The organism is Mycolicibacterium cosmeticum (assembly GCF_000613185.1).
GTDB classification, from domain to species: Bacteria; Actinomycetota; Actinomycetes; order Mycobacteriales; family Mycobacteriaceae; genus Mycobacterium; species Mycobacterium cosmeticum.
The window spans coordinates 344,593-572,430 of the sequence record NZ_CCBB010000002.1; the positions used below are offsets into that span (position 1 = coordinate 344,593).

Sequence of the window (227,838 nt, forward strand, 5' to 3'; positions counted from 1 at the left end):
TACACGTCGGCGGGGGAGCCGTCACCGGTGCCCGGGGCGATCGGCCAGCTCCGGTCGCCGAGGCGAAGGACGTCACCGTCGACGGCGAGACCGTCGACGTCGTCGTCGGAGCCCAGCACCGGAAGCACCACCCGCCCGTGCGGATCCAGGTCCCAGTCGATGTCGAAGAAGGACGCGTACGCCGAATCCCGGCCGTGTTCGAGCACATCCCACCACCACGCGTTCTGTGTGGGATCGTCCACGCCGACGTGATTGGGCACGATGTCGACGACCAGGCCCAGGCCCCGCGCCCTGGCGGCCGCCGAAAGCCGTTGCAGCCCTTCGGCTCCGCCCAGTGCCGCGGATACTGTCGTCGGGTCGGTGACGTCGTAGCCGTGGGTCGACCCGGCGGCCGCGGTCAGGATGGGGGACAGGTACAGGTGCGACACCCCGAGGTCGGCCAGATAGTCCAGCAGGCCTTCGGCGTCGGCGAAGGTGAACGAATCAGCGCGCAGCTGAAGGCGATACGTCGCCAGGACAGGGATCACCGGGAGCCCGCTCAGCTCGTCTTCTGCAACACCAGCAGGGAACGCGGCCGCAGCGAGATCTTCTCTCCCGCCGCGGCGGCCAGGTCGTTGGTGCCCTCCGGGTCGGCGGTGTCCAGCACCGCGGTCCACTGCTCGGCATAGGCCTCGGCGGGCAGCACGAAATCCAGCGCCTCGTCATGGGCGTTGAAGCACAACAGGAATGAGTCGTCGGTGACCCGTTCGCCGCGGGCATTGGGCTCCGGGATGGCATCGCCGTTGAGGAACACCGCGATGCTCTTGCCGAAGCCCGAACCCCAGTCTTCCGGCGTCATCTCGGTCCCGGCCGGTGTCAGCCAGGCGATATCGCGTTCCTGCTCGGCGGTGCGGATCGGTGTGCCCGCAAAGAATCGGCGCCGCCGGAACACCGGGTGGTCCTTGCGCAGCGCCACCACCTTGCGGGTGAAGTTCAGCAGGTCGGCATTGGTCTCGCACATCGACCAGTCCACCCACGAGAGCTCGGAGTCCTGGCAGTAGGCGTTGTTGTTGCCGCCCTGGGTGCGGCCGATCTCGTCGCCGTGGCTGATCATCGGGGTGCCCTGGGACACCATCAACGTGCCCAGGATGTTGCGCATCTGCCGGTGGCGCAGCTCAAGGATGTCCGGGTCGTCGGTGGGACCCTCCACCCCGCAGTTCCACGACCGGTTGTGGCTTTCGCCGTCACGGTTGTCCTCGCCGTTGGCCTCGTTGTGCTTCTCGTTGTAGGACACCAGGTCGTTCAGCGTGAAGCCGTCGTGGCAGGTGACGAAGTTGATGCTCGCGCCCGGGCGCCGTCCGGTCGCCTCGTAGAGGTCCGAGGAACCGGTCAGCCGGGAGGCGAACTCACCCAGGGTTGCGGGCTCGCCCCGCCAGTAATCGCGCACAGTGTCGCGATATTTCCCGTTCCACTCGGTCCATAAACCTGGGAAGTTGCCGACTTGATAGCCGCCCTCGCCGATGTCCCACGGTTCGGCGATCAGTTTCACCTGGCTGATCACCGGGTCCTGCTGCACCAGGTCGAAGAACGCGCTGAGGCGGTCGACGTCGTAGAACTCGCGGGCCAGGGTGGAGGCCAGGTCGAACCGGAAACCGTCGACGTGCATGTCCAGCACCCAGTACCGCAACGAGTCCATGATCAGCTGCAGGGTGTGCGGGTGCCGGGCGTTGAGGCTGTTGCCGGTGCCGGTGAAGTCCTTGTAGTACTGCGGCTGACCGTCGAGCAGCCGGTAGTAGGCGGCGTTGTCGATACCGCGGAAGTTGATGGTGGGCCCGAGATGATTGCCCTCGGCGGTGTGGTTGTAGACCACATCGAGGATGACCTCGATCCCTGCCTCGTGGAAGGAGCGCACCATGGCCTTGAACTCCGCGACGGCGCCGCCGGCATGCTGGTTGGCCGCATACTGGTAGTGCGGTGCCAGGAAGCCGAAAGTGTTGTAGCCCCAGTAGTTTCGCAGTCCGAGGTCGAGCAGCCGGTGATCGTGCAGGAACTGGTGCACCGGCATCAGTTCGATGGCGGTGACGTTCAGCGATTTGAGGTGGTCGATGATCGCCGGATGCGCCAGCCCGGCGTAGGTGCCGCGCTGCTCCTCGGGAACGCCGGGATGCCGCTGCGTCATGCCCTTGACGTGGGCCTCGTAGATGACCGTCTCGTGATAGGGCGTCTTGGGTGCGCGATCGGACCCCCAGTTGAAGAACGGGTTGATCACCACGCTGGTCATGGTGTGGCCCAGCGAGTCCACGCCGGGCAGCGGGCCGGGAACCCCCGGGTCCTCGGCGCTCAGGTCGTAGGAGAACAGTGCCTGGCTGAAGTCGAAGTCACCGTGGAACGACTTGCCGTAGGGGTCCAGCAGCAGTTTGCTCGGATCGCAGCGGTGCCCGGCGGCCGGGTCCCACGGCCCGTGCACCCGGAAACCGTAGCGCTGGCCCGGGCTGACGGTGGGCAGGTACGCGTGCCACACATACCCGTCGACCTCCTCGAGCGGGATGCGTTCCTCGGTGCCGTCCTTGGCGATCAGACACAGGTCGACCTTGTCGGCCACCTCGGAGAACAGCGAGAAGTTGGTGCCCGCACCGTCATAGGTCGCCCCGAGCGGGTAGGCGGTTCCCGGCCACACCGCGTTCACCATGTCACCACCACCCCGTCGCGGCCGCCATCTGGCGTCCCAACTCGTTCGTCATGGTGCGCATGTAGGTGGTCGATAGATGGTGAGAATCGTGATACATCAACACATTTCCCTCCACAACTCGACACACGTCGGGCCGGCACACGGCGTCGCTCATGTCGAGTGGCTTGAGGTTGGGAAACCTTCCTACGAAATCCAGGGTGGGGTTGTGGTCGGACAGTACCGCAGAGCGCTTCATGCCGCAGGAGATGGCGTCCCCACCGTCGGCCAGGCAGTCGGCGGCGAAGTACGGTTTGCCGTTGCGCACCAGCCACGGGGTGTCCCGCATCGCCAGCACGTCGATCCCGGCGTCGGCGAACTGCTGCCAGATGCCGATGTAGAAGCCGGGCATCACGTCACCGTCCTTGATGTTCCACGGCCGGGTCGAGGTGGTGAACACGTAGTCGGGATGGTCGGCGAGCAGTTTGGGCATCACCTTCTGGTTCCACTCCCGGCAGTTGGGGTAGGGCCGGTTGTCGCCCATGACGAGGGGGTTCTCCTCGGTGGTCAGCGGGCAACCCATCTTCAGGTAGGTGACGATCTTGAAGTGGTGCAGCCGGCCGAGCAGGTCCAGCGCGGTGATCCAGTGTTCGGCGTGTGAGCCGCCGGCCAACGCGACGGTCCGGGTGGCGTCCTTGTCGCCGTAGGTGCAGTTGAGGATGTCGACGCTGTCGAAGTCGGCGATACAGCCGTCGTCGGTGGTTTCCGGCAGGTCGTTCTTGGCCTCCAGCACGGTGGGCCGCATCGGCAGTTTGGGCACCTTGGCATGGTTGAGCAGCGCCCGCGCGCCCGGGTAGTCGCGGGCCGAGAGCCCGGACAGTTCCTTGCCGCTGGCCCGCTGCACGGTGACGTGTTCCCGCCAGGTGAACGACGTCGCCGTCAGCGCCACCCCCAGCAGGGTGACCACCGAGCCGAGCGCGATCGTCGGGCGGCGCAGCCGGGCGCGCCACGGCACGACCGGGGCGGTGCGGGCCACCGGCGCCCGGTAGCGCAGCGGCGTCTCCACATACCGGGTGGTCAGCCAGGCCAGCACCCCGGACACCAGCAGCACGACGGAACCGTCCACCAGGCCGGCGTGCGCGCCGCCGCTGTAGGCCAGCCAGAAGATCAGCAGTGGCCAGTGCCACAGATACAGCGCGTACGCCATCGACCCCAGCGACACGAACGGCTTGGTGGCCAGCAGCCGGTTGGGTGCGGGCAGCGGCGCGTCACCGCGGTTGGCCGCCGACAGGATGAACAGCACGGTGGCACCGACGGGCACCAGCGCCCACGGGCCGGGGAACTCCCGCACCCCGTCGATGACGGCACCGCAACCGACGATCGCGACCAGCGCCACGGTGGCGATCATCGTGCGCAGCCAACTGGGCCAGTGCACCCGCGGCACCAGGGCACCGGCCAGGACGCCGGCGAGCAGCTCCCAGCCGCGGGCGAAGCTGTTGTAATACGCGGTGGCCTGATCGGTGTTGTGCGCGATGATCGCGTACACGAAGGAGGCGACGGCCAACGCCGCGATGAGGACGATGAACGCGGCCCGCAGGTGCCGCCCCAGCCGGTTGCGCAACAGATAAGCGAACCCGAACACCAGCGCCAGGAACGCGATGTAGAACTGGCCCTGCACCGACATCGACCAGATGTGCTGCAGCGGGCTGACGGCCTCACCGGCGCGGAGGTAGTTGGCGGCGGTGTCGGCCAACTCCCAGTTCTGGAAGTAGCCCAGGCTTGCCAGGCTCTGGTCAGCAAACGTCTCCCAGCGGGTTTCCGGCTGCACCAGGATGGTCAGCACCGCGGCGGCGGCCAGCACCACCACCAGTGCGGGCAGCAGCCGCCGCACCAGCCGGACGACCTCGGGCACCGGCCGCAGCGCCGCGCCGGGCCGCAGCGCCATGCGCAGCAGCCGGCCGCCGAAGAAGAATCCGGACAGGGCGAGGAACACGTCGACACCACCGGAAACCCGCCCGAACCAGACGTGGAACACCGCCACCAGAGCGATCGCCACCCCGCGCAACCCATCCAGGTCGTGCCGGTAGAAACCCGATGTGCGGGTACCCATTTCGGCGCGGTCGGCGGCACCGGAGGCGGTCCGGCTGGTGGTTGGGGTCTTCATGGTCGGTGACTCAATCTACCCAAGAACCCTGGATACCTCAGGTCACGGGCGCCGCCGCGTCGTCTGTGAGCAAAGCGATAGTGTCGGATCCCATGCCCGCGTTGACACCCGACGAGATCAGCGCCATCGACGCCGCGCATGTCTGGCACCCCTACAGCACCATCGGCGCCGAGGCGCTGCCGCCCGTGGTCGCAGTCGGTGCCAAGGGCGCCTGGCTGACGCTGGTGCACGACGGCGCCCGGATCCAGGCGCTGGACGCGATGAGCTCGTGGTGGACGGCGGTGCACGGGCACGGTCACCCGGCGCTCGACGCGGCCATCACCGCGCAGCTGGCCACCATGAACCACGTCATGTTCGGCGGGCTCACCCACGAGCCCGCCGCCCGGCTGGCGCAGCTGCTGGTCGAGATCACCCCGGCCGGGTTGGAGACGGTGTTCTTCAGCGATTCGGGCTCGGTGGCCGTCGAGGTGGCGGCCAAGATGGCCCTGCAGTACTGGCGCAGCCGCGGCCGGCCGGCCAAGCACCGGCTGATGACCTGGCGGGGTGGCTATCACGGTGACACGTTCACCCCGATGAGCGTGTGTGACCCCGACGGCGGCATGCACGAGCTGTGGACCGATGTGCTGACCCCGCAGGTGTTCGCCCCGCAGGTGCCGTCGGACTACGACCCGGGCTACAGCGCGGCGTTCGAGGCTCAGCTGGCCGAGCATGCCGGCGAGCTGGCCGCCGTCATCGTCGAACCCGTGGTGCAGGGCGCCGGCGGCATGCGTTTCCACGATCCCCGGTATCTGGCCGATCTGCGCGCCGCCTGTGACCGGCACGGCGTGCTGCTCATCTTCGACGAGATCGCGACCGGTTTCGGGCGCACCGGCGCGCTGTTCGCCGCCGATCACGCCGGGGTCAGCCCGGACATCATGTGCGTGGGTAAGGCCCTCACCGGCGGATACGTCACCCTGGCCGCCACGTTGTGCACGGCGGAGGTGGCACACACCATCAGCACCGGCGAGCCGGGGACGTTGATGCACGGCCCGACGTTCATGGCCAACGCGCTGGCGTGCGCGGTGTCGGTGGCCTCGGTGGAGCTGCTGCGCAGCAGTGACTGGCCCGCGCAGGTCCGCGCGATCGAGGCCGGTCTGCGCGCCGGGCTGGAACCGGCGCGGGAACTGTCGGGGGTGGCCGACGTCCGGGTGCTGGGGGCGATCGGGGTGATCGAGATGGCCGAGCCGGTGGACATGGCGGTGGCCACCGAGGCGGCGTTGCGGTGCGGGGTATGGCTGCGGCCGTTCGGCCGGCTGGTCTACGCGATGCCGCCGTTCATCTGCACCCCGGACGAGGTCGCGCAGATCGGTGCGGCGATGGTGGCGGTGGCGCGTGCGCTAGTCTGAGCGGGAATTGAACACCGTTCAGGAGGTGGTCGCACCGTGACCCGCACCGGTCTTTCGCCGCTGGCCTGGCTCGCCGAGGTCGAGCAGCAGCGCCGCTCCGCCGGGCTGCGCCGCGCGCTGCGGGTTCGCCCGCCGGTCGGCGCCGAACTGGACCTGGCCTCCAACGACTACCTCGGGTTGTCCCAGCATCCCGCCGTGCTCGACGGCGGGGTGCAGGCGTTGCGCACCTGGGGGGCTGGCGCGGGTGGCTCCCGCCTGGTCACCGGCAACACCGAGCTGCACGAGGAGTTCGAGACCGAACTGGCCCGCTTCACCGGCGCCGAATCGGCACTGGTGTTCTCGTCGGGCTACACCGCCAATCTCGGTGCCCTGGTCGCCCTGTCGGGGCCGGGGTCGCTGATCGTGTCCGACGCGTTGTCCCACGCGTCGCTGGTGGACGCGTGCCGGCTGTCCCGGGCCCGGGTCACCATCGCCCCGCACCGGGACGTGGCCGCCGTCGAAGCGGCGCTGGCCGAGCGGACCGAGCAGCGGGCGGTGGTGGTCACCGAGTCGGTCTTCTCCGCCGACGGTGTGCTGGCCCCGCTGCGCGAGTTGCACGAGGTGTGCCGCAGGCACGGCGCGTTGCTGTTCGTCGACGAGGCGCACGGGATCGGGGTGCGCGGCACCGGTGGCCAGGGTCTGCTGTTCGAGACCGGGCTGGCCGGTGCTCCCGACGTGGTGATGACGACGACGCTGTCCAAGGCGCTCGGCTCGCAGGGCGGGGTGGTGCTCGGCCCGGAGGCGGTGCGGGCGCACCTGATCGACGCCGCCCGCCCGTTCATCTTCGACACCGGGTTGGCGCCGGCCGCCGTCGGAGCGGCCCTGGCCGCACTGCGCGTGCTGATCGCCGAGCCGCAGCGGGCGGCCGCGGTGCTGGCCCGCGCGACCGAACTGGCCCGGATGTGCGATGTGCCCGACGACCCCACCTCGGCGGTGGTGTCGGTGATCCTCGGCGAGCCCGAGGTGGCCGTCGCCGCCGCGGCGGCCTGCCTGGACCGTGGCGTGCGGGTCGGCTGTTTCCGGCCGCCGAGCGTGCCCGCCGGCACCTCCCGGCTGCGGCTGACCGCGCGGGCGTCGCTGTCCGCCGACGAGATGCAGTTGGCCCGCGAGGTGCTGACCGACGTGCTGGCGTCGGCTCGATGAGGTCGCGATGAGCGTGCTGTTGGTGACCGGCACCGACACCGGTGTCGGCAAGACGGTGACCACCGCGGCGCTGGCCGGTGCGGCCCGGCAGGCCGGGCTGGACGTGGCGGTGTGCAAGCCGGTGCAGACAGGGACCGCCAACGGCGACGACGACCTGGGGGAGGTCGGCCGGCTGGCCGGTGTCACCGCCCTGCACGGCGGCTGGCGTTATCCCGAGCCGTTGGCGCCGGTGGCCGCGGCGACGCGAGCGGGCCTGCCGTTGCCCACCAGGGCCGAGCTGGTCGCGTCGGTGCGGGCGGTCGATGCCCCGGGCCGGCTGACCCTGGTCGAGGGGGCCGGCGGGTTGCTGGTCGAGCTGGGGTCGGCCGGGGTGACGCTGCGCGATCTCGCCGTCGACCTCGATGCTCCGGTGCTGCTGGTCGTCGCACCCGGGCTGGGCACCTTGAACCACACCGCGCTGACGCTGGAATCTCTTGCCGCTCATGGCATTCCGTGTGCTGGACTGGTCATCGGGAGCTGGCCGGCCGATCCCGGGGTGGCCGAACAGGGCAACCGGGAGGCGCTGGCTCGGCTGGCGCCCGTGCGTGCCGTGTTGCCGGCCGGAGCCGCGCGTGCCGGCGATTTCGCCGCGATCAGCGCCGCCGCTTTCGACCCGGGCTGGATCACGAGCCTGCGGTAGCCATGGCCCACTCGGTGGAACTGCTCCTGGACGCCGACACCGACCGGACGATCCGTGACCGCTGGGATGCGCTCACCGACGTGGGTATCCGCAGCCAGGCTGCCCACCGCGGGCCGAGCAACCGTCCGCACGTCACGGTGGCGGTGGCGGCGGCCATCTCCGCTGCCGTGGACGCCGAACTGACCGCGGTAGCGGCGACGATGCTGCCGCTGCCGTGCCGGATCGGCGCCCCTGTCGTGTTCGGACATGAGCCGTTCGTGCTGGCGCGTCTGGTCGTGCCGTCAGCGGAGTTGCTCGAACTGCAGGCACGTATCCATCGAATATGTTTGCCGCACATGACTACTGGCCCTTTCCCGCATGCCTGCCCCGGCAGCTGGACCCCACACGTCACCTTGGCCCGCAGGTTGCACGCTGCGCAACTGGAACGGGCGCTGCCGCTGGCGGGCGATGATCTGGACGCGACGTTCGTGCGGCTGCGGCGCTGGGACGGCGACACCAAGACCGAATACGCGCTCAGCTGAGCGGTTCCCGCAGGCGCCCGGACACGATGGCGTTCAGCGCGGCGATGTGACCGCGATAGGCGTCGCGCCCGGCGTCGGTGAGCCGGGCCCGCAGCTTGTGCCTGCTGCCCTCGAGCCGGCGTTCGGTGTGCAGGTAGCCGGCGTCCTCCAGGACGGCCAGTTGTTTGGACAGCGCCGAGTCGGACAACCCGAGATGGTCCTTCAGATAACCGAATTCGGCCCAGTCGGCGGCGTCCAGGGTGGCCACCAAGGTCAGCCGGGTGCTGGGGTGGATCAGGTCGTCGAAACGCGCGGCGTCAGGCATGCGCCCACCGGCGGGTCACCCGCAGGATCTCCGGCCCGCCGAACCCGACCACCGCCGCGGCCAGGATCGCGGCCCATGTTCCGGCATGCCGGACACCGTCGGCGTGCAGCGCGAAACCGGCCGCGACGGTCAGGGCGACCAGGCTCAGCAGGATCCCGATCACCACCAGTGGCACCCGCGGGCCCGCGGTGGCGGCGCTGACCTGCACCCGGTCCGACCGGTGCCGGCCACTGAGCAGCCGCGAGGCCACCGTGCTGTGCCCGAGGGCGAACGCGATCGTCGCGATGGTGGCCAGCCAGCGCGGGCCGAGGTCGCCGAGCACACCGAGTGTCACCCACGCGACGGCCATCGCCCACCAATAGCCGCGCGGCAGGCCGATCTCGGCGGCCACTCGGCGCCGCGCGTGGTCGGCGGTCTCCAGTGCGTTGCGGGCCCCCTCGGGCGTGATGTCGTCCACGGCGCCTCCCCACTTTCCGGTGTGGAAAGAAGGCTTCACTTTCCGGCCGGGAAAGTCAAGGCCCTCTGCCATGCTTGGAGCATGGACCGCGCAGCGATCATCCGCGCCGAATCCCGGCGACTGGCCGAGGTGCTGGCCGCCACGGCACCCGAGGCGACCTGCCCGACCTGCCCGGACTGGAATGCGCTGGACCTGCTGTGGCATCTCACCGAGGTGCACTGGTTCTGGGCGCAGGTGCTGGCGGGTGGTGCCAGGGCCGATGCCGATATCGGCGCCGTCGAGGCGGCCAAACCGCCGCGGCCGACCGATGTCGGCGAGCTGCTCGCGCTGCGCGAACAGAGCACCGAGGCATTGCTGGCGCAGCTCGACCGCCTCGACGACGCCGAACCGCGGTGGTCGTGGTGGAAGCCGGACCAGACCGTCGGCTTCACCCGCCGGATGCAGACCTACGAGGCGACCATGCACCGTGTCGACGCCGAACTGACCGCGGGTCTGCCGGTCGGGTCCATCGCCGCGGACGTCGCTGCCGGAGCCGTCGACCACGCCGTCGACGTGATGTGGGGCTGGCTGCCCGACGGCGCGAGCTATGAACCGTCGGCCGTCGCGGAGTTCGTCGCCTCCGATGCCGACGCGCACTGGTTGGTCGAGGTCGGGCGGTGGAGTGCGCCGTCGGGCCGCAGCGCGCCGCGGGCCGTGCGGGCATCGGGTGGCCGGCCGACGGTGACGATCACCGCGCCCGTGCGTGATCTCGCGCTGTGGGCGTGGACGCGCGGCGGGTCGGTGGCGGTGACGGGGGAGCCGTCAGCCCGGGCGGCGTTGCGCGATGTCGTCGCCAACGGCATGGGATAGTGCCGAATCACCTTGCGCGGCAAGGCCGTCGATGACGATGGTGAGACCGAACGCGAACCGGCGGGACGGTTCGGCGGTCAGAACGGACTGGCCGTCGGGCAGGGTGGCGCCCGCGGCGTCCCACTGCAGCCGGGATTGCTCGTCGGCGGTGAAGCCGAGCACGTAGTAGACGACGGTGCGGGCGGCCAGTTCGGTGTCGGCGGCGGCGACGCCCGCGGCATCGGCGGCAGCGGCAAGCCGGGTGACGATCTCGGTCATGGCGGCCGATTGCCCGGCGGCGAAACTGGCCGACACCAGTTCGGCGCCGTCGGTGTGCGAGAGCAGCGCGTCGCGCAGCCGGTGGCATCCGCCGGTGATCTGCTCACGCCAGCCGGTCGCGGCGGACCGGTCCAGCGCGGGTTCCAGGATCCGATCGGCCACCGCACCCAGGAGTTCCTGTTTGTTGGCGAAGTGCCAGTACAGGGCGCCCGGGCTGACGGTGAGTTCGCGCGCCAGCCGGCGCATGGTGAGGTCGGCCATCCCGAAGTTGTCCAGGATCGCCGTCGCGGCATCGACTACGTCACGTTTGTGCAGCTGCACACCGTTACTCTAACCTGAACGGTGTTCAAGTCAGGTAGGGGTTGTCGGACTGTTAGGGAGATGTACCGGTGAGCGACATTCTGGTTCAGGCACGTGAGCAGGTACTCGAACGCGGCGTCGGTCTCGATCAGGACCAGACCCTGCAGGTGCTGCAGCTGCCCGACGACCAGCTCGACGAGCTGCTGGCCCTGGCCCACGAGGTCCGGATGAAGTGGTGCGGACCCGAGGTCGAGGTCGAGGGCATCATCAGCCTCAAGACCGGCGGCTGCCCCGAGGACTGCCACTTCTGTTCGCAGTCCGGCCTTTTCGCCTCGCCGGTGCGCAGCGCGTGGCTGGACATCCCGAGCCTGGTCGAGGCGGCCAAGCAGACCGCGAAGACCGGCGCCACCGAGTTCTGCATCGTCGCGGCGGTGCGCGGCCCCGACGAGCGGTTGCTGGCCCAGGTGGCCGCGGGTATCGAAGCGATCCGTAACGAGGTCGACATCCAGATCGCCTGCTCGCTGGGCATGCTCAACCAGGAGCAGGTGGACCGCCTCAAAGAGATGGGTGTGCACCGCTACAACCACAACCTGGAAACCGCCCAGTCGTACTTCCCGAACGTCGTCACCACGCACTCCTGGGAGGAGCGCTGGAGCACGCTGGAGATGGTGCGCGAGGCCGGCATGGAGGTCTGCTGCGGTGGCATCCTCGGCATGGGCGAGACGCTGGAACAGCGCGCCGAGTTCGCCGCCAACCTGGCCGAGCTGAACCCGCACGAGGTACCGCTGAACTTCCTCAACCCGCGCCCGGGCACCCCGTTCGGCGACCTCGAAGTGCTGCCGGCCGCCGACGCCCTGCGGGCGGTCGCCGCCTTCCGGCTGGCCCTGCCACGCACCATGCTGCGGTTCGCCGGCGGCCGCGAGATCACCCTCGGCGACCTCGGCGCCAAGCAGGGCATCCTCGGTGGCATCAACGCCGTCATCGTCGGTAATTACCTGACGACGCTGGGCCGACCCGCCGAGTCCGACCTCGAACTGCTCGACGATCTGCAGATGCCGATCAAGGCCCTCAACGCCACCCTGTAGAAACGGGTGGTGATGACAGACGAAGTTCCGGTGTTGCCCGCGCCCGTCGGGGCCGGGGTGTACAACGTCTACACCGGGGGCCCGGCCGGCAGCACCGTGCCGACCGCCGCCCAGCTCGGTCTGGAGCCGCCCCGGTTCTGCGCCGACTGTGGCCGCCGGATGATCGTGCAGGTCCGACCCGACGGCTGGTGGGCCAAATGCTCGCGCCACGGACAGGTCGATTCCAAGGATCTGGACACCAGGCGATGACCGTTCTGCAGGCGGATATCGTTGGTACCCCCAAGGTTTCGCGACTGTCCGCAGCGCTGCGCGTCTTTGTCGGGGTGGCGTGCAGCGGTCTGCTGATCGGTGCGCTGTGGGCCTGGCTGGCGCCGCCGATCCACGGCGTGATCGCGCTGACCAAGAGCGGCAACAGGACCACGGCCTACCTGGGTAACGAGTCCGACAACTTCTTCCTCGGCGAGTTCCTCCTGGTCGGCATGCTCTCCGGCCTGGCGGTGGTGGCTGCGGTGCTGGTGTGGCAGTGGCGCGCGCATCGGGGGCCCGTGCTGCTGGCCGCGCTGACCCTGGGTGCCGCCGGCGCCGCCGGCGCCGCCGCCGGCATCGGGGCGGTGCTGGTGCGCTGGCGCTACGGCGTCGTCGATATCGGCGCGGCACCGGTCACCCCGGAGCACCGCATCCACTACGTGACCGAGGCGCCCGCGGTGTTCTTCGGCCACGGCGCGTTCCAGATCGCCGCGACCATCGTGCTGCCCGCCGCGGTGGCCGCACTGGTCTACACCTTCACCGCGCTGTCCACCCCGCGTGACGACCTCGGTGCCTGGCCGCCGGTGGAATATCCCGCCGGGCCGCGGATCCCGCAAACGTAGCCCCCACAAAGCGCGCCGCCGCAGATACATTCAACAGGCTCACAGCTGAATGTCAGCAAATTGCAGCCACGAAAAAGTATCTGAGTGAGGGTTTGGTCATGCGCATCGTGTCGTTCGGTTTCCAGACGTGGGGCGTGCAGACGCTCCAGGCGTTGGTCGATCTCGGGCACGAGGTTGCGCTCGCCGTCACCCACCCGGCCAGCGACGACGCCTACAAGGGCATCTTCTCCGATTCGGTCGAGGAACTCGCGCACGAACTCGGCATCCCGGTGCACCTCACCGAGCGCGTCGACAACGAGACCATCGACCTGGTCAAGCGGGCCGAGCCCGATGTGATCGTGGTCAACAGCTGGTACACCTGGATGCCGCCGGAACTGTACGAGCTGCCGCCACACGGGACGCTCAACCTGCACGACTCCCTGCTGCCGAAGGGCACCGGTTTCTCGCCGGTGCTGTGGGCCCTGATCAGTGGCGAGTCACAGATCGGGCTGACGATCCACCGGATGGACAAGGACCTCGACACGGGGGACATCCTGGTGCAGCACGCCCTGCCGATCGGTCCCACCGACACCGGAACCGAACTCGTCGAGCGCGGTATCGCGTTGATCCCAGGCGCCCTGAAGGAAGCGCTCGGCGCGCTGGAATCCGGGACCGCGCAATGGCGGCCGCAGAACAAGGCCGAGCGCACCTACTTCCACAAGCGCTCCGAGCGCGACAGCCTGGTCGACTGGAACTGGCCGGCCGAGGCGCTCGAGCGGTTGGTGCGCGCGCTGTCCGAGCCCTATCCGCGCCCGTTCACGTTCTACCGCGGTGAGCGGATCGAGATTCTGGAAGCCAAGGTGTCCGAGATCCGTTACGGCGGAACGGCGGGCCGGGTGATCGTGCAGGAGGACGGCGGTGCCGTGGTGTGCGGCCCGCAGGCGTACCTGGGCGGCAACCGAGGCCTGGTGGTGACCAAGGTGCGCTCCGCCGACGGCGCCGAACACAGCGGGGACAAATTCTTCCGGCGCGGCGGTTATCTCACCAGCCAGGCGTGATCCGATGCCGTTGCTGACCTACAAGGAGACCCCGACGTGGCTGCGGTCCCCGCGCCGCCGGATGATCGCGGCGTTACCGCTACCGCTGCTGCGCCATGCTCTGTATCTCATGATGATCCGCAGGCCGGGCAACTTCACCGACCCCAAAACCTTCAACGAGAAGGTGAACTGGCGGCTGTTCAACGACCGGCGCGACCGGATCGTCAAGGCCTGCGACAAGATGTGGATGAAGGAGATGGCGCGCGACGCCTACCCGGGTGCCGACCTGCGCATCCCGGCCACCTACTGGTCGGGTACCGATCTGCGTGATGCCCCCGAGCTCGGCGAGCTGCCGCCGTGGGTGCTCAAGCCCAACCACAGCAGCGGGCATGCGGTGTTCGGACCGGACCCGCACACCGATCTGGCGGCCCTGCTGGAGCGGACCGAGCACTGGTTCGACGAGACTCCGCTGGAACTCGGCGAATGGGGTTACAGCCAGGCCCGGCCGCGGCTGCTGCTGGAGGAGAAGATCCTCACCCCGGACGGCCAGCCGCCCGTCGACTACAAATTCTTCGTCTTCGAGGGACGCATCGAGCTGATCCAGGTGAACCGCGGCCGGTTCGCCGGCGTGCAGACCGCCACCTTCCTGGACGCGGACTGGCGCCGGCTGCCGGTGCGGTGGCGTATCCAGCCCGTCGCCGACGAGGAGCGCCCCGCAGAGCTGGACAAGATGATGCACATCGCCAGCACCCTCGGGGCCGACTGGGATTTCATCCGGGTCGACCTGTACGCCGTGGACGGTGAGGTGTGGTTCGGCGAGTACACCCCCTACCCGGGCAGCGGCCTGCTGCGGTACAAGCCGATGAGCTTCGACCGCGAGCAGGGGGCGGTCTGGAACCTGCCGACACTGGCGCAGGTGCAGCCCGGCCAACCGTGACCGGGCCGCCTGCGCGCGGCCGCTAGACCGTCGAACCGCCGGGGCTGCCGCTGCCGCCGCCCGGGCTGCCGCCCTGGCCGCCGCTGCCGTCGGCGGAACCGCCGTTGCCGCCGCGGCCACCGGACCCACCGAGGTTGCCGTTGCCGCCGCGGCCGCCGGACCCGCCGGCCCCGGTGGCCGAACCCGTGTCGGAGATACCGTTACCGCCATTGCCGCCGCGGCCGCCGGGGGTGAGGACGCCGCGGCCGTTGCCGCCCGTACCGCCCTGGCCGCCTGCCGAGGTGCCGCCGGACGACGTGTGGGTGCCGGTGCCGCCGTCCCCGCCGCGGCCCCCGCCGCCGACAATGCCGCTGGTCCCGCCGCCGCCACCGGTCCCGCCGGTGCCCGTGCCGGTGCCCGACGTGCCCGCGCCGCCGGCGCCGCCGCGCCCGCCGTTTCCGGCGATGGCGTTGTCACCACCGGTGCCGCCGGTCCCGCCGGTCCCTTGGCCCGCGCCGGCGTAGCCGTTGCCCCCGGCGCCGCCGGTGCCGCCCACGCCGATCTCGACCACGCCGCCGCGCCCGCCGGCACCGCCGGTGGCGGTGTCGTCCGCCGAGTCCGACTCCGGCGTGTAGGCGTCACCGCCACGGCCACCGTTACCCGGTGCGTACAACGACTGGGCGCCGTCACCGCCGCGCCCGCCGGTGGCGGTGCTGCCGCCGACCCCGCTGACACCCTGCGCGTCACCGCCGGTGCCGCCGCTGCCACCGGCGCCGAGAGTTCCTGCCGTGCCGCCGTTTCCGCCGTTCCCGCCGACCGCATTGAGACCGGTGGCGTCCGCGCCGTCGCCGCCGCGGCCGCCGTTGCCCGCGATCAAACCACCGGCCCCGCCGTTGCCGCCATGGCCGGCGTTCTCCAGGCCGACCGTGTTGTCACCGTCGCCGCCGCGACCGCCGTCGCCCAGGAAGCCACCGCGCCCGCCGTTGCCGCCATCCGGATTCAGCCCGGCACCGTCGCCACCGCGGCCACCGTTGCCGATCAACAGCCCGGCCGCGCCGCCGTCACCGCCACCGGCGCCGCCGGCGCCACCGTTGCCGATCAGCCCGCTCGCGCCGCCGTTGCCGTACAGCCCACCGCTACCGCCGTTGCCCAGCAGCAGACCGCCGCGCCCGCCGTTGACGCCCTCGGCGGTCACGTTGTAGCCGTTGCCGATCAGCAGGCCGGCGTCCGGGTTGGCGGCGGTGCCGTTGCGGACGAACACCGCGACGATCGGGATGTTGCCGCCGATATCACCCAGCACCCCGGCGATCGCGCCCGGCAGGTCGGCGAGGCTGACGGTGGTGGCCAGCGTGGCCGCGCCGGCGGGCGCGACACCGGTAGGTGCGTCACCGGTGGCCGTGGCCGTGGCCGTGGCCGGCGCCGAGCGCCGGGTGGTCAGGGGGTTACCGGTGTCCGGCGCTGACAGGGCGGTCCGGTGCTGGGACGAGCCCGGCACGGCCAGCGGGATCAAGACCAGCGTGGTGTCGTTGCCGACCGGCAGGCTGATCGGCGGGATCGCGCTCGGCTCGGCCGCATAGGTCTGGGTGACGGCCGCCAGCAGTGTGGTCGGGGTGGCCAGCCGGGCGAGGGAGGCCGGCGCGGAGATCGACTGGGCGGCACGTGGGGCCGGTGCCGGCTCGGCCTGCTGCACCGCGATCGCCGCGGTGCCCGCCAGGGCCATGGCGCCGGCCGCGGCGGTCGCGGCCGTCTTCGCGGTGATTCCCGTCAGTCTGCCTGTCATCGGTTGACTCCCTGTTTGCTCGACCACCGTCGTCCGGCGGATGCCTTCGACATAGTGCCGGTCGCACAGCAATTTCGCAGGTATTTCGCAGGCGGTTGCTGAGAGGAATTCACAGCGTGGGTCGGCGCCGGGCGCCGGGTGTCAGCGGTCGAAAACCGACAGGGGAAGATGTCGAATACGTTGTCCGGTCAGCACTTTCGCGGTGATGACCGCCAGCCTTGCCATGCCTCGGTAGGTCGACGGGTTCAGCAGTGTGGGCCACTTGGTGCGGCGGATGTTGGCATCGAGCGGTCGGCCGGCGAATCGATCGGCAAGCCACCGCAGCGCCATCGGGGCCGACATCGGATGGAGCAGCAGGTGTTCGCTGAGCATGTCCCGGTGATAGGTGACGCTGGCCCCGCCCGAGGCGTAGGTGTCGGCCAGTTCGTCGATGCCGCCGACCGAGATGATCTCGTCGTGCACGGCCTGGATGATCAGCACCGGCGGGCTGGGCACGGCGGCGCCGAGCTTGATCTCGTCGAAGACGTGCCGCACCTCCGGGGTGGCCAGGATCTGTTCCAGCGGCTGGTCCAGCATGTCGCCCATGTCGGTGCGCATCAGCCGCAGCACGGCCTCCACGGTGGTCATGTGGTGCAGCCGCTCGAGCAGTTCATGCCCGTCGGCGTTGGCGTGCTCGTCGATGATGCGGCGCAGCCCGGGATAGACGTCGGCCAGCGCGGCGACCACCAGGGCCGGCAGTGCCGAGGCGAAGGTGCCGTTGAGCCGCCGGAAGGTGTGGCCCAGATCGCCGACGGGCGAGCCGAGGACGGCCCCGACGATGTTCAGTTCGGGCGCGTAGCTGCCGCTCATCTCGGCCGCCCAGGCGGTGGCCAGCCCGCCGCCCGAGTAGCCCCACAGGCCGATCGGCGCGTCGGGTGACAGGTCGAGGCGTTCGGAGCCGAGCGCCGCGCGCAACCCGTCGAGGATGCGGTAGCCCGGCTCGTACGGGGTGCCCCAACTGCCGGCGCGGCCCTCGTGATCGGGCACCGACACCGCCCAGCCCTCGGCGATCGCGGCGGCGATGAGAAGAAGCTCGAACTGAGGTACCGCGCCGGGGGCCACGGCGCGACGGCGCAGGGCATAGGACGGGAAGCATCGGGAGGTGATGGCGTCGATGGCGCACTGATAGGAGATCAGTGGCGCCGAGCCGGCCAGGTCCCGGTCGGCCGGCAGCAACACGGTGGTGGCGGCGGCGTCCGGCCTGCCCTTCATGTCGGTGGTCCGGTACAGCAGCTGCACGGCCCGCACCTGCTGCGGGATCAGGCCGAGAAACGCCACCTCGACATCGCGGCTGCGCAACACGGTGCCCGGCTCGGCGTGCTGGAATCCGGTCGGTGCGTCGTAGAACGGGTCGTCATGGGGCAGCTGGGGGCGGGCGCCCCGGTCGAGTGCCTCGTGCGGCACGCACCCGATCCATTCGGCGCCGGTCGCGGTGGCCGCACTGCCCAGGTCCATCCGGGCATTCTTACTTAAGAGTGGTCTAAGAATCCAGTCGACTCACCCGGGCGGGCGCAAGGCGGCGAATTCGTCGGTGACCCGGTAGCGGGCCTCGGTGAACCGGTAGAGGGCCGCAGGACGGCCGCCGCTTCGGCCGGAGCGGGCCGTGGTGCCGGTCCTGGTGATGACGTTCCGGCGTTCCAGTACGCGCTGCAGGTTGGTGGCGTCGACCGGGTGCCCGAGTGCCGCGCTGTAGATGTCCCGCAGCGTGGACAGGGCGAATTCCTTTGGTGCCAATGCGAATCCGATATTCGTGTAGGACAGTTTGGCGATCAGCCTGGCGTGCGCGTTGGTGACCATCGGCCCGTGGTCGAAGGCCATCGGGGGCAGCGCCGAGACGGGATGCCAGCGGGTGTCCGGCGGCAGTTCCGGGGTGGCCGGGGAGGGGACGAGTCCCAGGAAGGTCGAGGCGATGGTGCGCGGCCCGGGCACCCGGGCCGGGTCGGAGAACACGGCGAGCTGCTCAAGGTGGGCCAATTCACGCAGGTCGACCTTCTCGGCCAGTTGACGACGGACTGAACTGGTCATGTCCTCGTCGTGACGCAGCCGGCCACCCGGCAGCGACCACGCGCCGCGCTGGGGCTCCATCGCCCGCTCCCATAACAGCACGCTGAGCTGGGGTTTCTTTGTCGACAGCTGGCGCACCTGGAACACGACGGCCAGCACTTCGTGCCCGGTGCTAGTATGTGACATGTTTTCGATTGTAAGTCGAAAACCTGGCTTCACCAACCTGGCTCGACAAGCTTCATTTAAGGAGACGGCCATGACGGTCCTGGATCACACTGGGGCACCGACCGCGGAGCGCGCCAGCGCGCTGGCGTCGCGCATCGTCGACGGTCCCGGCGGCTACGGGGGCGTCGTCGCCGACGCGCAGTGGGCGGCGGAGATCCGCAGGCTCGCCGACCTGCGCAATGCGACGGTGCTGGCGCACAACTATCAGTTGCCCGAGATCCAGGACGTGGCCGACCATGTCGGGGACTCGCTGGCGCTGTCCCGCATCGCCGCGGCCGCGCCCGAGGACACCATCGTGTTCTGCGGCGTGCACTTCATGGCCGAGACCGCCAAGATCCTGTCACCGGAGAAGACGGTGCTGATCCCGGACCAGCGCGCCGGCTGCTCGCTGGCGGACTCGATCACCGCCGACGAACTACGGGCCTGGAAGGCCGAGTTCCCCGACGCCGTCGTCGTCTCCTACGTCAACACCACCGCGGCGGTGAAGGCGCTCACCGACATCTGCTGCACCTCGTCCAACGCGGTCGAGGTGGTCGCCTCCATTCCGGAGGACCGCACCGTGCTGTTCTGCCCCGACCAGTTCCTCGGTGCCCACGTGCGCCGGGTCACCGGCCGCAAGAACCTGCACATCTGGGCCGGCGAATGCCACGTGCACGCCGGTATCAACGGTGACGAGCTCGCCGCCCAGGCCCGCAGCCACCCGGACGCCGAGCTGTTCGTGCACCCCGAATGCGGCTGCGCCACCTCGGCGCTGTACCTGGCCGGTGAGGGTGCGGTGCCCGAGGACCGGGTCAAGATCCTGTCCACCGGCGGCATGCTGGACGCCGCGCGGGCGACCGCGGCCCGTCAGGTGCTGGTTGCCACCGAGATCGGCATGCTGCACCAATTGCGCCGCGCCGCACCGGAAGTCGACTTCCTGGCGGTCAACGACCGGGCCTCGTGCACCTACATGAAGATGATCACCCCGGCCGCGCTGCTGCGTTGCCTGGTCGAAGGTGCCGACGAGGTGCACGTGGACGCCGATGTTGCGGCGGCCGGTCGAAGGAGCGTGCAACGCATGATCGAGATCGGGCAACCCGGCGGCGGGGAATGACGGCCTGCGGCCGCGCCACGCACTGGCAGCAGCGCGCTGACGTCGTCGTCATCGGCACCGGGGTGGCCGGGTTGGTCGCCGCGCTGGCCGCCGTGCGAGCCGGCCGAAAAGTGGTGGTGCTGAGCAAGGTTGCCGAAACGGCGACGTTCTATGCCCAGGGCGGCATCGCCGTGGTGCTGCCCGAGGCCTTTCGCGCGGACCAGGACTCGGTGGAGGCGCACGTCGCCGACACCGTGGCCGCCGGCGGCGGGCTCTGCGACGCCGAGGCGGTGCGCTCCATCGTCGCCGACGGGTACCGGGCCGTCGCCGACCTGGTGGCCGACGGCGCCCGGTTCGACGAGTCCGCCCCCGGCCACTGGTCGCTGACCCGCGAGGGTGGGCACACCCGGCGCCGCATCATCCACGCCGGTGGCGACGCCACCGGGGCCGAGGTGCAGCGCGCGCTCGACCACGCCGCCACCCATCTGGACGTCCGACGCAACCACGTGGCACTGCAGATCTGCCGCGACGCAGACCAGGTGACCGGCGTGCTGGTGCACAGCCCGGACGGGCCGGGCGTGCTGCACGCTCCGGCGGTCATCCTGGCCACCGGCGGCCTGGGCCACCTGTACGCCGCCACCACCAATCCGGACGGGTCGACCGGCGACGGGGTGGCGCTGGCGCTGCGGGCCGGGTGCACCGTCACCGACGTGGAGTTCGTCCAGTTCCACCCGACGATGCTCTACACCGGTGCGGCCGGCGGGCGCCGCCCGTTGATCACCGAGGCGATCCGCGGCGAAGGGGCCGTCCTGCTCGACCGCCGGGGCCGTTCGGTGACCGCGGGCGTGCACCCGATGGGTGACCTGGCGCCGCGGGACGTGGTGGCCGCCGCCATCGACGCGCGGCTGCGCGAGACCGGCGACCCGTGCGTCTACCTCGACGCCACCGCGATACCCGATGTGGCGCACCGGTTTCCGACGGTCACCGCGGCCTGCCTGGCGGCCGGGGTCGACCCGGCCCGCCAACCCATCCCGGTGGTGCCCGGCGCGCATTACAGCTGTGGGGGCGTCACCACCGATGTGCACGGCCGTACCGAACTTCCGGGATTGTTCGCCGCCGGCGAGGTCGCCCGCACCGGGATGCACGGTGCCAACCGGCTGGCGTCCAACAGCCTGCTGGAAGGCCTCGTCGTCGGTGGCCGGGCCGGGCGCGCCGCCGCCGCCCATGCCCTGGCCGCCGGTCCGGTCCTGGCCCGGGTGCCGGAGGTTGCCGCCGAGCCCACGCTGGACCGCGGTGCGCTGCAGCGGGCGATGAGCCGGGACGGCGCCGTCGTCCGCGACGCCGACGGGCTGGCGCACTTGAGCGCCGTGCTGAACAGCGCGGGGACCCGCGTCGTCACCAACCGCACCGATTTCGAGGACGCCGCTTTGACCATGACCGCCCGGGCGGTGGCGGTGGCCGCCGCCGAACGCACCGAGTCGCGTGGCTGTCACCACCGCGCCGATCACCCGAACACCGATGCGGCGCAGGCCAAGAGCATCACCGTGCGGCTCGACGCGGCCGGGGCACCGGCCGTCCTGGCGCCCGCCGCCGTGTCGGGAGGTGCCCGGTGAAGCCGTCGGCGGACGAACTCGACGAGGCCCGCGCCGTCATCGCCCGCGGCCTCGACGAGGACCTGCGCTACGGGCCCGACGTCACCACCGCGGCCACCGTGCCCGCCGACGCGGTGACCACCGCGTCGATGGCCACCCGGGAACCCGGGGTGGTCGCCGGTGTCGACATCGCCTTGCTGGTGCTCGACGAGGTGCTCGGTCCCGACGGATACACCGTGCTCGACAGGGTGCAGGACGGGGCCCGCCTGACGGCCGGCCAGGCCCTGCTGACGGTCCGCGCTCCCGCGCAAGGCCTGCTCACCGCCGAGCGCACCATGCTGAACCTGGTGTGCCACCTGTCCGGGATCGCCACCGCCACCGCCCACTGGGTGGACGCCGTGGAGGGCACCCGCGCCAAGATCAGGGATACCCGCAAGACCCTGCCCGGGCTGCGCGCCCTGCAGAAGTACGCCGTGCGCGTCGGCGGCGGTGTGAACCACCGGATGGGCCTGGGCGATGCCGCCCTGATCAAGGACAACCATGTCGCGGCGGCCGGTTCGGTGCTGGCCGCGCTGAACGCGGTGCGTGCCGCCGCCCCGGGTTTGCCGTGCGAGGTCGAGGTCGACTCGCTGGAGCAACTCGACGACGTGCTGGGGGCCGGCGTGGAACTGGTCCTGCTGGACAACTTCCCGGTGTGGCAGACCCAGATCGCCGTGCAGCGTCGCGACAGTCGTTCGCCGGCAACGCAATTGGAATCCTCCGGCGGGCTCTCGCTGGAGTCGGCGGCCGGCTACGCGGCCACCGGCGTGGATTACCTCGCCGTCGGCGCGCTGACCCATTCGGTGCGGGTGCTCGACATCGGGCTGGACACCTAACCGCGCTCGAGCAGGGCACGTGCCGCGGTCTTGACCGCCAACAGCGCGCTGGGTTCGCCCGACACCCGGGACAGCAGCAGGGCGCCCTCGATCAACGAGAGGATCGCGCGCGCCGTCTCGTCCGCGTGTGCCGGTTCCCAGCCGTCGGCGCGCAACCGGTCGGCGACCGCGCCGATCCAGTCGCCGAACGCCCGCGCGGACGCGGCCCGCACCACCGGGCTGGCGGTCACCGACTCGGTGGCGATCGGTTCGATGGGGCAGCCGTCACGTTCGTCGGCGCGCAGGTTGGCCGCCATCACGTCCACCCAGCGGTCCACGATGTCGGCGGCGGGGTCGTCGGCCGCCAGCAGTTGGCGCAGCAGTGCGCCGATCCCGCCGCCGACCGTGTCGACGACGGCGGCCGCCAGTTCGGCCTTGCCGTCGGGGAAGTGGTGGTACAGCGAGCCCGCCTTGACCTGCGCGACGTCGAGGATCTGGTTGACGCCGGTGGCCGCGTACCCCTGCCGGCGGAACAGTTGCGCCGCGGTGTCCAGCAGGGCGGCGCGGCTGCGGTCGGGGCGGGGCATGGCAGCGATGCTACCGGCGATACCGGAACGATCGCTCAACTATCAGGCGGGCACGCCCCTGCGCACGAACGACAACACGACGGCCGCGGTGGCGAACAGGCCGGAGAACACCCGGTTCAGGATCGTCTGCTGCCGCGGGGTGTGCAGCCAGTCCACCAACCGCATGGCCAGGCCGGTGTAGAGCCCCATCACCACGCAGTCGACGACGATCATCGTCGCGCCGATCGCCAGGTACTGCGGCAGCAGCGGTGCGGTCGGCACCACGAACTGCGGCAGCACCGCCAGGAAGAACACCAGGCCCTTCGGGTTGGTCGCGTTCACCAGGAAGCCGCGGGTGACCAGGGCCGCCCGGCCGCCGCCGTGGTGGCCCACCTTGCCGACGGTCTCGCGCAGATCGGTGGTGGCGGTGCGCCATTGCTTGACGGCCAGATAGGCCAGGTAACCGACGCCGATCCACTTGATCACCGTGAACGCGATGACCGACCGGGTGACCACCGCGCCGAGCCCGGCGGCCACCAGGGCCAGCTGCAGCATCAGCCCGATCTCCAGGCCGAGGATGCTCCAGTAGCCGCGGCGCAGGCCGTGCGTCATCCCGGTCGCCATCGACTGCACCGCACCCGCGCCGGGGGACACACTGATCGCGATCGCGGCCCCGAGGAATGCCAGCCACACCTGCCACGTCATGCGACCAGTGTGGCAGCCCCGGTCAAACCGATATCACCCGATATCGGCGACGAAGACGCCGGACCTGCGGGCGACGAGGCGGGCCATCCGCGGCAGCGACGGATCGTCGGTGCCCGCCGGCAGCACCCGCGGGTTGGTGATGTGGATGTCGCCCCCGAACAGGTGCACGTCGGCCTCGCCGGCGGCCAGCACGTTCTTCACCCAGTTGGTCTTGCCGTGCATGAGCCCGATCGCCAGGGTGTTGCCCTTGCGGAAACTGGTGACGGTGGTCTCGTACGGCGTGCCCGACTTGCGCCCGCGATGCTTGACGACGGTGAACCCCGGCAGCCGCTTGGCCAGCGGGGCGATCACCGGGTTGATGTACTTGATCTGGAAGTTCTCCAGCCACGGCGGGAAGATCATCGGGACCCCCGGCGCATTGTTCGGATGCTCGTGCCTGGATTGTGCAGCGGACATGGCGTCTCCCATGGCTCGTGAATACGATTTGGCCTGCTCTGGGACAATAGTCGGGTGAGCGCACCACAACCCGTCATGGCCCGCATCGATCTGCGGGGCACCACGCTGTCGGCGGCCCGGCTGCGCGGCGTCCTGCCGCGCGGTGGTGTCGACGTCGACGCCGTACTGCCCACGGTGCGTCCCGTCGTCGCCGACGTCGCCGAACGCGGTGCGCAGGCCGCCCTGGAGTACGGCGAGAGGTTCGACGGGGTGCGCCCAGACACCGTGCGGGTGCCGGTCGCCGCGCTGACCGAGGCGCTGGCCGCACTGCCCGTCGACGTCCGCGCCGCCCTGGAGGTGGCCATCGAACGGACCCGCGCGGTGCACGCCGACCAGCGCCGCACCGACACCACCACCACGCTGGCGCCGGGGGCGACGGTCACCGAACGCTGGGTTCCGGTGGAGCGGGTGGGCCTGTACGTGCCCGGCGGCAACGCCGTCTACCCGTCCAGCGTGGTGATGAACGTGGTGCCCGCGCAGACCGCGGGGGTGGACTCGCTGGTGATCGCCAGCCCGCCGCAGAAGGAGTTCGGCGGCCGGCCGCACCCGACCATCCTGGCCGCCGCGGCGCTGCTGGGCGTGGACGAGGTGTGGGCCGTCGGCGGTGCGCAGGCGGTCGCGCTGCTGGCGTACGGCGGCACCGACCTGGATGGAAGCGAACTGCCCCCGGTGGACATGATCACCGGACCCGGCAACATCTACGTGACTGCCGCCAAGCGCATCTGCCGCTCGCAGGTCGGTATCGACGCCGAGGCCGGGCCCACCGAGATCGCCATCCTGGCCGACCACACCGCCGACCCCGTGCACATCGCCGCCGATCTGATCAGCCAGGCCGAGCACGACGAGATGGCCGCCAGCGTGCTGGTCACCGACAGCGCGGCGCTGGCCGACGCGGCTGATGTTCAGGTCGCCGAGCAGCTTCGCACCACCGTGCACCGCGAACGGGTCACCGCCGCGCTCACCGGCAGCCAATCGGCCATCGTCCTGGTCGACGATGTCGAGGCTGGCGTGAAGGTGGTGAACGCCTACGCCGCCGAGCATCTGGAGATCCAGACCGACGATGCCGCCGCGGTGGCCGACCGGATCCGTTCGGCGGGAGCCATTTTCGTCGGCGCCTGGTCCCCGGTCAGTCTGGGTGACTACTGCGCGGGTTCCAATCACGTGCTGCCCACCGCGGGCTGCGCGCGGCACTCCAGCGGCCTGTCGGTGCAGACCTTCCTGCGCGGTATCCACGTCGTCGAATACGACGAGGCCGCGCTCAAAGACGTGTCAGGCCATGTGATCACGCTGTCGCAGGCGGAAAACCTGCCCGCGCACGGCGAGGCGGTACGACGGAGGTTCGAACGCTAGTGTCCCGGATATCCCTCGATGACCTGCCGCTGCGGGACAACCTGCGCGGCAAGAGTCCCTACGGTGCGCCGCAGTTGCAGGTGCCGGTGCGGCTCAACACCAACGAGAACCCGCACCCGCCGAGCCAGGCGCTCGTCGACGACGTCGCGGCGTCGGTGCGCGACGCCGCGTCGGACCTGCACCGCTATCCCGACCGGGACGCGGTCACCCTGCGTGCCGACCTGGCGGCCTACCTGAGCGCCCAGACCGGTGTCCCGGTCGCCACCGAGAACGTCTGGGCGGCAAACGGTTCCAACGAGATCCTGCAGCAGTTGCTGCAGGCGTTCGGCGGGCCGGGCCGCACCGCCATGGGCTTCGTGCCGTCCTACTCGATGCACCCGATCATCTCCGACGGCACCCAGACCGAATGGCTGCAGGCGGCCAGGTCCGAGGACTTCGGTCTGGACACCGCCGTGGCGGTCGCCGCCGTCAAGGAACACCAGCCCGATGTGGTGTTCCTGGCCAGCCCGAACAACCCGTCGGGCCAGAGCATCACCGTCGACGAACTGCGCCAGCTGCTCGAGGTGGCCCCCGGTGTGGTGATCGTCGACGAGGCCTACGGCGAGTTCTCCTCCCAGCCCAGCGCCATCGGGCTGATCGCCGAGTACCCGGCCAAACTGATCGTCACCCGCACCATGAGCAAGGCGTTCGCCTTCGCCGGCGGCCGGCTGGGCTACCTGGTCGCCGACCCGGCCGTCATCGAGGCCCTGCTGCTGGTGCGGCTGCCGTATCACCTGTCCTCGCTGACCCAGGCCGCCGCGCGCGCCGCGCTGCGCCACGCCGACGACACGCTGGGTAGCGTGGCGCTGCTCATCGCCGAGCGCAACCGGGTGTCGAAGGCCTTGTCCGAGATGGGCTTCCGGGTCATCCCCAGTGACGCCAACTTTGTGCTCTACGGCGAGTTCGCCGACGCGCCCGCGGTCTGGCATCGCTACCTGGACGCCGGTGTGCTGATCCGCGACGTCGGCATCCCCGGCTTCCTGCGCGCCACCATCGGCCTGGCCGAGGAGAACGACGCCCTGCTCGACGTCAGCGCCGAGATCGCCGAATCCGCTTTCCCCGCACAAGGAGCTTCATGAGCCGCCGCGCCAGGGTCGAACGTAAGACCAAGGAGTCCGACATCGTCGTCGAGATCGACCTCGACGGCTCGGGCAGAACCGATATCAGTACCGGGGTCCCGTTCTTCGACCACATGCTCACGGCGCTCGGCAGCCACGCGAGCTTCGACCTGACCGTGCACGCCAAGGGCGATATCGAGATCGAGGGTCACCACACCGTCGAGGACACCGCGATCGTGCTCGGCCAGGCGCTGGGCCAGGCGCTGGGCGACAAGAAGGGCATCCGGCGCTTCGGCGATGCGTTCATCCCGATGGACGAGACACTGGCGCACGCCGCCGTCGACCTGTCCGGCCGGCCGTACTTCGTGCACACCGGCGAACCGGAATTCATGGTGTCGTTCACCATTTCCGGATCGGGCGCCGGGCCGAGCGCGCCGTATCACACCGTGATCAACCGGCACGTGTTCGAGTCGCTGGCCTTCAACGCCCGCATCGCCCTGCACGTGCGCACCCTCTACGGTCGCGACCCGCACCACATCACCGAGGCCGAGTACAAGGCGGTGGCCCGCGCGCTGCGCCAGGCCGTCGAGTTCGACCCGCGGGTCACCGGGGTGCCGTCGACCAAGGGCACTCTGTGACCGCCAAAAAAGTGGTGGTGCTGGATTACGGGTCCGGCAACCTGCGTTCGGCGCAGCGTGCGGTGCAGCGCACGGGGGCCGAGGTCGAGGTCACCAGCGACCCGGCCGCGGCCGCGAACGCCGACGGTCTGGTGGTGCCCGGCGTCGGTGCGTTCGAGGCCTGCATGGTGGGGTTGCGCGGCATCGGCGGCGAAGAGATCATCGCGAAGCGGGTGTCCGCGGGCCGGCCGGTGCTCGGCGTCTGTGTGGGCATGCAGATCCTGTTCGCCCGCGGTGTCGAATTCGGGGTGGAGTCCACCGGGTGCGGCCAGTGGCCCGGCGCGGTCACCCGGCTGGACGCACCGGTTATCCCGCACATGGGCTGGAATGTGGTCGACGCCCCCGCAGGCAGTACCTTGTTCCGGGGCCTGGATGCCGACACCCGGTTCTACTTCGTGCACTCGTACGCCGCACAGCAGTGGCAGGGCCGGCCCGAGGCCCTGGTCACCTGGGCGACGCACCATGTGCCGTTCATCGCGGCCGTCGAGGACGGCCCGTTGTCGGCGACACAATTTCATCCGGAGAAAAGCGGTGACGCCGGCGCGGCGCTGCTTGCGAATTGGGTTGAGGGACTGTGAGTTTGATTCTTTTGCCGGCCGTGGACGTGGTCGAGGGCAAAGCGGTGCGCCTGGTGCAGGGCAAGGCGGGCAGCGAAACCGACTACGGTTCGGCGCTGGAGGCGGCCCTTGCCTGGCAGCGTGACGGTGCCGAGTGGATCCACCTGGTGGACCTGGATGCCGCGTTCGGGCGGGGCTCCAACCGCGAGCTGCTGGCCGAGGTGGTCGGCAAGCTCGATGTCGCGGTGGAACTGTCCGGCGGCATCCGCGACGACGAATCGCTGCGGGCCGCGCTGGCCACCGGCTGCGCCCGGGTCAACATCGGCACCGCCGCGCTGGAGAACCCGGCCTGGTGTGCGGCCGCGATCGCCGAGTACGGCGACAAGGTGGCCGTCGGGCTCGACGTCCAGATCGTGGAGGGGCAACACCGGTTGCGTGGCCGCGGCTGGGAAACCGACGGCGGCGACCTGTGGGAGGTGCTGGAACGGCTTGAGCGCGAAGGGTGCTCGCGCTACGTCGTCACCGACGTCACCAAGGACGGCACGCTGACCGGCCCCAACCTGGATCTGCTGGGCGAGGTCGCCGAACGCAGCGGGGCGCCGGTGATCGCGTCCGGTGGGGTGTCCAGCGTCGAGGACCTGCGCGCCATCGCCACCCTGACGGGCCGCGGTGTGGAGGGCGCCATCGTCGGCAAGGCGCTCTACGCGGGACGTTTCACCCTGCCCGAGGCGCTGGCCGCGGTCAGCGGATAACGACCATGGATCCCATCCGGCTGGACGCACTGGTCGCCACCGCGGCCGACATTCTCGATGGGGCGTCGGCTCAGTTCATCGCGGGCCACCGCGCGGACTCCGCCGTCCGCAAGAAGGGCAACGATTTCGCCACCGAGATCGACCTGGCCATCGAACGGCAGGTGGTGGCCGCGCTGCGGGAGCAGACCGGGATCGGCGTGCACGGCGAGGAATTCGGCGGTGAGCCGATCGACTCCGAGCTGGTGTGGGTGCTCGACCCGATCGACGGGACCTTCAACTATGCCGCCGGCTCCCCGATGGCGGCCATCCTGTTGGGCTTGCTGCACAACGGTGCACCGGTCGCCGGGCTGACCTGGCTGCCGTTCATGGGTCAGCGCTACACCGCGCTGGAGGGCGGTCCGGTACGCGACAACGGCGTGGCGCTGCCCGCACTCGACACGCCGACCCTGGCCGACTCCATCGTCGGGATCCAGACCTTCAACATCGACTCGCGGGGTCGCTTCCCCGGGCGGTACCGGGCCGCGGTGCTGGCCAACCTGAGCCGCGAGTGCTCCCGGGTCCGCATGCACGGCGCCACCGGTGTGGACCTGGCCTACGTGGCGAGCGGAATCCTGGGCGCGGCCATCAGTTTCGGTCATCACATCTGGGATCACGCCGCCGGGGTGGCGCTGGTGCGGGCCGCGGGCGGCATCGTCACCGACCTGTTCGGTGCGCCGTGGACCGCGGAGTCGAAGTCCGCACTGGCCGCCGCGCCCGGCGTGCACCAGCGCATGCTGGAGATCATCGCCGCGGCCGGTAGCCCGGAGGACCACCTGTGACCAGTGATGTCGCCACCCGGGTCATCCCGTGCCTGGACGTCGACGCCGGCCGGGTGGTCAAAGGCGTCAATTTCGAGAACCTCAGGGATGCCGGCGATCCCGTCGAGCTGGCGGCGGCCTATGACGCCGAGGGTGCCGACGAGCTGACATTCCTGGACGTCACCGCGTCGTCGTCGGGCCGGTCCACCATGCTCGAGGTGGTGCGCCGCACCGCCGAGCAGGTGTTCATCCCGCTCACCGTCGGCGGCGGGGTGCGCTCGGTCGAGGACGTGGACACCCTGTTGCGGGCCGGTGCGGACAAGGTGTCGGTGAACACCGCCGCCATCGCCCGCCCGGAACTGCTCGCCGAGTTGGCCCGCCAGTTCGGTTCACAGTGCATCGTGCTCAGCGTGGACGCCCGCACCGTGCCGGCGGGATCGGCACCCACGGCGTCGGGCTGGGAGGTCACCACGCACGGCGGCCGGCGCGGCACCGGCATCGACGCGGTCGAATGGGCCCGGCGCGGAGCCGAACTCGGCGTGGGGGAGATCCTGCTGAACTCGATGGACGCCGACGGCACCAAGGCCGGTTTCGATCTGGACATGCTGCGCGCGGTGCGCGCGGCGGTGACGGTGCCGGTGATCGCCAGCGGTGGCGCGGGGGCGGTGGACCATTTCGCCCCCGCCGTCGCGGCCGGCGCGGATGCGGTGCTGGCGGCCAGCGTGTTCCATTTCCGGGAGTTGACGATCGGTCAGGTGAAAGAAGCGATGGCGGCCGAAGGGATTATTGTGCGATGAGCCTCGATCCCGGCATCGCGGCCCGCCTCAAGCGCAACGCCGACGGGCTGTTCACCGCCGTGGTCCAGGAACACGGCACCGGCGACGTGCTGATGGTGGCCTGGATGGACGACGACGCGTTGGCCCGCACCCTGGAAACCCGTGAGGCCACGTACTTTTCCCGGTCCCGCGGCGAGCAGTGGATCAAGGGCGCCACGTCCGGGCACACCCAGTACGTGCGCTCGGTGCGGCTGGACTGTGACGGCGACACCGTCCTGCTCGAGGTCGACCAGGTCGGTGGCGCCTGCCACACCGGCGATCACAGCTGCTTCGACGCCGACGAACTGCTGGCGCCCGAGGCCTGACTCAGCTGAACGGCAGGAACTGGCCGTTGACCCAGACGCCCCAGTGCCCGCCCGAACCCCAGTCCCACCAGACCATCGGGTGGCCCTGCCACGACTCGGCGGGCTTCTTGGGCGCGTTGGCCGGTGCTTCCAGGGCGGGACCGCCGGCATCGACGGGCGGCTCGGCGGCCGCCGTGCCCATGCCGAGGGCGGACCCGAGGATTGCGCCGGCAGCCACCACGGTGGCCAAGACTGACTTCGACATGCCTGAAAGCTTAGCCAATCGAAGCGAATGGTGGGGATGTGACCCTCGGCGCTGTCTTGCGCCGACTTGTCGGTGTCGTCGGACAGAATGACCAGCGTGATCGATTCCGCCGGGGCCCGCAAAGCGCGCGGGGCATTCTTCACCCCACCGGAGATCACCCGCTATCTGGCGCAGTGGGCGGTTCGGGCGCCCGGCGACCGGGTGCTCGAACCGTCGGCGGGGGAGGCGGCCTTCCTGGTCGCGGCGGCCCGCCGGCTGGCCGACCTGGGCGCGGACGCCCCGGTGCTCGACGGGGTGGAGATCCACCCGGCCAGCGCCAGGGCCGCCCGCGCGCGGGTCGCCGAGGCCGGCGCCACCGCACGCATCCGCACCGCCGACTTCTTCGCCGTGGACCCGCAGCCGTCCTATACCGCGGTGATCGGCAACCCGCCCTATATCCGTTATCAGGACTTCCGGGGCCAGGCGCGGGCCCAGTCCCGGCGGGCGGCGCTGCAGGCCGGGGTCAGCCTGTCCGGCCTCGCGTCCAGCTGGGCGGCCTTCACGGTGCACGCCGCGCTGTTCCTGCAACCGGGTGGCCGGATGGCGCTGGTGCTCCCCGCCGAGCTGCTGAGCGTGAACTACGCGGCACCGGTGCGCAAATTCCTGTTCGACAGGTTCGCCACCGTCGAACTGGTGATGTTCGACGAGCAGGTGTTCCCCGGGGCCGAGGCCGATGTGGTGCTGCTGCTGGCCGACGGTTTCGGCGGCGGCCCGTCCGGGCACGCCGTCATCCACCGGGCCCGCAACGCTCGAGCGCTGACATCCGAACTGGCCCAACGGCATTGGGCACCACTGGATCCGTCGGACAAGTGGGTCAGCGGGCTGGTCGGCGCGGCGCCGGTGGATCAGCTGCACCAGCTGCACAACACCGGCCGGTTCGCCACCCTGGACCGCTGGGGCGACACCACGCTGGGCATGGTGACCGGCAACAACGGCTTCTTCGCGCTGTCCCCGGCGCGGGTGCGGGAACTGGGGCTGCGGTCGGCCGACCTGCTGCCGCTGTCCCCGCCGGGCAGTGCGCACCTGCGCGGGCTCACCCTCACCACCGCGCAGCTGGACCGGCTGGGCCAGGACGGCAAGGCGATCCACCTGTTCCGGCCGGCCGGCGCCGGATCGGCTGCCGCGCAGCGCTATATCGCCGCCGGCCACGCGGCCGGGGTGCACCTGGCCTACAAGTGCCGGGTGCGCAGCCCGTGGTTCGCGGTCCCGCTGTTGCCGCCGGCGCATCTGTTGCTCACCTGCATGAACGCCGACACCCCGCGGTTGATCACCAATCGCGCCGGGGCACATCACCTCAACTCGGTGCACGGCGTCTACCTGCACGACGGGCTGGCCGTACTGGGACAGGATCTGCTGCCGCTGGCCGCCCTCAACTCGGCGACGCTGCTGCACGCCGAGATCGTCGGCCGCTCCTACGGCGGCGGGATCCTCAAGCTCGAACCCCGGGAAGCGGACCGGTGGCTGGTGCCGTCGGCCGACCTGGTCGGCGCCCGCGTCGGCGAACTGCGCGCGGCCCGGCGCGCGGTGGCGGGACTGCTGTCCCGGGGCCGGTTGCTGGACGCCGTGCACACCGTCGACACCGCGCTCGGTCTCGGTGACGTGGATTCGATTCGTGCGGCGCGTGATTCACTGGCCACCCGGCGGGCGGTAAGGTCGCGGCGTGCCCGCTGAGCCCGCCGCGAAACCTCCGACGAAACCCTCCGCGAAGGCCACCGCGTGGGCCATCTTCGACCGCATCGTCGCCGATGCCGCCCCGCACGGTCAGCACACCAACCCGTGGCGGCGGACCGACGACACGCTGGTGTATCAGCCCGACTTCCGGGTGCTGCGCCGGCTGCTCGGCGTGCCGCTGTACCTGGACGCGCCGTCCACCACGGGCGTGCCCGCGCTGGCCCTGGACGTCTGGTTGTCCTACGAGCTGCGCCGCGCCGGTTTCGACCCGAACGCGGTGTGGCCGCGGGCCACCGAACCGCGCATCATGCCCAGCGCCATCGCCAACCTGCTCGAGGCGCTGCCCATCAAGGAACGCCAGCTCATCGAGCACCGGCTGCAACGGTCGATGAAGGGGGTGGCCGGTTCCAGCGCCAGTGTGCTGGGCAAGCACTACATGAAGCAGGTCGACATCGTGATGTCGGACTGGGACACCGGCCCGGAGCTGCTGATCAGCACCAAGCGGATGGATTCCAGTTTCGGCAAGAACGCCGCCAACCGGGTCGAGGAGAGCTACGGCGACGCGAAGAATCTGCGGCTGCGGCACCCGCTGGCCGCGCTCGGCTTCGTCTACGGCCTGCGTTCGACCATCCTGACCACCGAACCGGACAAGGCCGAATGGCTGATCGACCTGCTGGCCAAACTCGGCACCGAGGACGACGCCTACCACGCCGTCGCGCTCATCATGATCGACTATGACAGCGACGGCGCCCCGCCCGCCGAGGATGAGGTCGACAGCCTCGAAAACGCCGAGCCCGACGTGCTTTTCGACATCGTCGACGTCGAGACCGCGGCGGTGGACGCGGCGCTGGCGGCGCTGCCGGACATCACCATCCGCCACGACACCGTCCCGCCCGAGCTGGCGCCGGCACGGTTCCTGGCGACCATGGCCAACCGGGTGCTGGACACCACGCCGGTGACCCGGCACCGCGAGGCCCGGCGCCGCCGCCGCGAGGCCTAGAGCACCTTCGAACTCGCCTTGGCCCGGGCCGACCAGCGGCCGTCCTCGAACCCGACGGTGACGGGGTGTTCGAAGGCCGTCGTCACATGATCGGTGGTGACGGTCTGTCGCGCGGCGCCGCTGGCCACCGTGCGCCCGTGCGCGATCAGCAGCGCGTGGGTGGTGGAGGTGGGCAGCTCCTCCAGGTGGTGGGTGACCAGGATCGAAGCCATATCCGGATGCGAATCATCCAGTGTGTCAAGCGTTTCCAGGAGCTGCTCACGCGCGGCCACGTCCAGGCCGGTGGTCGGCTCGTCCAGTAACAGCAGCCGCGGTTCGGCGATCAATGCTCGGGCGATCAGGGTGCGGCCCCGTTCGCCCTGGGACAGGGTGGGCCACACCGACTCCGCGCGCGCCGCCAAGCCGACGGTGTCGATCAGTTCGTCGGCGCGGGCCACCTGCTCGGCGGTCGGGCTCCAGCGGGCCGCGACATCGATGGTGGCGGTGATCCCGGTGAGCACCACCTCGCGGACGGTCAGCGGATACTGCAGCCGGTGCCGCGGATTCACGTGACCGATGTCCCGGCGCAGTACGGACAGGTCGGTCTTGCCCATCTGATTGCCGAGCACCCGCACCGTGCCGGAGGTCGGAAAGGTCACGGCCGCGCAGAAACCCAGCAGGGTGCTCTTGCCGGCGCCGTTGGGGCCCAGCAGCGCCCAGTGTTCGCCGGACCGCACGGTCAGCGAGATCCCGTCGATGATCTGCTTACCCTCGCGGCGGAACGTGACGTCGTCGATCTCGAGCACCGGTGTCATGTGAAGGACTCCATCAAAGCGGTCAAGTGGGTACGGCTGGCGGCGGCGGCAGCCTCGGGGGAGCGGGCCGCGATGGCCTCGGTGAGTTCCTGATGGCAGGCGTGGTCGGCGGATTCGGAGAACGTGCCGGGCGGTGCGATCTTGAGCATTTCGATCATGGCGGGGCGCAGCCGGGGCAGGAACGCGTCGAACAACTGCAGGAGCACCTCGTTGTGCGCGGCGGCGATCACCGCGCGGTGAAACGCCATATCGGCGTCGACGTGTTCGGGCACCGATTGACCCGGTACGCCGCGGGCGGCCAGCGTGCGGCGCAGGTCGCGCAGATCGGCCGGGGTGCGCCGGGTGGCGGCCAGTGCGGCGGCCTCGGCCTCGATGGCGATGCGTGCCTCCACGACGGTGGCGATGGTGGTGCGCCGCAGCACGGTGTCCCAGTCCTCGGTGACGTCGGTGGCGGTGACGAACACGCCCGCGCCCTGACGGCTCTCCAGCACACCCTTGCCGGCCAGCTCGCGGATCGCCTCCCGCAGGGTGGAGCGGCCCACGCCGAGCTGGGCCGCCAGCGTCGTCTCGCCGGGAATGCGGTGGCCCAGTGGCCATTCACCGGCGCGGATACGGGACAGCAGCAGCTGGGCCGCCTGCGCGGCCAGCGGATGGCGGTGCACCTGGCGAATCGGTGAAGTCACCCTGAACCTCTCTACTTGTCTGAGGAGTTGTATACAGTGTAGCCATCATGACGCGCCAGCTTCTCCTTCGCCGCCTCGGCAGGGCCTGAACGACCGGCCCCCTGCCGTGGGGCCCTCGTCGCGCCGGTCGAAGTCCTTTCTCGACCGATCGGAGATGCTCATGAACTGGAACCGTCAACAACCCTCGCCGATGCCCTGGCGCCGGTACACCGACGTCTATGACCGCGTGGAAGTGCCGCTGCGCCAACGTCATTGGCCGGACGCGCGAATCAGCGAGGCGCCGCTGTGGGTGCCGGTGGACCTGCGCGACGGCAATCAGGCGCTGGCCGAACCGATGGACCCGGACCGCAAGCGCCGGTTCTTCGAACTGCTGGTGGCCATGGGCTACAAGGAGATCGAGGTGGGCTACCCGTCCGCCTCGCAGACCGACTACGACTTCGTCCGGCTCATCGCAGAAACCGCCATCGCACCGTCGGATGTCACCATCGTGGTGTTCACCCCGGCACGGCGCGACCTGATCGAGCGCACCGTGGAGTCGGTGCGCGGCATCGACAACGACGTGGTCATCCACCTGTACACCGCCACCGCGCCGGTCTGGCGTGACACCGTGCTGGGCAAGGACCGGGCCGAATTGGCCGAGCTGATCGTGGCCGGCGGCCGCGATGTGCTCGAGTTGGCGGGTCACCTGCCGAATGTGCGATTCGAGTTCTCCCCGGAGGTGTTCAACCTCACCGAACCCGACTACGTGCTGGAGATCTGCGATGCCATGACCGGACTGTGGCAGGCCACCCCGGATCGCCCGGTGATCCTGAACCTGCCGGCCACCGTGGAGGTCGCCACCCCGAACGTCTACGCCGACCAGATCGAGTACATGCACCGCAACATCGCGCGCCGGGACAGCGTCGTACTGTCGGTGCACCCGCACAACGACCGCGGCACCGGGGTGGCCTGCGCCGAACTGGCGGTGCTGGCCGGCGCGCAGCGGGTGGAGGGCTGCGTGTTCGGCAACGGGGAGCGCACCGGCAACGTCGACATCGCCACCCTGGCGCTGAACCTGTACGCCCAGGGTGTGGACCCCAAGATCGACTTCTCCGATATCGACCACATCGCCGCCACCGTGGCGCACTGCACGCGGATGCCCATCCACGACCGGCACCCGTACGTGGGCGCGCTGGTGCACACCGCGTTCTCGGGCACCCATCAGGACGCCATCAAGAAGGGCCTGGCCGAGCATCGCGACCGGGCCGTCGCATCGGGCCGGTCGGAACGCGAGATCGATTGGCGCGTGCCGTATCTGCCGATCGACCCGGCCGATATCGGCCGCACCTACGAGGCCGTGATCCGGGTCAACTCGCAATCCGGCAAGGGCGGTATCGCCTACCTGCTGTCCACCGAGTACGGGCTGGAACTGCCGCGCTGGCAGCAGATCGACTTCGCCCGGCACGTCCAAGCGCACACCGACGCCACCGGCGCGGAGATGACGGCCGCGCAGCTGTTCGACCTGTTCCAGGCCATTTACAGCCTCAGCGCGCCCTGAGCACCTCCAGCGCCTTGTCGGCGTGGGTGTCCATGCTGAACTCGCTGGCAATCACCGCCAGGATGGTGCGGTCGGTGTCGATGACGAAGGTGGTCCGCTTGACCGGCATCAGCTTGCCGAGCAGGCCGCGCTTCACCCCGAACTGGCTGGCCACCACGCCCTCGGTGTCCGACAACAGCGGGTAGTCGAAGTTCTGCTGATCGGCGAAGCGGGCCTGCTTGTCCACCGCGTCGGCGCTGATTCCGACCCTGGTCGCGCCGACGGCGGCGAATTCGGCGGCCAGGTCGCGGAAGTGGCAGGCCTCCTTGGTGCACCCCGGTGTCATCGCCGCCGGGTAGAAGAACAGCACCACCGGTCCGTCGGCCAGCAGCCCGGACAGGCTGCGCACGGTGCCCGTCTGGTCGGGAAGCTCGAACTCCGCGACGGTGTCACCCGTGTTCAAGGCAGTCATGGCTGATGACGCTACCGGGCGGATGAAGCGACGGTGCTACGCACGCCGAGGTCACTGTGGTCCGTCTGGGAGGATTGCCCCGTGCAAGAACATTCCCCGGTCGCTCCGCTCCAGCCCGCCGGATCACTGGCATCAACCACCTCACGCGAGGATTTCCGGGCACTGGCAGCCGAGCACCGGGTGGTCCCGGTGACCCGCAAGGTGCTCGCCGACAGCGAGACCCCGCTGTCGGCATACCGGAAACTGGCCGCCAACCGCCCCGGCACCTTCCTGCTGGAGTCGGCGGAGAACGGGCGGTCGTGGTCACGCTGGTCGTTCATCGGCGCCGGTGCGCCCTCGGCGCTGACGGTGCGCGACGGCGAGGCCGTGTGGCTGGGCAGCACCCCGCAGGGCGCCCCGTCCGGGGGTGACCCGCTGCACGCGCTGCGCAGCACGCTGGACCTGCTGGCCACCGCGCCGGTGCCCGGCCTGCCGCCGCTGTCCTCGGGCCTGGTCGGCTTCTTCGCCTACGACCTGGTGCGCCGGCTAGAGCGGCTGCCCGAACTCACGGTCGACGACCTGCACCTGCCCGACATGCTGCTGCTGCTGGCCACCGATATCGCCGCCGTCGACCACCACGAGGGCACCATCACGCTGATCGCCAACGCGGTGAACTGGAACGGCACCGACGAGCGGGTCGACTGGGCCTACGACGATGCGGTGGCTCGCCTCGATGTCATGACGGCCGCGCTGGGGGAGCCGCTGCATTCGTCGGTGGCCACCTTCTCCCGGCCCGCACCGCAGCACCGCTCACAGCGCACTGTCGACGAGTACACCGCCATCGTCGACAAGCTCGTCGGTGACATCGAAGCCGGCGAGGCGTTCCAGGTGGTGCCGTCGCAGCGGTTCGAGATGACCACCACCGCCGATCCCATCGACGTGTACCGGATGCTGCGGGTGACCAATCCCAGCCCCTACATGTATCTGTTCAACGCGCCCGACGCCGAAGGCGGCCTGGACTTCTCGATCGTCGGTTCCAGCCCCGAGGCCCTGGTCACCGTGCAGGACGGCAAGGCCACCACCCATCCGATCGCCGGCACCCGGTGGCGCGGTGCCACCGAGGAGGAAGACGTCCTGCTGGAGAAGGAACTGCTGGCCGACGACAAGGAACGCGCCGAGCACCTCATGCTCGTCGACCTGGGCCGCAACGACCTGGGCCGGGTATGCGAGCCCGGCACCGTGCGGGTCGAGGACTACAGCCACATCGAGCGCTACAGCCACGTCATGCACCTCGTCTCGACCGTCACCGGGCACCTGGCCGAGGGCCGCACCGCCCTGGACGCGGTGACCGCCTGCTTCCCGGCAGGCACGTTGTCCGGAGCACCGAAGGTGCGGGCCATGGAACTCATCGAGGAGGTCGAGCTGACCCGGCGCGGGCTGTACGGCGGGGTGCTCGGCTACCTGGACTTCGCCGGCAATGCCGACTTCGCGATCGCCATCCGCACCGCACTGATGCGCGGCGGCACCGCCTACGTGCAGGCCGGCGGCGGCGTGGTGGCCGACTCGAACGGGCCTTACGAGTACAACGAGTCCGCCAACAAGGCCAAGGCGGTGCTGGCCGCCGTGGCCGCCGCCGAGACACTGGTTGTGCCGTGATCCGGATCGCGCAGGCCCTGCTGGCGCTCGCGGCGCTGGCGTTGTGGGGTGCGTCGCGGCTGACATGGGTGCAGGTGCAGTCCTTCGACGGTCTCGGCCAGCCGAAGACCTCGACGCTGACGGGCGCCCAATGGTCGACGGCGCTGGTGCCGTTGGCGCTGGTGCTGCTGGCCGCGGCGGTCGCGGCACTGGCCGTGCGCGGCTGGGCGCTGCGACTGCTGGCGGTGCTGGTGGCCGTCTGCAGCGCCGCGCTGGCCTACCTGGGCATCAGCTTGTGGGTGGTCCGCGACATCGCGGTGCGCGGCGCCGACCTGGCGCAGGTCCCGGTCGCCGCGCTGGTCGGTTCGTCGCGCCAGTACGTGGGCGCCGGGGTGACGGTGGCCGCGGCGGTGCTGACCCTGGCGGCCGCGGTGCTGCTGATCCGGTCCGCCGCGACCGCGCGCGGCACCAAGTACGTCGCACCGGCCGCCCGCCGGGACGCGGTCAACAGGGAAAGCACAGCGGACGCGATGTCGGAGCGGATGATCTGGGATGCGCTCGACGAGGGGTCGGACCCAACGGACCCGGACGCGGGTTCTGACACGAAGGGTCGGTGATCATCGGTGTGGTGCAGGCGACTAACCTCTAGGCAGATCAATCCGGGAGCGTCCCGGCCGACGGAGAAGGACGAGGGCTCATGAGTTCGGGGACCGTGCTCGACTCCATCATCGAAGGAGTTCGCGCCGACGTTGCCGCCCGTGAAGCCGCGGTTCCGTTCGCCGACATCAAACAGCGGGCCAAGGACGCGCCGCCGCCGCTGGACGTGATGGCGGCGTTGCGGGAGCCGGGCATCGGCGTCATCGCGGAAGTCAAGCGGGCCAGCCCGTCACGGGGTGAGCTGGCGTCCATCGCGGACCCGGCGGAACTGGCCAGGGCCTACCAGGACGGCGGCGCGCGGGTGATCAGCGTGCTGACCGAGCAGCGCCGGTTCAACGGTTCGCTCGACGACCTGGACGCGGTCCGCGCCGCGGTGTCGATTCCGGTGCTGCGCAAGGACTTCATCGTCGGGCCCTACCAGATCCACGAGGCCCGCGCGCACGGCGCCGACATGCTGCTGCTCATCGTCGCGGCCCTGGAGCAGGACGCGTTGGTGTCCATGCTGGACCGCACCGAATCGCTGGGCATGACCGCGTTGGTCGAGGTGCACACCGAGGAAGAGGCCGACCGCGCCCTGCAGGCCGGCGCCACCCTGATCGGGGTCAACGCCCGCGACCTCAAGACGCTCGAGGTCGACCGGGACTGCTTCGCCCGGATCGCCCCCGGGTTGCCCAGCAGCGTCATCCGGGTCGCCGAGTCCGGCGTGCGCGGCACCGCGGACCTGCTGGCCTATGCCGGCGCCGGCGCCGACGCGGTGCTGGTCGGCGAGGGCCTGGTGACCAGCGGGGATCCGCGCAGCGCCGTCGCCGACCTGGTGACCGCCGGTACCCATCCGTCCTGCCCCAAGCCCGCCCGTTAGATGGCGGATATCTCCGGCCCGCAACTGCCCCGCATGAGCGCGGCGGTGGCCGAACACACCAGCCATGACCCGGACGCGAAGGGTCATTTCGGCGCCTACGGTGGCCGTCTGGTCCCCGAGGCCCTGATGGCCGTGATCGAGGAGGTCACCGCCGCCTACGACAAGGTGCGGCGCGACCAGGCCTTCCTCGACGAACTCGACCGGCTGCAGCGGCACTACACCGGCCGCCCATCGCCGCTGTACGAGGCGGCCCGGCTCGGTGAGCACGCCGGCGGCGCGCGCCTGTTCCTCAAGCGCGAGGACCTCAACCACACCGGATCGCACAAGATCAACAACGTGCTCGGACAGGCGTTGCTGGCCAAGCAGATGGGCAAGACCCGTGTCATCGCCGAGACCGGCGCCGGTCAGCACGGGGTGGCGACCGCCACCGCGTGTGCGCTGATGGGCTTGGACTGCGTCATCTACATGGGCGCGGTGGACACCGCGCGCCAGGCGCTCAACGTGGCCCGGATGCGGCTGCTCGGGGCGCAGGTGATCTCGGTGGAATCCGGCTCGAAGACCCTCAAGGACGCGATCAACGAGGCGTTCCGGGATTGGGTGACCAACGCCGATGACACCTACTACTGCTTCGGTACCGCGGCGGGCCCGCACCCGTTCCCGCTCATGGTGCGCGACTTCCAGCGCATCATCGGGATGGAGGCCCGGGCGCAGATCCTGGAGCAGGCCGGCCGGCTGCCCGATGCGGTGACGGCGTGTGTGGGCGGCGGGTCCAACGCGATCGGGGTGTTCCACGCCTTCATCGACGATCCCGGCGTGCGTCTGATCGGTTTCGAGGCCGCCGGTGACGGGGTGGAGACCGGCAGGCACGCCGCGACGTTCACCGGTGGATCACCGGGCGCCTTCCAGGGGTCGTTCTCCTACCTGCTGCAGGACGAGGACGGGCAGACCATCGAATCCCATTCCATCTCAGCAGGTTTGGACTATCCCGGGGTCGGTCCCGAGCATGCGCTGCTCAAGGACATCGGGCGCGCCGAGTACCGGCCGATCACCGATACCGAGGCGATGGACGCGTTCTCGCTGCTGTGTCGCACCGAGGGCATCATCCCGGCCATCGAGTCCGCCCATGCGGTGGCCGGTGCGCTGAAACTCGGTGCGGAACTCGGGCCGTCCTCGGTGATCGTGGTGAACCTGTCCGGTCGCGGTGACAAGGACGTCGAGACCGCGGGCAAATGGTTCGGGCTATTGGACGGTGATTCGTGAGCCGACTCGGCACCCTGTTCGACACGTGCCGCGCCGAGGGGCGTTCCGCACTGATCGGCTACCTCCCGACCGGCTATCCCGATGTGGACACCTCCATTGAGGCGATGGTGGCGCTCGTCGAATCCGGTTGCGACATCGTCGAAGTGGGTGTCGCGTATTCGGATCCGGGGATGGACGGGCCGACCATCGCCAGGGCGACCGAGGTCGCGTTGGCCGGTGGGGTGCGGGTGCGTGACGCGCTGCGGGCCGTCGAGGCGATCAGCAACGCCGGTGGACGGGCCGTGGTGATGACGTATTGGAATCCGGTGTTGCGTTGGGGCGTGGACGCTTTCGCGCGCGACCTGGCAGCCGCCGGGGGCATGGGGTTGATCACCCCGGATCTGATCCCGGACGAGGCGGGGGACTGGGTGGCGGCCTCCGAGCAGCACGATCTGGACCGCATCTTCCTGGTGGCGCCGTCGTCCACCCCGGAGCGGTTGGCCGCGACGGTGCAGGCGTCGCGCGGGTTCGTCTACGCCGCCTCGACGATGGGTGTGACCGGTGCCCGGGACGCGGTGTCCAACGCGGCCCCGGAGCTGGTGCAGCGGATCAGGGAGATCTCCGACATCCCGGTGGGGGTCGGCCTCGGCGTGCGCTCGCGTGAGCAGGCGGCCGAGATCGGCGCCTATGCCGACGGTGTGATCGTGGGATCGGCGCTGGTGTCCGCGCTCGATGCCGGCGTTCCCGCGGTGCGGGCGCTGACCGCGGAGCTTTCCGAGGGTGTCCGACAGGGGATTCCCGCATGACCGAGACGATCCTGGCCTATATCCCGAGCCCGGCGCAGGGCGTGTGGCATATCGGTCCGGTCCCGATCCGGGCGTATGCGCTGTGCATCATCGCCGGTATCGTCGCGGCGCTGATCATCGGCGACCGCCGGTGGGTGGCGCGCGGCGGCGAGCCGGGCGTCATCTATGACATCGCCTTGCTGGCGGTGCCGTTCGGGCTCGTCGGCGGCCGGCTTTACCACGTGATGACCGACTGGAAGACGTACTTCGGTGACGGTGGCGCCGGGTTGGGTGCGGCGTTCCGGATCTGGGACGGCGGCCTGGGGATCTGGGGCGCGGTGGCGCTCGGGGCCGTCGGGGCGTGGATCGGCTGCCGGATGCGCGGGATTCCGTTGCCCGCGTTCGGTGATGCGATCGCGCCGGGGATCATCCTGGCCCAGGCGATCGGGCGGTTGGGCAACTACTTCAACCAGGAGCTGTACGGCCGTGAGACCACGGTGCCGTGGGGCTTGGAGATCTACGAGCGGCGCGACGCCAGCGGCGCGCTGAACACCCTGAACGGTGTGTCCGACGGGCAACTCGTCGCGGTGGTGCACCCGACGTTCCTGTACGAGTTGTTGTGGAACGTACTGATCTTCGCGCTGCTGCTGTGGATCGACAAGCGGTTCAACATCGGGCACGGCCGGTTGTTCGCGCTGTACGTGGCCGGCTACTGCGTGGGCCGGTTCTGGGTGGAGTTGATGCGCAGCGACCCGGCGTCCATGCCCGTCGACGGTATCCGGGTGAACACCTTCACCTCGACATTCGTCTTCATCGCGGCGGTGGTGTACATCATGGTCGCGCCGAAGGGCAGAGAAGCCCCGGAGTCGTTGCGCGGCAAGCAGGACGCGGATGCGGAGTCCCCGGTCGAGGACATTCTGGCCAAGGAACTCGCGACCGTCGGCGCGACCACCGGTGTGGTGGCGGCCGCGACCGTCGCCGGTGATGCCGAGGATGACGATGCCGCCGCCGTGGGCGATACCGAGGCTGACGAGGCCGAGGATGTCGCGGAGGAAGCCGAGGCAGCGGACGAGGCCGAAGAGCCCGTCGATGCCGACACCCTCGAGGTGGCCGAGGAGCCAGTCGAGGACGAGTCCGAGCCCTTCGACGTCGGTCACGAGTTGGAGGCTGCCGCGGAGTCGTTGGCGGCCGAGCACGAGGGCGCCGAGGGCGCGGGCGAGTCTGAGGACGGTGCCGACGCTGCGGTGGAAGACGAGGCCGAAGTCGAACCCGCGGGTGAAGCCGAGGCTGCCGTGGACGAGGCCGCCGAGGGCGATTCGGACGCCGAACCCGCGGGCGAAGTCGAGCCGGTTGAGGAACCAGCGGAAGTAGCGGCTGACGACGCCGAGACTCCCGCCGAGTCTGATAGCGCCGAGGCCGAAGTCGAACCCGCGGGTGAAGCCGAGGCTGCCGTGGACGAGGCCGCCGAGGGCGATTCGGACGCCGAACCTGCCAGCGAAGCAGAGGCTGCTGAGGAACCAGCGGAAGTGGCCGCTGAGGAGGCGGAGACTCCCGCCGATTCTGATAGCGCCGAGGCCGAAGTCGAACCCGCGGGTGAAGCTGAGGCTGCCGTGGACGAGGCCGCCGAGGGTGATTCGGACGCCGAACCCGCGAGCGAAGTCGAGCCGGTTGAGGAACCAGAGGAAGAAACGGCCCAGACCGACTCGGACGGCGAGGACAATGCCGATGAGGCAGTGGCGCAGCCTGAAGCTGAAGCCACAGAAGGTGGTTCGCCGGATAAAGAGCCCGCCGACGAGAAAGACGAGCCGGCCGTCGAACAACCGGCAGCCGCCGAACCGCCCCGGCGCACCCCGCGTTGGTGGCGCCGCACCAACGGCTGACCCGACCGCAGCAACCTGAGTGCGACGCCGATTACGGGTCGTCGCCCCCGCCTTCCGTATCCGCTGGGCGCAGCAGCTCTTCGGGGTGGAAGTGGTGATTGATGCGGTCTTGGCCGGTGTCGAGCAGGGCCGGCGGATGCCATTGGGCACGGCCGGTGGTCGGGTCGATCGTGGTGGTCCATCCGGATTGGTAGGCCAGTCGGTTGTCGGGACCGCATCCCAGCACGATGGTGTCGGCATTGGTCTCACCGCCGGCGGCCCAATCGAGGCCGGCGTGGTTGGCCTGGCAGCGGTCGGCGGGGGCGAAGCAGCCGGGCCGAGTGCATCCGCGGTCCCTGGAGATCGCGACCAGGCGTTGGGCTTTGGACGCCAGGCGTTTGGTACGGCCGAGGTAGAGCGGCTCGGCGGTGTGGTGCTTGAACACCAGCAGGTAGTGATGGGCATGAGCAGCCAGTCGGATGAGGTCGGGGATGGGGATCTTCACTCCGCTGCTGCTGTGGGCGACCCCAGCGCCGCTCTCCAGTTCCGCCAGGGTCGTCGAGACGACCACGGTGACCGGCAGCCCGCTGTGCTGGCCGAGTTTCTTGGACATCAAGATTTCCCGGCACAGGGTCTTGAAGGCGTCGTGGCTGCGGCGGGCCGCGCTGCGGGTATCGCGTTCGGCGGCCTCGGCCTGGCGTCGTTCGGCGTCCATCTCCGGCGGCGCATCGGGATCGAGCGGGTTGGGGCTGGGATTGGCGAGGGGTTCGGCGTCGGCGGGGTTGTTGATCCCGGGCGCCGCCCAGACGGATTCGATGGCTTTGAAATACGCGGCGGCCTCGGCGTCGACATGGCCCGAGACGCGGTGCATCCCGTCGGCGTCCTGAGGTCCCAGCCGCAGGCCCGGTTGATGGGCGGCCAGGTCCGGACCGGAGCCGTCTTGGTTGAGTAGATACAGCATCTGGGCGCCGACATCTTTGACCGTCTCGGGCGGGTTCGAAGCCGCGATGCCCACCAGGGTGCGTTCCCACTCCGCGCGGTCGGTGGCGGTGGTGTAGCGCTCGGATTTGCGCAGCACGTCGCGAATGTGGCCGGCGTGTTCGAGATTGATCGTCCCCGATGCCAGCGCTTCGGCACACGCGGGCAGGACCGGCTCAAGGACATCGCCGCCGATGACAAATCGCGGCCCCAGGTGCTCGGCATCTTTCACCCTGGTCTTGGCCTGGGCCTGGCTGATACCCAGGCGTAAGGCCAGGATGTCCGGCCAGGATTTCCCGCCCATCTCATGGGCGGTGGCCTGATTCTGCAGTGCGGCCAGGATCCGGTGGTCGGCACACGCGGTGATCCGGGTCTGGCGTTCCCGGCGCGATTGCAGTTCCAGCAGCTCGGCAACCGAGAACGCGGTGAAATCCATTCCGGCGAGCTGTTCGGCCGCAGCGTCGAGGACGTCGAAAGCGGCCAACGCCACTTCTCGATCGGCCACCGAATTCGCAAGCATGTTCGAATTCTATCGAGCGGTGGCGACAGCGTCAGAAGTTATCCACAGGACCAAAAGCTATCCACAACAGCATGATTCGGTCTTGCGCGGAAGCTCAGAGCGTGATCCGGATCTGCCCGTCCACCTCGGCGACGTCATAGCTGCGCACCGGATCGCCACCGCCGGCCTGGGTTCCGGTGCACAGGTCGAAGGTCGCGCCGTGCAGCGGACACACCACCACCTGGTCGTCGGCCAGCCCATCGGCCAGCGGCCCGCCCTTGTGGGGGCACACCGCGTCCACCGCGCGCAGCGAGCCGTCGCGTAGGCGGAACACCGCGATCTGGGCATCATCGACGGCGAACGTCCGGCCCTCGCCGACCGGAATCTGGGAGACCGGCCCCAAGTAACTCATCGCGGCCCTCGGCTCTTCGCGCAAGCGCTCATCGCACCGGAACCTGGGGGAGTGGTAACAACGGCAGCGCCGACCGGAACTGCCCCTCGCTCACCGGATCCCGGCCATCCAGCCACGGATCGCGGTACGCGTCAATGGATTTCTGCATCCGCGCATCCAGCCCCTCGGCCCAGCCGTGTGCGTCGTCGACCACCACCGCACGGATGTGGTCGATCCCCACCCGCGGCACCCAGGCGTACGTGCGCTCCAGCCAGTTGGCGTTCTCCCGGTAGTACTGCAGGAACCGTCCGGCCAACGTCATCACGGTATCGGCAGAGTCGACGACGGTGAGCAGATCCCCCTTGCGGATATGGGCGCCCGCCGCCCCGCCGACGTAGATCTCCCACCGGCCGCCGTCGACTGCCACCACGCCGAGGTCCTTGCACAGCGCCTCGGCGCAGTTGCGCGGACACCCCGTCACCGCCAGCTTCATCTTCGCCGGACTGGCCAGCCCCTGATAACGCTCCTCCAGTGCGATGCCCAGGGCGGTCGAGTCGCCGAGGCCATAACGGCAGAAGTCGCTCCCCACACAGGTTTTCACGGTGCGGAAACTCTTGCCGTAGGCATAGCCCGACGGCATGTCCAGGTCGGCCCACACCGCGGGCAGATCCTCCTTGCGTACGCCCAACAGATCGATGCGCTGCCCTCCGGTGCATTTGATCATCGGGATCGCATACTTGTCCGCCACATCGGCGATCTTGCGCAACTGGTCGGAGCTGGTCACCCCGCCCTTCATCTGCGGCACCACCGAAAAGGTGCCGTCCCGCTGGATGTTGGCGTGCACCCGGTCGTTGATGTAGCGGGCATCCCGTTCGTCGACGAACTCGTCGGCCCACATCATCTCCAGCAGCGACGCCAGCGCCATCTTGGACCCCGCGTCGACGCGCCCGTCCGGCGCCAGCGCCGCGAACACCGATGACACCGAATGCAGCCGCAACTCCCGGATCAACGCCATCAGCGACGGCTTGTCGTACGGCACCCCCGGCACGTACCAGGACGCCGACGGATCCTCGGTGACCGCCCCGCCGGCCGCCCACTCGACGACCTGCCCGACAAGCTCCTTGCACGAGCCGCAGCCCTTACCGGCCTTGGTCTTGGCCATCACGCCCGACACCGTGGTCTCACCGGACTGCACGCACGCCACCAGGGCACCCTTGGACACCCCGTTGCAGTTACACACCTGAGCATCGTCGGACAACTCCGAAACGCCAACGGCCACCTCGGGTGTGCCGATGTCGAACATCAGCGAGACACGCTCGTCGGGCAGCGGCAACCCACTGTCGAAGGCCTGCGTCAGGAACGACACCTTGGACACATCGCCGACCAGGGTGGCGCCCACCAGCTTGCCGTCACGGATGACGATGGTCTTGTACACGCCGTGCCGCGGTTCGGAGTACTGCACGAACTCGTCGTCCGGCAACTCCGGCGCCTTGATGCCCATCGACGCCACGTCGACACCGGCCACCTTGAGTTTGGTCGCGGTGCGCGAACCCCGGTAGGCCGCGGTGGTATCGGTGCCGGTGAGATGGTCGGCCAGCACGGCGGCCTGCTCCCACAGCGGTGCCACCAAGCCGTACACCTGACCGCGGTGCTGGGCACACTCGCCGACGACGTAGACCCGATCGTCATCGACGGAGCGCATGTGGTCGTCGACGACGATGGCCCGCTCCACCGTGAGCCCCGCCCGTTGCGCCAGAACGACATTGGGCCGGATGCCGGCGGCGATGACCAGCATGTCGCAGTCCACGGTGCTGCCGTCGGAGAACACGATCCCGGTCAGCTTGCCGTCCTCGCCGACCAGCACCTCGGTGGTGCGCTTGTCGGTGTGCACGGTGATGCCGATGCCCTCGACGGACCGGCGCAGGATGGCCCCGGCCGCGTCGTCGAGTTGCGCGTTCATCAGGGTGGGACCGGCATGCACCACATCGACCGTCAGTCCGCGGTTCTGCAGGCCCCGTGCGGCTTCCAGGCCGAGCAGCCCGCCACCGATCACCACGGCCTTGGTCCGGTTGGCCGCCTCGGAGATCATTCCCATGCAATCGTCGAGGGTGCGGAAGCCGAACACACCGTCGGTCAGCGTCTTGTCATCGGCCCACAGCCCCGTCATCGGGGGGAAGAACGAGCGGCTGCCGGTGGCCAGGATCAATGCGTCGTAACGCATGGTGGTGCCGTCGTCGGCGTGCACCAGCCGGGCGTAGGTGTCCAACCGCACGATGCGCACCCCGGCCCGCAGATCGATCGCGTTGTCGGCGTACCAATCCAGCGCGTTGAGATAGATCTCGGCCGAATCATCGCTGCCCGCAAGCACATTGGACAGCAGGATCCTGTTGTAGTTGCCGTAGGGCTCGTCACCGAACACGGTGATGTCGAACAAGTCGGCCCCGCCGCGGGCCAGGATCTCCTCGATCGCCCGGACACCGGCCATGCCGTTACCGACGACGACAAGTCGGCGCTTCACGGAATCTCCACCAGGCCGAGATCGACGACGACGGTGCCGGACACCCCGGCCGGCGCCGCGACGCGGAGTTCCAGCACCGTGTCACCGAGCAGATCCTCGACCACCCGAAGCGCAACATGGGTGGCTCCCTTGGCGCCGATGGGGAAGAAGCGCATCGGGACGCCGTCGCGGAACAACACCACGGCGATCAGCTCGTCGGTCGAATTACCGCCCCGGAAATACACCGGCTGGGTGACCGCACCCGCCGACACGACATAACTCAGAGACGGGTCGAGAAGTACCGGTTTGTCCAGACCGGCGCCTTCGAATGCGAAGGCGCCCTGCAAGAAACGTGGTGCACTGCCATCGCTCATGCTTCAGCGAAGCTAGGGCCCGATTGTTTCGTAATCGTTTCCCCGGTGCAACGCCGATGAATACCGTTGCGCACGAGGGGTGCCCCTCGCCGTGTGAGTAGGTTTTGACAAACCCGACACGGTGGTGCAATCGGTGCGGAATGGCGCGGGCCTAGTTTTCTGAACAACCGATCCACACCTGGGAGGGACCCCCGTGACCATTCTGACCCGCGACCGTGACATCGAGCACTGGGACGCCGAGGACGTCGAGGCCTGGGAAGCCGGCGGAAAAAAGATTGCGAACCGCAACCTGATCTGGTCGGTCTTCGCCGAGCACGTCGGCTTCTCGGTGTGGTCCATCTGGTCGGTGATGGTGCTGTTCATGCCGCAGAACGTGTACCACATCGACGCCGCAGGAAAGTTCTATCTGGTGGCCGTTCCGACGTTGGTCGGCGCCTTCATGCGGATCCCCTACACCGTCGCCCCGGCGCGTTTCGGCGGGCGCAACTGGACGATCGTCAGCGCACTGCTGCTGCTCATCCCGACGCTGCTCACCTGGTGGGCGATGAAGAACCCGGGCACCACCTACACCCAGTTCCTGGTGATCGCCGCGTTCGCCGGATTGGGCGGCGGCAACTTCGCCTCGTCCATGACCAACATCAACGCCTTCTATCCGCAGCGGCTCAAGGGCTGGGCGCTGGGCCTGAACGCCGGTGGCGGCAACATCGGCGTCCCCGTCATCCAACTGATCGGCCTGCTGGTGATCGCCAGCGTGAGCAACACCGCACCCGAGATCGTCTGTGCCATCTACCTTGTGTTGATCGGTTTGGCGGCCGTCGGTGCCGCGCTGTTCATGGACAATCTGCGCAACCAGAAGTCCAACATGGGCGCCATGATCGAGGCGATGCGGTACAAGCACTCTTGGGTGATGAGCTTCCTGTACATCGGCACCTTCGGTTCGTTCATCGGCTTCAGCTTCGCGTTCGGGCAGGTGCTGCAGATCAACTTCCTGGCCGGCGGTTCCACCGCGGCGCAGGCCTCGCTGCACGCCGCGCAGATCTCGTTCCTGGGCCCGCTGCTGGGTTCCATCTCACGGCCGTTCGGCGGTAAGCTCGCCGACCGCATCGGAGGCGGCAAGATCACGCTCTACGTCTTCGTCGCGATGATGTTCGCGGCCGGGATCCTGGTGACCGCAGGCATGCTCGACGATGCACACAAGGGTGCGCCCACCGGTGGCCAGATGACCGCCTATGTCGTCGGCTTCATCCTGCTGTTCATCCTCTCCGGCCTGGGCAACGGTTCGACCTACAAGATGATCCCGTCCATCTTCGAGGCCAAGGCGGCCGACCACGACGAGTGGAGCCGCGAGGAGAAGGCGTCCTGGTCGCGCCGGATGTCCGGCGCCCTGATCGGCTTCGCCGGTGCCGTCGGCGCCCTGGGTGGCGTGTTCATCAACATCGTGCTGCGGGCCTCGTACGTGAGCGACGCGAAGTCGGCGACCAACGCCTTCTGGGTGTTCCTCGGTTTCTACGTCGTGTGCGCGGTCGTCACGTGGTTTGTCTTCCTGCGCATCGCGCCGGTCAAGGACAAGGTGGCCGACTCCGTTCCGGAGTCCGTCGCAACGGCCTGACCAGGAATAACTCGGCCTCACAGGGCGCCAACCGCACTGTGAGGTCGAGTTTTCCTCGCGCTAACGTCGCCTCAAAGGAACCGGAACAGTGGCAGAACACGATGTCACCATGTCGGTGAAAACGCGGACCGCGTGCTCGTACTGCGGGGTCGGCTGTGGCATCGAGGTCACCACCAAGGCCGACCAGCTCAGCGGGTTGCCGGTGATCGCACAGATCAGCGGCGACAAGTTACACCCGACCAATTACGGCCGGTTGTGCACCAAGGGGGCCACCCACGCGGAGTTGATGGCCGCCACCGACGGCAGGCTGTCCACCGCGCTGGTCCGCTCGGAGCGCGGCGCCGAACCGGTCTCCACCCCGGTCGACGAGGCCGTCGCCGAAGCGGGACGCCGGCTGCGCGCCATCGTCGACGAACACGGTCCCGACGCCGTCGCGCTGTACGTGTCCGGCCAGATGTCCATCGAGGCCCAGTACCTGGCGACCAAACTCGCCAAGGGGTATCTGCGCACCGTGCACATCGAATCGAACTCGCGGTTGTGCATGGCCAGCGCGGGGACCGGTTACAAGCAGTCCCTCGGCGCGGACGGTCCGCCCGGTTCGTACACCGATTTCGACCACGCCGACCTGTTCTTCGTCATCGGCGCCAACATGGCCGACTGCCATCCGATCCTGTTCCTGCGCATGGCCGACCGCATCAAGGCCGGGGCCAAACTCATCGTCGTCGACCCCCGGCGCACCGCCACCGCGGACAAGGCCGACCTCTACCTGCCGATCAAGCCGGGTACGGATTTGGCCCTGCTCAACGGCTTGCTGCACCTGTTGGTCGAAAACGGCGATATCGACCGGGAATTCATCGCCCAGCACACGCAGGGCTGGGAGGCCATGCCGGCCTTCCTCGCCGACTACACTCCCGAGCGAGTCAGCACCATCACCGGCATCGCCGAAGGCGACATCCGCACCGCGGCAACGATGATCGCCGAGGCGGGCGACTGGATGACCTGCTGGACCATGGGCCTGAACCAGAGCACCCACGGCACCTGGAACACCAACGCGATCTGCAATCTGCACCTGGCGACCGGCGCCATCTGCCGGCCCGGCAGTGGCCCGATGTCGCTGACCGGCCAGCCGAATGCCATGGGCGGACGCGAAATGGGTTACATGGGTCCGGGTTTGCCCGGTCAGCGGTCGGTGCTGTCGGCCGACGACCGCGCGTTCTGCGAGGACCAGTGGGGACTGGAACGCGGCACCATCCGCACCGACGTCGGGCCCGGGACGGTCGCGATGTTCGAGCAGGCGGCCGCGGGAGACATCAAGGCGTGCTGGATCATCTGCACCAATCCCGTCGCATCGGTGCCCAATCGCAAGACGGTGATCACCGGCCTGGAGGCATGCGAACTCGTCATCACCCAGGACGCCTATCAGGACACCGCGACCAACCGGTATGCCGATATCGTCCTGCCGGCCACGTTGTGGGCCGAATCGGACGCGGTGATGATCAACTCCGAACGCAACCTGACGCTGCTGCAACAGTCGGTGCCGCCCCTGGGTGAGGCGCGCCCGGACTGGGAACTGATCTGTGGGGTGGCCGAACACCTGGGCTTCGGCGACGATTTCGACTACAAGTCCAGCTCGGACATCTTCGACGAGATCCGCCGGTTCGCCAATCCGCGCACCGGGTACGACCTGCGCGGCGCCAGCTACGACCGGCTGCGCGAGACGCCACTGCAGTGGCCCTGCCCACCGGAGGATGCCGCGGACCGCCACCCCATCCGGTACCTCAACGACGGGGTGTCCCAGACGCTGTTCGTCGACGAGAACGGTCACCGGCCGCGGCTGGCGTTCGCGACACCGTCGCGCAAGGCGGTCTTCCTCGCCCGGCCGCACATGGACGCCGAGGAGCTGCCCGACGAGGACTACCCGATGGTGCTCAACACCGGACGGCTGCAGCATCAGTGGCACACCATGACCAAGACCGGGCGGGTGGCCAAGCTCAACAAACTCAACGGTGCGCCGTTCGTCGAGATCCACCCCGAGGACGCCGCAGCGGCGGGCATCACCGGGCACTGCCAGGTGGAGCTGACCTCGCGGCGCGGGCGGGCGGTGCTGCCACCGGTCATCACCGACCGGGTGCAACCGGGCAACGTATGGGTGCCGTTCCACTGGAACGACGAGCACGGTGAGTACCTGACCGTGAACGCGCTCACCAACGACGCAGTCGACGCCGACTCGCTGCAACCCGAATTGAAGGTCTGTGCGGTCGCGCTGCGGCCCGTTGCGCCGGCCCTGCCCACCGCGGCCGATCACCCGCTCGCCGAGGCGCTCGGATTGCAAGGTTTCACCATGGAACTGACCGACGAGGAAAAGGTCTACATCGCAGGCTTTCTGGCGGCCCTCGGCAACGGCCCGGAGGGTGTTCCGGTGCTTCCGGGCGCGGCGCCGGTCCGCCCTCAGACCCGGTTGTGGATCGACGGACTGCTGGCCGGTATGCATTCCCGGGCCGGGACATCCTCGGCGGTGCTGGAGCCGACCGCGCCCGGCCCATTGGTGCTGTGGGCGTCGCAGACCGGCACCGCGGAGGAATTCGCGGCCACGGTGGCCGGCCGGCTGGCCGGGGCACGCCTGGTGACGATGAACGACGTGACGCTCACCGAACTCGCCGCTGCCACCGAGATCGTCGTCGTGACAAGTACTTTCGGTGACGGCGGGCCACCGGACAACGGCGCCGACTTCTGGGAGCGGCTGGCCTCGGCCGCCGCCCCGACGCTGCCCGGCCTGCGGTATGCGGTGCTGGGGATCGGCGACAGGTCCTACGACAACTTCTGCGGCCACGCCAAGGCGCTGGACGCCCGGCTGGCCGACCTCGGGGCGACCCGGCTGCTGGACCGGGTCGAGTGCGAGGCATATGACGACGAACCGATGAGCGCGTGGGCCGGTCAGGTCGCCGGGCTCGTCGGCGGCGCAGCCGACACCGGCAGTGCGGCTGTCCCGATCACGCCGTCCCCGAGTGCGCAGCCGCTGACCCGCAACGCGCCGCTGCTGGCGCCGCTGAGCCGCAACATCCGGCTCACGCCGGAGTCGGCGCAAAAAGAGGTGCGCCAGTTCGGCTTTGACATCTCCGAGCACGTCGCCGAACACGGGGCGAGCTATGCAGCAGGTGACTCGCTCGGCGTGTTCGTCACCAACTCCGACGATGCGGTGGCCACCTGGCTGGCCTGCACCGGGTTGACCGGCAACGAGATCATCGAGGTCGACGGTGCGGACACCGACCTGCGCAGCGCCCTGACATCGAGCTACGACATCTGCCGGATCACGCCGAACCTGCTGCGCTTCATCGCCGACCACCGGCCCAAGGCCGCCAAACGGCTGCGCGGGCCCAGGGCCGAGCTGGACACCTGGCTGGACGGGCGCAACGCTCTCGACATCGTCGAGGAGTTCGGGGTGCGGGCTGCGCCGGAGGAGTGGCAGGACGCGCTGGTGCGGCTGACCCCGCGGCAGTACTCCATCAGCTCGAGCCCGCTGGTGAGTCCGACCGAAGTCCAACTGACGGTGTCGGTGGTGCGCTACCGCAGTGCCCGCGGGGCGTTGCGGCACGGGGTGGCCTCGACCTTCCTGGCCGACCGCGCGCACGCCGCGCCGGTGTTCATCCAGCGGTCACCAAACTTTCGGCCGCCCACCGAATCTCGGACGCCGATGATCATGGTGGGGCCGGGCACCGGGATCGCGCCGTTCCGTGCCTTCCTGCAGGAACGGCGTGCGCTCGGTCACACCGGCCGCAACTGGCTGTTCTTCGGTGACCAGCACCGCTCCGAAAACTTCTACTACCGCGATGATTTGGAGCACATGGTCGCCGACGGGCTGCTCAACCACCTGGACCTGGCGTTCTCCCGGGACCAGGCCAAGCGGGTCTACGTGCAGCACAAGATGCTCGACGCCGGCGCCGAACTGTGGCGGTGGCTGGAGGATGGCGCACATTTCTACGTGTGCGGTGATGCCACTCACATGGCCAAGGATGTCGACGGCGCGCTGACCGCGATCATCCGCAGGCACGGCGGCCTGTCTGACGAGCAAGCACACGATTACAAGCGCGAACTGGTGGCCGAAAAACGTTACGTACGCGACGTCTACTGAGCGGCACCTGCAGAATAAATCGCTCGCCCTGATTGTTACTACGACGTAACACTGAGCTATGCCCGGACCGCGAGGGCGGATCGGGGAAGGGGAGAGATACCGATGAGTTGGCAACGAGGCGACGTCGTCACCGCCTGCCGGCAGATCGAAGAGATGGATGTTCCGGCAGTGCCCGAAGGGACCGAAGGCACCGTCGAAAGCACGACGGTATTCGGCAGGCCCAAGCGAGTGTGCTTCACCGTGCGCACGATCTGGGGCAAGAAGCGGGCGTGCGTGAACGTGCACCGCGGGGACGTCGGCTGACACCAGAAAACGAGAGAGGTACCTGATCGGCAATGGCGCCGGTCGGGTACCTCTGTCATATGACGGGGAGAGAAAACGCCCGGGGCGTTCTTTTCTCTCGCCTCAGTCGGGTGTCCGAGGGGGGACTTGTCCGTCTACGACACGGGTCGTAGTCTGGCGATTGGGGCGCTGACCGCTTCGGTCAAGCATCGGCCCACGTTTTTCGCTCAATCGCCACGCCGAGGAGCTCGCCCATCGGGCGGCCAGCCGTCGGTACCGGACTCAAGTGGAATATTCAGGGATCGAAGCAGGATTGAAAAGAGCCGCCAATTGGCGATTGCTCCGACAAGTTCGACTAAAACCGCGTGATCGCTATTGAATGCCTTCTGGCACGCAGCCCAGTTTTCCTCGGAGATGACCCCGTCGCGTACCACATCATCGGTCGCTGCGAGGACCGCACGTTCGACTGGCCCGAGGCTTTCGGAATTCTGCCAGTCGCGCACCGCGAGGAGATCATGCTCAGGCACGCCGAGCAGTGTGGCGATTCGCCAATGTTGGGTCCATTCGTATTCGGAGCCGGTGATCCAGCCGATGCGCATGATGACCAGCTCGCGTAGCCGCGCGTCAAGGGAACCGCGGAAGAGTAACGCGTCGAGCAGCCCGTGCAGCGCAACTGCCACACGCGGCTGATGAAGTGCCACGCGGAATACCGACAGGTCTGCCAACTCTTCGGGCAACCCACATTCGGCAGCCCGCAGCTGGGCCTGCTCGCGGTCGAGCATCGGTACGCGTTCCGCCATGGTCACGGGTGGCCCTCTCTGTTGAACCTCTGCATGCCGTCAGGGCGTGGGCAAGAAGACGTTGTGCAGCGCCGCGCTCGTTCGGGCATTTTCGTCTGCAAGCGAAGTGAGCAGCGGCGCGAGCCCAGCGAATCCGGTTGATTCTCTGGTGATGCGGTCGAACGGCCAGCGGCCTTCAGCGAGGATCTCGAGGGCTGCCCGGTAGGCGGGATACTCCACGCCGAGTGCGCCTACGACGTGTAATTCTTTATATACCAACAAGTCTGGTTCAAACCGGGGCGCGCCGCCTCGCCCGCGGGTGCCGGCCACCACGACTGTGCCGCCGGGTCTGGCAAGGTCGACGGCATCGGCGAATGCGGAGGGTGCTTTGGCGGTGACGTCGACGACCACGTCGGCAAGCCGTCCGCCTGTTTCACGCTGGAGCGCTGTCACTGTGTTGTGCTGCGATACATCGATGGGCAGGTCGACACCGAATGATCTGGCTATGGCCAGTCGTTGTTCGTCGCGTGGGCCGACGCCGGTCATCGCGACGAAAGCGGCTCCCGCCTCTTTGGCCGCCACGGCCGCGCAGACTCCGCGGATGCCGGGCCCCAGGATCGCTACGACGTCCCCGGCCTTGGTGTCGGGAAGAGTGGCCCCCCATTGGATACCGGCCCCGAGAGGGTTGAACAACGTGGCGAGAACGGGATCCATGTCCTCGGCAATCGGGAGCAGCATCGCGTCCCACGGAAGCTCCACATGGGTGGCGTATCCGCCCCATAAGCCCGCGCCGATCTGCACGTCGACGAACCCGAACATGGTGGCGATGCCGTTCGCCGCACACCGCCGGTATTCGCCGCGGCGGCACTCGGGGCAGTCTCGGCAGGACCGGAACACCTCGACGGCCACGCGCTGGCCGGCTTGTACACCCCAGCGTTGGCTGGCCGCAGTGCCGACGTGTTCGACGATGCCGACGATTTCGTGACCTGGAACGAATGAGAAGCTGGCAGGCAGGTGTCCGGTGAATTGTTCGTGATCCGTCCCGCACAGACCACATGCTTCAACTCGCAGTATCGCACCCCGGTCGCCGACGTCGGGAATGGTGATCCGGCGTCGCTCCAGATTCTGCGGTCCGGTCAGCACCATCGCCTCGGCGATCATGAAAGCTCGAATCCGGTGAACGACCCTGTGTTTCGGAGGCACACCGTTTTACCGACGTACATTTCCCCGCCCATCGCCTCGGCAATCTGCGGATCGTCACTGCGTGCGACAACTCTTCGCCCGTCGGACAGGTGCGCGATGATCGGAGTCCATCGAGGTCGCCCGTCTCGGTCGTAGACAACCGTGTATCCGTCCACTGTCGCGCGACCGGTCGCCTCGCCGACGCCCGCGACGGCCAGCCGCGACGAATCGATGTGAGCCTGTTCGACTGCCGTGTCGATCAGCCGCCATCCGGCTGGCGGCGGGGAGGCCGACCACACACCGACCGAATGCTTCGTCGAATACCACCCGAGGCCGGTGACGAGTCCGGCATCGGTGGGGTCGCGTCTGCACCGTCGGACCATCTCAACGATCGAGTGGCTGACGTAATTGTTACCAGGGCCGCCGTGATAAGGCAGCCCTCCGGTTACTGTGAGGCCTCTCTCGTCGAGGGGGTCCACGTCGAGAGCCTCGGCAGCCATCTGAATTGCCGACGGGAAGCAGGAGTAGAGGTCGAACCACCGAATGTCGTCGGTGGTCAACCCGCCCGCATTGAGAGCCTTGCGTGCCGCTACCTCGATACCCGATGAGCGACTGAGGTCCGGCCGTTCCACGGGGAAGTACACGTCGTTGCAAGTCGCTGCTGACCAGGGAAAGACCCAACGATCGCGCCCGACGCCCAATTCGTCCGCTACCTCGGCCGCCATGAGGATGAAGGCTGCAGCCATGTCGACGGACATGATGCTGTTGAGCAGCTTGGGGTAGGGCAAGCAGACCATGCGGTTTTCCGCGGTGACTTCGCTGAGTTCGGTGGCACTTCGTGTGCGTGGGAACCAAGCCTGCTGGGGATGGCGTGCCGCCTCGGCTGTGAACGGTGCCATCAGCGTGCCCAGCCACTCCCGTTGAGCATCGAAGTCGCGGCCGTGGCGCGCGGCGATCGCGGACTCGAAGATGGGATACACCTCGTGCGGCCAACTCAGACCCACCGATAGTTCGGCTTGACTCAGCCCGGGGCGGGCGTCGCCCAGGGATTCGTCGCCGGAGCGGGGCGGGGGCGGCGAGTTGAGAAGTCCCCCGCCCTGGAGCTTGCGCGCGGAATGCCCGCTCTCCGCCCCGACGACCAGGACGACATCTGCGCGACCCTTGGCTATTTCGCCACCCAACACCTCGACGAGATACTGCGGGGTGTTTCCGCCGACCGGACAGCTGATGCGGCGGGCGGGACCGATGCGCATCGCTTCGGCGATCCTGCTGGCGGGATTGTCGCGCGGGATGACCAGGATGCCGGGAGTCGCGACGGTGTCGATGCGCCGCTCGACCGCGCGACCTGCGTCTCTGACCGCGCGGCGTGCGGCCTCCACCGCCAAGTCGATCGGGTCCACGAAGTCGTCCCCGCGATGGGTGACGTCGCCCACGCCGACGACCACCGGGGTACGCGCTTCTACCGACACCGGCGCCCGCTCAGGGCCACGGGGCTGACTTGAGACATAACTGCGATGGTGTCATGTGCGTGAGCAAGTCACAATGGTGCGCGCTCGCGGCATACTGGCTGTGTGGCGACGAAGTTGTTGAGATGGGGCGCCGCCGCGCCGACAGATCGTGGGTCCGCTCGCGACAGGTTGCTCGATGCTGCCGAGCGGTGCCTCGAGAGTTGCGGTGTGGTGGGCACGACCATGGAGGACATCGGCAGAACAGCGGGTGTGTCCAGGGCAACGGTGTATCGCTACTTCCCCAGTCGGGAGGCGGTGATGTCGGGCGTCATCCTTCGCGCCGCCGGGCGCTATCTCGACCGCATCAGCCCGCGGATCGCGGCGCACGCCGACCTGGGCTCCGCGCTCGTCGATTTCGTGGAATACACGATTGAGGCCGCGCGCCGCGAAGAGATCATCGGATTGTTGTTCGGCAGCGACGAGGAACTCGCCGGCGTGGGTCTCGCGGCGGGGACCTCGACGTCCCTCTTCGAAATCGTCACCGAATTTCTGCGTCCCATCTTCACCAGACACTGGAGTTGCGTGGAACCGGGCGTCTCCGTCGACGACGCCGCCGAGTGGGTTGTCCGCACGATACTGAGCCTGCTGACTGTTCGGGGGCCGCGGGAGCGCAGTCGTGACGGACTCCGGGCGTTTCTGTCGAGGTTTCTCCTTCCGGCGATCCTGGCAAGTGACCACCGTCGACCGGTGTGACAACTATGGCGTAATGTCTCGACAGCAGATGAGTTAGGAGGGCCTGTGCAATTCACCGCGTTCAACGAAGAGGTCGCCGAGCAACTAAAGAGCGCAGCAGAAGCCACGGGCGGGTTGGCCGGTTACCTCGGCTTCCGCCACACGGAATTCACTGCGGGACGTCTCGTCGCGGAGATGGACGCACGCGACGACCTGAAGACGCCTTTCGGCAACCTGCATGGGGGCTGCTTATCGGCCATGGTCGACCACTGCCTCGGAGTGGTGTTTTATCCCGTGATTCCAATGGGATCCTGGGTCGCGACAACGGAGTTCAAACTGAATCTGCTTCGTCCGGTCTCCAGCGGCACCTGTGTAGCCACAGCTGAGATCATCGCGCTGGGCAGAACCAGCGGTGTGGCGCGGATCGACATCTGTAACGACGGCAGAGCGGTGTGTGCGGCCCAGGGCACTGTCACCGTCGTCGCACCGAAGACGAACTCCTGATGCCTGCACACAGAGCAAGTGATTCGTCGGCCCCTGTCGTCGAGCGGGTGCCCACGGCCGACGGGCTGTCGCTGGCCGTCGACCTCTACCGCTGTGACGCGCCGCGGGCGGTCGTGTTGCTCCTTCACGGCGGAGGTCAAAGCCGGCACGCCTGGGATGTCACCGCCCAACGCCTGCACCAGCGGGGCTACACGGTTGCCGCGTACGACACCAGGGGACACGGGGACAGCGACTGGGCCCCTGACGGACGCTATGACATGGACCGGCTTGGATCCGACCTGTTGGCCGTGCGCTCATACGCCGGTTCCGGCCGCCCCGTCGCCGCGATCGGCGCATCTCTGGGCGGCTTGACCATTCTCGGAACACACTTGCTCGCCCCGCCGGACCTATGGCAGGCCGTTGTGCTGGTTGACGTCACTCCGCGAATGGAGATGGACGGCGCCCGACGAGTCGTAGCGTTCATGTCGGCACACCCCGAAGGTTTCGACAGCCTAGAATCGGCCGCTGACGTGATCGCCGCCCACAACCCGCACCGCCCCCGCCCCGACAACCTCAACGGCCTCCGAAAAGTCCTCCAACGTCGCGAAGACGGTCGCTGGGTTTGGCGATGGGATCCAGCCTTCGTGACGTCGAATTTCCAGTTTCTGCAGGGCGATCCAGACGAAGGCGCAGAGGACTTCGAGATGATGAGCGCAATCCTCGTCGATGGCGCCCGCCGGGTATCCGCGCCGACGCTGCTGGTCCGAGGCCTGCTATCTGACATCGTCTCCGAAGAGACAGTGAAGGATTTCCTCACCTTGGTTCCGCACGCGCAAACCGTCGACGTGTCGGGCGCGGGCCACATGGTCGCCGGCGACAACAACGACGTGTTCTCGACGGCGGTTGTCGACTTTCTCGACGGGACGATATGAACCCTGGTGTCGGTTGACTGTCCGTGTAGGGATGGCGCCTATCCTGCTCCTATGCCAGCTGAACCCGTGCGGATGTCGTTCCGCCGACATGTGCGTGACCAGGTTCTCAGGGCGACACGAGAACTCACCATCGAGAAGGGCTGGGATCAGGTCCGGATGAGCGAGGTTGCCGAATCGGTCGGCGTCTCCCGCCCGACGTTGTACAAAGAGTTCGGCGACAAACAGGGGCTCGGTGACGCGCTTGTGGTGTCAGAGGGCCAGCGCTTCCTGGAAGGCATTCGTGCCGTCCTTGCCGAACATGTGGGCGATGTGCAGGGCGGCATCACCGCAGCGGTGCAGTTCACCCTCTCTGAAGCAGAAGACAGCCCGCTCCTCAAGGCAGTTCTGACATCCAACCCCTCGGGGAATGATGGCGGTGGCTCGTCGTCTACGGGGGTCCTTCCTCTTCTGCCGACCTCGGCTTCCCTGCTTCAGCTCTGCTCCGGGGCTCTGACCACGTGGTTTAACGACCACTTCGCCGATCTCGACCCCGAAGACGTCGAGGACGTCGCAGATGTTCTGGTGCGACTGACAGTGAGCCATGTTGTACTCCCAGCTGCGGACATTGCCACCACTGGTGAGCGGATCTCCCGCGTAGCACTTAGGTACCTGGGGGTTGTCCACAGTTTGTGATCAGCAAGCTTTCGCGACTATGCATCGAGCCGACGGCATAGTCTCTGAGTTCCGAGCGCATGGTTTGCCGCTGTCGCAACATGTCAGATCGAGCCGGCGAGGAGGTCTGAGCGGTCGACCCGAAGTTGCTGGCTGATGGCCCGCTTACTGGACATGAAATCGCGCGGACGATTGACGCAGTCGGCGGCGATGAGTTCGCCCTCGCGGAAGTAGAAGCAGCTGAAGTCACGCTCACGCGACGGGTCACCACTGAGCAACACTTCGTCGTATCCGGCGTTGAGACCGGCAATCTGGAGTTTGAGATCGTACTGGTCGGACCAGAACCACGGAAGCGCAGCGATTGCGCTGTGTTTTCCGCAGATCGTCGCCGCAGCGATCTTGGCCTGCTCGCCGGCGCTCGATACGGATTCCAAACGAATACGCCAGCCGTATCGAGCCATGGTGTGGCTGGTGCAGTCGCCGGCGGCCACGATGTCGGGGTCGCTGGTGCGGGCCTGGTCGTCGATCACGATGCCGTTGTCGACGGATAATCCTGCGGCCGAGGCGAGCTCGGTATTCGGCACCACGCCGACGCCGACAATGACCAAGTCGGCGGGGATCGATTCGCCGTCAGCCAGCACGACCTCCTGCACCCCACCGTTACCGGAGAAGGCTTCGACGAGGGCGTGTGTTCGGATCTCCACTCCCTCGCCGCGGTGGATTCGGGTGTAAAACGCGGAAACCTCCGGCGCGGTGACCCGTTCGAGTACACGCTCGGTTGCCTCGAGGACGGTGACGTTCATGCCGAGCGAACACAGCGAGGCCGCCGTTTCCAACCCGATGTAACCGCCGCCCACGATCACAACCCTCCGACCCGGTGTGGCGGCGGCACGGATCAACTCGACGTCTGCAGCGGTACGCAGGTAGTGAATTCCGCGAAGATCCACCCCTGGTGTGGGGAGTCGTCTGGCCCTTGCGCCGGTGCACAACGCGAGCTTGGTGTACGTCAGCGTGTCGCCGGTGCTCAGAGACACACGCTTGGCACTCCGGTGGATCGCCTCCACGGTCGCATTCAAGAGTCGAATGTGCTGCTTTTCGTAGAAATCAGCGCCGCGAATCAGGAGGTCGTCGAGGCCGTTCTTGCCGGCCAGGTATCCCTTCGACAACGGAGGCCGGTGGTAGGGTAGTCCCCTCTCGTCGCCGATGAGCACGACCTCCCCAGACCACCCCTCCCTTCGAAGATTAGCTGCCAACTGCGCGCCGGCGTGGCTCGCGCCGACGATCACTGCTCGTTCGGGAGTCATGCACTCGGCCTGGGAGTGAGGCGAACCATCAGCTTGCTGATACCCCTGACGAAATTCGATTGCACATACTCGGGTTCGCCGACAACCTCGATGTTCTCAAAGCGAGGGAGCAATTCCTCCCACAGGATTCGAAGCTGCAACTCAGCAAGTCGGTTTCCCATGCACCTGTGCACGCCGAACCCGAACGAGATGTGATTGCGGGCGTTGCTCCTATCGATGATCAACTCATCGGCCCGCTCGAAGACACGCTCATCGCGGTTACCAGAGGCGTACCACATCACGACCTTGTCGCCCTTGCGGATGAATTGCCCGTTCAACATGATGTCTTTTTTCGCGACTCGGCGCATGTACGCCAACGGGGTCTGCCAGCGAATGATCTCGGACACCATGTTGGGAATCAGGTCAGGGTTCGCCTTCAACTTCTCGAACTGATCGGGGAACTGGTTCAAGGCGAGTACCCCTCCGCTCATCGAGTTGCGAGTCGTGTCGTTTCCCCCGACGATCAGCAATACCAAATTGCCGAGGAATTCCATCGGGCGGTCGATGAGATCCTTGGTGTCCTCGTTGGCCTGCAGCATCGTGATCAGATCGAAGCCCGGTCGCTCCCCGTTGGCGGTACGGGCCGCCTTGTCATGCCAGAGAGCGCTGAGCCCCTTCGCCATGTCGACCATGCCACGAAACACTCTGTCGTTGTCGGAAGGACCACCATTGGCTTGCTCCATGGAGGTGGCGAGGTCCGACCATTCCACGAGCTTGTGCCGCTGCTCGTACGGGTAGTCCAGCAGGGTCGCGAGCATGCGCGCTGTCAGTTCGATGGAGACGTGGTGCACCCAATTGAACGGCTGATCCACCGGTAGATCGTCCAGCACTTCCTGGACACGCGAGCGGATCAGCCCCTCCATCTCGCGCAGGTTCTTCGGCGCGACAACCCCTTGGACGGAAGCGCGCTGCAAGTCGTGTTGTGGCGGATCCATCGCGATGAACATGGCGATGTCCATAAAACGAGGCGGTCTCCCGATGATGATGAACGGCTCTGCGGAGAAAGCTTCGTGGTTCTTGTCGACGGCGATGATGTCCGCGTGGCGGGTCACCGACCAGAACGGGCCGAACGGACTGCGAGCCTGGTAATGCACCGGCGCCTCGTTGCGCACGCGTTCGAAGTAGGACTTCCAGCGGCCTTGGCGGTAGAGGAACGGGTTGCTGAGATCGATGTCGGCGATATCGACGTCCTCGACCGGAGGAATGGGCGTCTCGGTGAAGATCTTCTTACCATTGGTTCCGGTTACCCACCGACGTGTCTTGTCGTAGAGGTGTGCGCCGCGGATTTGCAGCTCCAGAGGCACGGCAGACTGGGCTTTGGCGGCCACTGCCGCGGGAATACTCATTATTGTTTCCTCCAAATCCATGACGTTGTTTCAGAGCTGGAACTCAGGTAGCTCGACCGTCATGCCATCCCATGCCTCGGAGGCGGCCATCTGGCAGGACAGCCTCGACGTCGGCTGACGCTCGGGGTTCATCGCGAGCATCTCCTCTTCGTTGGCGCCGCAGAGTCCCACCGTGTCCGACCACTCGGGAGCGACGATCACGTGGCATGTTCCGCATGCGGCTTCCCCTCCGCAATCGCCGTCGATGCCGGGCACCGCGTTATTGACCGCGATCTGCATCAAGGACTGCCCTTCGGTCAAGGGGGCTTCGTACTTCTCGCCGTCATGAGAGACGAAGGTGACGACTGCCATGGTTGACTCTCCTCAATCTGGAACTTCTCCTAACGAGTTTTGTCGCGCGTGACCAGCGTCGCTAGGCTCGCAAGAGTCAAAGAGTTGTGTTTTTAGCTCACGCGCAGGGAGGCACGTGAAACTCGACGACTCGGGTATGCCAGCGCTGGCTTTCCTGCAGATGCTGGACAGTGAGGCGCTGGGGCATGACGCCAGCATTGCGCTGCGCAGCATCATGGTTCGCGAGCACGTCACCGAGTCGATGTTGGTGGGCCGCGACGCACAGGTCCCCTTACGGTGGTTCAGGGAGATATATTCCGATTTCGATTGTGATCAGGGAACCCGTCTGGGTTTCGCGTTCGCTGAACACGCCAAACTGACGTCCTTTGGGGCACTCAGTGTTCCCTTGGTCAGTGCGGGCTCGGTAGCCGAGGTTGTCGAGTTGCTCGCTTATCTGCCGGTGATCACCACAGCCCTCAGCCCGTCGTTCCATTCGACGGAACGCGGCCTGACGATCGGGCTCACCGGTCGCACCGGTGACGCGGCCCTGAACTGCCTGGCCGTCACCTACGGTGGGCTGGCGCTGCTGCGTCTGCTCGACATGCTTGCGGGTGCCGTACCGAATATTGAACTGCATCTGAGTCATTCAGCGCCGGAGTCGTGGGTTCTTCATGACGAAGTGTTGGCGGGTCGGATCTTCTTCGACGCCCCCAGCTCGTTCATCCACGTTCCCGCGGCTACACTCGAAGAGGTCTGTCGATTCACCGATCCTGTGGCGTATCGGATTGCCGTCACCGATTTGCAGCGAACTCTCGATCAACGACGTGACGCATCGTTCTCCGAAAAAGTTAGAGACCTGCTGGAGAAAGATCCCGGACAAACGAACATCAGCCGGACGGCGGGCGAGCTCTCGATATCCCCGAGCACGCTGAAGCGGCGCCTGCGCGAAGAGGGGACCACCTTTCGCGAATTACGTCAGTCGTTCTTGCAGGAGCGAGCAATTCTGCGACTTCTCGACAGATCGGTGTCTGTGAGCGAGATCGCGGCAGAACTCGGGTACGCGGACCTCACGAACTTCACACATGCCTTCAAACGGTGGACCGGTCGTTCACCGCGCCACTTCAGAAGAACGCGCGACTGAGCGCGCATAGATCCGTCCTGGCGTGTGCTGGGCGCCCATCGGAACCGGCGGGCTCCACGATCGGCCGCATCTGTCACGTGGACAGGGTCGAGAAACGACACGAGCGGCGCGGGTTCTGGTCATCCCGGCACCGTCTTGGGAAGAGCCGCAACGATTTTCCAGATTTTTCATACCGCGCTAGGGGCGGGGGTGACTCGGACCGCCGGGCACGCTATGCTAACCGTCGTTCACGTCGGGGTCGGCGTTGAACGCGTGGTCGAGAGGAGCCCGGATGTCACACGACCAGCCGGCCATCATTGGTGCCGCCGAACTCACTCCAGGAAGAAACGTTCCGAACACCTCCACTGAATTGCATGTGCGCGCCGCGGTCGCGGCTCTCGCCGACGCAGGGGTGGCCCCAGACGAGGTCGACGGTCTCGTGTGCGCTGGGCCGATGACGAACGAGGGCTCGGTCTTCCTGTCCGAGGACCTCATGGACTATCTCGGGCTGCACAACCTGAAACTTCAGATGACCTGTCAGCTTGGCGGCGGGACCCATCTGGCCATGACGCGCATGGCGAGTAACGTCATCGCCCGAGGCGAGGCCGAGACGGTGCTGGTCGTGTCGGCGGGCAAGTTTCCGCCGATACGCGATGGCGGGCGCGAACTGATGGCGCTGGTGTGTGACCACGCGTTCGAGATGCCCTACGGACCGTCCGTGCCGGCGCTCTACGGCTTGATCGCGCAGGCATGGATGCACGAGACAGGACAGGGCAAGGCGGACATCGCCGAGGTCACCGCGTCGCAGGACCGCTGGGCGGCGCTGAACCCCGCGGCGATCGCGCACCGCTCGCAACGCCTGAGCGTGGAGGACGTGCTGGCGTCCCGACCGATCGCCGGGCCGTTCCACTTCTACCACTGCTCGATTCCCTGCGAGGGCGGTGGCGCGCTCGTGCTGGGCTCGGCCCGCCGGGCCCGCCAGGGCAAACACCGGCCGGTACACCTGCTCGGGTTTGGAGAGGGTCACACCCACGGCTTCCTGACCTCGCTGGCCCGCCCCGGTCGTACCGGGGCCGCCCGTTCTGGTCCGATGGCCTTCGAGCGCTCCGGACGGGCGCCGGCCGACATCGACATCGCCTTGCTCTACGACGCCTTCGCCTCAAACCCGGCGATGATCCTGGAGGAGGCGGGCTTCGTGAAGCCCGGCGGGGCAGGCGATTTCTACCGTGACGGCCGCGCCGATCCGGGCGGCGACCTTCCGGTGAACACTGACGGCGGCCTGATCCGGTTCGGGCACACCGGGACCTCCTCTGGCATTTCGCAGATCCTCGAGGGTTATTGGCAGTTGTCCGGTCGCGCCGAGGGCCGTCAGGTCTTCGGGGCGGACACCGCGTTCGTGCACAGCTACGGCTCGATGCTGTGCAGTCACGTCAGCATGGTGATGGAGGGAGCGTCATGACCGCAGCTTCGAGTTCGCTCGACGGTTTGCACGATCCTGAGGCGCTGCCGCCGCTGACCGATGTCAACCGTCCCTACTTCGCAGCAGCGGCCCGCGGCGTACTCGTCTTCCAGCGGTGCGCGAACGGCCACCCGTTCCTCTACCCGCGGCTGGTGTGTCCCGTCTGCCATGACGGTGAGTTGGCCTGGGAGACCGCGGCGGGTACTGGTGAGATCGTCAGTTTCGCGCCGGTGTACCGCCCCCCGTGGGACTCGTTCCCGCGCAGCGAGCCGTACGTCGTCGTGCTCGTTCGTCTGGACGAGGGGCCGCAGTTGTTGGCCAGTCTCGAGGGCGTGGCCCCCGATGAAGTTGCGATCGGCGCAAGAGTGCGCGCAGTGTTCGAGCGGGTGAACGAGGACCTTGGGCTGGTCCGATTCAGGCCGGCGGCGTCGTGAGCACGTACGGGGTCTCGGTGCTCGGCGCGGACTTGGCCACCCTTGTCGAGACCGCCGAGGCTACCGACCTCGCCGGCTTCGACGCCGCCTGGGCCTCGGAGTTCTACTCGCGCTCCGGCTCGATCTCGATGGCCGCGATGGCCGCGCGCACAAAGCGCTGCCGCATCGGGTCGTCGATCCTGTATGGCGTCGGGCGCAGCCCGCTCGTGCTCGCCACCGAGGCGCGTGACCTCGACGAGCTTTCAGGCGGGCGCGTCGTACTCGGGCTCGGCAACGGCACACGCCGCATGATGAGCGACTGGCACGGCGTGGAGGACACCTCCGCTCCCGCTCTGCGCATGGAGGAGCTGGTCCCGCTCGTGCGTCGGATCTGGAACCTGCACGAGGGCCCCGTGCGCCATGAGGGGCGCTTCTACCGGATGAATCTCGTCCCAACCGGCGACGTCGCGCCGCCGAAGCGAGCGATCCCGATCATCACCGCGGGCGTGCGTCCGCGGATGTGCGAGGTGGCAGGGCGCGTAGCCGACGGGTTGGCTGGTCATCCGCTGTTCACCACGAACTACGTCGAGGAGGTCGCCCGCCCAGCCGTCGTGCGCGGTGCGGAGCGGGCCGGACGCGATCCCGCCGACATTGAGATCGTCTCAATGGTCATCTGCGCGGTGCACGACGACCCACAGATCGCACGTCGTGAGGCCGCGCAGCAGATCGCGTTCTACTCCTCGGTGAAGACCTACGAGCACGTGCTCGACGTCAGCGGTTTCGCCAGGCAGGGAGCGGCCATCCGCGACGCGTTCGCGCGGCGTGACCTGCCGGCCATGTTCGCCGCGGTCACCGACGACATGATCGACGCGATGGCGGTGGCCGGCACCGCCGCCGAGGTCCGAGAAGGGCTGCGCCGCTACGAGGGCGTGCTGGACCACATCGTTCTCTACTCACCCTCGATTGGCCTCGCGCCCGAGCGCATCGCCGAGAACCTCGGCAGCCTCATTCGCGATTGTGCGCCGGCCTTCGCCGGCGGGAAAGGTGACCAGAGTGGCTGACGCATCGCTCATCGGGACGCAACTCGGGAGGACCACGTTTCCCGTCGACCGGTCCAAAGTGCGCGAGTTCGCACTTTCGCTCGGCGACCGCGACCCGGTCTACCAGGACGTCGCGGCCGCCCGCGCCGCCGGCTTCGGCGCGATCCCCGCTCCTCCGACCTTCGTAGTCTCCTCGGCTCACTGGCGCGCCGACGACGATATGTTCGGCGCCCTCGGGCTCGACCTGCGACGCGTACTGCACGGTGAGTGCGGCTGGGAGTATTTCGCGCCGGTGTTCGTCGGCGACGAGCTCACCGAGACTCGTCGGGTGTCGAACGTGACCAGCCGCGAGGGCAAGCGCGGCGGCACCATGACAATCGTGACGATCGAGACCGACTTCACCAACCAGCGCGACGAACTCGTCGTGCGCCAGACCGACGTCTTGATCGAAACCGGAGGCTCCACCCAATGACGACATCCCCCGCGCCGGTGGCGTTGGCCATCGGCGACGAGATGCCGAGCTCACAGTTCGGCCCGCTGACGCGCTCGCACATCGTCCGCTACGCCGGCTCCGGCGGCGACTTCAACCCGATCCACCACGACGAGGAGTTCGCCCGCGCGGCCGGCATGCCCGGTGTGTTCGGTATGGGACTGCTGCACGGCGGTGTGCTCGCGCAGCGGCTGACCGCCTGGGTGGGGCTGGCCAACATCCGCTCGTTCCGCATCCGGTTCACTGGTCAGGTATGGCCCGGTGACCTGCTCAGCTTCGGCGGCAGGGTCACCGGCGTGCGCGAGGCCGGAGGGCACCAGGTGGCAGACCTCGAACTCGTGGTCACGCGCCAGACCGGCGAACCCGCGATAAAGGGGAGCGCCGTCGTGCAGGTGGCCCGGTGAGCGCGCCAACGAGCGACGTCACCGGCCTCGGGATGACGTTCGGGACCTTCGACGAAGGCCGGGCGTGGGTCGGTCATCGCTCCGAACCGCGGCATGCGTGGTTCCCGATCGACCGCTCGATGGTGTTGTACTACTGCTCGCTCGTCGAGGACGCGAACCCCCGTTACTGGGAGGGTGAGGACTGCCCGCCCGGGCTGCTGATGAGCCTCGGCTTCGCGCCGCAGTGGGTGCCCGGGTACCTAGCGCGTGCCGACATGATGTTCGCGCTCAGCGTCCCGTTGCCGGGCCACCACATCATCAACGCCTCGACGACGACGGAGTTCGAACGCCGGCCCCGGGTAGGCGATCACGTGTCGATCGTGGAGGAGATCGCCTCGATCTCCGAGCCGAAGACGACGCGGGTGGGCACCGGCGTGTTCATCACCACGGTGAGCACCTTCTCCGACCAGCACGGTGAGGTCATCGGCCGCAACACCAACGTGCTCTTCCGATACGACACTGCCGATAGTGACGGCGCATCATGAACGACTCCGCCGAGCACAGCATGGTCCGCGTCCCCGTGCGGTTCGAGGACATCGCCGTCGGCGACACCCTGACGCCCGTCTCGATCGACATCAGCTACAAGCGCATCTGCATGAACGCGGCTTCGACATGGGACTGGTTCCCCGGTCACCACGACCCCGACTACGCGCGCAGCCAGGGCCAGCGCACGATCTACCTGTCAACCCTCTTCTTCCATGGCTTCATCGACCGCGGCCTCAACGAATGGGCCGGACCCGACGCACTCATCCGGCGCCGCAGAATCTCAATGATCCGGTCGATCTACCCGGGCCAGACCGCGACCCTGAGCGGCAAGGTCGTGGCCAAACGCGACGATGGCGGACGGCGCCTCGTCGACCTCGAGTTGCTCGTCTCGAGCGAAGCTGGTCCGTGCGTGCCGAGTGAAGCCACCGTTGAGCTGGCCGACCCGTTTGTCGAGGTGCCGGGGTGAACTGCCACTCACATGCGAGGCGACGGTGAGGGACGGAGGCTCGGTGGCCGAGCAACCGATTCGCTACGAGGTCGTCGACAGCGTGGCCTGGCTGACGATCAACCGGCCCGAGGCGCGCAACGCGCTGAACAACGCTGTGCGCACGGGGCTTTTCGACGCGGTACGCCGCTTCAATGACGACGACGCGGCGAAGGTGCTCGTCCTCACCGGCGTGGGCGATAAGGCGTTCTGTGCCGGCGGGGACTTGAAGGAGATGGCGCACAACGCGCTCAAGGTTCCGCCGAAGGACTTCGCTCCGCAGTTCGGCCGCAACATCGATGTCGCGAAGCCGACGATCGCGGCCGTCAACGGTGTCGCTTTCGCCGGGGGCTTCCTGCTCGCGCAGCAGTGCGACCTGGTCGTGGCTGCCGAACACGCGACCTTCGCCGTCAGCGAGGTCAAAGTCGGCCGCGGGTCGCCCTGGGCGGCACCCCTGTCCTGGCTGGTGCCTCCGCGCATCGCCATGCAGATCCTGCTGACCGGCGAGCCGATCACCGCCGAGCGCGCCCACCAGGTCGGCTTGGTCAACGAGGTGGTGCCAGCCGATCAGTTGCGCGAGCGTACCCAGCAGTTGGCGCTCAGCATCGCCGCGAACGCACCGCTATCGGTGCTTGCGTCCAAGCGCACCGTGTACCTCTCGGCACAGCACCCCCTCGCCGCCGCCTACGACCTGGCCGACGAGATATGGGAGCCGGTCTATCTGAGCGACGACGCGCAGGAAGGCCCTACGGCGTTCCGCGAGAAGCGCGCACCACAGTGGAAGGGACGCTGACATGGCGGTGACCATGCAGTCGGTAATCGTCGACATCGAAGCCGAAACGGCCGCGTTGCGCGAACTCATCGCACCGCTGCCCGAAGGTCCGCGCGGCTGGGACGCGCCGACTCCGGCCGTGGGCTGGGCGATCCGCGACCAGATCAGCCATCTGGCGTTCTTCGACGACGTGGCGGTGCGCTCGGCCACCGACCCCGACGGTTTCAGCAGCGACTACCTGCCGATGATGGCCGACGGAAGCATCTCACCCGACGTCATCGCTGAGCGCTACCGTCAAATGCCGGCTGCCGACCTGCTCGCGTGGTTCGACACGTCGCGTGCAGCCCTCGTTGCGGCGTTCGCGGACATTGCCCCGGCGACCCGCCTGCCGTGGTTCGGGCCGCCGATGAGCGCGGTCTCGTCGCTGACAGCGCGACTCATGGAGACCTGGGCGCACGGCCAGGACATCGTCGACGCGCTCGGCGCGACCCGCGAGGCCACGGCACGGCTGCGGCACGTGGCCCACATCGGGGTGGGTGCGCGCGCTTTCAGCTACCTGGCCAACGGTCTGGACCTCCCCGCGGACCCGGTACGCGTCGAGCTGACCGCTCCGGACGGCAGCGTCTGGACGTGGGGGCCAGCCGACGCCGCCAACCGCGTGAGCGGGCCGGCGCTGGACTTTTGCCTGTTGGTGACCCAACGCCGCCACCGCGACGACACCGCTTTGGTCGCCGACGGACCGCTGGCCGACCAGTGGCTCGCGATCGCCCAGGCCTTCGCGGGGCCCCCTGGCGGCGGGCGCGTGGCGGGCCAGTTCGCAGGGGGGCAGCGGTGAGCGTCCCGGTCCGCATCGGCAACTGCTCCGGCTTTTACGGCGACCGCATCGCCGCAGCCCGCGAGATGGTCGAGGGCGGTCCGATCGATGTCCTGTGCGGTGACTATTTGGCCGAGCTGACCATGCTCATCCTGGCCAAGGCCCAGGCCAAAGACCCGTCCGGCGGGTACGCGCGGACTTTCCTCACCCAAATGGAACAGGTGCTGGGCACCTGTCTCGATCGTGGCATCAAGGTCGTCGCGAACGCGGGCGGGCTCAATCCCGCCGGCTTGGCCGCCGCGTTGCGCGAGCTGTCCGCACGTCTCGGCCTCACCGCGCGCGTCGCGCACGTCGAGGGCGACGACCTACGTGGCGGCCTCCACGCAATCACGCCGCCCGTCGGCGACATCAAACCGGTATCGGCCAACGCCTACCTCGGCGCCTGGGGCATCACCGAGGCGCTGCGTTCGGGCGCCGACGTCGTCGTGACCGGCCGGGTCACCGACGCATCCCTGGTGGTCGGTCCAGCCGCCTGGTGGCACAGCTGGGCGCCCGAGGACTGGGATCGGCTCGCGGGCGCGGTCGTCGCCGGGCACGTGATCGAGTGCGGCCCTCAGGCGACAGGCGGCAACTACGCGTTCCTCGACGAGATCACCGACCGCCGCTACCCGGGGTTTCCGATCGCCGAGGTCGCCGAGGACGGCTCTTCGGTGATCACGAAGCATCCCGGCACGGGAGGATTGGTCTCAGTCGGCACGGTCACCGCCCAGCTGCTCTACGAGATCGCTGAACCTGCCTACCTCGGCCCCGACGTCGTCGCCCACTTCGACACCATCCGGCTGGCTCAACAGGATGAGCACCGCGTCGCGATCAGCGGTACGAAAGGCAGTCCGCCGCCGGACACGTTGAAGGTGGCGTTGAATGAGGTGGGCGGCTTCCGTAACACGATGACCATGGTGCTCACCGGCCTCGACATCGAGGCCAAGGCGGCCTTCGCCGAACAGCAGCTCTTCGACGTTCTCGGCGGACGCGACGCCTTCGACGAAGTCGACGTGAGGCTGTTGCGTTTCGACGTCTCCGATGCACCGACGAACGAGCAAGCCTGCGCGCACCTGCGTGTGACGGTCAAGGACGCCGACCCGCGCAAGGTGGGCCGAGCATTCTCCGGCGGGGTCATGGAGATCGCCCTGGCCGGTTTCGCCGGCTTCCACACCACCACGCCACCGTCCTCGGAGACCGCCTTCGGCATCTACCGGCCGGCCTACGTTGCGCGCTCGGCCCTCACGCACGTACTGGTCGACGCCGACGGCACACGGCACGAGATCCCCGACCCGCCGACCGGTGCCGTCCCGCCGGCTGGGATTGCCCCGCCCGCGAAGCTGCCGGTGCCGTCCGGGCCGACACGTCGTGCGCCGCTCGGGTCGGTACTCGGCGCGCGGTCCGGAGACAAGGGCGGCAACGCTAACCTCGGCCTGTGGGCACGGGATGACCCTGGGTACGCGTGGGCGCGCGACTACTTCAGCGTCGAGCGGCTGCGCACACTGCTCGGGCCGGAGACGGCGCACCTGCCCATCGAGCGCTTCGAACTGCCGAACTTGCGCGCCCTCAACGTGGTGGTGCACGGCTTGCTCGGTGACGGAGTGGCCTCCTCGACCCGGCCGGACGCGCAGGCCAAGGGGCTCGGGGAATATGTGCGGTCCCGCATGGTGGACATTCCCCAGTCGCTGCTCGTCACACACTAAATCCGGTGCGGGGCGCCGTCTACCTGCTGTGTAACCGCGCCGCTGAACAGCGCCGCAACGGCCGCGGCGGCCAGCATCGCCTCAATCGTCGCGTCGTCCAGCGACGCCGGCATGTACGCGGACGCGTTGAGCAATGACAGCACGGCGGCGACCAGGCCCTGTGCGCGCTCACGGTCCAGATCGCCCCGTGCTCGTACGAGCGCGTCGACCCAGAAGGACTCGTACCTGTGCTGTCGGCGTCGCAGGGCACGGGTCGCCAGCGGCGACAGCGAGCGGTGCTCGCGGGCGTAGACGGCCAACAGGCCGCGTCGTCGCGCGCCGAAGGCCGCGTGTAGGTCGACAAGGGCGTGCAGGACCTCCGTCGGTGTGCCGGCGTTGGTGGCGCGCCGGGCGCCAGCCAGCAGCTCAGTCATGGCGGCGTCGCATAACTCGCGCAGGATCGCGTCCTTGTTCTGAAAGTGCCGGTAGACGGCCGGCCCGCTCACCCCTGCTGCGGCACCGATGTCGTCGATGCCCACGGCGTGAAAGCCTTGCCGCGCGAACAGGTCGGCGGCGGCCTCGAGGAGCAGTTTGCGGCGCAAACCGGCCACTTTCAGGCCTCCTGTCGATTTGTGGTTACGTTGTTCGCCGTCCGATCCGCTGGGCCGGGCTGGGATCCTACCGGCGCTGGGGTTGCCTGCGTCGGCACCCGCCGCACCAAATCAAGGGAGGTGAACGAAACCGCTAGCCCCCGCCGATGCTGTCGCATCCTCTTCTCAGTTCATGATTTAGGGGCCCTGCTTCGAACCCGCGATGTGCAGCGGCACGACTCAGCGCAAAACGACTCCGCCCTCGATGCCCGTGAACTGCGCGCGCAGCTCGGTCTTGAGCAGCTTGCCGGTGGCGTTGCGCGGCAGTTCGGCGACGAAGTGCACGTCACGCGGACACTTGAAGTGCGCCAGCCGCTCCCGGCACCACGCCACGATCTCCTCGGCGCTCGGTGCCTGTGTTGCCGGGTCGGCGACGACGATCGCGACGACGCGTTCGCCCCACTTTGAGTCCTTGCCGCCGATCACGGCGGCGTCGAGTACCGCCGGGTGGCGGAAGAGAACTTGCTCGACCTCGATCGGGTAGACGTTCTCGCCGCCGGAGATGATCATGTCCTTCTTGCGGTCGACGAGGGTGATGAAGCCCTCGGCGTCCATGCGCCCGAGGTCGCCCGTGTGGAACCAGCCCCCGCGTAACGCCTCGGCGCTCGCCTCGGCCTTCATCCAGTAGCCGGTGAACACATTCGGGCCGCGCACGATCAGTTCGCCCACGGTGTCGGTCGCGACGTCGCGGTCGTCGTCGTCGACGATGCGGGCGTCGACATGCATTGCGACGCGGCCGATCGACCCGGCCCGCTTGCTGATGTTCTCGGCGTCTAGGACGGTCACCAGGGGAGCGGTCTCGGTCATGCCGAAGCCCTCGGTGAAGGGCACGCCTCGCTCGCGCATGAAGTCGATGACCGTGAGAGGGACGGGCGACCCGCCGCCCATGGCGAAACGCAGCGCAGACAGGTTGAAGGAGTCGAAGTCGGACACCTGTGTGAGAGCGGTCCACATGGCCGGCACCATGAACTGAACCGTGACGTGGTGGTCGGCCATCGCCTGCAGCGTAGCTCGCGGCTCGAAGGACGGCATGATGACGCTGGTGCCGCCGACGTAGAGCAGCGGCAGGGTGTGTACTCCCAGCCCGCCGATGTGGAACATCGGCGCCACCGCGACGGTGACGTCCTCGCCCCGCAGGCCGATGTCGGTGCCGAGGACGTTGATCGCGTTCCATAGCAGGTTGTCGTGGGTGAGGATCGCGCCCTTGGGTCGGCCCGTCGTCCCCGACGTGTACATGATGAACGCGGGGTCGCTGCCGTCGACGTCACCGTTGAGCGGTTCGAGCGCGGCGCCCGAGACGACGTCTTCGTAGCCGAGCTCGCCCGGCGCCGGCACCCCACCGGCGCGCACGACATGGCGCACGCGGACTCCGGACTCGGTGACGGCGCTCCTGGCCTGCGCGGCGAACGGCTCGTGGAAGACCAGAACATCGGCGCCTGAGTCGGCCAGGATGTAGCCGATCTCGGGTCCGGCAAGGCGCACGTTGAGCGGAACTGCAAGTGCGCCCATTTTGGCGCAGCCCAGCAGCACCTCGATGAACTCGGTCGAATTGACCAGCAGCATCGCGACCCGATCGCCCTTGCGCACGCCGAGGGCGATGAGTGCGGCGGCGACCTGGTTGGTGCGCCGATCGAGGTCGGCGTAGGTGATGTGCGCGCCGTTGCTGATCAACGCGGTGCGCCCGCCGTTGAGGAAGGCGCGCCGGGTCACCCACTGACCGATGCCGAGTTTCATGCGATTCCCTTTCATTCCGCGGCGACTCAGTAGGACGCGGGCAGTTTCAGGCTGTGCTGCGCCACGAAGTTGAGGATCATTTCGCGGCTGATCGGCGCGGTGCGCATGAGCCGGGCCGGACCCCACAACGTGGCGAGGCCGTACTCGGTGGCCATGCCGTTGCCGCCGTGGGTCTGAATCGCCTGGTCGAGCGCCAGGATGCCCGCCTCGGCTGCGGCATATTTCGCCATGTTCGACGCCTCACCCGACCCCGGATCGCCGGCGTCGTGCAGGGCGGCGGCACGCTGAGTCATCAACCGGGCCAGCTCAACCTGGATCTTGGCGTGGGCGAGCGGGTGCGATACGCCCTGGTGCGAGCCGATCGGCGCTCCCCACACGTGGCGGTTGCGGGCGTAATCGGCGGCTTTATCCAGCGCGTAGCGACCGATGCCGTTGCCGAGCGCCGCCCCCATGATTCGCTCCGGGTTCAGGCCCATGAAGACCTGGCGCAGGCCCTCGTTCTCCGCGCCGATAAGGTTGGCGGCCGGCACGCGGACGTCATCGAAGAATAGAGTGAACTGCTTCTCTGGAGTGACCGCCTGCACCGGGATGAGTGACTTGGTGAGCCCGCGGACATCGGTGGGCACGACGAGCAAGCTGAGTAGTCCGCGACCACTGTCGTTGGTAGACGTTCGGGTGACGACCAGGATCGCTTCGGCTTCGTCGACACCAGAAATGTAGTACTTGGTGCCGTTGATGACCCAGTCGTCGCCGTCGCGTTTCGCGGTCGTGGAGATGTTGTGCGAGTTCGAGCCCGCGTCCGGCTCGGTGATCGCGAATGCCATGATCGTCTCGCCGCTGGCGATGCCCGGCAGCCACTGCTGCTTGAGTTCCTCACTGCCGAATGCCTGGATGATCGTGCCGCAGATGGTCGGCGAGACGACGGTCATCAGCAGCGGGCAGCCCGCCGCGGCGAGCTCCTCACCGACGATCTGCATGTCGTAGATGCCGCCGCCGCCGCCGCCGTACTGCTCGGAAAGGTTCACCCCGAGGAAGCCCTGTTTGCCCACGGCCTGCCACAGCTCGGTGCTTTTCGCGCCGGCCAGCGACTTTTCCAGGTAGTACTCGTGTCCGAAGTCCTTGGCGATCTCGGCGACCGCCTTGCGCAGGTCCTGACGTTCCGCTGTCTCGTGCAATTCCATGACACTCCTCACATCGGTATCGACGCGCCACCGATCGGGAGCGCGCCGGGTTGATTAGAGCTCGGTGGCGTCCGACGCCACTTCACCGCCGTCCACCGCCTCGACCACGGCGAGGACGTCACCGCTCGAGACCTGATGGCCGACCTGGACCGGCAGGGCGTTCAGCACCCCGTCAATCGGGCTCGCGACGGTGTGCTCCATCTTCATCGTCTCCAGGACGACAAGGGTTTGGCCCGCCGAGACCGTCTCGCCCTCGGCGACTGGCAGTCGGACCACCGAACCCGGCATCGGCGCGGTGAGCGACCCGGGCGGGTTCAGAGTGCTCGGGTCGACGAAGCGTGGCGCCAGCCGCAGGGCGGAGTAGCCGGCGACCGAGTCGAGGTGGGCAACATCGCCGTCGAGGACGACATCATAAGTGCGGCGCACCCCGTCGACGCGCAGCACCACCCGCTCGCTACTGCCCTCGACAACCTCGACGTCGGCCAACGGCTCGTCGTCGACCTGCAGGCAGGTCCCTGTCGAACCTAACGTGTACCCGACGCGCACTTCGCGCCCACCCTGGGTCTGCCAGGTTGTGGTCTGCGGCTGCGAAGGGTTGTTGCGCCAGCCGGCGGGCAACGTGGCCTGCAGAGTTGCGACGGCACGCCGCGCGGCCACCCCGGCCACGGTCGCCGCGACGGCGTGCAGGCGCTCGGACTGCGTGTCTGGGAGGGCAGCGCCGAGTTGGGCGACGTCGTGTCGGTCAAGGAACCCAGTGTCGGTGCCCCGCCCGGCGAACTCGTCATGGCGCAGGACGCGAACAAGCAGGTTGCGATTGGTGGTCACGCCGTGAATACGGGCGCCGGCTAGCGCCGCCGAGAGGCTGGCAAGTGCCTCGTCGCGCGTTGGTGCCCACGCGATGACCTTGGCCAGCAGCGAATCGTAGTAATGACTGATGACCGAACCGGCACGAAAACCCGAGTCAACCCGCACGCCGGCAAGCGCCGGGACATCCAAGGTGCGCAGGGTGCCGGTACAGGGCCGGTAGTCATCGGCCGGATCCTCGGCGCACAGACGGGCCTCGACCGCGTGACCGCGAATTCGCGGGTTGTGCATCTCCTCAGGCAGCGGGCGGCCCATGGCTACGAGCAGCTGGGCACGCACCAGGTCGAGGCCGGTGATCAGCTCGGTAACCGGGTGCTCGACCTGCAGCCGGGTGTTCATCTCGAGGAAGGCGAAGGAGTCGGCTTTGCCATCCTGAGCGGCGTCGTAGACGAACTCGACCGTCCCGGCGCCTACGTAGCCGACGGCGCGCGCGGCGGCGATGGCGGCCTCGCTCATCCGAGCGCGCAACGCGTCGTCGACGACCGGTGACGGCGCCTCCTCGATCACCTTCTGGTGTCGACGCTGCACGGAGCACTCGCGCTCGAACAGAGAGACGACGTTTCCGTGCGTGTCGGCCATGATCTGGATCTCGACGTGGCGTGGGCGCTGGACGTAACGCTCGAGGAAGACGGTGCCGTCGGCGAACGCTGCGGCGGCCTCACGCGAAGCGGAGGTGACCGCTTCGTCGAGCTCGTCCGGCGACGCGACAATGCGCATGCCTCGGCCACCGCCGCCAGCGCTGGCCTTGACCAGCACGGGGTAGCCGACGTCGGCGGCCAGCTTCGCCAGCTGCTCGGCCGATAGCCCCGTCGTGTCGCCACCGGGCAGCACAGGCACCCCCGCGTCGGACATCGTCTTCTTGGCCTGCAGCTTCGAGCCCATCGCGTCGATCGCCCCGGGCGGCGGACCGATGAAGACGAGGTCGGCGGCGGCACAGGCGCGCGCGAACCCGGCGTTTTCCGAAAGGAAGCCGTAGCCGGGGTGTACTGCGTCCGCGCCGGTGAGCGAGGCAGCGGCGATGATCCGGTGGATGTCGAGGTAGGTCTCGGCGGCAGACGAGCCGGGAAGGTGCACGGCCTCGTCGGCGTCGGCGACGTGCCACGCGTCGGCGTCGGCGTCGGAATAGACCGCGACGGTGGCGATCCCGAGATCGCGGCAAGTGCGGAACACCCGCAGCGCGATCTCGCCACGGTTGGCGACCAGGACCTTGCGGATCTTGGGCATCGCCATCACATCCGGAACACGCCGTAGCCACGCTGGCCACGGACCTCGCCGTTGTGGATCACCGACAGGCAAAACCCGAGAACGGTCCGCGTATCGCGGGGATCGATGATCCCGTCGTCGTAAAGTCGGCCGCTGTTGGCCAGTGCGACGGATTCGCGCTCGATCTGTTCCTCGACGGCGGCGCGCATCTGGGCGTCGGCCTCCTCGTCGAAGGGCAGCCCGCGGTCGGCGGCGGACTCGCGCGCCACGATGGACAGCACTCCGGCCAGTTGCGCCGGACCCATCACGGCCGACTTCGAGTTAGGCCAAGCGAATAGGAAACGCGGCGAGTACGATCGCCCGCACATGCCGTAGTTCCCGGCACCGTAGGACGCACCCATGGTGATGGTCACGTGGGGGACCGTGCTGTTGGATACGGCGTTGATCATCTTGGCGCCGTCCTTGATGATGCCGCCCTGTTCGTACTCGGCACCGACCATGAAACCGGTGGTGTTCTGCAGGAAGATGAGGGGGGTGTCGATCTGATTTGCCAGTTGGATGAACTGCGAACCTTTCTCGGCCTCCTCACTGAACAGGATGCCCCGTGCGTTTGCGAGGATGCCGACCGGGAAGCCGTGGATCGAGGCCCAGCCGGTGACGAGTGACGTGCCGTAGAGAGGTTTGAACTCGTCGAAGGCCGAGCCGTCGACCACTCGGGCGATGACGTCGCGGGGGTCGAAGGGCACCTTCGGATCGACGGAGGCGATGCCGAGCAGCTGATCGGGGTCGTGCACCGGTGGGTGCGGCGGCGTGGTGGGTCCGGGGCCGTTCTTCCGCCAGTTGAGCCGCGCCATGATGCGACGGCCGATGCGGATCGCATCCTGCTCGTCCTCGGCCATGTAATCGGCCAGCCCCGAGGTGCGGGCGTGCATGTCGGCGCCGCCGAGCGACTCGTCATCGGAGACCTCGCCCGTGGCCATCTTGACCAGCGGCGGACCGCCGAGGAACACCTTGGAACGGTTGCGCACCATCACGACGTAGTCGCACATGCCCGGGACGTACGCACCTCCCGCGGTCGAGTTGCCGAAGACCAAGGCCAGTGTCGGCAGCCCCGCTGCGCTGTGCTGGGTCAAGTCGTGGAACAGCTGTCCGCCGGGCACGAAGATCTCTGCCTGTGTGGGCAGGTCGGCGCCGCCAGATTCGACGATGTTGATGATGGGCAGTCGGTTCTCCCGCGCGATGGCCATGCCGCGGAACACCTTGCGGAAGGTATAAGGGTTCGATGCGCCGCCGCGGACGGTGGGGTCGTGGGCGATGATCATCGACTCGATGCCCTCGACCACGCCGATGCCTACCACCACGCTACCGCCGACGGGGAACTTACTGCCCCAGGCGGCGAAGGGGCATAGTTCGAGGAACGCCGTGTCGGGGTCGAGCATCAGCTCGATGCGCTCGCGGACAAGCAGCTTGCCCCGCTTATGGTGGCGCGCAACGTATTTCGCGCCGCCGCCGCCGTTGACCAGCGCCAGTTGCTCCGCGATGGTGTCGAGTTGCGCGCTCAGTCCTTCGCGGTTCTTGAGATAGCCGGGCGCGGTGTCGTCGACCCGATCGGGCAGGACCTGTACCAAAAGTTTTCCCTCCGGGCGAGCATCGACGTCGATCTGCTAGGCGCTGATGTTAGCCGCAATTAACATCAGGTGACAACCGCGGCAGGCCGGGCGTCAGATTTGTTTCCCGCGCCGCGATTCCGTCGAATCGCGATGGACGAAGCGGTGCGCTGCGCTGCAGATCGAGCGATCGTGTCGGCGGCAACTGAATACTGACCAGAGCGCGGCAACTGAATTTTGACCAGCTTCCTAGAGACCCTGGGTTCGGGTGAGCCAGGGAGGAAGCGAGTGTTGAGCGTGGAGGACTGGGCAGAGATCCGGCGGTTGCGCCGGTCGGAGCAGTTGTCGATTTCTGAGGTGGCGTGGGTGATGGGGGTGGCACGCAACACGGTGAAGTCGGCGTTGGCCTCCGACCGCCCGCCGAAGTATCAGCGCGAGCGGGTGGGGTCGGTGGCTGATGAGGCCGAGCCGCGGATCCGGGAGCTGCTGAGCGCGTATCCACGGCCACGGCGCTGCCGGTGATGACGATGGTATGTGGGTATTCCCGATGGGCATCAGCGTTGTTGATCCCTACCCGCAGTGCCGAAGATCTGTGCCGCCGGTGGTAACACCTTTCGGTACTGGGTGTTGTTCCTCGGGTGTTTGTCTGGGACGGAGAGGGTGCGGTCGGGCGCTGGCGGGCGCGGATGCCCGAGTTGAGCACGGCATGCCAGGCGTTCCGCGGAACGGTGGCGGCCAAGGTGGTGATCTGCAAGCCCGGTGATCCCGAAGCCAAGGGGCTAGTGGAGCGCTTTCACGACTACCTGGAACGGGCATTCCTGCCGGGGCGGGTGTTCACCAGCCCGACGGACTTTAACGCCCAGCTCGGTGAGTGGTTGGTTATCGCCAACCACCGCCAGCATCGAGTGTTGGGGTGCCGACCGGCAGACCGGATCGAGGCCGACAAGGCCGCGATGCTGCCGCTATCGCCGGTGGAACCGACTACCGGGTGGCGGACCCATGCCCGGCTGCCGCGCGATCACTACGTGCGTCTCGACGCCAACGACTACTCGGTGCACCCCGCTGCGGTGGGCCGGCACATCGAGGTCGTCGCCGACCTGGCGCGTGTGCGGGTATGGTGTGCCGGCCGGCTGGTCGCCGATCACGACCGGATCTGGGCCAAGCACCAAACGATCAGCGACCCGGCGCATCTGGCAGCGGCCAAGGCGATGCGCCGCAATCGGTTCGACGTGGTCACCCTGCCCACCCAGGTCGAGGTCCAGCAGCGGCCGTTGACCGACTACGACGCTCTGATCGACATCGACGGGCCGGTGGCGTGATGGCCCCCAAGACTGCGGCCACCCACCGCGATGTGACCGCCGAGCTGGCCTATCTGACCCGAGCGCTCAAGGCGCCCACCTTGCGCGAGGCCGTCGACAGGCTCGCCGAGCGGGCGCGGACTGAGACGTGGAGCTACGAGGAGTTCCTCGCCGCGTGTCTGCAGCGTGAGGTTTCGGCCCGCGAGTCCCACGGCGGTGAAGGCAGAATTCGGGCTGCGCGGTTCCCCTCGCGGAAATCGTTGGAAGAGTTCGACTTCGACCACGCCCGCGGCCTCAAACGCGACCTCATCGCCCATCTGGGCACGCTCGACTTCGTCACCGCACGCGACAACGTGGTGTTCCTGGGTCCGCCAGGGACAGGGAAAACACACTTGGCAATCGGGATCGCGATCCGCGCCTGCCAGGTTGGGCATCGGGTCTTGTTCGCCACCGCCAGCCAGTGGGTCGATCGGCTCGCCGCAGCCCATCACCGAGGCACTCTGCAGGCCGAGCTTGTCCGGCTGGCCCGTTACCCACTGCTGGTCGTCGACGAGGTCGGCTACATCCCCTTCGAGCCCGAAGCGGCCAACCTGTTCTTCCAGCTGGTGTCCTCCCGCTACGAACGGGCCAGCCTCATCGTCACCTCGAACAAGCCATTCGGCCGTTGGGGTGAAGTCTTCGGCGACGACGTCGTCGCCGCCGCCATGATCGACCGCCTCGTCCACCACGCCGAGGTCATCTCACTCAAAGGAGACAGCTACCGCATCAAAGACCGAGACCTCGGCCGCGTCCCCACGGTCACGGCCGACGAACAATGACCCCAGCTGGTCAAAATTCACTTGCCGGCAACTGATCAGTATTCAGTTGCCGTTGACAGATCGAAATAGACTTGCGGGAGCGACGGCACACAGGGCCCTTGCGAGGTCGTATCGAGTTCCTCGTCCGGCGCGTGTGGTCTACGGTCGCGATCTCGGGTGAACGCCAGCAGTGATTGTCAGCGTCGCGCCATGCGCCTCAGCCAACCGAGCCTGCATAACGCCGGGTCGGTCGGAATCTATCGGTTCTCGTCAACTGCGGCCAGCAGCGGAGCGGCCTGATCAGGTGCCTGCCCGAGGGTATACAGCCCGAGACTGCCGAGAAAACCCGCACCGTGCTCGATAAGCATTTCAGTCGAGAGGTTCAGTTGTCCGTCTATCCAGCGACGGAGTATCTCGAACAGGCCCCCGACACCGTAGGTAGCGGCGAGATCTGCGACTTGGAGCACATCGCTGGGTATATCGAGGTGCAAGCGGGCCTCTCTGAGGACCAGCTCCGCAAAATCGGTCATCAGTTCGCTTCGCAGTTGCCGAAGAAGGGGTTCCGCGCCCGATTCGACAAACAGTATGCGGGCCATGCTGGGATCGTTCTCGATCACCTGAACCAGGGCCTTGATCGGAGCGTAAGCGAGTTCTTGAGGCGCAACCGTGTCGTCCGGAATGGCGCTGGTTATCACCGCTTGGAAGGTGGCGGAGATCTTGGCAAATACCGCGCGCAATAGCGCGTCTCGGTCGCGAAACTGCTGGTAGAAGTACCGGCTCGTCACTCCTGACTTCGCACACACGGCGGTCACGGTGCACGCGGCAGCTCCATGGGTGCCCATGATTGAGACTGCGGCATCAATCAACATCACGCGGCGCTGCGCATCGCGTTGAGCTGCGGACAGCCCGCCATAAACACGTGCTGGACTCATGGCCTACAGTCTGGCAGTCTTATCTGACAAGGCATAAAGTCAGATACAACTTCGAGGAAGGACCTCAAATGTCGCAAGATCAAGCCCCGGCCAGGACCCGCGTGCTGCCAAAACCCAGGCGTGTTCGTTTTCCGATGCCGACCTCCACGAAGCGGCAACATTTTGTCGATGGCGACCTGGTGATGAGCCATTTCATCTCGGTGCTTTCTGCGACGTTCCCGGAAGGCGAGGATTTCTTCATCCGCTCGGTCAGGAACTTCCAGAGTTCCATCGACGATCCCCAATTGGAGACAGCGGTCAAGGGTTTCATCGGACAAGAGGCCACACATCGACACCAGCATCGTCTCCTCAACGAGCGACTCCAGGTCATGGGGTATCCGACCGCGCGAATCGACCGTCATGTCGCACGCCTGATCAAGCGATTGGAACGGCGCTTTTCGCCGGAAATGCGACTGTCCATGACCTCCGCGTTGGAGCACTACACCGCTACGTTGGCAGAAATCATTCTTACCAGCGAAGACGCCCAGAAGCTCATCGGACAGACTGAGGTTCGACCGATTCTGCTGTGGCATGCTTTCGAGGAGTCTGAGCACAAAGCGGTTGCCTTCGACGTCTATCGGCTCGTGGGAGGAACCGAGCGCACCCGTGTACGGGGCATGCGGATCGCTTCAGTAATTCTGTTCGGCGAACTCATTCTGCAGACTGCCCTGTCTATGGCCGCTGACAAAGCCTCGTATAACCCGGTCACGTTGGTGCGCAGTCTGTACCGCTTCAGTCGCACCCCGATGTTCACCGCCGATGCGCTGCGGCGATTCCGTTCCTACAACCGCCCGGGTTTCCATCCTGATGATTGGGACAGCGCCGCGGTCCTGGAGCGTTGGAGCAAAGAACTGTTCGACCAAAACGGTTCACAGAGAGTTATCGCTCAGTCGGGATAGCAAAGGTACGGAAGTCCGGCGACGCAGGATGCACCGTTCCTGCGTCGCTCCTTCCGAACAGGGTGTGACGCGCCGGTCGACTCACGGATTCGGTGCTCGGTAGCCGGAGAGACGGCGGTCGGACCCGCAAATGCCGTTCGCAGCGATCGCCACGGGGCTGGCGGGCCCTGTTGTGAGCCTCGATCAGTCGTTGACGATATAGCGTTGAGCCAGGGTTTCAGCAAGTCTGCTGGTGTGCGCGACCACTTCCTTCTCGGTCACCGCGAGCAAACCCGAGTGCCAGGCGGTGATGACTTCGACGAACCCCCCGACAGCGATCAAAGTGTCCATGCGAAGGGCCATCTCGTCGGCATCTTGTCGGAGGTGTGGCCGGCTTGCGTCAACGACCAACTGCGTTGCTTCCTGGAGCGCCACGGCGCGGCGGTCTTGCAGCGGTGAGCTACCTACGTGCTGAGCGAGGAGGATGTGTGCTCGGCCGGGATCGCGTGCGATCCCATCGACCACGATGGTGATCGCTGCGGTGATGGTTTCGATCGGCGGCCGATCCGCCCGTGCGTCGAACAGCGAGGAAACTTCTCCCAGCATGTCGTTGCGGACGCCATCCCACGCGGCAACGAGCAGCTCATCGCGCGTCTTGAAGTCCTCGTAGAAGTATCGATCGTTGAGCCCTGTGCGGGCGCATACTCCGCGCATAGTGACCGCGGCCCAACCGCTCTCACTCCAAATCTCGGTTGCGGCCTCGATCAATTGCTGCCGTCGTTCTGCGCGACGCTCGGCCCCGGTCCGACCACCCCAGCGCTTATTTCTCGACCGCACCTCTCCATCTTGACAAAGCGCTCGGTCCACGACAAAACTGGTGGCATGCGACACCAATGGTGGCTGGTGCCCCCAGATGAGACTTCCCCCACAGCAGACGTCAATGTCGCGACCCGAAAGGCAGACGAATGAGATTGCTGCCATTCGGCGGCGCACCAGGCAGAACGCACCGAGCCGATGCAGTCGTTACGGGCGCAGGAAGCGGTATCGGCCGCGCATTCGCCGTTGAGCTTGCACGCCGAGGCGGACGCGTGGTGTGCGCCGACAGAGATCCCGTCACCGCAAAAGAGTCGGCAGAGTTGGTGAGGCAGGCTGGCGGCGAGGGCTTCGACATCGCATGCGACGTCGCCGATCTTGAGCAGATCCGCAACCTCGCTGATGTGAGCGAAGACTGGTTCGGGAAGGCAGCGAGCCTCGTCATCAACAACGCCGGAATCGGTGCAGGCGGCAATCGCATCGGCGCGACGTCAATCGAGGACTGGAAAGCGGCGATTTCTGTCAACCTCTGGGGCGTTATCTACGGCTGCGAGACTTTTGTGCCTCGGCTCCGGAGCAATGGGCATGGCGGAGTCATCAATGTGGCGTCCGCAGCGAGCTTCGGCTCGGCCCCTCGGATGGCGGCATACAACGTCAGCAAGGCCGGAGTGCTCGCTCTATCGGAGACACTGGCGGCCGAACTGAGCGGTACTGACGTCAACGTCACAGTGCTTTGCCCCACCTTCGTGAAGACGAACATCGCCAATAATCCTCAAATCGACGAGGCGGCTGCACGACTCGCGACCAACCTGATGAAATGGACCGGCATTTCGCCCCAGCACGTTGCTCGAACGACGTTGAACGCGCACGATCGCGGACAAATTTATGTAGTACCCCAACTCGATGCCAAAGTCTTGTGGCAACTCAAGAGAGCCCTACCCGGTCCCTTTACACGCACGCTGGGCCTCGTGGAGCGCATGGCCTCATGGAACGATTCAGCCGAGTAGAGGAGCAGGGAAAATGGCTTTCGCATACAGCGACATGCTCGAGACAATCAAAAACAAGCAATGGGCTCTCGCCGATATCGATTGGGACGCCCCTGGCGCGGAACTGATCACCGATGAACAGCGTCCCACACTCAAGCAATTCATGTCCGACGTGGTGTGGATTGAGCATGTTGGAGCACGTGCCTTCGCCGCGATGGCTCCGAAGGCGCCATTCGAAGCGCTCGGAGACATTTACCGTTACTTTCACGCCGAGGAGCAGCGTCACGCCAATGCCGAACTTGCCCTGATGCGTCGCTGGGGCATGCTCGAGGAAGACGAGAAACCGGTCCCGAACAAGAATATCCGGCTGGTCATCGAATGGCTGGACCGTTATGCCGAAGCCCTTCCCCTGACCGTCATCGGGGCCGCGATCCCGGCACTGGAGACTGCGCTCGACGGAGCACTGCTGAAGTTTCTCCTCGATGAGGTTGACGACCCTGTGTGCGGGGAGGTGTTCAACAAGGTCAACAGCGACGAATCGCGGCATCTCGCGGTTGGCTTCCAAGTCTTGAATGACCTGGGCGCCAGCCCCATGCGAATCCACGCCATTCAAACTGCGGGTGCTCTGGTCGACCCGCGCATTCTCACCGGCGCGTTGCTGTATATCCCGCTCCTGACGCGCATGTTGATGAATCTCAACGCTATGGGTCTGTCCGAGGAGAAGTTATACAATGCAGTGACGCGGTATGCCAATGTCGGCGATCGGAGTGAGCACACGCGGAGGGTGCCCGGCTATCACATCTTGAAGGCGCACATGTCGTCTTCCATCAAGCGGTCCCAGCCTCTGCACTTCGTGTCTCAGCGCCTTGGCAATGCGATCGATGTCTTCCCTGTTCAGATTTTCGGCCGGCCCCCATCATGGACGGACGAACTGACCTACGAACCGGTGGCCAAATGACAGGCACCACCACGACGTTGATCGTCGGCGCCGGGTTCGCAGGTATCGGTACGGCGATCAGACTGCTTCAAGAGGGTACAGATGACTTCGTCATTCTGGAACGGTCAAATCGCGTCGGAGGCACCTGGCGAGACAATACTTATCCCGGTGCGGCCTGCGATATTCCCTCGCTTCTCTACTCCTACTCGTTCGAGCCGAATCCGGGCTGGACTCATACCTACTCGGGGAGCGCTGAGATCCTCGAATATATCGACACGATCGTCACCAAGTACGACCTTGCCCGGTTCATCCAGTTCGATACCGATGTAACCGCCTTGGAATTCGATGAGGGTGCCGGCATCTGGGTGGCCGACACGGCTGACGGAACGCGTTATCAAGCTCGTTCAGTCGTGATGGCCAGTGGACCACTTGCCGACGCCAGCTTTCCGGATATTCGGGGTATTGACTCGTACGAGGGAAAGAAGATCCACAGCGCTCGATGGGACCAGGGCTACGATCTCGGCGATAAGAGGGTTGCAGTCATTGGGACAGGCGCGAGCGCGGTGCAGATCATTCCTGAGCTCGTGAAGTCGGCTGCGTCGGTCAAAGTCTTCCAAAGAACGCCCGGCTGGGTGTTGCCCAGGGTGAACCTCAAGCATCCGGCTTGGGCGCGTTCGACCTTCAAACAATTGCCGGTGAGCGAACAGGCGCTCCGTTACGCCTGGTTCTGGGCTCACGAAGTGATGGCAGTGGGTATGGTCTGGAACACCGCTGCGACGTCAGCGATACAACTGGCGGCGAAGGCTCATCTCCGTCGGCAGGTGAAAGACCCCTGGTTGAGACGTCAGTTGACGCCCCATTTCAGACCTGGCTGCAAACGTATGCTCATGACCAGCGATTATTACCCTGCGCTACAGTCGGATAACTGTAAGCTGATCAGCTGGCCCATCGCCACACTGTCACCCAACGGTGTTCGAACCGCCGACGGTGTCGAGCACGAGGTGGACTGCATCGTTTTTGCCACCGGCTTCGATGTGTGCAAACGTGGCACCCCGTTCCCGATTAGCGGCCTCGGTGGTCGGAAGCTTGGGGACGAATGGTCTCAGGGGAGATACGCCTTCAAGAGCGTGAGCGTGGCCGGCTATCCGAACTTGTTCTTCACTTTCGGACCGAATTCCGGGCCAGGCCACAACTCGGCGCTCGTATATATGGAGGCAGCAATTGACTACATAGTCAAGGCGATCAAACTCCTTCAGCAAAATGACATCGGTACTTTGGATGTGAGGGAGGATCGCCAGGGCCGCTATCACTCCGAAATTCAGCGCCGCCTTCGACGAACGACATGGAATTCGGGGTGCAGCAGTTGGTATCTGACCGAGGACGGCTACAACGGCACGATGTACCCGGGTTTCGCGACCCAGTTTATGAGAGAACTTTCCCGCTTGGATCCTCGTGATTATGTGATCACCCGGCGCGATGATACACACCTCCGGCTGACGCAATAACTCTGAATCTGAACTGAGAAGGCTGACCGTCAGAACGGTGAAATTGAGCAATGGATCGTAAGTTTGACCCAGATCACGAAATTATCATCATTGGAGCTGGATTTTCTGGCATCGGTTGCGGCATTAGTTTACTAAAGGCGGGTTTTACCGATTTTTTGATGGTTGACGACGCCGACGGCGTCGGAGGTACGTGGCACTGGAACACCTATCCCGGTATCGCTGTCGACATACCGTCGTATAGTTATCAATTTTCATATGAAATGCGCCCCGACTGGTCGCGTACATACGCCCACGGCAACGAGCTCAAAGGCTATGCGGAGCAATGCGTTGAAAAGTACAAGCTTGGAGACCATATTCGTTTCAATACAACCATCACCGCAGCTTGCTTTGACGAAAATGCAACATTTTGGCGTCTGACGACCGCAAAAGGTGAGGAGATCACCGCACGCTTCGTGGTCAATTGCTCCGGCGTTCTCAGTCGGCCGAAATGGCCTGAAATCCAGGGTGTGCGAGATTTCGCCGGCGTCACTCTGCATACGGCTAGGTGGGACGACTCCGAAGATCTCAGCGGGAAGAGGGTTGCTGTAATCGGTACTGGTGCGTCAGCCGTGCAACTGATACCCGAAATCGCAAAAAAAGCAGAGAGTCTGACGGTCTTTCAGCGAACTCCAATTTATTGTTTGCCGAAGCCAGACTTCCCCATACCGACGTGGGCTGGAAGGCTTCTACATTTCCTGCCAGGGGCGCAATTGGCGACCCGGACCGCGAGCCAGGCGTTCGTAGAAATCACTTTCCCAATCGCCGCTCACTTTCATACGGTGATACCGTTCGCCGATGTCATGGAGAGCGCCGCAAAGCGGTACATGCGGCGTGAAGTCCATGACCCGACGACGAGAGAACAACTCATTCCGCGCTACTCGTTGGGCTGTAAACGACCCAGCTTCCACAATTCCTATCTCGCAACGTACAACCGGTCCAACGTTTCGCTCGAGACGAGCGGCATAACCCATATCGACCATGCATCCGTCCATTCTCGAGACGGCAAAGCTCATCCCATTGACGTCTTGATCCTGGCCACCGGCTTCAAAGTGATGGAGTCGGGCAACATGCCAACGTACGTGTTGAAGGGACGCGGCGGGCTGGAGCAGGCCACATGGTGGGACGAGCATCGACTGCAGGCCTTCGAAGGGGTCAGTGTCCCCGGATTCCCCAATCATTTCAACATCTTCGGTCCCTACGGCTACAACGGTTCCTCCTACTTCACGCTGATCGAGGCGCAGAGTCGGCACATCGTCCGCTGTCTTCGTCGTGCGCGGGCACTGGGTGCGAACCTCGTCGAGGTTAAGAAGGAGGCGAATGACCGTTACTTCGCCGAAGTGCTGAGTCGTCGTCACAGGCAGGTTTTCTGGCAGCCGAGCTGTTCCGGTGCCAATAGTTACTACTTCGACAAGCACGGCGACGTTCCACTGCGTCCCTCAACGACTTTTGAGACGTATTGGCGAAGCTGCACCTTTCGCCTCTCGGATTACCAATTCGAGAATCGGGCCGAGGTAGTGGGTGCCCGATGACCAGGATGGATGCCCCCGACTGGCAGCCCAGTCTTGCCAGTCATCTCGTCGCGATGTCCTCGCGAACCACGCTGCGGCCACTGGCGCAGCTGATGCCATCAAACGCCTACGGACTTGCGGTGATGGATCGCGTGCTCCGAACAGCGCTCGTAGCCTCACGGCCTCGGCGCGGCGTCACAGTGCGCAAGGTTGACACTGTATTCGCCGGAGGCCCGGTTCGTGGGGACTGGATCACCACGCCTGCCATTAATCCGCATGCCAACCCTTTGCTGTACATCCACGGCGGCGCCTATTCTATGTGCTCGCCGGAGACGCACCGCGGTCTTCTCGGTGAACTCGCCTCGGCGAGCGGGCGCCCCATCTTCGCAGTGAAGTATCGTCTTGCCCCGCGGTATCCCTATCCCGCAGCCGCGGACGATGCGCTGAATGCGTATCGCTGGCTTACCAGCGGAGGGTCCCCGGGTTCTTGTCAGCGCACCGTCGCGGTTGCCGGAGATTCAGCGGGCGGGCAGCTCACGATGGCCACGGCCTTGGGCGCACGTGCAGTTGGATTGCCGCTCCCTGATGCGATGCTGCTGATGTCTCCCGTCCTGGATCTCAGGTGCGAACTTGCCAGAGCGCGTGAACTTCGCCGCCGGGATCCTTTTGCCTCCGCTCAATCAGCGGCGCGCGCTCTTGACCTCTACGTAGGTGGCGCAGATCGCGGAGATCCGCGCCTGAGCGTGCTTGACGCGGACCTCACCTCGATGCCGCCGATCCTCATTCAGGTGGGCGGGAGAGAAATGTTGATCGATGACTCGCGCCGTCTCGCCGAGCGACTTCAATCAGCTGGATCCCACGTCGAGATCCAGGTCTACCGGGGACAGATCCATGTATTCCAGGCTATGTTCCGGATTCTTCCCGAAGCCCGAGACGCGATTCATCGAGCGGGACGCTTCCTTGAAGCCTCGGGAGTCAGGTGAAAGTGTCCGAACAGGCAATGCTCCTACACCTACACCACCTCCACCGCCGCAGCGTGAAGTCAGTCGTCTCTGCCTCATGAGCAGCAACTTCGCGACGGCCTGTCGCGCATACGATCCGTCGATCGTGATCATCGGGGCCGGCTTCGCCGGGGTTGCGATGGCCCACCGGCTGAAGAAGGACGGGTTCACGAACTTCACGATCCTGGAAAAGGCTGCAGACATCGGGGGTGTTTGGCGTGACAACACCTATCCGGGAGCGGCCTGCGACGTGCCGTCAGCGTTGTACTCACTCTCGTACAAGCCCAATCCTCGTTGGTCACGGCGATATGCCGAGCAACCCGAGATACTCAAGTACCTCCAACAACTCGTGGAGAGTGGCGGACTGGCCGCGCATCTGCGTACCCAGACCGAAGTTGTCGCAATGACCTTCGATGACCAGCTCGGGCGTTGGACCCTGGTTACGAACTCGAACGAGACAATAACCTGCGATGTCGTCGTCTCGGCCGTGGGTCAGCTCTCCTTGCCCCACGTACCCGTTATTGCCGACGCAGACACCTTCCAGGGGCCGCGCTTTCATTCGGCGCGTTGGGACCGATCGGTTTCGCTTCGCGGCAAGCAAGTAGCCGTCATCGGCACAGGAGCTAGTGCCATCCAATTCGTGCCACACATCGCCCAGGAGGCGGAGCATGTCACGCTATATCAGCGCACGGCTCCGTGGATCTTGCCGAAGTGGGACAGCAGGTATGGAGTCGTTCACCGCTGGGTGATCGGATTATTGCCGATGGCGCTGCGCCTCGAGCGTTTCGCGGTATGGCTAATTTTCGAGTTGCTCGCTGTGACGCTAGTCGACGCGAAGCCCCTCTCACGCGTCCTCGGTGCGATCGCGCGCCGCCACCTACATCGGCAGGTTGCTAGCCCATCTTTGCGCGAGCAATTGATGCCTTCGGACGCGCCAGGGTGCAAGCGAGTGCTGTTCTCGAATGATTACTATCCAGCAATCGCGAGTGATCGCGTGTCGTTGGTGCCGAAGGCTATCGCAGAGCTCTGCGACAACGGTGTCAAGACCGTGGATGGAGAGTTTCGTCCTGCAGATGTCGTGATCTACGGAACCGGGTTTCGCGCCACCGATTTTCTCGCCCCGATGTCCGTGCGCGGCTCTCGCGGAGTCTCCTTGGCCGAGGTGTGGAAGACCCAGGCGTACGCATATCTGGGCATCACTGTCCCCATGTTCCCGAACCTGTTCCTGCTTTACGGTCCCAACACCAATGTGGGCTCGGGGTCGATCCTCTACATGATCGAGTCACAAGTCCGTCACATCGCAACGCTCATCAAAGCCGTGGCTGCTCATCCGGGTCATGCGATCGATGTCAGGACGGAGAGCGCGCAACGCTACAACACGCGCTTGAGAAGGCGACTACGGAGGTCGGTGTGGGCGCTGTGTACGAGCTGGTATCGAACCTCGAGCGGGGAAATCCCGACGAACTGGCCGGGGCCTACCTTGGTTTATCGACTCCTTACCCGGAAGCCGCACAGCGGCGATTACGTCTTGAGAAACGTCGGGCGTCTAAAGGTCGGAGACCCTGCAGAACCGAGCCTGGCCGACTAAGGGCACGAGACGCACACTTAACCGCTAGGCCAATAATGTCTAGATATTGACATCAATGGCATCTTTGTAAAGACTGGTGGACGCCCGTCAAAGCGGCCCAGCGTCCAGGAGGAACCATGACGAATCACCTTCTCGCACCTGCGCACCACGTGAAGGAGCGGTTGTCCTCTGTGATCATGGTCCCCGCGCCTCACGCCGTCGACGACAGATGGCGTCGATGGAGCCGGGACTGGCCGGTTCGTGAACTGGCACCGGCACCCGCGGGCAGTGGATTGAAAGCCGTCCGGGGGGATGCCGGACTGCCCTTCGTGGGTCACACGCTCGACTACATCCGATTCGGCTCGGATTTCAGTCGAGAGCGCTACGACCGTCTGGGTTCGGTGTCGTGGATGGGCGCGTTCGGCACCAAGATGGTGGTCATCGCCGGCCCTGACGCCACTCGAGAGGCGTTCACGAGCGAAGCGAAGGCATTCTCTCAGGATGGCTGGTCCTTCCTGATCGACGCCTTCTTCCATCGCGGTTTGATGCTCATGAGCTTCGACGAGCACTTGATGCACCGGCGCATCATGCAGGAGGCGTTTACGCGTCCGCGCCTGACCGGATACGTCGAACAGGTAACGCCATGCGTTCGCTCGGCAGTGCCTGCGTGGCCGGTGGGCCCGTCGGTTCGAATCTACCCACTGTTGAAGGAACTCACCCTCGACATCGCTACCGACGTCTTCATGGGCGGCCGCGGCAAGGACGAGAGCGATGCTGTCAACAAGGCGTTCGTCGCTACGGTCCGGGCGGCGAGTTCCCTTGTGCGTGCTCCGCTTCCGGGAACCAGATTCCGCGCTGGTGTGCAAGGGCGGCGCGTTTTGGAGGACTACTTCTTCCGGCATCTGCCGGCCGCGCGAGCCGGTGAAACGGAGGATCTGTTCGCTGCTCTCTGTCAAGCCACGACCGAAGACGGGGAGCGGTTTTCCGACGAGGATGTGGTGAATCACATGATCTTCTTGATGATGGCGGCCCACGACACATCGACGATCACCACCACAGCGGTCACCTATTTCCTTGCCAAGTATCCGCAGTGGCAGGAGGCTGCGGCTGCGGAAGCCGCGGCCATCGGTGACGGGTTGCCGGACATCGAGGCCCTGGAGAAGATGACGGTCATCGACCGCGTGATCAAGGAAGCGCTCAGACTGCTTGCACCTGTTCCGCTGGTGATGCGCAAGACGGTTCGAGATGTCGCCATCGATGGATATCACATCCCCTCGAACACGTTATGCGCTATAACGCCTGCCGTGAATCACTTCGATCGAACGATCTGGAATGATCCGGAGCGGTTCGATCCCTCACGTTTCGACGAGCCTCGGCGCGAAGACCAACACCACCGATTCGCCTGGGTTCCGTTCGGAGGTGGAGCGCACAAGTGCATCGGCATGCAATTCGGGACGCTCGAGGTCAAAGCAATCCTGCACAGGATGTTGCGTTCGTTCACTTGGAAGGTTCCGGAGAACTATCACGTCCGATGGGACAACACCTCGCTGCCCATTCCGGTGGACGGACTTCCGTTGGAGATGAAGCGCCGATGACCGTCGACCACAGCCCCTACCTCGAACCCACGGAGTTTCTTGACTGGCAACAAGATTCGGTACGTGACTTCGTGTCATCGGCGATCCGTGGTGCCTGCGGCGACACCGAGAAGGCCATCGCCATCGTCACCGCGGTCCGTGACTCCATTTGGTACGACCCCTACACGGTGACCGACAACCCGCACGCGTATCGCGCCAGCACCGTCGCGACCGCAGAACGGGCCTACTGCGTCCCGAAGGCCGTGCTCTTGACTGCAGCGTGCCGAGCGGCGGGAATCCCGGCGCGGCTGGGGTTCGCCGACGTCCGAAACCACCTCCAGACCAAGGCATTGCGCGAGCGGATGGGGGGTAGCGACGTTTTCGTCTACCACGGCTACAGTCTCATGTTCGTCAACGGTGCGTGGGTAAAGGCCACCCCGGCGTTCAATCGCGAGCTGTGCGCACGCTTCGGTGTCTCGCCGATCGAATTCGACGGCCGTAGCGACGCGCTACTCCATGGTTTCACCGCTGACGGCACCCAGCACATGGAGTATCTGCGCGACCGGGGAGCCTACGACGATCTACCCCTAGCAGACATCCTGCAAGCACTGAGAACGCATTACGGCACATTCATCGATCAGCCGAACAGCCGTCCCGACCTCTTCGCCTGAAAGGGCACTACACGATGCAAAGCACAATGCAAAATGTTCCGCTCACGGTGTCGGCGATCGTCCAGCATGCGGCAGCCATACACGGTGATAGCGAGGTCGTCACTCCGACCGGAAATGGATATCGGAGAACGCCTTACCGCATTGTGCTGGCGCGAGTGGCTCGCCTTGCCAATGCGCTGCGCAGTCTTGGCGTCACGGCAGACCAACGCGTGGCCACCTTCCAGTGGAGTAACCAGGAACATCTGGAGGCCTACTGTGCGATTCCCTCCATGGGCGCGGTCCTGCACACGCTCAACATTCGTTTGGCCCCAGAGCAACTGGCGTACATCGCCAACCACGCGAGCGATCAGATCGTCCTAGTCGACGCTTCGGTTGCCCCGTTGTTGGCGCGCGCGCTCCCAGCGATGGCGTCGGTGCACACCGTCATCGTCACCGGAGAGGGCGACCTTGCCCCGCTACAGGGATGCGGGAAGACCGTTCTGCGTTACGAGGAAGTGCTTGCCGGCCAGGAAGAATCATTTGACTGGCCTCGGCTCGACGAGCTGTCCGCCGCGGCCATGTGTTATACGAGCGGCACCACCGGAGATCCCAAAGGCGTCGTCTACAGCCACCGTTCGACGTACCTTCACTCCCTGACCGCCTGCACAGCTAACGCTTTGTCAGTCAGCGAGGCCGACCGTGTGCTGGCCATCGTCCCAATGTTTCACGCCAATGCGTGGGGGCTTATCTACGCAGCGTTGATGTCCGGTGCGGATCTGGTGCTGCCTGACCGCTATCTCCAAGCCGAACCGTTGGTGTCGATCATCGAAGACACCAGGCCGACCGTGGCCGGTGCAGTGCCGACGATCTGGAACGATGTCGACCGATATCTGGATTCGCACCCTGAACGGGACATTTCTTCGCTACGGCTGGTCGCGTGCGGGGGATCTGCTGTTCCGCTTTCCTTGATGCGGGCATTCGAAGAGAAGTACAACGTGCCCATTGTGCAGGCCTGGGGTATGACCGAAACGTCTCCGTTGGCGACCGTCGCACGTCCGGCTCACAGAGCCGACGCGACGCGACGATGGGAGATGCGCGCATCCCAGGGCCGGCCGATCTGCGGTGTCGAAATCCGGTTGCGGGATGACGACGGGAAAGACGTGCCGTGGGACGGGCAATCAGTCGGGGAAATCCAGGCGCGCGGTCCCTGGATCACCGGGTCCTATTTCGGAAACAACGATACGGAGAAGTTCGACGAAGGATGGCTGCGTACCGGTGATGTGGGCAAGATCGACGCCGAGGGCTATCTGACCCTGACCGACCGCTCGAAAGACGTCATCAAGTCAGGTGGCGAATGGATCTCCTCGGTGGAGCTGGAAAACACGCTGATCGGCCACCCTGCCGTGTACGAAGCGGCGGTAGTCGGCGTCGCGGACGATAAATGGCAGGAAAGGCCGTTGGCGCTTGTCGTCGTCCACCCCGGAACCGACGTTGACATTGACCAACTCCGATCGTTTCTTGCGGACAAAGTCGCCAAATGGTGGATTCCTGAGCGATGGAGCTTCGTGTCCGATATTCCGAGGACGAGCGTCGGAAAGTACGACAAAAAGGTCATCCGTGCGCGCCACTCTGCCGGCGAATACCTCATCGAAATCGAAACGTCATAACGTCAAATCCCTGGAATTCCAACAGTCGGAAGGTAATCATGTCCTCACCAATCTCTCCCTGGATGAATGCCGAATTACTCGAGCTTCGTGACCTCGCTGCGAAGTTCTTCTCGGCCGAATTGGCGCCGCATGCGAGCCGCTTTGCAGACCAGCACCACGTCGACCGAGAACTGTGGAACCGAGCAGGCGAGCTGGGCCTGCTCTGCATGTCTATACCTGAGGAATACGGCGGAGGCGGTGGCACTTTCGCGCACGAAGCGGTCGTGCTTGAAGAGCAGGCCCGCATAGGTGACAGCTCATGGGGCGCGGGACTGCACAGCGGAATCGTCGCCCACTACATCCTGCAGTACGCGACTGAAGAGCTGCGCGCGCAGTGGCTTCCCAAGATGGCGTCCGGTGAAATGATCGGGGCGATCGCCATGACAGAACCGGGGACCGGGTCCGATCTGCAGAGCGTCAAGACAAAAGCCCTCCTGGACGGTGACGAGTACGTGATCACCGGCTCCAAGACTTTCATCACCAACGGCCAACAGGCCGACCTCATCATCGTTGTTGCCAAGACAGATCCGAGCCAGGGCGCTGCGGGCATCTCTTTGATCGTTGTCGAGGCTGACCGGGCGGGATTCCGGCGCGGCAAGGTTCTCGACAAAATCGGCCAGCGCGGCCAGGACACCTCCGAATTGTTCTTCGATGAAGTGAGAGTTCCGCGCTCGCATCTACTGGGCCAGTCTGAGGGACAGGGCTTCATTCAGCTGATGACGCAGCTGCCACAAGAGCGACTCATCGTCGCGGTGGGGGCTGTCGCAGCGATGGAACTTGCCCTGGAGCAGACGCTCGAGTATACCCGTGAGCGGGAGGCGTTTGGTCGGCCTGTCTTTGGCTTTCAGAACACCAAGTTCACGCTGGCTGAAGCCGCGACCGAAACGCGCATCGCACGAGTGTTCCTCGACTACTGCATCGACCTGCACCTTGCGGGTCAACTCGACGTGCAGACCGTCGCCATGGCGAAGTGGTGGACCACTGAGCGAGCGATGAAGGTACTCGATGACTGTATGCAGCTTCACGGCGGATATGGCTACATGACCGAGTACCCCATCTCGAGATTGTGGGTGGATCAGCGCGTGCAAAAAATCTATGCCGGCACGAACGAGGTGATGAAGGAAATCATCTCGCGTTCCCTATGACTCAGATGAGTTGCCGCCTGCACGTTAGTCACCTGGAGGAGGATTGATGGCATCGATGGTGGTGCCGTATCGCCACGACATGGGCGGCCATTGCGGATCGGGGGCTCTTCGGGATTTGACCGAATGGGCCGGGATCCGTTGGGGTGATGACACCCCGGACGAAGGTATCGTGTTTGCTCTCGGCGGGGCCCTCGACTTCTCGTATGTTCGCTCGGCGCACCTACGTCCACCGATCTACCTCGTTGGACGTAGCGCGGACCTCGAAGACGAATACTTGACCCGGTTGGGCGCGCGCTTCGAGCGCCGTTCGACAGACGACCCCGATCTTGGTTGGAAATGGGTGACCGAACAGATCGATTCCGGCAGGCCGGTCATGGTGTGGACTGACATCGCCGAATTGCCCTATCTGAGAACGCGTCTGAGTATGAGCCGGCATGATGTCGTGATCGTGGGGTACGACGACGACGAGGAACTCGCGTTCGTGGTCGATAACGATCGCGATACACCTCAAGCGGTGCCGTACGAGAATTTGCGGAAGGCGCGAGCATCGACGGGATTTCCCGTCCCCACGCGGCACACCACCTACGTGGTCGAGTGGCCCGGCGCAGCACCAGATCTCGGCAATGCTGCTCGGTCGGCCTTCCGTAGGTCCGCGGACGCGATGCAGGGTTCGTTTGTGAGCGCGCCGATCACCGAGGGCTCCGATAGTGATGTTCAGGTCCGTGGATTATCAGGGGTGTTGACGTTTGTGGAGGACCTCAAGCGGTGGTCGGAGATCTTTGACGACGACACCCTCGACGGTGCCTTGTTTGCGCTGAGCGCCTTCATCGAAAAGGCTGGAACCGGGGGCGGTCTGTTCCGAGATCTGCAGGCACGTGGATGTCGGCGCGTCGCAGAAGAATTGAGTTTCGAACCTGCGTTTAAAGCAGCGGAGGCCGCCAAGACCGCATCTGAGTTGTGGACCGCTGTCGCGCATACCGCGTACGAAAGCGGTGCAGATCCGCGCCGGCGAGCGAGCGGCGCCGCGTCCCTCGCTGCGCAGTTGCCGCAAGCCGAACGTCGACTCGCGCAGGCGCTGAGGGAGGCAGGAAATCGTCTCCTATGAGTCCTGATTGCCTGCGGAGGAAATGAAACTGGGTGCGACTCAACGGATTTATTTGTGAGTGCTTGGACTGCGTCAACAGAATGGAATTTCAGGATGGCTGTGTTCGCTGATGCTGAAGAGGTTTACCGCTATCTCGCCGGCATCTTTCGACGAGGTTTGGAGAACGAAGACCTTGCGAACAGACTCGCCGGGTCCGGGGTGGTGTTGCGGATCCACTACACCGATCCGGACGCGGTAGTAACCGTGGATATGCCGAAGAAGGTGATAGAGACCGGCGCGGACAGTGGCGTTACACCGAATGTCGAATTGTTCATGTCCGCGGATACCGGTAACAGGTTCTGGTTGGGGAAGGTGAACTTGACCATGGCGATGGCGAAAGGAACTGTACGAGCGAAAGGTCCTGTCACCAAACTGATCAAGCTCATACCGCAGGCCAAAAACCTCTTTCCAGAATATCGGGCAATCCTCGAAGCCGACAAGCGTCACGACCTGCTCGATGTGTGATGTCAGTCCGGTACGAGACCGGGTGCGGGCGAGCGGCCGCCGCGGCCTATAGGCGATATGCCGGGACACAGTACGGGACAGTTCTCGCGACCACCGTGCGCGGTCGGGATAACTACTTCAGAAGCGTCATTAGATAGAAGGGACTTGAGCATGAAGACACGTGCCGCTGTTTTGTGGGGCTTGGAGCAGAAGTGGGAGGTCGAAGAAGTCGAGTTGGATCCGCCGGGCCCCGGGGAAGTCCTCGTGCGGCTGGCGGCCACCGGCTTGTGCCATTCCGACGAACATCTGGTGACCGGCGACCTCCCGATCCCATTGCCGGTAGTAGGGGGCCATGAGGGTGCTGGCACAGTCGTGGAGTGCGGTGAAGGGGTCGAGGATCTGTCCGAAGGTGATTCTGTCATCTTGACCTTCCTTCCCTCGTGTGGGCGCTGCTCCTACTGCGCGCGCGGCATGGGCAATCTCTGTGATTTGGGAGCAGCGCTGATGATGGGACCGCAGATCGACGGCACCTATCGCTTTCACGCACGAGGCGAGGACGTCGGGCAGATGTGCTTGCTCGGAACGTTTTCCGAGTACACAGTGGTGCCGCAGGCATCCGTGGTCAAGATTGACGGCGGAATCCCTCTGGATCGGGCAGCCTTGATCGGTTGCGGCGTCACGACCGGCTACGGATCTGCGGTGCGGACTGGGGAGGTGCGCGCCGGGGACACCGTCGTGGTAGTGGGAGCAGGCGGAATCGGAATGAATGCGATTCAGGGTGCGCGAATCGCGGGTGCGCTAGCAATTGTGGCGGTCGATCCGGTGAACTTCAAGCGAGAGCAAGCGAGCGGGTTCGGCGCGACGCATACCGCCGCCTCGATGGATGAAGCTTGGTCGCTGGTCAGCGATATGACGCGGGGCAAGCTGGCCGATGTCTGCATCCTCACCACTGATGTAGCTGAGGGCTCTTATACCGCCGAAGCGCTGGCCTTGGTCGGAAAGCGCGGACGCGTCGTGGTTACGGCCATCGGGCATCCCGACGAGTCGTCGATCTCAGGGTCACTGCTGGAGATGACGCTTTACGAGAAGCAGATTCGTGGCGCTTTGTATGGCTCATCCAATGCGCCACACGATATTCCGCGGCTGGTCGAGCTTTACTCCGCCGGGCTGTTGAAGCTCGACGAGTTGGTCACCCGCGAATACTCCCTCGACCAAATCAATGAGGGCTACCAGGATATGCGTTCAGGAAGAAACATTCGAGGGCTCGTCCGGTTCTGAAGAGAACCATGCTCCACTGCTCGTGTTCATGTCCTTGCGCCGCTGCAGATTACACGCCGCCGGACCGCTTAGGCTGCCGCGCGTCGCGTTCTCCTTTCCCGTCCTGAGACGGCAAGCATTAGACACCTTGTAATCAATCATCCATCAAATTCTCTCGGAGGCTGAGATGACGGACGCTGGCACGACCATGGCAAGCGAGGATGGGGCAGCTCGTTTCGTTGTCGCCCCGGAGGCGTGGACCACGCCGGAGCGACGAGCGCTGAGTCAGATGGCGCGGTCTTTCGTCGAACGTGAAATCGCGCCGAAGCTAGCGCAATGGGAGCAGGTGGGTGAGATTCCACGCGACCTGCACCTCAATGCTGCCGAGGTGGGGCTTCTCGGAATCGGGTTCCCGGAAGATGTCGGCGGCAGCGGCGGCAACGCGATTGACTCCGCACTGGTCACTGAGGCCATCCTGGCCGCAGGTGGGTCTACTGGCGTCTGTGCCGCCTTGTTCACCCATGGCATTGCCCTTCCCCACATTGCCGCCAATGGCTCCGAAGCCCTGATTGAACGATATGTCCGTCCGACGCTCGCAGGAAAGATGATCGGCTCGCTGGGCGTTACCGAGCCTGGGGCAGGTTCAGATGTCGCGAATTTGCGCACACGCGCAGTGCGCGACGGCGACACCTACGTGGTCAACGGAGCAAAGACGTTCATCACCAGCGGAGTTCGGGCGGACTTTGTTACTACGGCGGTACGCACCGGCGGACCGGGTTACGGTGGAGTTTCATTGCTCGTGATCGACAAGAATTCGCCTGGATTCGAAGTGTCCCGCCGGTTGGACAAGATGGGATGGCGATGTAGCGACACCGCCGAGTTGTCTTTCGTCGACGTTCGCGTACCGGCTGAGAACCTTGTGGGGGCAGCGAACAGCGGGTTTTTGCAGATCATGCAGCAATTTCAGGCTGAACGGCTCGGCATCGCTGTCCAGGCATACGCGACGGCGGGTCGGGCTCTCGATCTCGCCAAGAGTTGGGCGCGGGAGCGTGAAACGTTCGGTAGACCCTTGACGGGGCGTCAGGTCATTCGCCATAAGCTTGCCGAGATGGCTCGACAGGTCGACGTGGCGTGCACCTACACCCGTGCAGTCCTGCAGAGGTGGCTAGCGGGGGAGGATGTCGTTGCCGAGGTGTCGATGGCCAAGAACACCGCTGTGTATGCGTGCGACTACGTGGTCAACGAGGCAGTTCAGATCTTCGGTGGGATGGGCTACATGCGTGAGTCTGAGATCGAGAGACACTATCGAGACTGCCGGATTCTCGGAATAGGCGGCGGCACCAACGAAATCATGAACGAGATCATCGCCAAGCGTATCGGAATCTAGCTACTTGATCCCAAGTAAAGAAAGTTCTCACACCGCAGGTCAGAAGCCGTTTGCGGGCGCTGGCACCGATCTAGTCGCTGCTGGATGAGCAGGGCTGGCCGGTGGCCGAGCACAGCGGTGGTATTACGCGGAGGCTGCGCTGCCGAGCCTGATTTCCTGCTGTGGGTGGTCGATCCAGACAGAGTGCGCTTGCCGGTACTGGCTGCTGTGGCGGCGGACAGAGGGCGAAGCGTAGCGACCGGCGCGGACGGGAGCGCCAGCGGACGGGAGCAGAGGGAGCGTAGTAAAGCCCGCAGGTAGCCGCCGGATGCTGCACGCGAGAGCCTTCGTTACTGGCACTCTTCGGGTCGGGCCGCTTCGGTCAGCAGGGTGACGAGGGTGTCGGCGTTGCGGCCGAGGTGGTTGAGCAGCGCGTGGCCTTTGGCTTCGGTGGCCCGTGACGGGTAGCCGATGACACCGGTGGTGGTGTAGGCGCTGATGCCGACTGTGGTGAGGTAGCGGCGGTCGCTGGCACTGTGATCAGCGGTGTTCCATCCGGCGCGCAGGTAGCTGGGGTACGCGGCGAGCAGGATGGAGGTTTCTAGTTCGCCGGCGTGCATGTCGTCGTGATTGGTGCTGGTGATGCCAGCGGCGGTGCGGGCTTCGGTCCAATCTTCGCGACTTGGATAGAGACCCACATTGATCGGGGTGGCGGGCTGGTTCGCCTGCTGCACGACATTAGTGAGTACAGCGTTGCCGCCGTGGGCGTTCACGACAATGAGCCCGCGCACTGCCTGCTGGATGAGCGACTGGGTGATATCGGCGATGACCGCCGCGAGTGCTGTGGCGCTGATACTGACCGTTCCGGGATACGCGGCGTGTTCATGAGAGCATCCGAACGTGATCGGTGGTAGTCGGAAAACGTTGTGATGCTGGCTGATTGCCGTTGCGATGGCGCAGGCGATGAGACAGTCAGTGCCCAGCGGCAGGTGGGGGCCGTGCTGTTCGAAGGAACCAACCGGTAGCACTGCCACGGAATTGGTGGCAGCAGGATCGGTGGTGGTGGTATCGGGGATGATGTGGCGGCTCACGTATGTGCTCCTTGGGTGGCTTTCTTGATGCGCGCGGCAAGTTCTTGCAGGACAGGGCTGGTGTCTCTTCGTCGACGGTCACGGACGAGTTTGCCCGCCTGAGCGAGGTGTCGGCGCGCTCGCTGCGATGGCGCTGACAGGTAGGCGGGGATGGCGGTGTCAGCTAGCGCAAGCGCGAGGCGATAGTCCCGGATCGCGATGTAGGTATGCAGCAGCCGCATGTCGGCGACGGCACGGTCGCGGTGCTGTTGTGAAGTCCATCTGGTGTGGTGGCTGGTCAGCAGCTCCAGCGCTTTCTCAGCATGGCCGAGGCGTAAGTATCCGGATGCGATGTCACTGGCGACGTAAGCGGCGTGGGCGTAGGGTGCCCGGTCATCGGTGGCGGGCTCGATGTCGCCGAGCTCAAGGGCCTCGGCGGCGTGCCGGTGAAAGCCCCGCTCGTCGTCATTGTGCAGCGCGGCGAGGGCTTGCTGGCGGGCGATGCTGGCCGTCAGCCGCCCTGCGTCGCGGCCGTCGATGAACTCGGCGGCATCGGCTACGAGGTCGACGGCCAAGCTGGCGTCGCTGCGCGTGAGAATGTTCGATTGCCGCATCAGGATCATCGCACGTAGCTCGGGACTAGCAGCCCGCAGATGCAGGAACGCTTTATGCGTCAGCGTTTGGGCGGCGGCATGATCGCCTAGGTCTTGGGCGATCCAGCCAGCTACTTCGGCGATGGTCCCGGCTGCCTCTGCCATGGCACGTTTGAGTCGGCGGGGTGCGGTTTTGATCAGCGCTTCGACGGTGTCGAGATCGCGCTCGACCAACGGCCGCGCGTGTTGAGCGCCGAAGGCGTGCTCTGCCTCGATGTGCGCAGCCCGCTGTGTGGTGATTACCGACAACACATCCTCGTCGACCGGCAACTCCAGCAGCAACGGGTGCGGCAGCGGTGATTGGACCGGTACGCTGAATATCTCGTCGGGGTCGCGGCCGAAGACTGCGGCAAGGTCTGCCCGCCACATTTCGCCGAATGGGCCGCCGCGTTCGATGCTGATGATCATCTGACGCAAGGATTCGCGCGGCGGAATATCGCGGTCACTGCGCATCCCGCGCACGTTTTCGACCTCGGCTGCCAGTTCTTGAAGACTGAATCCGTATTCCAGGCGGGCACGTCGGAGCCGCTGCGCGTTGAGCGCACGGTGTGGATCGACTGCCGCCATCTTCCGATCATGCCTCACACATCAGCGCAGGTCAGGCAATCGTGCGCGTGCCGGGGTGTTACTGGCTCTTACTGGTGGTGACTTCCGGCGATTGCCGTCCACACGCTGTTCTTGGATTCGCGGACACCGACGACCGCGTGCGAAACCAAGAAGGGACAGCACAGCAATGCGATTGAGAATTGACACATCAGGCACCCGGTTCATTGTGACGCGGGCGGCAGAACCTCGGCTGAATTTCGAGACAGGTAGCCCCAAGGTCGACACCAGTACCGGGTTGCCACTGTTTGCGACACAACTCCTAGCCCTGGATGACACCGGCGGCGAAGTACTCAATGTCACCGTCGCCGGTGACCCGAAACTCACTGTCACACAGGCGGTGTCGGTGTCGGGCTTGGTGGCGATCCCGTGGGCACAGGGCGATCGCAGCGGTGTGGCCTTCCGCGCCGACGCGATCACCGCGATCTCGGCTGGGTCGGGTGACCAGGTGGCGCGCGCACCGAAATGAGCGCCTGGGCTGGGGTGTGGCACTGGCACAGTCTCACGCCCCAGCCCGGGCCGCACATCCGCACATCACGCCGAGTTCACGGAAGGCAGCCATCATGGCGTCAAACAACAAGAGCACCAACAACACCCAGTCGAACAATGACGACTGGATTGAAGACCTCATCGTGTCACTGTTCAAAGCGGTGGGATATCTGCTGTGGTGGGCGATCTTGTTTCCCGCCATCAGCATCCCGATCGTCGCCTGCATCGCGGTGGCGATCACCCATGGGGTGCGTCCGGGACTGATCACTGCCGTCGTGGTCAGTTTCGGGTACATGGCGTGGGCATGGCTGGACCGCCGATCCTTTCACGCCTGGGTGACCGAGCCGGTGCGGCGGCGCTGGCTGACGTGGTGGCGCTACACCCGCAACTGGGGCTCTGTGTGCGTCCTGCATGGATTGACCGCCAAGCTAGGCGAGCGCATTCTCACGCCGACACTGCAGTCAGTGCAGATCGGCACGCATACCGATGTACTCCGGCTGCGCGTCGTGACCGGCCAATCGGTGCCGGACTGGCACAGACAAGCCGAGGCGCTGGCTGCCACGTGGCGCGCGGAGCGCGTCACCATCACCGCTACCGCACCAGGAGAACTACGGATCACCCTGATGCGTGGCGACTTACTCGCCGAACCGATCGCACTTCCGATGCCCACGCCGGCCACCATCGTCGACCTCACGGCTGTGTGCGTCGGGATGACCGAAAGCCACGGGTGGTGGCGGTTGCCGCTACTGGGGCATCACATCCTGGTCGCCGGGGCGACCGGCGCCGGCAAAGGCTCGGTGTTGTGGTCATTGGTCACGGGCATCGCTCCCTCGGTGAAGACCGGGCACGTGCGACTCTGTGTCATCGACCCCAAAGGCGGCATGGAACTGGGCGCCGGAGCCCCGATGTTCACGGTGTTTAGCCACGACGCTACCGACACCACTCTGCATCTGCTGCGGCAACTGGTGGAGGTGATGCACGCCCGCGCCAACCGGTTGCGCGGCAAGACGCGCCTGCACACCCCCACCTCATCCGAACCGCTCTTTGTCGTGGTGATTGATGAGATCGCGGCCTTGACCGCCTATGTCACTGATCGCAAGCTGCGCAGCGAAATCGAACAACTGCTGGGCTTGCTGCTCTCCCAGGGCCGCGCCGTCGGCATTTCGGTGGTGGCCGCGGTCCAAGACCCGGCCAAGGACACGCTCCCCGTCCGGCAGCTGTTCACCGTGCGGATCGGGCTGCGGCTGACCGAGGCTACTCAAACCGCTATGGTGCTGGGCCAAGGCGCGCGTGATGCCGGTGCGGAATGCGATCGGATCTCCGATGCAACACCGGGTGTGGGCTACATGCTCGTCGACGGCACCGCCCAACCTCAGCGAGTGCGGGCTTTCCACGTCACCGACCAGGACATCGCCACCCTCGCCGCTCGATTCCGCCGCCCTACCGGTCGGCCGGGCAGCAAGAGGCAGCCGAGAAGCCATGGCGGCGGCCAGACATCGGGCGAGGGCAGCAATGAATAGCTCCAAGGAAGCGGCACAGCTCGGCCTTCCCGGTGTTCCTGAGATCATCGACACCGCCAAGGTGGTTGAGCAGATGGTACGCCGCGCGGCCTCTATGGGGTTCGAATCGTGGTGGCGGCGTGCCGAATCGGTCGGGTTCTGCGCTCACCCCATCCAACTGGTCGGCACCGATGAATATGGTCGGGATCGGGTGGTGTGGACACGGTGCAACAACCGCCGGGCCCAGATATGCCCGTCGTGTTCAGACCTATACGCCCGCGACACCTGGCAACTCGTGCACGCCGGCACCGTTGGCGGCCATCACGCTATCCCCGCAGCAGTGGCCGATCGTCCGCAGGTGTTCCTCACCCTTACGGCCCCCAGCTATGGACCTGTTCACACCACCGAACGTGCGGGCGACAAGCGGCACCGGGTGTGCCGCGATCATCACCGCACCGGCGGCGCCAACCGCTGCCAACACGGAAAACCCCTCTGGTGCAGTGCAACCCACAGCGACGGTGATATCCATGTGGGACAGCCGATCTGCGCAGACTGCTACGACTACACCGGGCACGTCCTTTTCACCTGGCACCTGCCTGAACTGTGGCGACGTTTCACCATCACTCTGCGACGCACACTGCGCCGAAAGCTAAGCGCCTCGGGGGCCGACCCGGATTCGGTGCGGGTCAGCTTCATCAAAGTCGTTGAGCTGCAAGCCCGACTTGTCCCGCATATTCATGCCTTGATCCGCCTCGACCCGCCCGCCGGCGACAACAGTGGCGGTCAGGACTGGCAGGCGCCTCTCGCGGCAACCGAACTGGCCACCATCATCCAACAGGCCGCTCGAACCGTGGCCGTGACGGTCACCGACTCATCCTCAGACACCGCGACACGGGTAATCAGGTTCGGCACACAAGTCGACACCCAACCAATCGACAACCGGCAAGCTGACGCGAAAAAAATTGCTGTGCAGGAGGATTCACCACGCGACCGGATGCTGCCAGGCCGGCGCGTAGCTCGCTACCTCGCGAAATACGTCACCAAGTCCTTGGCTGACGTGGGGATTAGTGCACGGCGAATCTCCGCTGAGGCCGTCGCTGACCTCGACGTCACTGAGCACGTTCGCGCGATCCTGACCACCATCAGCCAACTCGCCGATAGGGGATTGGCTGGTATCGGCCGCTGGCTGCACACTCTGGGCTACCGAGGCCACATCACCTCCAAGTCCCGCCGCTATTCCACCACCATGACCGCGTTGCGCGAACGCCGCGCCACCTGGACACGTGAACAGCGTTTGATAAGCACTGCACATCAGCATGATCTGGATTTGGAGTCCGCCGATGGCGATGATCTGGTGGCGTGGGAGTTTGACCGTGCCGGCCCCGCCAGCCTCGGCGACCGCACCCTCATCTATTCCGCCGCCCTGCAACGCATCCACGCCCGCCGCATCGGACGGGTGGAAGCCCGTCGCCAAGCTTGCAACCAACAGGGAGATCCCCCCAGGGGTGGCGATGGCTGACAGTTCCCGAGCAGCAGATGCTCGCACCGAGTGCGACGGTCGAATCGATGCGCCGACCTTGTCGGAGGGAGGTGTTGAAATGGTGGTACCCGAGAGCTATCGATTTCCGCATGAGGCCAACCGTGCGCTGGTGCAGGTCATACTGGCTGTACGGGACCGGATGCTTGGATCAGGGAGGGGAGTGGCGTGAGTCTGAGGTTCGCCTTCTACGGCCGAGTGAGCACGGAGGACGCTCAAGAACCCGAGGCGAGTCGCAGTTGGCAGAAACGGCGGGCCATCGACCTGATCACTCCGCATGGCGGGGTCCTCGTCAGTGATTACTTCGATGTGGGACAAAGCCGTTCGCTGCCGTGGAAGCGCAGGCCCGAGGCGTCGCGTCTGCTAGCCGATGTCACCGGCCGGGATCGTGGCTTCGACGCTGTGGTGATCGGCGAACCCGCCCGCGCGTTCTACGGGCCGCAGTTCGCGCTGACCTTCCCGGTGCTTACGCACTATGGAGTCGGCCTATGGGTGCCCGAGGTCGGCGGAGCGGTCGATCCCGGCTCCGAGGCGCACGATCTCGTGATGACGCTGTTCGGCGGCATGAGCAAGGGGGAGCGCGCTCGCATCCAGATGCGCGTGCGTACCGCGATGTCGGCGCTCGCGCAGGACACTACCCGGTACCTCGGTGGTCGGCCGCCATATGGTTATCGGCTCGTCGACGCCGGACCGCACCCCAACCCTGCCAAGGCAAGTCTTGGGCAGCGACTTCACTGCCTCGAACCCGACCCCGCGACATCGTCGGTCGTTGAGCGGATCTACCGCATGTACGCGGACGGCGCCGGGCTGCGCTACATCGCCCAACAGCTCACCGACGAGGGTGTGCCATCACCAAGCCAATATGACCCGGCGCGGAACCGGCACCGTGATCCGCGCGGATGGTCCCATTCGGCGATCCGCGCAATCCTCGACAACCCGGCGTACCGCGGTATTCGTGTGTGGGGCAAGCAGGAGAAATACGAGGTCTTGGTCAACCCCGACGATGTCGCTGCCGGGTACGAGACTCGTATGCGGTGGCGTGACGAGGTCGACTGGATCGCACCTGACCGGCGAACGCACGAAGCGCTGATCACTGACGAGCTGGCGCAGGCTGTCCGACTTCGGATGCAGGCGCGGCGGGGTCCGGGTCTTGTGTGTAGCAGAGAATCGACGGTGCCATATGCGCTGCGCGGGCTGCTGTTCTGTGCCGCATGTGGACGCCGCATGCAGGGTGCCGCCCGACCAGGGAAGCAAACAACGCGCATCCTCTACCGATGTGAGCTGGGCAAGTCGCGTTCCGTACCTGTGGACCTGAGTGACCATCCGCGCACCGTCTATCTTCGGGAAGACGAGGTGACCGCACGACTGGACGAATGGATCGCCACCCTGGCCGATCCAGAAGACCTCGCCCGCGGGCAGGAGATGAACCCCTCGGCGAGAACTGGCCACGCCGCCTTGCAGCGCGAGCTGAGCGAGGTCAACAGCAAGATTGCTGCCTTGGTCGCCGCGGTCGAGTCGGGTGTGGCTGTTGAGGACTTGACTGCTGCGTTGCGTCGCCGCACGGCCGAGCGTGACGAGCTGAGGGCTCGTCTTGAGCGAACGGAGCGACCCCACGTCATGTCTGCTGTCCAGATCAGCGAATTGGTACAGGAGCTGGGCGGACTGTCGGTGATCCTCGGCAAGGCGACCGGGGTGGAACGCGCCCAGGTGTACGCGAGCCTGGGTTTGCGTCTTGATTACGACCCGCACCTACGACAAGTCAAGGTGACGGCCGACTTAAGTCGTGTCGCCGGATGTGTCCGAGGGGGGACTTGAACCCCCACGCCCGTTAATAGGGCACTAGCACCTCAAGCTAGCGCGTCTGCCATTCCGCCACTCGGACCAGCCCACATCCATCGGGTGGGGCGCTTAAGGCTAACGGATATGCCCGACCCCGACAAAACCGAGGCCCGGAACGCCGTGCCCGCAGGTGGTAGGAAAGGGACGTGACATTGCCCCAAGGCGAGCGAAGCGACCGGATTCGACCCGAAGACGAAGTGGTCGACCTCGTCAGCAGCCTCATCCGATTCGACACGTCCAACACCGGTGAGCCCGAAACCACCAAGGGCGAGGCCGAATGCGCGCACTGGGTGGCCGCCCAACTCGAAGAGGTGGGTTATGAAACCGAGTACATCGAGGCGGGCGCACCCGGCCGCGGAAACGTCTTCGCCCGCCTGAAAGGCGCCGACCCCAGCCGGGGCGCGCTGCTGATCCACGGTCACCTCGACGTGGTGCCCGCCGAACCGGCCGACTGGAGCGTGCACCCGTTCTCCGGGGCCGTCGAGGACGGCTATGTCTGGGGCCGCGGCGCGGTCGACATGAAGGACATGGTCGGCATGACCCTCGCGGTCGCCCGGCATCTCAAGCGTGAGGGCATCGTCCCGCCCAGGGACCTGGTGTTCGCCTTCGTCTCCGATGAGGAACACGGCGGCACCTACGGCTGCCAGTGGCTGGTCGACCACCGGCCCGACCTGTTCGAGGGCATCACCGAGGCGATCGGTGAGGTCGGCGGGTTCTCGCTGACCGTGCCGACCCGCGACGGCGGCGAGAAGCGGCTCTACCTGATCGAGACTGCCGAGAAGGGGCTGTCCTGGATGCGGCTGGAAGCCCGCGGACGGGCAGGCCACGGCTCGATGGTGCACGACGACAACGCCGTCACCGCCATCGCCGAGGCCGTCGCCCGGCTGGGCAAGCACCAGTTCCCGATCGTGCTGACGCCGTCGGTCGCCGAATTCCTGGCCGCGGTGTCCGAAGAGACGGGCTACGAGTTCGACCTCGACTCACCCGACCTGGACGGCACCATCGCCAAGCTCGGCGGCATCGCCCGCATCGTCGGCGCCACGCTGCGCGACACCGCGAACCCCACCATGCTCAAGGCCGGCTATAAGGCCAACGTCATCCCCGCCACGGCCGAGGCGATGGTGGACTGCCGGGTGCTGCCCGGCCGCAAGGAGGCCTTCGAGCGCGAGGTCGACGAGCTGATCGGGCCCAACGTCACCCGCACCTGGGAGCGCGACCTGCCGTCGGTGCAGACCACCTTCGACGGTGACCTGGTGGACGCGATGAACGCCGCGCTGCTGGCAGCCGATCCGGGTGCCCGCACGGTGCCCTACATGATGTCCGGTGGGACCGATGCGAAAGCCTTCTCCCGCTTGGGGATTCGTTGCTTCGGCTTCGCGCCGCTGCGGCTGCCGCCGGACCTGGACTTCGCGGCGCTGTTCCACGGTGTCGACGAGCGGGTACCCGTGGACGCACTACAGTTCGGGGCGAAAGTCCTGCACAACTTTCTTACCAAATGCTGAAGCCTGACAAACTGCTGAAAGGGCGCGATGAGCAAGTCACCGTATGACAACCTGCCGCAGCTTCCGACGTTTTCGCTGACATCCGAATCGGTGACCGACGGTCAGCCGCTGGGCAACGACCAGGTCAGCGGGATCATGGGAGCCGGTGGGGCCGATGTGTCACCGCAGCTGAGCTGGTCCGGTTTCCCGGAGGAGACCCGCAGCTTCGCGGTGACGGTGTACGACCCCGACGCCCCGACGGCCTCGGGTTTCTGGCATTGGGCGGTGGCCGATCTGCCGGCCGGCGTCACGTCGCTGCCCGCCGACGCCGGTAACGGTGACCCGCTGCCGGGCGGCGCGGTGACCCTGGCCAACGACGCCGGCCTCAAGCGCTTCATCGGCGCGGCCCCGCCCGCCGGTCACGGCCCGCACCGCTACTACATCGCCGTGCACGCGCTGCCCGTCGAGTCACTGGGGCTGCCCGACGGCGCCACCCCGGCCTATCTCGGCTTCAACCTGTTCGGCCAGGCCATCGCCCGCGCCGTCATCCACGGCACGTACGAGCAGAAGTAGACCTACCGCGCGGCCGACCCGACCGCCTCGGCCAGGGATCCGAACCCCCCGGCCCGCAGGCGGTCGGCGATGCCGTCGTGGATGTGTTTGGCCCACAGCCCGCCGCCGTAGATGAACCCGGTGTAGCCCTGCAGCAGCGACGCGCCGGACACGATGCGCTCCCAGGCGTCGTCGGCGGTCTCGATACCGCCGACGCTGATCAGCACCAGGCGATCGCCCACCCGGGCGTACAGCCGGCGCAGCACCTCCAGCGAGCGGGCCTTCACCGGTGCGCCGGACACCCCGCCGGGCCCCAGGTCGGCCACCCCGGGGGTGCGCAGCCCGGCACGGGAGATCGTGGTGTTGGTGGCGACGATGCCGGCCAAACCCAATTCGACTGCCAGGTCGGCGATCTCGTCGATATCGGCGTCGGACAGGTCGGGCGCGATCTTTACCAGGACGGGGGTGTCGGTGGCGGCTCGCACCGCCGTCAGGATCGGCCGCAGCGAGGACACCGCCTGCAGGTCGCGCAGCCCGGGGGTGTTCGGCGAGCTGACGTTGACCACCAGGAACGCGGCCAGCGGGCCCACCAGCCGGGCGCTCTCGGCGTAGTCGTCGACGGCCCGATCGGCCGGGGTCACCTTGGTCTTGCCGATGTTGACTGCGATCGGCACGTCGGGGGTGTGCTGGGCCAGCCGCAGCGCCAGCGCGGCGGCCCCGCGGTTGTTGAAGCCCATCCGGTTGAGCAGCGCCCGGTCCTCGGCCAGCCGGAACAGCCGGGGCGGCGGATTGCCGTGCTGCGGTTGCGCGGTCACCGTGCCGACCTCGGCATAGCCGAAGCCCAGCGCACCCCAGACCGCCATGCCGCGGCCGTCCTTGTCGAATCCGGCGGCCAGGCCCAGGGGGCCCGGGAAGTGCACGCCGAACACCGTGCTGGCCAGGATCGGATCGGTGGGGGCGAGCAGCCGGCGCAGCGCCCTGCGGCTGACGCCGACCGCGGCCGCCGCCCGCAGGGCTGCGAACACATACGTGTGGATGCGTTCCGGATCGACGAGAAAGAACATCCGGCGTAACAGGTGATAGATCACAGCGCCGGCTGATCCCCGAGTGCGGTTTTCTTGCGGCGCAGCAACACTCGGCGGCTGCCGTCGGTGTACAGCCGCACCCGGGTCAACTCCCAGCCGCGGTACTCGGCCTCGATGGACAACCGGATGGACGCCGAGAGCCGGGTGACGTCCGGTGGCAGCCGCAGCGGTACCCACTCGTATTCGTCGGACAGCTCACCGGCCCAGCCGGCCGGCATCCGGCCGCGTTGCACGCTCATCGGGCAGCCTTCTCGATCACCTGCACCCCACCTCCGGATCCGGACACCACGTACAGGGTGCCCGATGCGTCGTCGTAGGCCAGGATGTCGGGTTGCTGCACGGTCCTATAACGCACCTTCTCTACGGGTATTCCGGTGCTCAGATCGTAACCAACGACGGTGTTGGTGGCCGTCTGTGACACCCAGGCCAGGCCGGGGGACCCGGCCAGGCCATACGGCGCGTCGGGCACCGGGTAGGCCTGCCGCAGGATCAGCGGCTCGGTGCCGTACACCAGCAGGGCGCCACCGCGGGTGTCGGCGACCAGCACCCGACCGGCAGGGTCGGCGGCGATGGTCGTCGCCCCCTCACCGGCGCGCAGCGCCTGCTCGGCCTTGGTGCCGTCGTCGTCGACCTCCGTCACCGAGGTCTGACCGCGGTCCAGCACCACCACCGAATTGCCCTGCGCGGCAAGGCCGTCGACATGAGCGAAGATCTTCAGCCGGGCGCTGACGGCGTTGGCGGAGTCACCCGCCGCCAGCGTCAGCACGGCACCGTCGGCGCTGCCCAGGACCAGGCGACCGTCGGCCCGCACGGTGATCGCGGTGAAGTCGGTGTCGGCCTCGCCGGTGACGTCCACCCGGGTGGCCGCGCCGTTGGCCAGATCCACCCGCAGGTACCCCCCGCGGGTGGCCAGATAGACCCGCCCGGTGCCGTCGCCGGCCACCGCGCGGGCCGGTGACGGCAGCGTCACGGTCCGGGGGTGGGCGCCGAACACGGTCAGCCGGTCGGCCGGTCCCAACACGGTCAGCGCGGCGGTCCGCGGGTCGAACACCGCCGCCAGGCCGGGCGCCGGCAGCGGGCGCACGACGCCCGGGACGGCGCCGGCGGCCGGCGGTGACACCGCGGCCGAGGCGGGCGTGATGGTGGGCGGTGGCGAATCCGCAGGGTTCTTTGAGCAACCCGCAGAGAACGTCACAACCAGGGCGAATGCGCCACTCAACAGCGAAAGCGCAGCGGATTTCGTGTGCAAAGCCCCGTTCGACTCCTCTTTGCGTGGTGAAGATCGTTTCGATTTCAATTTTTGGGCAAACGTCGGGAAGGTCGAACGAGTTCGCCGGTATGGCGGTATTGTGCCGCTATGGCTCTCGTGCCGGACTTCCTGATTGACCATGAGTTTGCCATCGAGGACATCTCGACCGGCGTGCACGCAAGCGGTTTCGGCATGCTCGCAGGTGGCCGCAGTTTTTCCTTCCACGTGCAAGAACGTCAGTCGTTGGTGGTCGAGGTCTACCGTCCGCGGCTGAGCGGGCTCGTCCCGCTCGAGGAGGACATCGTGGCGGTGGCCACCCACAGCCTCACCGACGTCGATCTCTGCGATGAGCGAAGCCTGGCCGCCGCCGTCCGCGACGCCGTGGCGACCGCCGAGCCGGTGGATCGCAACGCACGCTGACCGCGGCCCCACGGTACGGTCGTCCGCGTGACTGACGTGTCGTGGCTCCAGGTGGTCGTCTTATCGATAGTCCAGGGCCTGACCGAATTCCTGCCGGTTTCCTCGTCGGGACATCTCGCGATCGTCTCCGAGGCGTTCTTCGGCCGGGACGCGGGCGCCTCGTTCACCGCCGTCATCCAGATCGGCACCGAAGTCGCGGTGCTCATCTACTTCGCCCGCGACATCGGCCGGATCCTCACCGCGTGGTTCGGCGGCCTATTCGACGCCGGCCGCCGCACCGCCGACTACTGGCTGGGTTGGTGGGTGATCCTGGGCACCATCCCGATCGGCATCGCCGGGCTGGTGTTCAAGCACTACATCCGCGACGACATCCGCAATCTGTGGATCATCGCCACCGCGCTGGTGGTGTTCTCGGCGGTGATCGCCGCCGCGGAGTACTTCGGCAGGCAGACCCGCGAGATCACCCAGTTCACCTGGCGGGACAGCCTCATCGTCGGCACCTCGCAAGCGCTGGCGCTGATCCCCGGCGTATCCCGGTCCGGTGTCACGATCAGCGCGGGGCTGTTCCTCGGCCAGAAACGCGAGGCCGCCGCCAGGTTCGGCTTCCTGCTCGCCATCCCGGCGGTGCTGGCGTCGGGGCTGTTCTCGCTGCCCGACGCCTTCCATCCCGAGGGCGCCGGGCAGAGCGCGACCGGGCCGCAGTTGCTGGTGGGCACCGTGATCGCCTTCGTCATCGGCTACGCCGCGATCGCCTGGTTCCTGAAATTCCTGGTCCGGCACAGCATGTACTGGTTCGTCGGATACCGGATCATCGTCGGGGTGACCGTGTTGATCCTGCTGAGCACCGGCGTGATCGGGGCCCAGTGACCGTCATCCTGTTGCGGCACGGCCGTTCGACGTCCAACACCGCGCACACGCTGGCCGGCCGCTCCGAGGGGGTCGACCTCGACGAGAAGGGCCGCGAGCAGGCCGCCGCGGTGGTGGACCGGATCGGCACGCTGCCGGTGAAGGCGATCGTGCGCTCACCGTTGCTGCGCTGCGCCACCACCGTCGCGCCCCTGGCCGCCGCACTGCAGCTGGAGCCGACCGTCGACGAGCGGATCTCCGAGGTCGACTACGGCGCCTGGACCGGCCGCAAGATCGCCGACCTGGTCAAGGAACCGCTGTGGACGGTGGTGCAGCAGCAACCCAGTGCCGCGGTGTTCCCCGACGGGGAAGGCCTGGCCCAGGTACAGGCCAGGGCCGTCGCGGCCGTCCGGGAACACGACCGCCGACTGTCTTCCGAGCACGAGGGCGACGTGCTGTGGGTGGCCTGCACCCACGGTGATGTCATCAAAGCGGTGCTGGCCGACGCGCTGGGCACGCACCTGGACAGCTTTCAGCGCATCACCGCCGACCCGGCGTCGATGAGCGTGATCCGCTACACCGATACCCGGCCGTTCGTGCTGCACGTCAATCACACCGGCAACGGCCTGACCGCCGCCCTGACCCCCAAACCCGCCGGCGAGCCCGGTGCCGAGACCGCCGCGCCCGCCACGGATGCGGTTGTCGGCGGCTCCACCGACTGAGGCCTGGCCCGTACCGGTATTTTGAAAGGTGCCATGGCACGCGCAATTCACGTCTTCCGCACACCCGACCGCTTCGTGGCCGGGACCGTCGGGCAGCCCGGGAACCGCACGTTCTACCTGCAGGCGGTGCACGACAAGCGGGTGATCTCGGTGATGCTGGAAAAGCAACAGGTGGCCGTGCTCGCCGAGCGCATCTCGGCGCTGCTGGTCGAGATCAACCGCCGCTTCGGAACCCCGATCCCGCCCGATACCGGCGAGGTGGACGACCTCAACCCCCTGCTCACCCCCGTGGACGTGGAGTTCCGGGTGGGCACGATGGGCCTGGGCTGGGATTCCGAGGCGCAGACGGTGGTGGTGGAGCTGCTCGCGGTGTCCGAGACCGAGTTCGACGCGTCGGTGGTGCTCGACGACGCCGAAGACGGGCCCGACGCCGTGCGGGTGTTCCTCACGCCGGAGTCGGCGCGGGAATTCGCCAACCGGTCCAACCGGGTCATCTCCGCCGGCCGGCCGCCGTGCCCACTGTGCGATGAACCGCTCGACCCGGAGGGCCATATCTGTGTTCGCACCAACGGCTACCGGCGCGGCGCGTTCGGCGGAGCCGATGATGACACCGAATCCTGACCGGGAGCGGGTGCACCGGGTTCTCGCGCACGGCGACCTGACCGTCATCGGACGGATCCGCTCGGCCAGTAACGCGACCTTCCTGTGTGAGGCCCGGCTGGAGGACCACCAGGAACACTGCGTGTACAAGCCGGTGGCGGGGGAGGCCCCGCTGTGGGACTTCCCCGACGGCACGCTGGCCGGTCGCGAGTTCGCCGCCTACCTGGTGTCCGCCGCCCTGGACTGGAACATCGTGCCCTACACCATCATTCGGGTCGGGCCGGCCGGCCCGGGCATGGTGCAGCGCTGGGTGGACCAACCCGGTGACGCGCTGTCGGAGCAGGATCCCGAGGACGCCGACGACTCCGAACCCGAGGGACCGGACCTCGTCGACCTGGTACCCGCCGGGCAGCTGCCGCAGGGTTATCTGCCGATCCTGCAGGCCTACGACTACGCCGGCGACGAGGTCACCCTGGTGCACGCCGACACCGACGCGCTGCGCCGGATGGCGGTTTTCGACGTGGTGATCAACAACGCCGACCGCAAGGGCGGCCACATCCTGGCCGGCGTGGACGGCGGTGTGTACGGCGTCGACCACGGGGTGAGCCTGCACGCCGAGGACAAGTTGCGCACCGTGCTGTGGGGCTGGGCGGGCAAGCCGGTCGAGGATGCCAACCTGGCGGCCGTCGCCCGGTTGCGGGAGCAGCTCGACGGTGACCTGGGCGCCCAATTGGGTGAGCACATCACCGACCGCGAGGTCGCCGCGTTGCGGTCGAGAATCATTGCGCTGCTAAACAATCCGGTGATGCCGACGCCAGATCGACACCGGCCCATCCCGTGGCCGGCGTTCTAGTGGGTTCCGCCGCGCTCACCGATGCCGACGTGGCCGCCACCGTTGCGGCCGAGGCCGGCCGGCTGCTGCTCGCGGTGCGCGACGAGGTCGGTTTCTACGACCCCTACGACCTCGGCGACGCCGGGGACCGGCGGGCCAACGCGCTGATCCTCAAACGGCTGCGGGAACTGCGCCCGGACGACGCGGTGCTCTCCGAGGAGGCTGCCGACGACCTGTCCCGGGTGCACGCCGACCGGGTGTGGATCGTCGACCCGGTGGACGGGACCCGCGAGTTCTCGTTGCCGGGGCGGGCGGACTGGGCGGTGCACATCGCCCTGTGGCAGCGGAACGGGAAACCGGAGGGCTCCATCACCGACGCCGCGGTGGCGTTGCCGGCCATCGGGCAGGTCTACCGCACCGACACCGTCACGCCGCCGCCACCACGCGCCGACGGACCGATCCGCATCACCGCCAGCACGTACCGGCCCCCCGCGGTGCTGTGGTGGTTGCGCGATCATCTCGACATCGAGCTGGTGCGGATCGGCTCGGCCGGCGCCAAGGCGATGGCGGTGGTGCGCGGCGACGTGGACGCCTACATCCATGCCGGCGGGCAGTGGGAGTGGGATTCGGCGGCGCCGGCCGGTGTGGTGCAGGCCGCCGGCCTGCATGCCACCCGGCTGGCGGGGGACCCGCTGGTGTACAACCGCCGCGACCCGTACCTGCCCGATCTGCTGATGTGCCGTCCGGAACTGGCCGGGATCCTGCTGGACACCATCAGATCCGCGCACTGATCCGGGAATGGAATGCCCGCCGATGTTGTCGGTATTCCTCAGCACCGCGATGTCGGTATCACCGACGGGCCCGACGGGAGAGCACGCTGACCGCACACCTTAGAGTCGACGTCATGCAGTCGTGGCCGGCGCCGACCGTTCCCAAGTTGCCCGGTACGGGCGTGCCATTACGACTGTTCGACACCGCCGATCGCCAGGTCCGCCCGGTGTCGCCGGGGGAGACCGCAACCATGTACGTCTGCGGGATCACCCCGTATGACGCAACGCATCTCGGGCACGCTGCCACCTATCTGACCTTCGACCTGATCCACCGGCTGTGGCTGGACGCCGGCCACGGCGTGCACTACGTGCAGAACGTCACCGACGTCGACGACCCGCTGTTCGAACGGGCCGCCCGGGACGGTATCGGCTGGCGCGAATTGGGCGACCGCGAGACCCAACTGTTCCGCGAGGACATGACCGCGTTACGGGTGCTGCCGCCGCGGGACTACGTCGCCGCCACCGACACCGTCGGCGAGGTTGTCGAGCTGGTGGAGAAACTGCTGGGCTCCGGTGCGGCCTACGTCGTCGACGACGCCGAGCACCGCGACATCTATTTCCGTGCGGACGCCACCGAACAGTTCGGCTACGAATCCGGGTACGACCGGGACACCATGCTGCGCTTCTTCGCCGAACGCGGCGGCGACCCGGACCGGTCCGGCAAAGCCGACCCGCTGGACGCCCTGCTGTGGCGGGCGCAGCGCCCCGGTGAGCCGAGCTGGCCGGCCTCGTTCGGGCCGGGCCGGCCCGGCTGGCATATCGAGTGTGCGGCCATCGCGCTCAATCGCATCGGCAGCGGCTTCGATATCCAGGGCGGCGGGTCGGACCTGATCTTTCCGCATCACGAGTTCTCGGCCGCGCACGCCGAATCCGTCACCGGCGACCGCCGATTCGCCCGGCATTACGTACACAGCGGCATGATCGGCTGGGACGGGCACAAGATGAGCAAGAGCCGCGGCAACCTGGTGCTGGTGTCGCGGCTGCGGGCCGACGGGGTGGACCCGGCGGCGGTTCGGCTCGGCCTGTTCGCCGGGCACTACCGGGCGGACCGATTCTGGAGCGCCGAGGTCTTGGACGAGGCCCAGGCCCGGCTGGCGCGGTGGCGGCAGGCCACGGCACTGCCCGCCGGCCCGGATGCCACCGATGTCCTCGGCCGGGTCAGGCACTACCTGGCCGACGACCTCGATACACCGAAAGCCCTTGCCGCCCTGGATGGTTGGACCACCGACGCGCTGACCTACGGCGGTGCCGACCCGAGCGCGCCCCGCCTGGTGGCCGACATCGCCGACGCCTTGCTCGGAGTGGCCCTCTGAACCCATTCCCGTGACCGCGGGTACCGGGTAGCTTGGACGGCATGTCCGCAAGATATGCCGTCGACGGCAAGGTCGTGTTCATCACCGGAGGGGCCCGCGGCGTCGGCGCCGAGGTGGCCCGCCGGTTGCGCGCCAAGGGCGCCCGGCTGGTGCTCACCGACCTCGACGAGGCTCCGCTGGCCGAGCTGGCGGCCGAGCTCGGCGGGGCCGATCATGTGCTCACCGCCCTGGCCGACGTGCGGGACCTGCCGGCCATGCAGCGCGCCGCCGACGCGGCCGTGCAGCGGTTCGGCGGCATCGACATCGTGCTGGCCAACGCCGGTATCGCCAGCTTCGGGTCGGTGCTCCAGGTCGACCCGGAGGCGTTCAAACGCGTCATCGACGTCAACGTGGTGGGGGTGTTCAACACCGTGCGGGCCACGCTGCCCGCGGTGATCGACCGCCGTGGTTACGTGCTGGTGGTGTCCTCGCTGGCGGCGTTCACGTCGTCACCGGGGCTGTCGGCCTATCACGCGTCCAAGGCCGGCGCCGAATACTTCGCCAACACCCTGCGCCTGGAGGTCGCCCACCTGGGGGTGGACGTCGGGTCGGCGCACATGAGCTGGATCGACACCCCGTTGGTGCAGGACGCCAAGGCCGACCTGTCGGCGTTCCGCGAGATGCTGTCCAAGCTGCCGCCCCCGCTGAACCGCACGACCACCGTCGCGGCCTGCGGCGCGGCGTTCGTCAAGGGCATCGAGGGCCGCCGCAAGCGCATCTACTGCCCGGGCTGGGTGGGCGCGTTCCGCTGGATCCGGCCGCTGGTGCCCACCGAGGTGGCCGAACGCGATATCCGCAAGATCACCCCGGAACTGCTGCCCAAGCTGGACGCGGAGGTCGCCGCGTTGGGTCGGTCGCTGAGTGCGCGCACCGAGGCGCTGGAGAAGCCTTAGCGGCCTCTTCTGCGCAGGTAGCGCTCGAACTCCGCGGCGAGCGCATCCCCGTCGATCTTGCCGAGCGCCTCGTTCATGTCCACCTCGGCATCCCCGCGTTCCTCCAGGGACTGCACGTACTCGGCGATCTCGTCGTCCTCGGCCGTCATCTCGGTGACCGCCTGCTCCCATTCCTCGGCCTGCGTCACCAGATCGCCCAGCGGCACCTCGATGTCCAGCACGTCCTCGACCCGGCGCAGCAGTGCGACGGTCGCCTTCGGATTGGGCGGCTGCGAGACGTAATGCGGCACCGCGGCCCAGAACGTCACCGCCGGGATGCCGGCCTGCACGCAGGCGTCCTGGAACACCCCGGCGATGCCGGTGGGGCCCTCGTACCGGGTTTCCTCCAGGCCGAAGAACTTCGCCGAATCGGCGGAGTAGGCCGCTCCGGACACCGGCACCGGCCGGGTGTGCGGCGTGTCGGCCAGCAGGGCACCCAGGATCACCACGGTATCGACGTTGAGTTTGTCGGCGATCGCCAGCAGCTCCGCGCAGAAGGTGCGCCAGCGCATATTGGGTTCCACCCCGTGCATCAGCACGATGTCGCGGTCGCTGCCCGGCGGGCGGCAATGCGAAATCCGCATCGACGGCCACACCAGCTCCCGGGTGACGCCGTCCACCTGGCGGATCACCGGGCGATTCACCTGGTAGTCGTAGTAGGCCTCGTCGTCGATCTCGACGATCGTCTCCGCTTCCCACATCGCGTCCAGGTGTTCCAGGGCGTCGCTGGCGGCATCACCCGCATCGTTCCAGCCTTCGAAGGCCGCGACGATGATGGTGTTGCGCAGATCGGGCAGGCCATCCGACGGGGTCACACCTTCAGCGTAAGCCCTGCACCGGGTGCAGGAGTGGCATCGCCCCGCCAGTGAATTTGGCTAGACGGACTACTCTGTTGGTGTGACCGCCCGTACCGAACGGCCCCATGACACCGACCTGCTCGACGTGCTGCCCCAGCGCGCCATGGCCGGCCAGGGAGCCCTGGGCGGCCGAATGCGGGCTGGGGCCGCGGCCGACACGAAATACGTTCGGCCGCAATCTGGTTAGTCTTGTTAACTACGACATCGCCGACGAGATCCGCGAGCCGGCGGCCGCGGCGATGAAGTGGGCGTCCAGACGTCGACCGTGTGACGACGTAGACTTTTCACCGCCGAGAGGCGTTGCAACGGTTGCTGGGGGGACCGCCGGGTCCCGTCCGGTAGCCGCCACGCTCGGCGAAGTCAAGGACGCCTTCCGCTACGGAAGGAACGCACGTGAGCGCTGACGTGACCGCCTCGAACTTCGAACCCAACATCCGCCCCGACTGCACCGACGAGCTGACCGCCGCGCTGCGCCGGCGGATCGTCGTGATCGACGGCGCGATGGGCACGGCGATCCAGCGCGACCGGCCCGACGAGGCAGGCTACCGCGGCGAGCGGTTCAAGGACTGGCCGAGCGATCTGGTGGGCAACAACGACCTGCTCACCCTGACCCAGCCGCACATCATCGCCGGCATCCACCGCGAATACCTCGAGGCGGGCGCCGACATCATCGAGACCAACACGTTCAACGCCAATGCGGTCTCGCTGTCGGACTACGGCATGGCCGAACTCGGCTATGAGCTCAACTACGCCGGCGCAGCCCTGGCCCGCGCCGCCTGCGACGAGTTCAGCACCCCGGACAAGCCGCGGTATGTCGCCGGGGCGCTCGGGCCGACGACGCGGACCGCGTCCATCTCGCCGGACGTCAACGACCCCGGGGCGCGCAACGTGTCCTACGACCAGCTGGTCGCCGCCTACGCCGACGCCGCCAGGGGCCTCGTCGACGGCGGTGCCGACCTGCTCATCGTCGAGACGATCTTCGACACGCTGAACGCCAAGGCCGCGATTTTCGCCATCGAGTCGCTGTTCGAGGAGCGCGGCCGCCGCTGGCCGGTGATCATCTCGGGCACCATCACCGACGCGTCCGGGCGGACGCTGTCCGGCCAGACCACCGAGGCGTTCTGGAACTCGGTCCGGCACGCCAAGCCGCTCGCGGTCGGGCTGAACTGCGCCCTGGGCGCCCCGGAGATGCGGCCCTACCTGGCCGAGATGTCGCGCATCGCGGACACGTTCGTGTCGTGCTACCCGAATGCGGGTCTGCCCAACGCCTTCGGCGAGTACGACGAGACCCCGACGCGGCAGGCCGGCTACGTGGCCGAGTTCGCCGAGGCCGGTCTGGTCAACATGGTCGGCGGCTGCTGCGGCACGACACCGGCGCACATCGCCGATATCGCCAAGGTCGTCGAAGGTAAGACGCCACGCGAGGTGCCGACGATCGAGGTGGCCACCCGGCTCGCCGGCCTGGAGCCGCTCAACATCACCGACGAGTCGCTGTTCGTCAACATCGGGGAGCGCACCAACATCACCGGTTCCGCCCGGTTCCGCAACCTGATCAAGGCCGAGGACTACGACACCGCGCTGTCGGTGGCCCTGCAGCAGGTCGAGGTCGGCGCGCAGGTCATCGACATCAACATGGACGAGGGGATGATCGACGGCGTCGCCGCGATGGACCGGTTCACCAAGTTGATCGCCGCCGAACCGGACATCAGCCGGGTGCCGGTGATGATCGACTCCTCCAAGTTCGAGGTCATCGAGACAGGCCTGAAGAACGTGCAGGGCAAGCCGATCGTCAACTCGATCTCCCTGAAGGAGGGCGAGGAAAAGTTCGTCCGCGAGGCCCGGCTGTGCCGCAAATACGGCGCCGCCGTCGTCGTGATGGCCTTCGACGAGCAGGGGCAGGCCGACAACCTGGAGCGCCGCAAGCAGATCTGCGGGCGTGCCTACCAAATCCTGACCGACGAGGTCGGCTTCCCGCCGGAAGACATCATCTTCGACCCGAACTGCTTCGCGCTGGCCACGGGCATCGAGGAGCACGCGTCCTACGGGATCGACTTCATCGACGCCTGCGCCTGGATCAAGGAGAACCTGCCCGGGGTGCACATCTCGGGCGGAATCTCGAACGTCTCGTTCTCATTCCGGGGCAACAACCCGGTGCGGGAGGCGATCCACGCGGTCTTCCTGTTCCATGCCATCAAGGCCGGCCTGGACATGGGCATCGTGAACGCCGGTGCGCTGGTGCCGTACGACTCGATCGACCCCGAGCTGCGGGACCGCATCGAGGACGTCGTGCTGAACCGCCGCGAGGACGCCGCCGAGCGGTTGCTGGAGATCGCCGAGCGGTTCAACAAATCGGACAAGACCGAAGAGGCCGGGGCGGCGCAGTGGCGCAGTCTGCCGGTCCGGGAACGGATCACGCACGCGCTGGTCAAGGGCATCGACGCGCACGTCGACGACGACACCGAGGAGCTGCGGGCGGAGATCGCCGCCGCGGGCGGGCGCCCGATCGAGGTGATCGAGGGTCCGCTGATGGACGGGATGAACGTCGTCGGCGATCTGTTCGGCTCGGGCAAGATGTTCCTTCCGCAGGTGGTGAAGTCGGCGCGGGTGATGAAGAAGGCCGTGGCGTACCTGCTGCCGTTCATCGAGGCGGAGAAGGAGCAGAACGGCACAGCCAATTCGAAGGACACCAACGGCACCATCATCATGGCGACCGTGAAGGGCGATGTCCACGACATCGGCAAGAACATCGTCGGAGTCGTGCTGCAGTGCAACAACTTCGAGGTGATCGACCTCGGTGTGATGGTGCCGGCGAGCAAGATCTTGGACGCGGCCAAGGAACACGACGCCGACATCATCGGGCTGTCCGGCCTGATCACCCCGTCGTTGGACGAGATGGTCAACTTCGCCGTCGAGATGGAACGCGAGGGCCTGCAGATCCCGCTGCTGATCGGCGGCGCGACCACCTCCCGGGCCCACACCGCCGTCAAGGTGGCCCCGCGCCGGTCCGGTCCGGTGGTGTGGGTCAAGGACGCGTCCCGCTCGGTGCCGGTCGCGGCCGCGCTGCTGGACGACAAGCAACGGCCGGCCTTGCTGGAGGCCACCGAGAAGGACTACGCGTCGTTGCGGGAACGGCACGCCCAGAAGAACGAGCGGCCGATGCTCACGTTGGAGAAGGCCCGGGCCAACCGGACGCCGGTCGAGTGGGAGGGTTACACGCCGCCGGTGCCGGCGCAGGGGCTCGGGGTGCGGGAATTCACCGATTACGACATCACCGAATTGCGCGAGTACATCGACTGGCAACCGTTCTTCAACGCCTGGGAGATGAAGGGCCGCTTCCCGGACATCCTGAACAACCCGGCGTCGGGCGAGGCCGCCCGCAAGCTGTACGACGACGCCCAGGAGATGCTCGACACCCTGATCAAGGAGAAATGGCTGACCGCCAACGGCGTGATCGGCTTCTTCCCCGCCAACGCGGTCGGTGACGACATCGAGGTCTACGCCGACGACAGCCGCACCGAGGTACTGACGACGCTGCACAATTTGCGCCAGCAGGGTGAGCACCGCGACGGCATCCCGAACCGGTCGCTCGGCGATTTCGTCGCCCCCAAGGAAACCGGTCTCCGGGATTACGTCGGTGCCTTCGCGGTGACCGCTGGGCTGGGCAGCGCGGACAAGATCGCCGAGTTCAAGGCCGATCACGACGACTACAGCGCCATCCTGCTGGAGTCCCTCGCCGACCGGCTGGCCGAGGCCTTCGCCGAGCGGATGCACGAACGCGTCCGCAAGGAGTTCTGGGGCTACCAGCCCGACGAACAGCTGGACAACGAGGCCCTGATCGCCGAGAAGTACACCGGTATCCGCCCGGCCCCCGGCTACCCGGCCTGCCCGGAGCACACCGAGAAGGTGACGCTGTTCTCCCTGCTGGACGCCACCGAGCGCACCGGCATCGAGCTGACCGAGTCGATGGCGATGTGGCCCGGTGCCGCCGTCAGCGGCTGGTACTTCTCGCACCCGCAGTCGCAGTACTTCGTGGTCGGCCGACTGGCCCAGGACCAGGTCGCCGACTACGCCAGGCGCAAGGGATGGACGCTGAAGGAAGCCGAGCGCTGGCTGGCCCCCAACCTGGGCTACAACCCGGAGGACTGAAACCTCAGGCGAACAACTCGCGATGACGGGATGACCACTGCGCCATGGTCTCGGCGGGTGTCCCGGTCAGCACCTCGACATTGTCGTTGGCGGCCTGCGGTTCCGGCTCGCCCTCCCACAGGTCCAGGTACCACCCGGCACCATCGCCCATGACCGGCCGCAGCAACTCCTCGGCTTCGGCGCGACTGCACGGCTGCATCCCGACGGACGTGCCCAGGCCGACACCGATCTGCCGCGCGATCTCCGCCCGGGTGATCGCCACCGGTCCGGTCAGTTCGTACATCCGGCCCAGGTGTGCATCGCGTGGGCCGGCCAGCAGGTGGGCGGCGACCCGGGCGATGTCGTCCATGGACACCGGCGCTTCGACGGCATCGGGTGCCACGTCGCGCACCAGGCCCGTCCGGATCTGCGGTGCCCACATGGCGAAGTTGTCGCAGAACTCGCCGGGACCCAGCTGCGTGCTGGGGACCGCCGCGGCCGCCACCGCGTCCGCATGCCGCTGCCAGTGCGCGCCGCCCGACAACGCCACCAGGTACTCGACTCCCGCCGCCGCGATGTGTTCGAGTGCTGCATCGAGGGTGGGCGGGTACGGCGCGAGGTAGACGCGCTGCACGCCGGCCAGGGCGGCGGGCAGCGTGTCGGGCCGGCCCAGGAAGCCTGTGACGACTTGCACACCGTGGGGCAGATTCGCCTTGGCCGGGTCGGTGGTCAACGCGCGGATGTCGCGGACGCCCAGGTCGAGCAGCCGATCGACGACCTTGCGGCCGATATTTCCGGTGGCACCCGTCACAAGGACCGTCATGCCGACCACCCTAACGACGGCGACCGACAGCTCCGGATTTTCGGCGGCTCCCTCGGCGATGACAGAATCGAACCCATGCATTCGCCGCTGCGGGCCGTCCTCTTCGACATGGACGGCACCCTGGTCGACAGCGAGAAGCTCTGGGACGTCGGCATGCACGCGTTGTACGCCCAGATGGGCGGGGTGATGTCCGAGGAGTCCCGGGCGGCGACGGTCGGCGGCTCGGCCGAGAGCGTGATGGTGCACGCCTACCGGGATCTGGGGCGCGAGCCCGACCCGGCGGCGATGGCCGCCTCCATCGACTGGCTGCACGTGTACGTGGGGGAGCTCTTCGAGGGCGGGCTGCCGTGGTGCGCCGGCGCCCGCGAACTGCTCGACGCGCTGCTGGCCGACGACGTCCCGATGGCGCTGGTGACCAACACCCGCCGTGGGCTCACCGAGAAAGCACTCGAAAGCATTGGCCGGCATTACTTTTCGGTGACCGTGTGCGCCGACGAGGTGCCGCACGGCAAACCCGCCCCCGATCCGTACCGGCGGGCCGCGCAGTTGCTGGGGTTGGCCCCGGCACAGTGCCTTGCCATCGAGGATTCGATCACCGGGACCACTGCCGCGGAGGCGGCAGGTTGCCCGGTGGTGGTGGTGCCCAACGATATTGCGGTGCCCGCCAGCCCACGACGCCATCTCGTCTCGTCGCTCGAGGACGTCGATGTCGCCGTGCTGCGGGATATCCATTCGGGACTCGCCACGGAAGTGGCCTGACGCCGGTCGGGTCTGTGCGATGGTGAGGATGCACCCATCACGCATGGCCGCGGGGAAGGACTTCTCATGTCTCATGGTCCGGTAGCCGGCGACGGTCCGTCCGTCTTCGGCGACGAGAAGCACACGTCAGGCACCAGCGCAGTGCGCATCGCCTCGGTGGCGGCCCTGGGTGGTCTGCTGTTCGGCTATGACAGCGCCGTCATCAACGGCGCCGTCGCATCCATTTCCGAGGACTTCGGGGTCGAAGGCCTCACGCTGGGCAATGCGGTCGCCTCGGCGCTGCTCGGCGCCGCCGTCGGCGCCATGACCGCCGGCCGGATCGCCGACCGCATCGGCCGGATCACGGTGATGAAGATCGCGGCGGTGTTGTTCTTCATCAGCGCCATCGGCACCGGGCTGGCGCCGAACGTCTGGGTACTGGTCGTGTTCCGCATCGTCGGTGGTATCGCGGTCGGCATCGCCTCGGTCATCGCGCCCGCCTACATCGCCGAGACGTCGCCGCCGCGGATTCGAGGCAGGCTCGGCTCGCTGCAGCAACTCGCGATCGTGTCCGGTATCTTCCTGTCGCTGGCCATCGACTACGTGTTGGCACAGCTCGCCGGCGGCGCCAACGAGACCTTGTGGCTCGGGCTCGATGCCTGGCGCTGGATGTTCCTGGTGATGATGGTGCCTGCCGTCGTGTACGGGCTCCTGACGTTCACCATTCCCGAGTCGCCTCGGTATCTCGTTGCCAGCCATAAGGTTCCGGAAGCCCGCAGGGTGTTGAGCATGCTGCTGGGCGAGAAGAACCTCGAGATCACCATCGACCGGATCAAGGAGACGCTGGAACGCGAGGACAAGCCGTCATGGCGTGACCTGCGCAAACCGGGTGGCGGCCTGCTGAGCCTCTACGGCATCGTATGGGTGGGTCTGGGCCTGTCGATCTTCCAGCAGTTCGTCGGCATCAACGTGATCTTCTACTACTCCAATCTGCTCTGGGAAGCGGTCGGATTCTCCGAAGGCGACTCGTTCCTCATCACGGTGATCACCTCGGTGGTCAACATCGTCACCACGCTCATCGCGATCGCCCTCGTCGACAAGATCGGCCGCAAACCACTGCTGTTGATCGGTTCGACCGGTATGGCGGTCTCGTTGATCACGATGGCGGTCATCTTCGGCACCGCGTCGCTGGACTCGGCGGGCAAGCCCTTCCTGGGCGACGTGGCCGGACCGGTGGCGCTGATCGCCGCCAACGTGTTCGTCATCGCCTTCGGCATGTCGTGGGGCCCCGTCGTCTGGGTGCTGCTCGGCGAGATGTTCCCCAACCGCATCAGGGCGGCGGCGCTCGGGTTGGCCGCCGCCGGGCAATGGGCGGCGAACTGGTTGATCACCGTCTCGTTCCCCAAGCTCAGCGACCACCTGGGGGTGGCCTACGGGTTCTACGGGCTGTGCGCGGTGCTGTCATTCCTGTTCGTGTGGCGGTGGGTACGGGAGACCAAGGGTGTCTCGCTGGAAGACATGCACGCCGAGCTGCTGCACGACGTGAAGCGTTAGAGCAGCCGCAAGCCACCGGTGATCGGGTCGAGGTTCTCGGCGGTGTCGGGTCCGATCGCCGCGCACGTCGGGGTGGGCACCCCGCCGAATTCGGTTCGGCCCGAATCCACGATGCCGCGCGCGATCAAGCCCGCGGCCCGCGCCTCGGCGACGATCGCGGACAGCTGCTGTTCGCTGTCCACGCCGACGCAGATCTTGGTGAAGTGACCGTTCAGCCACTCCACGACGCGGGGATCGGTGAGGTTCTCCACGACGGCGGCGACCGCCGCGTGCGCACCCTGGGCGACCATCTTGCCCTTGCGCATGTTCAGATCGGTGCGCATCACGATGACCTGTTTCACGCGCCCATCATGACTGCCCGTCATGACCACCCGTGCAAACCGGGTGGCGCGCGCATGAAAGAATCGCAGGTCGTGAAGACCTTCGACGGCCTGTTCGCCGAGCTCAGTGAGAAAGCGCAGACCCGCCCCGCGGGCAGCGGAACCGTGGCCGCCCTGGATGCCGGGGTGCACGGGCTGGGCAAGAAGATCCTCGAAGAGGCCGGCGAGGTGTGGCTGGCCGCCGAGCACGAGGGCGACGACGCGCTCGCCGAGGAGATCAGCCAGCTGCTGTACTGGACGCAGGTGCTCATGCTCGCCCGTGGTCTCACGCTCGACGACGTCTACCGGAAGTTGTGAGGATGCTGCGCATCGCCGTGCCCAACAAGGGCGCGCTCAGCGAGTCCGCCGCCGAGATCCTGTCCGAGGCCGGCTACCGCCGCCGCACCGATCCCAAGGACCTCACCGTCGTCGACCCGGCGAACAACGTCGAGTTCTTCTTCTTGCGGCCCAAGGACATCGCCATCTACGTCGGGTCCGGGCAGCTCGACCTCGGCATCACCGGCCGTGATCTGGCCGCCGAATCCGACGCGCCGGTGCGCGAGCGGCTGGCCCTGGGCTTCGGCTCGTCGACCTTCCGCTACGCGGCCCCGAAAGGCCAGTCCTGGACCGAGGGCGACCTGCAGGGTAAGCGGATCGCCACCGCCTACCCGAACCTGGTCCGGAAAGATCTCGCCGCCAAGGGAATCGAGGCGACCGTCATCCGGCTCGACGGTGCGGTGGAGATCTCCATCCAGCTCGGCGTGGCCGACGTGATCGCCGACATCGTCGGGTCCGGCCGCACCCTCGGGCTGCACAACCTGGTGGCGTTCGGGACGTCGCTGTGCGATTCGGAGGCAATCCTGATCGAACGCGCGGACAGCGCGCCCGATCCGGCGCGCGACCAGCTGGCCGCCCGGGTGCAGGGCGTGGTGTTCGGGCAGCAATACCTGATGTTGGACTACGACTGCCCGCGCAGCGTCCTGGACCAGGCCACCGCGGTGACACCGGGACTGGAGTCGCCGACGATCGCCCCGCTGGCCGACCCGGACTGGGTGGCCGTGCGGGCGCTGGTGCCGCGGCGTGAGGTCAACGCGATCATGGACCGGCTGGCCGCCATCGGGGCCAAGGCGATCCTGGCCTCCGACATCCGGTTCTGCCGATTCTGATTCACCCCGCCACCAGCGCCTGAGGCGTGTTAGCGTCCCCGGTATGACCGTGGTGGTGGTGCTGCTGCTCGCATTGTTGATCGGTGTGGTGGCCGGGCTCCGGGCGCTCACCCCACCGGCGGTGGTCGCCTGGGCCGGGGCGCTGGGCTGGATCAACCTGGACGGCACCTGGGTTCAGTGGCTGACCCATCCCATCACCGTCACGGTGCTCACCATCCTGCTCGTGGTCGAACTGGTCACCGATCAGCTGCCGTCCACCCCGAGCCGAAAAGTCCCGCCACAGTTCGGTGCCCGGCTGCTGACGGGTGCCTTCGCCGCCGCGGTGTTGGTCACCGGCGCCATCTATCAGGCCAAGACCGGAACCATCGTCTCCGGTGTCGGCGCCGGCATCATCGGTGCCGTGCTGGGCACCCTGGGCGGGGCCGAGGCGCGTACCCGATTGGTGGCCCGCACCGGTGGCCGCGACCTGCCGATCGCGCTGGCCGAGGACGTCATTGCCATCGCCGGCGGGTTCGCCGTCGCCGCCGCTGCCTCGCTGCTGTGACCATGGCAAGCGAGACAACGTCTTTCGATGCGATCATCATCGGCGCGGGCCAGGCCGGACCGCCGTTGGCCGGCCGGCTGACCCAGGCCGGGCAGCGGGTGGCCGTCATCGAACGGCACCTGGTCGGCGGCACGTGCGTCAACAGCGGATGCATCCCCACCAAGACGCTGGTGGCCAGTGCGCACGCCGCACACCTGGCCCGGCGCGGCGCGGAGTACGGGATCGGCACCGGCGACATCAGCGTCGACATGGCAAAGGTGAAGGCCCGCAAGGACAAGATCATGCTCGACGACCGTGCGGGCGTCGAGAGCTGGATCGAGGGGATGGACGGCGCCACCCTGATCCGCGGCCACGCCCGGTTCGTCGACCCGCACACCGTCGACGTCGACGGGGTGCGGCTGACCGCCGATCGGTTCTATTTGAACGTCGGCGGCCGCGCCGCGGTGCCGGACCTGCCGGGTCTGGACGGCATCGACTATCTGACCAACGTGTCGATCCTGCAGCTGGACACGGTGCCCGCGCATCTGGTCGTGATCGGCGGCAGCTATATCGGCCTGGAGTTCGCGCAGATGTACCGCCGGTTCGGCGCGCAGGTCACCGTCGTCGAACGGGGCCCCCGGCTGGCTTCCCGGGAGGACGAGGACGTCTCGGCCGCCATCCGCGACATCCTGGAGGCCGAGGGCATCACGGTGCACACCGATGCGGCGGACATCCGATTCGAGAAGCGGGACAACGGGATTGCCGTCACCCCGAACGCGGGCGTCACCCCCGTGGTCGGCAGTCACGTGCTGGTGGCCGTCGGCCGTCGGCCCAACACCGACGATCTGGGCCTCGAGCACGCCGGGGTGCAGACCGACGCCCGCGGCTACGTCGTCGTCGACGACCAACTGCGCACCAGCGCCGAGCACATCTGGGCGATGGGGGACTGTAACGGCAAGGGCGCGTTCACCCACACGTCCTACAACGACTTCGAGATCGTGGCCGCCAATCTGCTCGACGACGATCCGCGCCGGGTCAGCGACCGCGTCACCACCTACGGGTTGTACATCGATCCGCCGCTGGGCCGGGCCGGCCTGACCGTCGAGCAGGTGCGCCGTTCGGGCCGAAAAGCCTTGGTGGGCAAGCGCCCCATGACCCGGGTGGGCCGCGCGGTGGAGAAGGGCGAAACCCAGGGCTTCATGAAGGTGGTCGTCGACGCCGAAACCGAGGAAATCCTGGGCGCCGCGATTCTCGGGGTGGGCGGTGACGAGGTGGTGCACCTGATTCTCGACGTGATGACCGCCAAGCTGCCCTACACCGCCATCTCGCGGACCATGCACATCCACCCAACGGTCAGCGAGTTGGTGCCCACGATGCTGCAGGAGCTCACGCCGCTGCAGTAGCCGCCCGGCCGGCCTTGAACTGGCCGGTGACCACCGCCACCCGGTGGCCCAGATGCTCGCAGGTGGCCACGTCGGCGGGATGGACCTGGTCGGGGTCGGCGTCGACGTCGGTCTGGGTGCCTGCGCCCAGCCAGAAGCCGAGCCGGTTCAGGTCGTGTTCGCTCCCGCGGGCGCTGTTCCAGCCCGCACCCAGACCCAAACTCACCCAATGCATGTGGTGCTGCGCGGCGAAGACCGACAACGAGATCAGGGCGGCCATCTTGTCACCGCTCTTGGCGCCGGAGTTGGTGAAGCCCGCCGCGATCTTGTCCCGCCAGGCGCCCTCCATGCAGCGCCGGCCGGTCTGCTCGGCGAAGGCCTGGAATCCGGCCGACACGTTCCCCATGTAGGTGGGCGTGCCGAAGATGAGCGCATCGGCGGCGTCGACGGTGTCCCAGTCGGCGGGGGTCAGTGCCTCCACGGGAAGCAGCCGGACCTGGGCACCACCGCGGCGCGCACCCTCGGCGACCGCGTCGGCCAGGGTGGCGGTGTGCCCGAAACCGGAATGGTAGACGATGCCCACGTGTGGGAAGGGGTTGGGCGACATGACATCTCCTTCAGTTCGTGATGGTGTCGGCGACTTCGCGGTAGCGCTGCTGCCAGTCCGGCAGCGGTTGCCCGGCCAGGTGTGCGGTGAGCCGGTCGAGGAAGGCGTGGGTGCCGGGATGGAAGCCCCTGGCGCCGGGAACCGACAGACCGCGGTGGGTGAAGCGCAGCAGCGTGCCCTCGCCGTCCCGGCTCAGCTCGTAGCGCACCACGCCGCCCTTGGCGCCCAGAATCTGTTGCTGCCATTCGTGTTCGAACACGTGCGGCGGATCCCAGACCAGGATCCGGCCCGTGACCCGGGTGCGGTCGGGCGGATACGGCGGCCCGTTCGGTGTCGTCTCGACCAGCCCGCCCGGGCGGGCGTCGATGGTGGTGGCCCCCATCCATCGGGCGCGCTGGGCCGGATCGGTGATGGCCGACCACACCGCTTCTATCGCGTGCGCCAGCCGGCGTTCGAAACGCAGCGTGGCCAGGTCGCCCTGGACGGTGAGTTCGCCCTCGTGTCGGGTCATCTCGCGCCAGACCCTTCTTCTCCCGATGCTTCGCTCGCCCGGGCGTCCAGGTGCGCCACGAGTGCGTCGAGGTGCGCCGACCAGAACTGCCGGTACTGCTCGATCCATCGGTCCATCTCGACCAGGCCGTCGGCGCGCAGGGCGTACACCCGCCGCTGGGCATCGGCGCGGACCTCGACGAGCCCGACCTCGCGCAGGATGCGCAGGTGCCGGGACACCGTCGGCTGGGTCAGCCCGGGCAGGGCGGCGACGAGCTGACCGGCGGTGCGTTCACCGGTGCGCAGCGCGTCGAGCAGGGTGCGCCGGTTCGGTTCGGCGACGGCCTCGAACACGTCCATGGTTCGAGTATTGCAACTGATCTATATAGATGCAAGTGCATATAGGCCTGTCATCGCCGCTGCACCAGCAGCGTCTGCGCCGACGTGCCGATGAAGCCGTGCCGGTCGAAGATCTCCGCGCTGGTGACGCCGATCCCGTCCGGCCCGATCGAGCCGCGCGAGCGCAGCGCGAAATCGGCACCGACCGGGGCGCGGTGCAGATGCACGGCGGTGTCGGTGTTCATGAACACGAACTCGTCGGGATCGAGCGCCGCACCCACCCCGTTGGCCGAATCGACCACCAAGGCCAGCCGCTGCAGATCCGTCAGCGGTTCCGCGTCGACGAGCGGCACCAGCGGGCTCATCCAGGTGACCGCCGCCTGGCCCGGGTCGGTGTGCTGGGCGCGCCAGCTGACCGTCTCCAGGTATCCCGGGGCGCCCATCCAACCGTGCGGGTTGTCCCGCGCCGGCCCCTCGGTCAGGGGTGGATGTCGGTCGGTGACCGCGTCGCGGGTGTCGCTGGTGGCCAGCAGCCAGGCGCTCACCGTGGCCACCGCGCGATCGGTCCCGTCCGGCCGCGTGGCCAGCATCTCGGCGTCCACCTTGGCGATGCGGGCACCGGGCCGCACCACCCTGGCCCGCACCTTCACCGGCGCCACCGGGATGGCGCCGAGGATGTCCAGCAGCAGCCGGCCGACCCGAAGCTCGGGCCGATCGGCGCACAACTCCTCGATGGCCTTGGTCATCAACGCCAACGGCGGCGAACCGTGTTGGATCGCCGGATCCCAGTTGCTGGCGGTGCCGATGGTGGACTCGAACACGGCGAGATCACCGTCGGAACCCGTCCGGCGGTAGTAGCAGTCGATCATGCAGGGAACTCCGCAGGTTCGGTGGACGCAGGCCAGCCGGGATACGGCGGGGGAGTGCCGCCGAACTCCGGGCAGCGGTCGCGGTGGCTGCACCAGTCACACAGCCGCGACGGCTGCGCACGGAAATCGCCTGTCGCACCGGCGGATTGGATGGCCCGCCAGATCGCCATCAGGGTGCGTTCGAAGCGCTCGAGCTCCTCGCGTTCGGGGGTGTAGTCCAGTACCTCGCCGTCGGCCAGGTACAGCAGCCGCAGCCGCGCGGCCAGCACGCCCCGGGAGCGCAGCAGGGCCACCGCGTAGAACTTCATCTGGAACAGCGCCTTGGCTTCCGCGAACGGCACCCGGCCGGTCTTGTAGTCGACCACCCGCAGCTCCCCGGTGGGGGCGACGTCGATGCGGTCGACGAAACCGCGCAGCAGCGTGCCGTCGGCCAGCTCGACCTCGACCCGCTGTTCGCAGCTCTGCGGGTCGAACCGGGTGGGATCCTCCAGCCGGTAGTACCCGGCCAGCAGCTTGCGCGCCTCGCCCAGCAGGCCGTCGCGCAGCCCCGGCTCGAGCTCACCGAGTTCCGGCGACTCCGAGAGCACCCGCTCCCACGCCGGACCGACGAGCTCCAGGGCGGTGTCCTGGTCGCGCTGCGCGGCGGGCAGGCCGTAGAGCTGCTCCAGGGCGGCGTGCACCACCGACCCCCGCACCTGGGGGATCGACGTCGGCTCCGGCAGCCGGTCGATGGCGCGGAACCGGTACAGCAGCGGACACTGCTTGAAATCGGCGGCACGCGACGGCGACAGCGCCGGCCGCCGCAATGTCAGGGGCACGCTCATGACGATCAGCCTAGGTTCCGGCACCGACAGCGGTTGGCAGCCGCGACGGCGTTTCTGGCAGGCTGACGTTCCGTGTCTACTACCGGTCCGTTCGTCGTCGGCGATCGTGTTCAGCTCACCGACGCCAAGGGGCGGCACTACACGATGGTGCTCGAACCCGGGGCGGAGTTCCACACGCACCGCGGTGCGCTGGCCCACGACGATGTGATCGGGCAGCCCGAGGGCAGCGTGGTGAAGTCGGCCAACGGCGACCAGTTCCTGGTGCTGCGGCCGCTGCTGATCGACTATGTGCTGTCCATGCCCCGCGGCGCGCAGGTGATCTACCCCAAGGACGCCGCCCAGATCGTGCACGAGGGCGACATCTTCCCGGGCGCGCGGGTGCTCGAAGCGGGCGCCGGTTCGGGCGCCCTGACCTGCTCGCTGCTGCGCGCCGTCGGCCCGCAGGGGCAGGTGATCTCCTATGAGGTGCGTGACGACCATGCCGTGCACGCCATCCGCAACGTCGAGACCTTCTTCGGTGAACGGCCCGCCAACTGGGAGCTGGTGATCGCCGACCTGGCCGAGTACACCGGTCCGCAGGTGGACCGCGTGGTGCTGGACATGCTCGCCCCGTGGGAGGTGCTGCACGCGGTGTCGGAGGCGCTGATCCCGGGCGGCGTGCTGATGGTCTACGTCGCGACCGTGACGCAGCTGTCCAAGACCGTCGAGGCGCTGCGCGAGCAGCAGTGCTGGACCGAACCGCGGTCGTGGGAGACCCTGCAGCGCGGCTGGAACGTCGTGGGCCTGGCCGTCCGTCCGCAACACAATATGCGCGGGCACACGGCGTTTCTGGTCTCCGCGCGGCGGCTGGCGCCCGGGACCATCACGCCCACTCCGCTCAAACGGCGCAAACAGCAGGTCTGAACGCTAGTCGTCGGTGCTGCGCCGGCACCCGCGGCGCACCGCGAGGAGCTGGAACTCGGGGTGCGCGGCGACGAGGCGCTCCGCGGCGTCGAGCACCTCGACGGTGTGGGCGCGATCCGCGGCGACGACGGCCAGGCCGATCCCGGCGCGACGGTGCAGATCCTGGTTTCCGGTTTCGGCCGCCGACACCGCGAACCGGCGCCGCAGCTCGGCGATGACCGGCCGGATCACCGAACGCTTCGCCTTGAGCGAGTGCACGTCGCCGAGCAGCAGGTCGAATTCCAGCCAGCCGATCCACATCAGCGTGGCGGGGGCGGCGCGGAAGTGTCCTGACCGATGTCCAGCAGCTGATCGGCGGTGGCCCTGGTGAGCTGCCAGCCGCTGCCGGCGGGCGTGAACTGCATGGGATAGACGAACGGTTTCGAGTCGGGGGCGGCCGACATGATGCTGATGGTGGCGACCACGTCGCCCGGTTGGCCGGGCGCCCAGGCCAGGTCGGAGGCGCGGATATCGAGCGGGGGCAGCCGGTTGTCGGCCAGCGCGTGAGCGAACCGGTCCAGCCCCGCGGCCTCATCGGGCGTGGCGTACTGCACCAGTGTCACCTTCTGCTCAGCGGGAACCGACACATCCGCGAGCCGCGCCAGCACATCGGTGAGCGCCTCGGGTGCGGGCAACTGGGCCTGACCGGGCGGGGCGGCCACCGAACTGATGGTGGCGGTGGGCGCCGGGGGCACGGGTTCGGGGCTGCACCCGGACAGTCCGAGCGCCGCCATCGCGATGGCGGCGCCGCGGACTGCTGCCGGATGGCGGTACACCGGCCGGATCAGACCGCCGACAGCAGCGCCAGCGCAGAGTCCTTCGAGATCTGCCAGCCGGTGGGGCTCGGGCCTGCGACGAAGGTCACAGTCTGCGTGGCCGACGCGCCGGTCGCGGCGGTGGCCGTCACATCGGCGGTGGCGAAGCCCTCACCCTCGTCGATGGCCGACAGCGCGAAGGTGAGCGGGAACTGGCCCTTGGCAGCGGCGTTGCGGTACGCGCGATCTGCGGCGATGGTCTCGATGCGGCCGAGGCCGCCCTGGATGTAGGCGGCTTTGCCGGAGAAGGATCCGGGGCCGGCCAGGCCGTTGAGCGTCTGCACCAACGGCGCCTCCAGCTGCGGGGCCGGCGTCTGCGGCAGCGGGGCGCCCCACGCCGCCGGGGTGATGGCGGGCGCGCCGCCCGATGCAACCGATGTCACAGTCCCCGTCGCGGCGGCGGCCACCACCGCGGCGGCGGCCATACCGGTAATGAGGGATTTCTGGATCACAGTGGTCCTTTCAATTGGGCCAGCTCATCAAGAGGTTAACAAGCGTTGCTGGTGTGTCGAATTCCTAGACCGCACACAAAGGCTGAATCGCCGGTAGCGTTGAAGTTGTTACTGCGCCAACATTCGGTGCGGGAGGGAGCGCAACATGAGCGAGTCAGAGCGTTCAGAGAATTCTCGTGACGATCTGAGCACACCACTTTCGGGCGAGGACGCTGCCGAACTGGAGCGGCTGCGCCAGGAGACCGCGGCGCTGCGCGAGCAGCTCGAGAACGCCGTGGGAGCATCCAGCGGATTGCGGACCGCCCGCGATGTCCATCAGCTCGAGGCACGCATCGACTCCCTGGCGTCCCGCAACGCCAAGCTGATGGACACCCTCAAGGAGGCCAGGCAGCAGCTGCTGGCCCTGCGCGAGGAGGTCGACCGGCTGGGCCAGCCGCCCAGTGGCTACGGCGTGCTGCTGGCCACCCATGACGACGACACCGTCGACGTCTTCACCTCCGGGCGCAAGATGCGGCTCACCTGCTCGCCCAACATCGACACCAGCACGCTGAAGCAGGGTCAGACCGTGCGCCTCAACGAGGCCCTCACGGTGGTCGAAGCCGGCACGTTCGAGGCCGTCGGTGAGATCAGCACGCTGCGCGAGATCCTGTCCGACGGACATCGGGCGCTGGTGGTCGGGCATGCCGACGAGGAGCGCATCGTGTGGCTGGCCGAACCGTTGGTGGCCGCCGAGTTCCTGCCCGAGGGTGTCGACATCGCCGAGGCCGACGAGCTCAACGGCCTGGACGACCAGCCCCGCAAGCTGCGTCCCGGCGACTCGCTGCTGGTGGACACCAAGGCCGGCTATGCCTTCGAGCGCATTCCCAAGGCCGAGGTCGAGGACCTGGTGCTGGAAGAGGTGCCCGACGTCAGCTACGGCGATATCGGTGGCCTGACCCGCCAGATCGAGCAGATCCGCGACGCGGTGGAACTGCCGTTCCTGCACAAGGATCTGTACCGGGAGTACGCGCTGCGTCCGCCCAAGGGCGTGTTGCTGTACGGCCCGCCCGGATGCGGTAAGACGCTGATCGCCAAGGCGGTGGCGAACTCGCTGGCCAAGAAGATGGCCGAACTGCGGGGCGAGGAGTCCCGGGAGGCGAAGAGCTACTTCCTGAACATCAAGGGCCCGGAGCTGCTGAACAAGTTCGTCGGCGAGACCGAGCGGCACATCCGGCTGATCTTCCAGCGGGCGCGGGAGAAGGCGTCGGAGGGCACGCCAGTCATCGTGTTCTTCGACGAGATGGACTCGATCTTCCGCACCCGTGGCACGGGCGTGAGCTCCGACGTGGAGACCACCGTGGTGCCGCAGCTGCTGTCGGAGATCGACGGCGTCGAGGGCCTGGAGAACGTCATCGTGATCGGCGCGTCCAACCGCGAGGACATGATCGACCCCGCGATCCTGCGGCCCGGCCGCCTGGACGTCAAGATCAAGATCGAGCGGCCGGATGCCGAAGCGGCGCAGGACATCTTCAGCAAGTACCTCACCGAGGACCTGCCGGTCCATGCCGACGATCTCGCCGAGTTCGGCGGCGACCGGGCGCTGACCATCAAGACGATGATCGAGAAGGTCGTCGACCGGATGTACGCCGAGATCGACGACAACCGGTTCCTGGAGGTCACCTACGCCAACGGTGACAAGGAAGTCATGTACTTCAAGGACTTCAACTCCGGCGCCATGATCCAGAACGTCGTGGACCGGGCCAAGAAGTACGCGATCAAGTCGGTGCTGGAGACCGGGCAGAAGGGCCTGCGCATCCAGCACCTGCTGGACTCCATCGTCGACGAGTTCGCCGAGAACGAGGACCTGCCCAACACCACCAACCCGGACGACTGGGCCAGGATCTCGGGCAAGAAGGGCGAGCGGATCGTCTACATCCGCACGCTGGTCACCGGCAAGTCGTCGAGTGCCAGCCGGGCGATCGACACCGAGTCGAACCTGGGTCAGTACCTCTGACCCAAGGCCCGGTAACTCGTGTCCGACGACGTATTCGGTAAGCGCTACGGAGAGGTCCTGCTGGTCAGGAACACCGAGTCGGGCCCGGAAGCGACGGTGTACAACACGTTTCCGCTCAGCGACTGTCCGGCCGAGTTGTGGGACCGGCTGGACGCCGCGGACATCGCCGAGCGCAACGGTGCTGTCGCGGCGCTGCTGAACGGGCCCCGGTACTGGTTGATGAGCGGCATCGAGAAGGCCTCCGGTGCGCCGCTGCCGCACGAGACCTTCGGCGGTCTGGAGATGCTCAGGCAGGCCACGGTAAAGCTGTCCTCGATGAACCCGGCGCCTTACGGTGTCAACACGGTCGACCGGCAAGCGGTGTTCGTCTTCGACGCCGGACGGCGAGTGTACGAACTCGTCGACCCGGACGGTCGGCGCTGGATCATGCAGACCTACAGCCAAACGGTCGACAAGCATCTGGGCCTGGCCGACCTGCCCGGCCTGGCCGAGCGGTTGTCCCTGCCGCCCGGGTGGCGGTACCGGTCCCACATTCCGGAGCAGGCGATCGTCGTCGACACCCGGCAGCGCGACGCGACCGTCACCCAGGACGATCTGGCGAACACCTACTCGCTGATCGGCTGAGCGATCCCGGCGGCGATGGTGCCCAGTTCGTCCAGCACCGCGCCGACGGCCGGCCGCGCCACGGCCCCGGCGCGGGTGACCGCCTCGACACGGCGGGCCACGGTGATGTCGCTGATCGGCAACCGCACCAGCGAGCGGTTCAGCAGCACGAACCGCGGCATCAGCGCGATGCCCAGGCCGGCGTGCACCAGTTCCTCGGCGACGCGGAAGTCGTTGACCCGCTGCGTGATCCGCGGCTGTACGCCGGTCAGCAGGGCCAGCGAGTTGAGCACGTCGTCGACCATCAGGCCACCCTGGACCCCGATCCACCGATCGTCGGCCAGTTCCGCCAGCCGCACCCGATCTCGGCCGGCCAGTCGATGGCCGGCGGACATCACCACATCGAGCGGTTCGCGCAGCAGGTGCGTCGCGGTGAACCGTGGACCCCAATCCGCCGTGTCGCGGTCGTCGCGGTGGACCACGACGATATCGAACTCGGTCAGTTGCTGCGCCGCCTGGGACGCGGGCACGTCGATATCGCGGCCGATGACGTCGACGCCGCGGGCGCGTGCGCGGATGATCAACGGCGCCAACAGCATTGCCGCACCGGAGGGGAAGAAGGAGACGCTGACCTGCCCTCGTTCGGTGCTGCGGTAGGCCGCCATCTCGGCGGCGGCCCGGTCCAGGGCGCCCAGCACGGCGTCGGCGTGGTCGACCAGCACGCGTCCGGCGTCGGTGAGCCGCAGCCGGCGTCCCACCGGTTCGAGCAGGGGTACGCCCGCTTCCCGCGTCAGGACCTTGAGCTGTTGGCTCACCGCCGACGGTGTCATCGACAGCACGTCCGCGACGGCGGCCACCGTGCCGTGATCGGCGAGTTCGCGCAGCATCCGCAACCGGTGAACATCCATGTAGTAAGGCTACATCGATTGATTAGAATCATTAGATTGACTGAATCATGGGGGTTGACCAGGCTGGACCCATGCGCCTCGTCGACTCCGCCCTGCTCGCCGTGGCCGTGGCATGGGGTTCCAGCTACCTCGCGGCCAAGGAAATCGTCACCGCGGACTCTGTGTTCGGCTTCCTGGCGATGCGTTTCGGCATCGCCACCCTGGCACTGGCCCTGCTGATGGGCACGCGGCTGCGCCGGATCGGCCGCGCCGAAATATGGTCCGGTATGCTCTTCGGCGCCATCCTGGCCGCCGTCCTGGTGTGCGAAACCTACGGCGTCACCATGACATCGGCGTCGAACGCCGGTCTGATCATCGCCCTGGCCATCGTCATCACCCCGATGCTGCAACGCGACGCCATCCCGCCGGCCTTCTATCCGGCGGCAGGCACGGCGGTCCTGGGCTGTGTCCTGCTGACCCAGTCGGGTGGCTTCGCCGCCCCCGGTGCCGGTGATGTGCTGGTGGCGGTGGCCGCCGTGCTGCGGGCGGTGCACGTCACGGTCATCGACCGGACCTCGGTGCGGCGGCCGACCGATCCGGCGGCGACGACCCTGGTGCAGTTGGCGACCGTCGCCGTACTCGGGACAGTGGCGGCGGGCATCGGTGGACAGTGGGGATCGGCCGCGCGGATGTCGGGAGCCGACTGGGCACTCACGCTGTATCTGGCACTGGCCTGTACCGTCTTCGCGTTCGGGGTGCAGATGTGGGCGTTGCGGCGGACCTCGCCGGCACGGGTGAGCCTGCTACTGGGCACCGAGCCGTTGTGGGCCGTGCTCGTCGGGCTCGGATTGGCCGGCGACCGGCTGACCGCCGTCGGGGTGGCCGGCGCCGCCCTGCTGCTGGCCGGAACCTGCTGGGGTCGTGTGCTTCTCACCCGCTTCCAGCTCGAGGTAGGCGTCCCGGCCGGCGAGGCTGACCGCGACATCGGCGATCAGCGGGTCGAAAAAGCGTTGCCGGTACAGCGGGTCGACGCTGGTGCTGACGGTGAAGTAGAGGCCGGACAGCACCGCGACGAACAGCGAGGTGTGCACCACGGTCTGCGGTATCGGGATGTGCACCCCGAACCACGTTCCGGCACAAGGCGGCTCGCCCCCGGCGACGGAACACTGGCTCTCCGCCGACCACAACACCGTGACGTCGTCGGGGATCGCGATGACGCCCAGCGCCAGGAAGAACGCGAACAGCCCGGTGGTGAACAGGACCACCTGAATCGCCTGTGACACCACCATGATCGCCACCACGTTGACATTCTCGGCGCGCGAGAGCTGCGTCCGGGCGGGTTGCCGGCCCGGTGCCGGCTGCAACGGGGTGCCGGCCAGCAACCGCGCCGGATCCGTTTGTTCGGCGCGGCCGTCGCGCAGCGCCTGCACCTCGTCGCGGATGGTGGCGACCACGAACACCAGCGCCACCAGGGCCAGGAAACCGATTGTCTGCCATAGTCGTTGACGCGTCATCCGGGCCGCCAGCTGCCACAGCTCACCGGTGAAGTACACGACCACGGTCAACATCAGCAGCGGCAGCGCCCGGCTCATCAGGGTGCCCAGCGCGCCCAGCTGCACCCAGGCGAAGCGGAAGGCCCACGCCGCGATCGACCCGAAGCCCAGATACGTCAGCCAGATCGCCAGCAGCGAAATCAGCACGAACACCGGAGCTTCGGCGGCCGCCGCAGCCGTCCATCCGCTCACCGTCACCGGCATCACGACCACGAAGATCGCCATCACCACCCAGGCGCCGGAACGGCGGCCGGTCTCGCCGAGCCGGCTGTCCAGCCGGTGCAGCACGGTCAGTGCGAACGGCGCCGCGAGCAGGACCGCCGCGATCACCCCGAGCCGCACCGCATACCCGTAATCGGGCCGCTCATCGGTGACCTCGGCGAGCAGCATGGTCACCGCCGTCAGCGCCCCGACGGCCGAGATCATCGGGGCGGACCGTTCCACCAACGCCCGGGAGCGCACCCGCCGGGTCAGCACCAGTGGCAGGCCACGACGCAGGAACCACTCATGCACGGCCGATACGTCGGCAGCCACCACCCGGGACACCGCCATATTGTCGGCGATCTGGTGCAATCTGGGGGAGATGCGACGAGAACTGCTGCGACCCGCGAACTGGGGAATCTCGGCCCGGTCCGCCTTCGTGGCGGCCAGCGTGGTGTTCGTCGCGCTCGGCATCGCCGGGATGGTGCTCTCGGCGGTGCTGTACCGCTCGATGCTCAGCGGTGTCGACAACGCCGCCGCGGCCCGGGTCACCGAGGTGGCCGCGGGTATCGCCCGCTCCGGGCCGGCGGCGTTGGACGACGAGTTGCTGGCCACCGACGAACGCATCGTGGCCGTGCAGGTCATCGTCCACGACGGATCGGGCGGCGGCCGGGTGGTGTTGCGCTCGGCGTCCGCACCCGACACACCGCTGATCCCGGTCGGCGAGCTCGGTACCGGCACCCGGATCGGGCTGCCCGACGCCGCCGCGCAATACGGCCACATCCGGTTCAGCGCCCAGTCCGTGGAGGACCCGGCCGGCCACACCTACACGGTGCTGGTGGGCGAGGGCAGCCGGGTGGTGACGGCGACCGTGAGCACGGTGGTGGTGGCCCTGGCCATCGCCGCACCGGTGGTGATCGCCGTGTCGGCGGCGGCCACCTACCTCCTGGTCCGCCGATCGCTGCGATCGGTCGACGAGATCCGTGCCCACGTGGACGCCATCACCACCTCCGATCTCACCGGCCGGGTCCCGGTGCCCGACAGCCGTGACGAGATCGCCGCGCTCGCGGTGACGATGAACGAGATGCTGGCCCGCGTCGAGGCCGGTCACGCCGCCCAGCAGCGCTTCGTCGGCGACGCGTCCCACGAACTGCGCAGCCCGCTGGCCACCATCATCTCCGCGCTGGAGGTCGCCCAGGCGCACCCCGACCTGCTCAACGCCGACCTGGCCGAGCACACCCTGCTACCGGAGGCCCATCGGATGGCGTCGCTGATCGACGACCTGCTGCTGCTGGCCCGGGCCGACGAGCGGGGACTGACCACACGCTCGGCCGACGTCGACCTCGACGACCTGGCCACCGGGGCGGCCGAGGCCCTGCGGCACACCACCACCCTGGAGGTGCGCTGTGAGGCGGAACCCACCCGGGTGACCGGTGATGCCGCGGCGCTGACCAGGGTGCTGCGCAATCTGCTCGACAACGCGGCCCGCCATGCGGTGTCGCTCATCGAGATCACCGTCGGCACCGACGACGGGCACGCGGTACTCACCGTCGGCGACGACGGTCCAGGGGTGCCGGTGGCGGATCGGCGTCGGGTCTTCGACCGGTTCGTGCGGCTGGACGGCGACCGGTCCCGGAGTGCGGGCGGCACCGGCCTCGGGTTGGCCATCGTCGCGGAAATCGTTGCCGCCCACCACGGCCGGGTATGGCTGACGGACCGGCCCGGCGGCGGGGCGCAGGTGGTGGTCACCCTGCCCGTCGACGCCGCCGAACGCGATCAGGCGGTGGTCAGCCGGTAACCCACGCCGCGAACGGTTTCGATGGTGTTGGTACCGAACGGTGCGTCGATCTTGCGCCGGAGGTAGCCGACGTACACCTCGACGACATTGTCCGGACCGTCGTAATGGGTATCCCAGACATTCTGCAGCAGTTCGGCTTTGGTGACGGCGGTGTCCTTGTTGCGCATCAGGTACTCCAGCACGCCGTACTCGCGCGGGGTCAGCGTGATGAGGGTGTCCGCGCGGGACACCACCCGGTGGATCGGGTCCAAGGTGAGGGTGCCCGCGGTGATCACGGCCGGCCGTTGCGCGGTGCTGCGCCGCACCAGGGCGCGCAGCCGCGCCACCAGCACGATGAACGAGAACGGTTTGGTGAGATAGTCGTCGGCGCCCAGCTCGAACGCGTCGGCCTGGTCGTAGTCGCCGTCCTTGGCCGTCAGCATCAGCACCGGCGTCCACACCTCACGCGCACGCATCCGGCGCAACACCTCGTACCCGCTGAGCCCGGGCACCATGATGTCCAACACGATGACGTCGAACTGGTTCTCGGTGGCCTGGCGCAGGCCCTCGACGCCGTCGCCCGCCTCGGTCACCTCGAAGCCTTCGGCGCGCAGCCCGACGGCCAGGGTCGACCGGAGCCGCGATTCGTCCTCGACGATCAGAAGTTTCATGACACTTTCATGTCTACCGTCCGGCGCCGGGCCGGGTGTACAGCCGGTACCGGTCGCGGGCGTCGAGGGTGAGCGTGAGGTCCTCGATCAGCGGATCGAGGAACCGGGTCCGGTAGTCGGAATCGCCAGCTGCCCGGGCACTGATGTACATGAACGTCATCGCGCCGAGGAACATCGCGGTCTGGATGAGCGCCTGCGGGATGGGCAGCGTCATCCCGAGGATCATCCCGTCGCTGGCCCCGTTGCGGGTCCACTCGGCCAGCAGCCGCGGGGTCAGCAGGATCAGCCCGAGCACCCCGAAGATCAGCGTGGTCACCACCGCGACCGCCAGCACCTGCAGCACCTGGGACAGCACCAGCACGAACACCACGTTGATCCGCTCCAGCCGGGACAGCCGCGTCCGCTGCGCCGGCGCGGGCAGGCCGTGGAACGGGGTGCCCAGCAGTGCGCCGTCCACCTTCGGTGGCCGCGTCGCCGACATGAGGGTGGGGCGCACCCGGTCCACGGTCGCCGACGTGACGAAGGCGACCGCGATCCCGCCCAGGAACAGCAGGGCCAACCACAACCGCGACCGCGGGACATAGGCCGCCATCAGCCACACGTAGGTGTTGAAGAACACCAGGACCGTCAACAGGATCACCGGTAGCGCCCGCGCCAGCAGGCCCCCGACGAGCGACAGGTTGTGCAGCATCGAGCGCAGCGCGAGCCCGAGGATCGACCCGATTCCGCATGCGGTCAGCGCGACGGTGGCCGCGATCAGCCCGGCGACCAACAGCACGTCGGCCAGCACGTACGCCGACGGTCCGCCGAAGACGGCGCCGAGCACGCACACCAGCACCGCGGCCGCGGCCGCGGCCGCGCGCCCGCGCAGGCTGCCGATCCGCGACACCGCCCAGCCGACCGCCGCCGCCACCGGCAGCACCAGGACCAGCAGCACGAGGATGAACCACTCGTTGCGGGTCGGCGAGCCGTCGATGTCGATGGTGTGTTTACCGGTGATGGCCACGACGGCCACCGAGTTGGCCATGAACACCGCCAGCACCGCCAGCGCCGGTGCGCTGCGCTGCCAGAGATGCCGCGCCAACACGCCCGGGCGCAGCACCGTGGGCAGCCCGCGCCGGAGAAACCAGGCGTGCGCCTCGACCAGGTCCAATTCGCCTCCGTAATCCGGGCGGGCAAGCCGAGCGAGTAATCCGGCGCTCGTCGGGCCCTACCTGACATCGGCCGGGCGCCCGTCGCTAGGGTTGCAACTTATGCAACGGATTATCGGAACCGAGGTGGAATACGGCATCTCGTCGCCGTCGGACCCCACCGCAAATCCGATTCTCACCTCCACCCAGGCGGTGCTGGCCTACGCCGCCGCGGCCGGTCTGCAGCGGGCCAAGCGCACCCGGTGGGATTACGAGGTCGAATCCCCGTTACGGGATGCCCGCGGGTTCGACCTGTCCCGTTCCTCGGGTCCGCCGCCGATCGTCGACGCCGACGAGGTCGGCGCGGCCAACATGATCCTCACCAACGGTGCCCGGCTCTACGTCGACCACGCCCACCCCGAGTATTCGGCCCCCGAGTGCACCGACCCGCTGGACGCGGTGATCTGGGACAAGGCCGGTGAACGGGTGATGGAGGCCGCGGCCCGGCACGTCGCCAGCGTGCCCGGGGCGGTCAAGCTGCAGCTGTACAAGAACAACGTGGACGGCAAGGGCGCGTCCTACGGTTCGCACGAGAACTACCTGATGAGCCGGCACACGCCGTTCTCCGCGGTGATCGCCGGACTGACACCGTTTTTCGTCTCCCGCCAGGTGATCACCGGGTCGGGACGGGTCGGGATCGGCCCTTCCGGTGACGAACCGGGATTCCAGCTGTCCCAGCGTGCCGACTACATCGAGGTCGAGGTCGGGCTGGAGACCACCCTCAAGCGCGGCATCATCAACACCCGCGACGAGCCGCACGCCGACGCCGACAAGTACCGCCGGCTGCACGTCATCATCGGTGACGCCAACCTCGCCGAGACGTCGACCTACCTCAAGGTGGGCACCACCTCGCTGGTGCTCGACCTGATCGAGTCCGGCGCCGACCTCTCGGATCTGGCGCTGGCCCGCCCGGTGCACGCCGTGCACGTGATCAGCCGGGACCCCTCGCTGCGCGCCACCGTCGCGCTGGCCGACGGCCGCGAACTGACCGGTCTTGCCCTGCAACGCATCTACCTGGACCGGGTGGCCAAACTGCTGGAACACCGCGATCCGGATCCGCGTGCCCAGCACGTGGTCCAGACCTGGGCCGAGGTGCTGGACCTGCTGGAGCGCGACCCGATGGAATGCGCGGAGATCCTGGACTGGCCGGCCAAGCTGCGGCTCCTCGAGGGTTTCCGCCATCGGGAGAACCTGGCCTGGTCCGCGCCCCGGCTGCACCTGGTCGACCTGCAGTACTCCGATGTGCGCCTCGACAAGGGCCTGTACAACCGGTTGGTGGCCCGCGGATCGATGAAACGCCTGGTCACCGAGCAGCAAGTGCTCGACGCCGTGGACAATCCGCCGACCGACACCCGGGCCTACTTCCGTGGCGAGTGCCTGCGCCGGTTCGGCGCCGACATCGCCGCGGCCAGCTGGGACTCGGTGATCTTCGACCTGGGCGGGGATTCGCTCGTCCGGATTCCCACCCTGGAACCGCTGCGGGGCAGCAAGGCGCATGTGGGTGCGTTGCTCGATTCGGTGGACAGTGCGGCCGAATTGGTGGAACAGCTCACCACGTAAGTACTTGCTATGCCGGGCAGGAAGCGCGTTGACCGGTAGGGTGAAAGAACCGATCGAGCAATCAGGAGGCGGCGATGGCTCAGGAACAGACCAAGCGTGGCGGTGGTAGCGGTGAGGACGACGATCTCACCGGTACGACGGCTGCCGGCCAAGAGCGTCGCGAGAAGCTGACCGAAGAGACCGACGACCTGCTCGACGAGATCGACGACGTGCTGGAAGAGAATGCCGAGGACTTCGTGCGCGCCTACGTCCAAAAGGGCGGCCAGTGACGGGCCGGTTCGACAAACCCCTTGCACCCTTCGCAGACCGTCTGGACATCTCTTCCCCCTACCTCAACCTGTCGTCGTTCAGCGAGTTCCTGGGCCGGCAGGCGCCGCACCTGCTGCCGATGGCCGCGGGTGTGAGCGGTAACGGCTCGGCCGACCTGCCGCACGGCACCACCATTGTGGCGCTGAAGTTTCCCGGCGGGGTGCTCATCGCCGGCGACCGGCGGGCCACCCAGGGCAACATGATCGCCAGCCGCGATGTCGAGAAGGTGCACATCGCCGACGATTACACCGCCACCGGTATCGCCGGCACGGCCGCCATCGCGGTGGAGTTCGCCCGGTTGTACGCCGTGGAGCTCGAGCACTACGAGAAGGTCGAAGGCGTGCCGCTGACGTTCCGCGGCAAGGTGAACCGGCTGGCCATCATGGTGCGCGGCAATCTCGGTGCGGCCCTTCAGGGTTTCGTCGCGCTGCCGCTGCTGGTCGGTTTCGACGTCGACGATCCGGATCCGGCGAACGCGGGCCGCATCGTGTCCTTCGACGCGGCGGGCGGCTGGAACCTCGAGGAGGAGGGGTATCAGTCCGTCGGTTCCGGATCGCTGTTCGCCAAGTCCTCCATCAAGAAGTTGTATTCACAAGTGACCGACGGGGATTCGGCGTTGAAGGTGGCCATCGAGGCGCTCTACGACGCCGCCGACGACGATTCGGCCACCGGCGGACCGGATCTGGTGCGCGGTATCTACCCGACCGCGGTGCTGATCGGTGCCGACGGCGCCGTCGAGGTCACCGAGGATCGGATCGCCGAGCTGGCCCGTGAGGTCATCGCCGGCCGGACCCGGGCCGGAGGCAACGCCTGATGAGCTTCCCGTATTTCATCTCGCCCGAACAGGCGATGCGTGAGCGTTCCGAGCTTGCCCGCAAGGGTATTTCGCGGGGCCGCAGCGTGGTGGTGCTGGCCTACGACGGCGGCGTGCTGTTCGTCGCCGAGAACCCGTCGCGCTCGCTGCAGAAGGTCAGTGAGCTCTACGACCGGGTCGGCTTCGCCGCGGTGGGCCGCTTCAACGAGTTCGACAAGCTGCGCGTGGCCGGTATCCAGTACGCCGACACCCGGGGATACGCCTACGACCGGCGCGATGTGACCGGACGGCAGCTGGCCAACGTGTACGCGCAGGCGCTCGGCACCATCTTCACCGAACAGGCCAAGCCGTTCGAGGTGGAACTGTGCGTCGCCGAGGTCGCGCACTACGGCGAGAGCAAGGCGCCCGAGCTGTACCGGATCACCTACGACGGCTCCATCGCCGACGAACCGCATTTCGTGGTCATGGGCGGCACCACCGAGCCGATCGCGACGGCGCTGAACGAGTCCTACACCGAGAACGCCACGCTGGCCGACGCCGTGAAGATCGCCGTCGACGCGTTACACGCCGGTGGAAACGGAACCGAGCAACGCGTTCTCGGGCCGGCCACCCTCGAGGTGGCCATCCTGGACGCCAAGCGGCCCCGCCGCGCGTTCCGCCGGATCACCGGTCCGGCGCTGGAGGCTTTGCTTCCGTCGGCAAGTACCACCGAGTAGCCGGCGATCCGCACCGGCCATATCGCCAGCAGGCGGCCGGTGTTGAGGTGATAATCACTCCAACCATCGCTGTTGGAGGGAACCGGCACCGAGATGAGTACCTCCCGTACCCCAGCCTCGGTGTCGTGGTGGCCGTGGCTGCGCCGGTTCTTCGGCACCACCCCGGGCGTCCTGAGCCTCGTCGTGCTGGTGGTGGTGGCCGGTGCGCTGCTGGCCGCGATCATCTCGGCGGCGCAACTCAACGGCCGCCTCGCCGAGCGCAACGCAATCCTGGAACGGTCCGAGCCGCTGGCGTATGCCGCGCACAATCTGTACGCGGCGTTGTCGGCGGCCGACGCCGCGGCGGTATCGGCCTTCCTGTCCAACGAGATCGACACCGGTCCGATGCGCAAGCGCTACCAGCAGGCGCTGGCCGACGCCGCGGCGGCGCTGGCCGACGCGACCGCCGGTGTCACCGATGTGCAGACCCGAACCGTCATGGCGCAGATCGCCGCGCAGCTGTCCACCTATACGGGTCTGGTGGAGGCCGCCCGCGCCAATGACCGGCAGGGTTTTCCCGTCGGCTCCGGTTATCTGCGTGAGGCGTCCGCACTGATGCAGACCGCGATGCTGCCCGCGGCCGAACGCGTCTACAGCCGGGACACCTCGACCGTCGAGGACGACCAGCGTGCCGTGGGCGCACTGCCCGGGCTGGGCCTGGCGCTGATGGTCGCCGGCCTGCTCGCGATCGTGGTCGGGTCGGTGATCGTCTACCGCCGGACCAACCGGATGTTCAACCTCGGTCTGGTGGTCGCCGCGGTCGCCGTGCTGCTCGCCGGCGGCTGGTTGGTGGTGGCCACCCGGCTGGCCGCGGTGGACATCGGGCAGAGCAGGTCGGCGGGCACCGAACGGTTCACCCAGCTGGCGAAGGCGCGGATCCTGGCCCTGCAGACCAGGACCGGCGAAACCCTGCAACTGGTCGCCCGCGGCGACATCGCCGCCAGCAACACCACCTTCGACCACCACATCGCCGACCTGAACCGGTTGCTCGTCGGCGGGCCCCCTGCCACGGTCGACGGCGTCCAGAACTGGACCGCGAGCCATCGCAAACACACCGAGCTGTACCGGTCCGGCGATTATCGGGGGGCGGTGGCCCAGGCCATCGGTGCCGACCCGAACGCCTCGGCCGCACAGTTCGACATCGTCGACTCCAGTTTGCGGGCCGAGTTGGAGTCCACCCGCGCAACGCTGCGCGGTGAGGTGGCCAGTGCCGGGCACCGGCTGGCGTGGAGCCCGACCGGGACCCTGCTGCTGCTCGGGATCGCCGCCGCCGCCGTCGTGATCGGTCTGTGGCCCCGCCTCAAGGAGTTCCTGTGAGAGCGCGAATCATCCTGGCGCTGGCCATCATCGGGTTTGCCGTGGGATGCGGTTCGGTCAGTGAACCGGTATCGGTCAGCGTTGCCCCGGTCGACGCCAGCCCCGCCGGCGTCACGGAGGCCACCGCGGCGCCCGCCGTCGCGGGCAACGACTGCGACAAGGAGGCCAGCCTGCGCCCCGGGCGGCAGTCCGCGCCGGGTGCCATGCCGCCGGGTTCGACGATGGCGGCCATCGCGGCGCGCGGCAGGCTGATCGCCGGTGTGGACCAGAGTCAGTTCCTGTTCGGCTTCCGCAACCCGGCCACCGGCGCGCTGGAGGGCTTCGACATCGATATCGCCCGCGAGATCGCCCGTGCCATCTTCGGGGATCCGAACCGCATCGAATTCCGGGTGGTCGAAGCCGGCCAACGCGAGGCGGTGCTGCGGTCCGGCGAGGTCGACGTGGTGGTGCGCACCTTCTCGATCAACTGCGCGCGCAAGCAGAATGTCGCGTTCTCCACGGTGTACTTCAACGCCGACCAGCGCATCCTGGTGCGCGCGGGTTCCGGAATCGACTCCGCCGCAGCGCTTGCCGGGAAACGCGCCTGCGCGGTATCGGGCACCACGTCGCTGGCTAAGCTCTACGGGCTGGACCCCAGGCCCATCGTGGTGGGGGCGCCCACGTGGACCGACTGCCTGGTGATGCTGCAACAGGGCCAGATCGACGCCATCGGCACCGACGGTGTGGTCCTGGCCGGCCTGGCCGCACAGGATCCCAACGTCCGGATCGTCGGCGGCAGTCTGGGTATCGAACCCTACGGTGTCGGGATCAAGAAGGAGAACGAGGATCTGGTCCGGTTCGTCAACGGTGTGCTCGAGCAGATCAGGGCCGACGGCACCTGGCAACGCCTGTACGACGCCAGCCTGCAACCCCTCGGGCCGTCGCCGGGTCCGCCTGCCGCGCGATATCAGGATTGAGATGACCGCACTGAGCACCGAAGCCATCGACCGCGAATTGGCCACGCGGGCAGCCGAAGTCGCCGCGATGTCGGCGACGATGGTGGAGCTGGACGGCCATCCGGGGTTGTCGCACGTGCGGCTGTACCCACCCACCGGGGTCACCGCGCGACGCTGGACCGGGGTGCAGGCCTCGATTTCGCAGCTCTGGGAGGAACTGGGCCGGATGACCGCGATCCTGGACGGTGCCCGCGCGATCCGGGCCCGCCGGTCCAAGCCGTCGGACGCCGACCGGGCCGAACTCACGCACTGGCTGCTGGAACGGCCGCTCGAGGTGTCCCGGGAACGGGTGCCGCTGGCCCGGCGGTCGCTCACCGGATCCGGCGAGGCGATCGAGTACGTCGGCCTGGCCGATACCGCCGACCGGATGCGGGCCGCCTATCCGGCGGTGGCCGAATTCCTGGACGAGGTGGATCGGATCAACACGCTGGTGGTGCAGGGTCTCGCCGCGGTGCAGGACAGGATCGCCGCTGTCGGCGCACCCGAGCCCGCCGGTGTCGCCGACCTGCTGGCGGTCGCGGCGACCGATCCGCTGTCGCTGTCGGCCGGTGCCATCGAGACGCGAGTGCGTGCCATCACCGTCGGTTTCGAGAAACAGGCGGCCGAGCTCGCCGTGCTCGCCGAGCTGCGCTCCAATTGGGTTGCTGCCGTGCAGGAGACATCGGGCGCGCTGGACAGGCTGCGTGCGTCGGTGGCGCGCGCCGGCCAGGTTCGGGATCGGGCCCGCCGGCACGTGCTGTGCGGACCGCTGCCCTCCCACCCGGACGCCGAACCGGGGCTGCGCGCCGAACTGGCCGCGCTGACCGCCGTCGATCCTGCGGCACTGCGTGCCCTGCAGCGGCGCATCGACGAAGCCCAGCGCGTGCTCGACGAGGACGAACGTCTGGCCCAGGGGCTGCTGGACCGGCGCGCCGAACTCGCCGGCCGGCTGGAGGTCTACCAGACCAAGGCCGCCCGGCTGGGTCTGGGGGAGGACCGGGATCTGTTGGCCTCGGGCCGGATCGCGGCCGGTCTGCTGTCGCGGCGCCCGTGCGATCTGCGCGAGGTGACCCGGGCGATCTCCGATTTCCAGCAGATCCTCGCCCAGAAGCGGGAGGCGGCCAGATGAAGTGTGCCGAGCCGGATTGCGGCGGCACCGTCATGGACGGGTATTGCGATGTGTGTGGCAGCGCACCGGCATTGCAGCAGCCATCGGCTGCCACGGCGGCCGGAGCACCTTCGTGGACCACCGGTAGCACGTCGGCGCGCTCGGCCCGTACCGCGCGGAGCGGCTCGTCGCGATCGGCCGCCAGCGCGCGGGGCCGGCTGGGTGCCGGGGTGGTCTCCATACCCCGGATCCCCAAAGGTGATCCGGCCGCGGCGATCATGGTCGATCCCAAGGTGCCCGAGGGTAGCCGGTTCTGCGGGAACCCGGACTGCCGCAAGCCCGTCGGGCGCGGCCGCGACGGTGCGCCGGGACGGCCCGAAGGGTTCTGCACCGCCTGCGGCAGCCGCTATTCCTTCGTGCCCATGCTGTCCCGCGGCGATCTGGTGGCCGGCCAGTACGAGGTACAGGGCTGCCTGGCGCACGGTGGGCTGGGCTGGATCTACCTGGCGATCGACCGCAATGTGCACAACCGCTGGGTGGTGCTCAAGGGTCTGCTCAACTCGGGCGACAAGGACGCGATGGCCGCCGCGGCCGCCGAGGTGCTGGCCCTGGCGGAGGTGGAGCACCCGAGCATCGTCCGGATCTACAACTTCGTCCAGCACCCCGGCCCGTCCGGCGTGCCGGTCGGTTTCATCGTGATGGAGTACGTCGGCGGTACGTCACTCAAACAGATCCGCAAGGCGCACAACGGTCCGCTGCCACCGGATCAGGCGGTCGCCTACATCGTCGAGATCGCCCCGGCGCTGGATTTCCTGCACGGCCAGGGCCTGGCCTACTGCGATTTCAAACCGGACAACGTGATGCAGACCGACGAGCAGCTCAAGCTCATCGACCTCGGCGCGGTCATCGCCATGGACGATCAGGACAGCGCGATCTACGGCACCATCGGCTACCAGGCGCCCGAGATCGCCAGGACCGGGCCGACCGTCGCCAGCGATGTCTACACGGTGGGCCGCACGCTGGCCGTGCTGGTCATGGATGTGCCGCAACAGAACGGCCATTTCGTCGCCGAGCTGCCGGGCCCGGATACGGTGCCGGTGCTGGCCGCCCACGAGTCGTTGCACCGGGCGCTGCAGCGGGCCACCGATCCGGATCCGGCCTGCCGGTTCTCCTCGATGGCCGAGCTGGCCGACCAACTCACCGGGGTGTTGTACGAGATCGTGGCGGCCGGCGGTACGCGCCCGGAACCCCGGGTCTCGCTGCACTTCAGCCAGCAGCGCGGGGCCTTCGGCATCGGCAGGGTCGCCCCGGCCGATCGGATCGAGGTGATCACCGCGCTTCCGGTACCCAGCGTCGATCTCACCGATCCGGGTGCGGCGGTGTTGGCCACCACCAGCGGTACCCCGGCGGCCCAGCTGGAGCAGGCACTGCAACTGGCCGGTGGCGCAGCGGACTCGGTGGAGATCCCGCTGCGCCTGGCCCGCGCCGATCTGGAGATGCGCGCGCCGGCGGCGGCGCGCAAGCGGCTGGCCAAGCTGGACGCACTGATTCCCGGGGACTGGCGGCTGTCCTGGTACCGCGGCCAGTGCGCCGTCTTGGAGGGCAATTTCGACAGCGCCGCACAGGAATTCGACACCGTGCTGGCCACCCTGCCCGGTGAGCTGGCGCCGAAGTTGGCGCTGGCCGCGGTCGCCGAACTCAGCGGCGCCCTGGACGCCACCGCGGCAAGGTATTACGACACCGTCTGGCGCACCGACCACGGCTACGTCAGCGCGGCATTCGGGTTGGCGCGGCGGCGCGCCCGCGCCGGCGACCGGGCCGCGGCGATCGCCGCACTCGACGAAGTCCCGTCGGCGTCGGCGTATTTCACCGCCGCCGGCGCCACCGCCATCGAGATCTTGTTGGACGGGCGTGGCGCCGCGGATCTGGACGAACCGACCCTGGCCGACGCCGGTGCCCGGGCCGCGGCGCTGACCATCGAATCGGCCACCAAACGGGCGCAGATCGATCTGGAGGTACTGGGCGCGGCCCTGAGCTGGCTGCAGGCCGGCCACACCGGATCCGCCGCGACACTGCTCGGGTACCCGTTCGACATTGCCGGGATCCGGCGCGGGATGGAGCAGCGTTACCGCGACCTGGCCCAGGGCAGCCGAACCATCTGGGACCGAATCGCGTTCGTGGAGCAGGCCAATGCGATCCGGCCGAGGACCCGGGTATGACGGGGGTGCTGCCCGGCACCGGCTGCCCGCGCTGCGCGCAGCCCACCCATCCTGCCGACCGGTTCTGTGAGAGTTGTGGCGCGGCACTGGCCGGCGCGACCACCGTCGCCATCCCGCGTCCCGGCCGCGCCGTCGGGCCGTGTGCCGACTGTGGTGCGGCGGTGGGTGCCGACGGGTACTGCACGGTGTGTGGTCAGTTGCGGGCCGAACCGGACCGAGACGAGGCGGGCCTCGGCGGTGTCGCGATGGTCACCGACCGCGGTCTCGAGCACGCCCGCAACGAGGACGCCGGCGCGGTGGGGATTCTCGCGGCCTCCGACGGGGGCAGGCCGCACGCGATCGCCGTCGTGGTGTGTGACGGCGTGTCGACGTCGGTCAATCCTCAGGTGGCCTCCGGTGCGGCTGCGCAGGCGGCGGTGGCGGCGATGCTCGACGCGCTGTCCGGTTCGCGGGACGCGGTGGCCGCCATGTATGCCGGGCTGGCCGCGGCAGCGGCGGCACCGACGGCCGGTCCCGGGATCCCCGGTTCGTGCACGTTCACCGCGGTCATCGTGCTGCCCGGCGAGGGCAGTGCGGAGGTGACCGTGGGCAATGTCGGCGACAGCCGCTCCTACTGGCTGCCCGAGCCGCCCGCGGTCGCGCGGCAGCTCACCGTCGACGACTCGCTGGCCCAGGAGCTGATCGCCGCGGGTGCCGCGCCACAGTCCGAGGCGGTGCTGCGCGGCGCCCACACATTGACCCGCTGGCTCGGTGCCGACGCCGAGCCCACGCCGTGGACCGCGCACAGCGTGCACACCCTCACCGTGACCGGGCCCGGTGCGCTGGTGGTGTGCAGCGACGGACTGTGGAACTACCTGCCCGAGCCCGACGCGCTGCGCGACATCTGCGTCCGCACCGACGCGGTGACCGCGGCGCGGGCGCTGACCGACCATGCGTTGGCCGCCGGCGGCGCCGACAACATCACGGTGGCCGTCATCCCGATCGGAGGATCGTCATGAGTAATGCTGGACCGCAGGGCATTTCGGTTGACGTCGACCACAACCACTACATCGCCGAGGGTTCCGGGACGGTGGATGCCATCGTCAGCGTCACGGTGCCCGACGGTATCGCCGTCGCCGACGCCACCGACCGGGTGGAGGCGATCATCATCGACTGCTCCACCTCGATGCGATCGCCGGCCACCAAATTCGACGAGGCCAAGCGGGCCACCGCGGCCGCCATCGGGGAATTGGTCGACGGCACCTACTTCACGATCATCGCCGGCACCGAACGCGCCACCTACGTCTACCCGCCGGACGGCTGGCCGGTCCCGGCGTCGGCGGCCACCCGGGCCGAGGCGTTACGGGCGGTGGACGCGTTGCGGCCCAAGGGGGGTACCGCGATGGGCACCTGGCTGGCGCATGTGCGCGGGGTGGTCGCCGCCCATCCCGGCGCGATCATCCACGCCATCCTGCTGACCGACGGCAAGAACGAGCACGAAACCCCGGAGGCGCTCGGCGAGCAGATCGGTCTGGCCGAGGGCGAATTCACCTGCGACTGCCGCGGCGTGGGCACCGACTGGCAGGTCGACGAGCTGCGCGCGATCTCCTCGGCACTGCTGGGCACCGTCGACATCGTGGCCGACCCGGAGGATCTGGCCGACGATTTCGCCGCCATGATGCGCACCTCGATGAGCAAGTCGATCGCCGGGCTGACCCTGCGGTTGTGGACGCCGGCGGGTGCTCGGGTGGCCTTCGTCAAACAGGTGGCTCCCACCGTCGAGGACCTCACCGCGCGCCGGGCCGAGGCGGGCGCGCAGGTGGGGGAGTATCCGCTGGGCTCCTGGGGCGCCGAGGAACGCGACTACCACATCCAGGTGGAGGTCGAGCCCGCCGACGTGGGCCGAGAGAAACTCGCGGCGCGCGTGAGTGTCGTTGCCGGTGAACAGATTCTGGGGCAGGGACTGGTGAAGGCGGTGTGGACGGCCGATACCTCGCTGTCGGCGGTGATCAGCCGCCGGGTGGCGCACTACACCGGTCAGGCCGAGCTGGCCCAGGCCGTGCAGGAGGGTCTGAGCGCGCGTAAGGAAGGCGACGTCAAGACCGCCACCGCCCGGCTGCAACGGGCCATGGACCTCGCGATGGAGTCCGGCAACTCCGGGACCGCGAAACTGCTGCGCGGCGTCGTCGAGGTGGACGAGCGCACCGGCACCGTGGCGCTGCGCCGCGAGGTGGCCGCGGCCGACGAGATGGCACTCGATGCGCGGTCGACCAAGACCGCACGGGTACGCAAGGAAGCGGGGGACAGCTGATGCCGACCTGCGTCGAGGGACATACGTCGGCCACCGCCGACTTCTGCGATGTGTGCGGGTCACCGATCGGGGACCCGGTGCCACCGGCCCCGCCGCCGGCGCCGGCCCCTGCGGCGCAGTGCCCGGCGTGTGGGGCGCCGATCAGCGGCCGGTTCTGTGAGGCGTGCGGCCACGATTCGGCGCTGCCGGCACCCGACGCACCCCCGCCCGATGCCGCAGCGTCCGCGCCCGCGGTCACCTGGACCGCCGTCGTCGCCGCCGATCCGGAGTTCTATCAGCGGGTGCTGGCCCGCGAGGGCCCGGACACCGTCGACTTCCCGGACTATTTCCCGCAACGCCGCATCCCGCTGGACCAGGACGTCACCCTGATCGGCAGGCGCAACCCGGACAAGGGGGTCGACCCCCAGATCGACCTGGCCCTGCACCCGGTCGACCGCGGGGTGTCCACCCAACACGCCGTGCTGCGGTTGCGCGACGGCGGCCTGACCATCACCGACATCGGCTCCACCAACGGCACCAGCCTCAACGGCAGCGACGACCGGCTGCCGCAGGGGCAGGAGATCGCGCTGGCCGACGGCGACCGCATCCACGTCGGGGCGTGGACCACCATCACCGTGGTGCGGACGACTTAGCGGTGGGGACGACTTGGGGAGTCTTACCCACCTTTACCGAGACCCACCCCGTAAGCTCGATTGTGTGCAGCGACGGATCATGGGTATCGAGACCGAATTTGGCGTGACCTGCACTTTCCACGGTCATCGTCGGCTCAGCCCGGACGAGGTTGCCCGCTATCTGTTCCGGCGGGTGGTGTCCTGGGGCCGCAGCTCCAACGTCTTTCTCCGCAACGGGGCCCGGTTGTACCTCGACGTGGGCTCGCATCCGGAGTACGCCACCGCCGAGTGCGACAACCTGGCACAGCTGGTCACCCACGACCGGGCGGGTGAGCGCGTGCTCGAGGATCTGCTGATCGACGCCGAACAGCGGCTCGCCGACGAAGGCATCGGCGGCGACATCTACCTGTTCAAGAACAACACCGACTCCGCGGGCAACTCCTACGGCTGCCACGAGAACTACCTGATCGTGCGCGCGGGGGAGTTCTCCCGGATCTCCGATGTGCTGCTGCCCTTCCTGGTGACCCGCCAGCTGATCTGCGGTGCGGGCAAGGTGCTGCAGACCCCCAAGGCGGCGACGTTCTGCCTGAGCCAGCGCGCCGAGCACATCTGGGAGGGCGTCTCCAGCGCCACCACCCGGTCCCGGCCCATCATCAACACCCGCGACGAGCCGCACGCCGACGCCGAGAAGTACCGCCGGCTGCACGTCATCGTCGGTGATTCGAACATGAGCGAGACCACCACCATGCTCAAGGTGGGCACCGCCTCGCTGGTGCTGGAGATGATCGAGGCCGGGGTGGCCTTCCGGGACTTCTCGCTGGACAACCCGATCCGGGCCATCCGTGAGGTCAGCCACGACCTGACCGGGCGCCGGCCGGTCCGGCTGGCCGGCGGCCGGCAGGCCAGCGCGCTGGACATCCAGCGCGAGTACTACGGCCGCGCCGTCGAGTACCTGCAGACCAGGGAATCCAACCCGCAGGTCGAGCAGGTCGTCGACCTGTGGGGCCGCCAGCTCGACGCGGTGGAGAGCCAGGATTTCGCCAAGGTGGACACCGAGATCGACTGGGTGATCAAGCGCAAACTGTTCCAGCGCTACCAGGACCGCTACGACATGGAGCTGTCGGACCCGAAGATCGCCCAGCTCGACCTCGCCTATCACGACATCAAACGCGGCCGCGGGGTGTTCGACCTGCTGCAGCGCAAGGGGCTGGCCGCCCGCGTCACCACCGACGAGGAGATCGAGGCCGCGGTGAACACTCCGCCGCAGACCACCCGGGCCAAGTTGCGCGGCGAGTTCATCAGTGCCGCACAGGAAGCCGGCCGCGACTTCACCGTCGACTGGGTGCACCTGAAGCTCAACGACCAAGCCCAGCGCACGGTGTTGTGCAAGGACCCGTTCCGGTCGGTCGACGAGCGGGTCAAGCGCCTGATTGCGAGCATGTAGCGCTCAGCCCGAGTCGCGCACCACCAGGGTCGGGGTCAGCCGCTCCGATTCGGGTGTGCCGCCGCCCAGGATGTCGATCAGCAATTCGACCCCGCGGCGCCCCATCTGGTGCATGGGCGAGTGCACGGTGGTCAGCGGTGTCGGCAGTTCGGCGGCGATCGGAATGTCGTTGTAGCCGATCAGCGCAACGTCCTCCGGGACGCGCAGGCCGCGGTCGCGCAGCACGCCCAGCGCGCCGATCGCGGCGAAGTCGTTGGTGGCGAAGATGGCGTCCGGGTACGGCTCACCGGCCAACAGCTTCTCCGCGGCCTGCCGGCCACCGGCGGCGTCGAACGGTCCCCACACGATGCGGTCGTCGGGCACCTGCAGGCCGGCCTCGGCGAAGGCGTCCACCGCGCCCTTGGTGCGTTCGATGGCCGTGGACGCGAACGGCAGACCGGCCAGCACGCCGAGATCGCGCCGGCCGGCGTCCACCAGCCGCCGGCCCACCAACCGGCCGCCGAGCAGATCGTCGCAGGTGACCGAGAGATGCGTACCCGAGCGGCGGGACACCAGCACGAACGGCACACCCCGGGCGGCCAGGTCGGCCAGCAGGGGATCGTCGTGGTGGGCGTCGCCGAAGATCATCCCTTCGACGCGGCGCTGCAACATCATGTCCGTCCGGGACACCTTGTTGGCCGGGTCGTCGAGCGAGTTGGTGACGAACGTCGAGTAGCCGTTGTCCGTCGCGGCCTCTTCGATGCCCTCGTAGATGGTGGCCAACACGAAATCCTGCAACCGGGGCACCAGCACGCCCACCAGACCCGATTTGGCGGTGCGCAGGCTGGCCGCGTGCGGATTCGGCCGGTAGGCCCTGGACGCGGCGCATTCCCTGATCCGCGCCACGGTCTGGGCCGACGCCCAGCGGTGCGCGGCGTCCCCGTCGGCCTTGAGCACCCGTGACACCGTGGACGCGCTCACGCCCACCTCTTCGGCGATCATCCGCAGCGTGACGGGGGCGAGCCGGCCCGCGGCCGATACGCCTGGGTCGGTCATCGCTACCTCCTCGAGCGCCGGCTCGGCCCATCGGTCCACTGTGCAGCTCACACGGTGCAGCTCACACCTTAACGGCGGCGGATCACCATGTTTCACGGAGTTTACACAAACGATTGGCCCAAACGATTGTGTAAACGCCCGGGGTGGTGTTTCATTGGCCGGGAGCCGGCTGGCAGCCGGTCGTCTCCCCACTACGGAACGGGTTTTCTTCAGTTGCCTCACGTTGTTGTCCTCACCACCGGTGGCACCATCTCGTCGCGCAGCACCCCGGACGCCGTCGTCGCGGTGGACGACGCGACGGCCGTGCTGGCCGGTGTCGAAACCGGTGACGGCATCACCATCGAGGCGCATGACCTGCTGCGGGTCGGCTCGTACCGGATGTCGCTGGCCGATATGCGTTGCGTCGCCGACGAGGTGGCCCGCACCGCCGCGCGGGCGGACGTGGACGGTGTGGTGATCACCCACGGCACCGACACGCTGGAAGAGACGGCGATGCTGCTGGATCTGCTGCATGCCGACGACCGGCCGGTCGTGCTGACCGGCGCGCAGCGCGCCGCCGATATCCCCGACACCGACGGACCCCGCAATCTCGGCGACGCGGTGGCCGTCGCCGCCGATCCGGCCGCCCGCGGACACGGCGTGCTGGTGGTGTTTGCCGGGTCGGTCTTCGCCGCCCGCGGTGTGCGCAAGGCCCACACCGTCGACCTTGCGGCGTTCGGCAATCCGGCCGGCACCGCCGGGGTGGTGCATTCCCGCAGGGTCACCATGCACAGCGTGCCGGCCCGGCCGCCCGTCCTGTCCCACCCGGGCGCGGCGTTCGGCGCCGTCCGGGTCGACATCGTCGCGGCCTATCCCGGTGGTGACGACACCCTCCTGCGGGCCGCCGCCCGGGCCGGTGCCCGCGGAATCGTGTTGGCCGGCATGGGAATCGGCAACGCCCCGCCCGGTGTCGCCGACGCCGTGGCCGACCTGGTCGCCGACGGCGTGGTGGTGGCGCTGGCCACCCGGGTCGCGGCCGGGCCGGTGCTGCCCGTGTACGGGGCCGGCGGCGGCAGCGATCTGGTGGCCGCGGGCGCCGTCGCGGTGGGACTGCCGGCATCACAAGCCCGGATCGTGCTGGCGCTGCTGTTGTCGGGGGATCGGTCCCCGGCAGCGGTCAGGGCGGCACTTCCGACCTACGCATAACCGTCATCGTCGAAAGGAATCATCAACATGACCAACGGATCCGGCAAGAACATCTTTGTGGCCTTCGGCGTCGACGTCGACGCCGTGGGCGGGTGGCTCGGCTCGTACGGTGGCGAGGAGTCACCCGGGGACATCTCCCGCGGCGTCTTCGCCGGTGAGGTCGGGGTGCCCCGCCTCAACCGGCTGTTCGACCGCTACGGCCTGCGCACCACATGGTTCTGGCCCGGCCACTCGATCGAGACCTTCCCCGCCCAGTTCGACGAGGTGGTGGCCGCCGGGCACGAGATCGGGCTGCACGGCTACAGCCACGAGAACCCGATCGCGATGAGCCGCCAGCAGGAGTCCGACATCCTGGACTACTGCATCGATCTCATCACCACCAGGGCGGGCCGGCGGCCCACCGGCTACGTCGCGCCGTGGTGGGAATTCAGCAGGGTCACCAACGAACTGTTGATCGAGCGCGGTATCAAGTACGACCACTCGCTGATGCACCGCGACTTCGAGCCCTACTACGTGCGCGTCGGCGACGAGTGGACGCCCATCGATTACGACAAGCCCGCCGCGGCGTGGATGAAACCGCTGACCCGCGGCACCGAAACCGACCTCGTCGAGATCCCGGCCAGCTGGTACCTCGACGACCTGCCGCCCATGATGTTCATCAAGACCAGCCCCAACAGCCACGGCTTCGTGAACCCGCGGCACATCGAGGAGATGTGGCGCGATCAATTCGATTGGGTGTATCGCGAATCCGACTATGCCGTCTTCACTTTCACCATCCACCCGGATGTGTCCGGACGTCCGCAGGTACTGCTCATGCTGGAACGCCTGATCGAACACATCAACACGCACGCCGGCGTCACCTGGACCACGTTCGACGCGATCGCCGACGACTTCCTGGCCCGCCGGCCGCGAAACCCGGTCACCTAGTCCCAACACCGGAGCCGGGGTGGCGATTGCGACCCGACACCCCGACCCGGCCCACCGATGCAGCCCACGTCAACCATCCGCACGACCCACCGGAGGACCTCCAGTATGAACCCCGCGCCCGAAGACACCCAAAAACCAACACTACGGCGGGTTTCGGCCCGCGAGACCCGCCGCGCCAGCGGCATCGCGTTCCTGGCCTGGACCATCGCGGTCTACGACTTCATCCTGTTCGGCACGCTGCTGCCCAGAATCGAGGAGTCGTTCGGCTGGAGCACCAGCTACGCCCTGCTGGTCTCCACACTGGTCAGCGTGGGAACCGCCGTCGTGGTGCTGGGCGTCGGTCCCATGGTCGACAAGCTCGGCCGGCGCCGCGGGATGATCATCTCGGTCGCCGGCACCGCGGCCTCCTCGGCGGCCACTGCCGCCACCGCAGGGGCCGCCTCGCTGATCGGCGTGCGCTCCATCAGCGGACTCGGGCTGGCCGAACAATCCGTCAACGCCACCTACCTCAACGAGCTCTACGAGCTGACCGAGGACGAAAAGGTCCGGCGCAACCGCGGATTCGTCTACTCGATGGTGCAGACCGGGTGGCCGCTGGGCGCGCTGCTGGCGGCCGGGTTCGTCGCGGTGGTGAGCGCGGTCTTCGGCGCCGACGCCTGGCGGCTGGCCTTCCTGCTGGCCACCGTTCCGGCGATCCTGGTGGCGCTGCTGTGCCGGACCCTGCGCGAGAGCCCGCAATTCGAACTGCAACAACGCATCCGCAAGCTGCGCAAGGACGGCGACGCGGCGGGCGCGGCCCGGCTGGCCGCCGCGCACGATGTCGACCAGGAGACCGCCGCACCGTTCCGGCGCATCTTCCACGGTGTCCATCTACGCAACACCGTCGTGCTGTCGGTCGCCTGGCTGTTCAATTGGTTTGCCATTCAGACGTTCTCGGTGCTCGGGACCACCGTGCTGGAAACCGGGAAGGGCATCGACGCGTCGAACACCCTGCTGATGGTGGTGGTGTCGAACCTGGTCGGCGCGCTGGGCTATCTTGCGCACGGCTGGGCCGGTGACCGGTTCGGGCGGCGCAACACGATTGCGGTCGGCTGGTTGCTGTCCGGTGGCTTCTTCGCGGCCATGCTGCTCGGTCCGAGCACGCCGGTCTACGTGATCGTCACGTACATGATGGGGCTGTTCTTCCTGCTCGGTCCGTACGCGGCCATCCTGTTCTTCCAGGCCGAGTGTTTCGCCGTGGAATGCCGGGCCACCGGCAGCTCGTTCATCGGCGCGATGAGCCAACCGGGGGCGATCGTCGCCGGATTCATCCTGACCGCGCTGACCGCCGCGGCGGTGCCGTATTCGGCCGCCGCGCTGTACGTCGGTGCCGTCGGCGCGGTCCTCTCCGCGGTCGCGGTGTTGTTCGCCCGCACCGTGGCTCCGGTCGGCGACGCCGAGAAGGCCGCGGCGTGACGGCCGCAGCGGCGCCGGTCGCCGTCATCACGGGTGCCGCATCGGGCATCGGCGCCGCCACCGCCGTGGCGCTGGCCACGTCCGGATACCGGGTCGGCATCGGCAGTTTCGCCGGTGATCCACACGACCCGGAACGCACCCTGGCCGCGGTGCGGCAGGCCGGCGGTGACGGCGCCGTCATCGAGGTGGACGTCCGCGACACGGCCTCGGTCGAGGGGTTCGTCGAGCAGGCCGTGCAACGGTGGGGCCGGCTGGACACCGCGATCGCGAATGCCGGCATCCTGCGCGCCGCCCCGTTCGCCGCGATGACCGACGACCAATGGGGGGACGTGCTGTCGGTCGACCTGCACGGGGTCATGCGCACCGCGCGGGCCGCCGTCCGCCACCTCGGCGCCGGTGGCTCGATCGTGGCGGTGTCCTCGATCGCCGGGGGTGTCTACGGGTGGGGCGAACACGCGCACTACGCCACCGCCAAGGCCGGTGTCATCGGCCTGGTGCGCAGCCTGGCCGTCGAATTCGGCCCGCGCGGTATCCGTGCCAATGCCATCATCCCCGGGCTGATCGAGACGCCGCAGTCCCTCGACGCCGTCAATTCCCTTGGACCGGAAGGGCTTCGGCAGGCAGGCGGCTACATCCCGGCCGGCCGGGTGGGCCGGCCCGAAGAGGTGGCCGCCGTCGCGGCCTTCCTGGCCGGCGCCGGTGCGTCCTACGTCAGCGGTCAGGCGATCATCGTCGACGGGGCGTTGACCGTCGCCATGCGCGACTGACCCGACTCGAGGAGAGACACATGAGCATCCCGCACACCGACCTGCTGAGTGGGCGGACGGCCGTGGTGACGGGCGCCGCCAGCGGTATCGGCCGCGCCATCGCCGCGCATTATCTGGCCGCCGGCGCCCGGGTGATCCTCGCCGACCGCGACGCCGGCGTCGGCGCTGTCGCGGCCGAGCTCGGCGCCGACGCCGGCCTGGTCCTCGATGCCACCGACGAGGATCAGGTGGCCGCGGTGATCGCCGCCGCCGAGGAGGCGCTGGGCCGCATCGACATCCTGGTCACCTCGCACGGCATCCTGACCCAATCCTCGCTGGCCGACATGACCTTGGCACAGTGGAAGGAGACCCTGCACATCGACCTCACCAGCGTCTTCCTGCTCAACCGGGCGGTGCTGGCCGGCATGCTGGCGCGCGGCGGCGGCCGCATCGTCAACGTCGCCTCCCAGCTGGCCATCAAGGGCGGCGCATCGCTGGCCCATTACGCGGCCGCCAAGGCCGGTGTCATCGCGATGACGAAATCCCTTGCGCTGGAGGTCTCCTCACGCGGGGTGCTGGTCAACGCGATCGCTCCCGGGCCCATCGAGACGCCGCTGCTGGCCGGGATCGACGACGACTGGAAGGCGGCCAAGCGATCCGATCTGCCGCTGGGCCGGTTCGGCACCCCCGACGAGGTGGCGCCGACCGCCGTGCTGCTGGGCTCCGATCCGGGCGGCAACCTGTTCGTCGGCCAGGTGCTCGGGCCCAACTCCGGTGACGTGATGCCCTGATGTGCGGCGGATGCGGCGGCGGCCCGCACGACCCGATGGCGGCACGGATCTCCGGTCCGCGGCGGCGCGCCGCGGTGGCAGCGACGGCGGCGCGGCTGCGCCCGGGGCTCACCGTCCGGGTCGCCGAGCGCGCGTGGACGGTGACCGACCGCACCGGGCGGGTCACCGTCTGCCGCACGTTCGGTCAGCTGGTCGACGCGCTGCATCGGCACGGGGTGGCACGCACCGTCGCGCAGACCCGGTTGCTCGACGCCGCGGCCGCGGTGGACCGGAGCGCCGCACCGGAAGCCGGGTGAACCCCCGCTAAGCTGTGCCGAGTGGCGACATCCAAGGTCGAGCGGCTGATGAACCTGGTCATCGCGCTGCTGGCCACCCGTAACTACCTCACCGCGGAGAAGATCCGCAGCTCGGTCGCCGGCTACGCGGACAGCCCCAGCGATGAGGCGTTCTCCCGGATGTTCGAGCGGGACAAGAACGAGCTACGCGACCTGGGCATCCCACTGGAGACCGGCCGGGTGTCCGCCTTCGACCCAACCGAGGGGTACCGGATCAACCGTGACGCGTACGCGCTGCCGCCGGTGCAGCTGACCGCCGACGAGGCCGCCGCGGTGGCGGTGGCGACCCAGCTGTGGCAATCGCCGGAACTGGTCACCGCGACGCAGAGCGCGGTGCTCAAGCTGCGGGCCGCCGGGGTGGACGTCGACGCCGACGCCGATGTGGCGATCACCTCGACGGCGAACCTGCCCGGGCTGCGCGGCTCCGAGGAGGTACTGCGAGTTCTGTTGTCCGCCATCGATTCCGGGCACGCGGTCCAGTTCGACCACCGCCCGGCGCGCAGCGAGCCGTTCCTGACCCGCACCGTCGAGCCGTGGGGTGTGGTGACCCACCGGGGCCGCTGGTATCTGGTCGGGCACGACCGCGACCGTGACGACACCAGGACCTTCCGGCTGTCCCGGATCGGCAGCGTGCCGGTGCCGGTCGGCCCGCCGGGCGCGGTGCACAAGCCGGCCGGGGTGAATCTGCGCGCGCTGGTGGCCCGGGTGGTGTCGGAGGTCCCGACGGGGGAGCAGGCCCGGGTGTGGATCGCCGACGGCCGGGCCACGGCGCTGCGCCGGCAGGCCACCCACACCCAGCCGCAGAGCTTCGGTGGCCGTTCCGGCGAGGTGATCACCGTCGATATCGGCATGTCCGACCGGCTGGCCAGGGAGATCGCCGGCTACGGCTGTGACGCGGTGGCGTTGGAGCCGCAGGCGTTACGTGAGGATGTGGTGAGCCGGTTGCGGGCCCAGGCGGGGGTCGGAGGGCAAGTGACGTCCAGCGAGAAGCCGGAGGCGGATCGCGCGTGAGTCAAGTGTCCGAGCGGCTCGTCCGGCTGCTCAACATGGTGCCGTATTTCAAGGCCAACCCGAAGGTCACCCGATCGGAGGCCGCGGCCGCCCTGGGCGTGTCCCGAAAACAACTCGACGCGGATATCGCGCAACTGTGGATGTGCGGGCTGCCCGGCTACAGCCCCGGCGATCTCATCGACTTCGACTTCACCGACGACACCGTCGAGGTGACGTTCTCCGCCGGGGTGGACCGGCCGCTGCGGCTGACCTCACCGGAGGCCACCGGCATCCTGGTCGCGCTGCGGTCACTGCTCGACGTGCCCGGCATGGTCGACCCCGAGGCCGCGCGCAGCGCGATCGCCAAGATCGAGTCGGCGGCCGGGGAGCAACTCGCGGTCCTCGGCGAACACCCGGATCCCACGCCGGTGGAGAACGCCGCCGCGGCGGCCGTGCGGGCCGCGGTGCGCACCGGGCGCGCGCTGTCGATCGAGTACCACTCGGCCTCCCACGATGCGGTGTCGGTGCGCACCGTCGACCCCATCCGGGTGGTGCTGGTCGGCGACAACAGCTACCTGGAGGCCTGGTGCCGGTCCGCCGAAGGCGTGCGACTGTTCCGGTTCGACCGGATCGTGCGCGCCGAGGTGCTCGACGAACCGGCCACCCCACCCGAGCCGGCGGTGGCTGCCGAGCCCGACACCTCGCTGTTCGACGCCGACCCCGCGCTGCCGTCGGCGACACTGCTGATCGACCGGTCGGCCGCCTGGATGTTCGACTACTACCCGCTGCGCGTGCTGCGCGAGCTGCCCGGCGGGTCGTTCGAGGCGGCCATGACCTACGCCTCGGACGCCTGGATGGCCCGCTTTGTGCTGGGTTTCGGCTCGGCGGTACGGGTGCTGGCGCCGGAGGCGCTGGCGGCCCGGGTGCGCGAGTCGGCCGCGGCGGCACTGCGCGCCTACGAAGACGGGTAGACTCGGCGTCAATCTTTTGGAGGTGACTGAATGGGCGGTCTTCAACCCTGGCATTGGTTGATCGTCATCGCGGTGTTCGTCCTGCTGTTCGGCGCCAAGAAGCTGCCGGACGCGGCGCGCTCGCTGGGCAAGTCGATGCGGATCTTCAAGTCGGAGATCAAAGAGATGCAGGCCGAGTCGCATTCCGACTCCACCGAACCGGCCAAGCCGATCACCTCGGAGCGGGTCGACACTCCCGCGCCCGAGCAGACCTCCGACAAACGGCCGGCCTGAGGCCATCGCGCCAGTCCGCCGCGGCCTGATGCCGCGGCTTTAGGCGTGCCCAGACATGTCACCGAAGCCCGGAATCTTCAAGAAGCTCGACCCGCGGCAGCGCCGGGCCCGGGTCAACCCCGACGGCACGATGTCGCTCGTCGACCATCTGGCCGAACTGCGCAACCGGTTGCTGATCGCGATGGCGGCCGTCGTCGTCACCACCACGCTGGGCTTCTTCTGGTACACGCACGGGTTCTTCGGCTTCCACAGCCTGGGCGAATGGCTGCGCGGCCCGTACTGTGCGCTGCCGCCGTCGGCGCGGGCCTCGATCTCGGCCGACGGTGCGTGCCGGCTGCTGGCCACCGCACCCTTCGACCAGTTCATGCTGCGCCTCAAGGTCGCGCTGACCGCCGGCGTGGTCCTGGCCTGCCCGGTGTGGCTGTACCAGATCTGGGCGTTCATCACCCCCGGCCTGTACAAGAAGGAACGCCGCTTCGCGATGCTGTTCGTGGGGTTCGGCGCCGCCCTGTTCATCACCGGTGCGGTGCTGGCGTATGTGGTGCTGGCCAAGGCGCTGGACTTCCTGCTCACCGTCGGCAGCGACGTGCAGGTGACCGCGCTCAACGGCGATCAGTACTTCGGTTTCCTGATCAACCTGCTGCTGGTGTTCGGCATCAGCTTCGAATTCCCGCTGCTGATCATCATGCTCAACATGATCGGCGTGCTCAGCTACGACAAGCTCAAGGCGTGGCGGCGCGGGCTGATCTTCGGCTTGTTCGTGTTCGCCGCCTTCGCCACCCCGGGTTCGGATCCGTTCTCCATGCTGGCGCTGTCGTGCGCCCTGACGGTGCTGCTGGAATTCGCCATCCAGATCGCCCGCCTGCACGACCGGCAGAAGGCGCGCCGCGCGGCGCTGGAGGAGGTTCCCGACGACGAGGCCGCCCCGATCGGTGCGGCCGAACCCATCGAGCCGCCGACCGCCGTGTCGTCGGCATCCTCACCGGTTGATGACGACGCCACCTGAGCTGAGTGCGTTCGCCGCACAACTGCCCTTCGGACTGGACGGGTTCCAGATCAAGGCCTGCACGGCCCTGGAGGCCGGGCACGGCGTGCTGGTGTGCGCCCCGACCGGTGCGGGGAAAACCGTGGTGGGCGAGTTCGCGGTGCATCTCGCGCTGGCGGCCGGGCGCAAGTGCTTCTACACCACGCCGATCAAGGCGCTGAGCAATCAGAAGCACGCCGACCTGGTGCAGCGCTACGGAGCGGAGCGCATCGGCTTGCTCACCGGCGATCAGGCGATCAACGGTGACGCGCCGGTGGTGGTGATGACCACCGAGGTGCTGCGCAACATGCTGTATGCCGATTCCCCGGCGCTGCACGGCCTTTCCCACGTGGTGATGGACGAGGTGCACTTCCTGGCCGACCGGATGCGCGGCGCGGTGTGGGAGGAGGTGATCCTGCACCTGCCCGAAGAGGTCCGGCTGGTCAGCCTGTCGGCCACGGTGAGCAATGCCGAGGAATTCGGCGGCTGGATCCAGACGGTCCGCGGTGACACCACCGTCGTGGTCGACGAGCACCGCCCCGTTCCGCTGTCGCAGCACATGATGGTCGGCAAGCGGTTGTTCGACCTCTTCCAGGGCACCGACCACACGCTGGTGGCCCCGGAACTGCTGCGGCATATCGCCCACCGACGCGAGGCCGACCGGCTGGCCGACTGGCAGCCGTCCCGCGGGCGCGAGCGCTCGGGCGGCCGCCGCCAGAACGCCCGCCCGAGCCTGAGCCGGATGCCGACCCGCCCCGAGGTGATCAGCACCCTGGACGCCGAGGGCCTGCTGCCGGCGATCACGTTCGTGTTCTCCCGGGCCGGCTGCGACGCCGCGGTGAAACAGTGCTTGCGTTCGTCGTTGCGCCTCACCGACGAGGAACAGCGGGCCCGCATCGCCGAGGTCATCGACCGCCGGTGCGCCGATCTGGCCGAATCCGACCTGGTGGTGCTGGGCTATCACGAGTGGCGCGAAGGGTTGCTGCGGGGGCTGGCCGCCCACCATGCCGGCATGCTGCCGGTGTTCCGGCACACCGTCGAGGAGTTGTTCACCGCCGGCTTGATCAAGGCGGTGTTCGCCACGGAGACACTGGCTTTGGGTATCAACATGCCGGCCCGCACGGTGGTGCTGGAACGGTTGGTGAAGTACAACGGCGAGCAGCACGCGCCGCTGACACCGGGGGAGTACACCCAGCTGACCGGCCGGGCCGGGCGCCGCGGCATCGACGTCGAGGGGCACGCCGTGGTGCTGTGGGATCCGCGCGACAGCTCGGCCGAACCCGCCGAGGTCGCCGGTCTGGCAAGCACCCGCACCTTCCCGCTCAAGAGCTCGTTCGCCCCGTCGTACAACATGACGATCAACCTGGTCAGCCAGCTCGGCCCGGAGCAGGGCCGCAAGTTGCTGGAACGTTCCTTCGCGCAGTTCCAGGCCGACCGCTCGGTGGTCGGGCTGGTGCGGGGTATCAGCCGCGGCGAGAAGATGATGGCCGACATCGCCAAGGAGCTGGGCGACGATCAGGTGCTGGAGTACGCCCGGCTGCGCGCGGACATCTCGGCCAGGGAACGCGCCCAGTCCAGGGCGTCGCGGCTGCAACGGCGCAAGGCGGCCGACGACGCGCTGGCCGGTCTGCGCCGCGGCGACATCATCACCATCAGCCAGGGCCGGCGTGGCGGCCTGGCCGTCGTGCTCGAGCCTGCCCAGGACGCCGACGACCCCCGCCCGTTGATCCTCACCGAACACCGCTGGGCGGGCCGGATCTCGTCGGCCGACTATTCGGGAGCCTCGGCACCGCTGGGGTCGATGAGCCTGCCCAAACGCGTCGAACATCGTCAGCCCCGGGTGCGGCGCGATCTGGCGTCGGCACTGCGGTCGGCCGCGGCCGGGCTGCGGATGCCCTCGGGCAAGCGCGGTCCGGCAGGCGAACGCGATGTCGATCCCGAATTGACCGTCCTGCGTGACCAACTGCGCCGCCACCCGGTCCATTCGGCGCCCGACCGCGAAGAGCGGGTCCGGGTGGCCGAACGGTACCTGCGCATCGAACGCGACAACGCGCAGTTGCAACAGAAGGTCTCCGCCGCGACGAACTCACTGGCCCGCACCTTCGACCGCATCCTGGTGCTGCTCACCGAGCGCGGTTTCATCCGGGGCCGTGGGGCTGCGACCGCGGTCACCGACGACGGCCGGCTTCTGGCCCGGATCTACAGCGAGAGCGACCTTTTGGTCGCCGAATGCCTGCGCACCGGCACCTGGAACGGCCTGGACGCCGCCGAACTGGCCGCGGTGCTGTCGGCGGTGCTGTTCGAATCCCGCGGTGACGGCCCGGCGCCGCAAGGGTTCGACATCCCGACGGCCGCCCTGCGCCGCGCACTGACCGGCACCCGCCGGATCTCCTCGGAGCTGCGCGCCGACGAGACCCGGCACCGCATCGCCCCCAGCCGGGAAACCGACGACGGGTTCGTCGCGGCCATCTACCGGTGGGCCACCACCGGCGACCTGACCGCCGCGCTGCTGGCCTCCGACGTCAACGGCAACGGATCACCGCTGTCCGCAGGTGATTTCGTGCGCTGGTGCCGTCAAGTGCTCGACCTGCTGGACCAGGTCCGCAACGCCGCGCCCGATGCCGCCCTGCGCAGCACCGCCAAGCGTGCGATCAGCGCGATCCGCCGCGGTGTGGTGGACATCGACACCGCGTAGCTGCGACACAACGGTTCCGCCTGCTCACCGACCCGAAACGGTACTGTGTTGCCAACGGACCTCAACCAAGGAGAGACATGAGCGGACCGCAGGGATCTGACCCGACGCAGGCGTGGCCGGGTCAGCAGCCGCAGTCCGGCGGACAGCCGCCGAGCGAGCAGCATGCTTGGCAGCCGCCGTCCACGCCCGAGCAGCAGCCCACCACCGAGGCACCGGCCTGGCAGCCGCCGGCATACCAGACCCCGCAGTACCCCCAGTACCAGCAGCCCGCCCAGCCGGTGCCGCCGCAGTACAACCCGCAGCAGTACCCGCCGCAGCCCGACCAGTACGGTCAGCCCACCGCCTACGCCCCGCAGGGCTACCCGCAGTACGGCCCGCCCCCCGGCCAGCCGCAGCAGTACGACCCGGCCGCGCAGCAGTACGGACAGCCCCAGCAATACGGCCAGCCCGGTCCGTACGACCAGCAGTACTCGCCGTACGGCGGCCCGGTCCCGGCCGAGGAGAGCTCCAAGAAGTCCCTCGCCGTCATCGGTGGGGTCGTCGGCCTGCTCGCCGCGGTCATCGTCGCGGTGGTCCTGGTGCTCGGCTTCTGGAAGCCGGGCTGGTTCGTCACCACCAAACTCGACGTCAACGCGGCCCAGACCGGCGTGCAGCAGATCCTGACCGACGAGGCCAACGGATACGGCGCCAAGAACGTCAAGGACGTCACCTGCAACGACGGCAACAGCCCGACGGTGAAGAAGGGCGACAGCTTCGAGTGCGTCGTCAGCATCGACGGCACCAAGCGTCAGGTCACGGTGACCTTCCAGGACGACAAGGGCACCTACGAGGTCGGCCGACCCAAGTAGGCCCGCGCCGCCCGCGAACAGACACCGACTCCCGCATTCCCGTCGAGGAATGCGGGAGTCGGTGTCTGTTCGGCGGTTACAGCCTGTCCAGCGCCTTCTGCAGCCGGCCGATCGACGACGTCACCCCGAACTCGCCGGCCAGCTCGGCCACCCGGGCCGGGTCGGCCGCGGCCAGTGGAAGCGTGTCGGTCGGCGTCGACATCGTCACCGCCGCGTCGGTGGCGACCCGGACCACCGGCTCGGCCGCGGTGATGTAGTCCGCGGCCGCCAGCAGCTTCTTGCGCGCAGCCGCCGGCAACGCCGAGCGCGGATCGGTCGCCGCGGCCACGATCGCGGCCAGCGACCCGTATCGCGCCAGCAGGGTCGCGGCGGTCTTCTCGCCGATGCCGGCCACCCCGGGCAACCCGTCGGACGCGTCGCCACGCATGAGCGCCAGTTCGGCGTACGCCGGTCCGGCCCGGTCGATCGGCACGCCGTAGGTCTCGGCGACCTCGGCGGGGCCGAACAGGGTGGCCTTGGCCAGCCCGCGCCCGATGTAGAACACCCGCACCGGGACCGGGTCGTCGCCGACCAGCTGCAACAGGTCGCGATCGCCACTGACCACGATCACCGGGTCGTGTCGTTCCCGCGCGGCCAACGTGCCCAGCACGTCGTCGGCCTCGTACCCGGCCGCGCCCGCGGTCGCGATCCCGAAGGCATCCAGCATCGCCATGATCATGTCGACCTGCGGCGTGAGTTCGTCGGGCACTTCCTCGATGTCCGGGGTGCCCGCCGGCTCCGGCACCGCGACCCGGTGTGCCTTGTACGACGGGATCAGATCGACCCGCCACTGCGGCCGCCAGTCGTCGTCACGGCACACCACCAGCCGCCGCGGCCGGTGCGCGGTGACCAGGGCGGCGATGTTGTCCAGGAAACCGCGCAGCGCGTTCACCGGCCGACCGTCCGGTGCGGTGATCGAGGACGGCACCCCGAAGAACGATCGGAACCACATGCTGGCGCCGTCGAGCAGCAGGACCGGGCCGGGATTGTCGTCGTGCAGCACGGCCTGACAGTAGCGTGAGGCATGACCTTCACCGTCGATCGCATCGACCACGTCGTGCTCAATTGCCGTGACACCGCCGCCACCATCGACTGGTACGTCCGGGTGCTGGGCATGCGCCGGGAAGAGTTCGGCGACGGCCGGACCGCGCTGCTGTTCGGTGGGCAGAAACTCAACGTGCGCCCCACCGGGGCGGCCGACTGGGTGACCGCCGACGCCGATGTGCCGGGCTCGCTGGACCTGTGTTTCATCGCCGACGCCGACGCCGCCGAGATCGGCGCGCACCTGCGCTCCTGCGGGGTCGAGATCACCGCGGGACCGGTCGCCAAGACGGGCGCGCTCGGGCCGATGACCTCGCACTATTGCCGGGACCCGGAGGGCAACCTGGTCGAGGTCGCCACCTATCGGGCCGCCCACTAACCTCGACGCCATGCACTCCAGCCGCTTCAGCACCGACGTGTACGCCCAACGGCTTCGGATCGCCGCGGCCGGTGCCGCCGAGGCCGGCCTGGCCGGGCTGGTCATCACCCCCGGCTATGACCTGCGGTATCTGGTCGGGTCGCGCGCGCAGACGTTCGAGCGGCTCACCGCGCTGGTGCTGCCGGCCGACGGGTCGGTGCCGACGATCGTGGTGCCGCGCCTGGAGCTGGCCTCGCTCAAGGAGTCGGCCGTGCCGGATCTGGGTGTGACGGTGCGGGATTGGGTCGACGGGGAGAACCCGTACCAGCTGGTGGCCGACGCGTTGCCGGGCTCTCTCGCCGCCGTACCCGATGGGCGGCTCGCCGCCGTCACCGACTCCATGCCCGCCCTGCACCTGCTGCCCTTGGCCGACCTGCTGGGCACCGTGCCCGTGCTGGCGACCGATGTGCTGCGCCGGCTGCGGATGATCAAGGACGCGGCCGAGATCGACGCGCTGCGCAAGGCCGGTGCGGCGATTGACCGGGTGCACGCCCGGGTTCCGGAGTTCCTGGTGCCGGGCCGCACCGAGGCCGACGTGGCCGCCGACATCGCCGAAGCCATTGTGGCCGAAGGCCATTCGGAGGCAGCGTTCATCATCGTGGGCTCCGGTCCCAACGGGGCGGACCCGCACCACGAATGCTCGGACCGAGAGCTGCGCGCGGGCGACATCGTCGTGGTGGACATCGGTGGGCCCTACGAGCCCGGTTACAACTCCGATTCCACCCGCACCTACAGCCTCGGTGAGCCCGAGCCGGAGGTGGCCCGGCAGTACGCGGTACTGCAGCGAGCCCAGGCCGAGGCCGTCGCCTCGATCCGGCCCGGGATGAGCGCGGCGGCCGTCGATGCGGTGGCGCGCGACGTGCTGGCCGACGAGGGGCTGGCCGAGGTGTTCGTGCATCGGACCGGCCACGGCATCGGCCTGTCGGTGCACGAGGAGCCCTACATCGTCGCGGGTAACGACCTGACGCTGGAACCGGGGATGACCTTCTCGGTGGAGCCCGGAATCTATTTCCCGGGCCGATGGGGCGCCCGCATCGAGGACATCGTCGTCGTCACCGAACACGGGGCCGAGTCGGTGAACAACCGCCCGCACGAACTGATCGTGGTGCCCGTCTGACCGATCGGGCCGGTGACGCTCTAGTCGTCGTCGGTGTCGCCGCGGTCCAGCAGACCCGAGGAGCCCAGCACGCGCTGCACGCGCACCTCGATGACCACCCGGCGCGGATTCACCCGCGGGGTGCGGTACCGCTGGGCGTAGCGCAGCTCGGCGTCGCGCACGTCGTCGGGATCGGCGCTGACGGTGGACGTGCCCTCCAGGGACAACCAGCGTGCACCGTCGACCTGGCTGAGCACCGCGACACCGCGTTCGGCGGCGTTGACGGCCTTCTGCGAGCCGCCCGTGGTGATCACTCTGGCGATATGGGTCTTGGGGTCGAACGTGAAGCCGACGGCCACCACGTGTGGTGAATTGTCCCCACGCAGGGTGGTCAGCATGGCCAGATGCCGCTCGGTCAGGAACGCCAGGGCATCGTTGGTCAGTCGCGTCGTCGCCTTGCGACCGGAAGTAGCCATCGGGGTCCACGCTAGCGCAGGCCATAATCGCTGCCATGAAGGACACACCGGCGGGCTGGGGCGAAGCGACCCGGGCGCCCACCTCAGGTCCCGTGGTGATCTTCGGCGGCCGCAGCGAGATCGGCCTGGAGCTGGCCGTGCGGCTGGCTTCCGGGAACACCGTCGTGCTGGCCGCGCGGCGCGCCGACGACCTCGGCGAGCAGGTCGCCGCGCTGAAAGCGGCCGGCGCCACCGCCGTGGTGGTCCGCGAGTTCGACGCCGACGACACCGCCGCGCATCCGGCGTTGGTCGCGGCGATCGAGGCCGAGGTCGGTCCGATCGGCACGGCCGTGTTGGCGTTCGGTGTGCTCGGGGACCAGCGGCGCGCCGAAGCGGATCCGGCGCATGCGGTGTCCGTCGTGCACACCGACTACGTGGCTCAGGTCAGCCTGCTCACCGTGCTGGCCTCGACGATGCGGGCCCGCGGGAGCGGGCGGCTGGTGGTGTTCTCGTCGATCGCCGGTGCGCGGGTGCGCCGCGCCAACTACGTCTACGGGTCGGCCAAGGCCGGCCTGGACGGGTTCGCCAGCGGCCTGGCCGACGCGTTGCACGGCACCGGCGTCCACGTGCTCATCGTGCGTCCGGGATTCGTGATCGGTCACATGACCGAGGGCATGGAGCCGGCCCCGCTGGCGAGCACGCCCGGCCAGGTGGCCGAGGCGACGGCGCGGGCGCTGGCCCGGGGTAAGGGCGCGGTGTGGGTGCCGGCAGCGATCCGGCCGTTGATCTTCGCGACCCGGCTGGTGCCGCAAGCCATTTGGCGCAGGTTGCCGCGATGAGCGCTTGCGCGAAGAGCCGAGGACACCGATGAGCGCTTGCGCGAAGAGCCGAGGACACCGATGAACATTGTCGTCGTCGGCATCGGCGCCGACGGGATGGCCGGCCTGTCCCCGGCGTCAGCCGCCGAACTGCGCAGGGCCACCGTCGTTTACGGTGCACCGCGGCAACTGGAACTGCTCGACGGCAGCGTCGCCGCACAACGCCGGGAGTGGCCGTCGCCCATGCTGCCCGCTTTGCCCACCCTGTTCGACGGTCTCGACACCGCGCACGTGGTGGCCTCCGGTGACCCCATGCTGCACGGGGTGGGCGCGACCCTGGTCCGGATCTTCGGCGCCGGGGCGGTCCGGGTGCTGCCGCATGTGTCGTCGGTGACCCTGGCCTGCGCCCGGCTCGGCTGGTCGGTGCAGGACACCGAGGTGATCAGCCTGGTCACGGCCGACCCTGTCACCGCGGTGCGCCGGGGCGGGCAGGCGGTGGTGCTCAGCCGCGACGGTGGCACGCCCGCGGCGCTGGCCCGTCTGCTCACCGAAACGGGCCGCGGTGCATCGGAATTCACGGTGCTGGAGCAGCTCGGCGGACCAGGGGAGCAGGTGCGGCACGCGCTGGCCGAGCGGTTCCACGACACCGTCGACGACCTCAACGTGATCGCGGTGCGCTACCTGCCCGACGACCGGCGGTTCCACACGTTGCCCGACAGCCAACTGGCCCACGACGGGCAGATCACCAAGCAGGGCATCCGAGCGGTGACGCTGGCCGCGCTCGGCCCGCGGCCGGGTGAACTGTTGTGGGACGTCGGTTCCGGGTCGGGCAGCATTGCCGTCGAGTGGTGCCGCAGCGGGCCCGGGCTGCGGGCGGTGGCGTTCGAACGGGATCCGCAGCGCCGCGACCGCGTCGCCTCCAATGCCCGCGCCTTCGGCGTCGGCATCGACGTCCGAGGCGCGGCGCCGGACGAATTCGACGGCGCACCGGCCCCGTCGGCGGTGTTCGTCGGTGGCGGCATCACCACGCCGGACCTGCTCGACGGATGCTTCGAGCACCTGGCGCCGGGCGGTCGCCTGGTGGCCAACGTGGTCACCGCGGAATCAGAAGCCGTTGTCATCCAGTGGTATTCGACGTTAGGTGGACAGTTGCACCGGTTCCAGCACTACCGAGGGGAGCCCGTCGGCGGGTTCACCGGCTTCCGCCCGGCCTACCCGGTCACCCAGTGGTCGGTGAGCAAGCCGTGACGGTCTACTTCATCGGAGCCGGCCCCGGAGCGGCCGACTTGATCACCGTGCGCGGGCAACGCCTGCTGCAGAACTGCCCGGTGTGTCTCTACGCCGGCTCGATCATGCCCGCCGATCTGCTCGAATACTGCGCGCCGGGCACCAGGATCGTCGATACCGGCCCGCTAACGCTGGCTCAGATCATCGACGAATTGGTGGCCGCCGACCGCGCGGGACTGGATGTCGCGCGGCTGCATTCCGGTGATCCGTCGATCTACAGTGCGCTCGCCGAGCAGTGCCGTCATCTGGACGCCCAGGGTGTCGAGTACGAGATCGTGCCCGGCGTACCGGCTTTCGCCGCCGCGGCGGCGGCGCTCGGGCGTGAGCTCACGGTCCCCGGCGTCTCGCAGACCGTCACCCTGACCCGGGTGGCGACGCTGTCGACGGCCATGCCGCCGGGTGAGGATCTGCGCACGCTCTCGGCACCGGGGGCCACGCTGGTGCTGCACCTGGCGGCAGCGCAGATCGAGACCATCGTCGCCGACCTCACCGCGGGTGGCTACACCGCCGACACCCCGTGCGCGGTGGTGGCGTACGCCAGCTGGCCGACCCAGCAGGTGCTGCGCAGCACGCTCGGGGAGATCGCCGGACAGCTGCGCGAAGCGGGGATCACCAAGACGGCGGTGATCTTCGTCGGCGAGGTGCTGGCCGCGGAGGGATTCACCGACAGCTACCTGTATTCGGCGGGCCGACGACGCGGGAGCCGGCACTAGTGCGGGTGCTCGTCCTGGGCGGCACCGGCGAGGCCCGGGCGTTGGCCGCCGCGCTGCACCCGCGCGTGCAGGTGATCAGTTCGCTGGCCGGTCGGGTCCCGGACCCGGCGCTGCCGGTGGGCGAGGTGCGGATCGGCGGGTTCGGCGGCACCGAGGGGCTGGTGCGCTGGCTGCGCGAGAACCGCGTCGACGCCGTGGTCGACGCCACCCATCCGTTTGCCGCCACCATCACCGCGCACGGCGCCCGGGCGTGCGCCGAGACCGGTGTGCCGCACCTGGTCCTGGCCCGGCCGGCGTGGCCGACCGGGGGAGCCATCGTGGTGGGTTCGGATACCGAGGCCGCCGAAACCGTGACCCGGCACGGCTTTTCGAGGGTGTTCCTGACGACGGGGCGGTCCGGCACCGCGGCGTTCGCCGGCGTGAACGCGTGGTTCCTGATCCGTGCGGTCACCGCACCGGAGCCGGCGACGCTGCCGCCCGATCATCGGCTGCTGCTGTCCCGCGGACCGTACGACTACGACGGCGAACTCGCACTGCTGCGCGAGCACCGGATCGACGCGCTGGTCACCAAGAACAGCGGCGGCGCCATGACCGAGGCCAAGATCCGGGCCGCCGACGCCGCGGACGTCGCGATCGTGATGGTGGACCGGCCCGCCCTGCCGGCCGGGGTGCACACCGTGGCCACCGTCGAGGACGCGGTGGCGTGGCTGGCGGGGCTGTCGACCTAGATCAACGCCAGGGTGTCGAGTTCGCGGATGGCCGCACAGGAGCGCTGCGCCATCGCGAGCATCATATCGTCGCCGCGGTCGGTCGCGGCGGCGAACGCGGTGCCGAAGGCGATGATCAGCGGGGCCTGCAGCATGCCCAGACGGTAATCGCGCCAACACGTTTCGCGGTCGTAGCCCGCGACACCGAGGGTCAGCAGCTCGGCGTGGTAGGCATCCACCAGCTGCGCCTCGGCTCGGGCACGCACGCCGGGATCCAGACTGGTGGCGGTGAAGTAGGCCAGGTCCCTGGCGGGCAGACCGGACCCCAGCGTCTGCCAGTCCACGATGGTGACCGCGGTGTGATCGGGATCGAACAGCATGTTGTCCAACCGGTAGTCGCCGTGCAACAGCGCGAACCGGTCGGGTTCGGCCAGCAGCCACGGCGTCACCACGCCCAGCGCGGCTTGCAGCGTCTCCCGGTCGGCGGCGCTCATCCGCGGGCCCAGCTTCTCCAGGGTGATCCCGCTGGCCATCGTGGCGACCTCGCCCATCCCGGAGGCCATCGCGCTGTCCGGCCGTGGCATCGCCAGTCCGGGGTAGTCCGTCCACTTCGGGTCGCACCAACTGGGTGCGTGCAGACCGGCGAGTGCACGCACCGCCAGCAGCGCGTCCCCTGCCGAGCACCCCGCGATCTGGTCACCCTGCTGTGCGGGCGCCAGATCGGCCAGCAGGAGCACGAATTCGGCGCCGTCGTCCTCGATCTCGCAGTAATAGCTCTGCGGCACCGGCACCGAGACCAGGTCGGCGATGTCGTTGTAGAAGGCGTGTTCGGACCGATAGCCGATCGCCACGCGGTCGCGCACGGTGTCGTCCTGGGACGGCAGCTTGACCGCGAAGCTGGCGGGCAACCCGGTCTCGACGGTGTACTCGACCGTCAATCGGTAGGTCGCACCGGTTTGGCCGGTCCCGATCGGCGTCACCCGCACCGCCCGGACCTCGGCACCCAGAACACCGGTCAGCCAGTCCGCCGTCACGTCACCGGGCGTCCGCGGGATCATGCGCGGACCCTAGACCGGCTACTGACGCGTGTCAACGATCATCGGCGAGCGTCAGCCGGGGTAGTAGCGGGGCGTGAACACCCGGTCACCGTGCCACTGCGTCTGCGATGAGCCGATGATCAACATGCAGCGCATGTCGATCTCGGCGGGATCGAGTTTCCCGAGCGTCACCACCCGCACGTTCTCCTGCGGGCCCGCGACGTCCCGGCCGATCACCACGGGTGTCGCCGGATCGCGGTGCTCGAGCAGCAGCTCCTTCATCGCCCCGACTTGCCAGGTGCGCGTCTTGGACGCCGGGTTGTACACGGCGATCGCCATATCGGCAGCCGCGGCCGCGCTGATCCGCTTGGCGATGATCTCCCACGGCTTGAGCCGATCCGACAGCGAGATCACGGCGTAGTCGTGCCCCAGCGGCGCGCCGACCCGGCTGGCGACCGCCTGCGCGGCCGTCATCGCCGGGATCACCCGCACGGGTACGTCCGGCCAGGCCTTGGCTTCCTCCAACACCGCGGTGGCCATGGCGAAGACACCGGGGTCACCGGAGGACACCACCACCACTGCCTTGCCCTGCTGTGCCAACTCGCAGGCCAACCGGGCCCTGGCCGGTTCGTCGGTGTTGTCGCTGGGATGGCGGGTCTGCCCGGTGCGCACCCCGACCCGATCCAGGTATGGGAAGTACCCGATGAGATCGGTGGCCTGGGCCAGTTCGCGGCGCGTCTGCGGGGTGATCCAGTCCAGGTCGCCGGGTCCGAGCCCGACCACCGCGACGCTGCCTTTTCGGGCGAGCGAAGCGACGGGGGAACGACCATCGCGGGGCCGCGCGGCCTCGCCGGGCAGCATGACGATCGAGAAGTACGGCACCGAGGCGTCGTCGACCTCCCCGGCGCCGAGCACCCGCTGCTGATCGGTGCTCGCCCGCTCCACATAGAAGGCCCGGTCGAGCTGCTTGGTGGCCGAAAGCGCTTGCCGCACTTCAGGATACGACTTGCCAAGCTTCATGATCACGGCAGCGTCGGTGTCGGCCAGCCGCCGCGTCAGTTCGGCGGCGGGCAACGTTCCCGGCAGGATGGTCAGCACCTCGTCGCCCTGCACCAGCGGGGTGCCGGTGGCCGCCGACGCCGCACTCACCGAGGTCACGCCGGGCACGATCACGGCGTCGAACCGCTCGGTGAGCCGGGTGTGCATGTGCATATAGGAGCTGTAGAACAGCGGATCGCCCTCGGCCAGCAGGGCGACGTCGCGCCCGGCGTCCAGGTGGGCGGCGATGCGGTCGGCGGCCTCGGTGTAGAAGTCCTCCATCGCCCCGGTGTAACCACCCGGATGTGCGGTGGTCTCGGTGGTCACCGGGTAGACCAGGTGCTCCTCGAGCTGGCCGTCGCGCAGATACGGCTCCGCGATGCGGCGCGCGATGCTGCGTCCGTGCCTGGCGCTGTGATAGGCCACCACATCGGCGGCCGCGATCAGCCGCGCCGCCTTGACGGTGACCAACTCCGGGTCACCGGGGCCCAGACCCACGCCGTACAGGGTGCCTTTACCGGTACTCATTCCTGTTCACTCGCAATCGCATTCACCGCCGCGGCCGCCATGGCACTACCGCCCCGGCGGCCCGTCACCACCAGATACGACATCCCGCGCGGGCGGGCGATCAGCTCGTCCTTGGACTGCGCCGAGCCGACGAAGCCGACCGGCCCGCCGAGCACCGCGGCAGGCACCGGGGCGCCCTCGTCGATCAGCTCGAGCAGTCGGAACAGCGCCGTCGGCGCGTTGCCGATGGCCAGCACGGCGCCGTCGAGGCGGTCGGCCCACAGGTCCACCGCGGCGGCCGAGCGGGTGCTGCCCAAGGTGGCCGCCAGTTCCGGCGCGCGCGGGTCGGCGACCAGCGACACCACCTCGTTGTCGGCGGGCAGCCGGGACCGGGTGATGCCGGCGGCCACCATCGAGGAGTCACACAGGATGGGCGCACCGGCGGCCAGCGCGGCGTGGGCGCGGGTCACCACATCGGGGCTGAACGCGACATGCTCACCGAGATCGACCTGGCCGCACGTGTGGATCAGGCGGACGACGACACGCGCGATCTCCGAGGGGAACCGGGTCAGGTCGGCCTCGGCGCGGATCGTCGCGAACGATTGCCGGTAGATCTCCGCGGCGTCGCGGACGTAGTCGAGCACCAGATCACCCTACGGGTGACGTCCCTGGTAGCCGTTTCCGGTGGCCACCAGCACCTCGGCGCCCGCCGGGCTGCCGCAGGCCCGTGGGCAGCCAACGAAATGCCGATGGACGCCGGACGCCCCGTCGTGGAGTGCCGCCGCGGCATCCGCCCGGACGTCGGAGAGAGATTTGTCACACCCCGGCCGTCCGGTGCAGGCGCTGACCCGCAGCCACGGCGAGTTCTCGTCGAACACCAGACCCAGCGGGGCCAGCACCCGCAGCGCGGTGTCGGCCACGCCCTCGTCGAGATCGCAGATCAGCACCGATCGCCACGGCGTGATGAGCACCGGTGCCTCGATGGCGGCCAGGTATTCGGCCACCCTGGCGCGCAGCACGCCGAGCGGCACCGCCGCGCCCAGGCTGACTTTCCCGTCGCCCTGGGTGATCCAGCCAACCGGCGGGCAGGAGAGGGCCGGGTAGAGGGGTCCCGGCGCGGCACCGTCGAGCAGCACGGTGGGGTCGGGCAGTTCGCTCACCCGCCACGCGGTGCCCCTGATCTCGACGAACCGGTGGGCTACCGAGAGCAGCGTCGCCACCGTCGCAGCGGGTGCGATGCGCACCCCGCTGTCCCGGCCGGCCAGGATCACCGCGAAGGTGTCGGCATCGACGGCGTGCACGCCGACGTCGGGCCCCAGTCCGGCCACGTCGCCGCGGCCGTCGTCGAGGGCGAACAGGAAGCGGCCCGGCAATGCGGCCAATGCGGGCGAATCACACAGCGCCGCATCCAGTTCGGGCACCAGAGCCCGGATGTCGGCGCGGCCCGCACTGCGGCCGGACAGCGGGGAGGCGACGATGTTGCGGACCCGCTCATGGGTGGGCGACGGCAGCAACCCGGCCGCGGCGACGGCCTCGGCCACCGCGTCGGTATCGGTGATGGCACGGATCTGCAGATTGCCCCGGGAAGTGAGTTCCATTGCCGGCGAGGCGAACTGATCGGCGGCCTGTGCCAGTGCGGTGAGCTGTGCCGCGGTGATCGCGCCGCCGGGCAGCCGGATGCGGATCAGCGCACCGTCGGCGGCCCGGTGCACCTGCAGCGCACCGGGGCACGCGTCGTCGTCACGGAGCCGGATCATGCACCCACCGTACGGCCTGCGTAGGGGTACGGGCACGGGGCGGCAAAACAGGTACCCGGCTACGCAATCGAGGCCGCTGCCGCGCCCCTAAATTCGGAGCATGCCCGCGGTTTGGGCAAATATTGACGGGAAGTGATCGACATGACCAGCTTGACCATCCACCTACCTCATCCCGGCACGCACGTGTTCAGCGATGCGGCGCATGCGGCCACAGCAAAGCTTCATGCGGCTTTTGAACGGCATGAACACCACGAGTGCAAACGGTACGAGTTCCTCGAAGACGCACTGCTGTCCCGGGAGATGAACCGGCTGTAGCCACTCAGCCGGCCAGCGGTACCGGTGTCACCACCGCGGAGTACCGCGACGCATCCCCGGCTATCACCCGACTCGATTGTCCGTGCAAGTCCACCGGGACATCCCCGGCCAGCGTCACTCTGCTCAGGTACCGGAATTGATCGTCGTAATCGGCGACGGCGTAGTGCTGCGTGGCCCGGTTGTCCCAGATGGCCAGGTCGCCCGGCGCCCAGGCCCACCGAACGGTGTTCTCCAGCTTGGTGACTCGCGCCTGCAGCAACGCGAACAAGGTTGCCGACTCGGCGGTGCCGAGCCCGAGGAAACGCTTGACGAAGTGCCCGAGCAGCAACACCCGGGCACCGGTCTCCGGGTGTACCCGGACCACCGGGTGTTCGGTCTCGAAGTACTCGGACACGAATTCCGCGCGGTATTCGCGGGTGTTGTCGGACAACTGCTCCAGATCGGCCGCGACGTCGGAGGCGTAGTCGTACTGGTTGGTGTGCACCGCCCACAGATTGTCCACCAGCGCCCGCAACGGGGTGGGCAACTGCTCGTAGGCCGCCTGCGTGTTCGCCCAGACGGTGGTGCCGCCGTACTCGGGCAGGGTGACCGCGCGCAGCAGCGACGCCTTGGGGATCCGGTCGACGAAGGTGACGTCGGTATGCCAGCTGTTGGCTTTGTCGTAACGCGAGTCGATCGGCAGGATGTGCGCACCGCGGGAGGTGACGGTCGGATGCGCACCGGTGGGCGTGCCGAGCAGGCCCGCGAAGGCGAGCTGGCCGGCGTCGTCCAGGTGGGCCTGGTCGCGGAAGAAGATCACCTTGTGGGTCAGCAGGGCGTCGTTGATGGCCGCGACGGTGCCGGCGTCCAGATCTGCGGACAGCCGGACGCCGTCCACGCGGGCACCGATATTGGCGCCCAATTTCGTGACGGTGATCGAATTGCGAGGACTCATCCTTTTATTGCGCCAGTCCGGGGACGCCGGGTAAATGATTTGGCTTCGCGCGATCCGAAACGCCGCGGTTCACGCAACTCCAGGTCAAGGGCGACCCAAAGGCCCGGGTGTGAATTGGATCACTCCTGTCGCCGCCTTGTCTCCTCGCGCACAGACAGCCGATTCGCACCGTCGCGAGAAGTACATTCAGCGAAACGAAAGGAGTGAACAATGGCGTCACTCATTGCCATCGGAATCGGGGTCGCCCTGGTGTTCGGCGCCCTCGTTACGCCGTACCGGGATTCGTGGTACGGCCGTTGGAGCCGCTCGGAGCGTTGATCGCTTCGTACCTCCGCGGCTCCGCACGTCGGCAGGCGCTGACGGTGCTCACCTGAGCACGCGGTGCGTGCGGTACGAATAGACGGTGCCGTCCGTACTGCTGCTGTCGACATCCGACACCGATCTGATCACCGCCCGCGCGTCAGGGGCGGACTATCGGTGGGCCAACCCGTCGCGGTTGGTCGACGACGAGCTCGAACGGGAGCTGGCCGGCCTGCTCGACGGGATCGACATCGCGGTCGTGCGCATCCTCGGTGGCTACCGCAGCTGGCAGCGCGGCATCGACGCCGTCGTCGACAGCGGTGTGCCGACCATCGTGCTGTCGGGTGAACAGACCCCCGACGCCGAACTGATGCGGCACTCCACCGTGCCCGCCGGGGTCGCGGTGCAGGCGCACATCTATCTGGCCCAGGGCGGCACGGCGAACCTGCGCGGGCTGCACGCCTTCCTGTCCGACACCCTGCTGATGACGGGGTTCGGCTTCGAACCACCGGTCACCATCCCGACCTGGGGCGTGCTCGAACGGCCACAGAAGGCCTCCGGTGCAGCAACATGCTCTTCAAGCGAGCGCTCGCCGACCGTGGCGGTGCTGTACTACCGAGCGCAGCACCTGGCCGGCAACACGGGATACGTCGAGGCGCTGTGCGACGCCATCGACGCCGCGGGTGGCACGGCGCTGCCGGTCTACTGCGCCTCCCTGCGCACGGCCGAACCCGAACTGCTGCAGCTGCTCGGCACCGCCGACGCCCTCGTCACCACGGTGCTGGCCGCCGGCGGGGCCACGCCCGCGGCGGCGGCAGCGGGCGGATCCGACGACAGCTGGAACGTCGCTCACCTTGCCGCCCTTGACATCCCGATCCTGCAGGGGCTGTGCCTGACCAGTTCCCGGTCGCGCTGGTCGGACAACGACGACGGCCTGGCCCCGCTGGATGTCGCGACCCAGGTGGCGGTGCCGGAATTCGACGGCCGCATCATCACCGTCCCGTTCTCCTTCAAGGAGATCGACGACGAGGGCCTGATCACCTACGCCGCCGATCCGGAACGCTGTGCGCGCGTCGCCGGCCTGGCGGTCCGGCATGCCCGGCTGCGTCATATCGCGCCCGCCGACAAGCGGGTGGCGCTGGTGTTCTCGGCGTACCCCACCAAACACGCCCGCATCGGCAATGCCGTCGGGCTGGACACCCCGGCCAGCGCCGTGGCCCTGCTGCGCGCCATGCGCGAGAAGGGCTACGACATCGGCGACATCCCCGGGGTGGATGCCCGCGATGGCGACGCGCTGGTGCACGCACTCATCGAACGCGGGGGACAGGACCCCGACTGGTTGACCCCGGAGGCGCTGGAGGCCAACCCGATTCGGGTCTCCGCCGCCGACTATGCGAACTGGTTCGCGACGCTGCCCCACGACTTCGCCGACGCGATCGTGCGGCACTGGGGCCCGCCGCCGGGTGAACTCTTCGTCGACCGCAGCCGCGATCCCGAGGGCGAGATCGTCATCGCCGCCATGCAATCGGGTAACACCGTGCTGCTCGTGCAACCGCCCCGCGGGTTCGGCGAAAACCCGGTGGCCATCTACCACGACCCGGACCTGCCGCCCAGCCACCACTACCTGGCGGCCTACCGCTGGATCGACACGCAGTTCGGTGCCGACGCCGTGGTGCACCTGGGCAAGCACGGCAACCTGGAGTGGTTGCCCGGCAAGACGCTCGGCCTGTCCGCCGGTTGCGGTCCCGATGCCGCCCTGGGCGACCTTCCGCTGATCTACCCGTTCCTGGTCAACGATCCGGGGGAGGGCACGCAGGCCAAACGGCGCGCGCACGCCACCCTGGTCGACCACCTCATCCCGCCGATGGCGCGCGCCGAGACCTACGGCGATATCGCCCGGCTGGAACAGCTGCTGGACGAACACTCCACCGTGTCCGCACTGGACCCGGCGAAACTGCCGGCCATCCGCCAGCAGATCTGGACGCTGATGCGCGCGGCGAAGATGGATCACGATCTGGGCCTGGAGGACCGCCCGGACGAGGATTCCTTCGACGACATGCTGCTGCACGTCGACGGCTGGCTGTGCGAGATCAAGGATGTGCAGATCCGCGACGGCCTGCACATCCTGGGCCAGGCACCCACCGGCGAGGCCGAACTCGACCTGGTGCTGGCCGTCCTGCGGGCCCGCCAGCTGTTCGGCGGCGAGCAGACCGTGCCGGGCCTGCGCCAGGCGCTGGGGCTGGCCGAGGACGGCAGCGAGGCGCTGGCCCGCGTGGACGCGGTCGAGGCCACCGCCCGTGAACTGGTCGCCGCCCTGCAGGCCGGCGGCTGGGACAGCGCCGCCGTCGACGGGCTGACCGACGACCCGGTCGTCGCCGACATCCTGCGGTTCGCCGCCGACCAGGTGGTGCCCCGGCTGCGCGGCACCGCCGGCGAGATCGACGCGGTGCTGCGGGCGCTGGACGGGCACTACATCCCGGCCGGCCCGTCGGGCTCGCCGTTGCGCGGCTTGGTCAACGTGCTGCCCACCGGGCGCAACTTCTACTCGGTGGATCCCAAGGCCGTGCCGTCCCGGCTGGCCTGGGAAACCGGTGTGGCGATGGCCGATTCGCTGCTGGAGCGGTACCGCACCGACTACGGCCGCTGGCCGGCGTCGGTCGGGCTGTCGGTGTGGGGCACCTCCGCGATGCGGACCTCCGGTGACGATATCGCCGAAGTGCTTGCCCTGCTCGGGGTCCGGCCGGTGTGGGATGACGCGTCGCGCCGGGTGGTGAGCCTGGAACCGATCTCGCTGGCCGAACTGGGCCGGCCACGCATCGACGTGACCGTGCGCATCTCCGGCTTCTTCCGGGACGCCTTCCCCCATGTGGTCACCATGCTCGACGACGCGGTCCGGCTGGTCGCCGGCCTGGACGAGGCGCCCGAGGACAACTACGTGCGGGCGCACAGCCAGGCCGACCTCGCCGAACACCGCGACGAACGACGGTCCACCACAAGGATCTTCGGCTCGAAACCGGGTACCTACGGGGCCGGCCTGCTGCAGCTGATCGACAGCCGCAACTGGCGTGACGACAACGACCTGGCCCAGGTGTACACCGCCTGGGGCGGATTCGCCTACGGTCGCGACCTGGACGGTGCCCCGGCGGCCGACGACATGAACAAGGCGTATCGCCGGATCGCGGTGGCGGCCAAGAACACCGACACCCGCGAGCACGACATCGCCGACTCCGACGACTACTTCCAGTACCACGGCGGCATGATCGCCACCGTGCGCGCGCTCACGGGTGCGGACCCGGCCGCCTACATCGGCGACAACACCCGCCCCGACGCGGTGCGCACCCGCACCCTGAGCGAGGAGACCACCCGGGTGTTCCGGGCCCGCGTGGTCAACCCCCGCTGGATCAACGCCATGCGCCGGCACGGCTACAAGGGCGCCTTCGAGATGGCTGCCACCGTCGACTACCTGTTCGGTTACGACGCCACCGCGCATGTCATGTCCGACTGGATGTACGAACAACTCTCGGCCTCCTACGTCCTGGACCCGGAGAACCGCAAGTTCATGACGGAGTCCAATCCGTGGGCGCTGCACGGGATGGCCGAACGGTTGCTCGAGGCGGCCGGCCGGGGGATGTGGTCCCAGCCGGAGCCCGACACCCTGGACGGGTTGCGACAGGTGCTGCTGGAGACCGAAGGCGATCTGGAAGGCTAGATTCACACCATGGCTCTCACGTTCGCCGATGTCGCCAAGGCCGAGTACATCCTGCTGACCACGTTCACGAAGGACGGCAGGCCCAAGCCGACCGCCATCTGGGCGGCCCCGGACGGGGACCGGCTGCTGGTCATCACCCAGGCAAAGTCCTGGAAGGTCAAGCGGATCCGCAACACCCCGCGGGTCACCGTCGCGGTCTGCGACCGGCGCGGCAATCCCAAGAGCGAAGCCGTGGAGGCCACCGCCGCCATCCTGGCCCAGTCCGAGGTGGGCCGCGTGTACGACGCCATCGGCGCGCGCTACGGCCTGCTGGGCAAGACCTTCAACCTGTTCTCCAAGCTGCGCGGCGGGATGAAGAACAACGTCGGTCTGGAGCTCCGTGCAGCCGTCTAGACCCGCCACGGCCCGGCAGACCGATATCGGCCGACTGCTGCTGACCTGTCCGGACCGGTCCGGCATCGTCGCGGCGGTCTCGACGTTCCTGACCCGCGCCGGCGCGAACATCATCTCGCTGGACCAGCATTCCACCGAGCCCGAGGGCGGAACGTTCCTGCAGCGCACCGTCTTTCACCTGCCCGGGCTGACCGCGGCGGCACTGGAGCTGGAGCGCGAATTCGCCGCGCTGGCAGCCGAGTTCGACATCGACTACCGGTTCACCGAGGCGGCCAAACCCAAGCGGGTGGCCATCATGGCCTCGACCGCCGACCATTGCCTGCTCGACCTGTTGTGGCGCAACCGCCGCGGCGAACTGGACATGACGGTGGTAATGGTGATCGCCAACCACCCCGAACTGGCCGAACAGGTGCGCTCCTTCAACGTGCCGTTCGTCTACATCCCGGCCACCCGCGACACCCGGGCCGAGGCCGAACAACGGCAACTGGAACTGCTCACCGGCAATGTCGACCTGGTGGTGCTGGCGCGCTACATGCAGATCGTCACCCCGGAGTTCCTGGACGCGATCGGCTGCCCGCTGATCAACATCCACCACTCGTTCCTGCCGGCGTTCATCGGGGCGAACACCTACCGGCGCGCCAGGGAACGCGGCGTCAAACTGATCGGGGCGACCGCCCATTACGTCACCGCCGATCTGGACGAGGGTCCCATCATCGAGCAGGACGTGGTGCGGGTGGACCACACGCACACCGTCGAAGACCTGGTGCGCCTCGGCGCCGACGTCGAACGGGCCGTGCTGTCCCGCGCGGTGCTGTGGCACTGCCAGGACCGCATCCTGCGCCACGACAACGAGACCGTCATCTTCTGACCCATACCGATCCCGCACGGAGGTGGACAGATCCATGGCCCCGACATTCGACGACGTCTACCGCGAGAAGTACCTGCTGCTGACCACGTTCACGAAGGACGGCCGGCCCAAACCCACTCCCGTCTGGGGCGTGCCGCACGAGGGCAAACTGCTCATCGCCACCGACGACGGTTCCTGGAAAACCAAGCGGATCAACAACACCCCGCGGGTGACCATCCAGAAATGTGGTGCGCTGGGAAAGGTCCAAGGCGAACCCGTGGAGGCGATTGCCCGCAACCTACCCAAGTCCGAGACCCGGCGGGTCTTCGACATGGTGACCAGACGGTACTGGTGGCACGCCTGGTGGTGGATCCCGCAGGCGATGCTGCGCGGTGGCATCGACAAGGTGCATGCCGCCATCGAGGTCCGGTCCCTCGACTCCGCCCCCGAAGCCCCCTAGAGACCCAGGAACCCGATCGCCGCCCCACTCGTTGACCCGGTATGGCATCGCGACTGTTCCTCGTCTACGTCCTCGTCGAACTGGCGGTCGTCGTGGGCCTGATCTCGACCATCGGGTTCGGCTGGACGGTGCTGGCACTGCTGGCCGCGTTCGGCATCGGGCTGGCGCTGGCCGGGGCCCAGTTGACCCGTCAGCTGGCACGCCTGCGGGGCGCCGTGAACAGCCGCAGCGGTGATCCGTCGCTGGCCACCGACAGCCTGCTCGTCGCGCTGGGTACGGTGCTGGTCGTCATCCCGGGTCTGGCCAGCTCCGTCGTCGGTGCGCTCCTGCTGCTCCCGCCGACCCGGGTGGCGGCCCGGCCGCTGGCCACCCGCTTGGTCAACCGGCAGCTGAACCGTGCCGTCCCCGTCATGGTGTTCAGCAGCACCACGACCACCACCCGCGGTCGCGGTGACTACGTCGACGGCGAGGTCATCGACGTGGTGGACGAGGTGGTCACCCCGGCGCCGCTGCCGCCCCGGCAGGACTGAGCGCCGACTACTGTTTGTCCCTCGTGACCACACTTCTGCTCAACGGGCGTGTGTACAGCCCGGCCGCCCCCGATGCCACGGCCATGGCCGTGCGCGACGGGCTGGTGGTGTGGCTCGGCTCCGACGACGCCGCCCGTAGCGAATTTCCGCACGCCGACACCGTGGATTTGGACGGCGCCTTCGTCGCACCGGCATTCGTCGACAGCCACGTCCACGTGACGGCCACCGGGCTGGCCCTGACCGGTCTGGACCTGCGCGCCGCGCGCTCGCGCGAGCACTGCCTGCGGCTGGTCGCCGACCACGCCGCGACCCATCCGGACGGCATCGTCTGGGGACATGGCTGGGACGAGACCGGCTGGCCCGAGTCGGAGCCGCCGACCACGGCCGATCTCGACGCCGTCCTGGGTCGGCGGCCCGCCTACCTGAGCCGGGTCGACGTGCACTCCGCGATCGCCTCGACCGGCTTGCGCGGCACCGTGGGTGACCTGGCGGCCGCAGCCGGTTTCGATCCGCAGCGGCCACTGACCGCCGATGCCCACCACGCCGTGCGGGCGGCCGCCCGTGACCTCCTGACAACGACGCAGCGCCGGGCTGCGCAACACGCGGCCCTGGATGCCGCGGCCGCCCTCGGGATCGTCGCCGTACACGAATGCGCCGGACCCGATATCGGCGGGCTGGACGACTGGCAGGCGCTGCGCGCCTTGGACCACGGCGTCGACATCGTCGGCTATTGGGGCCAGGCCGTGCGGTCGGTGGAGGAGGCACGCGACCTCGTCGAGCGCACCGGCGCCAGCGGGCTGGCCGGTGACCTGTTCGTCGACGGCGCGCTCGGCTCGCGGACCGCGTGGCTGCACGAGCCCTACGCCGACGCCCCGCACACCTGCGGCAACACCTATTTGGACGCCGAGGCGGTGACCGCGCACCTGCTGGCCTGCACCGAGGCCGGGATCACCGCAGGGTTCCACGTCATCGGGGACGCTGCCGTCGCGACGGTCACCGATGCGCTGCAGGCGGTGGCCGAGCGGTTCGGCGGGCCGGCGGTGGCCCGCTGCGGGCACCGGCTGGAGCACCTGGAGATGGTCGAGCCCGACCAGGCCGAACGGCTCGGCGGCTGGGGCGTCATCGCGAGCATGCAACCCAACTTCGACCACCTGTGGGGCGGGACGACGGGCATGTATGCGCAGCGTCTCGGGGTTGACCGAGCCGGCAAACTCAACCCCTTCGCGCTGTTAGCATCCCAAGGCGTGCCGCTCGCCTTCGGATCCGACAGCCCGGTAACCGGGCTGGACCCGTGGCAATCCGTGCGGGCAGCGTCGGAACATCGGACCCCGGGCAGCGCGGTGTCGGCGCGCGCGGCGTTCGCCGCCGCAACGCGGGGCGCCTGGCGGGCCGCAGGCGTGCGCGATGGGGTGACCGGCACGTTGGTCCCCGGCGCGCCCGCCTCCTACGCGATCTGGGACGCCGGTGACCTCGAGGTCAGTGCCCCGGCGACCGAGGCCGTCCAGCGCTGGTCCACCGACCCCCGATCCCGGGTGCCTGCGCTACCCCGGCTGACACCGGACCGGTCGCCACGCTGCCTGCGCACCGTCCACCGCGGCGTGGTGCTGTATGGCTGACGCCGAACCTGATACCGACACCGGACCCGAAACGGACACCGCGCCGGAAACCACGACCGAGCCGGAGCCCGCCGGGCCCGGTCGGCTGGCCCGGTTCGGCGACCGGCTCCGCCGGGCGCTGCTGCCCCGGCTGACGCGCCTGCTGGTGTCGGTGCTCGCCGGCGCGCTGATGTGCGTCAGCTTCCCGCCGTGGGGATGGTGGTACTGCGCGTTCCCGGCCCTGGCGGCCTTGGGGTGGGTGCTGACCCGCACGCAAACCACCCGGGCCGGTGGATTCGGCTACGGCCTGGTGTTCGGGTTGGCCTTCTACGTGCCGCTGCTGCCGTGGATCGGCAGCCTTGTCGGCACCCTGCCCTGGCTGGCCCTGGCTTTGCTGCAAGCGCTCTTCCCGGCGCTGTTCGGACTGCTGGCCGTGCTGGTCCGGGGACTGCCCGGCTGGCCGGTCTGGTTCGCCGCCGAGTGGGCGGTCGGTGAGTGGCTCAAATCGGTGGTGCCGTTCGGGGGCTTCCCCTGGGGTGTCGTCGGCTTCAGCCAAGCCGGAGGCCCGCTGCTCCCGCTGGCCCAGATCGGCGGCGCCCCGCTGGTGTCGGTAGCCGTGGCGCTGGTCGGCTTCAGCCTGACCGCGATCGGCTTGGAGATCGTGCTGTGGTGGCGGCACGGTCACCCCGATCACGCCGCCGCCACGACCGACGCCGCGCGACCCGAAGTCGTCTTGCCCGGGGTGTGCATCTGCGTGGTGCTGCTGGGCACCGCGCTGGTGTGGCCGGCGGTGCGCCAGGCCGGGGCCGGGGCCGGCGCCCAACCCTCGATCACCGTGGCCGCGGTGCAGGGCAACGTGCCGCGGCTGGGACTGGATTTCAACGCGCAGCGTCGCGCGGTGCTGGACAACCACGTCGCCGAGACACTGCGGCTGGCGGCCGACGTCCAGGCCGGTCGCGCCCCGCAGCCCATGGTGGTGATCTGGCCGGAAAACTCCTCGGATATCGACCCGTTGATCAACGCCGATGCGGGTGCCGAAATCGCCCAGGCCGCGCGCGCCGTGCACGCACCGATCCTGGTCGGCACCGTACTGCGGGCACCCGGCTACACGCCGAAGAATCCGGCGGCGACGAACACCGTGATGGTCTGGGATGACGTGACCGGCCCCGGTCAACGGCATGACAAGAAGATCGTGCAGCCGTTCGGTGAGTACCTGCCGTGGCGCAGCTTCTTCCGGCACATCTCGTCCTACGCCGACCGCGCCGGGTTCTTCGTGCCCGGGACGGGAGACGGCGTGGTGCAGGCGGCCGGTGTTCCGATCGGCGTCACCACCTGCTGGGAGGTCATCTTCGACCGGGCCGCGCGCGAGGCTGTGCTCAACGGCGCGCAACTGCTCACCGTGCCCACCAACAACGCCACCTTCGACGAGGCGATGAGCGCCCAGCAGCTGGCGTTCGCGCGGCTCCGCGCCGTCGAGCACGATCGCTACGTCGTGGTGGCGGGCACCACCGGCATCAGTGCCGTGATCGCCCCGGACGGCCGCGAGCTGGCCCGGACGAAGTTCTTCGAACCGGCCTATCTGGATGCCTCCGTGCGGCTGAAATCAGGTCTGACCGTCGCCACCGTGTGGGGCCCGGCCATCCAGATCGGGCTGATCGTGATCGGCGTTGCCGCTGTGATTGCGGCCATGCTGCACAATGGGGGCTTCTTCGTGCGACGGCACGAGGGGAGCTTCGTGCGAAGGCGCCGGACGGCCGCCTCCGCCGGCTTGGATTTGCAGCCCGACGCGGGCAGAGCAGGACAGCCCGACGCGGGCAGTGCAGAAAAGCCCGACGCGGGCAGTGCGGAAGAGCCCGACGCGGGCAGTGAGGACAAGGGAAGCACATGACCACTCCTGGGACAGGAGCGGACCGCCCGGACGTTCCGGCGTCGCCGAGCCGGCGCACGCTGGTGATCATCCCGACGTACAACGAGCGGGAGAACCTCCCGCTGATCGTGCGCCGCGTACACGCCGCCCGGCCCGACGTCCATGTGCTGGTGGTCGACGACGGAAGCCCCGACGGCACCGGCCAGCTCGCCGATGAACTCGCCCTGGCCGACCCCGACCGGGTGCACGTGATGCACCGGATCAGCAAGGACGGACTCGGTGCGGCTTACCTCGCCGGGTTCGCCTGGGGTCTGGGCCGGGAGTACTCCGTGCTGGTGGAGATGGATGCCGACGGCAGCCACGCCCCCGAGGAGCTCAGCCGTCTGCTCGAAGCGGTCGACGCCGGCGCCGATCTGGTGATCGGGTCGCGGTACGTGCCGGGCGGGACGGTGCGCAACTGGCCGTGGCGCCGGCTGGCGCTGTCCCGGACCGCCAACACCTATTCACGGGTGCTGCTCGGCGTGGACATCAACGACATCACCGCCGGCTACCGCGCCTACCGCCGCGAGGTCCTGGAGAAGATCGATCTCGGCGCGGTGGAGTCGAAGGGGTACTGCTTCCAGATCGACCTGACCTGGCGCGCGATCAACGCCGGATTCACCGTCGTCGAGGTGCCCATCACGTTCACCGAACGGGAACTGGGCGTATCGAAGATGAGCGGATCGAACATCCGCGAAGCGATGTCGAAGGTCGCCGAATGGGGTATCCGGGGCCGGCTGGACCGCGCCCGCGGCATCACGCACTGAGAACCGGGGTGGTTGTGCCCGCCCCAGTTCGGGACGGGCACATCACGCCCCGAGTCAGGACCCGCGGCGGCGGGTCTTGATGATCTCCAGGCGCTCCTTGAGCAATTCGTCGAGTTCCTCGACCGAGCGGCGCTCCAGCAGCATGTCCCAGTGCGTCCGGGGCGGCTTCACCTTCTTGGGCTCCGGCACGTCCCCCTCGATGAGGGTCCCTTCCAGGCCGTTACGGCACAGCCAGGTGCCGGGGATCTCGGCATCGTCGGCGAACGGAACATCGAATTCCTCGCCGTTCTCGGTGCGGTAACGCGCGACCTGACGGGGCGCCAGATCGTGGTTACGATCGGTCTCGTAGCTCACTGCTCCGAGGCGACTGCCTCGCAGGACACGGTCGGCCATCGTCCACACTCCTCTTACCGGCTGAATTTCGTCCGGAGTTTCAACGCGGATGCTGCCCGCGAAGTTCCCGACTCGACCTACCAGGATACCGCCTGCCCCGCGCCGCTACCGGGGACGCCGGCCGCGCAGGTCTACAGTCGTGTTTCGTGACCGCAGCCGTGCCCTCCCCGCCGCGTCGCCGGACCCGCCCGCAGCCCTGCCGCTGGTGCGGCCGGGAGGTTGCCGACGCCGGCATGGGGCGGCGTCGGCAGTATTGCAGGCAGTCCTGCCGGCAGCGCGCCTACGAACAGCGCGCACAGGTCAAGGGCACGTCGCTGGCGCCCGACGCGGTGGTGCTGACGGCCGACGAGGCCGCCGATCTGGCCGATCGGGTGTATCAGGTGCGCTGCGCTGCCGAGGACATCGCGACCGCCGTCGCGGAGGGAGCCCAGGGTTCCGAACTCCGCGCCCTGTGTGACGTCCTGGTCGAGGCCGCCAAGGCCGCCGACGGTTGGCGCTGACACAGGCTTTTCACAGCTACGATGACGCGGTGCCCAGCACCGCGCCCGACGGCCCCTCCGGTGTGTGGCGTTTCGACGACTTCGTGCTCGACACCCAGCGCTACGAACTGCGCCACGAGGGGTCGGTCATCCGGGTCGAACCGCAGGTGTTCGACGTACTGACCCAGCTGGTCAGCCATCACGACCGGTTCGTCACCAAGGAAGAACTGTTCGACACGGTGTGGGGTGGCCGGTTCGTCGGCGAGGCCGCCCTGACCAGCCGGATCAAGGCCGCCCGGCGCGCTCTCGGCGACGACGGCGAATCCCAGCGGTACATCCGCACCGTCCGCGGCCGTGGGTACCAGTTCGTCGGCACGCTGACCACCACCCAGCCCGCCGCGACGCCGCCGCCTCGCCAGCACATCGCGTTCTGCCGGGCCGCCGACGGTGTACGCCTGGCCTACGCGGTCGCCGGTGCCGGGCCACCGCTGGTGCGCGCCGCCAACTGGATGACCCATCTGGGCTACGACATCGAAAGTCCGGTGTGGCGGCACTGGGTTCGCGACCTCGCGGCCGGGCGCACCTTCATCCGCTACGACGAGCGCGGCTGCGGTCTCTCGGACTGGGAGGCGGTGGACTTCACCTTCGACGATTGGGTCACGGACCTGGAGACGGTGGTCGAAGCGCTTGGGCTCGAACGTTTCCCGTTACTCGGTGTGTCGCAGGGTGGGGCGGTGGCGGTGGCCTACGCCGCCCGGCACCCGGACCGGGTCAGCCACCTGATCCTGTGCGGCTCGTACGCCCGCGGCCGGGCGATCCGCGCCATCAACGATGACGAAAGGCGCGCTGCGGCACTGGATCTGGATCTGGCCCGGGTGGGCTGGGGGCGCGACGACCCGGCTTTTCGGCAGGTTTTCGCCGCCCAATTCCTGCCCGACGGAACCCGCGCCGACTGGGAGGCGTTCGATCATCTGCAGCGCCGCACCACCTCACCGGAGAACGCGGTGCGCTTCCTCGACGAGTTCGGTCGCATCGACGTGCGTGACCTGGCCCGCGACGTGGCATGTCCCGCTCTGGTCATGCATTCCGCCGACGATCACCGCGTTCCCATCCGCTACGGCGAGGAGTTGGCCGCCCTGATCCCGAACTCACAACTGGTGGCGTTGCCGAGCAACAACCACCTGCTCACCGAGGGCGAACCGGCATGGCAGACGTTCCTGTCCGAGCTGTCCGCATTCCTGGCGTCCTGAAGTAGCGGAGCAGGTATTTCTCCACGCAATCTCCACAGATTTTCCATGTGCCGACGTGCGCCGGCGACCATGCTGATCGCATGAAAAAGTTCACCCGCATCCTTCTCGCCGGCGCCGCCGCGATGCTCGCCCTGGGCACCGTGGCCTGCTCCGGTGGCACGTCCCCGGAAGCCGGGTCCACCTCGGCCACCGCGGCAACATCGCCCAGTGCCACGTCTGTACCGCAGCCTTTTCCCCAGTCGGCCCGCTACATGGCCGACACCGAGAAGGACGGTAAGAAGATGGCGATCGGCATCTCCGTCGACGGCGACTCCGTGACCGCCTATGCCTGCAACGGCGTCGACGACGAGGCCTGGTTCTTCGGCAATCAGACCGCCGGCAACATCGACATCACGTCCAAATTCCGTGACACCCTCGACGCGTCGTTCACCGGCTCCGATGTCACGGGCTCGCTGACCATGAACGGCATCACCTACGACTTCACCGCCGCACCCGTCTCCGCACCGGCCGGCATGTACACCGCCGCGCTCGACGGGGTCCGCGCGTCGTGGATCGTGCGGCCCGACGGATCGGTGACCGGCGTGCAGTTCAACGGCGGCATCACCGGCCGCGATTTCGAGCAGGCCGAACTGCAACAGCTCAACGCCGCCCAGTTCCAGGCCCAGGTCCGCAACAAGCGCAAGCTGCAGCAGGCCGACCAGACCGTGAAATTGGCCAACAACACACTGAGCTCGCGGATCAACGGACGCGAAGTGACCGGACAACTCGTCACCGGCACCACCCGGTTCGGCTGACCGCACGCGACGCGAGGGCCCCGGCAACCGCGATGCCGGGGCCCTGTCGTTTTCTTCGCGGCGACGCGAATGCTGTTGCCGCCGTGGCCACGCGCGTAGGTTGGCGGGCCGAGCCTGTGAGGAGTCGCGTTGTCCGCCGAGTTTTTCTGGTTCCTGCCCACCAGCGGCGACAGCCGGTCCATCGTCGGGTCGTCGCACGCCTCCGCGCAGCAGCATGTGCCGCCCGGTTTCCGCGAACCGAGCCGCGGCTACCTCGCCGAGGTGGCCAGGGCCGCCGACCGCCTGGGCTATGCCGGAGTGCTCACGCCGACCGGAACCTGGTGTGAAGACGCCTGGTTGACCACCGCGGCGCTGCTGTCGGAGACGGAGCGGCTGAAATTCCTGGTGGCATTTCGGCCCGGCCTGGTGCCACCCACGCTGGCGGCACAGCAGGCCGCCACCTTGCAGCGGTTCTCCGGCGGCCGCGTGCTGCTGAACATCGTCAGCGGCGGTGACGACACCGAGCAGCGCCGGTTCGGCGACTGGCTGGACCATGATGCCCGCTACGCCCGCACCGGTGAATTCCTGCGTCTGGTCAAAGCGATCTGGGCGCAGGAATCGGTCGACTTCGACGGCGAGCACTACCGGGTGCGCGACGCCCGGGTCTCGGCCCCGCCGGACCCGTGGCCGCAGATCTACTTCGGCGGTTCCTCACCGGCCGCGCTGCCCATCGCCGCCCAGCACGTCGACGTGTACCTGACCTGGGGTGAGCCACCGGCGGACGCGGCCGCCAAGATCGCCACGGTGCGGGCACTGGCGCAGGCCCGCGGCCGTGAGATTCGTTTCGGTATCCGGTTGCACACCATCAGCCGGGACACCTCGGCCGCGGCGTGGGCGGTGGCCGAGCAGCTGTTGGCCGGTCTTTCACCGGAGCAGATAGCGAAAGCGACTGCCTTACACCAGAATTCGGAATCGGAAGGGCAGCGCAGGATGACGGCGCTGCACGGCGGCCGGGTGGACGGCCTGGAGATCTATCCGAACCTGTGGGCCGGGGTGGGCCTGGTGCGCAGCGGGGCGGGCACCGCGCTGGTGGGCAGCCACGAAGAGGTGGCCGCCCTGATCGACGAGTACCACTCGCTGGGCTTCGACGAGTTCATCCTGTCCGGCTATCCACACCTGGAGGAGGCGTACTGGTTCGCCGAAGGCGTGCTTCCGCTCCTGAAGGCGAAGGGTATCGCCGGTTAGCAGGACAGCCTGATCCCGATATCGGGCGGAGCCTGCGCGGGGGCCAGGCAGCCGAACCCGTCCACTCCGGCGGGGCGCATCCGAGCCGCCGTCCGGTGGGCGTAGTTCACGCACACCACCGCGTCACCGTCGGCGCGGCAGGCGAAGTCCCCGAACTTCACCGTCTCGCCGGCACCCAGCTGGGGTCCACTACCGTTGCCGAACGGCCCCGGATCACCGTGCAGCGAGCCGATATTGACGCCGGTCCCGTCGAAGTCCACCCAGTTGCCCTTCCACATCGTGTAGGTGTCCGGGGGTTTCGGCGGCGGGTTGGTCAGCTTCACCAGGCAGGCCAGCGCACCGTCGTTGTACTGGGCGCTGCTGATGCAGCTGACCGTCTCGGTGGTGAAGGCGACACCCTGCACGTCGGTGCTGACACCGTCGCGGGTGGTGGAGCCGAATTTTGCGGCCGGCACCGCCGTGCCGGCGTCCACCCACCGGGTCACCTCCGCGATCGGCGCACCCGCCGACGGCGCGTGGGGCACCGCCGAGGACGGCGCCGGGGGACTGGTCGGCGCCGGCCGGGAACTGCCCGGGGTGACGGCCGTCAGCGGCGGTGGGGCGGACACCGCGGCCCCCTTCATATCCTGCGAGCATCCCGCGACCAGGGCGGACGCCATCACCAGCACTGCCATCCGCATGCGGCCAGGGTAGCCGTTCGCTACCGTCGGGCCATGCACGAACACACCGTCCGCGTGAAGATACGCACCGGGACGATCGAGGGTTTCACCCGTGACGGAGTGCACCGCTGGCGCGCCATCCCGTACGCGAAGGCGCCGGTCGGCGCCCTGCGGTACCGCGCACCACAGCCGGCCGAGCCCTGGCCGGGAGTGCGTTACTGCCACGGGTTCGGCAACTGCGCCCCGCAGCAGCGCCGGTACACCATGCTCGGCATCGGCAAATACCAGCCGATGAGCGAGGACTGTCTGACGCTCAACGTGGTCGCCCCCGAACAACCCGGCGGCGAGCCGCAACCGGACCGGATGCCGGTGATGTTCTTCATCCACGGCGGCGGCTACATCATGGGCAGCTCGGCCACCCCGCTCTACGACGGTGTCGCGCTGGCCCGGCGCGGTTGCGTGTACGTATCGGTGAACTACCGGCTGGGGGCGCTGGGATGTCTGGACCTGTCGGCGCTGTCCACTCCCGAGCATCCGGTCGAGGACAACCTGTACCTGCGTGACCTGATCCTGGCGCTGAAGTGGGTTCGCGAGAACATCGCGGTGTTCGGCGGCGACCCGGACAACGTGACGATCTTCGGCGAGAGCGCCGGCGCGCACGCGGTGGCCACGTTGATGGCGGTGCCCGACGCCGAAGGGTTGTTCGCGCGGGCGATTTCCCAGAGCGCGGCCAGTGGCATGGTGCGCAGCCCGGAACAAGCGGCCATGTTCGCCGAGCAGTTCGCCGGCCTGCTGGGCGCTTCCCGGGCCGACGGTGCGGCCGCCGCGATGGCGGCCCGGCCCGCCGAGCTGCTGGCCGCACTGGACACCCTGATCGCCCGGGCCGGCAAGGAGATGCCGGGCGCCTTCCCGGTCGGGCCGACCTCGGGCACCGAGTTGCTGCCCGAGGACCCGGTGCAGGCCATGCGCGCCGGCCGGGCGCACCCGATCCCGCTCATCGTCGGCAGCAACGCCGACGAGGGCCGGCTGTTCACCCGGTTCATGCAGCTGTTGCCGACCACCGAGCAGAGCATCGAGATGCTGCTGGCCACCGCCGGTGCCGAAACCCGCGACCGGGTCATCGCCGCATACCCGGATTATCCGGGGCGGGCCGCCTGTATCCGGCTGGGCGGCGACTTCGCCTTCGGCACCGCCGCCTGGGATATCGCCGAGGCGCACAGCCGACATCGGCCGACCTACGTCTACCGCTACGACTATGCGCCGCGAATCCTGAACTGGTCGGGGTTGGGCGCCACCCACGCCACCGAGTTGCTCGCGGTGTTCGGCGTGTACCGCACCCGTCTGGGCGGGTTGCTGACGGCCGCCGCGGACGGGGCGTCGGCCCGCCGGGTGAGCCGTCAGGTACAGACCCGCTGGGGTGGCTTCAGCCGGACCGGCAACCCGGGTGAGGGCTGGCCTCGCTACGAGGAGAGCATGCGGGCCGTGCTGGTGTTCGATCGCAATACCCACCTCGAATACGATCCGGCGGCCGAACGGCGCCGTGCCTGGTCGGGTTTCACCCTCGCGGTCGGTTGACTTGACACCTGTCACATGTGACCCGCGCCACTGCTAGGTTCACAGGGGTGCAGAGCCGCCTCATCGAACGCCCCGCCGATCTGACCGACGATTGGCTCACCGCGACGGTGGGCGCCGGCCGCGTCACCGGCCACGACGTCGAACGGATCGGCACCGGCCAGATGAGCGAGTGCTACCGGCTCCGACTGCGCTACGCCGAAGGCGACAGCGGCCCGTCCTCGGTGGTGCTGAAAGTCGCCGCCGCCGACCCGAACAGCCGCGCCACCGGGCTGGCGATGGGTCTCTACGAGCGCGAGGTGCGGTTCTACGCGGAGGTCGCGCCGAAACTGAGTGGGGCAGCGGCGAACCCGTTCGCGCCGTGCTTCCACCATGCCTACGACCCCGAGTCCGGATCGTTCGATCTGGTGTTGGGGGATGCCGCCCCCGCCACGGTGGGTGACGAGATCCGCGGTGCCACAACCGAACAGGCGGCGCTGGCGCTGCAACAGCTCGGCCTGGTGCACGGCCCCCTGGTCGGCGATCCGGATCTGGCCGGCGCCGGCTGGCTGAACCGGGACGCCCCGCTGAACCAGGCGCTGATCGCCGGGTTGTACGCCGGCTTCACCGAACGGTACGGCGACCGCATCGACCCGCTGCACCGACAGGTGTGCGAGCGACTGGTGGCGGCGTTCGACGGTTACCTCGCGCAGGAGTCGGCGGCGACCAAGGGCCTGGTGCACGGTGACTACCGGCTGGACAATTTGTTGTTCGGCGCCCCTGGAGCCCAGCGTCCGCTGACGGTGGTGGACTGGCAGACGGTGACCTGGGGGCCGGCCCTGACCGATGCGGCCTATTTCCTCGGCTGCGCCCTGGCCCCGGAGGTGCGGCGAGCGCACTACGACGATCTGCTGGCGACCTATCACGCGGCTCTCGGCACCGGTGTGCTCGCCCTCGACGAGGTGCGCGACGGCGTGCGCAGGCAGACCTTCTTCGGGGTGATGATGGCGATCGTCTCCTCGATGCTGGTCGAACGAACCGAGCGCGGCGACGAGATGTTCATGACGATGTTGCACCGGCATTGTGAGCATGTGCTGGACACCGACGCCCTGGCGACCCTACCGGAAAAAGTTGTGCCGCAAGCACTCACACCGACCGCGGTCGACGAGCAACCGCACCGGCCGACCGCGGAACCGCTGTGGAGCGAAAGCTGGTACTTCGACTTCGTCGACGCGTCCCAAGGCATCGGCGGGTGGGTGCGGCTGGGATTGATCCCCAACCAGCGCACCGCGTGGGTCAACGCGCTGGTGTGCGGACCGGACATGGCGACGGTGGCCATCAACGATTTCGCCGTCGCCCTGCCCGCCGAACCCGGCCGCATCGAAACCGACGGGTTCGAGCTGCGACTGACCCCCACCGATCCGCTGCGCCGTTACCGGGTGAGCATCCGCGGGCGGGGCGAGTCCTTCGACGATCCCGCGGACCTGCTGCGCGGCGAGGCCGGCCGGCCCGCCGATCTCGCGCTGGCACTGGACTTCAGCACCGCCGGAACGCCGTATCAGTACCGGATCACGCCGCGGTATGAGATTCCCTGTACGGTCGGCGGAACGGTGACGGTGGACGGTGCGCAGTACCGGCTGACGGCCGTCCCCGGACAACGGGATCATTCCTGGGGTGTGCGGGATTGGTGGAGCATGGACTGGGTCTGGAGCGCCCTGCACCTCGAGGACGGCACCCATCTGCACGGCGTCGACATCCGCATTCCGGGCGTTCTCCCGGTCGGCATCGGCTATCTGCAGGACGCCGGCGGACTCGTCGAGCTGCAGTCGGTGCGCTCCGAAAACGCGTTCGCCGACAACGGTTTACCGCTGTCCACGACGCTGACGCTGGCCCCCGGAGGCCTCCGGGTACAGGCGCACGTGCGGGCGCACGCCCCGGTGCTGCTGGTCGCACCCGACGGCAGGGTCAGCCAGTTTCCCCGCGCGTGGGCGACGGTCACCACCGCCGACGGACGCTCGGGTACCGGCTGGGTGGAGTGGAACCGCAATCTCTGAGCGGGCAAGCTGAGCCGATGCTCGCAGTGAAGTCCATCGCCCTGTTCCTGCTCGCCGCGGTGCTGGAGATCGGCGGCGCCTGGCTGGTGTGGCAGGGCGTGCGTGAGCACCGCGGCTGGTGGTTGGTCGGTGCCGGGGTGATCGCGCTCGGCGCCTACGGATTCGTCGCGGCGTTCCAGCCCGACGCACATTTCGGCCGGGTGCTGGCCGCCTACGGCGGCGTCTTCGTGGCGGGCTCGCTGGTATGGGGGATGCTGGCCGACGGGTTCCGGCCGGACCGTTGGGACATCAGCGGGGCGCTGGTCTGCCTGGTCGGGGTCGGGCTCATCATGTACGCCCCACGCTAGAGCGCGTCGTCGTCCAACTCGTCGCGGCGCAGGCCCATCGGAGTGGCGGCGGGCACGTCGCCACCGGCCACCACCAGCCGGGTCAGCGGTGTCAGCGCGGCGAACAGGGCGGCCAGCCGGTCGTCGTCGAGCACGTCGAAGGCTGCCAACGCCAGCCGGTCGGTACCCTCCTCGATCCGTGCCTTGAGTTCGGAGCCGGCCGCCGTGAGTGCGCCCGCACGGTCGATCAGCCCCCGGGTCGCCAACCCGTCCACCTGCTCCTGCCAGGCGTCATCGTCGTAATCTCGTGCGGGGCCGATCATTTCGCGCGGAACCCGGCCGGCCGCGGCGTGCAGCACATTGCATTCCCGGCCGCTGATCCCGTGCGTGGCCAGCAGTGCGTTGTGTCCGTCACCGCGGTGCTCACGCAGCAATGTGGTGGCGTGCCACAGTTTGGCGACCGGTTCTTCGGGCCAGGGCAGCGCGGCGTTGGCGGCGAACAGTGCGCGCCCGTCGGCGGGGGCGGATCGGGCGGCGGCCTCCAAGAGACCGGCCGCGGTGCGCACGGTCGCGTCATCGGTGATGCCGTAGCGGCGCAGCGTCGCCACCGCGGCGTCGGCGCGGGCGGCCAATGCGGCGGCCGGCGCGGCGATCTCCCACGCCGCGGGCAGCGCCTTGTGCACCTGGCGCGGCGAGAAGTTGTAGAACAGCGCCGTGACCACCTCGGGGGCCACCTGCCCGAGGGGAGCCGAGCGCGCGGCGAAGTAGCCCATCCAGAATCCGCGATACCCCAGGCCGGCCAGCGCGGCACGCGACTCCGGTGCGAAGTAGGTGACCGCGTGCACGGGCTCCAGCCGGTCGAACAGCCGACGGGCGACAGAAATCGGTCGGATCATCGTGCCAGTCAAGCACCACCGAATCCGCGGTAGCGGTCGAGCGCCCCGGTAGGGTTTCGACCATGCAGGACGCGGCGGGATCCAATTCGTCCCCGCAGGCCGATTCGACCATGCTGGAGCGGATCCGCGACGCCGCGATGGCGTGCTTCGCCGAGCGGGGTGTGGCGGGCACGTCGCTGCGCACCATCGCCGACTCCGCCGAGGTGAGTGTGGGCCTCATCCAGCACTATTTCGGCAGCAAGGCGAGATTGATCGCGGCGATCGACGAGCACGTGCTGCAGGTGTTCGGTCGGATACTCGAGGAGCCCGAGCCGGCTCCCCGGAACAATCCCGACATCTATCGCGGCGGGACGGCGCGGTTGTTCATCGAACATCCGGACGTGGTGGATTACGTCGCCCGGGTGCTCACCGAGGAGGGGCCGACCGGGGCCACCATCTTCGACGGACTGGTCAAGATCAGTGCGACGCAGGGGGAGACGTTCACCGCCCGGGGGCTGGCCAGACCCGATCTCGATCCGGTGTGGTCGGTGCTCAACCCGGTGCTGGTGCGGATCGCGGCGAGCGTGTTGCGCAGGCACGTCGAACGGCACATTCCCGGACCGCTGTACAGCCCGGAACAGACCCTGCGCTGGGACGAGGCCACCACCAACCTGATCCGCCATGGTCAGCTGCGGGCCGGCCAGGAGCCGACCCAGGATTGAGCCGGGCGTCAGGCGTCCTCGGCGACCGCGCGGGCCGCCTCGTCGATGATCGCGCGCATCGCGCTTTCGGCACCCGCCTCATCGCGCAGCCGCACGGCGCGAGCCACCTCGTCGTGCAGCGCGATGGCCGCGGGGTTGGGTAGCTCCGGCATCATCCCGTGGTGGGTGCGCCCGGTGAGTACCTCGGCGACGACCGCGTTCAGCGCGCGGAACATCTCGTTGCCGCTGGCTTCCAGCAGGGTTTGGTGAAAGATCTTGTCCGCCTGCAGGTATGCCACCAGGTCGCCGGAGCGGCCGTGGACCACCATGTCGGACACCGCGGCGGCCATGATCCGGCACTGATGCGGGTTGGCCCGGCGCGCCGCCAGCGCCGCGGCCGCGGGCTCGAACCCGCGGCGTAGCTCGGACAGCGAAACCAGTTGCGCGGCCCGGTCCTCCGATTCGAGTCGCCAGCGAATCACCCTGGGGTCGAACACATTCCAGTTCACGGCCGGCTGGATGGTGATGCCCACCCGGCGCCGCGAGGCCACCAACCCCATCGACTCGAGCACGCGAATCGCCTCGCGCGCAACGCTGCGGGACACGCCGTGCTCGGCGCTCACCCCTTCGAGTGTGATCACCGCGCCGGGGGGGTACTTTCCCGACACCACGGCGGCGCCCAGTGCGGTCAGCACGTTGTCGTGCAGCGCGCTGACGTTTGGCGAGGCACCCACGGTTACATCGTGTCATAACTCCGCCGAATGGAATTTAAAGCAGATCTATTTGTGATCTTCTTGCAATAGTCATATCTTTGCGGCATCCTATGTGAGGTCAACCACAGCAAGGCAGGTAGGAATGGCGTCACCCATCGTCGTCATGGGCGTCTCGGGATCGGGCAAGTCGACCGTCGGCGCGGCACTCGCGCAACGGCTCCGGGTCCCGTTCGCCGATGCGGATGACTTTCACCCCGCCGCCAACATCGAGAAGATGAAGGCGGGCCATCCCCTCGACGACGATGATCGTCATCCGTGGTTGGAGGCCATCGGCCGATGGCTGGAGGAGCACTGCGGCGACGGCGGGGTGATGAGCTGCTCGGCGCTCAAGCGTCGGTACCGCGATCAGCTGCGTGAGCACTGCGCCGGCACCGAGTTCCTGCACCTGAGCGGTACGCCGGAGGTCATCGGTGCGCGTCAGGCCAGCAGGCCAGGGCATTTCATGCCGGCCTCCCTGCTGGCGTCCCAGTTCGACACCCTCGAACCGCTCGAGCAGGACGAGGCAGGTGTCGTCATCGACGTCGGCCGCAGCATCGATTCCATCGTCGACACCTACATCTCACTCACCGGAGGAGAGCCCCGATGACCGACACCGTCACCCTGCTGGCCGACGCCCCCAAGCTGGTCGAGCCGGTCGCCGCGGCGCCGCAGCTGATCCTGGCCTTCCTCGTCGGCATCGGTGTCATCGTCGTGCTGATCACCCTGGTCAAGCTGCATCCGTTCCTGGCGCTCATCTTCGGCGGCCTGACCGTGGGATTGGTTGCCGGCGAGAACCTCACCAAGGTGCTCAAGTCGTTCACCGACGGTTTCGGGTCGACGGCGGCCAGCGTCGGCATCCTCATCGCGCTCGGGGCGATGTTCGCCAAACTGCTCGCCGATTCCGGCGGCGCCGACGAGATCGTCGACACCATCGTCGGTGCCGCCTCACCGCGCATGCTGCCGTGGGCCATGGCCCTGGTCGGTGCGATCATCGGCCTGCCGATGTTCTTCGAGATCGGTCTGGTGCTGTTGATGCCGGTCATCTACCTGGTGTCCCGGCGGTCGCAGCAGTCGCTGATCACCATCGGCATCCCGGCCCTGGCCGGCCTGTCGGCCATGCACGGTTTCGTGCCGCCGCACCCGGGGCCGCTGACCGCGGTCGGCCTGCTCAACGCCGACCTGGGCATCACCCTGGGGCTGGGCGTGCTGGTGGCCATCCCGACGATCATCGTGGCGGGTCCGTTGTTCGGCCGGCTGGCCGGCACCTGGGTGGTGGTGGACGCGCCGGACACCTTCGACGCCGACCCGCAGGCCGACCGGGCCGAGCAGCGCCATCCGTCGTTCGGCATCACGCTGTTCTCGGTGCTGTTGCCGGTCGCGCTGATGCTCGGCAAGGCGCTCGCCGACATCTTCATCGACGACGAAAAGCAATGGCTCCGGCAGATTCTCGACGCGCTGGGCACCCCGCTCATCGCGCTGCTGCTCGCCGTCGTCGTCGGGATCTTCACCCTCGGCAAGGGTGCCGGGATGAGTCGGTCGGCGATCACCGGCTGCATCGAATCGAGCCTGCCCCCGGTGGCGGGCATCATCCTGATCGTCGCCGCGGGCGGCGGCTTCAAGCAGGTCCTCGTCGACAGCGGCATCGGCACCATGCTGGCCCGGTGGGCCGAGGGCGTGCACATCTCGGTGCTGGTGCTGGCCTGGGTGCTGGCCGTGCTGATCCGATTGGCCACGGGCTCGGCCACGGTGGCCACCATCACCGCGTCGTCGTTGATCCTCGGCCTGGTCGAGGGCATGAGCACCGGCCAGGTGTCCCTGGTGGTGCTGGCCGTCGGCGCCGGATCGCTGTTCTTCTCGCACGTCAACGACGCCGGATTCTGGTTGGTCAACCAGTACTTCCGGCTCACCGTCGGTCAGACCATCAAGACCTGGTCCGTCATGGAGACGGTGCTGTCGGTGAGCGGACTGGCGGTCGTGCTGATCCTGGATATCTTCGTGTAGCGCTGTCTAGCGCTAGGGGCTCTGCCGGGGGCGGGTGTCGACCTGCGGCACCTTCACCCAGCCCGGATTGTTCACGAAGTCGGCGAGGCACCCGGGCAAACCGCGGCACGCGATGATCGCCCCGGCGCTGGGCGCGGCCCCGATCGCCGGCGGCGGGGTGACCACCAGATCACAGTTGGTCGTGTAGGCGCCGACTTGTTGCTTGCCCACCAGCACGCCCTCATTCGGACACGTCGCCACCACCGCGGCGGGTTCGGACACCACGGCCGGGCCGACGAGCGCGGCGATCGCCCCGCCGGCGATCAGACCGGCGGCCGCCCACCGAGACACCCTGTGCATGTTCTGAGAATACGCTGGATGTCACCCCGATTTCGGGCCCGGCGCCGGGCGCAGCCAGTCGCGCACCGGCAGCGGGCCCGCCGGTGGGCGAAGCCGATCCAGCACCGCCCGCAGCGGCGGCCAGTCGGACCGGCCGCGGCGGGTGACCGCGTACGTGGTCAGCACGACGCTGGGGTCGGCCAGGTGCATCACCGTGACCCCGGGCATGGTGGGGCGGCCCACCGGCAGCAGCCCGACACCGTAGCCGCCGATGATGAGATCCTCCACCAGGTCCAGGCTGTCGATCTGATGGGCGATGCGTGGGGTGAAGCCGGCCAGCGCGCCGAGCGCGCGCAGCGCCACCTCGTCGGCGGTGTTGCGCGAGTTGACGATCCACGCGCGGTCCGCGTAGGCGGTGATGTCGACCGGTGCATCGGTGTACCCCGCCTGCTCGGGAACACCCAGACCCCACGGGATCGACCACAGCGGCACCGTTTCCAGCACCGGGCTGGGCGCCGCGGGTGCGAGGTTGTAGTCGTAGGTGAGTGCCAGGTCCAGATCGTCATCGGTGAGCAGACGGAAAGCCTCGATCGGTTCGTACTCGCTGATCACGATGTCGATACCGGGATGGCGGGCCGTCAGCTCCGGCACGATGGGCAGCAGCGAGACGCGGATCCCGGTCGCGAAGCCCCCGACCCGCAGGGTTCCCGCGGGTTCGGCGTGCGGGTCGAGATCCAGTCGGGCCGCGTCGAGGGCGGCCAGGATCGTCACGGCGTGGTCGGCGAGCCGCCGGCCGGCCGGAGTGAGCCGGACCCGCCGACCGTCGGGTTCGATGAGCGTGGCACCGGTTTCCCTGGCGAGCGCGGCCAGCTGCTGCGAGACCGTCGAGGTGGTGAGGTGATGGGCGTCGGCGACCGCACGCATCGACCCCAGCCGTGACAAGGTCAGTAACAGCTGCAGCCGGCGGGTATCCATCCGCCCATTGTGCGGCGCCGGATCAGTCGTGGTCGCGCGTCATCGCCCCGCGGATCACCGTGTCGCGCGACAGGGTCAGCGCGGCGGCGGTGCCCAACTCGTGTAACAGGTTCTCCGGCAGCCACAACACGTCGATGACGCACCGCGCCAGGATGCCGGCGTTGGGGGCGTCGACCCGGATCTCACCGGACCGCTTGCCGGCCGACAGGATCGACTTCAGCTGGCGCAGCCGCATGCCGAACGCCCAGCCCGGGTCGGCAACATCCGGTGGTGACTGCCGCATCCAGGCCAGCTGGATGCGGAACTCGTCGGGGAACTGCTCGAGCACGTTGATGTTGAGCCAGCCCACGGCATCCAGCTTCTCCAAAGGTGAAGCGTCCGAACGGATCACCTGAGTCCAGCCGGCACCGACTTTGCGGCCGAACTCCGTCATGATCGACGTCAACAACTCCTCTTTGGAACCGATGACCCGGTAGACCGTTCCCAGGCCCGTGCCCGCGGCCGTCGCGATATCCCGAATGGTGGTCATCTCGTAGCCGCGCCTACCGAATTCGGTCCGGGCCACCCGTCGGATGTGCGCGGCCTTGTCCGCACCGGTGGTTTCACCACCACGTGACCAGGTCTTGACGACCTCGGCGGCGGCGGCGAAGGCCGCCGAGCGGTTCAGCACCGGGTCGGCGGGTCCGGTGGCCGCCAATCCGTGCAGATAGATCCGGCACAACAGCGCGGCGACATGCTCGGCGGGCGCCTTGCGCCGGATGACGTCCAGCCCGACGTGCAGCATGCTCTGGCACAGCCTGTCGGCCAGCGCGGGCAACTCGATGCCCGGCCGGATGCAACCGCCGGACTGTCCGGCCTGTAGCAACCGCAGCATCGCCGACTGGATCGCGACGGGTCGCCGTCCGGTCAGCGCGGCCAGTTCGGGGTCGGCGGTGGGCCCCTCGTAGAACGACATCTGCAGGGCAGCGCGATGCGCCACAGCACAATTGGCGATGGCGCGGCCGAGCACGATGATCCGCTGCTCGATCGATCCGGACTCGGGCCGGTCCACGGCGGCGCGTTCGCCGATGCGGTCCAGGTCGGCGTGGTAGCGCCGAGCGAGTTCGGCGAGGATCGCTTCCTTGGACTCGAAGTGGTGGTACAGGCTGCCTGGCAGGATGCCCGCCGCAGCGGCGATCTGCTGCAGTGACGCCCGAAGGCCCGATTCCGCGATGACCTCGTCCGCCGTCCGCAGGATCTCGATCCTCCGGATGCTGCTGGGGGAGGTCGAGCGGCCGGTGGTCATGGTCCCCCCTGCTCGCGGTGACATGTCTGAGCACCGAGTTTACGACTGCGCCCGAATCGGGCCAGGCCGGTGGAGCGACCACGCAGCGGTCGGCGGCGGCCCGAGCGCAGACGCGCTCTGTCCTACCGGGGGAGGAGCGGTGATCCACCCGCAGCATGATGGCCACCGCGAGTCAGCGGTCCTACCATTGACCGATGCGCTTGGCTGTGCCCGAGTTCGTGCGCGTGCGCCTGCAGCGCCGTGGCGAGTTGATCCCGCTCGGCTACAACTGGGCCTTCGTCGTCGTCACCGACGCGGCGATGGTGTTCGTCACGCTGGGTGCGGCACTGCAGCGGCCCTATGACGACCGGCTGGTGGCCATCCCGGTAGCGGCGGTCATCGCGCTGTGCCCGCTGGCGGTGTTCTTCGGTACCGGAATGGGTTTCAACCCGGTGCTGATGTGGGCGACCTGGACATCGGCAGCGGCCATCCTGCTGTTCGCGACCTCGACACCGATCCCGTACGACTTCGCCCCGCTGCTGCTCGTGCTCACCGTCGGTGCGGTGGCGGCGCTGACGTCGTTGGGTGGCGGCCTGTTGTCGGCGGTGTCGGCGCTGGCCGTTCTGCTGCTGGCCGCCGCCCTGCACCGCCTGGACGGGTTCGGGTTGTACGTCAGTGTCCTCGGAATGGGTTGGCTGGTGGGCTATTTGATGCATGTCCAGCAGCAGCTGCACGCGGCCCAGCACGCAGCGCAGCATGCGCTGGCCGAACACGCCGCCGCCGACGAACGCCGACGCATCGCGCGTGAGGTGCATGACGTCATCGCGCATTCGCTCTCGGTGACGCTGCTCCACGTGACCGGGGCCCGCCGCGCCCTGCAGCAGGATCGCGATATCGACGACGCGGTGGACGCGCTGACCGAGGCCGAGACGCTCGGTCGCGCCGCGATGGCGGATATCCGCCGCACCGTCGGGCTGCTCGACGACGCGCCGATGAGGATGGCCCCGGAGCCGGGAGTGGACGACATCGCGGCGCTGGTCGACGATTTCACCGGCGCGGGCCTGAACGTCGTGCTGCGCACGCAGGGACCCGTCGATCGGGTGTCGCCCGGTGTCGGGCTGGCGCTGTACCGCATCGTGCAGGAGTCGCTGGCCAACATCGCCAAGCATGCGCCGGACGCGAGATCGTCGGTGACGCTGTCGAACACCGCCGACCATGCGGAGTTGGTCATCGTGAACGAGTTGCCCGTGCCGGTGGCGGCGCCGACGGGGCAGGTGACCGACGGCCGCGGTGTGCGCGGTATGCGTCAGCGGGTGGAGCTGCTGGGCGGGATGATCGACATCGGCCCGACGGCGCGCGGCTGGTGCGTGCGGGCCACGGTGCCGTTACAGGACGAGGCCGGCCGACGGTGGTGCGGATCGTGACCGGTGCCGCGGACGACATCGCCGTCCTACTCGTCGACGACCAGGAGCTGGTGCGGTCCGGCTTGCGCCGCATCCTGCGCCGCAAGGACGGTTTCGTGATCGCGGGGGAGTGTTCCGACGGCGACGAGGTCCCCGCCGCGCTGGCGCAGGCACGGGTGGATGTCGTGGTGATGGATCTGCGGATGAAGCGGGTGGACGGGATCGAGGCGACCGCCCGGCTCACGGAGGACGGCGGGCCGCCGGTGCTGGCGTTGACCACGTTCAACGAGGACGAACTGCTCTCCGGGGCGCTGCGCGCCGGTGCGGCGGGCTTCGTGCTCAAGGATTCATCGGCCGAGGAACTGATCCGGGCGGTGCGCGCGGTGGCGCAGGGCAACAGCTACCTGGACCCTGCCGTGACCTCCCGGGTGTTGAGCACCTATCGGCAGGTCACCGCGGGCCCTGCGGCCGAGCGGCCCGCCGTCACCGGGCTGACCGGGCGCGAACTCGACGTCCTGACGCTGATCGGCAGGGGCCGGTCCAACGCCGAGATCGCCGACGAGCTGTTCATCTCAGGGGTCACCGTCAAGAGCCATATCGGCCGGATCTTCGACAAGCTGGGGTTGCGTGACCGCGCCGCGGCCATCGTCTACGCCTATGACCACGGCATCGTCGTGCCGCTGCACTGACCGCGAACGGGCACCGCTGCCCGGCACGACCCCGCTGCTGTGCGACGATGCGCCCATGGCACGTCCGTTTCATTTCAGCCAGATCGAGCAGGGCACCTTCCTGCCCACCGAGTACGCACAGAGCCACTGGGGTGCCGACCACCTGAACGGGCCAGCCCTGGTCGGTCTGGTGGCCCGGACGCTCGAGGAGGCGTTCGGCCACCCGGAATTCCTGCCGGCCAGGCTGACGGTGGACCTGTTCAAGGTCGCTCGGGGCGTGCCGACCACCGCCAAGCTCGCCCTGGTCCGCGACGGTCACCGGGTCCGCAACGCCGAGTGCGAGCTGATTCAGGACGGCGTGACGGTGGTCCGCGCGATCATGGTGCAATACCGCCTCTCGGAGCCGCCGCGCGGCCGGGAATGGGTGCCCGCGACGAGCTTCCCGGGCCCGGTCGACCGGGACGACGCCAGGGGGATCGGCATCGGCAGCGATGACGTCGGTTGGACGGGGGCCATCGCCGATCACCAGAACACCTCGCGCAAACGTTTCGTCAACCGGACCATCGACGTCGTGGAGGGCGACCGTAACTCACCGTTCGTGCGTGCCGCCATGGCCGCCGAGGGCACCAGCCTGGTCACCAATCTCGGCACGGCGGGCGTCGGTTACATCAACGGCGACCTGACCGTGGCGTTGTCGCGGCTGCCCCGCGACGAGTGGATCGGCGTTCAGGCCGACTCGCACTGGACCTCGGACGGCATCTCGGTGGGGACGTCGACCCTCTTCGACAGTGCCGGGCCGGTCGGTACCGGCATGGTGACCGCCGTCGCCAACCCGGGCGCGCAGATCGACTTCGCCAACGACCCGTTTCCCGAACGGACCCGCTGAGATCGGGTGACGTTCTTGGTGAATTCGCCGAGATGGCCGATGGCGTGCCTGCCCTCCGGCAACACGTCGGCGGCGAGCGGAAAGTCGTGAATCTGCCCGTGCCACAAGTGCAGATCGCACGGCGTACCCGCCTCCACCAGCCGCCGGAACATCAATTCCGCGTCGGGGAGCAGTATTTCGCTCATGCTGGCGTGGATCGCCACCGGCGGCATGTCCGACAGGTCGGCGTCGGCCGGCGAGAGTACCTCCCGGCCGTCCTCGGCGGGCAGCGTCATCCCTCCGCGGCGCACCGCCCTGGCGAACATCGACAGCGCCCGCAGCGGGAACATGGCACAGCTGCCTGCGCCGCGACGAGCCAGCTTGCGTTCGGGGTCCAGGTCGGTCAGCGGTGAGATCGCGGCCACCCCGGCGGGGCCCGGCCGGCCGCGCCGGATCAGTTCCAGCGTGGTGGCCAGGGCCAGATACCCGCCGGCCGAGTCGCCGGCGATGACGATCTCGTCCGGTCGGTAGCCACGCTGCCGCAGCCAGTCCATGCCGTCGAGGGCGTCGTCGACCGCCGACGCCAAACCGTGGGCGGGCAGCATGCGATAGGCGACGTTGAGCACCTCGGCATCGGCGGCCTTGGCCAACCGTGCCACCAACGATCGGTGGGTGTTCAGCCCGCAGGTGAGGAAGGCGCCACCGTGCAGGTAGAGGATGGCACGGCGGCCGGAACCGCCGGTGCCGATCAACTCGGCGCGGCAGTTCGGCAGGGTGATGCGTTGGGTCACCGCGGATATCGGCTGCGGCAGCAGTCCGGCGATCCGATCGATGGAACCCATCGGCCAGCCCAGATCGGGGTGCAACGCCCACAGCCGCACCGCGTTCTTCACGAAAACCCGGCACCACGCGCCGATCGCGACCGATTGCGGGCTCCTGGACGTGTGAATCCGGATCCCGCTGCGCACTGGCGCCACCATGTTGATCAACTCCTGCCTCGACGTGCGGCGGGAATACCCTTGTGGCCGTGGGTTAAACGCGCGACGAATCTCAATCCGGCAGGCAGTTCGAACAATCCGTGACGGTGGCCCGCATATTGCGTTGCATCATGTCCAGCGCTGCCCGCCCGAGATCCGCGTCGATGTGGGCCACCGCATCGGCGGGTATCACGATGTCGAAGTGCCGGACGTAGGCGTCGAGTGCGCTGTACAGGATGCATTGTTCGGTGACTTGGCCGGTGAGGATGACCGTCTTGGTGCCCAGTCGCTGCAGCAGGTAGTCCAGCGGTGTGGCATAGAAGACGCTGTGGCGCACCTTCGCCACGAACAGCGATTCGGGCGCCGGTACCAGTGGCTTGACCAGGTCGGGGCGCTGACCGTCCACCGCGCCGCGCACGATGTCGTCGGTGCTCGCGGTGAAGTCCCCGCGGTTGTCGTTGACGTAAACGAGGTCCACTCCGTCGTGGTCGCGGGCGCGGTCGGCCAAATCGGCCAGCGGCGTCACGATGGGCGCGACATTGGCGGCCAGCGCGCCGGCGTCTTCGTGCCGGTAGTCGTTGAACATGTCGACGACCAGCAGGGCGCAATCACTCATCTGGGCTGGGTACCCGCATAACGATTGGGTCACGCCTTCTGTCACGATCGGTTAAGAATTCGGGCGCAACCTTGAGAATTGTTCAGGAATTCCGCGGGGTTCTAGGCGGCTCCTCAGCAGTGCCGGCGAAAATGCGAGCCATCTCACGGCCCCCGGCTGTAACGCTCGAAACGGTGGGCCGACAAGCGAGTTCGCGGGTTCTCGACGGGTTTCGATGGTCACGTACGGTGGAATCCGGGTCGGGTAAACCACATCTGAACGACTCGAAGGAACACCCAGTCATCATGAGCTTCATGCCGAATCCCCGAATGACCATCGTCGCGCTGGCCGCGGGAAGCCTGCTCAGCGCGGGCGCGGCCACCCTGGCGCCGACGGCCTCGGCCGCACCGGTCGATTGCAGCCGCCCAGCGCTGGACGCGACGGTGCAGCAGACCACCGGTGCCGCGCAGGGCTACCTGAACGCCCATCCGGGCGCCAACCAGGCGGTGTCCGCCATCTACACCCAACCGCGGGACGTGGCCTCGGCGAACATCCGGGCCTACTTCAACGCCAACCCGCAGGAGTACTACGACCTGCGTGGCATCCTCGCGCCGATCGGCGACAAGCAGCGTGCGTGCAACACGCAGGTGCTCTCACCCGAATTAGCTTCGGCCTACAGCGAATTCATGGCCGGCTGACGACACTCGGTCGCGTCGGCCACCCACATCCGGGTGGCCGACGCCACCGTGCTCACATCAGGTTCTGACGACCTGCGTGCCACCGGCCAGATCGTCGTGCGTGCCTTGGCGCCATGGACTGTTCTTGATCGACACCGCGATGAGCACGTAGGCGATGAAGGCCAGCAGCCAACCCAGGTACGGGATCATCGCCAGCAGGGTGAACGAATTGCGGATCGCCGACTGTTTCAGGTCGGGATGCGGGCGGCCATGCGGGCCGCGGACCTCGAGCCCCAACAACTTCTTGCCCGGCGTCCAGCCGACCGCCACCTCGAACGCCACGAAGTAGACGAATGTCAGCAGGCCCGAAAACAGGCCGGTGACAAGGATATTGGACAACCCGTCGAGTGACACCACGGCAAAGACGCTGGCAACGTTGACGATGACACCGTCGATGACGCGTGCGAAGAAGCGCCGGCCGAGATTGCCGGCAACGGCGGGTGTGGGGGCCGGCGACCGCCATGGCTGCGGTCCGAGATCACCAGTGGTCATGGCGCCAATCTACGCATAAACGATTGTTTGAGTTCAGCGAACGATATGTCCGCAAATATCACGTGGACATGAACATTCCGGCTGCCGTTCAATGCAGGGGTGACCACCTCAACCGCCCGGGACGGCGCCCTCATGGCAATCGCCGCAATGTGCTCGGTCCAGCTCGGTGCCGCGATCGCGGTCGGGCTCATCGACGATATCGGCGCCGAGGGCACCGCCTGGTTGCGCCTGATGTGGGCCGGTGTGTTGATGCTGGTCCTGGTCCGGCCTCGACCCTCGGCGTTCAGCCGATCGGCCTTCGCGACGTGCGTCGTGCTCGGAGTGGTCACCGCCGGTATCACCCTGCTGTTCATGATGGCCCTGGCCCGGATCCCGCTGGGAATCGCCAGTGCGCTGGAATTCCTCGGGCCACTCGGCGTCGCGGTGGCCAAGGGCTCCGGCCGGCACCGGCTGCTGTGGCCCGGACTGGCGGCCGTCGGGGTGCTGCTGTTGACCGAGCCGTGGACCGGATCGGTCGACCCGGTGGGCGTGCTGTATGCGCTGGGTTCGGCGGTGTGCTGGGGGCTGTACATCCTCTTGACCCAAAGGGTGGGCGACGCGGTGGCCGGCATCACCGGCCTGGCGGTGTCCATGCCGGTGGCGGGCCTGGTGGCGACCGCCGTCGCAGGTCCGACGGTGTTCGGCCGGGTCACCCCCGAGATCCTGTTGATCGGGGTCGGCCTGGCCATCCTGCTGCCGGTCATCCCGTTCGCGCTGGAACTGCTGGCGCTGCGCCGGCTCACCACGGCGTCGTTCGGCACGCTGATGAGCCTGGAGCCGGCCTTCGCGATGCTGATGGGGCTGATCATCCTGCACCAGGTGCCGGCGCCGCCTGCCGTGCTGGGCATCATCGCCGTCGTCGCGGCCGGGGTCGGCGCCGCCCGCTCCGGCGCCCGGTCCGCCCCACCGGTCCCCGCCGAAGCCATGACGTGACGGTTTTTCAGGCGAGCGGCCGTGTTTGTACACCGACACTCCGTGTCAGGCGTACAAACGGGGCCGCTCGCCGACCGAGTGCAGCGCCGATACCCTCGGAGGAATGGCTCAGTATTTCTCCGCGTCCTCGTTCGTCCGCGCCTTCAACACCGGCTTCGTCGCGCTGATGCACGCACCGGTGGTGGGCGGCCTGCTGCGCCGCGGCACCGTCGTCATCCGGTATCAGGGCCGCAAGTCCGGCCGGACCGTCGAGCTGCCGGTCGGCTACCGACGCTCCGGTGACACCGTCACCGTCGCGGTCGCCCTGCCGGACAAGAAGAACTGGTGGCGCAATTTCACCGGGGAGGGCGCACCGTTGGTGTTCCTCGGCCTCGACGGCGCCGACCGTCCCGCGCATGCGGTGGCAACCCGGGACGCCAGGGGAGCCGTCTCGGTCACGGCGACGTTGAGCTGAATCTTCGGCGAGCGTGCGCATTTGCACACGTGTGACGGCGTGTCGGTGTGCGAACGCGCACGCTCGCCGAAGAAACGTCAGGCCTCGATGCGCTTGCGGCGGTAGAGCGTTCCGACGCCGAGCAGGATCAGGCTGATCACCAGGATGGCGGTGGCCAGCACGTTGATCTGTGGTGGCACAGCGGCCTTCACCGCCGCGTTGACGTAGAGCGGGTAGGTCACGGTGGAGCCGCTGACGAAGTAGGTGATGATGAAGTCGTCGAGCGAGAGCGCGAAGGACAGCATGCCCGCCGCGATGATTCCGGGCACGATCAGCGGCAGGGTCACCTTGAAGAAGGTCCGGGTGGGGCTGGCGCCCAGGTCCATCGACGCGTCTTCCAGGGTCCAGTCGAAACCGCGTACCCGGGCCCGGACGGTCATGGCGATGAAGCTGACCTCGAACGCCACGTGCGCGATGACGATGGTGGTGTAGCCCGCGGCCCAGTGCAGGTCGAGGAACAACGTCAGCAGCGAGGCGCCCATCACCACCTCGGGGGCGGTCAGCGGCAGCACCATGAAGGTGTCGACCGCTTTGCTGCCGCGGAAGCGCTGGCGTACCAAGGCGATCGCGATCAGCGTGCCGAGCACCAACGCGATCAACGTGGACACGAACGCCACGTTGAGACTGAGTTTGAGGGCGTCCACCAGGGCGGGGTATTTGAACGGGTGCAGCCAGTTGTCCAGGGTGAATCCCTGCCAGCTGTAGTTGAACTTGCCCGCCGGGTGGTTGAACGAGAACAGCACGATCACGAAGATCGGCAGGAACAGGTACAACAACACCAGCCCGGCGACGATCCGCAGCACCAGGTCTCCCCATTTCGGGCGGGCCCGAACGGATTTGACCACCGACGGTTCGAGGGTGGTCGTCATACCAGGTCCTCCGTGCCGAGCGCGCGGGTGTAGAGCAGCACGCCGATCAGGATCAGCACCATCAGCCCGAGGCTGAGTGCGGCGGCGACGGGGTAGTCCTTGACCACCAGGAACTGTTTCTGGATGACGTTGCCGATCATCGTGGTCTGGGTGCTGCCCAGGTAGTCGGCGTTGATGAAATCGCCGACGGCCGGGATGAACACGAGCATGCTGCCGGCCAGCACCCCGGGCAGCGACAACGGCAGGATGACCTTGCCGAAGCTGCGGGTTCCCGAGGAGTACAGGTCGCGGGACGCTTCCAGCAGTCGTGGGTCGATCTTTTCCAGGCTGACGTACAACGGCAGGATCATGAAGATGATCCAGTTGTAGATCAGACCGCCGATCACCGCCCAACTGGTCGAGAGCAGCCGGCCCTCACTGGGCAGCAGACCGATGGTGTTGAGCAGCCCGACCACCCAGCCATCGTCGGCCAGGATGGTTTTCCAGGCCAAGGTCCGGATCAGGAAGGTGACGAAGAACGGCAGGATCACCAAACCCAGGATCAGGTTCTTGAATCTGCCTGCCTTGAAAGCGATCACATACGCCAACGGGAACGCCAGCAACAGGCAGACCACCGTCGCGACGGCCGCATACCCGAACGAGCGCAGGATCTGGTCCTGATACAGCTCGAACGCCTTGCCGAAGTTGCCGACGTTCCAGTCGAAGGTCAGCGTCGGCAGGTACACCGATCCACCCGAACTGGACAGCGACGTGCGCGCCAGCGAAAACAGCGGCACCACAAAGAACACCGCGAGATAAGCCAGCCCGGGCAAGATCATCAGGTACGGTGCGATCTTGCTGCGCTGCCTGCTACTGGTAGCGACACCAGCCATCTATGCTGCTCTCCTCTGCACGACCATCCGCTCAGCCGCCGGTGACCGCGGCGTACAGGTTGTTGAACTCCTGCGTCTGCTCGTCGGTCAACGCCGCCCAGCTCTTCAACCGCGCCTGCACGTCGGCCGGCGGGTTGATCAGGGGGTTGGCGCCCAGCTTCGGGTCGATCTTGTTCAGTTCGTCGGTCATATCCGAGAGCACCGGCACGTACTGCGTGAACGCGACCAGCTTGGCGTAGTTGGCGCGGTCGTAGACGTAGTTGATCCACGCCTCGGCGGCCTTCTGATTCTGGGTGGTGTACGGGATCACCTGGGTGTCGATGAACCAGTCGCCACCGGACTCCGGGACGATGAACTTGAGATCGGGGTTGTCGGCCTGCAACTGGACGACGTCACCCGAATAGGCTTGCGCGATGGCGATATTGCCGGCCGCGAGGTCGTCGGAGTAGTCGTTGCCGGTGAAGCGGCGGATCTGGCCCTTGTCCTTCTGCTCCCGCACCAGATCCACGGCCTTGGTCACCGTCTCGGTGGTCGGGTTCTCCGGCGAGTTGCCCTGGGCCTGCATGATCATGCCGAGGGCGTCCTGCACGTCGGAGAACAGGCTGACCCGGCCCTTGAACGCCGGATCCCACAGATCGTCGATCTTGGTGATGTCGCGCTTGGTGGCGGCCTTGTTGTAGGCCAGGCCGACCATGCCGGTCATGTACGGCGCGGTGTATTTACGGCCGGGATCGCCCGAGGCGTTGAGCAGGTCGGAACGCAGGTTCTTGCGGTTGGGGACGCCGGCCTCGCTGATCTCGTTGAGCCAGTTCAGACCCTTGAGTCGCAGCGCCATGAACTGCGTGGGCACCACCAGGTCCGCGCCGATGTCCTGCTTGCGCGACAGCGGCTCCTTGACCTTGGCGAACCACTGCTCGTTGTCGTTGAAGTCCTCCTTGTAGTCGACCGTGATGCCGGTCGCCTTCTGGAACTCCGCGACGAAACCGTCGGCCATGTACAGCGGCCAGTTCGAGATCCGCAGCGTGCCCGAGGCCGGGCCGCTGTCCTGGGTGGTGCTGCTCGGCGCCGAGCTGCCGCCGCCGTTGGAGCCGCAGGCCGCCAGGAAGGACGGGCCCAGGATCGCCGCCGCGGCCGCGGCCGCACCGCCGCCGATGAAGCGCCGCCGGCTGGTCCGGTTGGCGGCCAGACGCGAGAACAGGCGAGGGTCGATCTCGTTGGACATGCGGGACCTTTCGTGAAATCTGATCAGGTTGGGGGACAGGAGAACTCGCGACCGGTTTACGAGTCGTCGAGCATCTCCTCGAGGTCCTCGGTGGTCGGGATGTCGGCGGCGGGCAGCACCAGCGAGGACTCCGGCGTCCAGCTGACGTACACCTGGTCACCGGGCCGCAGCAGCGGCAGATTCTGTTCGGGGCCGACGTGGGCGACGACCACCGATTCGTCGGGGGCCACCACGGCCAGCCGCACCACCGGACCCTGGAAGGTCATATCGCGCACCGTGGTCAGCACCGAGACCACGTCGCCGGTGGGCGCTTCGGTGGACACCCGGACCCGTTCGGGCCGGATCATCAGCGTGGCCTGCCCACCGGACTCGATGGCGGTGTCGCCCGGGCGGGACTTCAGCGTGGACCCGAGCACCTCGATCTCGACGAAATCACGGTTGGCCCGCCCGGTCTGGCGTCCCGACCAGAGGTTGGCCTGCCCGATGAACCCGGCCACGAACACCGTCGAGGGCCGGTCATAGATCTCGGTGGGGGAGCCGATCTGCTCGACGTTGCCGGCGTTCATGACCGCGATGCGGTCACTCATCGTCAGCGCTTCCTCTTGGTCGTGGGTCACGTAGATGAAGGTGATCCCGACCTCGCGTTGGATGCGTTTGAGTTCGAACTGCATGGCGTGGCGCAGTTTGAGATCGAGCGCGCCCAGCGGTTCGTCGAGCAGCAACGCGCTGGGGTAGTTGACCAGGGCGCGGGCCAGTGCCACCCGTTGCTGCTGGCCGCCGGAGAGCTGGCCGGGCTTGCGCTTGGCGAAATCGGTGAGCCGCACGATCTCCAGGATCTCGTCGACCGAGCGCTTGATCTGCGCCGCGTCTTTGCGCTCGGACTTCTTGCGGCTGCGCGGCCCGTAGGCCACGTTGTCCCACACCGTCATGTGCGGGAACAGCGCGTAGTGCTGGAAGACGGTGTTCACGTTGCGCTTGTGCGGCGGGACCGTGGAGACATCGACGCCCTCGAGGCGGATCGCCCCGGAGGTCGGCGTCTCGAATCCCGCGATCATCCGCAGCGTCGTGGTCTTACCGCAACCCGACGGGCCCAGCATGGAGAAGAACTCCCCGGAACCGATGGTGAAGTCGGCATCGGCCACCGCGACGTAGTCGTCGAAGCGCTTCGTCACGTGGTCGATCTCGATGACCGGGGCCACCTTCTTGATGGCGGCTCCGTCCTCTCCCGTCGCGTTGCCAGCGGCGGTGATATTTGTGCCGGTCAGGGCCCGTCCTCCCTCAGCGTCATGTTCGATGCGCTCTCAACCTTGGTCCATCGTCGGGGTCTTCGCAAGCGATTCCGCAACGAATTTACATTCAGACAATGGAATCCATAGGCAAGATGCCAAATATCGGCAGAATCCGCCGCCCCGATGGGTTCAAACCCCGTCATCGGTGGTGAGGCGTCAGGCCGCTGTCTCGACCGTGATCGAATGGTCGCATGACAAGTGGGACCACAGGCACGTTCCGGGGACTCGACGCCGAACCGTTCACCGGCCGCACGCCCAGCGGCGCCGGCGATCTGTCGGTCGAGACGCACGGCATCGCCCCGGTGCCGGCCGACCGGCGCTACGGCACCCCGGCGCGGCTGTTCACCGTGTGGTTTGCCCCGCAGGTCAACATGACGGGGGTGTTCACCGGGACCCTGGCCATCACCCTGGGGCTGGGATTCTGGCTCGGCCTGATCGCGATGATCATCGGCACCGTGCTCGGCGGGCTGGTGGTCGGCTATCTCTCGACCTGGGGTCCGCGCACCGGCACCGCGCAGCTTCCGGCCTCACGGCTGGCGTTCGGACCCGGCGTCGCCCTGCCCGCCGCCCTGCAGTGGCTGTCGTCGATCGCCTGGGACGCCCTGGTCGGGCTGTTCGGTGGCGAGGCGTTGTCCGTGCTGCTGGGCATCCCGTTCTGGGCCGCGGTGCTGATCGTGCTGGCCGTCCAGGGCGCCGTCGGATTCTTCGGCTACGAACTGATCCACCGTCTGCAAGCCGTCCTCACGGTGGTGCTGTTGGTGACCTTCGTGGTGTTCGCGGTCAAGCTGGTGGCCGGCCATGACGTGGTGACGGCGGCGACGGTCGCCGGCCCCGATCTGGCCGGTGCGTTCGTCCTCGAGGTGACCATCGCGCTCAGCCTGTCCATCTCGTGGGCGAGCTATGCCGCGGACTTCAGCCGCTACCTGCCCGCGCAGTCGTCCCGACCGAAGGTGTTCGGCTACACCTTCGGCGGTGTCGTGCTCGCCTATGTGTTCGTCCAGGCCATCGGTATCGCGGCGGCCGGCGTGATCGGTGACCAAACCGCCGCCGGGGTCCGCGACGTGATGGGCGGCGGCGTCATCGGCGCGCTGGCGTTGCTGATCATCGCGCTGGCCTCGATCGGATCCGGGGTGATGAACGACTACAGCGGATCGCTGGCCCTGCAGACCATGGGCGTGCGGGTGCGCCGGCCGTACTCGGCCGCGCTGGTCACCGCGGTGGCGTTCGCGCTCATCCTGTGGCTGCACGGCGGCGACACCGCCACCCGATTCCAGAACGTGCTGCTGCTCGTCAGTTACTGGATCCCGGCGTTCGTCGCCATCGTCGTCATCGACTGGCGACTGCGTACCAGGGGCCGCACCACAGTCGCCGTCGACGTCACCACCGAGCCGACCGGCCGTCGCGACGCGCTGGCCGCGCTGGTGGTGTTCGTCGTCTCCTACGCGGCGGCCATCCCGTTCATGAACACCACCCTGCTGCAGGGACCGATCGCCGTCGCCTGGCACGGTGCCGATATCGCCTACTTCGTGAACTTCGCCGTCGCGGCGGTGCTCTACGGCGGCTACCGGCTCGCCACATCCCCCGGTCGCTTCGCTCTCCCCCGCAAGCGGGAGGTGCCCCCAGCCCGCTGACGATTCAGCGGACGGTCGCGAAAAAGCTCCTGACATCGGCCACGAACAGTTCGGGCTGCTCGAAGGCGGCAAAGTGGCCACCACGCGGCATGGTGGTCCAGTGGGTGATGTTGTAGCCGTCCTCGCACCAGCTGCGTGGGGCGCGCGAGATCTCCTTCGGGAAAGCCGCGATCCCGGTGGGCAGTTCGACACGCTCGCCGGCCCCGAAACTGGTGAAGCTCTCCCAGTACAGCCGCGCCGACGAGGCGCCGCTGCCGGTGATCCAGTAGAGCATCACGTTGTCGAGCAGCTCGTCGCGCGTCAGGACGTTCTCGGGGTGGCCGTCGCAGTCGGACCACGCCCAGAACTTCTCGGTGATCCACGCGAGCTGGGCCACCGGTGAGTCGACCAGGCCGTAGCCCAGCGTCTGCGGCCGGGTGGACTGTTGCTTGGAGTAGCCGGTGCCCCATTTGCGGTGTTCCTTGAGCGCGGCGAGCGCCGCGAGGTCCTCTTCGGTGGGCGCTTCCAGGCTGGCCGCCGGCGGACGCCCGAGCGGCATGTTGAGGTGGATGGCCATGCACCCGTTAGAGCTGTTGCGCCCGATCTGCGTGGTCACCGCCGCGCCCCAGTCCCCGCCCTGCGCGCCGTAGCGGTCGTAGCCCAGCCGGCGCATCAGCGTGTCCCAGGTTTCGGCGATCTTCGGCACACCCCAGCCGGTCGAGGTCGGCTTACCGGAGAAGCCGTAGCCGGGCAGCGACGGGCACACCACGTGGAAGGCGTCCTCGGCGCGGCCGCCGTGCGCGGTGGGATCGGTCAGTGGGCCGATCACCTTGTGGAACTCCACCACCGACCCCGGCCAGCCGTGCGTCATGAGCAACGGCAGCGCGCCGGCGTGCGGTGAGCGCTGATGGATGAAGTGGATGTCGAGGCCGTCGATCTCGGTGACGAACTGGGTGAAGCGGTTGAGTGCGGTCTCGCGCGCTCGCCAGTCATAGTCCTGCGCCCAGTACCGAGCCAGTTCCCGGGTGTAGGCCAGGGGGATGCCCTGACTCCAGTCGTCGACGCATTCGGGCTCCGGCCAGCGGGTGGCGGCCAGCCGGCGCCGCAGATCGTCGAGGTCGTCATCGGGCACCGCGATGCGGAAGGGCCGGATCTCACTCACGCTGCTCATCGTGGCACGAACACCTGCGTCGGTTCGGCCCGCCCGCGCAGCACGATGTGCTCATGCGGGGTCCAGCACCGGCGCTCGGCATCGTCGGCGCGGGCCACCACCGCACCCGAACTCGCGATGCGCTCGGTGGTGGTCTTGGCGGCGTCGGCGAGCCGGGCGGCTTCGTTCACCGGATCGCCGATGACGGTGTACTCGTACCGGTTCTCCGCCCCGATATTGCCCGCGAAGACGGGGCCGGCCGACACGCCGACCCCGTAGTCGAGCTCTTGCCGGCGCAGCCCCGCCGCCAGGTCGCGAGCGGTGGCCAGTGCCGCCGACGCGGCGGCCAGGGAGGGGATCGGTGCACCGAAAACGGCCAGTGCCGCGTCACCTTGGAACTTGTTGATCAGCCCGTCGTGCGCGTCGACGGCGGCCACCACGATGCGGAAGAAGACGTTGAGCACCTCGGCCACCTCGGCCGGGGTGCGATTCATGGCCAGCTGCGTCGAGCCGGTCACGTCGACGAACAGCACCGCAACCTCCCGGACATCGCCCGAGAGCACGTCCTCGTCCGCACCGGCCATATCGATGGCCAAGCTCACGACGTCCGGGCCGACATGGTGGCCGAACAGCTCGCGTAACCGGTCACGCTCCCGCAGCCCCGCGACCATGCGGTTGAATCCGCTTTGCAGCCGCCCGATCTCGGACTGCTCGTAGACATCGACCTGCTTGCCCATGCGGCCCTGTTCGACGTCGGCCATGGCGTCGATGATCTCCCGCAATGGATCCGAGATGGAGATGGAGACCAGGATCAGCGAGCGCACCCCGAGAAACACCGCGACCAGCGACAGCAGCACGACCGGTACGTCCACCGAGGCGTTGCGGGGGATGAACCAGCCGTTGGCACGGCAGACGACGAGCAGGGCGATGGTCACGCTGGGCAGTGCGGTGGTGAGCGTCCACATCAGCAGCAACCGCGCCTGCACCCCCGGTGCGGTGGTGCGACTCTCGAATTCCCTTGTGGCAGCAGCGACCAACGGCCGCGTGACACGCTGGGTGAACAGCAGGCTGCTGCTCACCGTGGAGATGCCGCCGAACAGCACGGACAACCCGACGAGCACCATCGGCGCCCACCCGGCGGCCCGGTTCACGACGATGAACACCACCCCGCCCACCAGCCAGATGGCCAGCAACAGCATCGACTGGTGCCTGATCATGTTGATGGCCGCGCGGCGCTGCCCGGCGTCGGGCTCGATGCCCGCCTCGTACCAACGCAGCGCCGGCGCGATGATGCGGTGTCCACCCACCGCGGCGGCACCGGTGCCCAGGGACACCACCACCAGCAGGGTCAGCAGATTGGTCGGGGTGACCAAGGGCAGCGCCCCGCTCAGGGTCTGCCGGCTCAGGGACACCAGGATTGCGACCACTTCCGCGGTGGTCAGCAGATGCGCCGACACCAAACCGGAAACGAAACGGGTTTCACTGCGCGACAGCGCATTCCCGCGTCTCACCGATCGGTCATCTGCATCGGCGAACGACGGGCCCGGATCACCGGTGACCCCATGCATCATTAGTACGGTAGCCCGTACCGTTGGTCAAGCCTGCGGCACGTCGGTGTAGGTCAGCTGGTAACCGTCGGTGGCGAAGGTGAATCCCTTGCCGCTGGATTCGCTGCCACACGACACGCCGGATGCCTCCTGCACATTACAGCGGAACCCGGCGACGGCCAGCACGGTGCCGAACGGCAACGTGGCCGCCGGACCGGGCTGCAGACTGAACGGGTCACCTTCGGCCGCAACGAATTGCGCATCATCGGTGCGGTCGATCACCAGCGCGGTCGGTTTCACCTGGGTGCCGTCGGCAGCGGGCACCGCCGTCGGCGCCCCGGCGATCGGCAACGCGGTGGAGCCCGCCGCCTGGCAACCGGCCTGCGCGTGCGGGACGATGGCGCAGTGCCATCGGCCGCTGGGGGTGGCGAAGTAATACGCCTGTTGGTCACCCGAGGTCGCGTAGAACTCGTCGGCGTTCGCCAGATGGGCATTGCTGGTGTAGGGCGGCAGTCCCGGTGGTGCCGCGGAGGTGGTGACGGGAGTGTGCGGTTCGCCGGTGTTGACGACGGTGGGTGTGCCGCACGCCGACGCCACGATCGCCGCCGTCAGCGAGAACCAGCCGATGGCCTGTGTGCCGCGTGCCATGGGCACAGCGTAGGGGACCGGATGCCGCGCGATTAACGCACGCTGAATGCAACCGGTGACGCCGAACCGGATCGCGGGCAGGCTACCGGCGTGACCCGCGTAATTCGATTCAATGCCTTCGACATGAACTGTGTCGCCCACCAGTCGCCCGGTCTGTGGCGGCACCCGGACGACCAGTCCTGGCGTTACAAGGATCTGCAGTACTGGACCGAGTTGGCGAAACTGTTGGAGCGCGGCAGGTTCGACGGGCTGTTCATCGCCGACGTGCTGGGCACCTACGACGTGTACGGCGCCAGCGACGAGGCCGCCATCCGGCAGGCCG

Annotated in this window: 222 protein-coding genes, 1 tRNA gene and 4 pseudogenes (2 of these 227 cut by a window edge); 148 read left to right on the forward strand and 79 right to left on the reverse strand. The window is 68.0% G+C overall.

Translation table 11 applies throughout. The annotated features are described in order from the left end of the window. The 3 genes in view from treY to BN977_RS16880 are tightly spaced (at most 14 nt apart) and all read right to left on the reverse strand, a layout consistent with a single transcriptional unit that may run on beyond the window. Positions 1–524, reverse strand: the beginning of a protein-coding gene (treY, locus tag BN977_RS16870; RefSeq protein WP_036400400.1) for a malto-oligosyltrehalose synthase. Its footprint begins 1,738 nt before the window's first position; the window shows 524 of its 2,262 coding nt (coding positions 1–524); its start codon is at positions 522–524; its stop codon lies off the left edge, out of view. Positions 525–538: 14 nt separating this feature from the next. Next, positions 539–2,668 carry a glycogen debranching protein GlgX gene (gene glgX / locus BN977_RS16875; RefSeq protein ID WP_036399760.1) on the reverse strand — a complete coding sequence of 710 codons (2,130 nt, stop codon included), beginning with the start codon at positions 2,666–2,668 and terminating at the stop codon, positions 539–541. A gap of 1 nt (position 2,669) precedes the next feature. After that, complete coding sequence (locus tag BN977_RS16880) at positions 2,670–4,808, reverse strand: acetyltransferase SucT (protein ID WP_024453988.1); 2,139 nt, start codon at positions 4,806–4,808, stop codon at positions 2,670–2,672. Positions 4,809–4,900: 92 nt separating this feature from the next. Between BN977_RS16880 and BN977_RS16885 the strand changes: the two genes are divergently transcribed. From BN977_RS16885 to BN977_RS16900, 4 genes are read left to right on the forward strand one after another with little or no spacing between them, the layout of a single operon-like run. Further along, on the forward strand, positions 4,901–6,193 hold the full coding sequence (locus BN977_RS16885) for an adenosylmethionine--8-amino-7-oxononanoate transaminase (RefSeq protein WP_036399762.1): 1,293 nt from the start codon (positions 4,901–4,903) through the stop codon (positions 6,191–6,193). A gap of 36 nt (positions 6,194–6,229) precedes the next feature. Beyond that, positions 6,230–7,375 carry an 8-amino-7-oxononanoate synthase gene (locus BN977_RS16890; RefSeq protein WP_036399764.1) on the forward strand — a complete coding sequence of 382 codons (1,146 nt, stop codon included), beginning with the start codon at positions 6,230–6,232 and terminating at the stop codon, positions 7,373–7,375. A 7-nt stretch (positions 7,376–7,382) separates the two neighbouring features. Further along, positions 7,383–8,054, forward strand: a complete 672-nt coding sequence (gene bioD, locus BN977_RS16895) for a dethiobiotin synthase (protein ID WP_036399767.1) — start codon at positions 7,383–7,385, stop codon at positions 8,052–8,054. Positions 8,055–8,056: 2 nt separating this feature from the next. Further along, entirely contained in the window at positions 8,057–8,575 is a 519-nt protein-coding gene (locus BN977_RS16900) for a 2'-5' RNA ligase family protein (RefSeq protein WP_036399770.1), read from the forward strand. Here the strand turns inward: BN977_RS16900 and BN977_RS16905 are convergent. Then, complete coding sequence (locus tag BN977_RS16905) at positions 8,568–8,879, reverse strand: transcriptional regulator (protein ID WP_036399773.1); 312 nt, start codon at positions 8,877–8,879, stop codon at positions 8,568–8,570. The genes BN977_RS16900 and BN977_RS16905 overlap by 8 nt on opposite strands. Beyond that, a complete protein-coding gene (locus tag BN977_RS16910; protein WP_036399775.1) occupies positions 8,872–9,336 on the reverse strand; it encodes a hypothetical protein in 465 nt (154 codons plus the stop codon). Before BN977_RS16910 ends, BN977_RS16905 begins: the two co-directional genes overlap by 8 nt. 81 nt (positions 9,337–9,417) lie before the next feature. On the opposite strand from BN977_RS16910, the gene BN977_RS16915 reads away from it, so the two are divergent. Beyond that, positions 9,418–10,185, forward strand: a complete 768-nt coding sequence (locus BN977_RS16915) for a maleylpyruvate isomerase family mycothiol-dependent enzyme (RefSeq protein ID WP_036399777.1) — start codon at positions 9,418–9,420, stop codon at positions 10,183–10,185. On the opposite strand, the gene BN977_RS16920 is transcribed toward BN977_RS16915, so the two are convergent. After that, positions 10,138–10,764, reverse strand: a complete 627-nt coding sequence (locus tag BN977_RS16920) for a TetR/AcrR family transcriptional regulator C-terminal domain-containing protein (protein ID WP_036399779.1) — start codon at positions 10,762–10,764, stop codon at positions 10,138–10,140. The genes BN977_RS16915 and BN977_RS16920 overlap by 48 nt on opposite strands. A gap of 68 nt (positions 10,765–10,832) precedes the next feature. Between BN977_RS16920 and bioB the strand changes: the two genes are divergently transcribed. From bioB to BN977_RS16945, 5 genes are all read left to right on the forward strand, one after another. After that, a complete protein-coding gene (gene bioB / locus BN977_RS16925) occupies positions 10,833–11,828 on the forward strand; it encodes a biotin synthase BioB (protein WP_024453997.1) in 996 nt (331 codons plus the stop codon). A 12-nt stretch (positions 11,829–11,840) separates the two neighbouring features. Beyond that, positions 11,841–12,077: a biotin synthase auxiliary protein BsaP gene (gene bsaP, locus BN977_RS16930; protein WP_024453998.1), complete on the forward strand. Its 237-nt coding sequence runs from the start codon at positions 11,841–11,843 to the stop codon at positions 12,075–12,077. Beyond that, a complete protein-coding gene (locus BN977_RS16935) occupies positions 12,074–12,697 on the forward strand; it encodes a DUF2567 domain-containing protein (protein WP_036399782.1) in 624 nt (207 codons plus the stop codon). Before bsaP ends, BN977_RS16935 begins: the two co-directional genes overlap by 4 nt. Before the next feature lie 98 nt (positions 12,698–12,795). After that, a complete protein-coding gene (locus BN977_RS16940) occupies positions 12,796–13,734 on the forward strand; it encodes a methionyl-tRNA formyltransferase (protein WP_024453999.1) in 939 nt (312 codons plus the stop codon). A 4-nt stretch (positions 13,735–13,738) separates the two neighbouring features. Beyond that, positions 13,739–14,650: an ATP-grasp fold amidoligase family protein gene (locus BN977_RS16945; protein ID WP_036399785.1), complete on the forward strand. Its 912-nt coding sequence runs from the start codon at positions 13,739–13,741 to the stop codon at positions 14,648–14,650. A 22-nt stretch (positions 14,651–14,672) separates the two neighbouring features. Here the strand turns inward: BN977_RS16945 and BN977_RS33505 are convergent, their stop codons facing one another. The 3 genes from BN977_RS33505 to BN977_RS16960 form a co-directional block, all read right to left on the reverse strand. Continuing rightward, a complete protein-coding gene (locus tag BN977_RS33505) occupies positions 14,673–16,409 on the reverse strand; it encodes a hypothetical protein (RefSeq protein ID WP_051561601.1) in 1,737 nt (578 codons plus the stop codon). A 141-nt stretch (positions 16,410–16,550) separates the two neighbouring features. Next, positions 16,551–17,903 (reverse strand): lipase family protein, encoded by a 1,353-nt coding sequence (locus BN977_RS16955; protein ID WP_036399788.1) that lies wholly within the window; start codon positions 17,901–17,903, stop codon positions 16,551–16,553. Positions 17,904–17,945: 42 nt separating this feature from the next. Beyond that, entirely contained in the window at positions 17,946–18,638 is a 693-nt protein-coding gene (locus BN977_RS16960) for an NUDIX hydrolase (protein ID WP_024454003.1), read from the reverse strand. Positions 18,639–18,708: 70 nt separating this feature from the next. On the opposite strand from BN977_RS16960, the gene nadA reads away from it, so the two are divergent. From nadA to nadC, 3 genes are read left to right on the forward strand one after another with little or no spacing between them, the layout of a single operon-like run. After that, positions 18,709–19,770 (forward strand): quinolinate synthase NadA, encoded by a 1,062-nt coding sequence (gene nadA / locus BN977_RS16965; protein ID WP_036399792.1) that lies wholly within the window; start codon positions 18,709–18,711, stop codon positions 19,768–19,770. Beyond that, the gene (locus tag BN977_RS16970; protein ID WP_036399795.1) at positions 19,767–21,362 is read left to right on the forward strand and encodes an L-aspartate oxidase; all 1,596 of its coding nucleotides are present in this window, start codon (positions 19,767–19,769) and stop codon (positions 21,360–21,362) included. The genes nadA and BN977_RS16970 overlap by 4 nt, the downstream gene beginning before the upstream one ends. Further along, the gene (gene nadC, locus BN977_RS16975; RefSeq protein ID WP_036399798.1) at positions 21,359–22,216 is read left to right on the forward strand and encodes a carboxylating nicotinate-nucleotide diphosphorylase; all 858 of its coding nucleotides are present in this window, start codon (positions 21,359–21,361) and stop codon (positions 22,214–22,216) included. The genes BN977_RS16970 and nadC overlap by 4 nt, the downstream gene beginning before the upstream one ends. Here the strand turns inward: nadC and BN977_RS16980 are convergent. From BN977_RS16980 to BN977_RS16990, 3 genes are read right to left on the reverse strand one after another with little or no spacing between them, the layout of a single operon-like run. Beyond that, positions 22,213–22,782 (reverse strand): TetR/AcrR family transcriptional regulator, encoded by a 570-nt coding sequence (locus BN977_RS16980; RefSeq protein ID WP_036399800.1) that lies wholly within the window; start codon positions 22,780–22,782, stop codon positions 22,213–22,215. The genes nadC and BN977_RS16980 overlap by 4 nt on opposite strands. A 42-nt stretch (positions 22,783–22,824) precedes the next feature. Next, positions 22,825–23,466 (reverse strand): LysE family transporter, encoded by a 642-nt coding sequence (locus tag BN977_RS16985; protein WP_036399802.1) that lies wholly within the window; start codon positions 23,464–23,466, stop codon positions 22,825–22,827. Positions 23,467–23,499: 33 nt separating this feature from the next. Further along, positions 23,500–23,922, reverse strand: coding sequence for a nitroreductase family deazaflavin-dependent oxidoreductase (locus BN977_RS16990; RefSeq protein WP_081664474.1), 423 nt, complete (start codon positions 23,920–23,922; stop codon positions 23,500–23,502). A 75-nt stretch (positions 23,923–23,997) separates the two neighbouring features. On the opposite strand from BN977_RS16990, the gene hisD reads away from it, so the two are divergent. The 8 genes from hisD to hisI are packed head-to-tail and all read left to right on the forward strand — an operon-like array spanning position 23,998 to position 30,332. After that, a complete protein-coding gene (hisD, locus tag BN977_RS16995; protein ID WP_036399804.1) occupies positions 23,998–25,311 on the forward strand; it encodes a histidinol dehydrogenase in 1,314 nt (437 codons plus the stop codon). Continuing rightward, a complete protein-coding gene (locus tag BN977_RS17000; RefSeq protein ID WP_036399807.1) occupies positions 25,311–26,429 on the forward strand; it encodes a histidinol-phosphate transaminase in 1,119 nt (372 codons plus the stop codon). The genes hisD and BN977_RS17000 overlap by 1 nt, the downstream gene beginning before the upstream one ends. Next, entirely contained in the window at positions 26,426–27,046 is a 621-nt protein-coding gene (hisB, locus tag BN977_RS17005) for an imidazoleglycerol-phosphate dehydratase HisB (protein ID WP_036399810.1), read from the forward strand. The genes BN977_RS17000 and hisB overlap by 4 nt, the downstream gene beginning before the upstream one ends. Further along, positions 27,043–27,663: an imidazole glycerol phosphate synthase subunit HisH gene (hisH, locus tag BN977_RS17010; RefSeq protein ID WP_024454013.1), complete on the forward strand. Its 621-nt coding sequence runs from the start codon at positions 27,043–27,045 to the stop codon at positions 27,661–27,663. The genes hisB and hisH overlap by 4 nt, the downstream gene beginning before the upstream one ends. Continuing rightward, positions 27,660–28,394 carry a bifunctional 1-(5-phosphoribosyl)-5-((5-phosphoribosylamino)methylideneamino)imidazole-4-carboxamide isomerase/phosphoribosylanthranilate isomerase PriA gene (priA, locus tag BN977_RS17015; protein ID WP_024454014.1) on the forward strand — a complete coding sequence of 245 codons (735 nt, stop codon included), beginning with the start codon at positions 27,660–27,662 and terminating at the stop codon, positions 28,392–28,394. Before hisH ends, priA begins: the two co-directional genes overlap by 4 nt. Before the next feature lie 5 nt (positions 28,395–28,399). After that, a complete protein-coding gene (locus tag BN977_RS17020; protein WP_024454015.1) occupies positions 28,400–29,212 on the forward strand; it encodes an inositol monophosphatase family protein in 813 nt (270 codons plus the stop codon). Then, a complete protein-coding gene (hisF, locus tag BN977_RS17025) occupies positions 29,209–29,988 on the forward strand; it encodes an imidazole glycerol phosphate synthase subunit HisF (protein WP_036399813.1) in 780 nt (259 codons plus the stop codon). The genes BN977_RS17020 and hisF overlap by 4 nt, the downstream gene beginning before the upstream one ends. Further along, complete coding sequence (gene hisI / locus BN977_RS17030) at positions 29,985–30,332, forward strand: phosphoribosyl-AMP cyclohydrolase (RefSeq protein WP_036399815.1); 348 nt, start codon at positions 29,985–29,987, stop codon at positions 30,330–30,332. Before hisF ends, hisI begins: the two co-directional genes overlap by 4 nt. 1 nt (position 30,333) lies before the next feature. Here the strand turns inward: hisI and BN977_RS17035 are convergent, their stop codons facing one another. After that, positions 30,334–30,576, reverse strand: a complete 243-nt coding sequence (locus BN977_RS17035; protein WP_024454018.1) for a hypothetical protein — start codon at positions 30,574–30,576, stop codon at positions 30,334–30,336. An 87-nt stretch (positions 30,577–30,663) separates the two neighbouring features. On the opposite strand from BN977_RS17035, the gene BN977_RS17040 reads away from it, so the two are divergent. Beyond that, positions 30,664–32,286, forward strand: a complete 1,623-nt coding sequence (locus BN977_RS17040; protein ID WP_036399817.1) for an N-6 DNA methylase — start codon at positions 30,664–30,666, stop codon at positions 32,284–32,286. Continuing rightward, positions 32,276–33,286: a hypothetical protein gene (locus tag BN977_RS17045; RefSeq protein ID WP_036399819.1), complete on the forward strand. Its 1,011-nt coding sequence runs from the start codon at positions 32,276–32,278 to the stop codon at positions 33,284–33,286. Before BN977_RS17040 ends, BN977_RS17045 begins: the two co-directional genes overlap by 11 nt. Here BN977_RS17045 and BN977_RS17050 read toward each other — a convergent pair. Beyond that, positions 33,283–34,080 carry an ABC transporter ATP-binding protein gene (locus BN977_RS17050; protein WP_036399821.1) on the reverse strand — a complete coding sequence of 266 codons (798 nt, stop codon included), beginning with the start codon at positions 34,078–34,080 and terminating at the stop codon, positions 33,283–33,285. The two genes, BN977_RS17045 and BN977_RS17050, sit on opposite strands and share 4 nt — an antisense overlap. Beyond that, on the reverse strand, positions 34,077–34,763 hold the full coding sequence (locus BN977_RS17055; RefSeq protein WP_227456248.1) for a FadR/GntR family transcriptional regulator: 687 nt from the start codon (positions 34,761–34,763) through the stop codon (positions 34,077–34,079). The genes BN977_RS17050 and BN977_RS17055 overlap by 4 nt, the downstream gene beginning before the upstream one ends. 190 nt (positions 34,764–34,953) lie before the next feature. Here BN977_RS17055 and BN977_RS17060 point away from each other — a divergent pair. Next, a pseudogene (locus BN977_RS17060) lies at positions 34,954–36,282 on the forward strand (2-isopropylmalate synthase); the annotation flags it as partial. Positions 36,283–36,286: 4 nt separating this feature from the next. Here the strand turns inward: BN977_RS17060 and BN977_RS17065 are convergent. Then, complete coding sequence (locus tag BN977_RS17065) at positions 36,287–36,751, reverse strand: peroxiredoxin (RefSeq protein ID WP_036399826.1); 465 nt, start codon at positions 36,749–36,751, stop codon at positions 36,287–36,289. A gap of 81 nt (positions 36,752–36,832) precedes the next feature. On the opposite strand from BN977_RS17065, the gene BN977_RS17070 reads away from it, so the two are divergent. From BN977_RS17070 to lgt, 6 genes are all read left to right on the forward strand, one after another. After that, entirely contained in the window at positions 36,833–38,386 is a 1,554-nt protein-coding gene (locus BN977_RS17070) for an anthranilate synthase component I (RefSeq protein ID WP_051561602.1), read from the forward strand. Beyond that, positions 38,383–38,982 (forward strand): TIGR02234 family membrane protein, encoded by a 600-nt coding sequence (locus tag BN977_RS17075; RefSeq protein ID WP_024452616.1) that lies wholly within the window; start codon positions 38,383–38,385, stop codon positions 38,980–38,982. The genes BN977_RS17070 and BN977_RS17075 overlap by 4 nt, the downstream gene beginning before the upstream one ends. A gap of 80 nt (positions 38,983–39,062) precedes the next feature. Then, a complete protein-coding gene (gene trpC / locus BN977_RS17080) occupies positions 39,063–39,881 on the forward strand; it encodes an indole-3-glycerol phosphate synthase TrpC (protein WP_024452617.1) in 819 nt (272 codons plus the stop codon). Further along, positions 39,882–41,141 (forward strand): tryptophan synthase subunit beta, encoded by a 1,260-nt coding sequence (trpB, locus tag BN977_RS17085; protein WP_024452618.1) that lies wholly within the window; start codon positions 39,882–39,884, stop codon positions 41,139–41,141. Further along, the gene (gene trpA, locus BN977_RS17090) at positions 41,138–41,926 is read left to right on the forward strand and encodes a tryptophan synthase subunit alpha (RefSeq protein ID WP_024452619.1); all 789 of its coding nucleotides are present in this window, start codon (positions 41,138–41,140) and stop codon (positions 41,924–41,926) included. Before trpB ends, trpA begins: the two co-directional genes overlap by 4 nt. Then, a complete protein-coding gene (gene lgt, locus BN977_RS17095) occupies positions 41,923–43,785 on the forward strand; it encodes a prolipoprotein diacylglyceryl transferase (protein ID WP_024452620.1) in 1,863 nt (620 codons plus the stop codon). Before trpA ends, lgt begins: the two co-directional genes overlap by 4 nt. 31 nt (positions 43,786–43,816) lie before the next feature. Here the strand turns inward: lgt and BN977_RS17100 are convergent, their stop codons facing one another. From BN977_RS17100 to BN977_RS17115, 4 genes are all read right to left on the reverse strand, one after another. Further along, a complete protein-coding gene (locus tag BN977_RS17100; RefSeq protein WP_024452621.1) occupies positions 43,817–45,262 on the reverse strand; it encodes a DUF222 domain-containing protein in 1,446 nt (481 codons plus the stop codon). A gap of 94 nt (positions 45,263–45,356) precedes the next feature. Continuing rightward, on the reverse strand, positions 45,357–45,653 hold the full coding sequence (locus tag BN977_RS17105; protein ID WP_024452622.1) for a Rieske (2Fe-2S) protein: 297 nt from the start codon (positions 45,651–45,653) through the stop codon (positions 45,357–45,359). A 28-nt stretch (positions 45,654–45,681) separates the two neighbouring features. Continuing rightward, a complete protein-coding gene (gene nirB, locus BN977_RS17110; RefSeq protein WP_024452623.1) occupies positions 45,682–48,150 on the reverse strand; it encodes a nitrite reductase large subunit NirB in 2,469 nt (822 codons plus the stop codon). Then, positions 48,147–48,503, reverse strand: coding sequence for a hypothetical protein (locus BN977_RS17115; protein ID WP_024452624.1), 357 nt, complete (start codon positions 48,501–48,503; stop codon positions 48,147–48,149). Before BN977_RS17115 ends, nirB begins: the two co-directional genes overlap by 4 nt. Before the next feature lie 193 nt (positions 48,504–48,696). Between BN977_RS17115 and BN977_RS17120 the strand changes: the two genes are divergently transcribed. From BN977_RS17120 to BN977_RS17130, 3 genes are all read left to right on the forward strand, one after another. Then, positions 48,697–50,112 carry a nitrate/nitrite transporter gene (locus tag BN977_RS17120; RefSeq protein ID WP_024452625.1) on the forward strand — a complete coding sequence of 472 codons (1,416 nt, stop codon included), beginning with the start codon at positions 48,697–48,699 and terminating at the stop codon, positions 50,110–50,112. A 109-nt stretch (positions 50,113–50,221) separates the two neighbouring features. Further along, positions 50,222–54,241, forward strand: coding sequence for a bifunctional nitrate reductase/sulfite reductase flavoprotein subunit alpha (locus BN977_RS17125; protein ID WP_036400411.1), 4,020 nt, complete (start codon positions 50,222–50,224; stop codon positions 54,239–54,241). Positions 54,242–54,343: 102 nt separating this feature from the next. Beyond that, entirely contained in the window at positions 54,344–54,544 is a 201-nt protein-coding gene (locus tag BN977_RS17130; RefSeq protein WP_024452627.1) for a hypothetical protein, read from the forward strand. 206 nt (positions 54,545–54,750) lie between these two features. On the opposite strand, the gene BN977_RS17135 is transcribed toward BN977_RS17130, so the two are convergent. Genes BN977_RS17135 through BN977_RS17145 form a run of 3 tightly spaced genes read right to left on the reverse strand, consistent with a single transcriptional unit; the run spans position 54,751 to position 57,953 of the window. Beyond that, positions 54,751–55,329, reverse strand: a complete 579-nt coding sequence (locus tag BN977_RS17135) for a carboxymuconolactone decarboxylase family protein (RefSeq protein WP_005060984.1) — start codon at positions 55,327–55,329, stop codon at positions 54,751–54,753. A 33-nt stretch (positions 55,330–55,362) separates the two neighbouring features. Continuing rightward, positions 55,363–56,463 (reverse strand): zinc-dependent alcohol dehydrogenase, encoded by a 1,101-nt coding sequence (locus BN977_RS17140; protein WP_005060986.1) that lies wholly within the window; start codon positions 56,461–56,463, stop codon positions 55,363–55,365. Further along, on the reverse strand, positions 56,460–57,953 hold the full coding sequence (locus tag BN977_RS17145) for an acetyl-CoA acetyltransferase (protein WP_005119751.1): 1,494 nt from the start codon (positions 57,951–57,953) through the stop codon (positions 56,460–56,462). Before BN977_RS17145 ends, BN977_RS17140 begins: the two co-directional genes overlap by 4 nt. 102 nt (positions 57,954–58,055) lie before the next feature. Between BN977_RS17145 and BN977_RS17150 the strand changes: the two genes are divergently transcribed. The 4 genes from BN977_RS17150 to BN977_RS17165 all read left to right on the forward strand — a co-directional run bounded on the left by BN977_RS17150 (position 58,056) and on the right by BN977_RS17165 (position 60,751). Further along, positions 58,056–58,685 carry a TetR/AcrR family transcriptional regulator gene (locus tag BN977_RS17150; RefSeq protein ID WP_174479264.1) on the forward strand — a complete coding sequence of 210 codons (630 nt, stop codon included), beginning with the start codon at positions 58,056–58,058 and terminating at the stop codon, positions 58,683–58,685. Between the two features lie 45 nt (positions 58,686–58,730). Then, entirely contained in the window at positions 58,731–59,168 is a 438-nt protein-coding gene (locus BN977_RS17155) for a PaaI family thioesterase (RefSeq protein WP_005060992.1), read from the forward strand. Further along, positions 59,168–60,079 carry an alpha/beta fold hydrolase gene (locus BN977_RS17160; RefSeq protein ID WP_005060993.1) on the forward strand — a complete coding sequence of 304 codons (912 nt, stop codon included), beginning with the start codon at positions 59,168–59,170 and terminating at the stop codon, positions 60,077–60,079. The genes BN977_RS17155 and BN977_RS17160 overlap by 1 nt, the downstream gene beginning before the upstream one ends. A 90-nt stretch (positions 60,080–60,169) precedes the next feature. Continuing rightward, complete coding sequence (locus tag BN977_RS17165) at positions 60,170–60,751, forward strand: TetR/AcrR family transcriptional regulator (protein ID WP_005119754.1); 582 nt, start codon at positions 60,170–60,172, stop codon at positions 60,749–60,751. An 83-nt stretch (positions 60,752–60,834) separates the two neighbouring features. Here the strand turns inward: BN977_RS17165 and BN977_RS17170 are convergent, their stop codons facing one another. From BN977_RS17170 to BN977_RS17180, 3 genes are read right to left on the reverse strand one after another with little or no spacing between them, the layout of a single operon-like run. Continuing rightward, positions 60,835–62,034 (reverse strand): NAD(P)/FAD-dependent oxidoreductase, encoded by a 1,200-nt coding sequence (locus BN977_RS17170; RefSeq protein WP_005060998.1) that lies wholly within the window; start codon positions 62,032–62,034, stop codon positions 60,835–60,837. After that, positions 62,031–63,419, reverse strand: a complete 1,389-nt coding sequence (locus tag BN977_RS17175; RefSeq protein WP_005061000.1) for a cytochrome P450 — start codon at positions 63,417–63,419, stop codon at positions 62,031–62,033. Before BN977_RS17175 ends, BN977_RS17170 begins: the two co-directional genes overlap by 4 nt. Positions 63,420–63,449: 30 nt before the next feature. Then, complete coding sequence (locus tag BN977_RS17180) at positions 63,450–63,770, reverse strand: 2Fe-2S iron-sulfur cluster-binding protein (RefSeq protein ID WP_005061001.1); 321 nt, start codon at positions 63,768–63,770, stop codon at positions 63,450–63,452. A gap of 115 nt (positions 63,771–63,885) precedes the next feature. On the opposite strand from BN977_RS17180, the gene BN977_RS17185 reads away from it, so the two are divergent. The 11 genes from BN977_RS17185 (at position 63,886) to BN977_RS17235 (ending at position 73,012) form a co-directional block, all read left to right on the forward strand. Then, entirely contained in the window at positions 63,886–64,890 is a 1,005-nt protein-coding gene (locus tag BN977_RS17185; protein WP_005061003.1) for a helix-turn-helix domain-containing protein, read from the forward strand. A 271-nt stretch (positions 64,891–65,161) separates the two neighbouring features. Further along, positions 65,162–66,328 (forward strand): thiolase family protein, encoded by a 1,167-nt coding sequence (locus tag BN977_RS17190; protein ID WP_005061005.1) that lies wholly within the window; start codon positions 65,162–65,164, stop codon positions 66,326–66,328. After that, positions 66,325–66,762, forward strand: coding sequence for a Zn-ribbon domain-containing OB-fold protein (locus BN977_RS17195; RefSeq protein ID WP_005061010.1), 438 nt, complete (start codon positions 66,325–66,327; stop codon positions 66,760–66,762). Before BN977_RS17190 ends, BN977_RS17195 begins: the two co-directional genes overlap by 4 nt. Continuing rightward, positions 66,759–67,802: an LLM class flavin-dependent oxidoreductase gene (locus BN977_RS17200; RefSeq protein ID WP_005061011.1), complete on the forward strand. Its 1,044-nt coding sequence runs from the start codon at positions 66,759–66,761 to the stop codon at positions 67,800–67,802. The genes BN977_RS17195 and BN977_RS17200 overlap by 4 nt, the downstream gene beginning before the upstream one ends. After that, positions 67,795–68,253 (forward strand): FAS1-like dehydratase domain-containing protein, encoded by a 459-nt coding sequence (locus BN977_RS17205; protein WP_005061013.1) that lies wholly within the window; start codon positions 67,795–67,797, stop codon positions 68,251–68,253. The genes BN977_RS17200 and BN977_RS17205 overlap by 8 nt, the downstream gene beginning before the upstream one ends. Continuing rightward, positions 68,250–68,675: a dihydroxy-acid dehydratase gene (locus tag BN977_RS17210; protein WP_005061016.1), complete on the forward strand. Its 426-nt coding sequence runs from the start codon at positions 68,250–68,252 to the stop codon at positions 68,673–68,675. Before BN977_RS17205 ends, BN977_RS17210 begins: the two co-directional genes overlap by 4 nt. A gap of 32 nt (positions 68,676–68,707) precedes the next feature. Further along, a complete protein-coding gene (locus BN977_RS17215; RefSeq protein WP_005061017.1) occupies positions 68,708–69,199 on the forward strand; it encodes an FAS1-like dehydratase domain-containing protein in 492 nt (163 codons plus the stop codon). Further along, positions 69,196–69,666 carry a hotdog family protein gene (locus tag BN977_RS17220; protein ID WP_005061019.1) on the forward strand — a complete coding sequence of 157 codons (471 nt, stop codon included), beginning with the start codon at positions 69,196–69,198 and terminating at the stop codon, positions 69,664–69,666. The genes BN977_RS17215 and BN977_RS17220 overlap by 4 nt, the downstream gene beginning before the upstream one ends. Before the next feature lie 43 nt (positions 69,667–69,709). After that, complete coding sequence (locus BN977_RS17225; protein WP_005061022.1) at positions 69,710–70,477, forward strand: enoyl-CoA hydratase/isomerase family protein; 768 nt, start codon at positions 69,710–69,712, stop codon at positions 70,475–70,477. 1 nt (position 70,478) lies between these two features. Beyond that, positions 70,479–71,291 carry a TIGR03084 family metal-binding protein gene (locus tag BN977_RS17230; RefSeq protein ID WP_005061024.1) on the forward strand — a complete coding sequence of 271 codons (813 nt, stop codon included), beginning with the start codon at positions 70,479–70,481 and terminating at the stop codon, positions 71,289–71,291. Beyond that, complete coding sequence (locus tag BN977_RS17235) at positions 71,288–73,012, forward strand: acyclic terpene utilization AtuA family protein (protein WP_005061026.1); 1,725 nt, start codon at positions 71,288–71,290, stop codon at positions 73,010–73,012. Before BN977_RS17230 ends, BN977_RS17235 begins: the two co-directional genes overlap by 4 nt. Here the strand turns inward: BN977_RS17235 and BN977_RS17240 are convergent. The 5 genes from BN977_RS17240 to BN977_RS17260 all read right to left on the reverse strand — a co-directional run bounded on the left by BN977_RS17240 (position 73,009) and on the right by BN977_RS17260 (position 80,251). Then, entirely contained in the window at positions 73,009–73,602 is a 594-nt protein-coding gene (locus tag BN977_RS17240; RefSeq protein WP_005061028.1) for a TetR/AcrR family transcriptional regulator, read from the reverse strand. The genes BN977_RS17235 and BN977_RS17240 overlap by 4 nt on opposite strands. A gap of 219 nt (positions 73,603–73,821) precedes the next feature. Continuing rightward, positions 73,822–75,375, reverse strand: a complete 1,554-nt coding sequence (locus BN977_RS17245; RefSeq protein WP_005061033.1) for an acyl-CoA synthetase — start codon at positions 75,373–75,375, stop codon at positions 73,822–73,824. Positions 75,376–75,401: 26 nt separating this feature from the next. Beyond that, complete coding sequence (locus BN977_RS17250) at positions 75,402–76,556, reverse strand: acyl-CoA dehydrogenase family protein (protein ID WP_005061035.1); 1,155 nt, start codon at positions 76,554–76,556, stop codon at positions 75,402–75,404. A gap of 54 nt (positions 76,557–76,610) precedes the next feature. Beyond that, entirely contained in the window at positions 76,611–78,644 is a 2,034-nt protein-coding gene (locus tag BN977_RS17255; RefSeq protein ID WP_005061037.1) for an ATP-binding protein, read from the reverse strand. Positions 78,645–78,649: 5 nt separating this feature from the next. After that, positions 78,650–80,251 carry an acyl-CoA carboxylase subunit beta gene (locus BN977_RS17260; RefSeq protein ID WP_005061040.1) on the reverse strand — a complete coding sequence of 534 codons (1,602 nt, stop codon included), beginning with the start codon at positions 80,249–80,251 and terminating at the stop codon, positions 78,650–78,652. Positions 80,252–80,518: 267 nt separating this feature from the next. Here BN977_RS17260 and BN977_RS17270 point away from each other — a divergent pair. Next, positions 80,519–81,549 (forward strand): annotated as a pseudogene (locus tag BN977_RS17270) (Mu transposase domain-containing protein). Then, complete coding sequence (istB, locus tag BN977_RS17275) at positions 81,549–82,346, forward strand: IS21-like element helper ATPase IstB (protein WP_005061049.1); 798 nt, start codon at positions 81,549–81,551, stop codon at positions 82,344–82,346. Before BN977_RS17270 ends, istB begins: the two are co-directional and overlap by 1 nt. A gap of 236 nt (positions 82,347–82,582) precedes the next feature. Here the strand turns inward: istB and BN977_RS17280 are convergent, their stop codons facing one another. After that, on the reverse strand, positions 82,583–83,257 hold the full coding sequence (locus BN977_RS17280; protein WP_005127976.1) for a TetR/AcrR family transcriptional regulator: 675 nt from the start codon (positions 83,255–83,257) through the stop codon (positions 82,583–82,585). 68 nt (positions 83,258–83,325) lie between these two features. On the opposite strand from BN977_RS17280, the gene BN977_RS17285 reads away from it, so the two are divergent. Beyond that, complete coding sequence (locus BN977_RS17285; protein ID WP_005061053.1) at positions 83,326–84,195, forward strand: metal-dependent hydrolase; 870 nt, start codon at positions 83,326–83,328, stop codon at positions 84,193–84,195. Positions 84,196–84,378: 183 nt separating this feature from the next. Here the strand turns inward: BN977_RS17285 and BN977_RS17290 are convergent, their stop codons facing one another. Next, on the reverse strand, positions 84,379–85,011 hold the full coding sequence (locus BN977_RS17290; protein ID WP_074351690.1) for a TetR/AcrR family transcriptional regulator: 633 nt from the start codon (positions 85,009–85,011) through the stop codon (positions 84,379–84,381). Positions 85,012–85,139: 128 nt separating this feature from the next. Here BN977_RS17290 and BN977_RS17295 point away from each other — a divergent pair, with 128 nt between their 5' ends. From BN977_RS17295 to BN977_RS17360, 14 genes are all read left to right on the forward strand, one after another. Next, the gene (locus BN977_RS17295; protein ID WP_005061057.1) at positions 85,140–85,994 is read left to right on the forward strand and encodes an SDR family NAD(P)-dependent oxidoreductase; all 855 of its coding nucleotides are present in this window, start codon (positions 85,140–85,142) and stop codon (positions 85,992–85,994) included. 13 nt (positions 85,995–86,007) lie between these two features. Continuing rightward, positions 86,008–86,931, forward strand: coding sequence for a hypothetical protein (locus BN977_RS17300; RefSeq protein ID WP_005061060.1), 924 nt, complete (start codon positions 86,008–86,010; stop codon positions 86,929–86,931). Beyond that, on the forward strand, positions 86,928–88,415 hold the full coding sequence (locus BN977_RS17305; protein ID WP_005061062.1) for a flavin-containing monooxygenase: 1,488 nt from the start codon (positions 86,928–86,930) through the stop codon (positions 88,413–88,415). The genes BN977_RS17300 and BN977_RS17305 overlap by 4 nt, the downstream gene beginning before the upstream one ends. Before the next feature lie 50 nt (positions 88,416–88,465). Then, entirely contained in the window at positions 88,466–89,983 is a 1,518-nt protein-coding gene (locus BN977_RS17310; RefSeq protein ID WP_005061064.1) for a flavin-containing monooxygenase, read from the forward strand. Further along, positions 89,980–90,945: an alpha/beta hydrolase gene (locus tag BN977_RS17315; protein ID WP_005061066.1), complete on the forward strand. Its 966-nt coding sequence runs from the start codon at positions 89,980–89,982 to the stop codon at positions 90,943–90,945. Before BN977_RS17310 ends, BN977_RS17315 begins: the two co-directional genes overlap by 4 nt. Before the next feature lie 76 nt (positions 90,946–91,021). Continuing rightward, entirely contained in the window at positions 91,022–92,551 is a 1,530-nt protein-coding gene (locus BN977_RS17320; protein WP_005061068.1) for a flavin-containing monooxygenase, read from the forward strand. Between the two features lie 116 nt (positions 92,552–92,667). Then, positions 92,668–94,125 carry a cytochrome P450 gene (locus BN977_RS17325; RefSeq protein WP_005061070.1) on the forward strand — a complete coding sequence of 486 codons (1,458 nt, stop codon included), beginning with the start codon at positions 92,668–92,670 and terminating at the stop codon, positions 94,123–94,125. Next, complete coding sequence (locus BN977_RS17330) at positions 94,122–94,775, forward strand: transglutaminase-like domain-containing protein (protein WP_005061074.1); 654 nt, start codon at positions 94,122–94,124, stop codon at positions 94,773–94,775. Before BN977_RS17325 ends, BN977_RS17330 begins: the two co-directional genes overlap by 4 nt. Positions 94,776–94,801: 26 nt before the next feature. After that, positions 94,802–96,421 carry a fatty acid--CoA ligase gene (locus BN977_RS17335; RefSeq protein WP_005061076.1) on the forward strand — a complete coding sequence of 540 codons (1,620 nt, stop codon included), beginning with the start codon at positions 94,802–94,804 and terminating at the stop codon, positions 96,419–96,421. A 38-nt stretch (positions 96,422–96,459) separates the two neighbouring features. Next, a complete protein-coding gene (locus BN977_RS17340) occupies positions 96,460–97,605 on the forward strand; it encodes an acyl-CoA dehydrogenase family protein (protein WP_005061077.1) in 1,146 nt (381 codons plus the stop codon). A 46-nt stretch (positions 97,606–97,651) separates the two neighbouring features. Next, positions 97,652–98,710: a BtrH N-terminal domain-containing protein gene (locus BN977_RS17345; RefSeq protein ID WP_005061079.1), complete on the forward strand. Its 1,059-nt coding sequence runs from the start codon at positions 97,652–97,654 to the stop codon at positions 98,708–98,710. A 93-nt stretch (positions 98,711–98,803) separates the two neighbouring features. Beyond that, a complete protein-coding gene (locus BN977_RS17350) occupies positions 98,804–99,214 on the forward strand; it encodes an SCP2 sterol-binding domain-containing protein (protein ID WP_005061088.1) in 411 nt (136 codons plus the stop codon). Between the two features lie 150 nt (positions 99,215–99,364). Continuing rightward, entirely contained in the window at positions 99,365–100,471 is a 1,107-nt protein-coding gene (locus tag BN977_RS17355; protein WP_005061090.1) for an NDMA-dependent alcohol dehydrogenase, read from the forward strand. Between the two features lie 166 nt (positions 100,472–100,637). Continuing rightward, complete coding sequence (locus tag BN977_RS17360; protein ID WP_005119779.1) at positions 100,638–101,837, forward strand: acyl-CoA dehydrogenase family protein; 1,200 nt, start codon at positions 100,638–100,640, stop codon at positions 101,835–101,837. 329 nt (positions 101,838–102,166) lie between these two features. Here the strand turns inward: BN977_RS17360 and BN977_RS17365 are convergent, their stop codons facing one another. Both BN977_RS17365 and BN977_RS17370 read right to left on the reverse strand, forming a co-directional pair. Further along, complete coding sequence (locus BN977_RS17365; RefSeq protein ID WP_005061097.1) at positions 102,167–102,907, reverse strand: creatininase family protein; 741 nt, start codon at positions 102,905–102,907, stop codon at positions 102,167–102,169. Further along, positions 102,904–104,106, reverse strand: coding sequence for an NsdA family TPR-like regulatory protein (locus BN977_RS17370; RefSeq protein WP_005061099.1), 1,203 nt, complete (start codon positions 104,104–104,106; stop codon positions 102,904–102,906). Before BN977_RS17370 ends, BN977_RS17365 begins: the two co-directional genes overlap by 4 nt. A 166-nt stretch (positions 104,107–104,272) precedes the next feature. Here BN977_RS17370 and BN977_RS17375 point away from each other — a divergent pair, with 166 nt between their 5' ends. From BN977_RS17375 to BN977_RS31970, 4 genes are all read left to right on the forward strand, one after another. Next, the gene (locus BN977_RS17375) at positions 104,273–104,611 is read left to right on the forward strand and encodes a hypothetical protein (protein ID WP_005061103.1); all 339 of its coding nucleotides are present in this window, start codon (positions 104,273–104,275) and stop codon (positions 104,609–104,611) included. 94 nt (positions 104,612–104,705) lie between these two features. Beyond that, positions 104,706–106,151, forward strand: coding sequence for an FtsK/SpoIIIE domain-containing protein (locus BN977_RS17380; RefSeq protein ID WP_005119794.1), 1,446 nt, complete (start codon positions 104,706–104,708; stop codon positions 106,149–106,151). After that, on the forward strand, positions 106,144–107,649 hold the full coding sequence (locus BN977_RS17385) for a replication initiator (protein WP_005061109.1): 1,506 nt from the start codon (positions 106,144–106,146) through the stop codon (positions 107,647–107,649). Before BN977_RS17380 ends, BN977_RS17385 begins: the two co-directional genes overlap by 8 nt. A gap of 186 nt (positions 107,650–107,835) precedes the next feature. Then, positions 107,836–109,482 (forward strand): recombinase family protein, encoded by a 1,647-nt coding sequence (locus tag BN977_RS31970; RefSeq protein ID WP_005061111.1) that lies wholly within the window; start codon positions 107,836–107,838, stop codon positions 109,480–109,482. Here the strand turns inward: BN977_RS31970 and BN977_RS17395 are convergent. Next, positions 109,464–109,549: transfer RNA gene (locus BN977_RS17395), tRNA-Leu, on the reverse strand. The genes BN977_RS31970 and BN977_RS17395 overlap by 19 nt on opposite strands. A gap of 103 nt (positions 109,550–109,652) precedes the next feature. Here BN977_RS17395 and BN977_RS17400 point away from each other — a divergent pair. Further along, positions 109,653–111,008, forward strand: coding sequence for a M20/M25/M40 family metallo-hydrolase (locus BN977_RS17400; RefSeq protein WP_407661199.1), 1,356 nt, complete (start codon positions 109,653–109,655; stop codon positions 111,006–111,008). A 27-nt stretch (positions 111,009–111,035) separates the two neighbouring features. Further along, on the forward strand, positions 111,036–111,560 hold the full coding sequence (locus tag BN977_RS17405; RefSeq protein ID WP_036399830.1) for a YbhB/YbcL family Raf kinase inhibitor-like protein: 525 nt from the start codon (positions 111,036–111,038) through the stop codon (positions 111,558–111,560). Positions 111,561–111,562: 2 nt separating this feature from the next. Here BN977_RS17405 and BN977_RS17410 read toward each other — a convergent pair whose 3' ends face one another. From BN977_RS17410 to BN977_RS17420, 3 genes are read right to left on the reverse strand one after another with little or no spacing between them, the layout of a single operon-like run. After that, positions 111,563–112,627 (reverse strand): quinone-dependent dihydroorotate dehydrogenase, encoded by a 1,065-nt coding sequence (locus BN977_RS17410; RefSeq protein ID WP_036399832.1) that lies wholly within the window; start codon positions 112,625–112,627, stop codon positions 111,563–111,565. Beyond that, on the reverse strand, positions 112,624–112,863 hold the full coding sequence (locus BN977_RS17415) for a DUF5703 family protein (protein WP_024453565.1): 240 nt from the start codon (positions 112,861–112,863) through the stop codon (positions 112,624–112,626). The genes BN977_RS17410 and BN977_RS17415 overlap by 4 nt, the downstream gene beginning before the upstream one ends. Continuing rightward, positions 112,860–113,819 (reverse strand): NHL repeat-containing protein, encoded by a 960-nt coding sequence (locus tag BN977_RS17420; protein ID WP_234709621.1) that lies wholly within the window; start codon positions 113,817–113,819, stop codon positions 112,860–112,862. The genes BN977_RS17415 and BN977_RS17420 overlap by 4 nt, the downstream gene beginning before the upstream one ends. Positions 113,820–113,981: 162 nt before the next feature. Between BN977_RS17420 and BN977_RS17425 the strand changes: the two genes are divergently transcribed. The 8 genes from BN977_RS17425 (at position 113,982) to BN977_RS17460 (ending at position 120,368) form a co-directional block, all read left to right on the forward strand. Further along, entirely contained in the window at positions 113,982–114,293 is a 312-nt protein-coding gene (locus BN977_RS17425; RefSeq protein WP_024453563.1) for a hypothetical protein, read from the forward strand. A 36-nt stretch (positions 114,294–114,329) separates the two neighbouring features. After that, entirely contained in the window at positions 114,330–115,160 is an 831-nt protein-coding gene (locus BN977_RS17430; RefSeq protein ID WP_024453562.1) for an undecaprenyl-diphosphate phosphatase, read from the forward strand. Next, positions 115,157–115,861, forward strand: coding sequence for a histidine phosphatase family protein (locus tag BN977_RS17435; protein ID WP_036399834.1), 705 nt, complete (start codon positions 115,157–115,159; stop codon positions 115,859–115,861). The genes BN977_RS17430 and BN977_RS17435 overlap by 4 nt, the downstream gene beginning before the upstream one ends. Before the next feature lie 33 nt (positions 115,862–115,894). Next, a complete protein-coding gene (locus BN977_RS17440; RefSeq protein ID WP_024453560.1) occupies positions 115,895–116,482 on the forward strand; it encodes an Rv2134c family protein in 588 nt (195 codons plus the stop codon). Continuing rightward, on the forward strand, positions 116,463–117,314 hold the full coding sequence (locus tag BN977_RS17445) for an Rv2133c family protein (protein WP_407661200.1): 852 nt from the start codon (positions 116,463–116,465) through the stop codon (positions 117,312–117,314). Before BN977_RS17440 ends, BN977_RS17445 begins: the two co-directional genes overlap by 20 nt. Next, positions 117,299–118,084 (forward strand): 3'(2'),5'-bisphosphate nucleotidase CysQ, encoded by a 786-nt coding sequence (locus BN977_RS17450; RefSeq protein ID WP_084172590.1) that lies wholly within the window; start codon positions 117,299–117,301, stop codon positions 118,082–118,084. Before BN977_RS17445 ends, BN977_RS17450 begins: the two co-directional genes overlap by 16 nt. A 113-nt stretch (positions 118,085–118,197) precedes the next feature. Beyond that, positions 118,198–119,436, forward strand: a complete 1,239-nt coding sequence (mshC, locus tag BN977_RS17455) for a cysteine--1-D-myo-inosityl 2-amino-2-deoxy-alpha-D-glucopyranoside ligase (protein ID WP_036399839.1) — start codon at positions 118,198–118,200, stop codon at positions 119,434–119,436. A gap of 41 nt (positions 119,437–119,477) precedes the next feature. Then, on the forward strand, positions 119,478–120,368 hold the full coding sequence (locus BN977_RS17460; protein ID WP_036400418.1) for an SDR family oxidoreductase: 891 nt from the start codon (positions 119,478–119,480) through the stop codon (positions 120,366–120,368). Here BN977_RS17460 and BN977_RS17465 read toward each other — a convergent pair. After that, complete coding sequence (locus tag BN977_RS17465; RefSeq protein WP_024453555.1) at positions 120,365–121,222, reverse strand: PAC2 family protein; 858 nt, start codon at positions 121,220–121,222, stop codon at positions 120,365–120,367. The two genes, BN977_RS17460 and BN977_RS17465, sit on opposite strands and share 4 nt — an antisense overlap. A 435-nt stretch (positions 121,223–121,657) precedes the next feature. Here BN977_RS17465 and metH point away from each other — a divergent pair, with 435 nt between their 5' ends. Continuing rightward, complete coding sequence (gene metH, locus BN977_RS17470; protein WP_036399840.1) at positions 121,658–125,410, forward strand: methionine synthase; 3,753 nt, start codon at positions 121,658–121,660, stop codon at positions 125,408–125,410. Between the two features lie 4 nt (positions 125,411–125,414). Here metH and BN977_RS17475 read toward each other — a convergent pair whose 3' ends face one another. Further along, complete coding sequence (locus BN977_RS17475) at positions 125,415–126,212, reverse strand: SDR family oxidoreductase (RefSeq protein WP_036400419.1); 798 nt, start codon at positions 126,210–126,212, stop codon at positions 125,415–125,417. A gap of 87 nt (positions 126,213–126,299) precedes the next feature. Here BN977_RS17475 and BN977_RS17480 point away from each other — a divergent pair, with 87 nt between their 5' ends. After that, complete coding sequence (locus BN977_RS17480) at positions 126,300–126,971, forward strand: HAD family hydrolase (RefSeq protein WP_036400421.1); 672 nt, start codon at positions 126,300–126,302, stop codon at positions 126,969–126,971. 66 nt (positions 126,972–127,037) lie between these two features. Next, on the forward strand, positions 127,038–128,504 hold the full coding sequence (locus BN977_RS17485; protein ID WP_036399841.1) for a sugar porter family MFS transporter: 1,467 nt from the start codon (positions 127,038–127,040) through the stop codon (positions 128,502–128,504). Here BN977_RS17485 and pth2 read toward each other — a convergent pair. Continuing rightward, the gene (pth2, locus tag BN977_RS17490) at positions 128,501–128,845 is read right to left on the reverse strand and encodes an aminoacyl-tRNA hydrolase (RefSeq protein WP_051561606.1); all 345 of its coding nucleotides are present in this window, start codon (positions 128,843–128,845) and stop codon (positions 128,501–128,503) included. The two genes, BN977_RS17485 and pth2, sit on opposite strands and share 4 nt — an antisense overlap. Positions 128,846–128,899: 54 nt before the next feature. On the opposite strand from pth2, the gene BN977_RS17495 reads away from it, so the two are divergent. From BN977_RS17495 to BN977_RS17510, 4 genes are read left to right on the forward strand one after another with little or no spacing between them, the layout of a single operon-like run. Further along, positions 128,900–129,181 (forward strand): phosphoribosyl-ATP diphosphatase, encoded by a 282-nt coding sequence (locus tag BN977_RS17495; protein ID WP_024453552.1) that lies wholly within the window; start codon positions 128,900–128,902, stop codon positions 129,179–129,181. Positions 129,182–129,183: 2 nt separating this feature from the next. Continuing rightward, on the forward strand, positions 129,184–130,029 hold the full coding sequence (gene hisG, locus BN977_RS17500) for an ATP phosphoribosyltransferase (RefSeq protein ID WP_024453551.1): 846 nt from the start codon (positions 129,184–129,186) through the stop codon (positions 130,027–130,029). 43 nt (positions 130,030–130,072) lie between these two features. After that, entirely contained in the window at positions 130,073–130,573 is a 501-nt protein-coding gene (locus tag BN977_RS17505; protein ID WP_024453550.1) for a DUF4126 family protein, read from the forward strand. A gap of 2 nt (positions 130,574–130,575) precedes the next feature. Next, complete coding sequence (locus tag BN977_RS17510; protein ID WP_024453549.1) at positions 130,576–131,955, forward strand: FAD-containing oxidoreductase; 1,380 nt, start codon at positions 130,576–130,578, stop codon at positions 131,953–131,955. Here BN977_RS17510 and BN977_RS17515 read toward each other — a convergent pair. From BN977_RS17515 to BN977_RS17535, 5 genes are read right to left on the reverse strand one after another with little or no spacing between them, the layout of a single operon-like run. Further along, positions 131,939–132,541, reverse strand: a complete 603-nt coding sequence (locus BN977_RS17515) for a flavodoxin family protein (RefSeq protein WP_036399842.1) — start codon at positions 132,539–132,541, stop codon at positions 131,939–131,941. The genes BN977_RS17510 and BN977_RS17515 overlap by 17 nt on opposite strands. Positions 132,542–132,551: 10 nt before the next feature. Further along, the gene (locus BN977_RS17520; protein WP_024453547.1) at positions 132,552–133,052 is read right to left on the reverse strand and encodes an SRPBCC family protein; all 501 of its coding nucleotides are present in this window, start codon (positions 133,050–133,052) and stop codon (positions 132,552–132,554) included. After that, the gene (locus BN977_RS17525; protein WP_024453546.1) at positions 133,049–133,390 is read right to left on the reverse strand and encodes an ArsR/SmtB family transcription factor; all 342 of its coding nucleotides are present in this window, start codon (positions 133,388–133,390) and stop codon (positions 133,049–133,051) included. The genes BN977_RS17520 and BN977_RS17525 overlap by 4 nt, the downstream gene beginning before the upstream one ends. Before the next feature lie 50 nt (positions 133,391–133,440). After that, positions 133,441–134,238 carry a thioesterase family protein gene (locus tag BN977_RS17530; protein WP_024453545.1) on the reverse strand — a complete coding sequence of 266 codons (798 nt, stop codon included), beginning with the start codon at positions 134,236–134,238 and terminating at the stop codon, positions 133,441–133,443. Continuing rightward, a complete protein-coding gene (locus BN977_RS17535) occupies positions 134,235–135,062 on the reverse strand; it encodes a RecB family exonuclease (protein ID WP_036399843.1) in 828 nt (275 codons plus the stop codon). The genes BN977_RS17530 and BN977_RS17535 overlap by 4 nt, the downstream gene beginning before the upstream one ends. 72 nt (positions 135,063–135,134) lie before the next feature. Between BN977_RS17535 and BN977_RS17540 the strand changes: the two genes are divergently transcribed. Further along, positions 135,135–135,965, forward strand: a complete 831-nt coding sequence (locus tag BN977_RS17540; protein ID WP_024453543.1) for a tRNA (adenine-N1)-methyltransferase — start codon at positions 135,135–135,137, stop codon at positions 135,963–135,965. 3 nt (positions 135,966–135,968) lie between these two features. Here the strand turns inward: BN977_RS17540 and BN977_RS17545 are convergent, their stop codons facing one another. Genes BN977_RS17545 through BN977_RS17555 form a run of 3 tightly spaced genes read right to left on the reverse strand, consistent with a single transcriptional unit; the run spans position 135,969 to position 137,244 of the window. Then, positions 135,969–136,265, reverse strand: a complete 297-nt coding sequence (locus BN977_RS17545) for a DUF503 domain-containing protein (RefSeq protein WP_036399844.1) — start codon at positions 136,263–136,265, stop codon at positions 135,969–135,971. Then, positions 136,265–136,780, reverse strand: coding sequence for a lipoprotein LppK (locus tag BN977_RS17550; protein ID WP_036399845.1), 516 nt, complete (start codon positions 136,778–136,780; stop codon positions 136,265–136,267). The genes BN977_RS17545 and BN977_RS17550 overlap by 1 nt, the downstream gene beginning before the upstream one ends. Positions 136,781–136,788: 8 nt before the next feature. Beyond that, positions 136,789–137,244 carry an MTB12 family secreted protein gene (locus BN977_RS17555; RefSeq protein WP_036399847.1) on the reverse strand — a complete coding sequence of 152 codons (456 nt, stop codon included), beginning with the start codon at positions 137,242–137,244 and terminating at the stop codon, positions 136,789–136,791. 172 nt (positions 137,245–137,416) lie between these two features. On the opposite strand from BN977_RS17555, the gene arc reads away from it, so the two are divergent. Together arc and BN977_RS17565 are read left to right on the forward strand one after the other, a co-directional pair. Continuing rightward, complete coding sequence (gene arc / locus BN977_RS17560; RefSeq protein ID WP_036399848.1) at positions 137,417–139,264, forward strand: proteasome ATPase; 1,848 nt, start codon at positions 137,417–137,419, stop codon at positions 139,262–139,264. Positions 139,265–139,282: 18 nt separating this feature from the next. Then, positions 139,283–139,888 carry a hypothetical protein gene (locus BN977_RS17565; protein ID WP_036399850.1) on the forward strand — a complete coding sequence of 202 codons (606 nt, stop codon included), beginning with the start codon at positions 139,283–139,285 and terminating at the stop codon, positions 139,886–139,888. Here the strand turns inward: BN977_RS17565 and BN977_RS17570 are convergent. After that, complete coding sequence (locus tag BN977_RS17570) at positions 139,870–140,775, reverse strand: LysR family transcriptional regulator (protein ID WP_036399852.1); 906 nt, start codon at positions 140,773–140,775, stop codon at positions 139,870–139,872. The two genes, BN977_RS17565 and BN977_RS17570, sit on opposite strands and share 19 nt — an antisense overlap. A 71-nt stretch (positions 140,776–140,846) precedes the next feature. Here BN977_RS17570 and BN977_RS33640 point away from each other — a divergent pair. Then, positions 140,847–141,608: pseudogene (locus tag BN977_RS33640) on the forward strand (DMT family transporter); the annotation flags it as partial. Here the strand turns inward: BN977_RS33640 and BN977_RS33315 are convergent. After that, positions 141,558–142,859: a hypothetical protein gene (locus BN977_RS33315; protein ID WP_234709638.1), complete on the reverse strand. Its 1,302-nt coding sequence runs from the start codon at positions 142,857–142,859 to the stop codon at positions 141,558–141,560. The pseudogene BN977_RS33640 and the gene BN977_RS33315 sit on opposite strands and share 51 nt — an antisense overlap. A gap of 31 nt (positions 142,860–142,890) precedes the next feature. Here BN977_RS33315 and BN977_RS17585 point away from each other — a divergent pair, with 31 nt between their 5' ends. Then, positions 142,891–144,306, forward strand: coding sequence for a HAMP domain-containing sensor histidine kinase (locus BN977_RS17585; RefSeq protein WP_036400428.1), 1,416 nt, complete (start codon positions 142,891–142,893; stop codon positions 144,304–144,306). Here BN977_RS17585 and BN977_RS17590 read toward each other — a convergent pair. Both BN977_RS17590 and BN977_RS17595 read right to left on the reverse strand, forming a co-directional pair. Further along, positions 144,285–144,956, reverse strand: coding sequence for a response regulator transcription factor (locus tag BN977_RS17590; protein WP_024453534.1), 672 nt, complete (start codon positions 144,954–144,956; stop codon positions 144,285–144,287). The two genes, BN977_RS17585 and BN977_RS17590, sit on opposite strands and share 22 nt — an antisense overlap. Before the next feature lie 13 nt (positions 144,957–144,969). Then, entirely contained in the window at positions 144,970–146,109 is a 1,140-nt protein-coding gene (locus BN977_RS17595; protein WP_036399857.1) for a hypothetical protein, read from the reverse strand. A 100-nt stretch (positions 146,110–146,209) separates the two neighbouring features. Here BN977_RS17595 and dop point away from each other — a divergent pair, with 100 nt between their 5' ends. The 12 genes from dop to pafA all read left to right on the forward strand — a co-directional run bounded on the left by dop (position 146,210) and on the right by pafA (position 159,547). After that, entirely contained in the window at positions 146,210–147,706 is a 1,497-nt protein-coding gene (dop, locus tag BN977_RS17600) for a depupylase/deamidase Dop (RefSeq protein WP_036399860.1), read from the forward strand. Positions 147,707–147,780: 74 nt separating this feature from the next. Continuing rightward, positions 147,781–147,975, forward strand: a complete 195-nt coding sequence (locus BN977_RS17605; protein WP_024453532.1) for a ubiquitin-like protein Pup — start codon at positions 147,781–147,783, stop codon at positions 147,973–147,975. 119 nt (positions 147,976–148,094) lie between these two features. After that, entirely contained in the window at positions 148,095–148,829 is a 735-nt protein-coding gene (gene prcB, locus BN977_RS17610) for a proteasome subunit beta (RefSeq protein WP_109790240.1), read from the forward strand. Further along, positions 148,829–149,545 carry a proteasome subunit alpha gene (gene prcA / locus BN977_RS17615; RefSeq protein ID WP_024453530.1) on the forward strand — a complete coding sequence of 239 codons (717 nt, stop codon included), beginning with the start codon at positions 148,829–148,831 and terminating at the stop codon, positions 149,543–149,545. The genes prcB and prcA overlap by 1 nt, the downstream gene beginning before the upstream one ends. A gap of 93 nt (positions 149,546–149,638) precedes the next feature. Beyond that, positions 149,639–150,901: a GlnX family signal transduction membrane protein gene (locus tag BN977_RS17620; RefSeq protein ID WP_234709622.1), complete on the forward strand. Its 1,263-nt coding sequence runs from the start codon at positions 149,639–149,641 to the stop codon at positions 150,899–150,901. Further along, complete coding sequence (locus tag BN977_RS17625; RefSeq protein WP_036399863.1) at positions 150,898–151,857, forward strand: glutamate ABC transporter substrate-binding protein; 960 nt, start codon at positions 150,898–150,900, stop codon at positions 151,855–151,857. Before BN977_RS17620 ends, BN977_RS17625 begins: the two co-directional genes overlap by 4 nt. A gap of 1 nt (position 151,858) precedes the next feature. Continuing rightward, positions 151,859–153,004, forward strand: a complete 1,146-nt coding sequence (locus tag BN977_RS17630) for a hypothetical protein (RefSeq protein WP_036399865.1) — start codon at positions 151,859–151,861, stop codon at positions 153,002–153,004. Next, complete coding sequence (locus BN977_RS17635) at positions 153,001–155,202, forward strand: serine/threonine-protein kinase (protein ID WP_051561609.1); 2,202 nt, start codon at positions 153,001–153,003, stop codon at positions 155,200–155,202. The genes BN977_RS17630 and BN977_RS17635 overlap by 4 nt, the downstream gene beginning before the upstream one ends. Continuing rightward, positions 155,199–156,200 carry a PP2C family protein-serine/threonine phosphatase gene (locus BN977_RS17640; protein ID WP_036399871.1) on the forward strand — a complete coding sequence of 334 codons (1,002 nt, stop codon included), beginning with the start codon at positions 155,199–155,201 and terminating at the stop codon, positions 156,198–156,200. The genes BN977_RS17635 and BN977_RS17640 overlap by 4 nt, the downstream gene beginning before the upstream one ends. Continuing rightward, on the forward strand, positions 156,197–157,492 hold the full coding sequence (locus BN977_RS17645; protein WP_036399873.1) for a vWA domain-containing protein: 1,296 nt from the start codon (positions 156,197–156,199) through the stop codon (positions 157,490–157,492). Before BN977_RS17640 ends, BN977_RS17645 begins: the two co-directional genes overlap by 4 nt. Further along, positions 157,492–158,124: an FHA domain-containing protein gene (locus tag BN977_RS17650; RefSeq protein WP_036399875.1), complete on the forward strand. Its 633-nt coding sequence runs from the start codon at positions 157,492–157,494 to the stop codon at positions 158,122–158,124. The genes BN977_RS17645 and BN977_RS17650 overlap by 1 nt, the downstream gene beginning before the upstream one ends. A 64-nt stretch (positions 158,125–158,188) precedes the next feature. Next, the gene (pafA, locus tag BN977_RS17655) at positions 158,189–159,547 is read left to right on the forward strand and encodes a Pup--protein ligase (RefSeq protein ID WP_024453522.1); all 1,359 of its coding nucleotides are present in this window, start codon (positions 158,189–158,191) and stop codon (positions 159,545–159,547) included. A gap of 3 nt (positions 159,548–159,550) precedes the next feature. Here the strand turns inward: pafA and BN977_RS17660 are convergent, their stop codons facing one another. Beyond that, positions 159,551–160,582, reverse strand: coding sequence for a LacI family DNA-binding transcriptional regulator (locus BN977_RS17660; protein WP_234709623.1), 1,032 nt, complete (start codon positions 160,580–160,582; stop codon positions 159,551–159,553). Positions 160,583–160,795: 213 nt separating this feature from the next. Here BN977_RS17660 and BN977_RS17665 point away from each other — a divergent pair, with 213 nt between their 5' ends. The 12 genes from BN977_RS17665 to BN977_RS17720 all read left to right on the forward strand — a co-directional run bounded on the left by BN977_RS17665 (position 160,796) and on the right by BN977_RS17720 (position 172,822). Further along, positions 160,796–161,767 carry an asparaginase gene (locus tag BN977_RS17665; RefSeq protein WP_036399881.1) on the forward strand — a complete coding sequence of 324 codons (972 nt, stop codon included), beginning with the start codon at positions 160,796–160,798 and terminating at the stop codon, positions 161,765–161,767. 27 nt (positions 161,768–161,794) lie between these two features. Next, on the forward strand, positions 161,795–162,694 hold the full coding sequence (locus tag BN977_RS17670) for a polysaccharide deacetylase family protein (RefSeq protein WP_036399884.1): 900 nt from the start codon (positions 161,795–161,797) through the stop codon (positions 162,692–162,694). A gap of 105 nt (positions 162,695–162,799) precedes the next feature. Further along, positions 162,800–164,149, forward strand: a complete 1,350-nt coding sequence (locus tag BN977_RS17675) for an MFS transporter (protein WP_036399887.1) — start codon at positions 162,800–162,802, stop codon at positions 164,147–164,149. Next, entirely contained in the window at positions 164,146–164,916 is a 771-nt protein-coding gene (locus BN977_RS17680) for an SDR family NAD(P)-dependent oxidoreductase (RefSeq protein WP_036399889.1), read from the forward strand. The genes BN977_RS17675 and BN977_RS17680 overlap by 4 nt, the downstream gene beginning before the upstream one ends. Positions 164,917–164,936: 20 nt before the next feature. Continuing rightward, a complete protein-coding gene (locus BN977_RS17685; RefSeq protein ID WP_036399892.1) occupies positions 164,937–165,686 on the forward strand; it encodes an SDR family NAD(P)-dependent oxidoreductase in 750 nt (249 codons plus the stop codon). After that, positions 165,686–165,982: a hypothetical protein gene (locus BN977_RS17690; RefSeq protein WP_024453515.1), complete on the forward strand. Its 297-nt coding sequence runs from the start codon at positions 165,686–165,688 to the stop codon at positions 165,980–165,982. The genes BN977_RS17685 and BN977_RS17690 overlap by 1 nt, the downstream gene beginning before the upstream one ends. A gap of 21 nt (positions 165,983–166,003) precedes the next feature. Then, a complete protein-coding gene (locus BN977_RS17695; RefSeq protein WP_051561611.1) occupies positions 166,004–167,032 on the forward strand; it encodes a helix-turn-helix transcriptional regulator in 1,029 nt (342 codons plus the stop codon). Next, positions 167,029–167,982: a helix-turn-helix transcriptional regulator gene (locus tag BN977_RS17700; protein ID WP_024453513.1), complete on the forward strand. Its 954-nt coding sequence runs from the start codon at positions 167,029–167,031 to the stop codon at positions 167,980–167,982. The genes BN977_RS17695 and BN977_RS17700 overlap by 4 nt, the downstream gene beginning before the upstream one ends. 30 nt (positions 167,983–168,012) lie before the next feature. Further along, complete coding sequence (gene tatA / locus BN977_RS17705) at positions 168,013–168,255, forward strand: Sec-independent protein translocase subunit TatA (RefSeq protein ID WP_024453512.1); 243 nt, start codon at positions 168,013–168,015, stop codon at positions 168,253–168,255. Positions 168,256–168,310: 55 nt separating this feature from the next. After that, entirely contained in the window at positions 168,311–169,261 is a 951-nt protein-coding gene (gene tatC, locus BN977_RS17710; RefSeq protein ID WP_024453511.1) for a twin-arginine translocase subunit TatC, read from the forward strand. Continuing rightward, positions 169,245–171,974, forward strand: a complete 2,730-nt coding sequence (locus tag BN977_RS17715) for a DEAD/DEAH box helicase (protein WP_036399895.1) — start codon at positions 169,245–169,247, stop codon at positions 171,972–171,974. Before tatC ends, BN977_RS17715 begins: the two co-directional genes overlap by 17 nt. Positions 171,975–172,051: 77 nt before the next feature. Continuing rightward, positions 172,052–172,822: a DUF4333 domain-containing protein gene (locus BN977_RS17720; protein ID WP_024453509.1), complete on the forward strand. Its 771-nt coding sequence runs from the start codon at positions 172,052–172,054 to the stop codon at positions 172,820–172,822. A 76-nt stretch (positions 172,823–172,898) separates the two neighbouring features. Here the strand turns inward: BN977_RS17720 and BN977_RS17725 are convergent, their stop codons facing one another. Then, complete coding sequence (locus tag BN977_RS17725; protein ID WP_268817619.1) at positions 172,899–173,864, reverse strand: 5'-3' exonuclease; 966 nt, start codon at positions 173,862–173,864, stop codon at positions 172,899–172,901. A 21-nt stretch (positions 173,865–173,885) separates the two neighbouring features. On the opposite strand from BN977_RS17725, the gene BN977_RS17730 reads away from it, so the two are divergent. Together BN977_RS17730 and BN977_RS17735 are read left to right on the forward strand one after the other, a co-directional pair. Then, positions 173,886–174,281: a VOC family protein gene (locus BN977_RS17730; RefSeq protein WP_036399900.1), complete on the forward strand. Its 396-nt coding sequence runs from the start codon at positions 173,886–173,888 to the stop codon at positions 174,279–174,281. Between the two features lie 10 nt (positions 174,282–174,291). After that, the gene (locus BN977_RS17735) at positions 174,292–175,437 is read left to right on the forward strand and encodes a M24 family metallopeptidase (RefSeq protein ID WP_024455772.1); all 1,146 of its coding nucleotides are present in this window, start codon (positions 174,292–174,294) and stop codon (positions 175,435–175,437) included. Between the two features lie 20 nt (positions 175,438–175,457). Here BN977_RS17735 and BN977_RS17740 read toward each other — a convergent pair whose 3' ends face one another. Beyond that, entirely contained in the window at positions 175,458–175,892 is a 435-nt protein-coding gene (locus BN977_RS17740; protein WP_036399901.1) for a F420-dependent biliverdin reductase, read from the reverse strand. A 35-nt stretch (positions 175,893–175,927) separates the two neighbouring features. Here BN977_RS17740 and BN977_RS17745 point away from each other — a divergent pair, with 35 nt between their 5' ends. The 4 genes from BN977_RS17745 to BN977_RS17760 are packed head-to-tail and all read left to right on the forward strand — an operon-like array spanning position 175,928 to position 179,417. Beyond that, the gene (locus BN977_RS17745; RefSeq protein WP_051561614.1) at positions 175,928–176,710 is read left to right on the forward strand and encodes a decaprenylphospho-beta-D-erythro-pentofuranosid-2-ulose 2-reductase; all 783 of its coding nucleotides are present in this window, start codon (positions 175,928–175,930) and stop codon (positions 176,708–176,710) included. Positions 176,711–176,770: 60 nt separating this feature from the next. Next, a complete protein-coding gene (locus BN977_RS17750) occupies positions 176,771–177,937 on the forward strand; it encodes a bifunctional cobalt-precorrin-7 (C(5))-methyltransferase/cobalt-precorrin-6B (C(15))-methyltransferase (RefSeq protein WP_036399903.1) in 1,167 nt (388 codons plus the stop codon). After that, entirely contained in the window at positions 177,934–178,689 is a 756-nt protein-coding gene (gene cobM / locus BN977_RS17755; protein WP_036399906.1) for a precorrin-4 C(11)-methyltransferase, read from the forward strand. Before BN977_RS17750 ends, cobM begins: the two co-directional genes overlap by 4 nt. Next, a complete protein-coding gene (locus BN977_RS17760; protein ID WP_036399908.1) occupies positions 178,689–179,417 on the forward strand; it encodes a cobalt-precorrin-6A reductase in 729 nt (242 codons plus the stop codon). Before cobM ends, BN977_RS17760 begins: the two co-directional genes overlap by 1 nt. On the opposite strand, the gene BN977_RS17765 is transcribed toward BN977_RS17760, so the two are convergent. The 4 genes from BN977_RS17765 to cobG are packed head-to-tail and all read right to left on the reverse strand — an operon-like array spanning position 179,414 to position 183,735. Beyond that, positions 179,414–180,454, reverse strand: coding sequence for a phosphotransferase family protein (locus BN977_RS17765; RefSeq protein ID WP_036399911.1), 1,041 nt, complete (start codon positions 180,452–180,454; stop codon positions 179,414–179,416). The genes BN977_RS17760 and BN977_RS17765 overlap by 4 nt on opposite strands. Before the next feature lie 51 nt (positions 180,455–180,505). Further along, the gene (locus tag BN977_RS17770; protein ID WP_036399914.1) at positions 180,506–181,999 is read right to left on the reverse strand and encodes a precorrin-2 C(20)-methyltransferase; all 1,494 of its coding nucleotides are present in this window, start codon (positions 181,997–181,999) and stop codon (positions 180,506–180,508) included. Further along, a complete protein-coding gene (locus BN977_RS17775; RefSeq protein ID WP_024454860.1) occupies positions 181,996–182,622 on the reverse strand; it encodes a precorrin-8X methylmutase in 627 nt (208 codons plus the stop codon). The genes BN977_RS17770 and BN977_RS17775 overlap by 4 nt, the downstream gene beginning before the upstream one ends. Before the next feature lie 9 nt (positions 182,623–182,631). Further along, a complete protein-coding gene (gene cobG, locus BN977_RS17780) occupies positions 182,632–183,735 on the reverse strand; it encodes a precorrin-3B synthase (protein WP_036399917.1) in 1,104 nt (367 codons plus the stop codon). A 132-nt stretch (positions 183,736–183,867) separates the two neighbouring features. Here cobG and BN977_RS17785 point away from each other — a divergent pair, with 132 nt between their 5' ends. Then, a complete protein-coding gene (locus BN977_RS17785) occupies positions 183,868–184,050 on the forward strand; it encodes a hypothetical protein (protein WP_036399919.1) in 183 nt (60 codons plus the stop codon). Positions 184,051–184,054: 4 nt separating this feature from the next. On the opposite strand, the gene BN977_RS17790 is transcribed toward BN977_RS17785, so the two are convergent. Next, positions 184,055–184,984: a TauD/TfdA dioxygenase family protein gene (locus tag BN977_RS17790; protein WP_036399921.1), complete on the reverse strand. Its 930-nt coding sequence runs from the start codon at positions 184,982–184,984 to the stop codon at positions 184,055–184,057. Between the two features lie 403 nt (positions 184,985–185,387). Between BN977_RS17790 and cobN the strand changes: the two genes are divergently transcribed. Genes cobN through BN977_RS17830 form a run of 8 tightly spaced genes read left to right on the forward strand, consistent with a single transcriptional unit; the run spans position 185,388 to position 195,491 of the window. Beyond that, on the forward strand, positions 185,388–188,993 hold the full coding sequence (cobN, locus tag BN977_RS17795; protein WP_036399922.1) for a cobaltochelatase subunit CobN: 3,606 nt from the start codon (positions 185,388–185,390) through the stop codon (positions 188,991–188,993). Positions 188,994–189,002: 9 nt separating this feature from the next. Beyond that, a complete protein-coding gene (locus tag BN977_RS17800) occupies positions 189,003–189,386 on the forward strand; it encodes a PPOX class F420-dependent oxidoreductase (protein WP_036399924.1) in 384 nt (127 codons plus the stop codon). Then, the gene (gene purU, locus BN977_RS17805; protein WP_084172593.1) at positions 189,373–190,254 is read left to right on the forward strand and encodes a formyltetrahydrofolate deformylase; all 882 of its coding nucleotides are present in this window, start codon (positions 189,373–189,375) and stop codon (positions 190,252–190,254) included. The genes BN977_RS17800 and purU overlap by 14 nt, the downstream gene beginning before the upstream one ends. A gap of 34 nt (positions 190,255–190,288) precedes the next feature. Next, a complete protein-coding gene (locus BN977_RS17810) occupies positions 190,289–190,693 on the forward strand; it encodes a PPOX class F420-dependent oxidoreductase (RefSeq protein WP_036399927.1) in 405 nt (134 codons plus the stop codon). Positions 190,694–190,734: 41 nt separating this feature from the next. After that, complete coding sequence (locus BN977_RS17815) at positions 190,735–191,223, forward strand: FxsA family protein (RefSeq protein WP_036399930.1); 489 nt, start codon at positions 190,735–190,737, stop codon at positions 191,221–191,223. A 23-nt stretch (positions 191,224–191,246) separates the two neighbouring features. Next, a complete protein-coding gene (locus BN977_RS17820) occupies positions 191,247–192,839 on the forward strand; it encodes an amidohydrolase (RefSeq protein WP_036399932.1) in 1,593 nt (530 codons plus the stop codon). Next, positions 192,832–194,706 carry an apolipoprotein N-acyltransferase gene (gene lnt, locus BN977_RS17825; RefSeq protein ID WP_084172594.1) on the forward strand — a complete coding sequence of 625 codons (1,875 nt, stop codon included), beginning with the start codon at positions 192,832–192,834 and terminating at the stop codon, positions 194,704–194,706. The genes BN977_RS17820 and lnt overlap by 8 nt, the downstream gene beginning before the upstream one ends. Beyond that, positions 194,703–195,491 carry a polyprenol monophosphomannose synthase gene (locus BN977_RS17830; protein WP_036399934.1) on the forward strand — a complete coding sequence of 263 codons (789 nt, stop codon included), beginning with the start codon at positions 194,703–194,705 and terminating at the stop codon, positions 195,489–195,491. Before lnt ends, BN977_RS17830 begins: the two co-directional genes overlap by 4 nt. Positions 195,492–195,545: 54 nt before the next feature. Here BN977_RS17830 and BN977_RS17835 read toward each other — a convergent pair whose 3' ends face one another. Continuing rightward, positions 195,546–195,884, reverse strand: coding sequence for an RNA polymerase-binding protein RbpA (locus BN977_RS17835; protein WP_024454873.1), 339 nt, complete (start codon positions 195,882–195,884; stop codon positions 195,546–195,548). 146 nt (positions 195,885–196,030) lie between these two features. Between BN977_RS17835 and BN977_RS17840 the strand changes: the two genes are divergently transcribed. The 4 genes from BN977_RS17840 to BN977_RS17855 all read left to right on the forward strand — a co-directional run bounded on the left by BN977_RS17840 (position 196,031) and on the right by BN977_RS17855 (position 199,631). Beyond that, entirely contained in the window at positions 196,031–196,384 is a 354-nt protein-coding gene (locus tag BN977_RS17840) for a hypothetical protein (RefSeq protein WP_024454874.1), read from the forward strand. 29 nt (positions 196,385–196,413) lie between these two features. Then, complete coding sequence (locus BN977_RS17845; protein ID WP_036400453.1) at positions 196,414–197,613, forward strand: alpha/beta hydrolase; 1,200 nt, start codon at positions 196,414–196,416, stop codon at positions 197,611–197,613. 80 nt (positions 197,614–197,693) lie between these two features. After that, positions 197,694–198,407 (forward strand): hypothetical protein, encoded by a 714-nt coding sequence (locus BN977_RS17850; protein ID WP_036399937.1) that lies wholly within the window; start codon positions 197,694–197,696, stop codon positions 198,405–198,407. Between the two features lie 129 nt (positions 198,408–198,536). Then, the gene (locus BN977_RS17855; RefSeq protein ID WP_036399939.1) at positions 198,537–199,631 is read left to right on the forward strand and encodes an LLM class flavin-dependent oxidoreductase; all 1,095 of its coding nucleotides are present in this window, start codon (positions 198,537–198,539) and stop codon (positions 199,629–199,631) included. On the opposite strand, the gene BN977_RS17860 is transcribed toward BN977_RS17855, so the two are convergent. Then, a complete protein-coding gene (locus tag BN977_RS17860) occupies positions 199,628–200,311 on the reverse strand; it encodes a hypothetical protein (protein ID WP_036399943.1) in 684 nt (227 codons plus the stop codon). The genes BN977_RS17855 and BN977_RS17860 overlap by 4 nt on opposite strands. A 33-nt stretch (positions 200,312–200,344) precedes the next feature. On the opposite strand from BN977_RS17860, the gene BN977_RS17865 reads away from it, so the two are divergent. From BN977_RS17865 to BN977_RS17875, 3 genes are read left to right on the forward strand one after another with little or no spacing between them, the layout of a single operon-like run. Next, a complete protein-coding gene (locus BN977_RS17865; protein ID WP_036399946.1) occupies positions 200,345–201,865 on the forward strand; it encodes a carboxylesterase/lipase family protein in 1,521 nt (506 codons plus the stop codon). 47 nt (positions 201,866–201,912) lie between these two features. Then, positions 201,913–203,895 carry a DUF7064 domain-containing protein gene (locus BN977_RS17870; protein ID WP_036399948.1) on the forward strand — a complete coding sequence of 661 codons (1,983 nt, stop codon included), beginning with the start codon at positions 201,913–201,915 and terminating at the stop codon, positions 203,893–203,895. 17 nt (positions 203,896–203,912) lie between these two features. Then, on the forward strand, positions 203,913–204,242 hold the full coding sequence (locus tag BN977_RS17875) for a YnfA family protein (RefSeq protein ID WP_036399951.1): 330 nt from the start codon (positions 203,913–203,915) through the stop codon (positions 204,240–204,242). Here the strand turns inward: BN977_RS17875 and BN977_RS17880 are convergent. Then, the gene (locus BN977_RS17880; protein WP_036399953.1) at positions 204,239–205,117 is read right to left on the reverse strand and encodes an SCO6745 family protein; all 879 of its coding nucleotides are present in this window, start codon (positions 205,115–205,117) and stop codon (positions 204,239–204,241) included. The two genes, BN977_RS17875 and BN977_RS17880, sit on opposite strands and share 4 nt — an antisense overlap. Positions 205,118–205,179: 62 nt before the next feature. On the opposite strand from BN977_RS17880, the gene BN977_RS17885 reads away from it, so the two are divergent. Continuing rightward, on the forward strand, positions 205,180–205,818 hold the full coding sequence (locus tag BN977_RS17885; protein WP_036399955.1) for a TetR/AcrR family transcriptional regulator: 639 nt from the start codon (positions 205,180–205,182) through the stop codon (positions 205,816–205,818). 8 nt (positions 205,819–205,826) lie between these two features. Here the strand turns inward: BN977_RS17885 and BN977_RS17890 are convergent, their stop codons facing one another. Further along, positions 205,827–206,531, reverse strand: coding sequence for a FadR/GntR family transcriptional regulator (locus tag BN977_RS17890; RefSeq protein ID WP_024454883.1), 705 nt, complete (start codon positions 206,529–206,531; stop codon positions 205,827–205,829). A 121-nt stretch (positions 206,532–206,652) separates the two neighbouring features. Here BN977_RS17890 and BN977_RS17895 point away from each other — a divergent pair, with 121 nt between their 5' ends. Then, complete coding sequence (locus BN977_RS17895) at positions 206,653–207,156, forward strand: gluconokinase (RefSeq protein ID WP_024454884.1); 504 nt, start codon at positions 206,653–206,655, stop codon at positions 207,154–207,156. Next, positions 207,153–208,550 (forward strand): GntP family permease, encoded by a 1,398-nt coding sequence (locus tag BN977_RS17900; protein ID WP_036399959.1) that lies wholly within the window; start codon positions 207,153–207,155, stop codon positions 208,548–208,550. Before BN977_RS17895 ends, BN977_RS17900 begins: the two co-directional genes overlap by 4 nt. A 12-nt stretch (positions 208,551–208,562) precedes the next feature. Here BN977_RS17900 and BN977_RS32465 read toward each other — a convergent pair whose 3' ends face one another. From BN977_RS32465 to BN977_RS17915, 3 genes are read right to left on the reverse strand one after another with little or no spacing between them, the layout of a single operon-like run. Continuing rightward, positions 208,563–208,889 carry a hypothetical protein gene (locus tag BN977_RS32465; RefSeq protein ID WP_036399961.1) on the reverse strand — a complete coding sequence of 109 codons (327 nt, stop codon included), beginning with the start codon at positions 208,887–208,889 and terminating at the stop codon, positions 208,563–208,565. 21 nt (positions 208,890–208,910) lie between these two features. Then, positions 208,911–209,843, reverse strand: a complete 933-nt coding sequence (locus BN977_RS17910) for a LysR family transcriptional regulator (protein ID WP_036399964.1) — start codon at positions 209,841–209,843, stop codon at positions 208,911–208,913. A 22-nt stretch (positions 209,844–209,865) separates the two neighbouring features. Continuing rightward, entirely contained in the window at positions 209,866–211,128 is a 1,263-nt protein-coding gene (locus BN977_RS17915; RefSeq protein ID WP_036399966.1) for a TetR/AcrR family transcriptional regulator, read from the reverse strand. A 194-nt stretch (positions 211,129–211,322) separates the two neighbouring features. On the opposite strand from BN977_RS17915, the gene BN977_RS17920 reads away from it, so the two are divergent. Genes BN977_RS17920 through BN977_RS17930 form a run of 3 tightly spaced genes read left to right on the forward strand, consistent with a single transcriptional unit; the run spans position 211,323 to position 214,064 of the window. After that, the gene (locus BN977_RS17920) at positions 211,323–212,531 is read left to right on the forward strand and encodes a sensor histidine kinase (RefSeq protein WP_036399968.1); all 1,209 of its coding nucleotides are present in this window, start codon (positions 211,323–211,325) and stop codon (positions 212,529–212,531) included. Continuing rightward, positions 212,528–213,199 carry a response regulator transcription factor gene (locus tag BN977_RS17925; protein WP_036400456.1) on the forward strand — a complete coding sequence of 224 codons (672 nt, stop codon included), beginning with the start codon at positions 212,528–212,530 and terminating at the stop codon, positions 213,197–213,199. The genes BN977_RS17920 and BN977_RS17925 overlap by 4 nt, the downstream gene beginning before the upstream one ends. A 55-nt stretch (positions 213,200–213,254) precedes the next feature. Next, positions 213,255–214,064 (forward strand): acyl-CoA thioesterase domain-containing protein, encoded by an 810-nt coding sequence (locus BN977_RS17930; RefSeq protein ID WP_036400458.1) that lies wholly within the window; start codon positions 213,255–213,257, stop codon positions 214,062–214,064. A 5-nt stretch (positions 214,065–214,069) separates the two neighbouring features. On the opposite strand, the pseudogene BN977_RS31990 reads toward BN977_RS17930, so the two are convergent. Both BN977_RS31990 and BN977_RS17945 read right to left on the reverse strand, forming a co-directional pair. Continuing rightward, positions 214,070–215,023 (reverse strand): annotated as a pseudogene (locus tag BN977_RS31990) (alpha/beta hydrolase); the annotation flags it as partial. A gap of 70 nt (positions 215,024–215,093) precedes the next feature. Then, entirely contained in the window at positions 215,094–215,636 is a 543-nt protein-coding gene (locus tag BN977_RS17945) for a cysteine hydrolase family protein (protein WP_036399972.1), read from the reverse strand. A gap of 284 nt (positions 215,637–215,920) precedes the next feature. Here BN977_RS17945 and BN977_RS17950 point away from each other — a divergent pair, with 284 nt between their 5' ends. Further along, positions 215,921–216,313 (forward strand): heme-binding protein, encoded by a 393-nt coding sequence (locus tag BN977_RS17950; protein WP_024454895.1) that lies wholly within the window; start codon positions 215,921–215,923, stop codon positions 216,311–216,313. Positions 216,314–216,370: 57 nt separating this feature from the next. Here the strand turns inward: BN977_RS17950 and BN977_RS17955 are convergent, their stop codons facing one another. Next, complete coding sequence (locus BN977_RS17955) at positions 216,371–216,844, reverse strand: RDD family protein (protein WP_036399975.1); 474 nt, start codon at positions 216,842–216,844, stop codon at positions 216,371–216,373. Between the two features lie 99 nt (positions 216,845–216,943). Here BN977_RS17955 and BN977_RS17960 point away from each other — a divergent pair, with 99 nt between their 5' ends. Both BN977_RS17960 and BN977_RS17965 read left to right on the forward strand, forming a co-directional pair. Next, complete coding sequence (locus BN977_RS17960) at positions 216,944–217,816, forward strand: EamA family transporter (RefSeq protein WP_024454897.1); 873 nt, start codon at positions 216,944–216,946, stop codon at positions 217,814–217,816. A gap of 103 nt (positions 217,817–217,919) precedes the next feature. Then, the gene (locus tag BN977_RS17965; protein ID WP_024454898.1) at positions 217,920–218,270 is read left to right on the forward strand and encodes a hypothetical protein; all 351 of its coding nucleotides are present in this window, start codon (positions 217,920–217,922) and stop codon (positions 218,268–218,270) included. A 77-nt stretch (positions 218,271–218,347) separates the two neighbouring features. On the opposite strand, the gene BN977_RS17970 is transcribed toward BN977_RS17965, so the two are convergent. The 4 genes from BN977_RS17970 to BN977_RS17985 are packed head-to-tail and all read right to left on the reverse strand — an operon-like array spanning position 218,348 to position 222,444. Beyond that, entirely contained in the window at positions 218,348–219,178 is an 831-nt protein-coding gene (locus tag BN977_RS17970; protein WP_036399979.1) for an ABC transporter permease, read from the reverse strand. Then, positions 219,175–220,050 (reverse strand): ABC transporter permease, encoded by an 876-nt coding sequence (locus tag BN977_RS17975; protein WP_024454900.1) that lies wholly within the window; start codon positions 220,048–220,050, stop codon positions 219,175–219,177. The genes BN977_RS17970 and BN977_RS17975 overlap by 4 nt, the downstream gene beginning before the upstream one ends. A 31-nt stretch (positions 220,051–220,081) precedes the next feature. Continuing rightward, complete coding sequence (locus BN977_RS17980) at positions 220,082–221,272, reverse strand: polyamine ABC transporter substrate-binding protein (RefSeq protein WP_036399982.1); 1,191 nt, start codon at positions 221,270–221,272, stop codon at positions 220,082–220,084. Between the two features lie 56 nt (positions 221,273–221,328). Next, the gene (locus BN977_RS17985; RefSeq protein WP_024454902.1) at positions 221,329–222,444 is read right to left on the reverse strand and encodes an ABC transporter ATP-binding protein; all 1,116 of its coding nucleotides are present in this window, start codon (positions 222,442–222,444) and stop codon (positions 221,329–221,331) included. Between the two features lie 308 nt (positions 222,445–222,752). On the opposite strand from BN977_RS17985, the gene BN977_RS17990 reads away from it, so the two are divergent. Continuing rightward, on the forward strand, positions 222,753–224,192 hold the full coding sequence (locus BN977_RS17990; protein ID WP_051561616.1) for a purine-cytosine permease family protein: 1,440 nt from the start codon (positions 222,753–222,755) through the stop codon (positions 224,190–224,192). A gap of 4 nt (positions 224,193–224,196) precedes the next feature. Here BN977_RS17990 and BN977_RS17995 read toward each other — a convergent pair whose 3' ends face one another. From BN977_RS17995 to BN977_RS18005, 3 genes are read right to left on the reverse strand one after another with little or no spacing between them, the layout of a single operon-like run. After that, positions 224,197–225,324, reverse strand: a complete 1,128-nt coding sequence (locus tag BN977_RS17995; protein ID WP_084172616.1) for an epoxide hydrolase family protein — start codon at positions 225,322–225,324, stop codon at positions 224,197–224,199. A gap of 14 nt (positions 225,325–225,338) precedes the next feature. Further along, entirely contained in the window at positions 225,339–226,889 is a 1,551-nt protein-coding gene (locus BN977_RS18000; protein ID WP_084172617.1) for an adenylate/guanylate cyclase domain-containing protein, read from the reverse strand. Between the two features lie 27 nt (positions 226,890–226,916). Beyond that, a complete protein-coding gene (locus BN977_RS18005) occupies positions 226,917–227,516 on the reverse strand; it encodes a hypothetical protein (protein WP_036399987.1) in 600 nt (199 codons plus the stop codon). A 90-nt stretch (positions 227,517–227,606) separates the two neighbouring features. Here BN977_RS18005 and BN977_RS18010 point away from each other — a divergent pair, with 90 nt between their 5' ends. Next, positions 227,607–227,838, forward strand: partial view of an LLM class flavin-dependent oxidoreductase gene (locus BN977_RS18010; protein WP_036399989.1) — the 5' end (the start) only. Its footprint extends 1,220 nt past the window's final position; the window shows 232 of its 1,452 coding nt (coding positions 1–232); it begins with the start codon at positions 227,607–227,609; its stop codon lies beyond the right edge, outside the window.

What these genes read in the sequence shown, in the direction of transcription:
- glgX (WP_036399760.1), bottom strand. Translation starts at nt 2,668, where the DNA reads ATGGTGAACGCGGTGTGGCCGGGAACCGCCTACCCGCTCGGGGCGACC.
- BN977_RS16880 (WP_024453988.1), bottom strand. Translation starts at nt 4,808, where the DNA reads ATGAAGACCCCAACCACCAGCCGGACCGCCTCCGGTGCCGCCGACCGC.
- BN977_RS16885 (WP_036399762.1), top strand. Translation starts at nt 4,901, where the DNA reads ATGCCCGCGTTGACACCCGACGAGATCAGCGCCATCGACGCCGCGCAT.
- bioD (WP_036399767.1), top strand. Translation starts at nt 7,383, where the DNA reads ATGAGCGTGCTGTTGGTGACCGGCACCGACACCGGTGTCGGCAAGACG.
- BN977_RS16900 (WP_036399770.1), top strand. Translation starts at nt 8,057, where the DNA reads ATGGCCCACTCGGTGGAACTGCTCCTGGACGCCGACACCGACCGGACG.
- BN977_RS16905 (WP_036399773.1), bottom strand. Translation starts at nt 8,879, where the DNA reads ATGCCTGACGCCGCGCGTTTCGACGACCTGATCCACCCCAGCACCCGG.
- BN977_RS16915 (WP_036399777.1), top strand. Translation starts at nt 9,418, where the DNA reads ATGGACCGCGCAGCGATCATCCGCGCCGAATCCCGGCGACTGGCCGAG.
- bsaP (WP_024453998.1), top strand. Translation starts at nt 11,841, where the DNA reads ATGACAGACGAAGTTCCGGTGTTGCCCGCGCCCGTCGGGGCCGGGGTG.
- BN977_RS16935 (WP_036399782.1), top strand. Translation starts at nt 12,074, where the DNA reads ATGACCGTTCTGCAGGCGGATATCGTTGGTACCCCCAAGGTTTCGCGA.
- BN977_RS16940 (WP_024453999.1), top strand. Translation starts at nt 12,796, where the DNA reads ATGCGCATCGTGTCGTTCGGTTTCCAGACGTGGGGCGTGCAGACGCTC.
- BN977_RS16945 (WP_036399785.1), top strand. Translation starts at nt 13,739, where the DNA reads ATGCCGTTGCTGACCTACAAGGAGACCCCGACGTGGCTGCGGTCCCCG.
- BN977_RS33505 (WP_051561601.1), bottom strand. Translation starts at nt 16,409, where the DNA reads ATGACAGGCAGACTGACGGGAATCACCGCGAAGACGGCCGCGACCGCC.
- BN977_RS16955 (WP_036399788.1), bottom strand. Translation starts at nt 17,903, where the DNA reads ATGGACCTGGGCAGTGCGGCCACCGCGACCGGCGCCGAATGGATCGGG.
- BN977_RS16960 (WP_024454003.1), bottom strand. Translation starts at nt 18,638, where the DNA reads ATGTCACATACTAGCACCGGGCACGAAGTGCTGGCCGTCGTGTTCCAG.
- nadA (WP_036399792.1), top strand. Translation starts at nt 18,709, where the DNA reads ATGACGGTCCTGGATCACACTGGGGCACCGACCGCGGAGCGCGCCAGC.
- BN977_RS16970 (WP_036399795.1), top strand. Translation starts at nt 19,767, where the DNA reads ATGACGGCCTGCGGCCGCGCCACGCACTGGCAGCAGCGCGCTGACGTC.
- BN977_RS16980 (WP_036399800.1), bottom strand. Translation starts at nt 22,782, where the DNA reads ATGCCCCGCCCCGACCGCAGCCGCGCCGCCCTGCTGGACACCGCGGCG.
- BN977_RS16985 (WP_036399802.1), bottom strand. Translation starts at nt 23,466, where the DNA reads ATGACGTGGCAGGTGTGGCTGGCATTCCTCGGGGCCGCGATCGCGATC.
- BN977_RS16990 (WP_081664474.1), bottom strand. Translation starts at nt 23,922, where the DNA reads ATGTCCGCTGCACAATCCAGGCACGAGCATCCGAACAATGCGCCGGGG.
- hisD (WP_036399804.1), top strand. Translation starts at nt 23,998, where the DNA reads ATGGCCCGCATCGATCTGCGGGGCACCACGCTGTCGGCGGCCCGGCTG.
- hisB (WP_036399810.1), top strand. Translation starts at nt 26,426, where the DNA reads ATGAGCCGCCGCGCCAGGGTCGAACGTAAGACCAAGGAGTCCGACATC.
- BN977_RS17020 (WP_024454015.1), top strand. Translation starts at nt 28,400, where the DNA reads ATGGATCCCATCCGGCTGGACGCACTGGTCGCCACCGCGGCCGACATT.
- hisI (WP_036399815.1), top strand. Translation starts at nt 29,985, where the DNA reads ATGAGCCTCGATCCCGGCATCGCGGCCCGCCTCAAGCGCAACGCCGAC.
- BN977_RS17035 (WP_024454018.1), bottom strand. Translation starts at nt 30,576, where the DNA reads ATGTCGAAGTCAGTCTTGGCCACCGTGGTGGCTGCCGGCGCAATCCTC.
- BN977_RS17040 (WP_036399817.1), top strand. Translation starts at nt 30,664, where the DNA reads ATGACCAGCGTGATCGATTCCGCCGGGGCCCGCAAAGCGCGCGGGGCA.
- BN977_RS17050 (WP_036399821.1), bottom strand. Translation starts at nt 34,080, where the DNA reads ATGACACCGGTGCTCGAGATCGACGACGTCACGTTCCGCCGCGAGGGT.
- BN977_RS17065 (WP_036399826.1), bottom strand. Translation starts at nt 36,751, where the DNA reads ATGACTGCCTTGAACACGGGTGACACCGTCGCGGAGTTCGAGCTTCCC.
- trpC (WP_024452617.1), top strand. Translation starts at nt 39,063, where the DNA reads ATGAGTTCGGGGACCGTGCTCGACTCCATCATCGAAGGAGTTCGCGCC.
- trpB (WP_024452618.1), top strand. Translation starts at nt 39,882, where the DNA reads ATGGCGGATATCTCCGGCCCGCAACTGCCCCGCATGAGCGCGGCGGTG.
- lgt (WP_024452620.1), top strand. Translation starts at nt 41,923, where the DNA reads ATGACCGAGACGATCCTGGCCTATATCCCGAGCCCGGCGCAGGGCGTG.
- BN977_RS17100 (WP_024452621.1), bottom strand. Translation starts at nt 45,262, where the DNA reads ATGCTTGCGAATTCGGTGGCCGATCGAGAAGTGGCGTTGGCCGCTTTC.
- BN977_RS17105 (WP_024452622.1), bottom strand. Translation starts at nt 45,653, where the DNA reads ATGAGTTACTTGGGGCCGGTCTCCCAGATTCCGGTCGGCGAGGGCCGG.
- BN977_RS17115 (WP_024452624.1), bottom strand. Translation starts at nt 48,503, where the DNA reads ATGAGCGATGGCAGTGCACCACGTTTCTTGCAGGGCGCCTTCGCATTC.
- BN977_RS17125 (WP_036400411.1), top strand. Translation starts at nt 50,222, where the DNA reads ATGTCGGTGAAAACGCGGACCGCGTGCTCGTACTGCGGGGTCGGCTGT.
- BN977_RS17130 (WP_024452627.1), top strand. Translation starts at nt 54,344, where the DNA reads ATGAGTTGGCAACGAGGCGACGTCGTCACCGCCTGCCGGCAGATCGAA.
- BN977_RS17140 (WP_005060986.1), bottom strand. Translation starts at nt 56,463, where the DNA reads ATGATCGCCGAGGCGATGGTGCTGACCGGACCGCAGAATCTGGAGCGA.
- BN977_RS17160 (WP_005060993.1), top strand. Translation starts at nt 59,168, where the DNA reads ATGCCTGCACACAGAGCAAGTGATTCGTCGGCCCCTGTCGTCGAGCGG.
- BN977_RS17170 (WP_005060998.1), bottom strand. Translation starts at nt 62,034, where the DNA reads ATGACTCCCGAACGAGCAGTGATCGTCGGCGCGAGCCACGCCGGCGCG.
- BN977_RS17175 (WP_005061000.1), bottom strand. Translation starts at nt 63,419, where the DNA reads ATGAGTATTCCCGCGGCAGTGGCCGCCAAAGCCCAGTCTGCCGTGCCT.
- BN977_RS17180 (WP_005061001.1), bottom strand. Translation starts at nt 63,770, where the DNA reads ATGGCAGTCGTCACCTTCGTCTCTCATGACGGCGAGAAGTACGAAGCC.
- BN977_RS17190 (WP_005061005.1), top strand. Translation starts at nt 65,162, where the DNA reads ATGTCACACGACCAGCCGGCCATCATTGGTGCCGCCGAACTCACTCCA.
- BN977_RS17195 (WP_005061010.1), top strand. Translation starts at nt 66,325, where the DNA reads ATGACCGCAGCTTCGAGTTCGCTCGACGGTTTGCACGATCCTGAGGCG.
- BN977_RS17210 (WP_005061016.1), top strand. Translation starts at nt 68,250, where the DNA reads ATGACGACATCCCCCGCGCCGGTGGCGTTGGCCATCGGCGACGAGATG.
- BN977_RS17215 (WP_005061017.1), top strand. Translation starts at nt 68,708, where the DNA reads ATGACGTTCGGGACCTTCGACGAAGGCCGGGCGTGGGTCGGTCATCGC.
- BN977_RS17220 (WP_005061019.1), top strand. Translation starts at nt 69,196, where the DNA reads ATGAACGACTCCGCCGAGCACAGCATGGTCCGCGTCCCCGTGCGGTTC.
- BN977_RS17230 (WP_005061024.1), top strand. Translation starts at nt 70,479, where the DNA reads ATGGCGGTGACCATGCAGTCGGTAATCGTCGACATCGAAGCCGAAACG.
- BN977_RS17245 (WP_005061033.1), bottom strand. Translation starts at nt 75,375, where the DNA reads ATGAAACTCGGCATCGGTCAGTGGGTGACCCGGCGCGCCTTCCTCAAC.
- BN977_RS17250 (WP_005061035.1), bottom strand. Translation starts at nt 76,556, where the DNA reads ATGGAATTGCACGAGACAGCGGAACGTCAGGACCTGCGCAAGGCGGTC.
- BN977_RS17255 (WP_005061037.1), bottom strand. Translation starts at nt 78,644, where the DNA reads ATGCCCAAGATCCGCAAGGTCCTGGTCGCCAACCGTGGCGAGATCGCG.
- istB (WP_005061049.1), top strand. Translation starts at nt 81,549, where the DNA reads ATGGCCCCCAAGACTGCGGCCACCCACCGCGATGTGACCGCCGAGCTG.
- BN977_RS17280 (WP_005127976.1), bottom strand. Translation starts at nt 83,257, where the DNA reads ATGAGTCCAGCACGTGTTTATGGCGGGCTGTCCGCAGCTCAACGCGAT.
- BN977_RS17285 (WP_005061053.1), top strand. Translation starts at nt 83,326, where the DNA reads ATGTCGCAAGATCAAGCCCCGGCCAGGACCCGCGTGCTGCCAAAACCC.
- BN977_RS17295 (WP_005061057.1), top strand. Translation starts at nt 85,140, where the DNA reads ATGAGATTGCTGCCATTCGGCGGCGCACCAGGCAGAACGCACCGAGCC.
- BN977_RS17300 (WP_005061060.1), top strand. Translation starts at nt 86,008, where the DNA reads ATGGCTTTCGCATACAGCGACATGCTCGAGACAATCAAAAACAAGCAA.
- BN977_RS17305 (WP_005061062.1), top strand. Translation starts at nt 86,928, where the DNA reads ATGACAGGCACCACCACGACGTTGATCGTCGGCGCCGGGTTCGCAGGT.
- BN977_RS17310 (WP_005061064.1), top strand. Translation starts at nt 88,466, where the DNA reads ATGGATCGTAAGTTTGACCCAGATCACGAAATTATCATCATTGGAGCT.
- BN977_RS17315 (WP_005061066.1), top strand. Translation starts at nt 89,980, where the DNA reads ATGACCAGGATGGATGCCCCCGACTGGCAGCCCAGTCTTGCCAGTCAT.
- BN977_RS17320 (WP_005061068.1), top strand. Translation starts at nt 91,022, where the DNA reads ATGAGCAGCAACTTCGCGACGGCCTGTCGCGCATACGATCCGTCGATC.
- BN977_RS17325 (WP_005061070.1), top strand. Translation starts at nt 92,668, where the DNA reads ATGACGAATCACCTTCTCGCACCTGCGCACCACGTGAAGGAGCGGTTG.
- BN977_RS17330 (WP_005061074.1), top strand. Translation starts at nt 94,122, where the DNA reads ATGACCGTCGACCACAGCCCCTACCTCGAACCCACGGAGTTTCTTGAC.
- BN977_RS17335 (WP_005061076.1), top strand. Translation starts at nt 94,802, where the DNA reads ATGCAAAATGTTCCGCTCACGGTGTCGGCGATCGTCCAGCATGCGGCA.
- BN977_RS17340 (WP_005061077.1), top strand. Translation starts at nt 96,460, where the DNA reads ATGTCCTCACCAATCTCTCCCTGGATGAATGCCGAATTACTCGAGCTT.
- BN977_RS17345 (WP_005061079.1), top strand. Translation starts at nt 97,652, where the DNA reads ATGGCATCGATGGTGGTGCCGTATCGCCACGACATGGGCGGCCATTGC.
- BN977_RS17350 (WP_005061088.1), top strand. Translation starts at nt 98,804, where the DNA reads ATGGCTGTGTTCGCTGATGCTGAAGAGGTTTACCGCTATCTCGCCGGC.
- BN977_RS17355 (WP_005061090.1), top strand. Translation starts at nt 99,365, where the DNA reads ATGAAGACACGTGCCGCTGTTTTGTGGGGCTTGGAGCAGAAGTGGGAG.
- BN977_RS17360 (WP_005119779.1), top strand. Translation starts at nt 100,638, where the DNA reads ATGACGGACGCTGGCACGACCATGGCAAGCGAGGATGGGGCAGCTCGT.
- BN977_RS17370 (WP_005061099.1), bottom strand. Translation starts at nt 104,106, where the DNA reads ATGGCGGCAGTCGATCCACACCGTGCGCTCAACGCGCAGCGGCTCCGA.
- BN977_RS17375 (WP_005061103.1), top strand. Translation starts at nt 104,273, where the DNA reads ATGCGATTGAGAATTGACACATCAGGCACCCGGTTCATTGTGACGCGG.
- BN977_RS17380 (WP_005119794.1), top strand. Translation starts at nt 104,706, where the DNA reads ATGGCGTCAAACAACAAGAGCACCAACAACACCCAGTCGAACAATGAC.
- BN977_RS17385 (WP_005061109.1), top strand. Translation starts at nt 106,144, where the DNA reads ATGAATAGCTCCAAGGAAGCGGCACAGCTCGGCCTTCCCGGTGTTCCT.
- BN977_RS17405 (WP_036399830.1), top strand. Translation starts at nt 111,036, where the DNA reads ATGAGCAAGTCACCGTATGACAACCTGCCGCAGCTTCCGACGTTTTCG.
- BN977_RS17415 (WP_024453565.1), bottom strand. Translation starts at nt 112,863, where the DNA reads ATGAGCGTGCAACGCGGCCGGATGCCGGCCGGCTGGGCCGGTGAGCTG.
- BN977_RS17425 (WP_024453563.1), top strand. Translation starts at nt 113,982, where the DNA reads ATGGCTCTCGTGCCGGACTTCCTGATTGACCATGAGTTTGCCATCGAG.
- BN977_RS17440 (WP_024453560.1), top strand. Translation starts at nt 115,895, where the DNA reads ATGGCACGCGCAATTCACGTCTTCCGCACACCCGACCGCTTCGTGGCC.
- BN977_RS17445 (WP_407661200.1), top strand. Translation starts at nt 116,463, where the DNA reads ATGATGACACCGAATCCTGACCGGGAGCGGGTGCACCGGGTTCTCGCG.
- mshC (WP_036399839.1), top strand. Translation starts at nt 118,198, where the DNA reads ATGCAGTCGTGGCCGGCGCCGACCGTTCCCAAGTTGCCCGGTACGGGC.
- BN977_RS17460 (WP_036400418.1), top strand. Translation starts at nt 119,478, where the DNA reads ATGTCCGCAAGATATGCCGTCGACGGCAAGGTCGTGTTCATCACCGGA.
- BN977_RS17475 (WP_036400419.1), bottom strand. Translation starts at nt 126,212, where the DNA reads ATGACGGTCCTTGTGACGGGTGCCACCGGAAATATCGGCCGCAAGGTC.
- BN977_RS17485 (WP_036399841.1), top strand. Translation starts at nt 127,038, where the DNA reads ATGTCTCATGGTCCGGTAGCCGGCGACGGTCCGTCCGTCTTCGGCGAC.
- BN977_RS17495 (WP_024453552.1), top strand. Translation starts at nt 128,900, where the DNA reads ATGAAAGAATCGCAGGTCGTGAAGACCTTCGACGGCCTGTTCGCCGAG.
- hisG (WP_024453551.1), top strand. Translation starts at nt 129,184, where the DNA reads ATGCTGCGCATCGCCGTGCCCAACAAGGGCGCGCTCAGCGAGTCCGCC.
- BN977_RS17505 (WP_024453550.1), top strand. Translation starts at nt 130,073, where the DNA reads ATGACCGTGGTGGTGGTGCTGCTGCTCGCATTGTTGATCGGTGTGGTG.
- BN977_RS17510 (WP_024453549.1), top strand. Translation starts at nt 130,576, where the DNA reads ATGGCAAGCGAGACAACGTCTTTCGATGCGATCATCATCGGCGCGGGC.
- BN977_RS17515 (WP_036399842.1), bottom strand. Translation starts at nt 132,541, where the DNA reads ATGTCGCCCAACCCCTTCCCACACGTGGGCATCGTCTACCATTCCGGT.
- BN977_RS17520 (WP_024453547.1), bottom strand. Translation starts at nt 133,052, where the DNA reads ATGACCCGACACGAGGGCGAACTCACCGTCCAGGGCGACCTGGCCACG.
- BN977_RS17525 (WP_024453546.1), bottom strand. Translation starts at nt 133,390, where the DNA reads ATGGACGTGTTCGAGGCCGTCGCCGAACCGAACCGGCGCACCCTGCTC.
- BN977_RS17530 (WP_024453545.1), bottom strand. Translation starts at nt 134,238, where the DNA reads ATGATCGACTGCTACTACCGCCGGACGGGTTCCGACGGTGATCTCGCC.
- BN977_RS17535 (WP_036399843.1), bottom strand. Translation starts at nt 135,062, where the DNA reads ATGAGCGTGCCCCTGACATTGCGGCGGCCGGCGCTGTCGCCGTCGCGT.
- BN977_RS17545 (WP_036399844.1), bottom strand. Translation starts at nt 136,265, where the DNA reads ATGTGGATCGGCTGGCTGGAATTCGACCTGCTGCTCGGCGACGTGCAC.
- BN977_RS17555 (WP_036399847.1), bottom strand. Translation starts at nt 137,244, where the DNA reads ATGGCCGCCGCCGCGGTGGTGGCCGCCGCCGCGACGGGGACTGTGACA.
- arc (WP_036399848.1), top strand. Translation starts at nt 137,417, where the DNA reads ATGAGCGAGTCAGAGCGTTCAGAGAATTCTCGTGACGATCTGAGCACA.
- BN977_RS17570 (WP_036399852.1), bottom strand. Translation starts at nt 140,775, where the DNA reads ATGGATGTTCACCGGTTGCGGATGCTGCGCGAACTCGCCGATCACGGC.
- BN977_RS33315 (WP_234709638.1), bottom strand. Translation starts at nt 142,859, where the DNA reads ATGGCGGTGTCCCGGGTGGTGGCTGCCGACGTATCGGCCGTGCATGAG.
- BN977_RS17585 (WP_036400428.1), top strand. Translation starts at nt 142,891, where the DNA reads ATGCGACGAGAACTGCTGCGACCCGCGAACTGGGGAATCTCGGCCCGG.
- BN977_RS17590 (WP_024453534.1), bottom strand. Translation starts at nt 144,956, where the DNA reads ATGAAACTTCTGATCGTCGAGGACGAATCGCGGCTCCGGTCGACCCTG.
- dop (WP_036399860.1), top strand. Translation starts at nt 146,210, where the DNA reads ATGCAACGGATTATCGGAACCGAGGTGGAATACGGCATCTCGTCGCCG.
- BN977_RS17605 (WP_024453532.1), top strand. Translation starts at nt 147,781, where the DNA reads ATGGCTCAGGAACAGACCAAGCGTGGCGGTGGTAGCGGTGAGGACGAC.
- prcB (WP_109790240.1), top strand. Translation starts at nt 148,095, where the DNA reads ATGGCCGCGGGTGTGAGCGGTAACGGCTCGGCCGACCTGCCGCACGGC.
- prcA (WP_024453530.1), top strand. Translation starts at nt 148,829, where the DNA reads ATGAGCTTCCCGTATTTCATCTCGCCCGAACAGGCGATGCGTGAGCGT.
- BN977_RS17620 (WP_234709622.1), top strand. Translation starts at nt 149,639, where the DNA reads ATGAGTACCTCCCGTACCCCAGCCTCGGTGTCGTGGTGGCCGTGGCTG.
- BN977_RS17630 (WP_036399865.1), top strand. Translation starts at nt 151,859, where the DNA reads ATGACCGCACTGAGCACCGAAGCCATCGACCGCGAATTGGCCACGCGG.
- BN977_RS17635 (WP_051561609.1), top strand. Translation starts at nt 153,001, where the DNA reads ATGAAGTGTGCCGAGCCGGATTGCGGCGGCACCGTCATGGACGGGTAT.
- BN977_RS17640 (WP_036399871.1), top strand. Translation starts at nt 155,199, where the DNA reads ATGACGGGGGTGCTGCCCGGCACCGGCTGCCCGCGCTGCGCGCAGCCC.
- BN977_RS17645 (WP_036399873.1), top strand. Translation starts at nt 156,197, where the DNA reads ATGAGTAATGCTGGACCGCAGGGCATTTCGGTTGACGTCGACCACAAC.
- BN977_RS17650 (WP_036399875.1), top strand. Translation starts at nt 157,492, where the DNA reads ATGCCGACCTGCGTCGAGGGACATACGTCGGCCACCGCCGACTTCTGC.
- BN977_RS17660 (WP_234709623.1), bottom strand. Translation starts at nt 160,582, where the DNA reads ATGACCGACCCAGGCGTATCGGCCGCGGGCCGGCTCGCCCCCGTCACG.
- BN977_RS17670 (WP_036399884.1), top strand. Translation starts at nt 161,795, where the DNA reads ATGACCAACGGATCCGGCAAGAACATCTTTGTGGCCTTCGGCGTCGAC.
- BN977_RS17675 (WP_036399887.1), top strand. Translation starts at nt 162,800, where the DNA reads ATGAACCCCGCGCCCGAAGACACCCAAAAACCAACACTACGGCGGGTT.
- BN977_RS17685 (WP_036399892.1), top strand. Translation starts at nt 164,937, where the DNA reads ATGAGCATCCCGCACACCGACCTGCTGAGTGGGCGGACGGCCGTGGTG.
- BN977_RS17690 (WP_024453515.1), top strand. Translation starts at nt 165,686, where the DNA reads ATGTGCGGCGGATGCGGCGGCGGCCCGCACGACCCGATGGCGGCACGG.
- tatA (WP_024453512.1), top strand. Translation starts at nt 168,013, where the DNA reads ATGGGCGGTCTTCAACCCTGGCATTGGTTGATCGTCATCGCGGTGTTC.
- tatC (WP_024453511.1), top strand. Translation starts at nt 168,311, where the DNA reads ATGTCACCGAAGCCCGGAATCTTCAAGAAGCTCGACCCGCGGCAGCGC.
- BN977_RS17715 (WP_036399895.1), top strand. Translation starts at nt 169,245, where the DNA reads ATGACGACGCCACCTGAGCTGAGTGCGTTCGCCGCACAACTGCCCTTC.
- BN977_RS17720 (WP_024453509.1), top strand. Translation starts at nt 172,052, where the DNA reads ATGAGCGGACCGCAGGGATCTGACCCGACGCAGGCGTGGCCGGGTCAG.
- BN977_RS17730 (WP_036399900.1), top strand. Translation starts at nt 173,886, where the DNA reads ATGACCTTCACCGTCGATCGCATCGACCACGTCGTGCTCAATTGCCGT.
- BN977_RS17735 (WP_024455772.1), top strand. Translation starts at nt 174,292, where the DNA reads ATGCACTCCAGCCGCTTCAGCACCGACGTGTACGCCCAACGGCTTCGG.
- BN977_RS17740 (WP_036399901.1), bottom strand. Translation starts at nt 175,892, where the DNA reads ATGGCTACTTCCGGTCGCAAGGCGACGACGCGACTGACCAACGATGCC.
- BN977_RS17745 (WP_051561614.1), top strand. Translation starts at nt 175,928, where the DNA reads ATGAAGGACACACCGGCGGGCTGGGGCGAAGCGACCCGGGCGCCCACC.
- BN977_RS17750 (WP_036399903.1), top strand. Translation starts at nt 176,771, where the DNA reads ATGAACATTGTCGTCGTCGGCATCGGCGCCGACGGGATGGCCGGCCTG.
- BN977_RS17765 (WP_036399911.1), bottom strand. Translation starts at nt 180,454, where the DNA reads ATGATCCCGCGGACGCCCGGTGACGTGACGGCGGACTGGCTGACCGGT.
- BN977_RS17770 (WP_036399914.1), bottom strand. Translation starts at nt 181,999, where the DNA reads ATGAGTACCGGTAAAGGCACCCTGTACGGCGTGGGTCTGGGCCCCGGT.
- cobG (WP_036399917.1), bottom strand. Translation starts at nt 183,735, where the DNA reads ATGATCCGGCTCCGTGACGACGACGCGTGCCCCGGTGCGCTGCAGGTG.
- BN977_RS17790 (WP_036399921.1), bottom strand. Translation starts at nt 184,984, where the DNA reads ATGAGTCCTCGCAATTCGATCACCGTCACGAAATTGGGCGCCAATATC.
- BN977_RS17800 (WP_036399924.1), top strand. Translation starts at nt 189,003, where the DNA reads ATGGCTCTCACGTTCGCCGATGTCGCCAAGGCCGAGTACATCCTGCTG.
- BN977_RS17810 (WP_036399927.1), top strand. Translation starts at nt 190,289, where the DNA reads ATGGCCCCGACATTCGACGACGTCTACCGCGAGAAGTACCTGCTGCTG.
- BN977_RS17815 (WP_036399930.1), top strand. Translation starts at nt 190,735, where the DNA reads ATGGCATCGCGACTGTTCCTCGTCTACGTCCTCGTCGAACTGGCGGTC.
- lnt (WP_084172594.1), top strand. Translation starts at nt 192,832, where the DNA reads ATGGCTGACGCCGAACCTGATACCGACACCGGACCCGAAACGGACACC.
- BN977_RS17830 (WP_036399934.1), top strand. Translation starts at nt 194,703, where the DNA reads ATGACCACTCCTGGGACAGGAGCGGACCGCCCGGACGTTCCGGCGTCG.
- BN977_RS17835 (WP_024454873.1), bottom strand. Translation starts at nt 195,884, where the DNA reads ATGGCCGACCGTGTCCTGCGAGGCAGTCGCCTCGGAGCAGTGAGCTAC.
- BN977_RS17850 (WP_036399937.1), top strand. Translation starts at nt 197,694, where the DNA reads ATGAAAAAGTTCACCCGCATCCTTCTCGCCGGCGCCGCCGCGATGCTC.
- BN977_RS17860 (WP_036399943.1), bottom strand. Translation starts at nt 200,311, where the DNA reads ATGCGGATGGCAGTGCTGGTGATGGCGTCCGCCCTGGTCGCGGGATGC.
- BN977_RS17865 (WP_036399946.1), top strand. Translation starts at nt 200,345, where the DNA reads ATGCACGAACACACCGTCCGCGTGAAGATACGCACCGGGACGATCGAG.
- BN977_RS17875 (WP_036399951.1), top strand. Translation starts at nt 203,913, where the DNA reads ATGCTCGCAGTGAAGTCCATCGCCCTGTTCCTGCTCGCCGCGGTGCTG.
- BN977_RS17880 (WP_036399953.1), bottom strand. Translation starts at nt 205,117, where the DNA reads ATGATCCGACCGATTTCTGTCGCCCGTCGGCTGTTCGACCGGCTGGAG.
- BN977_RS17885 (WP_036399955.1), top strand. Translation starts at nt 205,180, where the DNA reads ATGCAGGACGCGGCGGGATCCAATTCGTCCCCGCAGGCCGATTCGACC.
- BN977_RS17895 (WP_024454884.1), top strand. Translation starts at nt 206,653, where the DNA reads ATGGCGTCACCCATCGTCGTCATGGGCGTCTCGGGATCGGGCAAGTCG.
- BN977_RS17900 (WP_036399959.1), top strand. Translation starts at nt 207,153, where the DNA reads ATGACCGACACCGTCACCCTGCTGGCCGACGCCCCCAAGCTGGTCGAG.
- BN977_RS32465 (WP_036399961.1), bottom strand. Translation starts at nt 208,889, where the DNA reads ATGCACAGGGTGTCTCGGTGGGCGGCCGCCGGTCTGATCGCCGGCGGG.
- BN977_RS17910 (WP_036399964.1), bottom strand. Translation starts at nt 209,843, where the DNA reads ATGGATACCCGCCGGCTGCAGCTGTTACTGACCTTGTCACGGCTGGGG.
- BN977_RS17915 (WP_036399966.1), bottom strand. Translation starts at nt 211,128, where the DNA reads ATGACCACCGGCCGCTCGACCTCCCCCAGCAGCATCCGGAGGATCGAG.
- BN977_RS17920 (WP_036399968.1), top strand. Translation starts at nt 211,323, where the DNA reads ATGCGCTTGGCTGTGCCCGAGTTCGTGCGCGTGCGCCTGCAGCGCCGT.
- BN977_RS17930 (WP_036400458.1), top strand. Translation starts at nt 213,255, where the DNA reads ATGGCACGTCCGTTTCATTTCAGCCAGATCGAGCAGGGCACCTTCCTG.
- BN977_RS17945 (WP_036399972.1), bottom strand. Translation starts at nt 215,636, where the DNA reads ATGAGTGATTGCGCCCTGCTGGTCGTCGACATGTTCAACGACTACCGG.
- BN977_RS17950 (WP_024454895.1), top strand. Translation starts at nt 215,921, where the DNA reads ATGAGCTTCATGCCGAATCCCCGAATGACCATCGTCGCGCTGGCCGCG.
- BN977_RS17955 (WP_036399975.1), bottom strand. Translation starts at nt 216,844, where the DNA reads ATGACCACTGGTGATCTCGGACCGCAGCCATGGCGGTCGCCGGCCCCC.
- BN977_RS17965 (WP_024454898.1), top strand. Translation starts at nt 217,920, where the DNA reads ATGGCTCAGTATTTCTCCGCGTCCTCGTTCGTCCGCGCCTTCAACACC.
- BN977_RS17970 (WP_036399979.1), bottom strand. Translation starts at nt 219,178, where the DNA reads ATGACGACCACCCTCGAACCGTCGGTGGTCAAATCCGTTCGGGCCCGC.
- BN977_RS17975 (WP_024454900.1), bottom strand. Translation starts at nt 220,050, where the DNA reads ATGGCTGGTGTCGCTACCAGTAGCAGGCAGCGCAGCAAGATCGCACCG.
- BN977_RS17980 (WP_036399982.1), bottom strand. Translation starts at nt 221,272, where the DNA reads ATGTCCAACGAGATCGACCCTCGCCTGTTCTCGCGTCTGGCCGCCAAC.
- BN977_RS17990 (WP_051561616.1), top strand. Translation starts at nt 222,753, where the DNA reads ATGACAAGTGGGACCACAGGCACGTTCCGGGGACTCGACGCCGAACCG.
- BN977_RS18000 (WP_084172617.1), bottom strand. Translation starts at nt 226,889, where the DNA reads ATGCATGGGGTCACCGGTGATCCGGGCCCGTCGTTCGCCGATGCAGAT.
- BN977_RS18005 (WP_036399987.1), bottom strand. Translation starts at nt 227,516, where the DNA reads ATGGCACGCGGCACACAGGCCATCGGCTGGTTCTCGCTGACGGCGGCG.